Here is a 230,686-nt window from a genome sequence, read left to right as displayed (position 1 = left end):
GAAAATAGCAAAATGCCAAACTCTTGATGAGATAGTAGCTTTTAATGCCAAATACTCCGACAGAATTCAAGATAAAAAATTATATCATCCGCATGATAAGGAAAATTTTAAGGATATTATCTTTGCCCGTCTTAAAGAGGCAAACAATTATCAGGATCTACAAAAATTGTTTCACAGTATTAAAAACAATGAAAAATTCTTAAAATCCGAACGTGGTACCTTTATGAAAATGTTTGGTGAATATGGCGCTACAAAAAATTGGATAGACATCATGCAAAGATTTGAAGAAAAAGTTTTTGAAGTGGCAGCGAAAGAATTAAGCGATAAAATGCCTGAATACAAAGATTTGAGTACGCTTGAGCAACTTTCATTTATAAGAGATCAATTTCGTAGGCGATATCTGCCTTTTTTCTCTGAGCAGACTGGCCGTATTTTTCAAAGTGACATCGTTGAGAAATTTAATCAGATGTTAGAAGATAACTTGAAATTGTCATTTCAGGTTGTCTTTGATGTTTGAATAAAAATCTATAATTAATAGTTGAGGAACTATTTTATAACATGATGAATCATCCTAGTTTACTTCCTGTAACATTGTAGGTCCGAAAGGGGGACTTGCGTTTACAAGAACGCCAACACGTGCTTTTATATTTACTTTAGAAAACGTCATGCCATCTTTTTTGGCTTCTAATACATAATCTCCTGGCGGAATGTTGGGAAACGCGACACCGCCATCGAGTGATGTCGCATCCAACTTTCTAGAAAATGGGTTTGTTTTCTGGGTAATCGGTAAAATGCCAAAATAAAAGGGTTTTGCATTTATAGCCGGAGATAGAGTGACTTTAACACCTTCAATGCCTTGTGGAAGGTCATCTAACGTTTTATTAGGAGGCGTAATAGTTGCGGCAATCTGGCACGCATTTGGATCTTCCTTAATTCCCATGGCTAAAGAAAAAAACTTATAAGCTATATTTGAAGGCACTTGAAATGAAATATTTTTTAAAAAATTAGCATCGTTAATTCCTTCAGGTGGAACAATTAATGTAGCCGTTTGTGTGGTTTTATATCCTGACCAAAAAGTTCCTGGCTTTTCAAAAACTAAAGTAATAGGCTGTCCAGCAGGCCATTCAAATGGTCCAAATAGCCCCTTAGAATTCGTTTTAAATTTTAAAATTTCATTCTCAAGGACCGTAATTGTTGCATCAGAAATTGGTTTTTCTGATAAAAATGAACGTGCAAAGCCAGATATTAAGACTGTAGGCTCTTTTATATCACTTTGCATAAATTAATTCCCTTGGAGATTTTATATACTAAATTAGTGTAGCAAACAAATAAAAAATAAGAGTGATTTTTATTTCTCAGGACCTCTTATTCTTTGAAGACCTCTTTTGAAAATTATGAGCTGATATTCCTGTTCTAATAATATACTGAATTATTAAGTGCCCGAGCGCTCAGTTTTCAAGAAAGATAAAACAACACAACACGTGTTCGAACTTTGTATTCACTAGGTTAGGTTATGAAGTAACTAATTTGTTTTTGAATAGCTACTTTAATAACGTCCAGCTGCTGTTGGGCAAATAATTTTATTAGTGATGGCCTTTCTGGCTGTCAAATCAAGCTGCAATAGCCATCAAGTCGCTGCTCTTTTATACTTTGTTTTGAGTTATTTAAGTCTTCCTGCTGCTTTCTGAGATTTATATATTTATTTGCAAGTAATTTAAATTTATCCATGTCTTGATCACGGATTAAAAAGAAGTTCTCTTTAAAGTATTCAGGATTATTAGTTAGAAAATCAGGGAATTTTTTTAAATGATCTTGTAGGTATGTATAATTATTTAAATAATACCAACCTATCATGGCCTCAAAGTTGTTTGGATTTTTAGGGTGAGTATTAACCATGTTTTCTACAATACTCACAATATGATCGATGCTAGCTCTAATTACCTTCTGTTTTGCCTCAAGATCGTCCGGATGCAGTCTGAAAAAAGACAAATTTTTCATCCAGTTTTCTTTATATGCGGTGTATTCATTTTTAGTATAAGAGGCTATTTCTTCTTTCAACCAAAAATTTCTATTGGTTGGCAAAGCATAGTCTTTTATCTCCAACGGTTCTTTCATCTCATCAGCAATTTGTTTAGCGGCTGCTAAATAGAAACCTAATTTTCCCACGCCGGAAGTGGATTCATTTACTTTATAACTGTACATCTCACCGTTATCAAACATATACAGATTTTCAGGATGAATATTGACACCAATTTGATTACAATAACGGAAAAGCAATATGATTCTGTCGAATTCCTTAAGACCAATGCTTATATTAATTTGTGCATTATCCGTCGTTGAAAAAGATGATTTATAAATTTCTGAGATATGCTCACACTTAGCCTCAATCCCATCCAAGAGATTTAGTCCAAAAACTGCATCCCTTGCTGCCTGTCTCACCGAATCAATAAAACCTATAAAACTTAGGTGGAAAAAACGAGCATCCGCACTATATCCAAAATCTAAATTGTCTATTTTTTTAATCAGCACTGAAAGTTCCGGTAGGTAAGAACATATAAGATAATATAATAATATTAGGTAGCGGAAAATAGTCGTTGTCGCGAACTAGAATTTTATACTCATGATAAGCTTGTTTAGCTGGCTTTTGTGAGGAAACCCCAGATTGTCACTAAGTTTCTAACGCCCCTTTCTGAATAACAAACTCCCCCGGCTTTTTTTATGTAGACACTTATCGCCTTACTATTCCATAAGGTAAAAGGCAGAGCTAATTCATCAGGAGTGTTGCTGGGTAAAACGTCTATTCACGGAAGTCAGGGCTAAATTGAATGATAAGGACGGGAGATGTTCGTCGAGCAGCTTTTCAATGTTAGTCACGCTAGTGGCTCATTTACCCTATGCTGCTCAAAGAGGGTATCCAGAAAGCTCCTGCCGTTGGCCAATCATTGGGTTAAAATTAGGCTAATCAAATCGGATAAGCCTCACGGCTCTAGCTAATTGATTAAAAATGTTCTACGCTTTAATTCGACTATTTAAACAAAACGGGAACAAAAGGGGATGAATAAAAATATTTCAAAGTTCCCGGGATATAAAAGGAATATCACGCGCCTGCGGGACACTTACCGATAATGAATTAGAAGAAATAAAAGGTAACTAAAGAAAACGTCCCTTACGGCAAGTTACCAAAGCCCTGTGGCGTACAAAGGAAGAAAGGAAGAAATCGAAAAAGGAATTCAGATGGGACATGAGAATGAGAAACCCGTTGTCCTGATAACCGGCTCCTCAGGAAATATCGGTACTGCGTTGACAACTGCCTTAAAAAAAGATTATCGCATCGTTGGACTCGATCGCGAAAAAGAGACCGCTGATATTGTTATTGATTTAACATCAGAATCATCTATCAACCAAGCATTTAAAATATTTAAACAACGTTATGGAACAAAAATTGCAGCCGTCATCCATCTCGCGGCCTATTTTGATTTTACTGGTGAAGATTCACCTTTATATGAAGAGGTAAATGTTAAGGGAACGAAAAAATTACTTCAAAAATTACAGGATTTTGAAGTCGAACGCTTTATTTATACTAGCACAATGCTCGTTCATGAACCCTGTAAACCTGGCGAAAAAATCAATGAAGAGACTCCCCTTGGCCCCAAATGGGTCTATCCTGAATCCAAAGTCGAAGCCGAGCAAGTTATTGAAAAGCATCATGGTCATATTCCTTATTTGATTTTAAGGCTCGCAGGATTGTATGATGAAAGTAGTTGTGTGCCAACCCTAGCTCATCAAATCAAACGCGTCTATGAGCGCTCCTTCAAAAGCTATCTATATGCAGGAAATATTGAATCTGGACAAGCTTTCATTCATAAAGAGGATCTGGTACGTTTAGTTAAAAAATCCATCGAGCATCGTCATGATTTGCCTGAAAAAGAGATCATTCTTGCTGGTGAACCCGACGTGGTCAGTTATAAAGAAATGCAACACTACATTACTGATCTGATGCATAATGAAAAAGCAGAATTGATTAATGTACCCAAACCTATTGCTAAAGCTGGAGCTTGGTTAGAAGAAAAATCAGAACCCCTCGTCCCAGATGATTTCGATCAAGGTCAAAAACCCTTCATAAAACCTTTTATGATGGATTTATCTTCCGATCACTATGATTTGGATATCTCCAAAGCCAAGGAAAAACTGGATTGGCAACCAAAACATCAAATTAAAAAAACCTTACCTAAAATTATTCAGGATTTAAAAAACGACCCTGAGAATTGGTACGAAAAGAATAAAATTCCAGTTCCCGACTGGATGGAGGCCATCCAACATCAAAATCCTGAAAAAATACGTAAAGCCTATGAAAAAGAATTTCGTCAAGTCCATCAAAATTTTCTCTGGGCCCATTTCTTAAACATTGCTTTGGGATTTTGGCTCCTCAGCTCCCCAGCAACCCTAGGTTATGAATCTTATCCAATGACGCTCAGCGATTGGATAAGCGGTGGCTTACTCATCTTTTTTGCCTTTTTATGTTTATCCTGGCGATTTGCAGGAGTAAGATGGTTTTGTGCTCTTGTCGGACTGTGGGTTACCTTTTCTCCCTTAGCTTTTTGGGCCCCGACAGCAGCCGCCTATCTGAATGGAACACTTGTGGGATCTCTCATCATTGGCTTTTCCGTTTTAGTACGCCCTGATGTTGGCGTAGCGCCCAACGCCGCTATGGAAGGTTCTCAAATCCCCTACGGTTGGGATTTTTCACCCTCCAGTTGGTCACAACGTATCCTGATTATTATTCTTGCTTTTTTAGGATTGTTTATCTCTCGGTATATGGCAGCCTATCAATTAGGACATATTGATGGCGTTTGGGAGCCTTTTTTCATGGGTTATGCCAATGATCCAAAAAATGGTACAGAAGAAATTATAACTTCCTATGTCTCAGAAGCCTGGCCTGTCCCTGATGCTGGCTTAGGTGCCTTTGTCTATATCCTTGAGATTTTCACAGGAATTATTGGTGGAACGAATCGCTGGCGGACCATGCCTTGGCTAGTCTTACTCTTTGGCATTTTAATTGTTCCCTTAGGCGTGGTATCCATCACTTTTATTATCATTCAGCCCATATTGCTGGGTACATGGTGCACATTGTGTTTAATTGCCGCTAGCTCTATGTTGATACAAGTCCCTTATTCTCTTGATGAATTGGTCGCAACCAGTGTTTTTCTCTGGCGTCGCTGGAAAGCCGGACGACCTATTTTACGCATTTTGTTTGTAGGTGATGTAGATTCTGAAAGTGAAGAACGTCAGGATGAAACTAATTTTGAACGTCCACCCTTAAAAGTTATTAAAGACATAGTAAGTGGAGGAGTTAGTTTCCCTTGGAGTTTACTGCTTTGCCTGCTAGTGGGTTTTTGGCTCATGTTTACACGATTAACGTTAGACTCTACAGGAAGTATGGCAAATGCCGATCATATTATAGGCTCTTTAGTGATCACTGTTAGTGTAATTGCTTTTGCAGAAACCGCGCGCTCCTTACGATGGATTAATCTCCTTTTTGGCCTTTGTTTGTTGTTTACTCCCTTTATATACGAAGCCAATCTTTTGCAAACTCTATCTAGTCTGCTTTGCGGAGGGCTTTTGATTCTTTTAAGCTTCCCTCGAGGAAAAATCTATAACTCCTATGGTGAGTGGGATCGGTTTATCATTTAGGAATACGCTCTAGAACTTTAAAAATATTTTGGCAATTATAAGAAAACATATCGTGCTCCTAGACCTGAACGCTCAAATAGTTGTCGCTTTTAATTGTGCAGATTAACTATTTACCTTATTTAAACTATTTAGCTCTCAGGCAAAGACATCAAACTCGCATTGCCACCAGCAGCAGTTGTATCGACGGTGTAAGTACGCTCATGACACAGGGGTAATAAATAATAAGGACCGCCTGCTTTGGGTCCTGTGCCTGATAATCCTTCGCCACCAAAGGGTTGTAAGCCAACCACCGCACCTATCATATTACGGTTAACATAACAGTTACCGGCACGAACACGGTTGCGAATATATTCAACTTGTTGGTTTATACGACTATGAATTCCTAAAGTTAAACCATAACCTGTACTATTAATATCTTGAATGACTTTATCTAAATCTTTTCGCTTATAACGAACAACATGTAAAATAGGCCCAAATACTTCTTTTTTTAATGCTCTAATTGAATCAATAGCGATAGCAGTTGGCGGCATAAAATAGCCATCAGCGCACTCTTCTGATAGAGGACATTGATAAATAATTTCATACTGTTGCTCCATGCTGTGAACATGCTCTTTTAAAGCTAAAAGTGCTTCTTGATCAATAACAGGCCCAATATCGGTAGCAAGCCATTGTGGATCGCCTATTTTAAGCTCTGCCATTGCTCCTTTTAATAAATTAACTAAACGAGAATAAATTTCATCTTGTACATACAAAACTCGTAAAGCCGAACAACGTTGACCGGCACTGCCAAACGCAGAGTTAATTGTATCAATTACAACTTGTTCTAATAAGGCAGATGAATCAACAATCATGGCATTTTGCCCGCCCGTTTCTGCAATAAACGGAATAATTTCGCCCCCACGAGAAGCTAAAGTTTGATTAATAATATCTGCTGTTTGATTTGAGCCTGTAAACAAAATTGCCTTAATACGTAAATCATTGACTAAAGCAGAACCTATTACATCTCCAGGTCCAGGCAATAGTTGCAAAACATCATTTTGAATACCTGCTTGATACATAAACTTAACGGCTGTAGCAGCAATTAGAGGCGTTTGCTCAGCAGGTTTAGCAATCACAGTATTTCCTGTCACAAGTGCTGCAACAATTTGTCCTGTAAAAATTGCTAATGGAAAATTCCACGGGCTTATACATAAAGCGGTCCCTCGACCGTGCAAAGAAAGCTCATTTAACTCACCTGTATAGCCTGACAGCCGTTTAGGCGTGGCCATTAATTTAATAGCCTCTGCTGCATAATATCTACAAAAATCAATGGCCTCCCGAACCTCAGCTAAACTATCGGGCCAAGTTTTACCTGCCTCTTTACAAAGCATTGCCATGAGTAATGGCTTATTTTCTTCAAATAAATCAGCAATGCGTAACAAAATAGCAGCACGCTCATGAACAGATTTTCTACTCCAATCTATAAACGCTTTTTCTGCACTGCTTAAAGCAGCTTGAACATCTTCTAAGGTCGCTTCTGAAATTCGGCCTATGGGTTTATTTTGATTCTGAGGGGAAGTGACGCTACGTTCAACTTGCCTGTCTATTCTATTAGCTAATAAGGGTCCAGCCTCCCAATGATTAAAATCCATTTGCTCATACAACAACTTTAACTGACCTACAGCTTCCCTATCGCTAAAGTCAAATCCTACTGAATTTTGGCGCTCTGGCATAAATAAATCGATAGGCAGAAGGATATTGGAATTAGGTTTATTAACCAACATGCTGGCTTTCGCGATTGGATCTTCAACTAATGAATCTATGGGTGCTTTTTCATCGACAATTCGATTTACAAAAGAAGAATTGGCGCCATTTTCTAACAGGCGGCGTACAAGGTAAGGCAACAAATCTTCATGGCTTCCTACAGGTGCATAAATACGACACGGTATACCTGCAGGCACAATTTGCTCGTAAAGCTCTCTTCCCATACCATGCAAACACTGAAATTCAAAATCATGATAATCCCCCGCAATACTTAAAATCATTGCCACTGAGTAAGCATTATGCGTTGCAAATTGGGGATAAATAGCATCTGTCATGGTTAAAATCTTTCTAGCACAAGCTTGAAAAGAAACATCGGTAAAAATTTTTCGTGTAAATACCGGATAATCAGTAAGGCCCTGCATTTGAGTTTTTTTAATTTCACTATCCCAATATGCACCTTTCATTAGCCTTACCATTATACGTCGATAATTCTTTCTAGCTAACTCTGCGATCCAATCCAATAAGAAAAAAGCGCGTTTCTGATAGGACTGGACAGCGATACCAAAACCCTGCCAACCATCTAGGCTCGGGTTACTAAATACACTTTCTATGACATCAAGTGATAAATCCAGTCTTTCAGATTCTTCAGCATCAATGGTCAAGGCAATATCATATTTACAAGCAGCCTGAGCCAGCGCTAAAAGCTTAGGTGATAACGCTTCTAATACTCTATCACGTTGTGCTTCATGATAACGCGGATGAAGGGCTGATAATTTAATTGAAATGCCTGGACGCTGATAAATAGTAGTATTTTTATCAACTCGACTACCAATCACCTCAATCGCATGACTGTAAGCGGTAAAGTAGCGCGCTGCGTCAATCTGAGTAAGAGCTGCTTCACCCAACATATCATAAGAATAACGATAGCCTACTGCTTCTCTTTTTTTAGCGCGGGCAAGAGCCTCAGAAATTGTTCTTCCCATAACAAATTGCTTACTCATAATACGCATTGCTTTTTCAACGGCTTTACGTACGACACCTTCACCACTTCGATTAAGCAAGGTCAGCAGTGCTTTACTTAAAAGAGAATCAGCTCGCTCAGGCGTTAATACTTTACCCGTTAGCATCAACGCCCAAGTGGTGGCATTTACGAAAAATGAGTCGCTCTGCCCCCGATGTGATTTCCAATCAGCAGTGGCTAACTTATCTTTAATTAAGCTATCAATAGTTGCATTATCAGGTACACGTAGTAATGCTTCAGCAAGACACATAAGCGCAATACCTTCATCGCTTGACAAAGCATATTCAGTAAGAAAAGAATCAATACCTGTACTTTTTTTCCGTTCAGCTCTAACTTTCTCTACTAAATTTATGGCAGAATTTTGAATTGCTTTTACTGTCTCTGGGGATAAAATTGCTTTATCGATTAGCTCACGAACTAAGGTTTGCTCTCGAGCTCGATAAGCTTTATTAATGCAAGCGCGACTACCTTGAGGAAGATGTCTATTGGACCTTTCCAGCATAGCTTTCTCCAATAAATTGGCCAAAATATAGGGTGGGATGATAATTCAGAAAATATTTAAATGAAATCAGATTTATCAAAAAATACCATAGCTTATTTATAGTTTGGTCTATTTTCTAGATAAAAATGAAAAAATTTAGAACTATTTTCAAGCTAATAGATATAATAAAACACTAATTGTTTAAAAATATTATGCAATTTTTGTTCCAATTTAAATCAATTTGTTATATAATAACTCATGCAAAAAAATCACTGTAAGTTAAGTTTTTGAATTGACTAAAAAATTATATAAATGATTAATCAAATACCTTATCAATTTACATTTGATTCACTTGCCAATATAATCACCACTCCTTGTGGTAACATTTACCACATTTTTTGGTTCTGGTTTTAATTTTTTAACCCTGCAGTTGCAGATGTTTGTCTTTATAAGTTAGCCAAGTTAAAAGTGATTCAATTAACAATGCTAACATGCCTCAATGAGTCATTTTTAACCACAAATAACTAAGGAGCTACATCTCATGATTTTGGGTTTATCAGAAAGAAACGAGGAATTATGAATACGATATTAAGTCTACTGTCTGCCGCTTTTTTCTCTTCAAGCGTTTCAACAGCAAATTTACCCTCTACAACACCTCTAGCTTCAACAACGCCTTCAGAAATAAGCAAGCCAATCGCCAAAACCGCAGTAGTAGTTAAAAAGATTACAGATATTAACCAACAAGTTCAACAACTAAGTCAAAAAGCGCCCGAACTTAACAAAAAAGTCTTAAGATTAGCCCTAGCAGCCTACCAAAAAGCCTCTTTCCGTGCTAATGTTAAAAAACCTGTATTGACAGTGATTGATTATTCCTTACCTTCTTCTAAACAAAGAATGTGGGTTTTTGATTTAAAGCAGGCAAAACTTTTATACAATACTTATGTAGCACATGGTAAAAATTCAGGCTCGACGATTCCCCATCACTTTTCTAATCGGATGTCTAGTAAAGAAACAAGCTTAGGAACCTACGTTACTCGAGATACTTATATAGGTTCTAAAGGTTTATCTTTAAATCTCCAAGGCCTAGAAAAGGGAATTAATGATAATGCCTATAATCGCCGTGTAGTTATTCATGGCGCTTGGTATGTAGAACCAGCATTTATTAAAAAGGCAGGTCAAGCAGGTCGAAGTTGGGGTTGCCCATCAATAGCAAAAACATTAGCAAAACCTGTTATAAACACCATTAAAGATGGTTCTGTTGTTTTTGCTTATTATCCAGATAAATATTATTTATCTCATTCAGGCTTTGTATTAGTTTAAAAAGTAAAGCCAGGGCTTTCCCCTGGCTTTTTCGCAGTCTTCCAACCAGAACATCCTGTTCTGTTCTCTATCCCTGAGTATCATTATCCATATGATTCCAGATCCATCTGTAGGCTTCAATTCCTTATGAAGTCTTGATTTAAACTTAGCAGCTAGATCACTATACAGCAAGCTCAAAATTTTAAACAAATGATGAGTTTAAAAACTATTTTTATAATAAATTTATTATAAATCAGCAAGTTAAAAAAAAATTAAAAATAATCTTAGCCAAATTATATTAACTATCTTACAATCTATTGAGATATTTCTTGGGTCAAATCAAGAGTTTTACTAATTCCATTTACCACAGATCAGATAGAAAAAGGGCTGTTATACCAGCTAATTTTATTTACAGATTAGTCTTTTTAGAAATAATTACAAATTTGCGAAACATTTTAATTATGGTAGTTTATAATTTAACATAAACTTGTATACTGATTAACATTAATTAGCATTACAAATCTGATATTTCTTCTTAAAGCTAATGGCACAATTAACTATTTTTAGAGTAACGTTATGAATCAACATGAAGGCGTAAAAAAAGATAAACAACTGATTATCAACTGGCTTATTGAACATTTTCCAAATGCCTTTTTTAAAAAAGGCCAACAAGTTAAACCGCTACAAATTGGTATTTTTGACGAAATTGTTGAATTTTATGACAGGCTAGACTCACCTCCTTTTAGTAAAAAAGCATTGAGGGAAGCATTAAGTTACTATAGTTCATCACCTGCTTATTTAAGCTGTCAAAAAGCAAACAGCGCCCGAGTTGACTTATATGGTAATGAAGTTGATATAGTAACAAGTGAACAGGCTAAGTATGCTCATCAACGTTATCAACAGCGCTATGCAGAAAAGAATAATGCGCAGGCTAAAGTAAAAGAATAAAATCCTAGGCTTATAAAAAATAGTTGTTCCAATATCGATTAAACTTTTCTGCAATACATTAAATAATTAATACTTACTGACTTTTGTAAGCTTGCCATACGGCTTAGAGGATTATAAGTCATACCTTTTAGAGTTATGACTTCAAATCCTTCGGTTCTAAGCATAGCCGCTAATTCAGCTGGCTTGATGAATTTATCATAGTCATGGGTTTGCTTAGGTAATAAGCCTAAAAGATATTCTGCTGCTATAATTGCTGCAGCATAGGCTTTGAATGTTCGATTAATAGTCGATAGAAATAAAAGTCCACCTGGTTTTAATAAACGGGCACATTGCTTAATGACCCAGTGTGGATCGGAAACGTGTTCAAGCATTTCCATACAAGTAATAATATCAAAAGGCGTTGCTTCATAATCTTCAATAGGCATACACACATAATTAATATTTAAATGATTAAGATTTGCATGCTCTTTCGCAGCTTCAATCGCTTGATGCTCAGCGTCAATGCCAGTAACTAATGCACCTTCTCGCGCCAGTGCCTCACTTAAAATGCCTCCGCCACAACCAAGGTCTAAGATGGTTTGCTCGGCAAGCTTTGTATAGCTTTTAATAAAAGCTAAGCGAGTCGGGTTAATATCATGCAAAGTCTTTAAATCACCCTCTATATCCCACCACTGAGTAGAGAGCTTTGCAAATTTAGCTACTTCGAGTTCATTTATTGAAGACTGATTTTGATTATTCATGGCAACTTAATAAATCTAAAGGTTGAAAAAAATCCAGTACATCAGGATTGGTAATAAAACTTATATTATAGGGATGTTCTGAGGTAAGGCCTTTAAAGAGAGCTGTTTCTGGTACTTGTGCTGCAAAGTAACCAAATAAAATTAATTGGATCGAAGGATTATAAGCAGCTAATTGCTTTAATACACTTGCCATAAAAGGACGCCATTGCTTTGCATGTAGACGAACCGGCTGGCTTAAGACTAAAGTGGCATTTAATAATAAAAAGCCTTTATGGAGCATATTTAGGAATAATTGCTCTGCAGTTTGACAGTAAAGCGATTTATCAAGTTTTGCAATAGCACTTTGTGATAAATCATCCTCTTTTAAGTCGCCGCGAGCAAGAAGTAACATTTTGACAAAGTTACGCAAAGACGTTGCTCGATTAACCTCTCTGCTTAATCCTTTAGCACTCCAAAGCGATTTAACCGCATTATCCCAAAAAGCATACCCATTTGCTGACTGGACACGGGGGTAAGGTGACTCACCTAATAAAATATAACGAACATTAGATAAAGGCCACTTAAATGCAGCAAACAACTTATCTAACCCAGGCAGCCAGTCAGTTTGCTTTTGTATTTGTTCTAAATAATTTTGATCCATACAAGCTAGGGCTTTTTTTAAAATCTTATGCCACTCTGGATGAGTATTTGCAATTAGATGGTCCAAAATAGCTCCTTTTAGTGAGATAATTTAGTAAGTTAACTTTAATTACAATTGTCCTTTACTAGACGAAAATCAAAAAGCCATTTAATCCTCGCCTACGTTAATCCTGCATGTCATTGTTGCGTGGATAAATTTGAGAGTTAATCATAACTAAAATGATCCTATGTCATCCTCAAATCCCATATCATCCCCGCGACATTGTTGCGTGGATAAGTGTGAGAACTAATTATAATCAACATGATCTTATGCCATCCCCACAAATCCTGTCATCCTCGCAAATCCTGTCATCCCCGCGCAGGCGGGGATCCATTCATCAATTAGCACTGAGGTTAATTTTTAGATGGATTCCCGCCTACGCGGGAAAGACATTCATTATCCACAACAATGCCCTCTGTTGAGCTATTTTAACCCCACAGATGAAAATCAAAAGCCATTTAATCTTCGCCTACGTTAATCCTGCATGTCATTATTGCGTGGATAAATTTGAGAATTAATCATAACTAAAATGATCCTATGTCATCCTCAAATCCCATATCATCCCCCGCAAATCCTGTCATCCCCGCGCAGGCGGGGATCCATTCATCAATTAGCACTGAGGTCAATTTTTTAGATGGATTCCCGCCTGCGCGGGAAAGACATTCATTATACACCATTATCCACGCAACAATGCCATCCTGCATTGAGCTATTTTAACCCACAAACGTTAATCTGCACTGAATTAATTTTTAACCCTCACTATGAAAATTGTTAGACCATCAGGCTCTAAAACCAAGCTTTTGTAACTACTGCTGTCGTAATTTGGTTATTTTTATCACGTTGTAATATTGTCCAAGTCAATTTACAGCGTTGTAGATGACCTAAAAGTTCTGTCTGATTATTACAACGGTAGCGTATTGGCATATTATCATAAATCTCTTCCTTCTCTACAGCTTCACACTTTTCACCCGTGTTTAATTCGATTGCCCAAGGATATGCTTTAGAAACATCCAATGTCATATGCTGATTATTATTAACCGCTTCCGGTAAATTAAGTAATACACTTGCTCCATTCCAAGGTGACTTTGGGCAAATGGCTTGTTTATGAGTGCCGAATTGTTTGACAAAGCAAGGATCGTATATCTTATTTTGTACATGACATCGCCAGGCATCTTCACGTTTTATTCGTTGTGATTGCTGCCCGCATTCGCCTGGATAAGTTTCTTTTACGACTAAAGGCTCTTGCGCCGTGACATCTCCAAAAGGCCTATACAATTTTATCTCGGTCTCTGCATAACTTAGAGATATAAAAAATATTACGAAAATCAATGTAACTTGCACTCGCATAGGTTCCCCTCTTGATTTTATTTAGTGTATTATTTCTTCTTCATGACAAAACCACTTTTTTATAGCTTAAAATAACAAGGTAGGTAAAAGTTCTTTGTCGTTGAGAGCCTTTGTGCTGTTTTAAATAAACTCACAGTAATTCTACTATAGCGCCTATCACTTAGCTTTAGACAAAGCGCAAGCGAGGAGAGGCAAGGGAGTGTACAAACAGTACATGACCGAAGACGAACGAGCCTGCAACGCAGTATAAAGCTAAGTGATAGGCGCTATACTCTCTATTTGATTTCGGAGTATATAATGACAGATGTCTATACAGTAAAACAATGTTTGGAAGGTGAAATAAGCATTGATGAAACAGTAACAGTTCAAGGTTGGGTAAAAACAAGACGTGATTCAAAGGCTGGGTTATCTTTTATTAACTTACATGATGGTTCGTGTTTTTCACCCATTCAATTGGTTGTTCCTGCACAGTTATCAAACTATCAAGAAGATGTTTTAAGAATAACGACTGGCTGCTCACTCAAAGCGACTGGAAAACTAGTTGCTTCGCATGGCAAAGTCCAAGCTTTTGAAATTCAAGTAGAGTCACTTGAAGTCATTGGCTGGGTCGATGATCCAGAACGATATCCTATTCAAGCGAAGAGGCATACTCTAGAATTTCTACGAGAAGTAGCCCATTTACGTCCAAGAACGAATACAATTAGTGCTGTAACGCGCATAAGACATACACTTGCGCAAGCCATTCATCGCTTCTTTCATGAGCGAGGGTTTTTTTGGATTCATACGCCCATCATAACAGCAAGCGACTGTGAAGGTGCAGGTGAATTATTTCGTGTCAGTACATTAGACTTAGTTAATCTACCTAAAAAAGAAAATGGTGAAATTGATTTTTCTAAAGATTTTTTTGGTCGTGAAACTTTTTTAACAGTTTCAGGTCAATTAAACGTTGAAGCTTATTGTCTTGCTATGTCTAAAGTGTATACTTTCGGCCCAACTTTTCGTGCTGAAAATTCAAATACAAGTCGTCACCTGGCAGAATTTTGGATGATTGAGCCTGAAGTTGCTTTTGCTGACTTACAAACGATTTGCGCCTTAAGTCAAGATATGCTGCGCTTTTTAAGTAAAACAGTCTTAGAAGAACGTCAGGATGACATGGCTTTTTTCAATCAATTTGTAGCGCCAGGCTGTATTGAACGCTTAGAAAATATTATTGAATCGGAATTTGAAGTAATGACTTACACTGATGCCATTGCCCAATTAGAAAAGGCGAAAAAGCCTTTTGAATACGCTGTACGTTGGGGGCTTGATTTGCAATCAGAGCATGAGCGCTATCTCGCCGAAGACTTATGTAAAAAGCCTGTCATCATTACTGATTATCCTAAAGACATTAAAGGCTTTTATATGCGTCTAAATGATGATGAACGTACCGTGGCCGCTATGGATGTATTAGCTCCAGGTATTGGAGAAATTATAGGTGGCAGTCAACGTGAAGAACGTCTTGCCATATTAGATAAACGTATGGATGAATGTCATTTGGATAAAGATCATTATCAGTGGTATAGAGATTTGCGGCGTTACGGCTCAGTTCCTCATGCAGGTTTTGGTCTAGGTTTTGAGCGCTTAATTACTTACGTAACGGGCATTGCTAATGTTCGTGACGCCATTCCATTTCCGCGAACACCAGGTCATGCCGATTATTAAATCAAATAATGATTCAATTACTATTTAATATCCTCAATAAATGATTTCCCGCGAAATGGGAAATCATTTATTCAACCTTTATACTTTCTTAATATTTCTATAGGAAATGTAATAAGTCAGGGGAGAATGTCACTATCTTGGTGAAAGGCTGGATTTGAGTGCAGGTTGCACGAAGGAAGGGTGAAAAAGCGCAGCATAGCTATCTATGTGAGCATCCCCATCTACATGGGGACAGGCTTTGAACTATTATTTTCGTGCAAGATGCGTCAAATACAGCCCTTCGGTGATAAGGGCTGATAAGTTAGTAGAAAATTAGGTTAAAATACCTTCTTTAATAGTAAGTATCTTATCCATTTTAGAAGCTAATTGTTGATCGTGCGTTACAATGACTAAAGCGGTATTTAAATTTTTATTTAAATTCAACATTAATTCAAATACTTTATGCGCTGTTGTTTGATCTAAATTACCTGTAGGTTCATCGGCAAGCACGCAGAAGGGCTTATGCACCAAAGCACGTGCAATGGCAACACGTTGGCGCTCACCCCCTGATAATTGAGCTGGTTTATGATGAAGGCGGTGGCTAAGTCCTACTTCATTTAGAATTGCAATAGCTTGCTCACGGGCACTAGCAATGGCCGCATTTCCTAAGAGCAATGACATGGCCACATTTTCAACTGCACTAAATTCTGGTAATAAATGATGAAACTGATAAATAAAACCCAGCTGCTTATTACGTAATTTACATCGCTCCTTTTCACTTAAGTTCTGCCAAGCCGAATCCTGAACTAAAACCTCACCACTGGTTGGATTATCAAGCCCGCCAAGCAAATGCAACAGTGTACTTTTTCCTGATCCTGACGGACCGATAATAGCTAATCTATCACCTTGATTAATGGTTAAGTTAACCTCCTTTAAAACTTCAACGGTATTTACACCATCATGATAAGATTTGCTTAGATTAACACAATTTAAAATGGCTTTATTCATAATGTAATGCCTCCGCGATCACTGTTTTTGAGGCGCGCCATGCTGGATAAATAGTGGCAATAAAACTCATTAATAATGCCAATAAACATACTTGAACTAGATCTTTAATCATAATTTTTGATGGTAAATAATCTACAAAATAAATACTTGAAGAGAGGATTTGCATATGGAAAAGTGATTGCAACCCATTGACTATCGCTGTTGCATTACTAGCTATAATTAGCCCCCCTATTAACCCAATTAACGTTCCAACTGCGCCAACAACCATCCCCTGTACAATAAAAATCCAAAGAATAGTGCTAGGGGTGGCGCCGATAGTACGCAAAATCGCAATCTCTGACTGCTTATCGTTAACAACCATCACTAAAGAAGACACGAGATTAAAGGCAGCTACGGCGATGATTAACAGCAAAATAAGAAACATCATTGTTTTTTCCATTTTTACTGCTTCAAAAAAAGCGCCAAACTGATTAGTCCAGTTAGCCACCTGATATTCTTCACCTAATTTATCACTGAGCTGCTTGGTCATTTCAGGTGCATCATAAACATTAGCAATTTTCATTTTTAACCCGGTAACGTCATTTCCCATTTGCATTAATTTTTGGGCATCACCTATATTTACAAATCCGAGAGAGGTATCGAAATTAAAACCACTCCCCGCTGAAAAGACACCTACTACCGTAAAACGCTTAAATCGAGGTATCATTCCTGCTGGTGTCACCGTTGCTTGCGGAATCATGATAGAGACTTTATCGCCTATCATTAAACCTAAATTATCAGCAAGGCCTCGACCAATAATAATCCCAAAGTGCTGTAAATTAGCGAGATCCCCCGCCAATAACTTATCTTTAATATGAGAAACTTGCTGTTCTTTGTCCGGTAACACCCCAGTTAGTACAATTGGAAGAACCTGTCCGTCGTGGGTTACTAAGCCTTGTACACCTATAAAAGGCGCAATTGCTTTCACACGGGGAAAATTAGCTAATTGAGTTTCTAATGCTTGCCAATTACTTATCTTATTATTGGGACTGGTTATAGTAATTTCTGGCGCCATACCAAAAAAACGATTATGGATTTGTTCATCAAAACCATTCATAACCGAAAGTACAGTGATTAAGACCATAACCCCAATACCAATACCAAGCATTGAACTTAAAGAAATAAAGGAAACAAAATGGTTTTTCTTTTTTGCTCGAGTGTAGCGTAAGCCAATGTAAAGGGCTAAAGGTTTAAACATAATTTGCTATTATTTAAAATATAAAATTATATTGTAGTTAAAATTAACTGAACAAGGTACAAAAATTTATTGATTTTCAAACTTCTATAGTCGAACCTTTAATTAAACTTATAAATTATCTAAGCTATTAAGTGTAGTTATATCCTTTATCTATTTAATAATTAGGATAATTATGCTCTCTTCAATGGAATTAATTCTACGTTTACTGTTGGCAGCCTTTTATTAAAAATATTAATATATCTACCACAACTTATGAAAAATAAAAGCTTAACGATTCAGCCAATAATCCCTCTAATTTTTTTACATTTATTTTACTAACAGTTAAATCTCTGACTATATTTAATTTAAGGCTTCATTAAATGAAATGGAGTTCGTAATCCTAAGATTACAATTATTTCTATTATAAAATGGAATTGATGGAGTAATTATGCCTGTACATGAACGTAGACAACACTTTCGTATTGATGATGAAATTTACTTTGAATATAAAATCATTGAGCCAGGGAATTTTAGTTCCGATAAGTCCATTACGGAGGAGTTATTAGGCCAAAGTGGTCAACGCTACTTAGAAACAACCCGCTATTTTCAAAGCCTTGATTATGAATTATCAAAATTAACCCAAACACTCGCTCTCAAGGAACCTGCAATTGCTCACTATTTAAACTTGCTAAATGCTAAAATTGATTATCTAATGAGGCACTTATCCATTGCAGAAAAAACGCAGCAACATAAAGTTAACATTAGTTTAGGAGGCATGGCTTTCTATACGAAAAGTAAAATAAAAGAACAAACACCAATGAAGTTGGTCATTTATACAAAGCCTAAAATGATACCTATTATTGTGAATGCTGTGGTTGTCTATAGCCAATATACAAGCAATAATAGTTATAGAACGGCAGTTCAATTTGAAAGTCTTACAAAAGAGCAAGAACAATTGTTATCTCAACATATTATGCTTGCCCAAGTACAGTGCCGTCTAGATTAGTTAAGTTTTGAACTTATACTATGCCTTTTCGTAACCTTCTCTAGGTTCTCTTAACTTCTGCTAAACAAAAATCTGTCAAAAGCTAAAATAGAATTTATTTTTGCCTCTTTGCCCTTAGCCCGATAAACTACCAGTCTACTCACTTAATAAATAGAGCAGTTATGACTAGACAAATTTTGTGTGCGAAACTAAATGAAGAATTAGAAGGCTTAGATTCTGCTCCTTTCCCAGGCGAGCTTGGCGAGCGCATTTATCAACATGTTTCGAAGCGCGCATGGCAAATGTGGCTTGCCCATCAAACCATGTTAATTAATGAATATCGCTTAAGTTTAATTGATCCTAAAGCACGAGAATTTCTGTTTAAAGAAATGGAAAAATTCTTTTTTGGCGAAGGCTCAGACAAACCGACAGGTTATATTCCACAAGGTTAAAACCCATCCAACTTTAATGATTAAAAAAAAGAAATATGTAAAAAAAATTTAATTTTCCTACTTGACTCAAATTCATTAACAGAGTTTAATAGCAACCCTTGGGGCCAGATAGCTCAGTCGGTAGAGCAAAGGACTGAAAATCCTTGTGTCGGTGGTTCGATTCCACCTCTGGCCACCATTAAAATCAAGCACTTACGTAAACTTCCCGAAATTCAGAATTTTTCATGTAGACGCAATGTAGACAGATAATTGGTCTCCCTCAAGTACGAGAACAAATTAATTAACCATATAAAATTGACTTGTTACAGAGTCAATCAAATCATCATAAGTAAAAATTTCAATATTTTGATAGTCAGCGAGAATCTCTCTCCATTCATCGTTTGAGAAGTTATTTCTCCGCCCAATAATTAGATACTTACGAGGATTTTTTACTTTAAATCCATATTCTTTCTCAAACCATACTCTATTACACTCTTCATTAAAAAAATTAGCATACTCTCTCATTTGTGCTATATACTGATTCAGCTTTGCTGAAAAAGATCTTCTGTTAACCGTTCCGACAATTACTTTGTCAATTTTAGGTAATTTGAAATCGACTATATCTGCATAACCATTAGGATGGATAATAAAAAAGTCCGGCTTTAAGTTTTCTTTTTTACTATTTTGCCAAATACAGAGAGTTTCTGGAGATATTTTTGTTACTCCAAATTTTTTTTTAATAATAAATTGATGTTCGTTTTTTGAAAGAAATTTTGTAATTGTAGTTTCTTTTGTACAGTCATTTCCCCAAAGTTCAATAAATCTGTTAATAATAGGTAATAACTTATACTTATAATCATCAGGAAAATCAAAACAATACGAAGCATCTATCTTATATGCATTTTCCAGGAAAAAAGTATCCCACTCTAAGGTATAGAAATTATCGTTTTCTTTAAAATTAATTGGTAATATTTCTAGCCATTTTACATGCCTCGTCATAAGGCCTTTTGAATTGGCATCAAAAAAATATGAATTTATGATCCGTGTTGGACGCTTTTTATCAATACTTATATTTTGACTAATAATTAATTTCATATTTTGCGCAAAAAAATTCCATTTAAGCTCTACAAGCTTATCTAATCCGTTTAAAGTTGGCACAACTAATTCTTCATTAGTTACAGGCAAAATGAAAGAATCAGAGTCAACTTTTGTATACTTAAACCCAGTAATTCCTTCTAAAACATCACATTCCTTATCCATAAAAACAAAAAAATTGCACTTCATGTTTATGGGACGATTAATATCTAGTATATTGTATGGACCGTCATACTCTATGGCAATATGAGACCTAAATACATAAAATGATATCTCGTCAAAGTTAACAAGCATTCCTGGACAAGTTTTAATTAAATGAGGATTGTTTTTTAGATATTTTATTAGTGGTAAGGTATAGATTTGTACTAGCTTGTCTGGAAACTTAATTATAGTCTCTTTAAACTCGTCCTCCATATTAACTCCATAAATTTGAGCTATAATTTGCCTAAATTTGAGAATTTATTTTAAGTATAGTAAATATTCACTTTTGTATCTTTAAAGCTATTATCTGCGTCACTGCATAAAAAGCGCAGTGACGCAGAAATTCAGAATCAGTACAGCCCAATAAAATCAAGACTCCAACACCTGTCCGTCTTAACGCGCTCCGCAAGAAAAGAAAAAATAATCTCCTAACTAGCTTATCCTAAGATCTTAACTTTTCTAATTTGAAGTAGAAGCATTGATTAACCAGCGAAACGCTTAAGTGTTTAATGCTAAGCTAGTTTGCTCCTTAAACTCTGTGAATGGATGTTCAGTCGGGAACATCTTCGAAGATGTAATTTTTTCATTAGTAAGGCAGCTTCTAAATAAGCATTGTCTTTAAGAGCAAGCTAATTATAAAATAATTGCAAAAGCCCAAAAATCCAACCGGATGTAGCTAATAAAAAAACTATAATTGAGTGATTGTTAAACCAATCTATGAAATATAAGATTCTGTTTCCTTGCAAGCTGCTAAAGTTTAGATTTGTTTTTAATTTTTTATTGTTTATTCTCTCAAGGATATTACAAAATATATCAGTTTTTCTTAAAGTTGACTGATGAAGTTTTAAATAATCCTTCTTCTCAAAAGCATCAGCTTCGTTTTGTCCGCTAAGAAAATTACTTTTAGAAATATTATTTTTATCAATTAATTTTTCTAAACGCGGATGTCCTATATATCCAACTCCATAAATATCAATTAGTAAATTATTCAAATCAATTTTATCTTGATCTGATATAACGATCGGCTCTCCTCCTAAAACTTTGAACCTATGCTCAATTGCTAAAAAACCATAATTTGAATTTTTCATGTTCCAGTGAACCCATTTTTTCATTGAGTTCTTATCAACAAATTTATAAAATTTGGTCAACATTTCTCTTTCAAGAAAATCATAGTTATTATCTATATCATCTAGCTTCCCACGAATTTCAGCTTCCTGATGAATTGAAAATGAATGCGTTTGGCGAGAATAAAGATTTGTAACAGCTATTGAAGTTATTCGAGGAGAACACATTGAGTCTCTATCATAAAAACTTTCGCAGGAGTAATGAATAAAAAGAACATTTTCAGGCTTTTCTATAAGTAGTTTAATTTGCTTTAATGCTATTTTTCTTTTATTAAGATTTATCATTTTATTTATTAATCATTTTAAAATCACTATTCATTAATATTATCTTTTTTTGATCCATCTGGATTATCTCTAACATACTCCTGATCGCCTCTCTGATATATATGATATCCAGGATGTTGACCATTTTTTACTTCCTTTACTACTTGTTTTCTGGGAACATTTTTTCTGCTGCCTACGTCATAAGTTTCATTTCTCCCATTTACGCCGTCATTATTTCCTTTGATTTTTGCCATCTCATATCTCAAGAAGCTTCGATTTAACTATTTATCGACATTGCTAACTCTATCTTTAATTATTCTGCGTCACTGCAAAAATGTGCAGTGACGCAGAAATTTTTCCATTAAATACCCAGTTGCTATCTGCCCTAGAAGGCCCTCTGTCCTGACGCACCAAATAAGATAGGACAAAAAATTCTCATTAAGTCTCTTGTCTCAAGATCAACACTTTGTTAATTTTCTAAATGAAGTATGACTGATGAGCCGGCGGAAATCCGGCGAAACGCTTGAGCGTCTTATACTAAAACCATGCTTTTTCCCTAACCTAATGGTTGGACGTTTAGTCGGGAAATCTTTAAGGAACTCTGTCGTTCGATAGAGGTAAATCATTATTCACTATGAAATGGATGGCGGATAAAGCACTTTTGTTTTATCTAACCTACTCAACTACATTAACAGGAGAAAAACTACCGAAAAAACTTGGTTACGGCCAAATCGTTTGCCTTATAACGATTGCTTTGCCCCCTACTTCGAGCTTTACGGCTTTGCCGAGTTTCACTAGCGAGTGAGCTGCTCGACCAACACTAAACAGCACTCAGGGCAAACACTTATTTAAAATACCTTTGCAGGTGAACTATGCGCACACAATCATTGAGACAATTCGCTAATCAGCAAATAAAATTTGACAGACGAGGTAAATACCTTTATCGCAAGCATCGTGCTTATGTCCTTCATAAAATGATTGATGATTTATTTGCTATTCGGCAAGTACCACCTTCTTGGCAAGCCCTAAACACGCAACATATTACCGAACTGGTTTCTTATTGGAAAAAACGCAAGATTAATCCAGTGACAATCATGCGCTATATGACCATCATTCGTCGTTTCTTGGCCATGTGTGAGTGTTCTGTTGCCAATATTGATAACAAATCGCTTAACTTAATGCGTCCTATTAAACGCAAAAAACGTAAATCAATTGTTAAAGAAGATATTTGGCAATCAATCACCGATCCATATGCTCGCATCATTATGGCGTTGCAAACTGAGTTTGGTTTGACCTTTCGAGAAGCTATCACAATAAAACCGCATATCCAGGTTCAAGATAATCATTTTTGGATTACCAGAGATATTGCGTTTAACTCGAGCGACCGTCATATCCCTTATCGAACGACAACTCAACGCTCACTTGTAGACTTTTTTAATCAGTTAACTGGCAGGCATGATAGCCTCATAAAAATAATACCCTATGAAGAAATCCGCTTAAGATGGCGCAGCGCTTTAGCCAAACATAGACTATCTAGCGCTAAAAGCTGGCGCTATTTGTATGCGCAACAAATGTATGCAAGCTTGCTGGCTGAGCATGGTAACTATAAAACTTGCTTGTTGATACAAGATGAGATGGGAATAAAATCGCGTAACACGTTATGGTTATATCTTAAGGATGTAAAATCGGCTGGGACAACTGGGACACTTGGGACAGCGCATTAGTACTGGGCTCACACTGTCCCAAATTGTCCCATGAGTTAAAATTTATGGGACAATTTCAATGACTAACTTACTCACCGCCCCAAATTTTATCAGTGAATTTATAGACTCTGGGCGTACCTACCCCTCTAATTCTAGGTTTATGAGTAGGTAATCCATCGGTTGATGGTTGTAACCAGCCTTCATTCATCAATACTCGAATGACCATTTTAGGGTCAAAGCCAAGACATAACTCTTTTTTAAAGACTTCCGTTAAAACCATATAAACGCGATAACCTTCATCATCAGTTGAATAAAATCCGGCTCGATTTTGAACGCGTTCATTATTCGGTGTTCTTACATTATCAAAGCGACTGGCGCCATGGGATTCAAAAAAAGCTCGTACTTGCGCGAGTATTGCTCTATCTTCACGATTGCCTTCTCTGCCAAAGGCATCTAACCAAGCTCGAAAGCAGACCTGGGCAGCATAGAACGATTGCCCTTCTTCCCAACCCATTAGTCCATATTGAGTCGCTAATTCGCCGGCAACAGCAACAAGCGCAAAACGCCGAGCCACTCGCATGATTTGGCCAGTTGAACCAGGCATAGCAACACTGCTGGTAAATTCCGCTAATTTATTTGTTATGGTACTTGCAATCGTTTGCCGGTTAGCCACGACTTCTCTTAGCCACTCCATACCAACGGCGCCATAGTACTTGCTAGCATACTCTTTTAAAGACAAAGCCATGGTAACAGGGCTAAGCTGATTATGAATATGCTCAAAAATACCCATATGAAAACCAGCGTCTGCTTCAATATCCGCTAGGCGAATTTCCTGGCCAACATTAGTTCGCTGCCCAATTCTTGCCATTAAAGACATGAGGGATTCTTCGCCGGCAGAAAGAAAAAGCAAAGTCCATTGAGAAACGGGTTTAGCTATGCCCTGACGATTAGCACGTGTTTTTCCCTGACCATTCGCCAGCAAATAAGCGGATTCGCCTGCTTCTTTAGGATCCACTTGACTTAGCTCATCCAGAATTAATAAGCCATCGTTATGAAGGGCTGCTAATCCTTCAAGACCATTTGCGGTACTTCGCCATAAGCGACAATAAGCCTGTGGATTGCCCCAAACGGAAGCAGCTACTTTTAGGGCTGTGCTTTTGCCACAAGAAGAAGCGCCTCTAAAATGAAAACCGCCTGAATCTTCACCAGCAATCGTTGCTAAAGTTGGTGCAAAGGAAGCACTAATAGCAAAAACTAGCCGTGAATTTCTAGCAGCTAACGCACCGATGGAATTTCGCCAATCTTCAACGGTGCCTGACGCCGAGAGGGCCGATTCAATCGCATTATTATTTTGAAAGACAATTTTTTCTGACGAATTGCCTATTGTTTGCGATGCTGTGATAAACGTTTCACCATACCAACCTAGTTTATCGACACAGCGTGCTCTTGCTTCAACAGGACACACTTGTAAATAGATAGCCAGTAAATCTCGGGCAATTTTACTCGGTGAAATAGATAAGCCAAGATTAGCCAACTCTCGTCTCACTTCAGAGGAATCACCTTGCAGTAGCGATATCGGCATGGCCCATTGGTGTATCACACCGTCATCATCCTGCCATTCCAGTAAGCGGCCCCAATCACCACTTTTAGCATCTCGAGTTTTAGCGATGACATAAAGAGGTGAACAAATCCAGCGTGGTGCCATTGAGTTGCCATCTTTATCTTTGCCAAGGAAAGAGATGCCTTTTTTCGTTAACTTGAAACAACCCCCTGCATATTCATAAATGACAGGGAAATTACCCGATTTATTTTTGATATTAATAATTTGATTTTGAGTCATGAAGCTTTCTCCAAACAGCGTTCAGGAAAGGCATAAGTTCTGTAATAGAAATCATCCCTTTCTTGAACAGAAATCTATATTGATGGAATTTATTCGTTAACTAGAGATAAGGCTCGCCCTTCATCACTAGTTGAACAATAGACTCGTTGCTGCTCTAGAAAAGCCAAGACATCATTTTTGCGATATAAAACCTTGCGGCCAATTTTAAGATAAGGAATACCTGTGCCTGCCCAGCGATTGCGCTCTAAAAGTTGAGTAGAACAACTTAAAACAGCTGCTAACGTTTGTTGATTAAATAGAGCAGAACTTGGTGCAGATTCAAATTCATTTAAGCGTTGTAAACGTGATACTTTTTGATTCATAGAAAACCTCAGCAATTGATTATTCATTCAGCTTAATGCCGACGGTTGTGCGTCCTACTTTACGAATATCAGTTGACTGTCCGGCCGGGTTCCCTTGCGGGAAAAAGTCGGTGATAATTCTTTTTCCATTACTTTTATAGAACCGTTAACCTATAAAAGTTTAAAGCTCGAAAAGAGTATTGCGTGAAAATTAAAAGCTCGTCAAGCACTTTCAGGGTAGTGATAACAAATGGACTTGTTTGATACTGTTTGCTACTGAAAAAATTTTTTCATTACTATTTTATTTGCATTAATAAATGTTTTTAAAGAAGAAATTTTTTATCCTACATCTCTAATTGATATGCAACCATCAATTGGACGGCTAGGCAACTATCATTTGGACGGCCATTGAATCATCGATTGGACGGTAGTACAATCATCAATTGGACGGTTACATAACCATCAATTGGACGGCGCTATAATCATCAATTGGCCGAGGGAAATATGTTTAAACGTTATATTAAAACAAATATTTACAATGCACTATCTGATACGACTGTCGTTTATATTATGGGACCTCGGCAATCTGGAAAAACCACTATTGTTAAAGATGTTATTAATGAAACATGGGAATATATAACGTTTGATGATACGACTCAGTTAAATCTTGCAAAATTAGATCCAGTAGGTTTTATTCGCAATATTCCTGCAGATAAATCTATTGTTTTAGATGAAGTTCAACGTTTACCTGAAATCTTTGTCTCTATAAAACAAGCTATTGATGAAAATCGTACTGCTGGGCGTTTTCTTTTAACAGGTTCAGCGAATGCATTATTACTTCCTACTTTATCTGATTCCCTAGCTGGAAGAATGGAAATGATTCCATTAACCACCTTGTCTGAATATGAAATATTAGATAGGAAACCAACCTTCTTATTTAAGCTCATGGAAGGCAAAGCACCCAGCACGAAAGAAATAAGAATTAGGGATTATTTAATTAAAAGAATCGTTACAGGCTGCTTTCCAGAACCCGCGCAAAGGGAAAATGAACCTAGAATTCAGGCATGGTATAACAATTATCTACTGAGTTTGATTCAAAAGGATATACGCGATTTAGGGCATATAGAACACCATAGCGACATGACTAAGCTTTTAAAAGCTTTAACACTTTATTCTGGAAATCTAATTAACTTTACAGAGCTCGGTGGTAAATTAGAGATGCACCGGCAAACCGTAAAAAAATATACTTCTCTGTTAGAACAATTATTTCTAATTGAAAATTTGCCTGCATGGCATACAAATGCCTATAAAAGATTAATTAAAACACCGAAACTGCACATTACAGATACAGGTATTATCTGTGCTGCACGTGGAATAAATTCAGATAAGATTCGTGCCAATCCTGATATTTTTGGCTCTCTGCTAGAAACATTTGTATTTAATGAGTTAAAAAAACAATCTAATTTTATCGATGAAAAATTAAATTTTTATCATTATCGAGATAAGGACAAAGTAGAAGTGGATATTCTTATAGAAAATAGCTTTGATGAGATTATCGGAATTGAAGTTAAGGATACTGCCACCATTAAACAAATTGATCTAACTGGCCTAAGGAAATTAAAAGAAATTGCCGATAAAAAATTTAAAATGGGTGTTTTATTATATGATGGGGATCATACAACATCCTTCGGCGATAACCTTTTTGCTGTACCAGTAGCCTCTTTATGGAGCTAATACTGTAACAACTAAGCTTAAGATTCGGCTAATCTTACTATTATGGAGATAATAATGTTTAAGCTATTAGTAGTCCATCGAAGGTGAAAAAAGTCATGCAAATCGTAACTTGCACTTATATGCGCAAACATTTGAGTGAAATTATGGAAAAAATAGCTAATGGTGAACAAATCTGCTTTACTCGCAAAGGACATAAGCCCTTTATCTTTGGCAAAGTTGGTACACCTACTGATACCCAGCTTGAAGAAGCAAGACAGAAAACACGTGCTCAAAGTATAACTAAATTAAAAAAACGGCATACTGCTACCATTAAGACTTTAGCTGATAAGTAAGGGAAATAATTTTTAACTATAGGACTTGCTTAATAATGAAAGGAAATTTAATTCAAAAACTGATCAAGACTAATTAGGGTAGAATTATTTATCTAATAAAATTCTGTATTGCTAAATTTTTAAATCATTAGAAGCTTACCTAGCATCCACATATTATTTCAATTAAAATGCCTCACTTGAAAGATCTATCAACTAATCGCTTGTTATAGGATTGCAAGTTATGGGAAATGAATTTTGTGCGGAGCACAGTCTATTTAAAATTGGTATTATTGAAGATAGTGAAATACATCGAGAATGGCTTAACACCGAATTACTGGACGATCCTAAGTTTATCGTTGTCAGTACTAATAAGCTTGGCCGTGATGGAATAGAATCAGTTAAAAAATATGAACCTGATTTAGTTATCCTTGATTTTCAATTACAGGATATGACAGGGCTTGAAGTATCGAAGCGAATTAAAAGTTATTATCCTAACATTAAGATTTTTGTATTAACTGCACACAATGAACCCTCAATTATCGAAAGGTTGATTAATAATAAACATATTGATGCTATTGCAATTAAAGGGTCACCTTATTTTGAAATTAATTTTTTAACAGCAGTCATGCATGTTATTGAAGGGGGGACCTATATTGATCCCTCACTCCTAAAGAATTTAAGAGAAACAAAAAATATTAATGGACTAGATAAACTTACAAAAAGAGAATTTGAAGTCTTTGTTCAATCAAATTCAGGTAAATCCGATGATAAGATAGCCTTAGATTTATGTGTAGAGTTATCTCACGTAAGAAACTTGAAGTCACGAATAGCTAAGAAAATAAAAGATGAGAATATTGACAATATAATCTTAAAATTAATTAACAATTCTCATCCCGATTTGTCTCATTCCACTCTGGTATAAATAAGAATAATAGTAGTGAAGAATCAATGACAATTGAACACCAAAAATATTATGATTTAAGTACAACTATTTCGGAAAAATTAGTAACATTCCCCGGAGATCCGTCATATGAGGCTGAAGAGGTATGCTCTTTAGAGAAAAGCGACTCTTTTCGTTTAAGTAAAGTTCATTTGGGAAATCATATAGGTACACACATTGACTTCCCTGCTCATGTCATTAAAGGTGGTAAAACAAGCAATGATTTTCTAATCGAAAATCTAATTGGATATGGTTTAATTATCGAAGTTCCCAATACAGAAGTATCGGTTACCGTAGATTTTGTAAAAAAACAACCCATTTTAAAAAACGATTTTGTTTTTTTTAAAACAGCAAATTCTAAAATTTCAAAAAATTCAGCGTTTACAGATAAATATGTTTATATTGAACTTGAAGCTGCAGAAGAATTATTAAAAAAAGGCGTACGAATCGTAGGTATTGATTATATCAATGTTGATAGACATGATGCCCAAGACTTACCAGTACATAAATTTTTATTATCCAATGATGTGCTTATCGTTGAAGGCTTAGAGCTTAGTCATGTACCTATGGGCAGATGTAAATTTTATATTATGCCTATAAAAATCGATAATATGGATGGCTTACCTGCTCGCGTAATTGCTCAAATATGACCAGCAAAGATAAACTACTATATATTATTGTCCCTATTCTTATAATTTTAACAGCATGGGCTGCATTTCTCTTACTTTATTCTATCCTCAAAAATAATTCAGCGTTAGAACTTTACTCAACCTATTTACCTTTAATAGGAGAAACGGGCTTGGATGCAATAGCAGCTTTATTAGCCTTTAAGCTAAGAAATCAATCTCGAGAAACAATTCATAAGAAATTTTTTCTGATTCTAGCAATATCATTTATTGCTTCTCTTATCGCAGATTTAACTTATAAAATTGCTCTTAATATATTTGAATTTAGATATGAAAAAAAAGCGCTTGTTATACTTTTTAATATGCCTTTTGCTTTATTCTTATTATTACAATTAATAGTAATGGCGCATATCATTTACCTAAATAGTAATTTGAAAGAAAACAAAAGAAAAACACTATATATCTCAAATATAACTTTATCTTTATCCATGTCTCTGATTTTTATATTTGGTATGCCGGAAAAAATCGGTTATTTTTCGACAATTGGGCTATTTCAATTACTAAATATCAGCTTTGCAGCAATTGGCTTTGCGCTAGCCACTATTTGCCTAGCTAGATTTAAAAGTAAGCTAATTTATTTTATAACTACAGGATATTTCATTATTGTGTTGTCAGATTTGATGATTCGATATTTCTCCATATCAGGAACAACTCTTTATTCGAACTTTGAGGCAGCCCGGTTACTCGGACTTATGATAACTTGTGTAGGTTTATATTTAAGTTTAACTGCGACAGAGCAGGAATTGTTAAGACTAATGCCTATAAATAGTCTTCAATCGCAAATTACACTAGGGTCACTTGTATTATGGTTAGGAGCATTGATTTTATTTATAGTTTGGAACTATTTTTTTAACAACCATAACACTCACAGTCAAATTCTTGCTGGCTTTTTTTTTATATTTATTCCCTTCTTAAGTTTAGTAATTATAGGAAGTCATTTTTTAGCAGTTAAAATTTCATCCAGGATAGCTCAATTAGGAAATACTATTAATCAGTTTAATATGGCCAATAGCAGTAGTATTTCTAGCGTAGAAAAGCAGATTGGAAATATTAATAGCAGATATTATTTGGAAAATAGAAGGTATGAAATATACGAAGTTGAGCAATTACACCATTTAATTATGAATACTGTATCTGAATTAGAATTAGTAAATCGAGTTAAAACTGATCTTTTAATGAAAATGTCACATGATTTTAGAACCCATGCGAGTGGAATTTACTCTGTGTCACGCTCAATTTACAAAAGAATTGAGGATCCTAAATTAAAAAATTTACAATTATTAATTATTAAATCGTCTGAGCAACTAATAAATCTCCTAGAAGGATTAGATTAACCAAGATTAGATAATAAGCAACACAACAATCCGAATATTAAAGCTGGAGATATTAAATCGATCAATTAATAAAGCTATCTCACTTGTTTCTGCTAAAGCGAAGAAAAAATTAAGATCAACTATTAACATACTAATTATCAATTATTTTCTGTTTCATTTTAAAGCCTTATCTAAAATTTAAAATTAGAAAAGATGAGTTTTAAACCTAATTTATTGATTTTATTAAAGTTTAATATTCTATTGATGATGAATGACTAACTACAAGCTATATGAAAAAATATGGCCTCTCAAACCAATTAAAGTATAAATATTAAGGCTGGAAATGGAAATCAATCGATCTTATCTAAAACGAAATGCAGATATGAAACTAAGAAATCAAAATTTGCAGCTAAATATAAAGAAAAAAAAGAATCCCACTGAGAATTCTTTACCTAAATTTCTAATCTGGCTCAAAAAACAAATTGAATCAGGTAATAAACGATTTTCGTTGGATGCTCAAGATCTTATACTTTACAAACCTTCACATAGCAAGCAAGAATTAATCTTTATTTTACCAGAGGTACTCAAGCAATATCAGGATGAGACAGGGATTGATTCGAAAACATTACAATTTGAGCTCAAAAATGCTTTAGAAGTCACTTTTGCCTATACCATTTTTAAAGATGAAAAAACTATCGAGATATTTCCTTGTAAAAAATTCTTTTAAAGAGGACGATTTTTTTAAATCCAGATCTTTATAAAATGGCAGAACGTATTTCTTTTCGCATAACAATCTGACCTTATTAGGAAAAAAGATTCTTTTAGTTAGTATAGAAAATAGGTTCTTTTCCTACAACTGCTTTAACCCAAGGTATACTGTTAAATTGAGTAGTTGGATAACCTGTAGCAAGATAAATTTTAGTAAATCCATTTTCGAATAAGTACTTAGCATATATTTCGCCTTTGATATTCTCACCTAACTCTGAGTCAATATAAATAATTGTATCTTTAGAGTAATTGTTTATTTCAAGCATAAAATTATTAAAAGACGAATAGGTTGTAATATCTTCTCCAGCTTCTTCAGCAGCAAGAGCCCAAGCTTCTCTTATAATCTCTTCATCATCAATTAAAACAATTTTATTATCAAAATCATTGTTCAGTACTATAGCAATCTGAATATAAGGGACATATGATTTAGGAATAATTTTAATGCCTAAATTTTCACAGCGATTTCGAATAGAGCTATCCTCAAAACAACTAGTGACTAACAAAGCTCTATCATTTAATTTAAGCTCTTCTATAATATCTAAACCATTTTTACCATCAAGCAATTCGTAGTCAATCAAGTAAAGTGTTGATAAAAATTGATCTGCTTTATATTGAAAAAGCTCTGAGCCATTACAAAAATGCTTTATTTTAATATTAGAAAAACTTACTAATCTTTCATTCCATGCCTCATGGATTGACGGATCATCATCCAATATTACCACTACAGAATCTTGTTTTATATTTAGCACCTCGCAGAACCAGTCAGGACTTTGGGTTCGAATTAAATTAATTATGATTTTTGTACCAATGTTTACTTTGGAACTAATAACCATCCTTCCATTAAGTTTCTCTATATATTGTTTTACATAGAATAATCCTAAACCTGCTCCATTTTCTTTATTGAAACTGAAGCCTTTCTCTGTAATTTTTGGTAATATATCTGCTGAAATTCCACAGCCATTATCTTCAATAATTAATTCAATATCAGTGTCACTGCATGTTAGAGAAATAATAATAGAGCCATTTGATTTAATGGCTTCAATGCTATTATTAATGAGATTAGATAAAATACGCTTAAAAGAATTAAGATCAATATTGGAAAAACAATGATATGAGTCATTTGAGCCGTTTAAGGTAAAACTAATATTGCTTTTATAATACTCATACCGTTTCTCTGCAACAATATTATCTAAAACGACATAGATTAGCTCAGGAGCTAGGTTATGTTTTAAAGTATCCTCATCTATGAAATTATTTTTTGACTGTATTAGTAAATTATTAGCAATATCATTAATTCTCTTAGCAGCATTCCTTATCATAACACGCTTGTTTTCAGGTAATGAAGTTACATTAAATACAGCGGTGTTTATAGCTGCTAACGGTGAGCGAATATCGTGAGCAACTTGCTCTGCAATATTTTTCCGAATCTCATAATAAGCTTTTTCTTTTTGTAATTTGATTATTTCGCTATGTTCCTCAATAAACCTAACAGCTATTTGCCTATATTCCTCAATACCAATTCTTGATAAATCAGGATCATTATCTTTTTTCTGTGAAGAAATAAATTTAAGTAAATACCTTGTATTATTTGCTATAGATTTCCTCATTGATAAGAATAAAAATAGAAAGTTAAATAAAAATATGCCAACAACTATCAATAACATAAATAAGAAACTATACGATACAGGCATTGAGTAAATTGAATTATATAACTTTTTAGCTACAACATATCCAATTATTTTATCATCTATCTTTATAGTTGTTACTCCTGAAAATTGGCCATTATCTCCTCTACAAACGAGTAAGCTACTGCCTTGAATTGACTGACATGTTCCAAGATTTTCTAGCGTTTGTGGAAATGCAATAAATTTTATTGAGTCTAATTTTCGTTCGTTTTCAAGATTGTAGAGAGTCAAATCTAGTGCATCTTTATTGTTTAGAAGTTGATATCTTCCAATTTCCTCCGTTGTAAACGAATCATTTATGATAAGATTCTTATATAGTGTATTGATTTTAATAATCTGAAAATAGTTGTGTATTAATATAAGAAATAATCCAAAAACAAAAAACTGGATTACAGCTGAATATGCCATCTTTTTTATAAAAATTGATCGGATTGATTGGCTTTTATTTTTCATATTTATATCCATTTTTATTAACGGACAAAATAGTAAATTCTGCTGACCTTTGAAATTTACCATCTTTTAAATATGCTCCAGTTATTCCAGAGTAATTAACTTGAAATATGTGATTGGTATCAATGAAGCCAAATTTACTTAAGCAGGCTAAAATAATCTTCATCGCATCGTAAGTGTAGGCAGCTAACACTGTAGGTTTATCACTATATTTTTTGGTATAGATATTTTCAAATTCTGCTAAATTATAATTTGGTTTTATAAAATCTAAATTACGAATAAAATAGGATGTAATTTCTTTATTCTTTAAACGTATATAAAAAGTCTGGCTTACTGAGGAGCCAAAATTTTCTGTGCCAATAAATACGGTATTATGATTATTCATAATATCTGCAATCTTTGCGGATGCTATCGCTCCTGACAATAGGAAAACGAAGTTATATTTCTTATCCTTTAAAAATGTAGTTAGTTTCTCTATTACCCTATTATCATTTTCTAAAAAATCAAAGGTATCATATTTAATAGAATCATTACTTAGAGCCCACGTATAAACTTCTTTATACTTTAGCATCTCATCTCGATTAATCTCAGTAATTAATAACACATTGTCTATTCTACTAAAATGAGCATGTAAGAAGTTCATCATTCTCTTACATTGATAGTCATAACTTGGCATAAATATAAAAACATTCTTAGGTAATTTATCGGCTTGAGTAGTACTAGCATATGAGGTAAATATTGGTATTTTTTCATTTTTCTGAACTTTAATAGCTAATAAAAGATCAGAGAGATATTCAAATCCAATAATTGCCGAGCATCCATCTCGTTTCATTTGTCGGTATATCTTTATCGGCTCTAACGGCTTATTATCATAAAAATAATTTTTAATACGTATATTATTGGAGGAACCACTTTGCTCTAAGGCAAGCGATACTGAATTTTGAAATGACTGGCCATAAGATGTTAAGTTACCAACAACTCTGCCTGTTAAACAAATTTTAACTTCCGAGGCACCAATAGCGGTAGCCCAGTTTAACAGAGAAATAAATAATAAAATTATTTTAGAAAGACTGAACAAATTCATTCAGAATCTCGCTAAAATATTCATTCTCTTCTATATGCGGATAGTGAGCTGACTTGTAAAAAGTGGAGATCTTTACATCTGGCGCCAATGCTGTTTCCTGTCCATTCATAATAAAATCGTGAAACCCATTGATCCACAATTTAGGTATATCTAGCTGGTTAATATCTACAGAAAAATTAGCTTCACTTGAATATAGATCTTTTCTCACCGTAAGGAATGTCTCCATATTAATAGGCAGATTAATTATCTGCTGAACCTCTTGAACCATTTTAAATTTTTCTAAATTAGCCCAGTATAAATACGGTCTGTTCTTATTCTCTTGAAATAGTGGCGTTAATTGTTCTGATATTTCCCATAATTTATTTAGATCAAAGCTATTTATATTAAATATTTTATTGTATTGATGTGGGTTATTTTGTTTTAAATAGGATAAATCGAGCATTAAATTATTTAATCTAGGTATCAATATAGAGCTTGCTGTCGATACAAAAACACCAGGAATAAGTGATAAATAACTCTTATAAAAATCAAAAAGTAATTTTGCGCCATAACTATGTCCAACTAAGGCATTAATATTCAAATCATGAAAAGCTGTTAAATAGGAGATTACCTTTTGCAAATCATCTATATTATCCTGATGTGAAACAACTCCTGCTAATCGCTTTGATTTACCGCAATTTCGTTGATCATACAATATGATATTGTACTCTAACGAAGTAAACAGTTCATTCTTTTCAATAAGATATTCGTTAACGCCACAATTAAAGCCAGGCCCCCCATGAATAAAAAGAATATAAGGACTTTTTTTATTTTTTGTAAACTTAACTATATAAAATTCAGGATGATATAAGATGTCCTTGTTAAAACTACTCATAAAATATAATTTTAAACTCTTATTGTTATTTGGATATTATTGAGCGCACTATAAATGATTTTTTTCTTTATCGATACATTAATTATTACTTAGGTTTTTAGTAATTATTCAATTCATTGTAGTCTATGATAATGCTTCTTATTTGCGGACATAAATTAGCCACCTATTCAATTATGCCCTATGAAAAGGAGCTCGATGATAATTTTTATATTAATTTTATAAAGCCATTAACATAAAATTTTAACCTTACAGTACATTTACTTAAAAGTTCGCCATGTACTTTTGAAATAACGAACCTAAGCAGGCTTCTTTGATATTCTTTAATTGAGAAAGTTTTTTCTCGGAATGAATTGTCCCATTTGTCCCAATAAAAAATAATATTCTGGGACAGCTCTAGCTCAATGTTTATAAGGTTGTCCCAAGTGTCCCAGTTGTCCCACTATTTTTATTTAATGCTTAAATAAAATTTAAAAATTACCTCGAAATAATATGCTTATTAATGTGAAATCTTAATGCAGGGTTGTTATGTCACTTTAATTTTTAAGTTATTGATATTTAAATATAAAAGTCTGGATAATTCGTAATAAGACCCTGGATAATTCGTAATAAGGCGTAATTTCTGCCTACTAATTCGTACAAAGAAAGAAACTTTACATGTTAAAAATTGTACACTAGAAAAAACAAGAGCCTCCGAAGAGGCTCTGCGCCCTAGGAGAGAAGTCCTAGGGGAAGTTTTATTCATTATATTACTAACTCTTTTAAACTATCTAATTGACTTGCCATATTTCTAATCAAATGATCAGTAATTCGCTGCATAGGTTTTCTTAACCGCTCCACATCTCGCATAATGTATCCTGCCGTCACATCATTAGTCATTTTATGATTAAGCAGACGCTTTAAAGCATAAGCTGGCAAATCAAGGCTTTCAGCAATGGTTGCGAAGGTTCGTCTTAAATCATGAATAGTAAATGGAATACCTGATAGCTCAGCGACTTTAAGCATAGCTTTCCTTGGTTCTACAACATGCCCCGTTCTACTAGGTGCTGGGAAAACAAATTCATTCGTTTTAAATTGTTTTCTTCTTAAGAATAAGTCATAAAGAAAATCAGTTAGAGGTAATATATGCGTTTCTCTATTTTTAGTATCCTGCACCGTAAATGTTTTGGCTTTGAAGTCAATGTCCTGCCAGCATAATGACGCTGCCTCCATTCGCCTTAAACCAGTAAAAAGAATAAGTAAGAAATAATCTTTCCACATCATGGCTTGTGGGTAGCTTTCTTGTTCACCAAGTTTGGTTAAGCCTTCATACCAAGCAGCAAGCTCGTGATTTTTAATCATGGTATTTTTACGATCTACTCTATACCAACTTCGAGTGTGCGATAGGTATTCAACGGGATTGATGGCGATAATCGGTTGGCCATTTTCAAGCTGGTATTCGTGCACTGCGAAATTAAAAACAGCGCGTAAAACTCGCATGGCATAATTTGCGCGCGCTTTACTGTTGGTTTGCCCATATTGTGCATGGCGTTTAGCAATCATTTCTCTGGTGATATTAATTAAGGGCTTACCTAACCAATCAGGAATAACTTGTTTTAAAACGCTTTGATAATCTTTAATGGTTAATAACTTTAAATCTTTGCGCGCTCTAAGGTAGTCATTAAATACTTGCTGCAGCGTTAGAGATTTAATTTTGTTTGCTTTCTTTTCAGCAATGGGGTTACCGCCTTTCGCAATTTGGCCTAATACATGTTTTGCTTGCTTTCTTGCCTCTTCAGCAGTTAGCTGACCAAATTTACCTAGCGTGATGCGTTTCACTTTATTAGCAATGCGCGTTTCTACAATAAAGCTTTTTACCCCGCTGCCAGTCACTCGCAATGCAAAGCCTTTTAATTGTTCATCTCGATAAAAAACTTGCTCTTTTCCTTCACTAGGTTTGATTTTATCAATGACCGATTTAGTGAGCTTGATTGCCTTATTATTTTCCATAAAACTTCCTTTAAAAAACCTTTAACTAAAATCTCATGTAGACGCCATGTAGACAGATTATTTAAAATGTATTAAAAGTTAAAAAATTCAAATAATGCATAATGTATTTGATTTTAAAGGAAAAATAAAGGAATTTAAAAGTTCGTGAAAGGTATTAAAAACGGCTAAATTAGGACTGAAAATCCTTGTGTCGGTGGTTCGATTCCATCTCTGGCCACCATTAAATCCGTTTTAAATCAATCAGTTACATTAAACATCTCGAAACCTTAAAAATCTGGAGCCGTTCCCATTTACAAGGGCAGCTTTCATCTCCTTTTCGATCGCTAAATCAAGGGGTTAGTTTATACTAACTTGATTAAAGTGCCCCCCTTAAATGGTGTAGAGCCTAACAATGCCTACCTGTTAATAAAAAACCATTTAACCAGGTTGATAAAATAATTTACATTAATATAATGTAGCCTCTCTTATATAAATTACATGTTTCGTAGAATAACAACAAAAGGCTATCCCATGACTATAGAGCTTCTTTTTGCAGCTGCACGTACTAATAATACCGACCAAATTAAACAGCTTGTTAATAGCGGTGTAAATATTAATCAAATTGGATTAATATCAAATGAAGATAAAGAAAAGTTTAAATTAAATTCATCCATTGTAATTGAAGGTATTACTCATTTAACTACAGTACATATTGCTTGCTTATATGGTCATTTAGAAGCGCTTAAAACCTGTATAGCGTTAGGCGCTAATATTAATATTCACTGCGGTATCTCTGCAACTCATTGTGCTATTATAGGCGGTAATGGTAATAGTGTAAAAATGTTAGACGTTCTTATAGAAAATGGCGCTGATTTGTTTACTACTGTAAATGCCTCTATACGTGGCTTACCTACATTCTTTAATCAAAGCAATCAAAAGCCTACTAAAACTATAAATTATAATAATTTAGATGACTTATTAACGACTATTACTGAAAAAGACTGCGATATTTCAAAATTTATTCAGGCAGGCGCTTTAACTAAAGATGAAAAAGGTTCCTGTCTTTATCAAGCTTTAGCTTTAAGACATTTACAACAGATTAATCAATTACTTGCTGCTCATGTCAATGTAAAAGAAAAACACTATTATGCTGCAGGACTTTCAAGAAAAATTAATAATAACTCAAATGAAATCTATAATTTATTACCACAAAATGCCATAACACCTAATAATTCTGATACACAGGAAAATTCTGCACTTACAGCCTTAATTCAAGTTATAAAAGATAATAAACAAATAAGTATTAAAACTCAGTTAACACCAGAACTTATTCAACAGGATGTGAAAGGTTCTTGCTTATATTTTGCCTTACTAAATAATAATCAGTCTGTAGCTATTGAGCTTCTTAAAGCAGGTGCCTTGGTTAAAAATAAACATTATTATGCTGCAGGTATGGCAAAGAATGGGAAAAAATTATTTGAAATCTTAAAAGATAGCCAAGCTGAGCATGAGCCTAATTTTAAAAGTGAAAAGCCCCATGAAATCTTAGGGGTTAGTCAGTATGCTTCCGAAGAGAAAGTTAAATCTGCCTATAAGAAATTAATAATAAAGTATCATCCCGATAAATTAAAAGAAAGTGAAACTAAGGAAATTAGTACAAAAATAATTAATGCCTATAAAGCCCTTAAAAGTGAAAATAGCTCCTTCGCTACAAATTTTGGATTTTATGCAAGTAATCCTTTTACTTTAAACCAGGGTTCATCAACAGATTATAAAACAACCTATAGCCCTAATTAATTTATTGTTCATAGCTATTAATTACAGTATTTAAAGGAGAAGGAAAAATACTGGAATTAGGTGATAAAACTACTTACGTGAATTTTGCGTATTTCAGCTAGACATCGTCCACCGAAATACGCCATTTATAGTGATTTACCGCAGAGCGGTGTCTAGACAATTTCAAAGCAATTTCTCGGATTGATAGACCCATCTCACGATAAATATAAAATCGACGTCGAGCTCGAACTGATAAATGCATATAATGGCTCATGCGGCAGCCGGCGTAGCCTGGGAGAAGGGCGCAGCCCGTATCCCAGGTTTACCTTTAACACCAATTACTCACCAAACTCTCCTCTCATGGAAGCACCTCCCCAATTCTTATCTAATAACCCAAACTGAACATAACGATGAAAACTGGAATAAAGCCATTCGTTAGCTGTGGCAACATACCCATGCTTTACAGGGTTAAAATGAATATAATCCACATGCGCCTGCAAATCTGATTCATTGCGTATTCGGTGCTCCCAGAACCTTCGCTGCCACAGATGATATTCTCCGCGCTTATCGGGTTTTATAGTAAAGCCCGACTTGATAAGACCTTTTGTAAAATAAGATTTAATCTGATGCCAGCGCAACGAGTAATTAACATCTTCATCAGGCAGACTCCAAACGGCATGCATATGATCTGGCAATACAACTATAGCTTCCACATGGAAAGGGTATTTGCCTTTCACATGCCGAAATGCATCACCCAACAGATTAATATGACAGGTTAATAATTTGGATTTCCGATTTCTCAACGCAATTGTAAAAAAATAAGTCCCACCAGGGGTAGTGTCTCGACGGTAATGAACCATTATAAATGATGAGGTTGGTGTTTCCTGGTAGTATTTTATAGCAAGTCTTGACTTCAAAAAACTCATTGAAAACCCGGGATACGGGCTACGCCCTCCTCCCAGGCTACTTGCTGTTAGGAATAAAAATGAAGAGCAGTTGTTAAGCAGCTTTAATTTTGGTGGACTGTTAGAAAATTTTATTTATATGGAATTGCTTAAACAAAACAGCTGGGCCGAAGAACAAGTCGACCTATTACATTTTCGAGATAAATATCAAAATGAGGTCGATATTGTTTTAGAGCGAGATAATCATCAAATCATTGGAATTGAAATCAAAGCCTCAGCAACTATTAGCACACATGATTTTAAAGGCTTGATAAAACTAGCGGAGTTTAGCCAATCTAAATTTCAATATGGCGTGCTCTTTTATTCTGGGAAAGAAATACTTCCTTTCTCGCATGATGGAATTAAGTTATTTGCTTTACCAATGAGCTTGTTTCTCAAATAATTTTTTTTTTAAGATCAATAAATTTAGATCAACAAAACAATTAACTAAAAAGGAGGATGATCACAATAGTAAGTTAGCTTGTTTTTACCTACCCATTTATAGATTGGAAAAGATGTTAAACTATTATTTACGTAATAGTTTGTATTTTCTACTTTTGTAAATATGACCCCTACAGACGATGCACTAGGCGGTGGATAACTAATAGGCATTGTACTACTAACTTCACTAGAAGAAACGCTACTTTGATCACTATCACTTGAAGAGATCGATTCTTCATCATTTGTATCTGTAGAAATAGTGCCCTCTTTCCCTGTATAAGGGTTAATATTTCCTTTCGTAGACCAATTATCGCTAGTTGTATTATTAGGCGAACTTCTGTAATGCGGCTCAACATAAGTTCCATTACTTTTTTGATAGCCTTTTACATATACATCTCCGAAAATTAAAGAGCAATAAAAAAATACAGATATAAAAAGATATTTTCTCATATTTAGCTCAATCTATATCTTTAATTAAGTATAGTCTGCTAAACACCAGGAGCGTAATAAACCATAGACTAAACAAAGTTAGAATCGTTCATAAGTAGTAACTCTAGGCTTAAATTCGAACGTTAAGTATTTTGTAGCTAACTTGTTATCCTGCCTTAATAAGTACATTTTTCTAGTCCAAAAACTTCTTTCATTGAAAATTAAGCTTTTGATTAATTTTAGAAATTAAAATCATGTTCAAATACTAGACATCTATTTAATCAAATGATCAGTAATTCGCTGCATAGGTTTTCTTAATTGCTCCACATCTCGCCTACTGTCGAAGCTCACTTCAATAATATGAATTAACACAACGATTAAGTGGATTCCATCTATCACATCCTGATTTTATTCCATAACTCTGACTAAAGATCCCTTAAAATAAGCTGACAGTCCATATAATTACCAGATTAAATAAAATTTGTCATGCAAGATCATTTAATATAGAATTCGGCAAAATTGTTCAACAGCAAAGCATATTATCCTAATCTAGGTAGTTATTATCTAGAGGCATATATGTTTTAGTTAAATCGATAGTGAATCTTCATTTAAAAAGAGAGAATACATATGGCTTTAGCATTTTTTATTAGCAGTATTGGTGATAGTGACTTAGCTAAAAAAACGATTGAGCACTTACAAAGTACAGGTTTTAGTGATGATTTGTATGTGATACCGTTAACTTTAGTGGCTAAAGATCGCGTAAAAGATTTAACTTTTAAAGATAAATTACATCTAGCTAGCCTTGATACAATAACTGAAAAGCCCAATATTTACACCTATAATCGCTTAAACCAAGACCAACTTATAAAAGTCAGCGAGTTTGTCGCTGCCCAGAACATCACCAGTTGTTATTTTGGTGTTCCTTCTGCTGTTGATGAAGAAAGTGCTTATCAGCTAGTTGAGGTTATTTCACCCTCTATCCCTTGTACTATCGCTTATGAATATATGTTTAAGCCCAAAAACCATCCATTTTGGGAAAAATATATTAATACTTTGGCAACCCTACCAAATTGTCAGTTCGCAACACCTTTAAAGGCAGCAAGCACTGATATCTTAACTGTGAATGCTGGTGCAAATGTCACTGAAATTGGCCATTTAAGTATTGATCGCGCCTTAACAGCAAGTCCGCCAACTGATAATCAGGCCACAAGAGAAAAGTTACTCTTAAATGAGGCAGATGAACTACTTTTTATTTCCGGTACTTCGCAACCTATTGACGTTGATATGGTATTTGTCGAGGCGCTTTTAAACGAATTACAAAGTGGTAGTGAGCATCCACATATGCAAGTTCGCTTTGGCATTCATCCAGGGCAAAAAGATCTTATAAATTATTGTGAGAAGTTATTCTCTTTATGCGATCAGTTTATCGGAGTAGAGAATCAATTTAAAATCATTCTCCCAGAGGCTATAAAACAGACTTTGCTTAAAGAAAACGAAGAGCAATTTTCTAAATTAATTCAAAGTAAACGCTATATTCTTGAAGCGGAAGTTAAAGGCCCTGATGCTTGTGCGGCTGCTCTTAAAGTTGGCCAAGCTGTTGCAGGCGCATTAATTAATGAGGAGGCCGTAAAAGGGAAAAAGCCCTATTGTCATGATAAAGGTGTAACACCTTATTTATCAGGTCGTTTATTTGCTAATAATATACACTTACTTTTTAGTGAGAAAAATATTCCACCCGTCACGAAGCAAGATTTGGATTTACCGGATGAATCTGCTCCACAATTAATGGCGAAATTGTTACTACGTACCTAAGTTAATGGTATACGTAACTTAATCTATTTAACTAAATTAAATAAGATTTGAAAAAATTGCTGTTAACTTTGCGTCACTGAAGATTTATCTACAGTGGCGCAGAATTTTTTAATTAATTCGCTCCAATCATTATTAGTAATGAAGTATGGCTTCATAGAGTAATGAAAATACTTTTTATAAAAAAAGCGAAAGGTTAAAATGATTTAGAGTTACTAAAGTGAAATATCTTCAAAAATGAATAAAAATTAATCATAAAGAACTAAAAAAACTAAAAAACTCGTATTTCAATTTATGGATTTTCTTAATATTACCTTAATTAACTGCTTGTATACTACCGCCTATTACTTGCTGGGATTAACTGCGTATTAAAGGAAATTAATAACTAAAACAGCATAAACAAGGGAAGTAAGCACGCTAAGCGAAATATTCCAGCTTATTAAACTTAAGTTGGAGCCCAGTATGCTTTCAGAAAAAAATGCAAAAAAATTTATACAATCTACTTATAAAAAATTGTACAGTTTTTTTCATGAAGAATCTAAACAAGTAACGCAGCTTATCGCGCATAGGGAGATTGACGACTCAGACCCAGGTAAATACCTTCCTATTGATAAAGGAAAAGAGTATTTAAGTGCATTAAGAAAGTCACTTTATACTTACCAATTTAGTAGACATCCCTTTTATGATTATATTGAAGTAGGAATTAATCATATTGTTATTTACCCCCATCCAACACAAGCAGGTCGTAAGCTACTTGCCTGTATGGTAGCTACAATGTGGGATACTAGAAATTACCCTTATTTTAACGTTTATAAGGGTTTATTTGAGACAGACACAGAAGGAGGTGTTGAATTTATTCTTGATCATTCAGGAAATAAATATTCAAACCCTGTTTTTAATTCGCCGCTAAACAGTGCTGCAGAACATGCCCACTTTCACCCTATACAATCCGGCGGCTATCATACCCACTATAGTTATGGATGGCATTTTGCAGGTCTTATGGCTGTACATTCTATCTTAGCATTAGGTGAAATCTTTTTAGAGGAAGGAGAATCTAAAGAAGTTCTCAAACAAGAAACTATCAACTTTTTAGATCAATTTAGCCGTTATGTGGCTACCGTTTTGCTAGGCACATTACCCTTTGATAAATTACAAAATGAAAAAGAAATGCAGGATTTACAAGTTGTTTTAAATTCTATCTACAAACATGGAATTTTTAATCTTTATAAGAGCAGCGATTTATTAGAACTGGCTAAAAACATACAAATCTCTAAGCAGACCATCCAGTTAATTAGAAAAAATTACACTGTCGTAAAGCAAGATGATCCGCTTACAATATTAACTACGTTTATTTATGATTTAAATCACTTCGCTAATAATGTTAAACAAATGATTGCAGCTGAATTTAATAGCCCAGTTAAGCTGTATCGATTTGGTGATCAAGAATCAATTGAACAGCTTTTTAAACTTGCTTGCTGTTTACGTCGCCCTGATACTTCAATTGAGTATCTTGATTATCAAGCTTTACAAGTAAGATATGAAATTTTAAAAGAAAAAGCCGAAGCTCAAGGCCCACACATGCTTACTAAATACGAGCAAACTGAGCTGGAATTTATTTCTAAGGAGTTCAATATAAGGCAACTTAGACAGAAAGCTAATTTAGATAAGAAGGAGCAACTCAGACAGCTTCGCACAGAATTTGAACATCTACTTAGTGCCTTTAACAAAGAAAAATCAATTGATTATTCTAAAATTGATGAGGAGCTAGTAGGCTTTCGAGAGCGTGTAGCAGCACGTTTTTGTGCTAAAGGCTTAGCGTTTACTTGCAAAGAAATTAAAGAGGATGAAGAGCAAGTAAAAATAGTTAACCGGCCAAGTACTCATACAGCACTTGCAGAGATCAATAAAGGATTTAAAAGAAGCCCGCGGGATCAAATTGCTGCGCAGATCTTCCTACAAAGCGTATTATATTTTTCTGCCCAAGGTATTAAACAAGACGAGCTATATCCAAGTTTATGGCCAGTTATTTACGAAGTAATCACATACCACGCCTCTTTACTTGGTATTCCTCTACTAACAACCCACACAATCTATGGCGTGTTAGAACCAAAATCTATGATTAGTTTTGCTGACATGTTGCCAACTATTGCAACAGGGCAGACTAATGAAAGTGATATCACTTATATTGAAGATAGCTTAGTACCTGAGGTAAAAATAAATGCGCATTGGTCAAGTGTTACAGAAAAGCAATCAACAAGCGGCGCTAACCATTGTAAATTGGATATCTTTACTATCCTTGATGATATTGAAGTGCTCAATTTTCCCATCGTTAATGCACAGGCCATTAGCAAAGAATTGTTAGCTGCCTATGGCGTATCCTTACATGTTTTATCAGAAAAACTTTATTACCAAGACAACGTTACCTTACATGCAGCTGAATATGAATTTAACGAGAATTATCTGAAAAATTATGTTTTAGAAGAAAAACTAGGTGGCGGCCTACCCATTCATATGCATAAGTTTACCCATTACCTCGTACCTATGGAGCCAAGCTGCCAAGGGGGCCTTATTTTAGGGCGTCAAATTGGTATTGATAAGTGGTCTTTTATTGCAATTAAATTACCTTACGGCTATGTACTGCAAATTGAGCCTAACGTTATTCATAGTGATGCCTTATGTCAAGGTAGATATACCATTGCCTTAACTTCTGTTAAGGAAGTACAAACTGCCTTATTGAGAAAAAAAGATGGCTCTATCCAATTAATTAATCAATACCCGGCAGAAGTTAATCAGAATCCTATTACAAAGTTAATATAATGAGGCTAGGGCAGAAACCCTATTTCCGCCCCACTATTCTCCCATTATAGCTATGAAATTAAGTGGTTATTTACCAATAAACATGAATAAATATAATTTTAATTAAATCTTCAATGAAATAATTGATATTAATTCTTGCAAGAAGAGTAGCCAATATTATTATTGAATTTTAGATGAGTGCAAAATTATTTAGTTAACAGGCTGATAAAATTGCACTAACAAAATTACCATGAAAAGAAGACCTCCTAAAAAATACCTGTATGTTCTAAAATCTCCCTAGATTCATTTTCCTCTGAAAAATTATTAATATTATTGATGTCATTTCTTAATTCTTCTAAAAGAGTTTCAGTAGGATGTTTCTGATTACTTAGTTTAGCGCTCTGATTCCAAAACCATTTAAGTGATGTCGGCTTTTTAGTCGTCTTAACTGTTGGTAATGTAGTAATCAAATCATTAATTTGCTCGATTATCATGTCCTTACGTATACTAATGAAATTAGGAACTGCAGGGAGTCTCTCATCGAGATAGAGTTCTGCATTCTTTTTTGATGTCTTTAGGTTTTCTAAGATAATTTGAATGACAGGTTCATTCTTAGCTTTAACCTCCCATTTTGTTATGATCTCACCTACTTTCGCTATATAATGTTTTACTATTTGATGAGTTTCTGAACTTTCCGGGTTTAAACTACGCCCCTGGACTATATCATCAAGTGTTAGTTCTTGTAACTGCTTAAAAGTTTTCTCTTTGACCATGCATACATTATTATCTTTTAATATCTGAATGCCAGTAAGAAGATATTTATAATTTTGAAAATCACTATAATCAGCTCCTTCAGATGTACCAGATCGGTTAATAATATCGGTAAATCTTGAACTTATAGCAATACTTAGAGTAGCAATCATCTGGTTGGCAACATCCATTACTTTTTTCTCTTCAGGAGGATTATCATAGAATGTACGCCGAAACGTATCTGGTGTTATTTTTAATACTGTTGCAAACGTCTCTAACATAGAATCAGTTAATTGGCCATAATGGGGGTTTCGATCGCCATTATGTAAATATTTTTGACAATCAACAAACTCATGTAATAGTAAGCCAATTTTGTTAAGAGTATATTCAGCAAAGTTCCCTTTTTTAATTTCGTGCAAATACTCTAAGGCAAACTCGTCAATAGATTTAGTATCAAGAGAAGGCAAATTATTTAAAATACGTCCCAGCGGGCCTGTAGTCTTATTATCATAAGCTTTTTGAAGAAAATTTTGAGCGTCAGCATCAGTAAGAATGAATTCTCTTATATAAGTAGGTATGTTATGCCTGCTAGCATCTGTAATAAATTTTCTTTTATGCTCTTCATAAGTATAAATTTCTGCTTTATGTTCCATTTGCTCTCCTAGAACGGTATGTTAGCCAGGACATGACACACGCCTACTATCACAATAAAAATTAAATAAAGTAAAATAATTTTTTAATTTATTTTGGGCCACCTACATCTAAAGTAGATGAACTAACTTGACTTGCATTAATGTCATCTTTTAACTCTTTTAAAAGAGTAATTTTACCTTCTACTGCTGCCATTTTGCTTTTGCCAGAAAATAAACCTCCAGAAAATCTTCTTTTCTCCTCTTCTAAAGGCTTAATTTTTTCATCAATCAGCAAGCTAAATGAATTTTTTCGTTGGCAAAGATAATCAGGTGTGAGCATTTCTCCCATATCGATAATCATTTGTGCATTCTTTACAGATTTTTCTAACATATCTAAAATTTCTTTAACTATCGGATCTTTTTTTTCTCGCCACTTAGCAATAACTAAGTTGAAGTGTTCTAGAGATTTCTGTACTTGCTCATTAAGAGCAAAACTTTTCATGAGGGTATCGAACGTATACTTTTCTAAGCTCTTAAATGTAAACGTATTAACTGCAGAAGCCATCCCTTTTGCATTTAAGCTAAAGCCACTAGCTAGATATCCATATTGGCTAAACTCTTTGCTCCATGGTTCATTAGCGCATAAATCTATAAAGCGAACGCTCATTGCCATGACTAAAGCAGCTAACATTAAATCAGCAGCAGCCTTAACCTTCTTTTCTTCCACGGGACTACTATACAATTTCTCTTTAACTTCTTCTGGTGTTTTATTTAGCATTTTTGCGAAAGTTTGTAATAGAGAGTCATTTAACTGCCCATAATGCGGATTAGGAATACCCTTATCTAGAGTAGGATTACAATCAACTAAACTAGGCAAAACGTCATAGATCTGTCTTAGGGTGAACGCAGCGAAATCGCCACTTTTAATTGCTTGCAAAAGTTCACTTGCAAAAACGTCAATATCCTTGCCATCGAGTGCAGGTAAGTTATCAAACATACGACTTAGTTGACTTGTTTGACCAGATCCATAAACATCTTCAACACAACTTTGCGCTTTAGGATCTTGAGCAATGAACTCACTTAAATAATCACCTTTATTCCACTTTTCTGGTTGGCTAGCAAACTTTTTTTTATGTTCTTCGTAAGTATATTGCTCTATTTTAGTTTCCATGTAACACCTCACTAAGGTTAATTCAAAAGATAAAATTATAAATTAAACAAATCGCATAAGTTTAATTATCTAACTAATTGATACTTATTTAGCCAATAATTTTATCATAAAGAACTTAAGGCAATATTATTACTTTAGAATCTAGATAGGATAATAAGAGAAAAAATATCTGTTAAATTATTTTAATTTTGTTGCATACCAATTTCTTCCTTTCATAAGATTAGCCCACCATTTTTCTGTCTTTTCATAATTCATTAAAGACCACTGGGGTGGGTTAGTTACTAATGCTTCGCCCATCATTTTTGCTTTTGCTGTCTCTTCAGTAGCAATGGTTGCTTGATAATTTTTCCATTCTTCAATTGTAGAACTACCTAGTTTTTTGCTATTACTTTTGTGTAAGAGCTCATAGAGCTTAATAGCGTCGGTTAAGGCTTTAAGCACACCTGAGCCAGTATGAGGTCTTAAAGTTACCGCTGCATCACCTACAAAAATGATTTGATTATCTATATAAGGTGGTAATTGGAAATCAAAAATAGCTTGAATAAATGGCTCGGATGTCTTATCTACTAGTGCTGCAGCGGATATAGGAAGCACTTTCTTTGCCAATTCTTTAATATAATTAATTTGTTTAACAGATAAACTTCCTCTAGGGAGAGATTGTTTATGCTCTTTCCCATTCTTATCAATTAACAAATCACCTAAAGGCTTACCCTGGCAATTCTCATACAGTACCCAATTTAATAAATTATGCCCTACTTCTTTATCAGGAATTTTATAAAATAAACTATGCCCCTCTTTATAAAAGTAGTAAAACATATGTTTTTCATATGAGTTTATATCTGCTACTTCAGCTTCATTTAATAAGCCACGCCATACTATGTAACCCGCATAGTTTGGCAAAGCAGAAGGCAACAATTGAGAGCGCACAAAAGAATTAATTCCATCCGCCCCGATGATAAATTCAGTCTGGTAAGTGTCTTTTGAGGTCTCTATGATAAAGTTGTTGTTTTCTTTAGTGATAGAAAGTGCCTGAGTTTCTAAACAATAATACTTCTTATTAATGCGCTTAGAGAGATTTTCGTAAACATGCACCCAATTGACGGCCTGAACATTAACAGGTTGCGTCCAAAATCTTATAGATTGGCCATTCTCATTTCTTCTCGAAAATGAACGAGCAGTGATTGGTAAACGTGGCATAGTGTCATCTAGCAAGTCAGATTCTATGCACTGCTTAATAAGGCTCTCTGGTAGAGTTAATCCTGCACCTTGATGGTCAAGGCTTGTTGCACGCTCTAAAATAACAAAATCTATATCCAACCTTTGCAACAAAGCGCCGAGTGCACATCCTGCTATAGAACCACCGACAATGACTATATCTTTTTTTAACACAAAATTAACCCCTTTAAGTTCAATTACTTATATTTTAAATATAGACTGTGCCTAAAAATATCATATTTCTAGTTGATTTCATTGACTAATCCTAATAAAGTCACAAAATTAACTATTAAATTAGGAAAAAAAAACAACTATCCGATTAATTTTTATCCTTTTTCGGTAAAATAATCTTTGACTATGAAGCTTTTTATGCAAGATTCTCGAACCTTTATCTTAGTTCATGGTGCCTGGCATGCTGCTTGGTGTTGGGAATATATAGCTAGAGCACTAAATTTAAGAGGGCAGAAAGTTCTCATGCCTAATTTACCTGGACGTCAATTAAGTGCGAATTGTCCTAATACCATAGGCTTGCAAAATTATGTCACATGCCTTATTGACCTTATAAAGGAACAATCAGAGCCAGTGACACTGGTTGGTCATAGTATGGCTGGTTTGGTTATTTCAAAAGTTGCGGAGGCACTACCTGATGCGATACAAGAACTTATTTTTGTGGCAGCCTATATACCTCAAAATGACCAATCTTTATTCGCAATCGCGCAAGCATTAGAGTCAAACAATCTAACTCCTTACCTTATTATTAATGAAGATTATCAGACGATTTCCCTAAAGCGCTCACCAGATTTAGTGGATATTTTTTTTAATCATTGCAACTCAGTTGATGCTAAAAAAGCCTTGTTTAAATTACAACCCGAGCCATTAAAACCCTTAACTGAGCCAGTCAAAGTTGGTAAAAACTTTGCACGCGTTGCTAAGCGATCTCTTGTATGCCGATATGATCAAGCCCTTCTGTTAACTGATCAATTGCGTATGAGTAAAGCTGTGACTAATAATATTGTATACTTAGACGCCGATCATGCTGCTTATTATTCCGGCGCCAATCAAATTATAGATGCATTACTACTGTGAAGAGAATTTACCTATGCTTAAAAAAATTTTAAATGATTACAGTGTTGCTACTACTTCTCTCCTAGCTAACTATTGGAAGAATGAAGCTAAAAGGAAAGAAAATTGGCCAGAACTAACTCAAAAACAAGGTAGGCGGGATAAGGATCTTTTTAAAGATGAAATGATGTCTCAATTTGTAAATGAAGACATTAAAGAAGAGGCTGAACAGCGACTAGATAAAAGAATGTGGCTTCCGCTTGCAACAAGAACGCGCTTTTTTAGGCAAACTATATCTGATGCAGTCAAAAACAAAGACGTAAAACAGATTGTCATTTTAGGCAGTGGCTTTGATACATTAGCGGCCCGAAAAGCCAAATATAGTGAGCACTTTGGAGTGCGGTTCTTCGAAATTGACCAGCCCCAAATTTTAAAGTCAAAAGAAGAAATTTATGCGGAAAAATATATTAATAAAAATGCCACTTATATTGGCCTTGATTATGTTAAGGATAATTTAATTGAAGCATTAAAAAAGAATGAAATTGATTTTAACAAACCAACTCTTATTCTTTGGGAAGGTAATACGTTTTATCTTGAGAAAGAAGAAGTTATCCAAATTCTTAAGAATTTAGCCAGGCAATTTAGTCATTTAATTATTACATTTGATTATATGCACGCATTAATGCAAACTAAAACACAGACACTAGATTCAGCTGCTAATGAAAAATGTCTAGAAAAAACGCTAGATGAATTCGCTAGCAAAAAGTCGCCTTTTAAAACTTTTTTTGAGCCAGAAGAAATTGTCACTATTTGTGAAGAGTTAGGCATCCACTGTGTTAACCATAAAACAGCAGCAACACTCGCTAAAGATTATCAAGTTGATGAAGAACCTTACTATACTGCAGAGACTTATTCTGTGGCGGCTTTTGAACTACCCTAATGGTTTCCTGCTCACTTTCCTTCAAAGAGAAAGGCTACTTTCTTTATGTTAAAACTAGCCTTTCTCTTATGTAAACTACATTATTTTTTTATTGGTATTGCAACGCATCATTTGTAGACTCAACCTTCGTAGGCTCAACTGCTGGGGAAAATATGATTGTATGTTTTGAGTCTACTAAGATATCATTTCCTCCTGTTTGCCCTATCTGAGGAGCTACTGATTGCTTATCATCAAGAAGCCCTAGTGGGCCGCCAGGGCCATAAGAGCCTCCACCAAATCCCTTTTTATTATCCAAGCTTGGCTCTTTGTCTTTTTCATTTCCAGATTCAGATGTACTAGCTGACTTAGAACTCACCTTTTCAATAAGATACCTAACCCCGCTTACACAAAGCTGGCCAAACTTTATAAGTAAAGCAATAGCACCAGGGGCAGCGCCAATAGCAGCACCAATTCCTGCGCCAATTGCAGTACCAAAACCAGGAAAGATAAATGTTCCTATCACAGCACCAAGACCTGCACCAACTAAAGCGCCCGTACCCATAAGCGCAGCACCCGCTTTAGGGTTTCCAGTAAAGGCATGAACAAGGCCACTAAAACCTAAGCTTACCGTAAGCCCTGCGCCTGCGCCAAGCGCCGCTCCAATAGCAGTTCCTATACCTGGAAATATAAATGTTCCTATAGCTGCGCCAATGGCTGCGCCTACTCCCATAGAAGCTAAAACACCTGCCGCGGTCGCTTCCACTTTACGCTTTTTTACTGTCTCATAAATTGACCAGCCAGTTGCACCTAAAGCGCCACCACCGCAGGCACCAATGATACCTAAAGCCATTGTTCCTATAACAGGAAAAATAAATGTACCGATGAGTGCCCCGGCACCACCACCAATTATAGCACCTAAGACTGGCCCTAAAAGAAAATTACGTAAAAATGTAGCAGGCCTTGCTGCTGCTTTTTTGAATTTAGCCCATGTACTTACGGGCTGAGGATGTTTATTCTCCTCTTCAGAAGATATAATCTTGTTTTTCAATGCATTTGAACGTCGTTGAGCCATCTGTCTTAAGCGCTCTACATTATCAAGCATTTCTTTAAGTTGTTTTTTATTTTCAGCATTAGCATAGGGGATTTTATCTTGTTCTTTTTCATTTTTATGATGTACCTCACAGCGTAACCCTATAACTTCATAGTATGTTTTTAATATAAGACTAATAGCGTTTGCATCTTCCTGAGGTAAATCTATTTTGCTTTCATTTATTAATTTTATAGTCCCTGGAACTGTAAGGTGTGAGCCATCGTTACTGTATAAACCAAATTCCTCACGCAAACCCATGAAAATAAAATCGATAGGGCGAATTATATGGGACTTAATGTCAATAGTTTCAGGATTTTCTGCAGGTGCTGGATAATCTTTAATAGCTTTATCATAAAGCGCGTGAGGAGTAAAGTGACGGTTTAACTTAGCACTACCTCTAATTTTATTTTTTAATTGATTCCCAAGTTCATAATTTCCAAATATGGGAAGCGAAGACATAATTGAACGAACGGTTGGTGGAGCATCAACCTCCTCACCTTTCTCTAATAGGTTAAATAGCGTATCAGGTGTGCCAGTAAGAGTGGCTGGATTCATTCCAATAGGATCAGGGTAGCATTGATTCTCAGTAAAAAAAATACGGGTACATAAATTATTTAGTCCCTGAAATACTCTTTTTACATTCTCGATATCCTTTTCATCTTGAAGAAGAACAAAAGCATCTAAATCACTAAATGGCGTGGCTTGAGCTCTAGCAAGCGAGCCGGCAAAATATACTTCCATGCCTTTTGGAACCGTTACTCCGAAAGCCTCGAAAGCCTCATTAATCATTTTCTTATATAAATTACGAAAATGAAGTTGCCACTCTTGCCACGCAAATAATTCCTCTCTCTCTTGTAGCCTTTCCTTAAATTTATTAAAAAGCTTTAACGCGTTAATATAGCTTTCTAATTTTTCAATATCCGCCTTCTCAGTTAACGCAGCTAAATCCCTAATGTCTATATATAGCTCAGGTATTTGGATCTCTTGTTCCTCTTCTTTACCATCAGATACTCTATCTACCTCACGCATTTAACTCTCCAATATGCTTTAAATTAGAACAAGTCTATAAAAGCCTTAAAATATTTAAATATCATTATACTAATTGTATATTAAGCTAACATTAAGGGCTATTATATCATTTTTAGATTATTTTTAGTACAAATTTATAATTTTATTTATAGAAATAAAAAATCATGAAATTTCGAAATTTAAAGTGAGTTACTATTTAACTACTTATATAGTAGATAAATTTATTTTAGTTTGTTACTGCTCTAACTTGCTCAGGCTTAATAAGACTAAGCCTGTACCACAATAATTCAACACTTCTAGCTTTAAAATTTAAAGAATACCTTTAACTTATATTAAACCACCTGCCCTGCTGCCCACCCCGAAGACCATGCCCATTGGAAATTATATCCACCTAACCAACCTGTTACGTCTAACACTTCACCAATAAAAAATAAACCAGGTACTTTTTTTACTTCAAACGTTTGAGAAGAGAGTTCATTGCAGTCTACTCCTCCGAGCGTAACTTCCGCCGTGCGATAGCCTTCCGTAGCATTAGGTTTGATTGACCAGTTTTGTAGGATTTGGGCAATTTCTTGTAGTTGCTTAGTGCTAAACTGCTTAATAGGTTTATCTAAGGGATAATATTTATAAAAGACTTCCACAATACGCTTTGCAGTATAATTGGCTAATATCGTTTTTAAAAAGCTATCGGGTGAGAAAGTTTGAGCTTGGTGTAGTTTATGATATAAATCAAAATCGGGTAAAAATTTAATAAATATGGATTGTCCTGGTAGCCAGTAAGATGAAATCTGCAGTATGGCAGGCCCGCTTAGTCCCCGATGGGTAAAAAGGACCTGCTCTTGAAAAGCCATATCATTACAACTTACTAATCCTTCCATGGCATTTCCTGTTAAGGCTGATAAATATTCCTTATCTTTCTCATGAAGGGTAAAAGGTACAAGTCCTGCTCTCGTCGGATAAACATGTAAGCCAAACTGGGTGGCAAGTTGATAACCAAAAGGGCTTGATCCTAACGTTGGAATAGATAAACCGCCTGTGGCAACCACTAAAGAATCGCAATAATAAGTATCTTGCTGGCACTGCACAACAAATTGCTTCTCTTTTTTATTTATTGATTGGATAAATTGATTTAATTTAATCGTTACTTTACTTCTTTGACATTCTGCTAATAGCATTTCAACAATTTGCTGTGATTTTTCTTCACAAAATAATTGACCTTGAGTCTTTTCATAAAAAGCAATCTTATGGCGTTTGACAAGATCAATAAAATCCCATTGAGTATAGCGACTTAAAGCCGATTTACAAAAGTGTGGGTTATGCGAGATAAACTGGTCTGGACTTGCATATAAATTCGTAAAATTACACCTCCCACCACCTGACATCAAAATCTTTTTACCAGGCTTATTGCTTTTATCAAGAATTAAAACCTGTCGACCGCGTGCACCCCCCTCAATAGCGCACATCATGCCAGCAGCACCCGCGCCCACAATAATAACATCAACTTTAATCATGAACTGCTAATAATAATCACATTGGACATATTGTAACATAAGGCTAGCGAGAGATAGTTATACACGAGGGCCTGTTAACGGTTACTCTACGAACCTTAAGTGGCGTCATTGTTGCATGAATAATTAGAAAACTAATGATGGTCAAATTGGCCTTATGTCATCCTCGCGGAGGCGCAATGCTGTCCGGATAAAGAAAAAAAGAGGTTGCACATCCTTGATAAAGCGCAAAGAATAGCGCCCTAAATCCCCATTTAGGTCAAGGATGTGAGTTGTGAAAGATAGCGTATTTCAACAATTAATGAAACCCTTAAGTAGTCGTTTAATGCAAGCATGTGTTAGCCGTTTTCATTCAGATTATGCCTATGAGAAGTTTAAGACCTATGAACACCTGCAAACGATGCTTTATGTGGACTTAAATCAAATCAGCAGTCTAAGGAGCTTAGAGGTTTCGATTAATAACCACTGTATCGGGTTAACCACAAAAGTTTGTCGTTCGACGTTAAGTGATGCTAACCGTAAACGCCAAGCGGATTGTTTTTTATGGCTCTTAGAGCAGCTATTAGTGTTATTACCTAGGAAGAAAAAAGCTGAATTTGGCAAGGTTGTTCGCTTACTTGATAGTAGTCCTATTCAACTTAAAGGACATGGTTATGAGTGGGCTAAAGCCCATGCCACCCAACGCAGCGAAGGGTTAAAACTTCATGTTGAATACGATTTAGGTTTACAGGCACCGATTCGAGTTCGCTTGAGTTCTCCCAATGTCAATGACTCATCGATGGGCAAAGTATGGCCTATTGAGTCAGGGACCGTCTATGTCTTTGATAAAGGTTATTGTGATTACAATTGGTGGTGGCATATCCAGCAACAAGGGGCTTTTTTTGTCTCAAGATTAAAAACTAATGCCGCCGTTAAAATAGAGCAGGTGTTAGAGACACAACAAGACTCGTCTATCTTGCAAGATACCCTCATCCGATTTACAAATTAAGACCAAGAGGCGGTAAAAAGAATCTCTATCGCGCACCTTTGCGGCGAATCTATGTCAAACGTCAAGGTAAAACACCGCTTGTCATCATCACCAATCTGCTTAATCAACCCGCTGAACAACTCGCTAAACTTTACAAAGCAAGATGGGACATTGAACTTTTTTTTAAATGGATAAAGCAACATCTAAAAATAAAAAAATTCCTTGGAAAATCGCACAATGCTGTCAAAATTCAACTCATTACCGCCATCATCGCTTATCTGCTGGTCTTTCTTTTCAAACACACTAACATTCTCTCTATGCCTCTTTATTTAATGATGGTCTGGATTAAAGTGCAGTTAGAAAAAACAGGGACGCTAAGTAGAAAAACACTCAGCATTAAAGTCGCACCCCTTAAAGTAACCGGAGACTGCTTTTAACCGGACAGCAGTGCGTGCAAGCGGGGATCTATTCATCAATTAGCACTAAGGTTAATTTTTAGATGGATTCCCGCCTGCGCGGGAATGACATTAGTATTTGGAATGATGTTAGTTATTTGAGAGCATTGTTTCGTTATTTGATCAATGCCAGACAAGCCGCAGAACGTAAAAGGTTTAATTATTTTGAAGAAAATGAATTATTATAGACACTAGTGTTGATAAAAAAATATTCACTGATTATGATAAAGGACTTTATTCTCAATTAGGCTATAAAAATGGATTTATCTACTTCTCAAATTGAATTCTTTAATGATAATGGTTATTTAGTTATTAATGACTTCTTCTCGCAATCAATTTGTGAAAAATTAAAAGATCGTATTCATTGGATTTTAGCTAATCAACAACATGCCATTCCTGCTACCATCTTTTCAACTCATACTAACGAACATGCGCGCACTGACTATTTTTTAAACTCTGGTGATAAAATTCATTTCTTTTTTGAGCCTGATTCTTTTGATAATAATGGCCAGTTAAAGCAGCCTTTAGAAAAATCTCTAAATAAAATTGGTCATGCCTTACACGAATTAGATCCAATTTTTAAAGAACATTCTTACGATTTGAGATTAAAAAAGATTTGCCATCAGCTTCATTTTCAAAAACCAAGTTTGCTGCAATCCATGTATATTTTTAAACAACCTAATATTGGCGCAGAGGTTAATTTACATCAAGATAGCACCTACTTACATGCCGAAAATAGTGAGGTTTTAGGTTTTTGGTTTGCCTTAGAAGATGCCACCATACAAAATGGCTGTCTACAAGTTATTCCAAGCCCTACTTCAACTCCACTAAGTAAGCGAATGATTCGTAGAGGCAATGAAATTTATTTTGAGGACTACCATCGGTTAATTTGGCAAGAAGAAAATTGTATTCCTTTAGAGGTCAAACAAGGCAGTGTGATTTTGTTGCATGGCCGCCTCCCTCATAAAAGTAATGCCAATTTATCTCCTAACTCTAGGCATGCCTACACATTACATGTGATTGATGCTGCTTTTCCATATCCTGATTCAAATTGGCTACAAAAGCCTAAAGGATTGGTGGACTGGCATTAGAAATAATTTAAGACCCAAGTTATATTGTCTCGGAATGCAAATTTTTTCTAATCTCAACTAAGCGAATTAGCGCATGTAAGTAAGCGACGAGATTTTCTTCTTCAGTAATAGAAAGAGGCTCTTTAAATTCATTTGATAACACTGCTGATATAGCTTCCTCTAATTGCATTTTCACTTCAATCTCTTCTACAATTATTGAATCTTGATATAACACAGCAACTGTTTGCTCGAGCTGCACTAAATTTATTGAGAGTTTAGCCGCTGTTTGCTCAGCTTGATCTTGGTTAATGGTATTTAGAATATTTTTTAATGACATATTTAATAATACTGAAGCCCTAAAGGTGTTTATATATTCTGTTAGTCTTCTCTGCTTATCAGTATTTAACGTTTCATTAGATAAGGTATCTATCAGGCTACGACATAACCAAAATAGGTTAGTTAGATCATATAAAATACCGCCTTTTCGTAGTGTTAAAACAGTTATGCAATTATGAAATAGATAGCGTTTTAATTTATTAAGCTGCCTTCGTAACATAGCTATTAAATCAGTACGCCAAATCAAATTCCCTACAATAAAACTTGCCATAATCCCCATAATAACACCTGCCAGACGTTCTAATGGTGCTGCTATCTCAACAGGTGGACCGCCAGCTTGAGCTAAGGTTATTAGCATAGCTACATTCGCTTGTAATCCTAAATAAGAATAAGCTGTAGACTTAAAAGAAAGATAGCTAAATCCCCAAGCAGTAAAAAAGATAATAATGATTAGAAGATAAAAATTTAAAGGCAGCCAATACATAATTGAAAGTGGAATGCTACCACCAGTTAAAGCCCCTAGAAAACGCAATATGCTGGTATTTTTCATCTCAAACAAATTCTTTTTAACTGAGATGATAATACTGCTAATAATACCCACAAACCCGCCAGGCCAGTCGCTTATGATCCATAAAGATAATGCGATTAATGCAGTTAATCCAACTTTTATACTATGCATTAATACATCAGGATCATTGCGCAATTGCTGTTCAGTACTGATTACTTTGGTTTTTTGACTTTTCTTGCTTATGCCAGACAATGCTTTTTGTAAATCAAGAAGAGCTGTGTTTGTTTGCCGAAAAAAATGGGTAATGGCTAATTCTTCTTTAGTGGTTAAGGTGCCTAAGTTTTCTAATTCCGCAATTAAGCTAGGCAATTCTAAACGAACTTTTAAATTTCTTTCTATAAAAGCTTGATGTAAATGAGCAAGATCTTGCCTAGCTGTTACAAATAAAGTGTCAGTTAAATTAATTAAGTTAGAACTGATGACTTTTTCACTCGTGACACTTAATGAATGAAAATAATCAATAGCTTGCCTTAAATCGGCAAGAGAAGTGGTAAAAAACCGAAATTGATCAATCATATTTTTATCATTATCAAACTCTCTATGCATAAAACTAATTAATTCCGAAGTCTTACGAATCTTTTTTTTAACCTTTAAATTTTCCTGCCTAAACGCTAGAGAAAGTTGAGTGTCTGAAGCTTTATACAAACTACTAACTTTATTAAGCAGCGAATCAATAGCAGTAAGAAGAACGGTTATTTCTTTAGCAACATCTCTACTTAGGCTATTTGGGAAAATAAACAAGGCAACTATAGCGGAAACAATAACCCCTAAACCCATTTCAACTGGGCGCCAAATGGCGATTTGAAAAGTTGCTTGTGGGTCCATGGCAAGCTGGCCTACAACAAAAAATGCACCAATTCCACCTAATAAGTAAGCATAGGCATAGCGACTAAAATTGTAATAATAAGTTGCAGCGGCAAGAATAAAAAAATTGATCACAACATAGAGTAAGAAACTATTAACGATAAAGTGAGCAAGATAAAATCCTGACCAAACGCCAATAAAAGTTCCTACTAAGCGCATTATTGATTTATCAATAATACTACCTGTATAAATATTGGCTACCATAGCTACTGTTATTCCTGCCCAATAAGGCTTTTCTAGATGTAGCGCATAAGAAATTACAACAGCTATTACGACACCGATAGCTGTGCGTAAAGCAGCTCGATTTTCTAGCGAATGCGGCCAAAACTGTTTTAAAATTGCCACCTTATTCACCGATAAGTTACCGTAGTTGCACTTGCGCCAATCCGGAGTGGATAATCAGGACTAACGTCATCTATATAAATACGCACGGGAAATCGTTGAGCAATGCGAATCCAATCTTCAGTAGGCTCCATATAAACTAAAGAAGATGGCGCAGCGCCCTCGGATTGTACCCGGTTAATACCCCAGCCAATACTTTTAACATGTCCATGAAACGTTTTTCCAGGATACATGTCTAACCAAATTTTTGCCTTATCACCAGGTTTGATTAGCCGTATAGCAGTCTCACGATAACGTGTTTCAACCCACCATTGCTTAGTATCTATAAAAGCAAATAACCATACCCCTGTTCTTACATATTGTCCTACGCGGAGGTTAAAATTTGTTATAAGTCCATCTGTTGGTGCAACAATTGTTGTGTGTTGATATAAATAGAGGGCTCTATCATAAATGGCCTGGGCTGCTTTAACTTCATTATCATCAAAATTTTGCTGAGCGATTTTAAGGTTATGGGCTGCAGCTAGTACCGCTGCCTCTTGTTCTTTTATTCGCGCAACAACATTCACTAACTGAATTTCTGCCAAAGCACCTTGTCGAGTTAGTTTACTAAAACGTTTGTAATAATCTTGACTTAAACTTAAGAAAGCTTGTGCTTGTTTTAATTTTTCTTCAGCGATTTTAATTGCTAACTTTTCATTTTCATAATGAATCTTAGCTAAATTGAGTGATGCTCTTGCTCTATTTAGGGCATAAATATAAGGTCTTGGATCAATCTCAACAAGTTTATCGCCTTTTTTTACAGCTTGATTTTCTTGTACATATAATGCGCTTATTGGTCCTGACACTATAGAAGCCATATTAATTACATTGGCTGATACGTATGAATCGCTTGAACGTGTATCGTAGTAGGCAAAATAACGATAGCCTAAAAAAGCTAAGGCGATAATGATCAACGTGATCAAATGCGGCCAATATGGAAATTCAGCCAATTGTTCACGATTCATAAGTTAATCCCTAGCTAAGTGAGCTTAAGTATCATGAAATCTATTCATGCCAAGAAGCCTATTTTGCCTAAATCTCTTATTAATATTATCTATCTCACCAGATAGTTTTTTGTAGCAATATCTGTACCATTTTAGACTATTTAACATGCAGAAATGACTAGGCTTTCTAGAAAATAACTTCAGGATTTATTAATGATAATTAAATTATCATTTTAAATAACATTTAACTATAGCGAGTTATGTTCTTATTTCACGATTTGTGCTCGTTAAAAAACAACTGTCTTTGAATTTTTATTAATAATTCTTTAATATTTTTGTTTTATAATTATATAAATTGATTAATTTAGGTACACATATGAAATACGATGGCTTCAACGCATGGCTAGATCAGTTAAAAAATGCAAAAATAATAACGAGAATATCCTAGCGTCTATTAATGCCTTAGAGCAAGTACTGACTAAAAAATATAATGGGGATACTGAAAACGGTACAATAGCCCAAATCAGAAAAAAATTATCAAATTTAGACAACCTTAAACCGAATTATGGGGATTATCAGGTTTCAATTCCTCGGATTCTTAGCCTTCTTAATTCTCAAGAGGAGGCCGATGAGTTCATTACAACTTATCCTTCTTATCCTGAAAATGATATCAGAAGAGATAAAGGAAATGCCACCGAAAAAAAACAAACTTCTAGAAACAGTGTTCCTTTACAACAAGCCCTTATGATAGAAGAGTTAAAAAAACGGCAAAAAAGCCAAGGAGCAAATTCAGAGGGGGTAAAAGCAAAATCAGCCTCTAAAAGCAAAGCCCCTTCGTTAGAGACATCTGGCACAACCTCTAAAGCAAAATCTACCGTAAAAAGTCATAATAATCGCTTTCTGGGCAAACCTACTGGAACAAAGGCAGGGGTTAAGGATTCAACTAACAAAAAAGGGGAACCCAAAGATTTGCCTATCGGAAGAAGATTGCTACACTAAGGGGATGAATTAGAGCTATTGTTAATCAATATGGCCAGTACTACATAACTCTTGATGGTTGTTTATATCCGATTTTAAACAATTAATATTCGATAGTGAGCCTATTACTCAGCCTATAATCATTTAAATTTCAGTTCATTTAATTAAAGTCGTAAGATCTAATTTAATCAGTCTAGGGAATGTCCATTTCCCACCTAGATAAGTGACTTCTAATTTATCTTATAACTATTCTATTTATGAGGGACCATAATTGATTTTATATCAATGCCCTTAGATTCTTGTAATAGATTAGGTGATTGATCTAAATAAGCCATTTGAAAATAAGACTTATCGGCCAGAGATATTAAGCTTGGATCTTCTGGATACTCTAGAAGCATTGGAAATAATACAGACTCGCCAATTACTTCACGTCTGTCACCTGAGCGAGGCTTTAATCCCCATAGATTTTGATAAGTCATTGCTATGGATGTTGACGGATTATTAGGATTAGAATACTTACCAACATATAGAATAATATGGCCACCGATATAAATAATCGTCATAAAGGGCTTGCCATGGTCTAATAAAAAGTCAACTCGCTCTTTTGCTGATGCAGCACTCATGTCCACCTGTTTGCCTTCTTCAATTTGTCGAGAGGAATGCCTTGGTAACCAAATGCCAAATGGTGTAAAGAGGCTTTTTAATTCAGCAGAGCAATCATTATAAAAGTAAATACCGCCCCAGCCATAAGGCCGACCAATAAGGTTAGTCATCACTCTAGCAAAATTATGAGGCGTTGCAGCAAGAGGCATCACAACAGCTTGCTTGTTTGTAACAGTGGCTTCGGTAATTAGAGCACGTTGCTTAGTGTCAGCAATAGGTACTAATAAACGCAAAGCGCCATTGTCTTGCCTGGTAGGAAAAACTGCGCCAACATAACTGGTCACTAAGAATTGCCCTTCTGCATTTAAGAGTTGAGTATCTGGGCGAATAATAGCCGCCATTTTAGCCTGTGCTGCTGCTTTCCACTTAGTAACAAAGGCGTCGCTGGTACGAGCAATTCCTTTACTATCAACCCAAGCAATATATTCTGGCGTAAGTACTAACAGCCAGGCATGATCTTTACTTTGGGCTAGAATATATACTGGCGTTCCTGCCCAGAGAGCAGACTGCTGTAAGTTATCAAACGGGTAGCCTTGACCTGGAATTTTATAATGATAAAAGTCAACATCATGAGTTGGTAGTGCACGGGCATCCAGATTGTTAATGGCAATACCTCGATTATTACTTTGATAAGTTAGAGTATCTAATTGCTCTAAATCAATATTTTGCGCAATTTTATTTATCCAATTGCTAGTATACGGCCTAAAATTTTCCCCATAACCAATAGAATTACTTTCTTTACCTTCGTTATTAAATTCATCCAATACGCTTTTTTCAAAGGCTTTCAAATTATAAGGAGCAGATTGTTGTAATAAATAGTTAACAAAATCAGCACTCCAAGGCGATTTCTTACCAAAATAATGCTCAAAAAATTGCGTCATACGCTGCTTCTGAATATCCTGGCTTAACAAGGGTTGATTGTAGTTAGGATCAGTAGGTTTAATCCATGAAGAAACATTCTGGTCGTAATGTTCGATAGGAAATACTGAAATAACGTCTGAATCAGCATTAACTTGTATTATAGAGAAAGAGAAAAGCGCTAAACAAAATAAACATTTCTTTACTAATTTAGTCATAAAAAAATCAGATTAACTAAAAAAACACCATTATACACTAATTAAGTTAGATAGCGCCAGCTTAAAATACCAGGTTTAATGATCACCTGTTGCTTACAATTTTTAAATTTTAAAAAATTTATGTTAGCAAATCGCAATTGTAGAATTGAGGTTTGCGAAGATAATAAAGCGATAGTCAAACGCCATTGATTAGTAGGATAAGTGTCGCTATTGCTTTTAATTCTTATACAATTAAACGGCCCAAGGTATTCAATGACATAATTGTAAGTAAATTTACTGTCGGTTATAAAACACCCGCCCTGCTGCTTTTTTACTAAATTAATCACTTTATTTGGATCAAGCTTATCAATTACACAAGGCAAACTCCCACCTTTATAATTAATTTTATCTACTAATTGGAAAGCTAAATTTTCTAAATGCTGTAACACTTGAGCACGAGTTATAAACTGGTTATGAGCTTTTTGGTGTAAGGTTATTAACTCTATTTGTGCTAACAACAGCAGTATAACTAGACTTAGTACAAGCGCAGTTGTTAATAGAATTATTCCCCTTTGCTGCACGATATCCGTACTCGAGTATGCAAATCGATAGTCTTATCGCCTATGCCTAAAATAACCTCAATAAATCGATAGCCTTCCTTTTTTAACATTTTGGCAGAAAAGCGATTAACCATAGAAGTTAACTGTTCGGCATGTTTTAATTTATAGAATAAATTCCTTACCCCATACTTATCAATTTTGGTAAAAAATTGTTCCTCTAACCAGCTACCTAGATACATAGGTGACAGGTAATGAAAAGAGAGCGGCTTTTTTAAACCAACTAATAAACCTGATGAAGTATACTCAACTGAGCTTAGCTCATGGATTTCGCCATGCACACAGTCAGCAATTAACACAACTTCGCCTTTAGTTAATATTTTATTATCGGTAATTAATAAATGTTGCGAGTCAAACTGGCGCTTCACTGTAAAAAAATCATCGCTCATACGCCTAATAATTAGGCTATTATCTTTAATTTGAATAGATGATAGCTGTAAGTTGCTGCTTTTGCGCCCATCTCGCATTATCAAATAATCGCTATTTAGACAAGGGGTAAATCCTGCACTTCTAATGCTAGCGCGAATTAATTGACTTATTAATTGAATATCAAGCGCATTATCTAATTTTTTCTGAGCTGTTAAATATTGGCGCTTACTATTTAGATAAGTCTGTGTGAGAATCTCTATTAATAAACAAAACAAGAAAACACTTATCATTAGCTCAAGTAAGCTTATACCTCGCTGCTTTATCATTATTTATATTCTGTTTTAGTTAAAAAAACTCAATAGCTAATAAGACAATGAACTCGCTCTATCTTTAGCATAACTTAAGGCGGTGACTGTTCAATTAAGTTGGTTGCATTAACAAACTGAGGCCATTGGCTAATAATTTCATTACTTAATAAAGAATGATGTAATTGTTGATTAAGAAGTGACAAAATAGCTGTGCTTATTATAAATAGCGAAACAAGCACTTCGATTAGTGAAAATCCGCGTTGCATACCGTAATCCATTATTGAGGTTTGAAATTGCGCGCATAGAATAGCCTCTTTCTTAACTTCTAAGCAAGAAATATTTTGTTATATTAAACACATTCCCTTTACAGCATTTCTTAAGTAAGATGAGCAGCATTCCTTAAAGTATTGAGAAAAGGAGAGAGTTTTGTCTTGTGATTATCTACAACTGCCGCATAAAGGTATCAGAAATTTAAACCCTTATGTACCTGGAAAATCTATCGAAGAACTGGCGCAAGAAAAAGGTTTAAGTCAAATCATTAAGCTTGCCAGTAACGAAAATCCTTTAGGCTCTAGTTTAAAAGTTAAAGATGCGATTACTCAACTAACAAGTTTAAAGATGGCTACATACCCGGCAGCTGCTAGCCATCCGCTTCAAAAGAAATTAAGCGAAAAATTAGCTGTCTCTGAAAATCAATTAATTTTAAGTAATGGATCTGATTTATTATTTTCTTTACTACTTACAATTTTTGGGCTGCATCAGAATAAGTCTATGCTTACTCATGAGTATGCGTTTATTACCTACAGCATCCAGGCTCAAACTTTAAACATTCCAGTACAAATAAGTCCTTTATTACCGACCTGGGAAGTTGATATTGAAGCAATGGCAAACATGGCCAGTACCAACACTTCATTAATCTTCTTAGCAAATCCTAATAATCCAACTGGATTACTTATTCCTTTAGAAAAGATTCATTATTTGCTTAAACAGGTTCCTGACTCAACCATAGTAGTCATTGATGAAGCTTATTATGAGTATACTTATAAACCGAGCCAACAGGGAGCTCTTAGTTTATTTAATGAATTTTCCAATTTAGTTATTACAAGAACATTTTCAAAAGCCTATGGGCTTGCTGGCTTAAGACTTGGTTATGCAATAGCGCATCCTGATGTAATTAATTTATTATATCGAGTTCAATTACCTTTTGCTGTTAATCAAGTCGCTTTAGAAGCAGGTGCTGCAGCTTTAGAAGATGAAAACTTTCTTGCCGAAACAGTTACTGTCAATGCCCAGGGATTAGAGCAGATGCGGCGAGGTCTAACGGACCTTAACTTACAATTCTTACCCTCTGTAGGTAATTTTATTACCTTTGATTGCGGTCAAAATAGTTTATCTATTTATCAGCAATTACTTGATGAGGGAATTATAGTCAGACCACTGCATAATTATAATCTCCCTAATCATTTGCGAGTGAGCGTGGGTTTGCCTGAACAAAATACGCGTTTCCTTAAAAATTTAGCAATTATTCTTGGAAAATGAGGAATATTTTATGAATAGCGAATTAAAACAAAAGCACTGTCAATCGTGTGAAGGAATTGGAGAAGCACTTAACAGTCAACAAGTGGGTAATTTAATGCCTCAACTCAACGATAAATGGCAAGTTTCAGCTGATAATAAAAAGATTACCCGTTCGTTTAAATTTCATGATTTTTATGAAACCATGGCGTTTGTTAATGCGCTAGCCTGGATAGCTAATATTGAAAATCACCACCCTGACTTAGAAGTTGGTTATAATTATTGTCATGTTAATTTCATGACCCATGCTTTAAAGGGACTTACAATGAATGATTTTATTTGTGCTGCCAAAGTTGATGCGTTATTAGAAGAATAATAATTAATTAGCACATGTTGACAATTCAAGCCTACCTACGTGCTGCGACTTGTTCGCAGCATCAAGGATAGTTAAATAGATGATATACAGCCTAACGCAAATAGTTAGACTATTTTTTTAATAATAAATTCTAAGATTATCGATCTAAAGAAATTTTTATTCAGCTTATTCTTACAAGCAAATCGAACATTGCTACAAACCTAAGAAAAGCATCCGTTTTGAAACCTAATATTTCTTCAATCTCTTAAATTATTTTATTCAGAATTTAAAAGTGACTTAATATTCATTTGTTCCTTAACTGCCTTTTTTTGCTCGTCTGTCATACCTGACTTAAAAAAACTGAGAGATTGCTGAGTACTTTCACTAGAGGGACTCCTCTGATTATCAGAGTTAGTAGCAGTAGACTTAGATTGATAAGATTTCTCTATTTTTTTTATTAGTTTATATGTACTGCGAGGAATTCCATTAGTCCCTTTAGTCAGTTTACCATCTGAGTCAACTTTCTGTTGTCTATAGTACCTATATCTTGGAACTGCACTAGGATCTTTGCTAGGTTTACCACTATCTTGGTCAACTCGTTGTCGACCATACCAAGTAGAGTGAGGAATTGAGCCGCTTTCAGTGCTTGTTTCACCCCTCTCATTAACTCGTCTATTCTTCTCAGGATCAGAGCTACGCTTAGGCATAAAAATCTCCAAATTGTATATAATTAATACAATTATACTAAATTTATATTAACAATTTATTAAGCCAGATTAAGACAATAGCTGCCTAAATATTGCCTCAAATTATCATTCAGGGAGGTTTAAAACGTCGATACATTATTGTAGAATTTTAAATTACAAAGCTATATAACAGACAGAAGGCGAGCGCTAAAATCTAGATCAAGCTGATATTAGAGAAATTAGGTTAAGCCCAAAAAAGAAAAGCTGTCTTCCTGGATATGAACAAAGCAACCAGCCAGAAAGACTATCTTTCGTAAACTCTCTAAGATAGCCACTGGCCATTCATGTTTATCTTAGGTTTTATCAGTAACTGGCCTTACTATTAAAACATCGCATTCAGCACCATGTAAAATGGCATTGGCTGTTGATCCTAACAGTAATGCAAGCCCATGTTTACCATGACTACCTGTTACGATCAGATCGATATTTTTTTCTTTAGCAACGCGAAGGATTTCATTTTTGGTTGAACCATATTCAATCATACAATGTGCTTCATCAACACCTAGCATTTTAGCTAGTGAAGCGAGTTCTTTTTCAGCTTGTTCACGAATAGAAATTTCCACCTCTGCAAACCCTGCAAAGCCCGGATAGGCATAAGCTGGAATAGGTTCAACCACATGAACTAATAATAATTCAGCGTTATTCTCGTCAGCAATCTTCTTAGCTTTTTGTGCAGCCTTTATACCTACTTCATCAAAATCAGTAGCAAACATTACTCTTTTATACATCCTAATCTCCCTTAGAATTCCTCTAATATAAGCCTACCAGAAAATAATAAAATTTTCATTTAACTATTTGCTTTCACTGCTTAACTTTTGTTACATTTCTGCCTAAGGGGTGCCTATCAATGTATCTACAGCTAATTTAACTATTTATGAGATTTATAAGTAATGTTACTTAATAAAACATATGCTAAGTAGGTACTAATTTGTAGGGCTGAGATTATACCCATTGAACCTGTTCGGGTTATGCCGTCGTAGGGATTTAGTTATGTTTTTAGATATATTTGGTGCAATCACCTCTTTTTTAGCGACATTTTATTTTATTCGCTTAAATAGTTCTGCGTGGCTAATCAGCTTAGCAGCCATAAGCTTAAACAGCTGGCTTTATTGGCAAAAAGGGATTTATGCTGATATGTTTTTAGAATTATTTTATTTTATTACGACTTGTTATGGCTGGTTTAGATGGCATCGGACTAATAAGAATATTTATCAATCTATTCTTATCTTAAACTTAAAGCAGTGGCTTTTAGTTTTAATAGCTATTAGTAGTCTCTTTTTAACTATATATTATGCGCTAACTTACTTTACAAATTCAGATGTGGCAACACTTGATGCTCTTACAACTTCATTAAGTTTAGTAGGCCAATGGCTTATGTGTCATAAATTTATAGCGACCTGGCTAATTTGGTTTATTACCGATGCAATTTATGCTTATTTATATCTGCAAAAGCAAATTCCCTTTCATGTTTCATTAATGATTCTTTATACCATCATGGCTCTCTATGGTTACTATAGTTGGTTTCAAATATTACGAAATAGTAATAATAATCAAAGCGCTTTAAAGCTTATAGAACAGGCAACTAAAACCGCTACATAAAGCGGTGCTATGAGATAGAAGCCTGAGGTAATTTTCTAACCCAAGGTTTAAGTTTTAAGAGTTCAGGATTTAAATGATTTAAGGCCATTTTTGCTTGCTTAGCTTGACTATACTGGCCTAAAGTTACAATAAACCAATCTTTTTCTTTTAGCTTAATATGCCTAATTTGAGCATTCGAAATCATATTCTTCGTTAAAAATCGCTGTAAATTTTCTCGATTAGGCCCTGCCAGTAATTGAATCGTAAAATATGAGTTTTCAGATGTTGAGTTATAAACTAATTTTGTTTCAAAAAACTTATTTATAGGCTGTAAATTAGATTTAGGCAGTGGCAATTCTACTTCTTCTACAAAAATAGTTTCTGCTAGCGTACTGATCTCTTCATTAATAAAATGCAGATGACTTAAATAACCTGATGAAGCTTTTCTACCTGCAAATACTTGCTCTAAAGCACTGTTTATTGATTTTTCAATTGAGGTAGAAACATGATTATTTAGATCTAACGGTTCTTGTATAATACTTTGATTCTGAGCAATTAAAGTAGACTTAAAAGAATTAGAAAACTGCGATACTGAACTTTCAGAGACTTTGAATTTAATTTTCCCCATATAAGCAATGAATAGTATTAATAACAATAGACCACCTATTAAATTTATCGGCTTGAGCAAAGAAACTTGATTTGTTCTATTTAAATTAAAAAAAGCTTCTAAGTGAGTATTTATCTGGGCAATATGACCACTGGTTAAATTATAAAATTCATTTATGCATTTATCAGTTAAACTCTTATTAACTCCTTTAGATAAAGGCAGTTTTTTTAATAAATATTTTCTTGTTTCTTTTTTACTTAATGGCCCTAGCTCAATAGTGTGGATTAAATCTTTAAAGACATCACCATGCAAGGAATTAAGCAGTGGATTTAGGGAAAAATCAGTTGCTAAACAAATATGAAAAAAATTATGCTGATATTTTCTTACCTCTTCTAACAGACTCTTTAAGAAATCTTCCTTGAGGCAGTGGGCATTATCAATAATAATCAGTATATGCTTTTTAATCGCATTAACTTCTTTGACTAACTCACTTAATTGAGGCTTTATGCTTGTAGGTCGCTTACAAAATTCCTCTAACTCAGTTAAGACTTGTGCTTCAGCCAAAGGTGTTTTTGCATCAATAAGATTGACATTTATTTCTAAATCTAAATTTTCTTGTAACAACTGAATAAAGGATGTCTTACCGCCACCTTGTTCAGCCATTACAACAATCATTAAATCATTAAATAAGATAAGATGATTAATGAAATTTATTTTAGCCAGCCAATTATGAGGTTTATATAAATAAGAGGTTGTAGCTTGCAAAGGTATGAGGGCTTCACGAGAATCAGATAACATCGTGTTAATCTCCAACTGCGCTTGCCATAACTTCTTGAATTATTAGTCCGTTAATATCACTTACAAGAGCGCAATTTCCAATTTCTTTAATTACAATAAAGCGCAAGGTGTTATTTTTAATTTTTTTGTCTGTTGCTAACAGCATGTTTAAATGTTCCAGATTAATATCTTTTGGTATCCGCCTAGGTAAGTTTGCTAAATGTAATAGATTATCTATCTGTTTAACAGTCTCCCAGTTTATATTACCAATTTGGTAAGATAATAAAGCTGCACAGTATAAGCCAATTGCTACTGCTTCGCCATGTAACCAACGTTGATAATGGGTATAAGCTTCAAGGGCATGCCCTATGGTGTGCCCTAAGTTCAATAAAGCTCTAAGCCCTGCCTCTCGTTCATCTTGCTCTACATAGCCTGCTTTTATTTGACAGCAATGATAAATAATTTCAGCAAGTAGAGATGAATTAGGACTTAAGCCTTTTTGTAAGGCCTGTTCTACATCAGTAAAAAAGCGACCTCCTTCTAAGATGGCATATTTAATCACTTCAGCAAGACCTGCGCGAAACTCTCTTAAAGGCAGCGTATTTAAAACAGTCAGATCGATAATTACCGCTTGCGGTTGGTAAAAACTACCGATCATATTCTTACCTAAGGGGTGATTAATACCTGTTTTTCCACCTACTGACGCATCTACTTGAGCGAGCAATGTTGTGGGAATTTGTACAAAGTGAACACCTCTTTGATAAGCCGATGCTGCAAACCCCGCAATATCACCAACAACGCCGCCTCCTAAAGCAATAACAGTTGTATCTCTATGATGCTTGTTTTTCATTAATGCATCAAATATTTGGAAAAGACTTTTCTGATTTTTGAATTCTTCACCATCGGCAAGAATAACATTATCAACCTGTCGCTTACCAAGTAATCGCTGCACAGGTTCTAAATATAAAGGGGCTATGGTTTGATTTGTAACAATCATCACCTGATCTGACTTAATACAATCTGACAATAAGTTACACTTACCTGATAAAAGGTGATTGCCTATAAAAATAGAATAATCATGCCCTGGTAAATTGACTCCTAATGTATAAAACAAATCAAAGTTCGCCATAAATATATTTTATAATATTGTTGGCAACGGCTTTAACAGTTAATTTATCTGTCTCAAAACTAATATCTGCTAACTCTTCATAAAAAGGCTCACGTTCATCGCGTAACATCTCCAAACGACTTTCTAAATTGTCTGTTCGCAAGAGTGGCCTTTTTGTATCACGCTTAGTACGTTCGAACTGCTGTTGAAGAGAAGTCTTTAAGTAAATGACCGTACCCCGGCCAGCAAGCGCATTGCGATTTTCTGGCGTCATAACAACCCCCCCACCAGTAGCTAGCACAATATTATTTTTTTGGGTTAACTCATCAATAACCTTTTGTTCACGCTTGCGAAAGCCCTCCTCCCCTTCAATATCAAATATCCAGGAGATATCAGCCCCTGCACGTTCTTCAATTACTTCGTCAGAATCAAAGAACTCTAATTTGAGCTCTTTTGCCAAAGTACGGCCAATAGTGCTTTTTCCCGCTCCCATAGGCCCAATTAAAAAAATATTACGTACTTTAACTATGCTCATTTTTAATCACATACCTCTTTGCTAATAGAGAATTGCACATTAACAATTCTGTTTGATTAACGTAATACCTAAAGCCGATATTAAATCACCTCAATTTTGCTCACGTCCAAAACTTTAGGCTCATTTTTTATTATAAATTATGATTTGTAAATTACTAAATATAAAAAATAGTGGCGCTATGTTGCGACTAAGATTGCAAATTATTAACTTTTTTCTTGTTTATTCAAGCGTTTTATTTATAAACATTAATTGGCTTTCCGAACTTATCTAACTCTATACCTTGACCCTTTACGGCCAAAATAGCCAAATTATCCGTTATTATCCTTGGAGTAATGAAAATGAGCAACTCTTCATTTCTAATTCTAGAATGTTTGTTGCGAAATAAAACACCAAGCCCAGGTAATTCGCCTAAAAAGGGCACTCGGCTTACCGTATTATTTTTATCCTGGCGATAAATGCCCCCTAAAACAACCGTCTGGCCATTATTCACTAATACCATTGTTTGAATCTGCTTAGTTAATATGGCAGGTACGCCGTTAACTAAGCGGCCAGAAGGCGAATCCTGATTAATTTGTATCTCCATAAGGATTCTATTATCAGGCGTAATTTGTGGTGTTACTTTTAAACTTAAAACCGCCTTTTTAAAAGCGACAGCCGTAGCTCCACTTGATGTCGCTTCCTGATAAGGGATTTCTTCGCCTGACTCAATCATTGCTGCTTGCTGATTGGTGGTCATTAAACGGGGGCTTGCAATGATATCTGCTTTATCTTCGCTTTCTAATGCGGAGAGTTCTAAGTCTAGTAAAATATCATCGCCCAATTTAGCTAACGCAATACCAATGGAGGCGGGATTTGCAGTAGGCGCAGCCAAATCAACATTTAACCGATCAGCTAATGGAATTACCTCAGCTGGAGGGACTCCGGCAGCAAGCTGATTAGCCCCTTCTAAGGTTCCACTTAAATGCGGAGGCCGAGAGATACCGAAACGAACGCCTAAATCTTTAATGGCTTCTCGAGTCACATTAACAATACGGGCTTCAATTTGGACTTGCTTAACAGGAATATCAAGCTGTTTAACAAGCTCTCGAATCCGCTCAATTTGCTCGCCTGTATCTTGAATCCAAATAGTATTGGTACGTGCATCAACACTAACCGATCCTCGTTTTGATAATAAAGAGGTATTCTTATCTTTTAAAAGTGTGGCAATGTCGGCAGCTTTGGCAAAATTTAATGGTATTAACTCAGAGCGAAGTGGCGCCAAATTCGTTACCACTTGCTGCGTTTTAAGTTCCGCTTGCTCCCTTTTTAATAAATTCTCCTCTTTTTCAACAAAAATAACATTTCCCGTTTGCCGTTTATCAAGGTTATTTGTTTTAAGAATAATATCTAGCGCTTGATCCCAAGGAACATCATGCAAACGCAGTGTAATTTTGCCTTCTACTGCGTTGCTTACAATAATATTAAACCCACTAAATTCAGCTAATAATTGTAGGACCGCACGAATAGAGATATCTTGAAAATTTAAAGATATAGGTTTACCTGTATAGACTTGTTTTTTTAATTTTGCTTGCTTTACTTCCTCAGCTGTTAAGGGAAAAATATCAACAAAGAATTGTTTATTAACCTGATAAGCAAAATGACCATAATCACCTTTGCTTCTAATAACTAATCGAGTTTTTTTGCCTATTTGACGCAATGTCATGATTTTAGCAGGGCTTTGAAAATCAGCTACATCATAACGCTTCATTAACCGCTCGGGAATGCGCGTGCTTAGAAAATCAACCACAACATCCCTTCCCCTTTGCGTGACTTCAACAGGCACACTACTGCTAGATACATCGATAATTGCGCGGCCCGCTTGTTTTCCTATACCGCGAAAATCAACATTATTGATATGAAAATGGGCTTTAACTGGCCTGCGAGTAATAAAAATTTCTTTACGTTGTTCAAAACCTGGCTTAGGTTTTCCACTTAATGTTAATGTATAGACCTTGCCAGAAATATAACCTGAATAAATAGCTAATGTTGATAGATTAAAAATAGCGCGCACCCGATTATCAACGGCAACAATAACATAATCACTCAATGCACCAAGATTAATTTTTTTTGTAATTAATGTTTGATCGAGCAAGCTTTTAGTATTAGCAAAATCAAGCACCAAGCGTGCTGGTTTTCTAGTAATAAAGCTTGTGGGTAATGTCGTTAATGGTTCATTGAATACAAAATCAATTCTTACTCTTTCACTTGGTAAGGGCGTTACCTTTAAACCCACTAAAGTATTTTCCTTAGCAAACAAAGCACTACAAAAACAGATAAGCAATGCGACTGCCAAAATGAACTTACGCAAAATGCAACTCCTATTTCCCTGCATTTAAATTAAACTTAATTTTCCTTTTCTGCCACTTCCCTGCAACTCTAATCGTTTCTTCTAGGAAAAGTTCCGTATGGGTAATCCGAATTATTTGACCAAAATTTTTCCCCATATAATCGCCAGGCTTGACTCGTACAATCTCGCCATTAGGAAGGCTAATTAAAGCCCATATTGTAGGAGTCTGCTCTAAAGTACCTACAAATTTTAAAGCATCTAGAGGAAACTGCTCTAGACGCTGTTTTGGCCTTCTGGTATCTGGCGCTAATTCATCCGTGACAATAACAACGACTTCTTTTTGTTTAAATGGACTACGTCGATTATCAAGTTCAGGGTAAGCAAATTTTATAGGTGGAACAAACGTAGGTAAAGGCTCAATAGGACGTACCTTACGTGCTTTGACTTCTCTAATATATTGATCTAAGTCATCTTCGCTTGCACTTGAGCAAGCAGATAGCATTAAAATCAATATTAAAATTAACCATCCCTGTATTTTCATTTAGTTTTGTATCTGTAAATTTTTGCTGTTAATTGCATCACAAGTAAATCGCCTATGGGTTTTTTTTGTTTTTCATCCATTTGGGGCTTTATTTCAAGATCATGTAATGTCACAATACGACTCATTTGTATAATACGACTAACAAACACAGCTAACTGATGGTAGTTACCTACCACAGCAATATTAATGGGTAGTTCAATATAAAAATCATGCTTTACCTCTGCTTGAGGCGCGAATCTCTCAAAAGTTAAACCACTTGCTATTCCTGTTTTTGAAATATCCTCTAACAAACCTGGCATTTCATTTTCTGCTGGCAGCTGTCTTAACATGGCGCCAAATCGTTCATTCATTATTTGTAACTGTACTTTATATGCATTTAAATTAGCTGCTAATCGCTGCTTTTGCTCAAACTCAGCACGCAAAGTTTTTTCTTGATTTAAAAGACTTTCATGTGTTTCAAGATTAGGTTTAATCAGAAATAAATAGCCAAAACCAATAATAATAGCTGCTATTAATAGTGCCGCCAAATATTTTATTAATGGTGGCCATTGTCCGACATTCTCTAAAGTTAATTCATTTAAATTTAATTTATTCATCATGAAGGGTTTTTCGATTGAAGAACGAAGCTTAGGGTAAATTCATTATTTACTACTGTGGCTTCTTTGCTCTTTTTAATCTCCGTTAAAATCGGATCTTGAATCCATGGGCTTTGCTCAATATTACGCATTAAAATAGAAACATTTGTATTTGACTCAGCAAATCCTTGCACCGTAATTTTATCACCTACACGTTTTACTTGGGTAAGATGAATTCCATCAGGAACTACTTTAATTAACTCATCAAATAAATGAACTGTCAAAGTACGTTTTGCTTGTAAACCTTGAATTATTCTCATACGTGAAATGACTTCACTTCGGATTTGTTTAAGCTTTTTTATTTCTTTAATTTGTCGATTAAAAGTATTAATCTCATCTTGCAGGCGCTGATTTCGTGATGTTTGGGTGCTAATTAAATCATGAACATAATAATTTATAAGAATTACAATACCTATTCCAATTAAAACAGCACCCAACATTAAAGTCCGAAACTCTCTCTTTTCCTGTTCACGGCGTAATTCCCTCCAGGGTAATAAGTTAATATTTGTCATAGCGCTTTACCAATATTTCGTAAAGCTAATCCGCATGCAATCATTAATAACGAAGCATCATTTGCAACATATTCTGGATTTAATTTTCTACCTAGAGCTAGATAAGAGAAAGGATTAGCTTTTAAGGTTGTTATCTTTATTTCTTCTTCCACTTTTTGCTCAATATGCGGTATCTTAGCTACTCCACCAGTTAATAGAATTTGATCAATATTTGAGTAATTACTTGTTGAATAAAAAAATTGTAGTGCTCTTTTTACGTGAAGTATTAATGTTTCTAAGAAAGGATTAATAATTTCTTTTTGATAGTCTGCTGGCAATTGCGATTGCGTTACTAACTGCAGCGCTTCCTCATGAGAAATATGATAATGTTGCTCAATGGCGCCAATGAGCTGATTACCGCCAAACTCTTCTTCACGGGTAAAAATAATTTCCTTGTTTTTTAAAACGAACAGGTTAGCAAATAAAGCACCAATATCAATAACAGCTGTAATTTTATTGTCAATAGGCGATCCTATATCTATGGCTAAATTACACGCTCTTTCTACTGCAAAAGATTCAACATCCATAATCTTGACTTGCAATCCTGCTTTTGTTGCTGCCTCAACTCGGGTAGCTACATTTTCTGAACGTGATGCAACAACTAGCACATCAAGTAATGCTGTGTTTTTGGCTGAATGGCCTATGATTTCAAAATCGATGTTAACTTCTTCAATGGGAAACGGAATAAATTTATCTGCTTCCATAATTACCAGCTCTTCAATCTCAGAATTATTCAATCCTTCGTTGACTTGAATAACTTTGCTTATGACTGATGAATCAGGTAAAGATAAAATAGCTAGCTTAGCTTTTAAGCGGCTGCGATTGATAACATCTTGTATAGTTCGTCCAACAGCATCAATATCCTTAATGGTATGCCCTTCCATTGTATTAGGCGGTAAGGGCTGATAACCGTAACCTTCAACTATACGATGGCCTTCCTTTCCCGACATTTCAACAATTTTAATAGACGTTGAGCTAATATCTATTCCTAAGATAGGAGGGCATTTAGAACTAAAATTAAACACTGACTCCACCTCCATATGTATATATAGCATGCTAGCTTATGCGGTATAAAAAAGAAATCCTTCTGGAACAATTATTAAATTAATAGGTTTTATTTACAAAGAATTATAAACTTAAAATTTTAAATTAATTTAGTAATTTAATAATCATACTAATCCCTAAATTTTTAAATTGTTCAAGGGTTGCTCTCTTCGTTTGTATTAAATATAGTGTAACAAGAGGAAAATACCCCTGGAATAACGTAAAGGAGTTATTATGTCACGTTTACAAGATTTTATGAGCAAGCTAGGCCATGTGATTATACATTATGCTGAAGCGCAGCCACCAAAAACAAGCTATCCAGCTGAGGAAATTTTAACAAAGCCCCACGAGGAAATGATTAAAGAATTAATAAATATCATTGATACTAAGGTTAAGTATGATACTAGACGGCCTTGCTTAGACTATTTTCTTTATGTCATTAACGAATTAAAAAAAGTATGTGAACAAGATGCTCCTCTTAATGAGCAAGAAATATCATCAATAAAGTTAGTTTTAAATAACTTTCTACTTACCCTTTTTGAGTTATTAGATATTAGTAAAACAAATGAAGTAGAATTAAAATATAATAATATTACAAAAAACGCACCACGGTTTATTAGTAATTGGACATTTAGTAAAACTAGTAAGCTTTCTGGCATGGGCACTATTGTAACAGATTACTTAATAAATAATATCAGCGCTAAAACCAATGATGAAGTTTGTGCTTATGTTGAAAAACTTGTTCGTGAACATCAAAGTATTTTAATGGTACCTGTTTTAATAAAGCAGCAAAAGCAGCTTGAAGAAGAAAAGAATGCCTTAAATACAGCATTAAAAAATGTAGTTGAATCTAATGAAGAGTTAGAACAAGTTTTAAACAAAAAACAGGAAAAAATCGAAGAGCTGCAAAAGAAAATCGATCTTTTAGAAGCAACTCATTTAGCTGAGCAAAAAACCAGCGTTAAACAAGATGAAACAATTTGTTTATTATCTAATCAAGTCAAAACGCTAGAAGACGAACTAGATACTGCTAAACAGCAAATTCATAATTTAGAAGCTAAACAACATGAATCACAAAAGAAGGTTAATAAGCTTGAAGAAGAAAATAAACAATTAAAAGCAAAAAACCTAGGTGAGCTAAAATTTGCCCAACATGAAATTAACACTTTAGATTCTAAGCAACTTGAGGAAGAAAAAATAACTAGCAAATTAGAAGAAACTAAGCATCAGCCTAAAGTACCTATTTTTAATCGTTCAATTAATTATCCTGCGCTAAATTTCTTTCCCACTAGGACATCCAATATCTTTGGACTTAGTTACTTAGGCAATCCTAATACAGATCCTACATTGCCTCGTTCATCAACGTTCTCACCTGGGAGTAGTAATACAGATACGCAATAATAAGCAAAATTTCTCTAACTTAAATTGTAAGCCTCATTATGAGGCTTATATTTTATAAAATTCAGGTATATTTTCCCTATAAATATATAGTATCGTTCGCCAAGTGGTATAAAATAGCGCTATAATCGCAAATTCAACATGATTGTACAAAATTACACTAATTTAATATGAAAAAAGCGATTTACTTCTGGCGTAAAGGTTTATGGACTCTTTTAAGCCTATTTTTTCTACTTATTATTGGAATAAGCTTTCTTTATTTATACCTAGCAAGCCAATTACCTGATGTTGAATCTCTTAATACAGTGCATCTACAAGTGCCGCTCAGAATTTACACGCAAGATGGAAAGTTAATTCAAGAGTATGGCGAGAAAAAGCGTATACCCGTAACTTATGAAGAAATTCCTAAAATGCTTATTTATGCCCTACTTGCTACTGAAGATCAGCGCTTCTTTGAACACTCTGGTGTTGATATTTTTGGCCTAGGGCGTGCTACATTACGAATGATCAAAACAGGCACTAAAGCGGAAGGTGGTAGTACTATCACTATGCAAGTGGCACGAAATTTCTTTTTAAGCCGCAAAAAAACGTTTTTACGTAAATTTAATGAAATTCTGTTAGCAATTAAAATTGATCGAGAATTAAGCAAAGAAAAAATTTTAGAACTTTATCTTAATAAAATTTATTTAGGTAACCGTGCCTATGGTGTAGGCGCTGCTGCAAATGTTTATTATGGTAAGTCATTAAAGGATCTCAATTTAGCAGAATTAGCTATGATTGCAGGTTTACCTCAAGCGCCCTCGACGCAAAATCCTATTGTAAATCCAGCTGCAGCCCGTAAAAGGCGGGATCATGTTTTAGAACGTTTATTTGAAGAAAAATACATTACCGAAGAGCAGTATAAGGAAGCCATTAGCCAACCTATTACAGCTAAATATCATGGCGCTAAAGTCGCAGTACCCGCTCCTTATGTTGCTGAAATGATTCGTCAATCTCTTTATAATCATTTTGGGCCTGCTGCTTATACAAAAGGGTACAATGTTTATACAACAATCAAAGCGCCATTTCAGCTAGCAGCTAATCGAATTGTAGCCGAACATTTACTTAATTATGATCGCCGCCATGGCTATCGTGGCCCTGTTAGTAATATTGATATAAAAGATAAGCCAAAAGAATCATTAAATAAGTACCTTCTAAACTACCCTGCTTTTAATGGTCTAGAGCCAGCAATCATCTTAGATGTTGATAATCAGCAGGCACATGGATTAACTCGTTTTAATGAGGACTTTACTTTAAAATGGTCTGGCATGTCTTGGGCAAGACCTGCACTTAAAAAAGGATGGGTTGGCAAACAACCTACTCATGCTAAACAGATTCTTAAAGAAGGCGATATTGTTTATGTAAGAAAACAACAAGATGAATGGTTTTTAAGTCAAATCCCTGAGGTTGAAGCAGCCTTAATCGCTTTAAATCCCAATGATGGCGCGCTACTAGCCTTAGTTGGCGGTTTTAATTTTGATAAAAGTAAATTTAACCGTGCTACCCAGTCTAATAGACAACCAGGCTCTAGCTTTAAACCATTTATTTACGCCGCTGCCTTAGATAAAGGTTATACATTAGCAACTTTAGTTAACGATGCACCTATTGTTGTTGAAGATCCCAGTCAGCCAGATTTATGGCGGCCACACAATGACAATTTAACTTTTAATGGTCCAACCCGACTTAAGGAAGCACTTGTACGTTCGCGAAATATGGTTTCTATTCGTGTATTAGACGATTTAGGTTTTGATTATACTATTAATTATGTTTCTCGCTTTGGTTTTCATAAAGAAAATCTTCCTAGAGGATTATCTTTAGCACTTGGCAGCTTATCCGTAAGTCCTATGGAGTTAACGACAGCTTATGCTGTCTTTGCTAATGGTGGTTATAAAATTGAGCCTTATTTAATTGATCATATTACAGACAATGAAGGCGAGGTATTACTACAAGCAAGGCCTACTAAAGTTTGCCAACAAGACTGCGAGCAAAACGCTACTTCTGACTCTTCTTCGCAAGCACCCAGAGTAATTCCTGCTGATACCGCATTTCTTATGACTTCGGCCTTAAAAGGCGTCGTTCAGCATGGCACAGCGCATGCTGCAAGCATACTTGACCGTCAAGATCTAGCTGGAAAAACAGGCACGACAAATGAACAAGTTGATGCATGGTTTGCTGGATTTACACCTGATTTAGTTGTGACAACTTGGGTTGGTTATGATAATCCTCAATCGCTGCACGAATATGCAGCTAGTATCGCTTTACCTATGTGGATAGACTTTATGAAAGTCGCCCTACAAGATATACCTGAAAGAGCGCTTCCGCAACCTAAGAATATTGTTGCTGTACGCATTGATCCTCAAACAGGATTAATAGCCCAACAAAATCAAAGCAACAGTATTGTTGAATATTTCCGAGAACAAGATGTCCCTAGTGAAGAAGGCGCAGCAAACACATCAAGTTTTGCTACCTCTCAGGAGGAAAAGGAAGTATTTTAATAACTGTTCGAGGCTAGTTATACTTAAACATTGGAGCGGTTAAAAAAGCATGTATGAACGCTTAAGAAAATAAGTAATAGATTAGGGGGTATGTCAATATCTTAATGAACGGTTGGATTTGAGTGCGGGTTGGGTGAAAATAATGCTGAAAAAGCGCAGCATAGCTGCCTGTGTGAGCATTTTGAAGGATTATTTTCGCGCAAGATGCACCAAATACACCCGTTCGGCGATAGAGGCTGATCTATTACGAAAATACATCAGCCTAGGCCTCTTTTAAACTAGACTATTTCTTAACTATTTAAAGCACTAATAGCGGGAATATATTCAAAACCTAGATCTAACGCAACTGCTTCATAAGTAATCATTCCTTTATGAACATTTAATCCATTTAATAAATGACGATCTTGTAGTAAAGCAGTTTTAATACCTTTAGTTACTAAACTCATAACAAAAGGCAATGTCGCATTATTTAAAGCAAAAGTTGATGTACGCGGTACAGCACCTGGCATATTAGCGACGCAATAATGGACAATGTTATCAACTACATAAGTAGGATTTTGATGAGTAGTTGCGCGGCTTGTCTCAAAACAGCCCCCCTGATCAATGGCCACATCAACAATGACTGAACCCGGACGCATGGTTTTTAGCATAGCTCTCGTGACTAACTTTGGTGCAGCAGCCCCGTGTACAAGCACAGCACCTATTACTAAATCAGCAGTTGTTATATATTGTTCTAATGCGTCAGAGGTAGCATAAATAGTATTTAATTTAGCGCCAAATTGAAAATCTAATTCACGTAAACGAGGTAATGATTTATCTAAGACAATAACCCGTGCTTCCATACCCATAGCCATACGCACAGCATTAGTACCAACAACACCACCGCCAATGACAACGACATTAGCAGCTGCTACGCCAGGCACGCCCCCTAGCAGAACACCACTTCCCCCTTGAGCCATTTCAAGGCAATGCGCGCCAGCTTGAATCGACATACGCCCAGCAACTTGCGACATAGGCGTTAATAAAGGCAGCCCACCATCATCTTGTGTTACAGTTTCATAAGCAATGGCGGTAACGCCTGATTCTTTTAGTAGGCGTGCTTGTTGAGGATCAGGTGCTAGATGCAAATAAGTGAATATTGTTTGACCTTCTTTTAAACGCTTACATTCAATAGGTTGCGGTTCTTTTACTTTGATAATTAATTCTGCTTTAGCAAAAACTTCATCAGCCGTATCAAGAATCTCTGCACCTGCCACTTGATAATCTGCATCACTAATACCAATACCAACACCCGCGCCTTTCTCGACAAAAACCGAACTTCCAGCTCGAACAATTTCCCTAACACTTGCAGGAACTAAACCCACTCTATTTTCTTGTGGTTTAATTTCTTTAGGTACACCGACGATCATAATATCTCCTAATGTTGCTTCAATTGTTCAATTAGTTCTGGAACTAATTCAAATAAATCGCCAACTAGACCATAAGTGGCAATTTGAAAAATAGGAGCATCCGGATCTTTGTTAATGGCAACAATGATTTTTGAATCCTTCATACCGGCTAAATGTTGCACTGCTCCCGAAATTCCTATTGCAATATAGAGTTCCGGCGCAACAATTTTACCTGTCTGCCCAACTTGGCAATCATTAAGAACATATCCTGCATCAACAGCAGCTCTTGATGCACCTACAGCAGCGCCTAAAGCATCTGCTAATTCTTCAATAAGCTTAAATTTCTCAGCGCTTTGTAAACCACGTCCTCCTGAAACAATAATTTTAGCACTTGCTAAATCAGGTCTTACTGAACGATTTAATTCCTGTTTAACAAATGTTGTGTTCGTTGCTGAAACTACATTATCTATTGTTTCAATACAACAAGGTGTTTGGCTTGCTAGCGTGCTTGAAAAGGCAGTTGTACGAATAGTTAATACTTTTTTTGTATCAAGTACTTTGACTGTCTCAATTGCATTACCTGCATAAATAGGATGCTCAAAGGTCTCATGATCAACAATTCGAATGACATCCGAAACCTGAGCTACCCCTAATTGTGCTGCAACACGAGGCATTATATTCTTACCAAAAGTTGTTGAAGGCGCTAAAATAAAGGCATAATCTTTAGCGATTGCTGTAATAAGTTGACTGGTATTTTCTGCTAAATGATGCTGATAAGACTCATTATCTATCAGTAAAACTATGCTTGCGCCAGCTAAGGCTGCAGCTTCTTCTGCCACTTGCCTACACTGATACCCTACTACTAAGAGAGCTGGATGTTCATCTAGATTTAACGCAGCAGAGAAAGTACTCTGCGTGGATGCATGCATTTTTTGATTATCATGTTCAACAATTACTAAAGCGCTCATTATTTCTCCTTATCAAAGCACTTTGGCTTCATTTAATTTTTCAACAAGTGACTTAACTGAATCAAGTATGACACCAGCTGAACGTGCCGAAGGAGGCTTTACTGAAAGCACTTGAACATGATCTTTTAAATCAAGTTGTAAGCTTTCTATTGATAGAATATCAAGCGGTTTACGTTTTGCTTTCATAATATTAGGTAAGCTAGCATAACGCGGTTCATTTAAACGTAAATCCGTACTAACGATAGCAGGTAGTGTTAAAGCGAGTGTTTCTAAACCACCATCTATTTCGCGAGTCACCTGCATGGATGTATTTTCAATTTCTATCTTAGAAGCATAAGTTGCCTGCGGCCAATTAAGAAGCGCTGCCAACATTTGAGGGGTTTGATTATTATCACCATCAATAGTTTGTTTACCCATAAGTACTAAATTTGGTCGTTCTTGCGTTACAATTTTTTGTAAAATCTTTGCAATATTCAAACTGCAGTAATGCTTTTCACTCTTAACTAGAATAGCTCTATCCGCTCCCAAAGCAAGTGCATGCCGCAAGGTCTCTTGCGCCGAATCACCTCCAATAGTAACAGCGACTACCTCGGAAGCAATATTTTTTTCTTTTAAGCGAATTGCCTCTTCAAGTGCGATCTCATCGAAAGGGTTCATGGACATCTTTACATTTTGTGTTTCAACCCCCATTTGATCTGGTGCAATCCTTATCTTGACGTAGGGATCAATAACACGTTTTACTGCAACAAGAATTTTCATACTTCCTCGCTGGAAATCCAAATCAACAAGCATCTTGCCAGAGGTATATATCCAATTCAAGTTTGGAAGCGATATTCATCATTAAATATTATCGAAATAACAATTAAGATTTACTTCTTTGCTTGTAATTTAAATATAGTTTAATTTAAATTAATTGTTTTAAGAAACGAAGCTAATCTATATTTAAAATCAATAATGATATGAACCGTCCCTTTTAATAAACTTTCTCTGCAGCGTGATTTAATAAATTATACAAATATTTTGAGAAATCGATTCCTATCTCAGTATGCCGCAGCCCGAACTCAACAGCCGCTTGTAAATAACCTAATTTTGAACCGCAATCATATCGTTTACCTCGAAAGTGATAAGTCATTACTGTTTCATAATTCAATAAATGTTGAATAGCATCAGTTAATTGTATTTCGCCTCGATGATCAGCTTTAATTCTTTTTAAAGATGAGAAAATACTTGCTGTGAAAATATAACGACCAACAGCCGCAAAGTTTGAAGGCGCTTCTTCAACAGTAGGTTTTTCAATCATAGCGTTTAGCTTAGCATAATCTCTATTGATTGAATCTAATTTAACAACACCATATTGATGTACATTTTCCCAAGGTACTTGTTGAACTGCGAAAATGGAATGCTTATTGTATTTAAAATGCTCTGTCATTGCGGATAAACAAGGTAATTTCGATTCATCAATTAAGTCATCCGCTAAAAGCACAGCAAACGGCTCATTACCAACAACATGCTCAGCACATAAAATAGCATGTCCTAAACCAAGTGGTTGATTCTGTCTAACATAAGTAAATTGGATATGAACAGGTGAAACATTCTTTACCAGTTCAAGCAAAAATTCTTTTCCCTCTTCTTCTAGTCTAGCTTCAAGCTCAAAATGTTTATCAAAATGATCTTCAATAGCACGTTTAGTTGAACTAGTAATAAAAATCATATGTGTAATACCTGCTCTTACAGCTTCCTCAACCGCATATTGAATTAAGGGCTTATCAACTATAGGAAGCATTTCTTTTGGATTTGCTTTGGTTGCAGGTAAAAACCGTGTACCTAGGCCAGCTACTGGAAAAACAGCCTTCTTAATTTGCATAATCGATAAGCTCCATGCTTTCTGTATTAGAAATAATAGGCCGGCCAACTGAGTAATAGTAAGCTATCCCTGCTTTTTGTATAGACTCTAATGAAAAACAATTCCGCCCATCAAAAAGAGGCGCGCCATTTAATTTATTACGCAAGACAGTTAAGGAATAATTTTTAAACTCAGGCCATTCAGTAGCAATAATTAATACGTCAATTTGAGAGTTAAATACATCATTTATATCTTGACACCATACAATATTATCAGATGGTTCGAATAATCGTTGTGCTTTTGCAACTGCAGCTGGATCAAAGGCTATTATATTTGCACCCGCTTTTAAAAAGGCATGAATTGCTACAAGACTACTCGCTTCTCGTAAATCGTCAGTACCTGGCTTAAATGCTAAGCCCCACAAGCCAATTTTTAAGCCCTGCAATTGCTGTTTAAAATGCTTTGCTACTTGATAAAACAACCAATTTTTTTGTAATTCATTAACTTTATCTATGGCCTGTAAAAAAGCAGTATTGATACTTAGTGTTTGTGCAGTCTGAGCAAGCGCTCGAACATCTTTTGGAAAGCAAGAGCCACCATAACCAATTCCTACCTGCAAAAAATAAGGCCCGATACGAGGATCAAGCGCCATCCCATCCCTAATGTCCTCAATATTAGCGCCTACTTTTTCTGCAAGTTGACTAATTTGATTCATAAAACTAATTCGACAGGCTAACATAGCATTAGCAGCGTATTTTGTTAATTCTGCAGAGCTCCTGCTCATCGTTAAAAAAGGAATACCTTTGTCGATTAACGGCTGGTAAAGTTTTTTTAAACTAGAGATTGCATAGGCATTCCCACCAATAATAATACGATCAGCATTTAAAAAATCACTAATTGCACAACCTTCCCGTAAAAATTCAGGATTAGAAGCGACTGTTAGCTTAATATTTTTCTTTGCAGCACTCATTTTGTCATTAACTAAGCCTTCAATAATATCGCCTGTCCCAACAGGTACCGTTGATTTAGTTACTAATATTGCATCCTGTTTAATATGTTCTACAATTAAATTCGTCACTGAAAAAACTTGCGATAAATCAGCGCTACCATCAGGCAAACTAGGCGTACCGGTAGCAATTATAAAAATCTGGCTGGATTGAATAGCATGAACTAAGTCACTGGTGAAAGTTAAATTGCCTAAACTTAATTGCTCCTTAAGTAACTCTTCCAATCCTTGCTCATAGATAGGGCATTGGCCACCTTCTAACATTTCTATTCGTTTAGAATTGATATCTACACAAATTACTTGGTGTCCAAGTTTAGCGAAACAGGCTCCAGATACTAAACCAACATATCCAGCGCCAAAAACTGCAATATTCATTATTCTCTCGCTATATCAACTTAAGGCATTATTATTAATAAAATTTGCGTGAATAACAAATAATCTTACTGAAATAAAGGCAACTGATTTAGCTATAGCGCCGCCCACTAAGCTTTAGACAAGGCGCAAAGATTTCAAGAAGCAGAATTTACAGAGAATAAATAAGCACCGCAATAAAGAAAAAGATGCAGGTTATGCAAGCGCTCTAATGCTAATTTACTTACTAAATAAAGCTATTAAAAGTATTTAAGAGGTGGAAAGGGAGAATAAGTTATCGATAAGTGCACAATCATCTTCTGTAATTATTTGTTCGCTTTTATTTTTCATAAGTGATTGTACAATCATCTTTATAGCTTCTATTGTTTCCTTTGCTCTACTTTTATTCGCCTTAAAATAAGGATGACAGGCTAAATTATTAATAATAGTATTAGCCTCAATTAGCTTTTCACTTACTGAAATAGGCTTAAGATCAATTAACTTAAGTTGCTGAAATACTCTCTCAATTAAACTGCTCTTTTTACAGCCCCTTCGCCATGAAGCAAAATATTGCTGTTTTTGCTGATCTTGATATTGCTCTAGTTTAAGAGTGATTAATTTTAATTCTAAGGTTTCAAAATTGAATTTGCCTGGCAAAAAATGCTGCGGCAATATTAGAGCCTGCGAGTTAACATAAGCACTAGGTATCTGTCTTGTTTCCGAAAGGCCAATTAATTGAAATATTTTTGAACAAGCTTCAAAGCCAATATAATAAGCAGTATTCATGGCAGAGAAATTCATACTAATAAAATAGAGCATGAGTGTTGTAGCTGCATTCGAAATCACACCACTCACTTCACGTGTCATTTCTCCTAAGGCACGCCAACCTCGAATGTCTCCCTTTTGTAACCAGCTTCCTCCTTTAGCAATCAAACATAATATGGCATACAGTAAAGAGAGTTCTTTAAGATATAAACCAATACAAAATCCACTCGTTATATAAGGTAGAGAATCAAGAATTGTTTTAAGCCATCCTGGCTCAAACTGCTCTGTTGTAGATTGAAATCGCTTAATATTTTGCAAAAGGGTAATGGTACTATTTATTAATGCTTGCTGTGTTAAGGTAACTGCCTGTTTCCTTATTTGCTTAAGTTGCCTAATTAATTCATCAATATGCAGAGAGCCTAAATCATCTTCAGAAAAAATAAAATCCTCTTTATTTATTTTGGGTTGCTTTAATTCTTCTGCGCAACTGTCAATTAATTTAAAACATATCCCATTATTAGCTCCGGCACTTAAACTATGTTCTAGCCATTGAATTTCAGGAGCTGCTATAACAAGTTTATCGGGATGAAAAAGTCCACGTAGAATCTTGTGTTGTTTATTAATTTCGTTTTCTTCTACGCCTTCGGTTGTTAAAAATTGGGAAAAAAGTGTAATTAGTTGCACTTCAAGCTTTTGTAATTCGGCTGCAGATAATTGTTTAGAATGATAGGACTTAGTAGATAAATCATATTGAGTATAAGCACTTACAATATCAGTTAGGCTTTGCTTAAGGCTATTCATTATTGTATCCTTACTAGCAATAAAAGATAATTACTCACGTCCTTCATAATATAGATTAAAGTAGTGATTGAAAAAAACAAGCTTTTTATAGCGACATCAATTGAGCTTTTCCAGTATTGCAGGGTTTGCACGACTTAAGTCTTATCTATTTCACCCTGTTCACTTGCGCTTAAACTTAAGATATAACGCTAGTTAAAAATAACGATATTTTAATTAAAATGATAAAATTACCTGAGCATATTAAACATTCTTTATTAAATAATCCTAAACTCTTTTTCTTGCTTTTTTTTCTAATAACACTTTTAGCCCGTCTGTGTCTACGCAGCCCTTTACTAGAATTAGATGAAGCAGAGCAAGTTATTTGGGCTCAACAACTTCTTTCAGGCTATCCAAATCAGCCACCGTTATATTCTTGGCTGCAATATTTTTTATTTCAGCTTCTAGGAACCAATTTAATCAGCCTCTCTCTCTTAAAATATAGTTTACTTTTAGGCTGCTTATACTGTTATCATTTAATTTGTAAATTTTATTGCCCTAATAAATTTCTTGCCTTAAGTGCAACAGCCGCTTGGGCATTAATTAGTTCAATTAGTTTAGATTTACTGAAAGATAATACGCATTCCATTTTAGCTCTTTTAACCGCTTGTCTAACTTGGTACTGGTTTATTACCAATACACAATCGGCTTTAAACTGGTATTTACGCTTAGGTATTATTATTGGTTTAGGGCTTTTATCTAAATTTAATTATCTATTATTTTTAATTACTTTTTTAATGAGTGTAACTTTACAAAAAGAATACCGTTTAAAATTAGCAGATCGACGCATTTTTCTTACTATTTTGTTAATAATCCTAACTGCTTTGCCATATGGACAATGGTTACTACATAATTACCAAGTAGGTTTACATGCTGTTTACAAACTAGCACCAGAGAAAAAAACTCTCTTTGATGGCTTTGTTAATCTCCTAAGCGCTAGTCTTTTTTTTATTGCACCCGTTTTAACAGTGGCCTATTTATTTTTTCCACTACCATTTAATTTTAAAAAAACAGCTGCCAACAATTTATTACTCCACTACCATATTATTTATTTTCCTTTCCTTGTATTAATTGTTTTATTTGCAGGCATTCATAACTTTGAAACACGCTGGCTTATTCCTATTTTATTTCTAAGCCCACTTCTTTTTTTTAGTTATTTAAAACCTACTGGTTCTTTAGCTAGCTACAGTAAGCGCTTTATTCTCTTTTGCCTATTTGTGCAATTTACTTTCCTGATAATCTTAAGTTATAGAAGTTACTATGGACAAAATAAACGGCAATCTATCCCCATTTTTGAAATTGCTAAAATTTATAAAAATAATTCTCAGAAAATTGACTTTCTTATATCTGATTCACATTGGCTACTGGGAAATATGAAATTACAATTTAAAAATGCTCAATCCTATTTAATTAATCAAGAAACCAGTATACCTTCTGGTGCAACCCTCTTATTATGGGAAGGTGAAAATATACCGTATTGGGCTCTGCAATTCATTAAACAATCTAACCCTACTGATATACATTGGATTAAAAACAAGAAAAATGATCGAATTGTGGCAGGTCAGGTCCTTATAAATTACAACACACAAGATAAGCAAATAACTTAAGTAACTTTCTATTTATCCTATACTCACTGGATCCCGCGGACAAGCCGCAAGACGTAGATACGGTGGTAATATGAGGAAGAGAGCCTACCTGTTTTAGCAGTTTTTAAGTTTTATCCTGCACTGAGGTAATTTTAAATAGACACAGTATTTTTATTTAATCTAGATGCACGTTCTCTGGTAATAAGATATAGATTGCGCGAATAAATAAAAACGCCACTAAACTGGCCAATGATAAAAACGGGATCGCGTTTGTAAACTGCATACATAAACAGCGTAATCCCACCTAAAAGACTTAAATACCAAAAAGCAACTGGAATAACACTCCTTTTTTCTCTTTCACTTACTAACCATTGAACAATAAAACGTGCTGAAAAGATGCCTTGGCCAATTAAACCAATTACCAGCCAAATATAATCTTTATTCATTATTAGAAATCTCCGGAGCGCAGGGACGTTTTAATAACCAACGTACACCTATTAAATCATGTATACCTACAAACAATCTATTCATGACGCCATACTTAGATACACCATGCCAACGTGGCCGGTGATTTACCGGAACATTAACTAATGTATAACCTGCTCGTTTAAACAAAGCCGGTAAAAACCGATGTAAATGATTAAAATGAGGTAAATTTAAAAACCCATCACGTGGAAATAGCTTAAGGCTACAGCCTGTGTCAGGGCACTGATCATTTAAAAAGAGTTGACGAACCTTATTACCAATCACCGAAGAAATCTTACGCAGATGATTATCATCGCGTTTTTTTCGGTTTCCTAATACCACGGTTTTATCATCATTTAAGTAATTAAATAACAAAGGAATGTCTTTAGGATCATTTTGGCCATCGCCATCTAAAGTCACTAATATTGGATATTGTGCTGCTTTCGCACCACTAACTAAAGCTGCACTTTGTCCATAATTATGTTTATGACACAAAAGTCGTAAAGAAGCATTTTCTTTTGCTAAAGTTTGTAGGCGCTCTACTGTACCATCAATACTGCCATCATCAACAAAGATAACTTCAAAAACAAATTGCTCTGCAGGTAACGCTTGCACAATTTCCTCATATAAATGCGCTACATTATCGACTTCATTATATACAGGGATAATAACAGATAAATAAGTTAACTTACTCAAAACATCCTTCCTAAGCAAAATAATAACTAGTATAACGTATCTCGCCAAACAGGTTCCAGCCAAGATTTTTTACGTAAAACCCAGAGTATTAGACCTACGGTAAGTAAAGATAAATAGGTGCCAGTTAATATATCACTAAAATAGTGATGAACTAATAAAACGCGTGATATTGCAATTGAGAAGCCAATTAACAGAAAAGCATAAAAATAACGTGGAAAAAGAACACATAAACCGAAAGCAAGAGCCATAATAGTAGTTGTATGTCCTGACGGAAAAGACCAGAAAGGCGCCTTAGTTTTTAACCAGTAAAAACCATAATATTGTCCATCAAACCACATATCAGGACGGGCACGGCTAAATATAACTTTTAAAATACCGCAAAATAGGCCACTTATAGCAACACACAGCCAAAGAAAACACATACGTGCTTCCCAGACACGGTTGATATTAATATACCTAAAGTAAAGCGTACCTAGAAAAAAAGTAATAAGATAAATTAGACCTAAGCCAAGTTTAGTGAAATGGTTAAGAAAGATAAAATTGATACGATAATTTAAAAAAGCTAAGTGCTCAGCTAGCGGTTTATCAATATAAAGAAACAGCAATGTAATAATTAAAATATAGGCCATAATAACCCATGGCCTAGTCATAACTAAAATTAATCGATTAAATGGCGCCATGTAGAGTTTCTCCTGTTTCCTGACCTACAAGAAATAATTTCACCCAGCGTCCCTTACTGTAGTTAAATCCTCTTGCTTGAGCTAAAATTTTTATCTTATTTGAGCGATAAGGCCAAGCCTGTAATGCTCTACTATCAAAGATTGCTAGCTGCTTAGGATTAACAAGCAATTGTGTAATAGCTGTATTTAAGTCAACGAAGCGAACTGATTTAGTATCGAGATTAAATACTAAACTCGGCTCCTCAAAACCAACAACTAATAACGGCAAACCATTGTCAATTCTGTTCTTATCAACGAGTTGCGCCATAGTATGAGTTAGCCATACCGGTTTTAAAGAGGGCAGTAAATTATTAAATATAAGTGGAAAAACAATCATTGCCATAATAAAAATACTTATAATACTGTAATTTAATTTGCCTTGCCGACTAAAATAAATTGCACTATTAGAAAAACTTACAATAGCCACAATTATAATGACGCTACTTAAACTTAATGCATCATTTACCCAATAGGTTATTAAAATTAAAACCAAGCCAAGAATAATGGATAGGATTAGCCAAAGATACTGCAAAAGCCTTAACCACTTACTTGTTAGCGCATAAGTATATTCTTTAATTGCTAGTGCACATAAAATGGCTAATGCTGGAAATAAAGGCATAACATATTGTGGCAATTTCGTTGGCATGCATTCAAAGAAAATCCAAGAAGGCACAAGCCAGGCTAATAAAAATTTTACCTGACTTTTAATACGATTTTTCCAAGCATAAATTCCGCCGAGCCCAAGAAATAAAGAAGCAGGCCAAAATGTTATAGGTAAGATAGCTAAATGAAATAAAGGTGGCTGACCATGAGACTCATGTCCGCCCTTTAATTTGGGTAGCAAATCCTTATTAAACATTTGCAATAAATAATTACTGTGCTCAGCTTTATTAACTAATATTAGCCAGACTGAAGTTAGAATTATTACTAAAAGTAATCCTTGAAAAATCTTTAATTGCCGCAACCAATATACATTTTTGTCGATTAAGCATAATCCTAAAATAGTTAATAATCCTACTAAAGGTGTTACCCCCTTTAAAGCAATTCCAAGGGCCATAGCAAGCCAGAAACACACAGGCCAAAGCCAACCTGCCTTTCTTTGTTCTTTATAAGACTGATAAATGTTCCATAAGGCACCCTGCATCAATATAACAGAAAAAAGCAATGTTGCATCAATAACAGCCATGTGTGCTTCGACTACTAATAAGAGAGTAGAGGCAAGAAGGCCGGCTGCCAATGCAGCAGTTATTGAGCCCACAAATCGGCTTGCAAAAAGATAGGTGAACAAAATTGATAAAAATGCACCTAATAGGGAAGGAATGCGATAAGGCCAGATTTGACTCAGATTATTATTACTAAGCAGCTTAACACTTATTGCTTGTAGCCAATTAATTCCAGGTGGCTTTTGAAATCGCGTTTTATCTTGGAAACGAATCTGAAAATAATTTCCTACTTGCATCATTTGCTTACTTGCCTGAGCAAAATGTGCTTCATCGCGATCGATAACAGGTATCTTAGTTATGCCAAAAGCAAATAATAACAATGAGAAAAGCAATAAAAAGAAGCTTATTTTAATCTTTTCCAAAATCAAATGCCTAATTCTATGAATATGCCCTAATGATGCGTATAATATAAGACCAGTGTTTGAAATACTAGCTATATCTTAAAAGACTAGTTAGAATGTTTGTTTGTTTTATACTGCATTACTCTGATGCCAGAATTAACTATTATACAACAAATTGCAGTTTGGATTATTCCTGTCTTATTTGCTATTACCCTTCATGAAGCAGCTCACGCATGGGTCGCTTATCGGCTTGGTGATACTACAGCTAAAATGTTAGGGCGGGTAAGTTTTAATCCAATACGCCATATTGATCTTATTGGAACAATTATTGTTCCAATTCTGGTTTTAGCTTTAAGTAATTTTACTTTTGTTTTTGGCTGGGCAAAACCGGTACCCATTAATGCAGGACAATTAAAAAATCCCAGACGTGATGTAATTTTAGTTACAGGTGCTGGGCCCTTAAGTAATTTTCTTATGGCAATTTTCTGGGCTGGTCTCTTTAAATTAGGATTATCACTTAACCCGCAGACATCGACCATTGGTTTATTTATGGTTCTTGCTAGCAAAGCTGGCATTATAATTAATTTATTACTCGCTTTTTTAAATTTAATACCAATACCGCCTCTAGATGGTAGCCGTATTGTTGCTAGCTTATTACCTATAAGACAAGCAATCCTATACCAAAAACTCGAACCTTATGGCTTTTTTATTATTTTATTGTTATTGATTACAGGAATTTTAAGTTGGCTCATTACGCCACCAATTAGTTGGTCTTTAGTAGCGCTGAGTGCCCTTTTTAATATATGAATATCTTAGCTGACGCCTCTTTACCCAGTTTAATAACAGCCTTCCCGCCTCCATTTAAAATCACCCTTTATCATCAACAAGATGACATTAAAAGCTTACTAGCAAAGCAAGATATTTTATTGTGTCGCTCCACACTTAAAGTAACAAAAGAATTATTAAGAGATTATTCCTTATCTTATGTTGCTACCGCAAGTAGTGGAACTGATCACATCGATGACGTTTTTCTTAAGCAAAAAAATATAACACTTATTGATGCCAAAGGTAGTAATGCAAGTGCTGTAGCTGATTATGTCCTTGCAACCATTGCTTATTTACAGAAATATACTTCTTTTAGAGGAAAAAAAGCAGGTGTTATTGGCTTAGGTGTTGTAGGGTCTAAAGTTACTAAACGTTTGAGAGCTCTTAATTTTGAGGTTGTTCGTTATGATCCTCCTAAAGCGTTAGTTGATAATAATTTTTATAGTGCCCCACTTAATGAACTCTTACAATGCGATGTAATTTGTATTCACGCTAGTTTACATAACAATTTGCCTTTTCCTAGTAAGAATTTAATCTCTGAACCAATACTTGCTCAATTAAAACCTAATACAGCTATTATTAATGCTTCTCGTGGTGGAATTGTTGATGAAACAGCGCTTTTAAGTAATGATTTAAAAATTATTTACTGTACTGACGTATTCTCTCATGAACCCAATATTAATTCTGACATTGTTAAGCTAGCTTACTTATGTACACCTCATATTGCAGGCCATAGTATAGAAGCTAAAATTAATGCTGTTATTCAAGTAAGTCAAAAACTCCATCAGGCCTTAAATTTACCCCTTCCGGATTATTCTTCTTCTCTACCTTCACAAAAAATTCCTAACTTTAAATCGGTGACAACTTGGCAAGACTATGTGTTGGCACTCTTTAATCCTATCCATGAAACAAGGGCTTTAAAAGAAGCAACCAATAAAAAAGAATGCTTTCTTCACTTGCGCAAGGCACATCAAAAACGACATGATTTCTCCGTTTATCAATCACAATTACCTGAATTTATATGGCCACTTTTAAGCTAGAAATTAGCTTTAATTTTGAAATAGCTTTAGCTCAAAACTTTTTTTCCGGTTGAAAAGAAATTTCATTTTGATCATTATCATTAAGACCACCGTTTGATTTGAAAAAATGATGCTTCATTTGTACTTTTAGTGAAATTCCCGGGTCATAGCTTATTGGCAAAAAACAAATATTTTGTTCGAGAATAATTTGAATTGTTTTTTTAAATAAATGAAAATTATTTCCGATTTTCGCACCAAAATCATGCATCAGCATTACTTCTGATGAAAATTTCGATGCATCAACTTTGGAGCTCAGTAATTTAAAATATGTATCTGGGTTATTTTTTAATTCTTTTTTATAATCTTCTGTATCCAAGGTCCATAAAGCATCAATACATCCATCATTATGCTCATTGCCAAAATTAAGTGGTTTAAAATCATGCTGTCGAAGAAAATTTTGTAAGCTTTCAACCTTCTGTAACTGAGCCTCAGTAATCGCTTTTTTCAAGTAGCCGCCCGCTCCTCGATCGCCAAATGGTAATCGAATAAACTTCCCAGGACGTTGACAACCAGCCTGTAAATAACATTCATCAATTAATTTTTCTGTCGCGAGAATCTCATTATAAAAAACTTCATTTTCAGTTTCAGAAAAATAGGGATGTGAATAAGAATGATTTCCTATCAAAAAACCTAGCTTGATTGCATGAACCACTGCTGTTTGATTTTCAGCTAATAATTCACCTCTACAAAAAAATATGGCAGGAATTTCATGCTCATACAAAAAATTCACTCTTTCTATCATATGTTCAGAGGGAGAATCATCGATTGTTAAATAGATAAATTTCATGATGGAATCTGAAAAAAATAGCAGAACTATACTATAAATGAGATAAAACTTCTATTATTGCTCATTAGAGTGGCTAGCAATATTAGCTAAGAAAAATACATCTAACTTTAAGCTAAGATCTGTAGAAATGTCTCTAATAAGGAAATATTAAAATAACTCATAATAAAAACTTTAAGAATGAATCGCAAGATGCTCGACGTAAAGATGAACACAATAGCGTATAAACAAATAGATTTATTTTTGATTATTTAAACCGCACAGCGAATTAATCATCTGTTTGACAATCAGTTGATCTGAAAATGGGTACTTTATATGGCCAATTTGCTGATAATCTTCATGGCCTTTACCAGCGATTAAAATGATATCTTTCGAACCCGCTAAACTGATTGCTTTACCAATAGCCAATTTTCTATCTGTTATTCGATAAACATCTGCGCCATTAGTTGTAATACCTTGATTAATCTCTGTAATAATCTGCTCTGGGTCTTCTGTACGAGGATTGTCGCTAGTAATAATAGCGATATCTGCATGACGGGTTGCTATAGCGCCCATAATAGGACGTTTTAATTTATCTCTATCGCCACCACAACCAAAAACGACAATTAAACGCCCTTCTTTAAGGTGATTTAATGTCTTTAATACATTTTCTAATGCATCAGGCGTATGCGCATAATCAACAACAATACATGGCTCATGAATAACAACCTCCATCCGACCTGGTGCTGGAGAAAGCTCAGCCATGATAGGAGTAATTTTTTCAATTGGATAACCCCAAGCGAGTAGGCTAGTAAAAACGGCTAATGCATTATAAATATTAAAGTAACCTAACGTGCGAATTTTTAAACGGGCCTGACCCCAAGCAGAATGGATAGTAATTGAAGTCCCTTCCATCGTTACTTGCCAATCTAGCGCTTGTATATCACTGCCCTTATTTAAGCCATAGGTAATACACTTACAAGCAGGATTTAAGTGTGCTTGCATAAATTTAGAATAGTCATCATCGTAATTTAAAATAGCAGTTTTAAGTGATGTATATGAAAATAATCTTGCTTTTGCAGCCGCATAAGCATCCATTGTTTGATGATAGTCAAGATGATCTAACGTTAGATTAGTGAAAATGGCCTGCTCAAAATTAACTTCATCTACTCGTTGCTGTGCTAGGGCATGTGAAGAAACTTCCATGCATACATGTTTTATACCGCTATGCAAGTAAGTAGAAAAAAGGTTTTGTAAGCAAATTCCATCAGGGGTCGTATTATCTAAAGGGATAAGATTCTCTACCCTACCTTGCCCAATCGTTCCAATATAAGCAGCTTGATTACCTAGTAGCTGATGTGCTTGGGCTAATTGATAGGCAATGGTCGTTTTACCATTTGTTCCTGTTACACCTGTAAGATGTAATTTTTTACTAGGTTCTTCATAAAATCGGTTCGCAATTGCAGCTAAATGTTGCGCTAAATTCGGAAAAGGTATCCAAGTTATCGCGGTAACCTTATTAGGAGGCGTATAATCTTTTGGCTCATACAAAATGGCAATAGCACCTGCCTTTATTGCTTGGTCTATATACATTCGTCCGTCTGTAGTAACGCCTGGATAAGCGCAGAATAAAAAACCCTTGCTTATTTTGCGACTATCATTATGTAATCCTAGAATATCTAATTCTGGTAGGGATGTTTTTATCCATGGTGCAAGTAGCGTATTTAATTTCATAAACTCAATTAACCTATTGTTTTATCGGGTGGAATATTTAAAATTCGTAGTGAGCCTGACATGACTTGTGCAAAAAGAGGCGCGGCTACTGCTGCACCGTAGTAACTATTACGAGTCGGCTCATGAATAACAACGACAACAATTAATTTAGGATTAGACACAGGCGCAATACCAACAAAGCTGGCAATATGTTTATTCTCCTGATAACCTTTTTTACCGGCAATACGAGCAGTACCCGTCTTTCCTGCTACTCGATAACCTGGTATACGTGCTAATTTACCTGTCCCTTGATTTCCTAGAACCGCTTCAAGCATTGCCAACACTTGATTGGCTGTTTTTTCATCGATAACTTGCTTCCCAGCTTCAGGAACATCCTTGTGTAGAAGTGTTACAGGTAGCGTCTTACCACCATTAGCAAAAATTAAATAACCTTTAGCTAATTGTAGAGCTGTCACTGATAAACCATAACCAAAACTTAAAGTGGCTAAAACAAACGGGTTAGCATCCTTAATCTTAACAATACTCCCATCACTTTCACCTGGATAACTACTTTCTGTACGTTGACCAAAACCACTGCGTTGCAACAAACCTATATATTGCTCAGGTGGGTTTAAAAGAATCATTTTTGTAACACCTACGTTACTTGAGTGCTGAAGAACACCTGTGACATCTAATACGCCATAATTATGTATATCTCGAATAGTACGCCCATGAACGACCATCCAGCTTGGTCGTGTATCAATAATAGTTTTAGGCTTTACCAAGCCGCTACTTAAGGCACTAGCAATACTAAAGGGCTTAATGACGGAGCCTGGTTCAAAAATATCAGTTAATGCTTTATTACGGTATTTATCACGGGAATAGCGCGCACGTGCATTGGGATTAAAAGAAGGGTAATTAGCAGCAGCTAGAATCTCACCTGTTTGTGTATCTAATACGACAACAGAGCCTGATTTAGCAGAAAATTTTTCTAATGTATTTTGTAACTCATGATAAGCTAGATATTGAATTCTTCTATCAATACTTAATACTAAATCATGTCCTGAACGTGGCTCCTTAATAATTCCTAATTCTTCAATAACTCGACCCATCTTATCTTTAAGCACACGCTTCTTACCCGGTATACCTATTAACCAATCTTGATATGCCAACTCCAATCCTTCTATACCCACATCATCAATATTGGTAAATCCAATTAATTGCGCTGCACTATCTGCTTCAGGATAATAGCGTTTAAATTCCTGCTGAAAATTAACACCAGGAATCTTCAAGAGCTCAATTTTTTTAGCTAATGTAGGTGGCAATTGGCGTTGTAAATAAAGGAATTCTCTTGAATTTGCTTGCTTAACCCGGTCTATTAATATTTGAGCTTTAACACCAATTAGTTTCGCTAATTTACTAAGCTGCTCATTAGTAGGTGAGAATTCTTTAGGATTGACCCAAACAGATTCGACAGGCGTACTTACTGCAAGCGGACTACCTTGTCTATCGGTAATCATCCCACGATAAGCTGGAATATCTTGAATACGTAAACTACGAGCGTCACCTTGGCCTTTTAGAAATTGCCGATGTAACACAGTTAAATCAAGCATTCTCCAAACCAAAATGCCAAAGATCATTATAAAGAAAAGTGATACAGCAATTAACCTTAAACGGTGTCCATTTTTTTTCATTTGGCCTGTAATACAAATGTTTGTTTATCCTCGGGAAGTCGCATCTGCAATTTTTGTTTTGCAAGTACCTCTACACGTGCAGGTGTAGCAAGACTTGCTTGCTCAAGGAGTAGTTGGCCCCATTGTAGTTGTAAGTGATGTGTTTGCTGCTCAAGTTTCTGTAATTCACTAAAGTTAGTACGGTACTCATTAGTTATATAAATAACCGCCAAGGCACTGGATAAAACAAGCAGCATCAGAAATAAAGTGAGCCAGAGCTTTTTAGAAATACGCATGGCAAATAATTGGCCATTAAATAATGTACTTTGATTAATTATTCTTGCTGCAGCGTTCATACAATTTTTTCTCCTATTCTTAGGATGGCACTGCGTGAGCGAATATTTTGTTTAATCTCTTCTTCTTTAGGCTTAATTGCTTTTCCTACCCGTTTAAAACATTTTATTTCCTCTTGTGCGCGTATTGGAATATCAAAAGGTAGTTGCTGACCGATTTCCATATCGCGCATAAATTGCTTAACAATCCTATCTTCTAGCGAGTGAAAGCTGATAACAACTAAACGACCGCCTTTGCCTAAGACTTCAAATGCACTTTTAAGGCCTTTTTTAAGATCATCTAACTCGTCATTGATATGAATGCGAATCGCTTGAAAAACCCGCGTTGCTGGATGTTTATGCTTTTCCCATTTAGGATTAGCTTGTTTAATAATCTCAGCAAGCTCGGTTGTTGAGGTAATGGGTGCCTTTGCTCGCGCGTCAATAATTGCTCTAGCAATACGACGTGCAAAACGCTCCTCACCATATTCCCAAAATATTTTTGCCATATCATCTAGTTGTGCATGATTAATATAAGTAGCAGCATCTAAAGACTGCTGTATATTCATACGCATATCTAAAGGACCTGCTTGCATAAAGCTAAATCCACGATTAGCATCATCTAATTGCGGTGATGACACCCCTAAATCTAGTAAAATACCATCTATTCGCTGATAAACATTTGCTTGTTTGGCAAACTTAGGCAAGTCGGCAAATGAACCTTGAAAAATTTGAAAACGTGGGTCTGTAGTGAAATGACACTTTGCAAATTCTACAGCTTGTGGATCTTTATCAATGGCAATTAGCCGGCCCTGATTAGATAAGTGCGTCAAAATAGCTTGACTATGGCCACCACGGCCGAACGTTCCATCAATATAAACACCATCAGCTTTAATAGCTAAGCTTTCAATTGATTCTTGTAGCAACACGGACTGATGCGACATGATATTTTCCCATTATAAAGAAAAATTTTTCATTTCCTCTGGTAAACTATCTAACTGCAATGCTTTTTCAGCCAACCAATGCTCACGCTTTTGCTGCCACAACATTTCATTCCAAATTTCAAATTTATTACCTTGGCCAATTATGACTATATGTTTGTCTAATTTAGCGTATTCACGTAGAACACTGGGTAATAAAATACGTCCACTATTATCTAGCTCAACATCAGTAGCATGCCCAATAAGTAAGCGTTGAATGCGACGTGCTACGTTATCAAAACTAGGTAAATCTTGTAATTTTTTCTCGATAATTTGCCATTGTGCTAAAGGATAAGCAAGAAGACAGAGCTCTGTATCAATAGTAACGACCAATGAGCTACTTTCCTCAGCACACAATACTTCACGATAGCGGATAGGCACCATAAAGCGCCCCTTTCCATCTAATGTGCTTGTATTGATTCCACGAAACATATTTAAGTAATATGGGTAAACTCGAATTTACCCACAATTCTCCACTTTTTTATATTTTACTCCACTTTTATACACTATAGAAATGTAATTTTCTAGCGTTAGATGGATCAAAATTTCTCTGTTTGATGTAAAAACGAAGAAAAATGATTGGAGTGAATATTAATAAACTACTCTGATCGGTAATAAAACATTATCCTAGAAAAAGCGGTTGAAACCGTAGCGAGCAAGCTAAAGGTACTGAAGATGTTGGACTTTTTTTAATTTTTTCGTGAAAGCAGTAGTCACCACTACGGTGAACGAAAAAATTAAAAAAAGTCCAGCAGATTCCGGGCCTTTGGCTTGCGCAGTAGGTTTTAACTGCTTTTTCTAGGATTATACCTAACGATTTAAAATAGCGGCTTGACGAATACCCTGTAAGACTAGATCAGGAATTAAATGATGGTAAAGTGCTTGCTCCTCAAATAATGATGCAAATCCGCCGGTAGCAAGTATGAGTACCTCTTGCTCTGGAAAAGCTTCTAATTTAATCTTAGAAAGAAGCTCTCGACAAGCCCCTAATGCCCCAAAAAATACACCCGCTTGAATACTTTCGGCTGTAGAACGGCCAAGTGCTTGTTCCATTTTCGTAATCTCTACTGCTGGAAGCCTGGCAGTATTACTAGAGAGCGCATCGACAGATAAGCGCACACCTGGCAAAATAGTACCACCTAAATAAGCCTTTTGAGCGTTAATAGCACAAAAAGTGGTCGCTGTACCAAAATCAATAACAATAATATTTTGCGAAGGATAAGCATTCACTGCAGCAATTGCATTTGCTATTCTATCAGCGCCAACTTCTAACGGATTTCTATACTTAATATTTAGACCAGTCTTTACTCCCGCTTGCAACACAAATGGATCAATAGAAAAATATTTGATACATGCTGCACGTAATGAGTAATCAATTTGCGGTACAACTGAACAAATTGCTATTTCGCTAATTTCATCAGGTTCACATTGATTTTCTCGTAGAACTGTTTTTAAGAAGATACCTAGCTCATCAGATGCACTTATTTTTGAAGTATGTCGGAAACGAAGTTGTAAATTTTCTTCAATAAAAACACCACCATAAATATGAGAATTACCAACATCAATGCATAACATCATAGCGAAAGCTCTCCAGCATTAGAGAGGGTCGATAGTAAGTCTCAGAAAAAATAAAATCAAGCTTTAGCTTAATAAAGAGCTCTTCAATAAGCGCTTCATTACACCAAATAGAGCAATATGATTACGACAGGGGCTATTAATAGAAGGAGAACATTTCAAACCGGAAATATAGTTCCAAGACTTCTTTTTGTTTTTTTTATTTAAAAAAATACTACTCATTTGCAATTGCCGATAAAGAATTGGCGTAAATTAGATAATAAACAAGCTGGTCGATAAGCCGGGTTCTGTCGCGGGCAATCATTTATCTGGGATATATGTCACCATATACCTCAAGCAACCTACCCGAACCCCACACGGGTCATGTGCACTCAAATTAATGAGAATGGGTTCCTATTTGGTCTTGCTCCAAGTGGGGTTTTCCCTGCCACAACTGTTACCAGTTGTGCGGTGCGCTCTTACCGCACCATTTCACCCTTACCTTAAAAAGGCGGTATATTTTCTGTGGCACTTTCCGTAGGCTTACGCCTCCCAGGTATTACCTGGCACTTTACCCTAAGGAGCCCGGACTTTCCTCCCTTTGAAGACAAAGAGCGATTGCCTGACCAGCTTGTTATTATCGTAGCAAATTGAGCTTGAGAATGCCAGAATTAGCCACGCGTACCAATAAATTCGTCATCAAAATAACGTTTTAATTTAGTACGTAAAGTTCCTCGGCTAACGCCTAAAACTCGAGCTGCTTTTGATTGATTATAGCGAGTTAATTCCATAACAGTACGAAATAAAGGTGCTTCAACTTCTTCAACAATAAGTTGATAAAGATTTAAATTTGCATCTTTACTGCCTACTGTATTTAGATATCCCTTCACTGCGCTTATCACTTGCTGAGTTAATGCTTCATTAACTTGCTCAATATCCTGCATTACTGCATTCATTACATCTCTCCATATACTTAAATAGTTAAAATTAAATAAATAAAAACTGTTCCATTTATCATAAACAGAACACCGTGACTTATATACTACCAAATATTACAAACTATGTAAATATTGATTTAATCATATTCATTTATTAAGGGAAGCTTAAGGAAAAACTGAGCATTTATCAAGCTTTTTTTATAGTCGACACGCAAAATGATATGTTCTTAGATTACTCCAGCAAATCATCTATAATCTCAAAATTTAAATTCGAACCTTTATTGTACATTTTTATATTAATTTAATCAAGTTTAATGCGCCTGGCTCTAGTTAGTAAAACTTAAGTCAGATTAGTTAAATTTGAATACAAAGGAGACATAATTATTAACTTTAACAGTTAGAAAACAAAGACAGCATCCCTGCCTAAAACAGCTCGAAACTTTTAGAAATTAGGGCAATTTAGAGAACTATTAAATAAGCTCTACAGTAAAACTTTCGCCACAACCACATTGACCCGTTTGATTAGGATTATCAAAAACAAATTTATAATTTAACCCTTGTTTAACATAGTCAATAATCATGCCTTTTAAAAAAGGGTAACTTCCTTTATCAATCCAAATTTGATAGCGTTCATCTAAGGGTAGCGCGATATCATTTTCTTGGGGGTGAATGACATAATCCACCACATAAGATAGACCGGAACAGCCTGTTTTTTTGACTGAGAAACGAACACCTTGACTATTAGGTTCTTTATCAAGATAAGATATCACATGACGTTTTGCTGCTTCAGTTAGAGTAACGCCTTGATTACGATCGCTTGTATAATTTACAACTCCACTCATTTCTTTTCCTCATTGAGCCTTTTTTTCATAGCCAATATAATATTGTTATAGCCTTTTTCAACTAAGATTGCTATTGGATATAAGTGATTAGGTATTTCTAAATGATTTACTAACACTAAGTAAGTTAGTTCAGGATGTACTTTAATAAAGCTACCTTCTAATTGGCTACAAAGCCATTCAAGGCTCGCAATTAAATAGGGGCTACCACATGCTTTAAAACATGCTTTTATAATTCGTCCTGACTCATCACAAGATAAATATAAATCAAAATAATTACTTTTAGATGCATCACTTATAGAACAATATACAGTCCTAGCTAAAGTACAATCTAAGTTTCCAATATGCTCTGGTTGAAAAAAATAGCGTTTCACAAGATCATTATAACTCATAAAGGTGCCATCTGCTGCAGTCGCAAAATCTGCGTGTTAATAATTTCAATAGCTTGCTTAATATCTTCCTCCGTTGTAAAGCGACCTATAGAAAGTCGGATAGAGCTATAGGCTGCTTCAGCACTTAAACCTAATGCTTTTAAAACATATGACGGTGCAAAACTTGCTGATGCACAAGCAGAGGTGGTAGAAACAGCTAATTGACGCAGAGCAAGTAACAAAGATTCACCATGAATTCCTGAAAAGGTTACATTAAGATTACCTGCAATTCGCTCAGTTGGATGACCATTGAGTTTAATACCGGGAATATTTTCGATGCCCTGCCAGAGTTTTTGCCTTAATTTTAATAATCTGGCTTGTTCATCAATGCGTTTTATTTGGGCTAAATGAAAGGCTTCACCCATTCCGATTATTTGGTGAGTGGCTAATGTTCCTGCTCTTAATCCCCCTTCGTGAGCACCACCAAAAGAACGTGATTCGATACGAATACGCGGTTTATGGCGAATATATAATGCACCTACGCCTTTAGGGCCATAGTTCTTATGAGCAGAAAAAGCCATTAAATCAACTGCTAATTCTTGTAAGTTAATAGGTAATCGACCTGCGCTTTGTGCTGCATCTACATGAAAGATAATACCTCGCTGTTTAAGTAAGTTACCAATGCTTTGAATATCTTGGATAACACCAATTTCATTATTAACATGCATAATTGAAACTAGGATAGTATCAGGCCGCAGGGCTTCTTTTAAATCATCTAAATCTAGTAAACCATTTGATTTAGGATTTAAATAAGTCACTACAAACCCTTCTTTTTCTAGTTGCGCAAAACTATCAAGAACCGCTTTATGCTCAGTTGTCATGGTAATAAGGTGGCGACCTTTACGTTGATAAAAGTGCGCCGCACCAATAATAGCGAGATTATCTGCTTCTGTTGCACCTGAAGTAAAAATAATTTCTCGTGGCGTAGCAGCAATGGAATTAGCAATTTGTAACCTGGCATTCTCAACGGCTAAAGCCGCAAGCCTGCCGTATTCATGAGTTATTGAATTAGGATTACCAAATATCCCTTCAGGACCCAGGTATTGTATCATTTTCTGGGCAACTTGCGGGTCGACTGGCGTAGTAGCCATATAATCAAAATAAATTGGTAACTTTTCAGTATCCACTTGCTTCATTTCTCGCTTTTTTGTAATGCTCTTTGTATATATGTAAGAATGCCACGTAAAATATTAACTTCCATTTGCTCTAGACCTACTCGATTAAATAATCGTCGTAATCGTTCTTGTAATTTGCGCGGATTGTCTTTCTTTAAAAAGTTAATCGTTAACAATACTTCCCTTAAATGACTATAAAATTGTTCTATTTCATTTACAGTTGCTAGTTTATTTTGAGTATGGCTAACTTTTAGCGTTGGCGCTAGCAGAGAAATTCTTAATTCATACACAATAATTTGTACTGCTTGGGCTAAATTTAATGAACTATAAATAGGGTTGCTAGGAATATTGACATGATAATGACACTGCAACAATTCTTCATTCGTTAAACCTGCATGCTCCCTGCCAAACACAATAGCGACTTCAGTACTATCTGGCTGTTTAGAAATGAGCTTTGCACAATCTTTAGGTAATAAACCTGGTAGATCAATTCCCCTAGGTCTCGCACTCGTTCCAATCACTAGTTGACAGTCATGCAAAGCATCCTTTAAAGAATGAACAACCAGGCACTGTTCTAATACATCATCAGCCCCTGCCGCCAACTCAAATGCTTTTTGGTCGGGAAAAGATTTAGGCGCAACTAAATAGAGCCGATTAAAGCCCATTGTTTTCATCGCCCGTGCTGTTGAACCAATATTGCCGGGATGAGAAGTAGCTACTAATACAATACGGATTGAATTAAAATTCATAATAATCTTAGATAATTTATTCTTATAAAAGAAAGTGATTAATTATTAAGTACATAAGTGCGCAATTTTAAGCCATCATAAGTAAGCTTATAAGACAGTCTGACTTGATTAACCAACTTAAGTTTAAATTTTACAATAACTGCCTTAAATAAAAAAACATGCTAGAATACCTGATTTTGTCTTCCAAGAGCAACGCATGCATCCATTATTAAATATAGCTATAAATGCTGCCCGTCAGGCAGGTGAAATTATTTTACGTAATTTAGAGTTAGTTGATAGAATTAAAGTCAGTGCTAAAGGCTCAAATGACTATTTTTGTGAAGTGGATGTAAAGGCTGAGCAAGCTATCATTAAGACAATTCAAAAAGCTTATCCTGAGCATGGTATTTTAGCTGAAGAAAGTGGTGTGTTTAATGATAATGCAGAAACCATTTGGATTATTGACCCCCTGGATGGCACCACAAATTATTTACATGGCTTTCCTTTTGTCTCCGTTTCTATTGCAGTTAAAATAAAAAACCGGATTGAACATGGCGTAGTTTATGATCCTATTCGTCATGAATGTTTCTCAGCAAGTCGTGGCCGGGGAGCACAATTAAATGACAGACGAATACGTGTCTCAAAACAAACGTTACTGAATGCGGCATTACTTGGCACAGGTGTTCCTTTCCGGAATGCTTTGCTAACCCAACGTTACCTACCTACTTTTGAGGCAATGGCTACTAAATGTGCTGGCGTGCGTCGAACAGGCTCAGCAGCACTTGATCTTGCTTATGTAGCCTGTGGCCGTTTAGATGGCTTTTGGGAATTCGGATTGCGCCCATGGGATCTTGCAGCGGCATCCTTACTTGTAAAAGAAGCTGGCGGTTTAGTGAGTGATTTACAGGGCGGGGAAAATTATTTTGATCAAGGCGATGTTATTGCAGGAACACCTAAAGTATTTAAGTCAATATTACAGACATTAGCTCCTATTGTAAGCCGCTAACTTTCTATTAAAGTTTAGGTGAATCAGGCTCAATAGTTAATAATGCCTGGCTTTCTGAAGTTCTATTAAAAAAAGAAAATGCATTATTTGCCGCTGAAGTAGTACTAGCAGAGCAACTATTTTTAATTTCTGCACCTGCTTCCCAAGGCATACTTGGTAGCTTCTGTTTACTTAACAGTGGCGATAAACCTAGTGCTAAAGATAGCAGTTGGGCGACTTTAGAAGGATTTTGCTGATATTGCCCATTAGGAGCAAAATAAGTTTTTAGATAAAATTTTTCAAAAAGCTCAGATTTTCTAATACTAATAAAACACTCAGGAAGTAAACCTGATTCTTGTATTTGCTGCTGCAATTGTAAACTTTCGTCATGTAACGCTGCATTCTTCTCAGAATAGCTTCTGCTTTTAAAATTCCAAAAAATGATCTCCCCTTTTAATAGCAATATCTCTCCACCTAAATCTGGCTCGTCAGGGAATAAAGTAATACCAATAGATTTGTGAAGAGATTCTTCTATTAACCTCTTTCTGAATGCTTTTCGAATTAAATTTATACCGGCATGATTACTTTGATAATCTTTTAAATTACTAATAACTAAAAGTTTTATATCCTTAAAAAGAATATAAGCAAATAAACCACTTAAACTATCGAGCACAACAGGCTCAAACTCTTTATTGACAAAGTTAAGCTGTGAAGACTTTAAATTACAGAAATATAATGAGGTCTGTGACATGGTATTTAAGATGCTTAATATTAAAGTAAGTTATTTTTTTACTTAAGCTTAAGGTCAAGAAAAAAGTTATAGTCCTTTAAACTTATTTAAACAGTTAACTACTTATTTCAGCATAACTCGTTTTTTATAAAATGCAATTTTAATTTAGACAATAAATCTTAAGTTTGATTTTGTTTGAATGTAAAAGTCTAATTTCGGTACATTTTTTGCTTAACTTTATGATAATCCCTATTTTATGAGTCAATATGATTGTAAGGAAAAGCAAACAATATGGCTTTAGTTTGCTTGAGGTCTTAATTAGTGTAATTGTTCTTGCTGTTGGTCTTTTAGGGATAGCAGCATTACAAGCGCGCGCTGTTCATGATAACCATTCCGCACTACTCCGCTCTATAGCAATTAATCAAATTAATAACATGATAGATCGTATGCAATCTAATTACGCAGGCGTTAATGCCGGTGCTTATAATAATGTTTCCGGCACAGGGACTATGCCAACATGCACCACTTGTTCAAGTACCCAAATAGCACAACGAGATATTTATCAATGGAATACGACTAATGCTCAACTTTTGCCATCAGGACAAGGTACTGTAACTCGCAACGGACAACGCTTCACTGTTACTCTATTCTGGGATAACGACCGCACAGGCGCAACCGGAACAACCTGCAGTGGTAATACTAATGTCGATTTAACCTGCCTGCGTGTAGAGGTCGAGTTATGATTAAACCAGCAGGCTTTACTATACTTGAATTTTTAATCGCCACCACGATTGGTACTCTATTGGTCGCGGGCATTGGTGCTGTTTATTTAAGTAATAAGGCTACTTTTTCAGTCCAGTCTGCTTTAGCTCGGTTACAGGAAAATGGCCGCTATGCAAACTATATTCTAGCCCGTGACATTCGCATGGCAGGCTTTCAAGGCTGTACTAACCAACGACAAGTTGCATTGACAAATTTGGTCTCAAATTACTCAACAATGTTAAATTATGACAAACCTTTGCAAGGATTTAGTAGCAGTGGAACTTCCTTTACACCTGATTTACCTACTAATATAAGTTCCAAATCGCCTTTAAGTGGGAGCGATATAATAGAAATCCGTATGGCTTCAAGTAATGGGGTACATTTAAGCGCTGATATGGCTCAGCCTAACAGTGTCATTAATGTTTATTCGGGACTGGGGGCGCAAAGTGGGACCCCATTAATCATTACTAACTGCGTGATTGGTAATATTTTTATGGCAGGTACAGGCACCAGTGATACGGCCATTACTCATCCTACAGGCATTAATACCTCAGATAATTTAAGCATCGCATACTTAACCAATGCCCAAGTTATGCGGCTCATTTACTATGCCTTTTATATCAAAGATACAGGCCGCATGAATAGTCAAAATCAGCCTATCACATCCCTAGTAAGACTAGATGTGAATGGAAATGAAGATGAAATAGCTGAAGGCGTTGAGCAACTTCGCATTGCTTATGGTGTAGACACTGACAGTGATAATACAGTTAATAGCTACCAAACAGCAACCCAAGTAAATAATGGTAATAACTGGAATAATGTTATTAGTGTACAAATTAATTTGTTATTAGCTACTGTTGATAATGTAGCTGATAGACCTAGACCTTATACTTTTAATGGGGTAACAATTACGCCTACTGACAGAAAAATTAGGCGTGAGTGGGTCACTTTTATAACCTTACGTAATCGAGGGTTACCCGTATGAAAAAGCAGCATGGAGCAACGCTTGCTATAGCCCTTATTTTATTATTTGTGATTACAATTCTTGCAGTTGGTTCTGTTCAAGTTGGCCATATGCAAGAACGAATGTCAGTTAATTTACAAGACAAAGAAATCTCGCTTAGAGCTGCTGAATCAGCTTTGAATGCGGGTGAGGATTGGTTAATTACACAAACAAGGCAGCCAGTTATCTATACAAATAATTGCCCAGCTTATCCTTGTGTACGGCAAATGTATGACAGTACTAGTTTATATAGTCAGTCAGCTTCATGGTGGTCTAGTAACTCTGCAGCCTATGTAAGCCAGCTTAGTAATGTCGCAGCAGCACCTCGTTATGTCATTGAATATTTACAATTTGTCCCTGATTCACCTGTGGTAGGCAGTGCTACGTTTGGGACAGGTGTACATTATTATCGAATTACGGCCCGTGGCGTAGGCGCCAATAGCGAATCGGTAACTTATTTACAAACTACTGTAGCGAGGCGATTCTAATGAGACGTTTTTTCTTGCTGCTTTTGACAATAGCTAATTTATTTTATGGTGTAAGCTATGCCGCACCCTTAAATTTAGCGCAATCGCCACTTTTTTTCACTGAATCCGTCGCACCGATGACGATGCTTGTTTTAGGGCGGGATCATAAATTTTATTTTGAAGCGTACGATGATTTCACTGATTTAGATGGTGATGGGACTATCGAATACACTTTTAAACCGTCTTTTGACTATTTCGGTTATTTTGATAGCAACAAATGTTACGCGTATGATACAGGCGGTAATCTTTTCTATCCAATTTCAATTGCATCTAATAGAAAATGTCCAGGAAGTTGGAGTGGTAATTTTTTAAATTATCTAACTACCGCTCGATTTGATGCAGTTCGTAAAGTGCTCTATGGTGGGTTACGTGTTGTTGATACTACCTCGCAAACGGTATTACGGCGTGCTTATGTTCCTTTAGATGGGCACAGTTGGGCAAAAGATTATGAGCTTACAGATGGCTACAATATTAGTGATTATACCCCATTTGCTGCACCAAGCAGCTCATCTTACAGACACATCTTTTTTAGTGGCTCATTGAACAAAAATGGCTTCCCGATGCTCAGAGTTGCTTTAAATCAAACCTATACAACCTGGCAATGGCTAGATCTTGAATTTAAAGGTAGTGCCGACGCTATTCCAGGCGTTAATGACTTTTCTATTCAAGTAAGGGTTTGTGATGCAAACGTAGGGCTTGAACCTAACTGCCGAGTCTATCCTAACGGCAATTATAAACCCATTGGACTCTTACAAGAGTTCGGTGAAAATGATTCCATGCTCTTTGGGCTTATCACAGGCTCTTATGCGAATAATATTAATGGCGGGGTTCTTCGCAAAAATATAGGTAGTATTCGTGATGAGATAAACCTAACAACAGGTCAGTTTACAGCCGTTAACGGTATTATCTCCACTATCAATAAATTAACCTTTACGCACCCTAATACCACTACCTTTGTATGCGCTTATAAAAATTTAACCAGCGGCGCTTGCGAAATGCTTGGTGAACCCATTGCTGAAATGATCTATGAAGCAGTTCGTTATTTTGCAGGTAAAGGAGGCGCAACCCCTGCTTTTGACTACTCCTCTGGAAGAGATACCAGCCTTGATTTACCTAAAGCGAGTTGGCAAAATCCTTATGTAAATTACCCTTTCTGCGCCAAAGCTAATATTCTTTCTATTAGTGATTTTTACCCTACCTACGACAGTGATTACGTGCCAGGTAATGCCTTTAATCCTTTTTCAGGTGATTTACCCTCTCTTAATGCTTCCTCACTTGCCCAAACTATTTTTAATGGTGAAGGCTTTTCAAGTCTTTTTGCCTTTGTTGGTGAGTCAGGCACCAACGCCGATGGAAATCCCACCGCCAAGCTTGTCACAAGCTTTGGCAATATTCGTGGCCTTGCGCCTTATGACACCGCTTATGAAGGTAGTTACTATCCTGCCAGCATAGGCTATTATGCCTGGCTAAATGACTTAAGCAGTGTAACAGGCAAACAAAATGCTAAATTGTTTGCAGTTGTTTTATCACCGCCCAGACCAGAGATTAATTTTAAAGTGGGTGGTAGTAGCGTTAGTATCATTCCTTTTGCTAAATCGGTTTCCGGCTCGCAGATTAATGAAAATGGGGGCAATAACCAGCCTACTAGTGCTGTCGTTGACATTTATGTTGATTACCTTACTGCCAATCAAGGTATATTTACGGTTAACTTTTCTGATTTACAGTCAGGCTCTGGTTTTGGTATCGATACTATTATTCGTTACACAATCAATGTCAATGTAGATAACACGATTACTATTACCACTGAAAGCCTTTTTGCCAACAGTGGTAAAAAACAACATTTAGGTTATGTTATTTCTGGCACAACAAAGGATGGAATCTACTTAGAGGTTAGAGATAAAGATACGGCAACGAACCAAGATGTTGACTATATTTACGATACCCCGCCAGGTAGCTTTCCAGGCGGTACTTGGAGTGATGGTCAACCCCTTCCTTGGGTAACGACTCGCACGTTTACTGCTAGTGGGGTAGGACCCGCTAAAACCTTTAATTCACCCTTATGGTATGCAGCAAAATGGGGCGGCTTTACCGACAGCAATAATAACAATGTGCCTGATATACAAAGCGAATACGATACTTCAGGCAGTGGCAATCCAGATAACTATTTTCTAATTACCAATGCCAGCAATTTAGGGGCACAACTGTTAAAAGCTTTTCAAGCGATTATGGATAGATCGGGCTCCTTTTCATCGGCTACCTTAAGTAGTAGCTCCTTAAGATCAGGTACTTTAATTTATCAAGCTATTTTCCGTACCTTAGACTGGAGCGGTCGACTTCTTGCATTTGCGATTAATCCGGACAATGGCGATATTCTTCATACGGGTTCTTCAACGCAAGGCGCAATATGGGATGCTGCTGAAAAATTAAAGTTACAGAATTTCAGTACAGGTCGCAATATTATTACTTATAAACCATCCACTAAAACAGGAATACCCTTTAGGTGGCCAACTAACCTCTCCTCACCATCTTTAAATGAATTAGATACAGTACAATCGACTGCCTTAAATACTAATCCCTCTACCGCCCTTATAGACAATCTAGGTAGTGAACGGCTTAATTATATTCGTGGCGATCGCAGCAAAGAAAAACAAAATGGTGGCACTTTTCGCAATCGAAGCACACCTTTAGGTGATATTATTAATTCAGGCCCCATACTGGTCGATGTACCGAAACAAAATTACCCTCTCGTTTGGACTGGTAGTGCGCCTGAAAATACATCACCTTATAGTACCTTTAGAGATGCTAATTTAAATCGAAAACCCGTTATTTATGTTGGCGCTAATGATGGTATGTTACATGCTTTCGATGCGGATACAGGTAATGAGTTATTTGCTTATGTACCTGCCAGTGTATTTGCTAACTTAAACCAATTAACTAGCCCAAATTATACCCACCGCTATTATGTAGATGGCTCCCCTAATGCAATTGATGTTTTTATTAATAGTCAATGGCGAACTATATTAGTCGGTTCTCTTAATGCCGGTGGCCAAGGTATTTTTGCATTAGATGTGACTGATCCAGCCAGTTTTTCAGAAGCTAAGGCAAGTGACATTGGTAAGTGGGAATTTACTGACGTAAATGATCCTGATATGGGTTTTTCTTTCGGGCAAGCCTCTATTGTACGTCTTGCTAATGGACAATGGGCAGCTATCTTTGGCAATGGCTACAACAACACTCATAGTGATACAGCTGTTAGTTCAACAGGGCAGGCAGTTATCTATGTCGTTGATATTAATACTGGCAGTCTTATTAGAAAATTCGAAACTAAAGTTGGTATGAGTGCTGATCCGTTAAATCTCGCCAGGCCTAACGGCATGTCAACGCCAACTGTAGTCGATAGAGACGGTAATATGATTGCCGATGTTATTTATGCGGGCGACTTATTTGGTAATTTATGGAAAATAGATATTTCTGCCACTGATCCAAATTTATGGAGCTTTAGAGGCCCATCAAGTACTAGTACGACTCCCACGCCATTCTTTATTGCTAAAGATAGCACGGGTAAGCGCCAACCTATTACCACCCGTCCTGCTGTATCCCGCCTTAATTTCAGTACAGGCGGTTTACAAATTTATATTGGTACGGGTAAGTATATAGAAACGAGTGATAAAACGGATTTAAGTGTCCAGACAATATACGCAATTCAGGATGATGATACTTCTACAAGTATTGACCGCTCACAGCTTCTAGAGCAGACCATTACCGGCGAGCAAGATAATTTGCGTGTCACAAGTAATAATTCGATGACAACTCAACGCGGCTGGTATATGGATTTAATCTATAATGGTCAAGCGCAAGGTGAACGTATTGTATCTGATATGATTTATTTAAATGGCCGTATTATTTTTACCACCGTTATTCCTAATAGTGATCCTTGTGATTATGGCGGTACAAGTTGGCTTATGGAACTAAATGCCAATACTGGCAGCCGCTTAAACTTTAATGTCTTTGATTTAAATCAAGATGGGCAATTTAACTCATTAGATGCAGTGACCATAACAACGCCCGATGGCCAGCAAATGACCTTAACCGCCAGCGGTATTAAATCAGAAGTCGGTCTTACAGCCTCTCCGGCAATCTTAAATGCAGGCACTAAAGAATATAAATATCTTGCAGGCACAAGTGGTAGTATACAGAAAGTTAATGAAAACCCAGGACAACAGCCTACCGGCAGACAATCTTGGCGACAACTCCAATAAAGGTTAATTATGTAGGGGGTAATGAACTTATAGTTTCTTACCCCTAAAATTTAGAATTATTCCCTAATACCAGGCTTAAGGCCTAACGCTTTAGGAAGCTCATCAGCAATGGCAGTACCAACATTACGGCTCACTCTTTCAAAAACACTTTGCTTATAAGTGTAATCAATGACAGTATTTAATTTTAAGACATCACGTACAAGTTGTCCGCTGCTTGCAAAGCCATCAATAAGCCCGCGTGCTTTCGCTTGATTTCCTGTCCAAAATAAACCTGAAAAGGTTTGATTATCAACGTGTAAACGCGAGCCTCGTCCTTCTTTGACGCGATTGATAAATTGCTGATGTACATCATTGAGCATGGTTTGTAGAATTTGTTGCTGCTCAGGTGTAACAGGCGAAAATGGATCTAAAAAGCCCTTATTATTACCTGCTGTTTGCAAACGTCTTGAAATACCTAATTTCTGCATGGCATCAACAAACCCGAAGCCATTATAAAGTACGCCTATGGAGCCTACCATACTTGATTCATTTGCGTAAATTTCGTCGGCTGCGGAAGCAACATAATAAGCCGCTGAAGCACAAACATCAACGCACACGGCATAGGTCTTAACATTAGGATACTGAGCGCGGTAATGCCGTAAAGCGCTATACATATAATCCGCTTGTACAGGGCTTCCACCAGGGCTATTGATACGAATGATTAAGGCTTTGAGAGATTTATTTTTATACGCCTTATCTAAACCTTTAACAAAATTTTCGGCATTGCCTCCACCATCATCAGAAATAGTTCCCTCTAAATCAACTAAACCAGCATGCGCTTTATCAGGCACTTCTTTATCAGTGTCTAATAAAGAATTCACCTTAAAAAAAGCCATAATGATTAATACAACGATAAGAATACGTATTGCCCAACGCCAACGGCGCTTGCGCTTTTGTTCACGCATATATTCAAGAATTATTTGATTTAATAGCGCTTGTGAATCAGACTGTTGGTTAGGAAAATTATTCATAAATAGACCGCTTTACTACTTGTTTTTTGAATTTCAGCCCTTATTTTACGGCAGTAAGACTGTAATTAATACCTTTTAGCCTTGTAATGTAAGAGATAAAGGTCGATATTTAACCAGACTTAACTTATGCAAGCAAGCATAAATAAGTTATGATAGAGAGGTTATACGATGAGAATGGATAAACTTACCTCAAAATTTCAAATGGCTCTTGCAGATGCTCAATCACTTGCATTAGGCCGAGATAACAGTTTTATTGAGCCTGAACATGTCTTAAAAGCGTTGCTTGATCAACAAGGTGGCAGCACGCGGCCTTTATTAACTAAGGCAGGTGCAAATATTGCTCAGCTTCGTACTTCTTTAGATCAAGCATTGGATAGGCTACCTAAGGTAGCAGGTACAGGCGGTGATATTCATATTTCAAATGCTTTAAATCGCTTGCTTAATTTAACAGATAAGTTATCTCAGCAACGCAAAGATGCCTATATTTCAAGTGAGTTATTTTTACTAGCAGCCATTAGTGAAGAAGGAAATTTAGGACGTATACTTAAACAAGCAGGCGCTACTAAAGAATCAATAGAAAAAGCAATAGATGATGTCCGTGGCGGAGACGCTGTCAATGATCCCAATGCAGAAGATCAACGGCAAGCTTTAGAAAAATATACACTTGATTTAACTGAACGCGCAGAACAAGGCAAACTTGATCCAGTGATTGGCCGTGATGATGAAATTCGCCGAACTATTCAAGTGTTACAACGACGTACTAAAAATAATCCTGTTTTAATTGGTGAACCAGGTGTTGGAAAAACCGCAATTGTTGAAGGTTTAGCACAACGTATTGTTAATGGTGAAGTGCCTGAAGGATTAAAAAATAAACGTCTGCTTTCTCTTGATATGGGCGCTCTTATTGCTGGTGCTAAGTTTCGTGGTGAGTTTGAAGAACGCTTGAAAGCAGTATTAAAGGATTTAAGTAAACAAGAAGGTCAAATTATCTTATTTATTGACGAATTACATACCATGGTAGGCGCAGGAAAAGCAGAAGGTGCTATGGATGCTGGTAACATGTTAAAACCAGCTCTAGCCCGTGGTGAACTGCATTGTATTGGCGCAACCACACTCGATGAATACCGTCAATATATTGAAAAAGATGCCGCCCTTGAACGCCGCTTCCAAAAAGTATTAATTGATGAACCTTCAGTAGAAGACACTATTGCTATTTTACGTGGTTTAAAAGAACGTTATGAAGTTCATCATGGGGTTGAAATTACTGACCCTGCCATTATTGCTGCAGCAACGCTTTCACATCGTTATATTAGTGATCGTCAATTGCCTGATAAAGCGATCGACTTGATTGATGAAGCAGCCAGCTTAATTCGCATGGAAATCGATTCCAAGCCAGAAAGCTTAGATAAACTAGAAAGGCGTTTAATTCAATTAAAGATAGAGCGAGAAGCACTAAAAAAAGAAAATGATGAAGCCTCTAAAAAAAGACTCCAAGATTTACAACACAGTATTGATGAGCTAGAAAAAAATTACACTGATTTAGAAGAAGTTTGGAAAGCCGAGAAAGCGACTTTGCAAGGCGCAACCCATATTAAAGAAGCACTTGAACAAGCAAAAGTAGAATTAGATACAGCGCGCAGAGCGGGTGATTTAGCACGTATGTCTGAATTGCAATATGGCCGCATCCCTGAGCTTGAAAAGCAATTGTTACAAGTGAATGAAAAAGAAGACAATACAGAGCATCGTTTAGTTCGTAATAAAGTGACTGAAGAAGAAATTGCTGAAGTTGTTTCTAAATGGACTGGCATTCCTGTGGCTAAAATGCTGGAGGGCGAAAAAGAAAAATTACTTCATATGGAAGAAGCGCTGCATAAACGTTTAATCGGTCAGGATGAAGCAGTAGAAGTAGTTTCTAATGCTATCCGCCGTTCACGGGCAGGACTTTCTGATCCTAATCGACCTATTGGCTCTTTTCTCTTCTTAGGCCCAACAGGTGTGGGTAAAACTGAACTTTGTAAAGCGTTAGCTGCCTTTTTATTTGATACTACTGAGGCCATGGTTAGAATTGATATGTCTGAATTCATGGAAAAACATTCTGTTGCTCGCCTCATAGGTGCACCACCTGGTTATGTTGGTTATGAAGAAGGCGGTTATTTAACGGAAGCTGTAAGACGACGACCCTATTCTGTTATTTTACTTGATGAAATTGAAAAAGCGCATACGGATGTATTTAACATTTTACTTCAGGTTATGGATGATGGCCGTTTAACGGATGGCCAAGGCCGTACTGTCGATTTTCGCAATACAGTGATTGTTATGACTTCTAATTTAGGATCACATTTGATTCAAGATATGGCTGCTAAGGTGAGTTATGATCAATTAAAAGAAGCGGTCATGGGAATTGTGAGCCAGCATTTTCGTCCGGAATTTATCAATCGAATTGATGATACGGTAGTATTTCATCCGCTTAGTCAAGAACAAATTACGACCATTGCTGGTATTCAAATCAGTAATTTACAACAACGTTTACAACAATTAAATATTCGCTTAGATGTTGATCCTAAAGCACTTGCGCATTTAGGAAAAGCAGGATTTGATCCAGTTTACGGTGCAAGACCGCTTAAACGTACTATTCAACAAGAACTGGAAAACCCATTAGCACAAGCCTTACTGACTGGGCAATTTACTTCTGGTGATACAATCCATGTTTCTTGGAAAGATAATAAATTACATTTTACCAGTGCAGAAACGGCAGAAATTCGTCATTAATTAAGCATTATTAAACTAATTAATTGCAGGAGCAAATTACACTAATGAGTAGGGTTCAATTAGGTTATCATATCTCACATGAGCAATTTTCTCCTGCGTGTTTACTTGATTATGTTAGACAAGCCGAACAAGCAGGATTTGATTTTGCCTTTTCTTCTGACCACTTTCATCCCTGGAATAGAAAGCAGGGCCACTCTGCTTTTTCTTGGGCATGGCTTGGCGTTGCCATGAGTCAGACCTCTTTTGAATATGGTTTAATTAATTGTCCAACATTTCGCTATCACCCAGCTATGGTTGCTCAAGCAGCAGCAACAATTGATAGCTTATTTCCAAAGCGATTTTGGTTATGTCTTGGTAGTGGGCAAGCTTTAAATGAGGCAATTACTGGCTTACATTGGCCTGCTAAAGAGGAAAGAAATGCCAGACTTAAAGAAGCAGCCGATATCATTCGTGCCTTATGGCAGGGTAAAACAGTCACACATAAGGGTTTGATAACCATTGAGCAAGCCACACTTTACACACGACCTTGCTCGCCTCTTGCTCTGTTTGGTGCAGCAATTACACCCCAAACAGCTGCTTGGCTTGCCACTTGGGCTGAGGGGCTTGTAACTGTTTCTCAACCTTTAGAACAAGTAAGAGCTGTCGTTAAAGCCTGGCGAGAAAACGGTGGTAGCAACAAACCTATGATTTTAAAGGTACAACTTTCCTATGAGCGCTCTAAAGGGGCTGCTCTAGAAGGTGCTTTTGATCAATGGAAAAGCAATGTTTTTGGCAGCAGTATGTTAGCTGAGTTAAGGACGCCTGAGCAATTTGAACAGGCAGCCGCATTAGTACAGCCTGAGCAGCTTTATGATTATGTTCACATTTCAGAAGATCCTAAACAACATATTCAATGGATAAGCGAGTATATGTCGCTAGGATTTGAGAAAATTGTGTTGCACAATGTTAATAAAAACCAAACTGATTTTATTCATTTTTTTGGTAGCAACGTTTTAAATTGTTTTAAATAAATATTTAGTTAACCAGCTTGCGAAGCAAGTGTCGGAATAAAAGTTAAATGCTCATTGGAGTCCTTTTGTCCTATAGCGTCTTTAACCGCTAATCTAAAGAATTGATAATCATATTTTAGGTTTCGAATTAAACCTTGCTGACTCACAGAATTAAGATAGTTTTGTTTTTCTTTTTGTGATAACAAAATACCATCAACCGTCACGGCATCGGTATTAAATAAGCCGGATTTTTCTTCAAAGTTTAATAAAATACTATTGTGATTAGCTATTTGATCTAAGACTCTTTCTGTTGGTTGACCTATTAAGTAAGGATTAAAATTAAAATCTGCGCAAAAGATTAAACGTTTATCTTCATATTGATCCAAAACATATTGAATAAATTGACAATATATTTGGGTACGTGCTGAAAGTGCAGTTTTTTCTGTTATGTAGACATCGCCTGAAAAAGGAAAATGTGCCAGAGCAACATATTTTGTTATGTCAGCATGTTGTAATTGCCATAGCTGGAATCGATTAACTAAGTTTGGCAGGTGACTTAGGCCATCTAAATTAACTTTAGTGACCTTATAGCGAGTGTCAGCAAGCATTAATAAGCCCCACTCAGGCCCTGCTTCCTGCGGCTTATGGAACCTATTTTCACTTATAAAGCGTTGCATCCAAGGGAATGTTTTTAAACTATCATATAAAATTTTAACAAGTTCTTCTTTAATAGGTCCTTCACAAAGGCAAATAGCTTCAATTGAGGGATCTCGATAAACAGCTTCTGCAATAACATGAGCTACTTTAATCAGCCGTGTTTTATAATTTCCATCATCTTCGACAAGGCCAAATCCATTATTAAATCCATTACCCCTTTTCCTTCCTTGCATCATGACATTCCAAAATAAAATACCATCATGGATAATAGGATAATGATCAGAAACCTGGCTTGTAATGACGTCCTTAGTTTCTAAATAAGCATAAACACTTGGACCCTGGTCCGATACATTATCAATTTCTTCTTCATATTGAATTTTAGATTTCATAGCCTTGAGCCCCACTAACAACTACTTGTACAAGACTATTTTGTACAATGAAATTAAAAAATATAAGGTATTTCCAATATATGAACACCGACTCTACCTATTAAATAGAAAATCTAAAATAAGTCCAGAAGTTTGTAATAATTTTTTATTAATTAGATGAACCGAGCAGAGTTATCATCTCTGCTCAGGATAAATGGATAAGAAAAATAAATTAGTTTTAGTCTAATTGTCTTAGGTGCGGGAATAAAATGACATCACGTATAGAAGGTGAATCGGTAAAGAGCATCACTAGCCTATCAATACCAATACCTTCACCTGCTGTAGGTGGCAAACCATACTCAAGGGCTTCAATATAATCATGGTCAAAATGCATGGCTTCTAAATCTCCTGCATCCTTTTCAGCAACTTGTCTATGAAAACGTTCAGCCTGATCTTCAGCATCATTAAGCTCTGAAAAGCCATTAGCAATTTCTCGGCCAGCGATAAAAAATTCAAAGCGATCCGTGATAGTTGGATCGATATCGTTACGTCTTGCTAGTGGAGATACTTCTGTTGGGTAACCAGTAATGAAAGTTGGCTGAACTAATAAGTGTTCAACTGTTTCTTCAAAAAGAATCATTTGCAATTTACCTAATCCATCCGTGGCTTTATAGGGTAATTGCAAATGGTCTAAAACAGCTTTACATTCTTCTACAGTTTCTAACTGAGTAGGTGTTAAATTAGGGTGGTAATGTAAAATTGCTTCTTTAACACTTAAGCGCGCGAAAGGTTCATTAAAATTAATTTCTTGACCCTGATAATTAATTTTACGGCTACCTAAAACTACATCACATAAATGCTGCATTAAATCTTGGGTACAATCCATTAAATCATGATAATCAGCATAAGCTTGATAGAATTCCACCATCGTGAATTCAGGATTATGGCGTGTTGAAATGCCTTCATTGCGAAAATTACGATTGATTTCATAAACTCGCTCAAACCCGCCAACCACTAAACGCTTAAGATATAATTCAGGTGCAATGCGTAAAAACATATCCATGTTTAAGCTATTGTGATGGGTAACGAAGGGTCTCGCTAAAGCGCCACCAGGAATAGGATGCATCATGGGCGTCTCTACTTCTAAAAAGTGATGGCTATCCATATATTGACGAAACGCTTTAATTAATTGAGAACGAATTAAAAAGGTACGCCGCGAATCTTCATTGGCAATTAAATCAACATAACGCTTGCGATAGCGCATTTCTTGATCAGCTAAACCATGGAATTTATCAGGTAAGGGCCGAAGGGATTTTGTTAGCAAAACGATATTGTCTGCATGAATACTTAATTCACCAGTATTGGTTTTAAATAATTCTCCCGTTACACCCACAATATCGCCTAAATCCCATTCTTTAAATTGCTCATAGATTTCAGGCAAATCATTTTGTCGTACATACACTTGAATACGGCCAGATACATCCTGAATATGGAAAAAACTTGCCTTACCCATAATCCGGCGCAAAACAATACGACCAGCAACAGCGACTTGAATCCTTTCTGCAGCCAACTCTTCTTTTGTACAATCCTTATATTGGCCTACTAAGTTAGCAGCATAATATTTACGACGAAAATCATTAGGAAAATTAAACCCCTGCTTGCGCAAATTAGCTAATTTTTGTTTACGAACTAAATAAACTTCACTCTCATCTACTGTTACTTCTGTCATACTACTGCCCCTATGCCAGCTTTTAAACTGGCTTCTATAAATTTATCCAGATCCCCATCTAATACAGCCTGCGTATTACTCGTTTCAACACCTGTTCTTAAATCTTTAATACGTGATTGATCTAAGACATAAGATCGTATCTGTGATCCCCAACCAATATCTGATTTGGTTGCTTCAAGCGCCTGCTGCTCTGCATTTTTCTTCTGCAGCTCCATTTCATAAAGCTTAGCTCGCAATTGCTTCATAGCGCTGTCTTTATTTTTATGCTGACTTCTATCCGTTTGACATTGAACCACAATACCTGTTGGCATATGGGTTATCCGTACTGCTGAATCAGTACGGTTGACATGCTGTCCGCCGGCGCCTGAAGCACGATACGTATCAATACGCAAGTCAGCGGGATTAATTTCAATATCAATGTCTTCATCGACTTCGGGTGAAACAAATACAGCCGCAAATGAGGTATGGCGTCTGTTACCTGAATCAAAGGGTGATTTGCGAACTAAACGATGTACGCCTGTTTCAGTTCGTAACCAACCATAAGCGTATTCACCCACTACATGGATAGTCGCACTTTTAATCCCTGCTACCTCACCTGGCGAACATTCTATTAATGTCATAGCAAAACCATGATGTTCCCCCCAGCGTAAGTACATACGCAGCAACATTTCGGCCCAATCTTGTGCTTCCGTTCCACCTGAGCCTGCTTGAATATCAAGATAAGCATTTGCATTATCCATTTTACCTGAGAACATCCGGCGAAATTCTAATTTCGCTATTTGCTGTTCTAATGATGCTACTTCTTTAGCAACATCGTTTATTGCTTCTTCATCACTTTCTTCACGTGCTAACTCAAAAAGCTCAGTCAAATCATCAATATTTTTAGTTAAAGACTCTAATTGGTTAACAACTGATTCTAACTGTACACGCTCGCGCCCTAAAGTCTGAGCACGCTCGGGATTATCCCAAATAGCAACAGATTCTAACTCCCGCGTTACTTCTTCTAGACGCTCTTGCAAGCTATCAAAGTCAAAGATACCCCCGAAGTGCTTTTGTGCGCTCACTTAAATCATGTAAAGTTATATTAATTTGATTGACTTCTAACATATTAATTTTAATAATCAATTGATAAAGTGCTTTAGTTTACAGGGAAAGCCTAAAACAGGCTAGAAACAGCGATGATCTTAATGTTAATCTTGTCTTTTAGCTCAAAATAAATTAAAATATTAGATCATAATGATCAATATTAATACAAATTTAGGGCGAGGTTTACTATGCAAATTAAAACAGAAGGTAAAGAAAAGGAGAAAAAGTTAGAAGAAAAGAAAAAGTTAGAAGAAAAGAAAGAAATGGAGATAATCTCGATCCCAATTTCTGACCCTACAGACCCTAAGGAAGAAGATGTAAAAGATGAAGACGAGGAAAAAGAGCTATCAGCCCCTCTTCTTATTAAGACTACGCCTAAGAAGGACTCAGACGATTATAAGGACATTATTGAGTCTTTTAAAAAGAAATTTGGAAAAGATAGGTACAATCCTGAGAATAATTGTATGGCATTTCCTTCTTGGGATAAAGCTCGGCAATTTTTTACAGAACAGGCTAAAAACAATAAGGAATTCTTTGCGCGTGAGGCAACTTCCTCAGACGGCAAATTAAAATCAGGGGGTAATAATTTATTCTCCCTAGGTGATGGCAAAATTTATGAAGGAAGCCTTCAAAAGATAAAAGATGATTTAGAAGCAGCTAGAAAAGAATTAATAAAAGTCAATCCTAATGATCCCAATATAAAAAAATATGACCAAGCAATAGGCACCTTCAACACATTGTTAAGTAAAAAAGAGATGCAAGAAACTAAATCCGTCGCTAAATTATCAGAACCTGAAGTTGAAGCGCAAGAAGTCAATCAAGCACAGATGCGATAATAACTTTATAGCTCTTCATTACTAATAATTATTTTATTACTTAGCTCTAGAAGGAGTTAATGTGACATTCTGGAGAGGTATTTCAATATTTTCTGGACGTTGCCAGAAAAGAAATTTTAATTTTTTTACTAGCAAGTAAGTAGGGGCTGAATTGGTATAACTTACCTCGGGTTGTTCTGCAAACGTCTCTTTTTGCTTATTCCATCTAGCATCTTTTTCTATTTCTAGGCTTAATTCTTTGGTAAAGGGCTTTTTCGTAGTTAATTTTTCTTCTACTTCGTTTACGTGTTGCAATTGTAATTGCAGCCGCTCTCTAATTACTTTCTCACTTCTATCAAGAATTATTTTCTTAACTAAAGCAACAATGCCTATGGCCACAAATGTACCAATAGACAAGATAATACCGCTTGGCAAAAAGGACCAAGCAGCCATAATCCCAACAATTAAAATGGCTGCTACTAAGTTAATAAACGTGCTATTGCGTTGATTAAAATAACTATATTCATTACGAATGTGACTACGGTAAAGATTAAAATCTGTGGTAATAGGTAATGCTTCCCTAGAAATATATTTAAGGGCATAGTGACCTAATGAAATGAGTTCCTTAGCAACATTCAACACAGAAGCTAAAATAAATAAACCGCCAATAAGAGGCGTCATTGGGGAGGCGGCAATAATCCATAAAACATAAGCTATAAAATTAACTGTGAAGCCTGCAAACACAAAGCCATTATCATGCAAGCGTTTGAGAACTGACCTTTTGGTATCAGTATGGTTATTATAAAGATAATAGCCTGTTGAAAAGACATTAGAAATAAGCCCTAAAAGCGGTAGACTAAACGTAGATAAAATAAATGATTGAAGCGCAAGCCTCACTGTTATCAGTTGCGGTATAAAAAGCGAGGAAAGAAAAATCATTAATGCGCCAAATCCAGCTAGTGTAAGTTTTTTCTTACTTATCTGAGTTTTTTCATCAATTAATTGCAAAATATAAGTGATTTGAATAAAATCCTGGCGGTTTAATTTTTCCAAAAATTGATAGAGATTTTTTCTCCTGATATAGCTTAACCATTGAGATTTAGGAATATTTAAATTGGCGAGAATATTTTGAACTTGCTCAACGACCTCCTCGTCATCGGTAATAATCACTTCTCTAAAGTTACTTCTTAATAAATCTAGATTGTACTTATAATAATCTAACTCGTTTTTTACAGCGTCTGCACTTCCTCCCTTAATATAATTATTAAATGCCTTTAAGTTATCTAATACTGATTTCAATGTAATTATTAAGACTTTCTAAAAATTAATAGGTAAGCATATTAAAAAATTCTTATTTTATTTGCAATGACTTAAACTCTATGACTTTATTTTAGGCATTAATAGCAGCGCTAACTAAGGGTCTGTTAATAATTTATCTTTTAAAACTCCTAAAGCCCCTATGTTCTGCGGCTTGTCCGCCGAACCATGATTTTCTGAATGGCGCGGACAAGCCGCGCCACGTAGGACTTACGGAGTAATTGTCAACAGGCTCTAGTCTAGTTAGCGCTTTATTAAGTTATTTAGCCTTATTAAGTAGTGATAACATTTCTGTTTTATTTAAATAGCCAGCAGAAGTCAATTGACTTCGTTCATTACCTAATGTATCAAAGAAAATCATTTCAGGTAAGCCATAAATTGCAAACCTTTTTTTAATCTTACGAGTCTCAGGCGTATTGTCGCTTAAATTTACCTTCAAGCTAACTAACCCATTCATGGCATGAATAATTTCAGACTGATTAAAGACACGCGCTTCCATACCCTGACAGTCACTGCACCAAGTTGCATAAAATTCAAGGAATACTGGCTTATGAGCTTGCTTTGCCTGAATCAAATAGTTATCAATCTCTTGTAACGTAGCCACTTTTATAAATGGGGCCTCTTTAGGGGCTGAGATAGCATCATTTTTAATAATAATTGGGATTGATGAATACAACATTACCCCACTTATCATTAAAGCAATACTACCAAAGACTTGCATGACTCGCTGTCCATTTGACGTTTTGTTTTGAAAAAGGCCTAAATAAAAACTTAAGATAATGAGTAAAATAGCCCATAAAACATTGACAATGGCATGAGGAAGAATTCTAGATAACATCCAAATAGCCATACCTAGCATTAAAAGTCCAAAAAACTGTTTAACTTTAATCATCCAAAGCCCTGTTTTAGGCAGTAAAGAACCATACCCTGCACCGACTAAAAGTAGAGGAGTTCCCATACCAAGGGCCATCACAAATAAAATTAAGCCACCCTTAAGTACTTGGCCATCTTGCCCAATATACGTTAATACCCCAATTAAAGGTGCAGTTACGCAGGGTGAAACAACTAACGTTGAAATCACACCCATCAAAGCGACAGAAATAAAGCTTTTACTGTTGCTTTTTTGGCTTAACTGGCTTAAGCGCGTATTAAGAGAATTAGGAAGACTTAGATGGAAAATATCTAACATGGATAAAGCCATGAGTATAAATAAACCACTAAATACACCAATAATCCACGGCTGTTGCATAAGTGTTTGCACCGTACTACCTAAATAAGCAGCTAACATTCCTGCTAGTGCATAAGTCACTGCCATACCTATGACATAGGCTGCAGACAGCTGAAAAGCCTTAGCAAATGACAAGGAGCGCTGACCAACAATGATGCCTGATAAAATAGGCACCATAGGTAATACGCAAGGTGTAAAAGCCAATAAAACGCCAAGTCCAAAAAAGACAGTTAAATAAACCCACGGGCTATTATCTTGAATAAGATGCGCTAAGGTTAAAGGATTTGAGCTATCAAAACCTACAGGTAGTGCCCAAGTAGACCCAACAATACCTATAAGTCCAATTAAGGTTAATAAATAAATATTCTTTTTCATATAGTCCTCATAATCTATGAGTAGCTACATCTCGTTAGCTACTTACGAGTTCATTTGACCGAACATACATGATTAAAGCTACTAATAAACATTAGCGCTCTAACCTAAGTTCAGTATTTAAAGTTATTTGCTGTAATTTTTAAAACTAGACTACATAAATTAAATAGGCGGCTTAAAAGGCAACTCATGTGGTGGGGTAGACATTAAATTAGGTAGGAAAAAAAATAATAAGCCAATAGCGACAAATAAATAGGGTAAACAACTTAACTGTTGCTCTTCGGCAGTATAGTAGGCTGAAGATTGACATAAAGCGTTTATTGCGGCTCTAGTTGGACATTCTGTAGTTTGGGTATATTGAATAGCTGATAAAGGCTGATTATTCAAAAAAAAAGAAGCAGGCTTAACAAAAATAAAGATTAAGCTCAGAATAAAGAAACACTTAACTAAGTGGCTAGATGTTTTCATAAAAAAATATTACCACAAGAAGTGTATTCTAACAAATAGAAATGAGGAGTAGTTAATTTTAAGCTTTCGTTAAAAACATTATCTTCGAGATCTAAATCCACAAGTTAAAAAAAATCTGTGAACTTAAAAACGTTAAACACCTTTAAAGGTTAAATTTTGCATCTAATAAAGGGCAGGATTCTCAATTAATCAACTCAAAGCAGCTTTCTTGCGAGCTCAGTTAGTAATTAAAATATGATCCTTATTTTTGAGTCAAACAGAACTCTAACTTAGCTTGCAGGTGTAAAAAGCACTATCTTTACATTAACTCTTTAGAACGACAATTCACTAAAAGTACAAAATATTAGCTATATTTATAATTAGTACTACTATGCAGATGGAACTTTAGGCTCATTTGTAAATACAGCTGTGATGGCACTTGCGTACTTTAATTAATTACCTAAGAAGAAATTAAGAGACGCTTCTGGAGATTGATTATGTATTATCGGTTAGAATTAGATGAGAACGATAATGATATTACCTTAACAAATAAAGTTACCGGAATCCCGCAGGAAGTTACTACACTTGACTTACAGCAAAATCTTTTGGGAACTTTGTTTGAGGGAAATCAATTAATTGATCTATTTACTCAATTAAATGGTTTAAGTAAAATTAGAGAGCTCGATTTAAGCATAAATTTTCTATTCCGATTAAAAGAAGAAACTAAGGCTTTAGCAACCCTATTTGCCTTACTAAGCCGTAAGCTTATTGTGCTTGATATAAGTGGAAATTTTCTATCACAATTAGGTGATGTTGAAGTAGAAACTGCATTTGCTGAGCTTCCTCGCTCTATCAAGGCACTTAATTTAGCTTTTAATTCACTAAACGAATTGAAAGCAGAGACGTTAGAAAAGATATTTAATAACCTTCCAACCTCACTTATTAATTTAGATTTAAACAGTAATCAATTAGGCAATAAGACAGCAGATGAGTTAGCGAAAATACTCGCTAACCTTCCATCTACCTTACGCTACCTCGATATATCCTCTAATCAATTAGGCAGTAAGACAGCAGATGAGTTAGCGAAAGTACTCGCCAGCCTTCCATCTACCCTACGCTACCTCGATATATCCTCTAATCAACTAAGCAACAAGACGGCAGGTGAGTTAGCGAAAATACTGGCTAGTATTCCACCAACAACCGTTAATCTTGGTAGTGATTTAAAAGTTATTCTGCAAAAACTAAATAATGATAAACAATGCGTCGAATCCGTAACATTCCTTGCTATAGAGGATGAAGATGAAGAAACGTTAGGATTGCTAAAGACAGTTTTCCCAAACCTTAAAGAGCTCCGCCTTATAGACGAATCTGGTAATATTTTAGTAGAGAGCCCTGTCAAATCATCAAATAGATTAAGAACTTACGGCTCTAACCCAGAGGTGCCCTCTTTGGTTACTCAGACATTCTTTTTTATTGCACAAAATAAGGAAAGTCCTAAGCTTAAGGATTATAAAACGATTCTCCCAGAAACGCTTAGTGAGCATATAGGCCAGGAGATAAATGATAATCTGAGAGATAGTAATAGTAATGAGCAAAATGATTTAGATGAGCCAGATGATTTAGATGAATCAGATGATTCATCTATAAAAAACAACAATGCTCCTCGTAATTCTAATAGATAAAGCCAATGAGTTAAAATGCTAATTCAGCTCTAATTACAGTGAATTTTTCTTTATTTATTCTACCTTCTTTCTATTTTTGTTTTTCCATTCTGTATCAATCGTTCCCTTCGCTAAGCTTTTCAAGTTATGGTCAAGAGCAACTCTGTCATCAAATACAAAACAGTGCCCTTCCCACATAGACTTTTCAACAGGAATGGTAGCAAGGTAATTTAAAATACCGCCATTAAGCTGATAAACTTGCTTAAAACCTAGTTTCTTTAAGTAAGAAGTGGATTTCTCACAACGGATACCACCTGTACAATACATGGCAACTTTTTTGTCTTTTTTATCGATTAAATGCTTTTCTACATACTCAGGAAAATCCCTAAAGTTTTCTGTCTCTGGGTTAACAGCGCCTTTAAATGAGCCTAGCTTTACTTCATAATCGTTTCGAGTATCAATTACAACGACATTAGGATCAGCAAGTAACTCATTCCATTGTTCAGGCGTTAAATGGATACCTGTAGATTCTTTGGGATTTATTTCAGGCGCACCTAAGGTTACGATTTCCGGGCGTAATTTTACTTTTGCTTTATCAAAAGGATTAAAATCATCGTAGGTTTTACGGAAAGATAAATCACTTAATTCAGCAAAGCTTCTTAAATAATTTTCTAAATAAGAGACCGAATCCTCTGTCCCACAAAAGGTACCGTTTACGCCTTCTGCAGCTAAAATAATGGTGCCACGGATATTCTTTTCTTTCATTACCATCAATAATGGCTCTTTCATTGCTTCATAATTTGCAAGAGGCGTAAATCGATAAAAGGTTGCAATTGTATATAAACTCATTTTTGACCTAACTAAACTTCTTTCTAATCAACTATATTATATCTAATTATTTCTAATTAGACGGTTTACTAAAATAAAGTTGCTGATAAAAAAAACATATTTTATCTTAAAATTTAGTTAGTGAGTACTAAAAACCCCTTTTATTTAGATTTAAGCGCTTTAGCATTTACCTATTCATTCTTCCTGCTTAGTTACCAGATAATGCAGCGATTAGGATTTATCATAGGACTAGGGCTAGCTATATTAAATGCTGTTGCAAACTGAGGAATATTCGCTAAGGGGCCATTTACCCGATAAACTGCTGGTGGATGAGGATCCGTTGTTACTAAATTGCGTAATTGTTCTGGGCGTATATTACTAGCCCAAACATGGGCGGCACCTAAAAAGAATTGTTGATCTGGCGTAAAGCCTGCAACTGTTTTAGCCTGTTTATAAGCTCCTGACATATGAAAAGCTAGATAGGCCAACAAAACACCACCTAAATCTGCTGTAGCTTCACCTACTACAAGCTCGCCCTGAATGGCTAGGCCATCTACTTTATAACCTCCATACTGCTTAACAATACATTGGGTAGCTTGATGAAAACGTTCCCAATCTTTAGGCGACCACCAATTTTTTAAGTTGCCATGACCATCAAATTGCGCGCCTTGATCATCAAAACCGTGGGTAATCTCATGACCAATAACAAATCCAATAGACCCATAATTTACAGCAGCAGGCGCATTAGGATCAAAGAACGGCGGCTGTAAAATGCCAGCAGGAATATTAATGTTATTCATTGAAGGATCATAGTAAGCATTAATCGTTTGCGGCGTCATATCCCATTCTTCTCTATCTACTGGTTTATCAATTTTATTTAAATCTCTTTTAATTAAAAATTGATTAGCGCGAATTACATTCAAAACATAAGGCCCCCGATTAATTTTTAATCGAGAATAATCACGCCATTTGTTAGGATACCCTACTCGATCCTCCATTAAAGCCAGCTTTTCTAAGGCTGCTTTTCGTGTACTTGGTGTCATCCAGCTTAATGTTTGTAAATCAGTTTCTAGTGCTTGTCGAATATTACGTAAAATTGCTAACACATCTGTTTTCGATTTTTCAGAAAAATATTTTTCTACATACAATTTACCTATTGCAAATCCTAATAGGTTATTTTCTGTACTTACAACTCGCTTCCAGCGAGGTAACAATTCTTGCGCACCTGTTAAAACAGTTATCATACTAAAGTCTTCGTCTACAAATGGCTTAGATAAATAGGAGGCAAATTCATCTAAAAGATGCCATTGCAAATATATTTTCCAGTCTTCTATGCGAATACTAGTTAATAGTTTACTGACTCCAATGAAAAAATCAGGCATAGCGACATTAATTGTTTTAATATTTGGCAAGTCTAAAGCTTGAAAATAGGTTGACCAAGAAAAATTAGGGATAAGTTCTTCTAACTCTTTACGTGTCTTAATATTAAAGGTTGCTTTTATATCCCGTTGTTTAACTTGCGGCATAGATATCTTAGCTAGAGCAGTTTCTATGTCCATCACAATAGTTGCTTTCTGTTTAGCTGCAAATTGATTATCGCCTATCAGCCCAAACAGACGAGAGATGTGGCTAAGATAAGCTTCTCTTATTGCTTTAAATTTAGGATCCTCTCTCAGATAATAATCTCGATCAGGTAAACCTAATCCTCCTTGCAGCGCCACACCAATCATTTGTTGACTATTTTTATAATCTGTCATGCTGCTGAAATTAAATAATACATCGACTCCCATTAATTGCAGTCGAGTAATAACAGCTTGCAAATCAGCATAGGTTTTAATGTTATTAATTTGATTGATAAAGGGTTGTAGTGGTGTAAATCCTAATTTATTAATTGTTACTATATCCATACCACTATAATAAAAATTCCCTATTTTCTGTTCAATACTTCCAGAAACAGCTGGCTTATTAGTGACATTGATTAATAGTTGATGAAGCTTTTTTTGTATATCTTGCTGTAGGATATTAAATGTACTCCAACTAGCATACTGTGGTGGAATAGGATTTTTTTTCTGCCATGTGCCATTAGCATATTTATAAAAATTTTCCCCGGGTAAAACACTGTTGTCGAGCCAATCTAAATGGAGTGCTTGTGCTAGAAAACTATCATGCACTGGACTAGTATATGAATGAGTAGAAATTAGAAAGAATAATATATAAACGAGAAATCTACTTGAAATCATACTAGCCCTTATTAAAAGACTTAAAATTATTTTATTTACATTAGCCTCAGATTAAGTCTGATTTAGAAAGTTAATTTATAAATAATTATTTTAAATAGCCATTTAGGCTCTGCCTAAATTAATAATTTCAAATTACCATAATCCTATAGAAAAACAAATTGCTATACTTGGAATAAGAAATGTTAGGAAAGAGATATGCAAATAATAAATCGTTTAATATTTTCCTTGTTAACATTAGTAAAATTAGTTATCTGGGTTTTTATCTTTATTACTTTATTTGGCATCATTAAGCCTTATCTTACTAATGTAAACAAATATACTTATTTAACACCGATAATCAATACTGAAAGAACTGTAAACAATAATGTTAAAGAATACATTCCTACCACAATAGCTAGATATGATATGTCTAGGCCAATTACAATTATTTTTCTTATTATCTTATCTGTTCTTACAACTCAAGCAAAACTCGCTTTAAAGGAACAAGCAAGAAAGTCAAGGATGAAGAAAGAGCTGGGGTTGCTAAAGCATAAAGCAGCTACTGAAAAACAACGTCAATCTATAGACAAGTTAGAAGAACAACTTGATAACAATCCTACGAGCAAAAATAGACAACAATTATTAAAAGAATTTGTTCTTTTAAAAAAGGAACTAGAAAAGACGGGTAGGAATCTCTCCTTTTTATCTGTCGATGTCGTGGATTCTACAGGGATGAAACAAGGTGAAGATCCGGTTATTGTAGAAAGTGATTTCAATGAATATCGAAATTTTGTTTGTAATAAATTTAAGGAAGCTGGCTATATAAAAGCCGTCTGGACACCTGATGGGGTAATGGCCTGTTTTAATACGACTGAACAAGCCATTAACGCAGCCCGTTCAATAATTTCTGGTTTAGATGATTTTAATAAAAATACGAAAATGATAAAAAGGGATTTTAGCGTGCGTTGCGGTATAAATACTGGATTTGTATATTATGATCTATCAACGCCACTTGAAGAATTTAGTGATAGAGTTATTGATATTGCCGGACATATGCAAAAACATGCCAAGCCTAATACTATCTATGTAGCACAAGAGATTATTAAGCCGATTAAAACCTATGAAGATTTTGAGTCAAGCAAGGTCATAGTAGATGGTTTTGAAGTATGTGAATGGAATCCCAAAATAACAACTAATCCAAATAATAGTAATCAGTTATTGTCTTAATACACGATTAATATATTGCAGCTAAATTATATTAATAATGCCTAAAAATTCGCACTTTTAATAACTATAAAATTATTTAAAAAATAAGAAATAACTATTTAATGAGCTACCTGTTTAACTGCCTATAAATTAATTTTTATTTAATTAACGCAAATGTTTGAAATGTTCAGAATTTAATTTAATCTAATAAGGCAAACTCAGCTAATTATGCTATATTAATTTTGATTTTAACTAACTTAAAAAGGAATTTAATTATGAAGCTTAAAATAATTACACTTGGTTTACTTTCCACTTTTACTATGCCTCTCGTGTTTGCAGCGGATGCTACAACTACTCAAACTACAGGTACCCAGTATAATGCAGGCAATGTCAACCAAACTAACACAACTTCAAATCAACAAGCTAGTGATCAAAAAAATCAAAAAGATAGTGAGATATTAGGGATTTTGGTGGTATTAAATCAAAATGAAATTTCAGCCGCTGATCTTGTTTCTAAAAAGAAAGATGTTAATGCTTCAGTAAAAAAATATGCAAAAATGCTAGCTAAAGAACATGCTAAGAACTTAAGAGAAACAATGAAGCTTAGCCGTAGTATTGGCTCGCCTGTACAAAATGATACAGCTAATAACTTAAAGCAAAAAGGAGAAACCGAATTAAACACCTTAAATTCCTTAACAGGTGCTGCCTTAGATAAAGCTTATATTGATTCTATGGTAGCTGATCATCAGCAGGCTATACAGTTATTTGATAATGATTTAATACCGAACGTAAGTAATCGAAAACTAAAAGATCATTTAACTCAAACACGCAAACATTTAGTTAAACATTTAAAAGAAGCACAGCAGATTCAAAAGAAGCTAAATCAAATGGACAATTCTTCAAATACTTCTAATCAATCCAATACTACAAATACGCCAAATACAGCCCAATAATAAACTGTTTAAAATTACTTAAACCACAACTGCAATAAGAAGAACTTAAGTTCTTCTTATTGCTTAATTGAGTTGCACTGTTATGGATTACCACCAGTACCAGTAGTACCTGTAGTTCCAGTACCAGTTGTTCCGGTAGTGCCCGTTGTTCCGGTAGTGCCAGTTGTTCCGGTAGTGCCAGTTGTTCCAGTAGTACCCGTTGTTCCGGTAGTACCAGTAGTTGCGGGCACGTCTGTTGTTGTCGTTGTAGTACTGTCTATTGAAGTATTAGATGCAGGAACAGTAGCACTAGGTGTTTCTACATTAATTGTGCTATTTCCTGGTGCAGGTGTAGTCATTGTATTCACTGTATCATGATCTCCTAAAACATAGTAAAGAATCACACCAATGATTACTACAATGACAACTATCGCAACGATAGCAACGTTATTACTAGAATTATGATCTGCCATTACAATCTCCTTTTGTTTATGCTTATTCCCTACCTATACTAGTATAGGACTTTTAACAAACTATGCCACCTAACTCCTCTAGGCACAATTAGTAATTAAAAATCAACGGCATGACTATTGCAAGAAATTACGAAAAGATAGAGATAAAATTTTAAATATAATACATTTTCTTAATAAGTGTCTTCATTAGACCTCTTTCCAAACCGTCAGTGGCATTTTTGGAAAGAAAGAGGTCTATTTTAAAGGATAAACGAAACTGGAGGTATATACCGTGCAAGCAAGTCAAGCGATTTATGAAAATGAAAAAATTTTTAAAAAAGAGCTAATGACTTCCTTTCAATCTGTTCGTGAAAAAACTGAAAAAATATGTAGAGCATTAATTACAGAGGATTATATCATTCAAGGCATGCCAGATGTTAGCCCTCCTAAGTGGCATCTAGCACATACTACCTGGTTTTTTGAAACATTCATTTTACGAGAATCAACAAATTATCGACCTTTTAATCTTTCTTACGATTATTTATTTAATTCTTATTACCTAAACGTTAATCCACCTTTTCCTCGTCCAAAACGAGGATTATTATCTAGACCATCAGTAGCTGACATCTATAATTATCGAGAATATATTGATAATCAAATTTTAGAGCTCATTGATAAAGCGTCCTCTAATAGTTTAAATAAACTATATCCTTTAATTCGTTTAGGGATAGAACATGAGCAGCAGCATCAGGAATTATTACTTATGGATATTAAGTATAATTTTTCTCTCAATCCTGATTTACCAGCTTATTTTACATTAGAAACATTGTCTAAATTAGCTACTGTTCAAACACCTCTAGAATTTATCAATGTAAAAGGTGGAAGTTTTATAATGGGTTATCAAGGTATAAGCTTCTGCTTTGATAATGAACTTCCCAAACATCAAAATTTTATAGCAGATTTTTCCATTGCTAACAGACTGATTACTAATGAAGAATACTTGGAATTTATTTTAGCAGGTGGATATGATGACCCTAATTTATGGCTGTCAGATGGCTGGGATTGGATAAAAAATAATGCAATTTCCAGTCCTTTATATTGGTTTTATAGAGATAATTGTTGGTATGAATTTACGCTAAGCGGGGTAAAACGTATAAATTATTGTGAGCCAGTTTCTCACATAAGTTATTTTGAAGCGGATGCTTATGCTAGATGGCGCTCTTGTCGTCTACCCACTGAAGCAGAGTGGGAATATTTTGTGAATCAAAATCAAATACCCTTGAATGGTAATTTTCTAGAGCAAGGCTTTTATCATCCAAAGCCCTCATGTCAACAATCCAGAAACTTGACTGCAAAACAGTTTTTTGGTGATCTCTGGGAGTGGACAGCCAGTCCCTATACAGCCTATCCTCGATATAAACCTTTTTCTGGCTCTGTTGGCGAATATAATGGTAAATTCATGAATAACCAGTATGTTCTTCGTGGCGGCTGCTGTGTTTCGCCGCAAGAACATATTCGAGTAACCTATCGTAATTTTTATCAGCCAGAAAAAAGATGGGTATTTAGTGGTATTCGATTAGCAAAAGATAATTAGAAAAGGAATTTTAATGACTGGAGATTTAAATATAACCACCCTGGAACAGCCTGATTTAATTGAAAGGGATAAAGTAATTTTAACCGACATATTAAATGGTTTAGCAAGTAAAAAAAAATTTATTTCCTCAAAATATTTTTATGATGAAAAAGGAAGTGAGTTATTTAATAAAATAACTCGTCATCCAGATTATTACTTAACTAATTGCGAATTAGAGATTCTACAAAATCACAAAGCTGACATAGCAGGTTTGCTCAACCAACAAAGTTTTAATCTTATAGAACTTGGTCCTGGGGAAGGAATTAAAAGCCGTATACTTATTGAGCAATTCCTACAAGATTCTTTAGATTTTACTTATTATACAATTGATATTTCCAATAAGTATCTTAATCAAATTATTAATCAGTATAATCAAGAGCTTCCTGACGTAAAATTAGTTGCTTTAAATTCTGATTATCTTAAAGGGCTACAGTGGATAAAAACCCAGTCTAAGCGCAAGAATTTATTATTATTTTTAGGTTCAAGTATTGGTAATTTTAATTATGAACATACGCAAACTTTTCTGAATGAAATTTGGACTTATTTACAAGATGAAGATTATCTTTTAATTGGGTTTGACTTGCGAAAAGATATTGATGTTTTATTACGTGCCTATAATGATAGTGATGGAATTACACGCGCATTCAATTTTAATTTGTTACACCGTTTAAATCAGGAGCTAGGTGCTAATTTTGATCCTGCGCTGTTTTATCACTATGCTCCCTATAATGTATACTCAGGGGCGATGGAAAGCTATCTTATTAGCTCCCAAGATCAAACCGTTTTTATTAAAGCACTTGATAAATCATTTCACTTTTCTGAATTTGAGCCGATTCATTTAGAATTTTCTTATAAATATTTATTATCACAAATTAATAACTTTGCTAGCAAGAGTGGCTTTTCAATCGTCAAGAACTTTTTTGATTCTAAAAATTATTTTGTTGATTCACTTTGGCAAGTTCATAAGTGAAATTTATTAATTTTAAAATTCATGCTTAGTATACTAAATTACCAACTTAATATACTAAGCTAACGGGTTTAAAGCCCTGTTCACTTGTAATGAAGAATTTACTATTAATTGACTAAAATGATAAATTTATTACATTCTGCTATTATTTTTGTTTGATTCAATAAATTAACTCACTTAATATACCTTTATTTTCTGCAAAGGTTTAATTTTTAATGAATGCTATAAAAAATATTTTTAGCCATACTATTTTCCTAAGTCGTTGGTTACAAGCTCCCTTATATTTTGGCCTTATTTTAATTTTAGGTGCTTATGCTTATCGCTTTATCGTTGAGTTATTTCATTTACTTATTCATATTCAATCTTTTGATGATACACATATTATGCTTGGCGTATTAGACTTAATTGATGTTGTGATGATAGCCAATTTATTAATTATGGTTATTATGGGTGGGTATAATACATTTATTTCAGAGCTTAACTTACAAACACATCCTGACCAACCTGATTGGCTCGATCACTTAGACGCAGGCTCTATGAAAGTTAAGCTTGCTGTCGCCTTAATTGGTATTTCCTCAATCCATTTGTTGAGAACCTTTATTGATCCCTCCAAGCAAAGTAATTATGCTGTTATGTGGCAAATTGTTATTCATTTAACCTTAGTTATTTCAGCTCTAGCAATTACCTATACTAACCGTTTATTAGGTGATAAAGCACACTAATTGATTTTTTTTAAAGGTAATTCTCTTATTGATTATTATTTAAAATTTATTTCTTAATATAATCTTACATTTGACAGGCCTTATATGTAGGCTTAACATAAACTGATGAAATCATATTTTAATTTCTAAATCTTAGTCTAGAATAATAAAAAAGCCGGCGAAACATTGGTTGTATAAAGACTTTTGCTAAGGAGAATATATGCCAGGACTATCTGCAGGCAGGAAAATATCAAAAAACTTCACTAAATATAGTTAACTCTCCGATTAGGCTAAAGAAAAATGGAGCTAGGCCGAAAATAAGGTCACTCATTTAGTAATAAAAGCTTAATTAATTAGCTAATCTAAAATTTATTTTCAGTTAAACTGGAGCTATCATGGATAATAAAAGCAAACACCAACAAGACAAACGTAAACAGGATCAACAAGATAAGAATACGCGCGGTCAACAGCATGGCCAAAATCAAAAAGGGCAATTTCAGCATGGAGAAAGCCAACAAGGTATAAATGGGCATAAATCAAAGTAACATCAATAGACTTTCTTTGGAAACGCTAGTGCAACAGCCAAGTTGCAGTGCTCGAATCCTCATGTACTCTATGTACACTCCGGTTCTGTGCGCTGGCGCAACTTGAATTTGACTTCTTGCTGCGAGTTTCGAAATAAGTCTAATAAAATTTTACTCCTAGAATGAATGGAAGCTTATTAACTAGAGAAAAAAATGCATACCCCAAAATATACTTACCCAGGTAACCTTTCCACCAGTGAAAAGCTATTTAAAAGTTTCTGTGACAGTTACAAACATCGTGATTTACATCATATACTGAGTCTATTTACTAAAGATGCCACCTTATGGGGCACAGGTATTGATGAATACCGCTATGGCTTGAAAGAAATTGAAGAACAATTAGTACGGGCTTGGAGTCAATCTGAAGATAGTGAAATTACGATTATTAATTTTAATCCAGCGCCTGCTCATTCTTTCTGGGCTAGTGCTAACTGTAGCGCTAAATTATGGATTGATGGGCAAAGTTATATCTTGGAACATTTAAGAATAACAATTTGCATTGATGAAGAAGACCAAGCTTGGAAAATTGCGCACCTCCATGCTTCTTTTCCTGATTTTAGAAATCCACGCGATAGTGCATTCCCTATTACAGGAAGCTAGTAAGTATAGTCAAGATTGCCTATCTCTTAATTCACATTTTATAAAAATACTAAGAAAATTTGTTTAAATCTTTGCTATTATTTAACCTATCTGGTCTTTTAATACTTATTTTTCTTATGACTCAATACTTACAAATCACCAATAAAGTAAAGGCCTGGACAAAACATGTTATTTTTGATGAAAATGCTAAGGAGCAAATTATAAATCTAGCTTCTTTACCCATTATCTATAGACATGTTGCTATAATGCCAGATGTACATTTAGGAATTGGGGCTACGGTAGGCTCAGTTATACCTACAAAGAAAGCGGTAATCCCTGCTGCTGTAGGTGTAGATATTGGCTGCGGTATGATAGCTATGCGAACCAATTTATTTGCTAAAGATTTACCTGATGATTTATATAAACTTCGTTTAGCAATTGAAAAAGCAATTCCAGTTGGTTTTGATAAATGGACAGAACAAACGATACCGCAACTTGCTATTAAGATATGGAAAAACAAACTTAATATAGATTATCTCTCTTTAAGAGAGAAGCATCCCTTAATAGGCGGGGCTAAACAGTCAAAGAATCGTTCTAACCCAGTTAGTCAACTTGGTACGTTAGGTGGTGGCAATCATTTCATAGAATTGTGTTTAGATGAAAAACAACAACTTTGGCTTATGTTACATAGTGGCTCCAGAGGAATAGGCAATATAATTGGAACGTACTTTATTGAGCTAGCTAAACAGGATATGCAGGCTCAGTTAGGCCAATTACCAGATAGAAATTTAGCTTATTTTATTAAAGGTACGAAGCATTTTGCTGATTACTTTCATGCTGTAAACTGGGCACAGAATTATGCTAGATGCAACAGAGATATTATGTTACAAATCCTTGTTCAAACAGTAGCTAATTTTTTAGGTGTATCCATTAATACTGATTTGTATGTAGTCAATTGTCATCATAATTATGTTGCAGAAGAAAACCATTTTGGCCAACGTGTTTACATTACTCGAAAAGGCGCAGTATCTGCTAAAAAAGATGAATTAGGTATTATTCCTGGTAGCATGGGCGCTAAGTCTTTTATTGTCAGAGGCTTAGGCAATTCTGATAGTTTTAATAGTTGTAGCCATGGTGCTGGGCGCGTCATGTCACGCCATCAAGCAAGAAAATTGATTAGTTTAGATGAACATAAGGTAGCTACAAAAGCTGTTGAGTGCCGTAAAGATAAAAATATACTAGATGAAAGCCCTGCTGCCTATAAAAATATTGATGCTGTAATGAAATCACAAGAAGATTTAGTAGAAATATTATTTACTTTAAAACAAATTTTATGCGTAAAAGGTTAAAAGTAATTAACCTCGTTATTAACCTCTGTTATTCTCTTATTGATAAAACTTATTTAATAAATATTGTACAAGGATAGTAAATGACTTTTTTCTACGCGATAGGAAGGAATACCAGTCGAGTCTTTCGCTCCTTTACTCTTTTTTTCGCGTTTATAGGTCATGTAGGTCATAGCGCTATCAAAGCAACTTTTGGCTCTTCACATATCGTATGGCTTAATGTATTAAAGATTCTTTATAATTCTGGAACAGCAATTGTTGTTCCACTTATACTTATTAGCTTTTTATCAGCTAGTACATTATGCCTTAATCTCTATTTCATTTTACAAAATTTTAATCTGCATGAGAAAGCTCTCCCACTTGCCCAAACCACGTTAACTAGAGATCTACTGCCACTTTTAATAGGATTAGTCTTGTGCATTCAAGCCTCACTTAATTTGATTATCAATCGAGTTAAAATTACAAAGCTACGCCATACACAGCATGAAGTTATTCTTACCTATATATTACCTATATTTGTAGGCACAAATATGTGTGCTGTACTTTTATATGCTTACACACTTACTGCTTCTTTAATTGGACTGTCTTATGTATTTAATTATTACTTCAATATGACGTTATATGAGTATATGCTTCATATTAGTCACGCAGTAAAAATTACCAGTTTAATGATTGGAACAATTAAGACACTTCTATTTGCTACAATTGTCAGTTTAACAGCTGGTTATTATTATTATTTAGCTGCGGTTATACACATCCCTCTGCGCACTGCTGTATCTCGTATTTTAACGCGTGGTGCTCTGTGGATTGTTGTAGTAGGCACCTTATTAAAAATTCTACGGATTTAAATGATCGCTCAAATAAGTTTAAGGATAAATTAATGCGTCATGAACCTTTTTATACTTTAATCGGTATATTTGTAGTCGGTGGCCTTGCCCTGATGTTTCTTGGAGGTTTATTTTTTTATCAGCAACATACGCAGGCAAAAGAGCAAACGTTTGTTATGTTTTTTAAAGGGTCATTGAGAGGATTAAGCGCGACGGCCCCCGTAACCTATCGAGGTGTAAAAATTGGTGAAGTTTCGCTTATTGAAATTACAGAAAATAAAGTTAAAAATAAAGTCGAAATACCTGTTTATGTCGAGTTCTTTGTAGAGAAAAATCTTGATTTTGCTCAGAATCCAGTTGAATTATTAATTAGAAATGGCTTTGTTGCTAACATTTCCAACCCTAATTTTTTAACGGGTGTTGCAGAGATTGAACTTATCAAAAGCGAGGTTAAACTTACGAAGTATCAGCCTAGCTATTTCCGTGGTTATCCTATTTTTCCAACAATAAATACTAAGGAGAAACCAACTACAATTAACGACACCTTAAAATCAGCTCAAATAATGATTGAAGAAATTACGAAGTTTGTCCGCTCCCCCGCCTTCCGAGAAACTGTAAATTCTACTCGTCGAATGGCTAATAGCTTTAATCAATTATCGCGTAATCTTGATAATCGATTACCCTCTGCTATAAATAACTTTAATCAATTAACGCGTAATCTTGATAATCGGTTACCCTCTGCCATAAATAACTTTAATCGCTTAGCGCTCAATCTTGATGATTATTTACCACCAGCCGTTAATTATTTTAATCGGTCTATAAGAGAAGTAGCAGAGGCTGCCAATTCCTTTCAAAACTTGAGCGATTATCTAGCACGCCATCCTGAATCACTCCTACGAGGTAAATCGTGATCTATAGGACAATTAGCCTTATTCTACTAGTGCTAACATTGTTTTCTTGTGGCCGGTCAAAAGAAGCAGAATTTTATTTGTTGAATCCGATTCCGCCCCAGAAAGATAAGGCATTATATCATGGCATGCAAATTGGTATAAATGAGATTCAAGTGCCCGAATACGCTGAAAAGCCACAATTAATGATTAACTACACCCCTTATAAGGTTCAATTAGAAGAATATCATCGCTGGGCTGAATCCTTAGATAAAAATATAGAACGAGTTATTGAAGCTAATCTAACTACCTTATTGCCAGGTGCTGTTATTGAGCGATATCCATGGGACACTCAATTTAAACCTAACTACCATATCCAAATTGATATCTTCCAATTTGAAATTGATTATAGCGGCGATAGTATTTTACGAGCAGATTATTTAATCTTTTCGAATGAATTGTTAATTAAAAAATATAACGTTTTTTATCGGCTCAAATTAATTAATGAACCTGTAACCATAGAAGCCTTGGTTAAAAGTATGAATACTAATTTAAATCACTTAACAACAGATATTGCGAACTCATTTAAAACAGTAAGTAAGTGAATTAACAGCACAAACGAGGCTTTATTCTTATAGATTTTAAAACTGTTATAAGCAATACTTACTGCCAATTGTTAGTATAAGCCATTTATAAATGGCTTATACTAATAAGGTTTTTTATTAATCTAAAAGATTCCAAGCTTGCGTCCAGGCTAAACCAACACCAGGCTCATAATAAGCAGGTGACTGTGAACACCATCCAGAGTATGGCCAAGGTTTACACTGATATCTCTTATGATCGTTACGGCCCATCACTATTGTGCCCGCCTTATAATTTGCTATACCATCAGGGTAAATATAGTCTACTACTTCGCCAGGATTCTTTAGATCAACTGCAACGCGATAGTTACTTACATTGTTATCCTTAATATAGATCTTATAAGCACTACCAGGCGTTAAAACAATATTACCTGAAGCCGGATCTAGGTGCCCAATTTGTAAGAGACTTGATTGGCTATTAACCTTCTCGGCAAGAGCGTAAGGCCATTGCGTTGCACTAGAATTACTTTGATCTGTAACAATATTATGGCTTTCTACCTCTGATCCTTTCCTAAACAATCTTAAATGAGCTATTGTACCAGGTACGACATCGGCAGTATTGTATAAGGTATCTAATTCCTGCCAGTTTACATTGGATGTCCCTTGCTTAATAAAAATGTCACTACAGGAATAAAATGCTTCTGGGCTGTCTGCACGCTGCCATATTACATACAAAATATGCTTACCCGTTTTATTAGCCGGTATTGGACAGTTCATTTTATAACGTCCATTTTCTAAAGTAACACTGGTAATTGTACAAAAAGCCTCATCTAAATCGCCCCATCTTAAAGGCTGCGAAGGCGTATAATTATCCTTAGTTAAATAAAATTTAAAATATTTAGTGCTGTGGGGCGCAGTCGCATTATAAATAAACTGGACTGGCCTATTGGGTTCAACACTAATTAAAGTTGTTGGCCAATCTTCTCTAGCTAAGTTTAACCCTTGAAATAAATCTCGGCCTCCAGCACACAGGGTGCCATCAGGTATAATGGCTTGGTGTCTATCGTTAGCTGCCCCCTGGTTGACCTCATTCCAATTATAGATAGCTTGTTTTCCCCCAACCGCAATGGCTGCCTTACAGGCTTCTGACTTGGGATTTTCCGGGCCTTCTTTATAACATTGATAAGATCGAGAAATGGGAAATTCCATGGAGCCATGCGCTTGCACTATGGCAGATGTTCCTATTAACAATAGACTAGATGGTATGAGTAGCTTTTTCATTGTTTTTTCCTTCTGTTTTTTATGAAGAGTCCCTATTTACCTTTAAAAATAACTTAAAAATTCTACTTTTAAATTTTAGAATATAAAAAAAATCCAGCACAAATCTACTAATTACGTTCTAAGACAATTAATTCTAGTCAACATTTATAATTTTGCGAGAATGGTGATTAATTACCCCTTACCTATAAAACTTTAAAAGTAAGATTAATTAAAGGCTTAAGCTATTTATTTTGGCTAATTTATTTAATAAAGTCTTTCCTTAAATCTCATGGAAATTTAATTAGCTAATACTAAATTATCAAGCCTGTGGTGCAGAAAGATCCGGTATATTTTTATTACTACTATGAGCGTCTACGACTTCTTGAGGCGCATTATCTGTGAATGAGCCTTCCTTATCCATCCATTTTAAATGAACAAATACGTCTCTAAAAGTGCCCTCTTTACTCTTAGCTTCCTTAACTATATCATTTAATTCTAAATCATCTATAGATAAATTTTGACCAAAAAAGCACGTACTTGGGTGGTAAAGGCAGTTATATGCTCTCGCAAACTGCTCTTTAGCATTTAAGCCCTTAAAATCTACAATAGATACATCAATTAAGTTATTAAATTGCTCTTTAGTAAATCTATTCGAAAGCGATAAGTTTTTAATAATAGAATAGACCCGTTCTGCTTGTTTTCTAGATGAAATGGCAAAATATGAGCCATCTGGATTTTGAGTAACCAAGTTTGTAGAAATCTGAGTCTTGTGCTCTGGGTTAATTAGATTTTCTAAAAAATCTTTAATTAGTTCTCCTTGTACAAGGACATTTCCCTGCATTTGATTAAATACAGCACTGTCTCCACGTATAATAATGCGGCCTTGAGCTTGGTTAAACAGCGCTCCCCCCTCATACATAGACCTCATATGCTCATCTACCCAACTTACTACCCATGTAGGGTTAGATTGATTAGAATCAGATTCTATAGATAATTCTAATTTTTCTTCTTTAGTACAGCTTAAAGTAATATGCATAAGGATAATTTAGTGAGTAGTCTAATTTTAGTTTAAGTAAATGTACACAAAATATCAACTTTGTACATAAATTAATTTAATTGTTTATTTATCATTAATGTTGATTTATAATGAAACAACCAGAAAAAAGGATGCTATCTATAAATAATAGGTGATTTTAGGTTAAACAGAAGCAAATATTACTTAAAATAACTTGTTTAGCTTCTGTTTAGCTAAAGATTAAATTTATAATCAAATAGAACTGTTAACTATTAATTTATTGCTGGAGTAAGCGACTGATTAATTTCATTATTTTTCCTATCAGATGGTACATAAGACCTACCTAAAATAGAACAAAGCGCTTTTTGATCCTCTAAGCTTAAATAAGCTGCTACGGCTTCAAGAGGATTAACATAATCAGTATCAGCTATCTCTTCCTTACTTAATGACTTACGAGTTACAGCTTCATAGTGCTCATAAGAATAGTTAGGATCAATTTGCCACTGATCAACCACTGCCATATAGATAGAATTAAAAAGCATTTTTGCTTTATGAACCTGTTTTAAAAGCTCTCGCTCTCCTGTATTTCTTGGCACTGAGCCTAAATAAGAGAAATAGTTCAACCAACTATTTTTTTTTATAGGTGGCGATTGAATAGTATTTATCCGAGCAAAAGCCTCATAATAATCACATATTTGCTCAATTAAATGATCGCGATAAGATTGGTATGGGCGGGGTAAAATAGCATTTCTAAATAACCATTCTAGCCGCTGCAACCGTCGGATAACTATTTTAGCTTCATCCGAGTAATCCTTAGAAACCTGTAACGGTAGATTTGTTTCTTTAGAAAGAGCCTCCATTTCTTGTGGAGGTAGAGTCCAATAGAGTTTAACATTAGCGTCTTCTAAAGCACGATAATATACTTTTTTTCCAGACCTCTTAGTATGCTGCCTTAGAGGGCCTGTACTGTGTAAAAATATCCTTTCTAAAGGGCCACTAAACCGAGGAATAGTTGGATGTTTATCATTTTCTGTTAATCGACTAAGTTGCTGATCTGTTAGGATGCCTTTTAACAGTGACAAAGCTTGCGTTTTACAAGTATAAGAGCCCTTTAAGCTAGGCCCCCAAAAAGTTAAAGATAAATTTAATTCAAAAGGTTTAAGTCTTGATTCGCGTTGCTGCTCTTGTGCTTTGGCTTGTTCAAATTGATATATTTGCGTAGACCAATTTTCATAAGGATAAATTCTTGTGTCTTTTTTTGCCTTTGTAGCTAGCCCTTGTTGACTCATCACTTCACTAATTGCTTGTTCTTGATCATCAACCATTGTCTTACAACGCTGCTGCAATAGCCTAAATTTTTCTTCTGTTAACTCAAATGTAGCCCCATGTAAGCCACATCCTAAGTCTAAAGTACGCAATTCTTCAGGGCGTAACATGCCGTGATTACCATTTAAATCAACATCCAAACCTAAACTTATTTTTACCTTCTTTAGTAATGAATTAGGCATAGTCGTAGGTAGGCCATAAAATCCCCACTGCTCAACCACTTCTATTTTGCCTTTGTCCTCCTCCCATTGCGATAGTAAAAGGCAACTATGCCAGAAAGGATTACTACCAGTTTCTCGATCGAGTACACAAAAGGTCACTGCATATTTCATTATCATTTCCTTGTTGGAAGTTGTATTAATTAAAGAGTTGGGAATTTTATAACTTTTATTGTTCCCTGATAAGAAATGCAACAACACTAAAAATAACTTTTGCTTTTAATCCTCCTTTATATTTATTAAATAGGCCTATTCAGTGCATAGGGTTAAATCCTCTATAATTGACTTGGTATTATAGATACTATTTTCTATCTGTTTTCCTTGTCAAATTTATTGAACCAATTTACTATTACAGATTAATGCAACCTTAACTACTAATACCATTATAAAGTACAAATTTTGTTAAATAATTAAGTCAGTCATTAAGTATTCTAAAAAAATGCCTTGCCTCTTTTATGTCGAAGCTTTATTAAATAATCTATACTCTAAAATGCGCCTAGCAATGTTACTCTATACTTTAGACAATAATATAAAAAATAAGCGAGACTACTTATGCAGGATTCGCTTTTCTTTCGTTTGGGAAAATTAATTTATAAACTTAGAATACATATTGTATGGCTATGGATAATTTCAATTATCCTTTGCCTACCTTACTTGCCAAATATTATGAAACCTTTTAAATCAACAGGTTTCATCGATGCCACATCGAGTAGTGCTAAAGCAGAAAATTATTTAAATAATAAACTTGGTTTAAGCTCTAACCAGATATTAGTCCTTTATACAAGTGAAAAATGGATAGCTTCGGACAGCCGTTTTAAAAAGGCCATAAAGAAATCTTTATCGGGCTTAAAAGACTTACCTATTAACTATGAAATTATTCTTCCTGAGGCTAATAAAAAACAAATTTCTAAGGATAAACACACCGCCTATGCAGTTATCTTTTTTGATAATAATCAAATTATAGATAAAAAATTAATTAAAGATCTAGAAAACACTATAAAAACGCCACCCAATATGACCATGCAGCTTGGCGGTGAAGCAATTTTTGAGGAAGTCATACACAAACAAACTCAAAAAGATCTCTATAAAGCAGATTTGGTTGCCGCACCTATTTCAATAATAACTCTCATTTTAGTTTTCGGCACTTTAATAGCAGCCTTTATTCCAATTGTGCTGGGTGGGGGTTGCGCTCTTATTATTCTCTCTTTATTGTATTTTATTGGCCAAACTTACAATCTATCCATATTTACTATTAATATTGCTCTCTTATTGGGTTTATGTTTATGTCTTGATTACTGTCTTTTTATAATTAGTCGCTTTCGCGATGAATTAAGGAAAAATAAAGCCATAAGGCATGTTATTGCTACCACCATTGCTACTGCTGGTAAAGCTGTTTTTTTTAGTGGCTTAGCTGTCTTTATTAGTCTTAGCGCGTTACTTTTTTTTCCTATAAATATCTTAGTCTCAGTTGGCGTAGGCGGCCTTACAGCTGTATTTATTGCTGTGTGTATAGCAGTTATCCTTCTACCAGCCATTCTTGCCATACTACGAAATGGAATAAACTATTTATCTGTACGCATTACACAAAGAGAAAAAGCCTCTCTCGCTTGGCGATGGCTAGCTAAAAAGGTCGTTAAAAGACCTTTAATATTTTTTTTACTGATCTTAAGTTTTTTACTGCTCTTAGGCTATCCTTTTTTAAGCGCTAAATTTGGAATTTCTAATTTTCGTATTTTGCCTAAACACTCACAAGGCCGAGAGTTTTTTAATGCCTACATTGATAAGTTTAATGAACAGGATTTAACACCTATTTTATTAATTGTCACCAGTCGAAAGGACCCTATTCTCTCTAAAGCTAATATTGGTAAATTATATGATTTGGTCGCAACACTTAAAAAAAATCCATTAATTGATCATATTAATAGTATTGTAAGCACCCGTGACAGTTTAAAAAAATCGCAGTATCAGACTTTATATAATACAAAAAGTGCCTTAGATACAGAATCGATTAAAAGCTTATTGGCAACAACGACAACGAAGTATGCTACAGTTATCAATATCATCAGTAAATATGATGCAAATTCAAAGGAAACTAAAACACTAATTTCACAATTACGGGCACTTAAGCCTCCGGCTGGGTTGGATTTCCAGCTAACAGGAGGACCGGTTAAAAATGAAGATGTTTTAAATAAAATATATAGTCTTTTTCCATATGCCGTTTTATGGATTATAGCTTTAACCTATCTAGTTCTACTTATCCTATTACGTTCCCTATTTCTGCCCTTTAAAGCTATTTTAATGAACATTGTCAGTCTATGTGCCAGCTACGGTGTATTAGTTTTCATTTTTCAGGAAGGACACTTGCAACAATGGCTTAACTTTGATCCACAAGGTAGTTTAGATATTAGTTTATTGGTTATTATTTTCTGTGCTCTCTTCGGCTTCTCCATGGATTATGAAGTCTTTTTGCTCACTCGAATTAAAGAATATTATGAACAAACCAAAGATAATGAAAATAGCATTATTTTTGGTATAGAAAAGAGCAGTAAGATTATAACAAGTGCAGCACTGATCGTAATTTTTCTTTGTGGCTCGTTTATGGTAGCTGATGTGTTAATGGTTAAGCAATTTGGGCTAGGAATTGCTGCAGCTATTTTTGTTGATGCTTTCTTAATTCGTACTCTCCTAGTGCCAGCAACGATGGCTCTAGTTAAACCTTTAAATTGGTATTTACCTCAATGGCTAGAAAAAATTCTTCCAAGATGGTAGCCATATAAAACCAATTAAACTTGCATCAATTTTTACCTGTTCATTCCCGCCTAGGTTAGAATGAACAGTGCAGGTAAAAATTTTTCTCTAAGACGAATACCATCTAATTTTTAAATTTAACGCGAGCTGAATCGAGCATAGTGTGAACCTCATCAGCTATCAATCGATGCGCTAAGGCTGTTGGGTGAACCGGGTCAAAAAATAGATAACCTTCGCAAGTTTCATCGACTGTTGCCGATTTAGCAGCCATCAATAAGGTAGAATTTTTTGATACCTCATCAATTAATACGTCATAGCAGGTGTCAACCGTATTAGTAAAACCATATTCTTCGGGAGACTCTAGCAGTTTATTAACCATTCTATCGGTATCAAAATACAAAAATTGGACAGTAGGATATTTTACTTTAAGCTCACGTAAAGAAGCCCCTAATAGCTCATTGTGATGATTTGATAACCTGGTTAACTTTTCCTCAGCTTTTAACTGCCTTGCTGCAGGACCTTTTCCCAAATCAGGTAAATTTAAAAGTAATATATGTTGTGCTCCAGCTTTAACTAGTTGTTCAACACCTGAGGTAATACCATTAACAACTATCGTATTAGCTTCCTCTTCATTCTCAGGTAAAGCTAGGTAATTATTACCTCCAATCCATATAACAAATAAGCTTTGCCCGCTTGCTTTATTATTATGACTTAATAAATAAGTATTAATTTCACGGTTTAATGTAAAGAGTATGTCATCATCAGCGGCATTATCAGAGATTGCTGCACCACCAAAGGCATAATCAAGTAGATGCAAGTTAACTTGGTTAGGAAAATAGGAGTTTGTAAGCTGTTCAATCCAAACCGGACCATTTGTAAAACGTCCCTTATAATAGGGCGGTGATTGGGGGATACGATGACGCATATATTCGTACAAATTTCCGTTATCTGATAAGCTATCTCCAAAAACGACCACATTATTCAACCCACTAGCGTTTACCAATGTCGAGAAAAGCAGGACAAACATAGCCAAAAACACTTTCATTAGTAAGCCCTTAATAATTAAATTAATAATGAGGCCTGATTATAGTATGAAAGATCTTGGTGAATCAATTTATAGCTTTCCTACTTTAAAAGGACTTAATTAGATTTAACTCCATAAAGTTAAATAGTTACGGTCATGTGAATTAAAAAGGATAAGTAAACTTTATTTATCAGTACTTAAATTAATTCTAAAAAAAGTATTTTTCAGGCGTAAAATTAAAGCTTAATAGGGTCCTATTAAGCTTTAACTAAATTAATATAACGTCTAGAAACCAGCGCTAAACGTCGTATAACTGGAAGAAGGAGCAGGTGTCGTCATAAACTGTTGTCTAACCACTTCCGCTAACAATGCCTGCATAATAAATTGACTAATAATTGCTTGCATCACTGGAGCATAATTAGACTTAGTAGTATGAGAGGTATATGACTGTTGATCATCCCCTCGATAACTAGCGCTTTGTGGTCTAGGTGTAGGTCTAGGTCTAGGCTGTAGCGCGGCATTTATAACAGAAATGAAAATTAATACATTTAATGCTTCCTCAGATAATGCTTCTTCAGAAATTGGTGCAGACTGCTTAGAAGAAGGCCCTTGAGAAGGTTCTGGAGATGTGTTAAAAAATGTAGGCTGTTGTTGCTGTTGTCGGCGTGTATACCATGCACGAGGGATATCTTCTTCTTTAGCAGGTGCTGGATGTGGCTGTGACTGCTGCCTACTAAAAGAACTCGCATTATCTGCTCTACCTCTTGCCTCAGCAGCGGCCCTTGCCGCAGCGGCGGCCTCAGCCCTTTCCCTTGCTAACTGCCCATCATACGTTGCACGTAACTTTGCATCACTTAAGATACCATAAGCTTCACCAACTTCTACAAATTTTTCCGCGGCATTTTTATCTCCATGATTCTTATCAGGATGATACTTTAATGCTAATTTTTTATAAGCTTTTTTAATGTCCTCGAGTGGTGCTTTTTTATCCACTCCTAGAATTTTGTAATAATCTTTAGGCATATTAAGTTTCCACAATTAACTGTTCTATTATTTTATCAAGCCAAGATTAAGGAAAGATTAAAAGTTAATTAATTATTCATTTTTTAGATAAGAAAAATTCTCAGGTGACTTGCCAAGATGATATTTCCTTTATCTCTATGTAATAAGTAATTAATTTTAATGACTTATTTTTGCCATGAATTCCTTTAAATAAAATAATCTTATGTTAGGAGTTTAAATAAAGGCTAATGCTATATATTGATAGTAAGCTCTATTAATAAGAAAAATTGTGGCTACTTAGCTTTAATTTACATTTTATTACAGGCTAATCAAACTAACTTTTATTAATTCTACCTATTTTCAAAATCAAATAACTTATGTTCTAAGTATCCAGAATTGTACAAACTTCTCCCGGTAAAATTAGATAAACATACGGATCAAATTTTATCGTGAGATTTTAGTATGTATTCTATCCCTTGCCTTAATATTTTTATCTTCAGCCTCAACAGCCTTAGTAAAACTTTCAGGAAGATACGCTTTATTATTTTCAATGATTTTCCCTAATTTACCATCTCTTAATGCATCTAGCATTTTAGATGAAAAATCTACTGGAGAGCTGTTTTTTGGATCTAGTGCCTTAAGCATCATATTTACAGCATTTATTTTAGTCTCGGCATCCATCCCGGTAAACCGTCCCCAAAAAGTTCTATAATGATTCTTATTATAAACGCCCCCTTTTGTTGCTTCATCTTCACGTTCTCTCTTATATTTCTCTAACGCTTCCTAAACTCCTGTCTTGCAGGCTCATGGTGTATAACTTTAGCACCCTCAGCTTCATTTAATAGGTCTGACGATTTTAATGGTTCTTTTGAAGGAAAGGTGGCGGGATAGCTATTTTTAAATACATCTTTAGATCTCTCTAATTCTATAAAAACTTGCATTGTATTGAGGGCCCCGTGCGGATAACTAATACCCTGCTGCAAGTATAAGGAGCTTAAATATTTCTGGATCTTAAATAATGTACCCGTTTCTGCATCATCATATGGCTCTGTTAACACCTTTTTTAAATCATCAATAATTTTTATGACATGTCTGTGATTGGGATTCGCTGATTCTAAAGCGTCTAGCCAATTTTTAAATTGATTGTAGTTCATAATTTATCCTAATATCTATTATTACTACAATTATAAAACATTAGTATTAAAATTTTATTAAGTAAGTATGATAATACTATCGCTTTTTCTCCTATTAGGAAGAAAAAGGATAAGTTTTAACTGATTAGTTAGAAAATTAGTTTTTTGCCATAGGTTAGGAATAAATAATACCTTAAGGACTCGCTAAAACATTAAATTATTTATATTATAACCACTTGATTTTATAAGACTACTCGATGAGCCCTGATGTTAAATTTCGAAACAAAATTTTTAATTACCTTTTATGAGTCATTTATTAACGTTCTTAATCCTTTAGAGTTAGAAAAAGCATTAAAAAATTTCCAGGCAACAACAGTTGAACTAAATCATCAGCGCTATAGTGGTATACAAACTTTTAATTTAATAGGCTGGAAATTACACGATGCCGAAAAATTTACAGCTGCAGTTGTTGAATCCTTAGCAAGAACTACCGAGAAATTTATAGATACTGAAGATGTAGAAACTATTTATAATATAACGGAGAAAATACGGGTTGAGTATATTCCTAAACTTGTTAAAAGATTAAACTCAGAAAACCCTTTTTTAGAGTTGCCGAAACAATTAAATCTTAACTTAGAAAAACTACCTAAAAAAGAGAATACTTCGATTTTTAATGAGTACACTTTTTTTGGAGGAGCGGCAGTAGCGATACTAGGTGCTGCTGTTATCTATAATTACAGCCCTCGGCATTAAAACGAAGCTAGTCTTACTGATTTAACATGGATCCCATACAAATGCTGCGCATTTTATGGGATAACATTTGTTTTACTCATGTTAAGAATTAATGACACTTAGCTTTAACTGTCTTCCGCAAACCCATGCCTTATTTAAATCTTGAAAAACTTCTTTAGGCATTCCTTTAGGTAATCTTACTGTCGAATGGTCATCATGGATTTTAAGTCCAGTAATAAAACGGCTTTGTAACCCTGCTTCATTAGCAATAGCACCTACAATATTTCCTGGTTTAACACCATGAACTCGCCCTACTTCTAGGCGAAATAATTCTTGAGGCATATCTTCAAAGTGTTTTGAAGAAGCTTCACGCGGACTGCGTCGATTCTTCTTAGCTGAACGTTCGTTAAAATCTTTGGACTCTTTAGAGTTTACACGCTCTCTAGCACGTTTGTCTTTACCTACACTAACTGACTTAGGTAACTCAAACTGCCAAGGTTTATCTTTATTAATTAATAATGCTAGGGCAGCAGCCACGTCAGCAGCTGCAACGCTTGGGTTTTGCTCTAAGAAAGTATCAATGATTTTACGATATTGAACTACATTCTTATGCTCAAGCCTATTACTAATACTGGCTAGGAAGCGCTGCTGTTTTGCCTGTTGAATCATCTGATCATTAGGAACTGTTATTTTTTCTATACGTTGGCGAGTATGGCGCTCAATATTATTTAAAATTCTCGTCTCACGCGGGCTCACAAACAAAATAGTCACGCCACTTCGTCCTGCTCGACCTGTACGGCCAATACGATGAACATACGTTTCACAATCATGTGGTACATCATAATTAATGACATGCGTAACTCGTTCAACATCTAAACCGCGTGCAGCAACATCTGTAGCAACTAGTACATCAATCGCGCCTTGCCTAAATTGAGCAACAATTTTTTCTCGTAGAGCTTGCGTAATATCACCATGAATAGCCATGGCTCGATGCCCCTGTTTTTGCAGACTATCCGCAACGTCCTCAGTAGCACTTTTAGTACGCACAAAAACGATGACACCTTGATAATCCTCTACTGCTAAGATACGCAATAAAGCGTCAGGCTTTTGGGCGGGAGAGGCAAATAGGAAGCGTTGCTCTGTACTTTTTACTGTTGCCGTTTCAGAACGAATTTCGATAGAAATTGGATCAACTAAATAATTATTAGCAATTTGGCGAATACGATGAGGCATTGTTGCCGAAAATAATGCAATTTGCTTTTGTTCGGGTAGTTTGGAGAAAATTAGCTCAATATCCTCAATAAAACCCATTTGTAACATTTCATCGGCTTCATCAAGTACAAAAGTTGATAAATGGTGAAATTTTAAGGTGCCGCGATCAATATGGTCTAAAATTCTGCCGGGTGTACCTACTACAATTTGGGCCCCTTCCCTTAATTGTTTTAATTGTCGTGAATAATCTTGTCCACCACATAAGACAGAGACGGTAACTCGTTGATATTTACCTAATGTTTTAAATTGTTCAGCAACCTGAATGGCTAACTCGCGCGTAGGCGCTAAGATTAGCGCTTGAGTAACTGCTAAGCTAGCATTTAAGCGCTCTAAAATAGGTAAAGCAAACGCTGCTGTTTTGCCTGTGCCTGTTTGGGCTTGGGCAATAATGTCACGGCCCTCTAACATCCGTGGGATAGTTTGAGCTTGTACTGGTGAAGGGGTTTGAAATTTCATATCCTCTAATGCGTTCAATAAAGGAGCTGATAAGTTCAGCGCTGCGAAATTTACTAAATTGTCTGTCATAAATCTTCCAAATGATGTAGCAATAGCTTAAGTAATGTAAAAATTGCTCAGTATAATAACAAAATAAACAAGGGCTTGCACGGATTTTCAATAATAGATGATGGTATAGCGGCTCTGCGGTTTATTTTATTGCGAATTGTTAATTATTATATCACAGATCTCCATATATTTAAATTTGTCTTCAAATATACTTTTATCAATCAACACAAATTGACGTAACTAAAATGAAAACTAATCTATTAACGATAGTCTCGCCCACTAAGCTTTAGACAAGGCGTAAGTGATTGAGGCGAAAGAGTGTATATTAAAATACATGACTTAAAGCCGAGTGAACTTGCAACGTTGTATAAAGCTTAGTAGGCGAGGCTATATAATAAACTGCTCCAACTTCAATTGAAGTTGGATTCCTACAAAGTCTAAATATTTTCTATTTATGTATAAACTTAAAGCAACGCCGCTAATCGACATGCTTGATCTATAGCATGACGGGCATCAAGTTCTAGCGCCTTAAAAGCACCGCCGATTAAGTGAACGTTGCAGCCTTCTTCACGTAAAGGCTCAAATAATTCGCGTAATTCTTCTTGGCCAGCGCAAATAATGACTGAATCAACTGCTAAGAGCTTAGGCTCATCATTTATGCGAATATGTAAGCCTTCATCATCAATACGAACATATTCAACGCCAGAGAGCATTTGTACACTTTTATGCTTAAGACTTAATCGATGTATCCAGCCCGTTGTCTTCCCTAAGCGTTTTCCTAGTTTTTCTTTTTTGCGTTGTAGCAAAAAAACCTCGCGTGGAGATTTCTCAATGATAGGCGGTTTTATTCCTCCTCGATGAGTGACATTAATATCAATTCCCCATTCATTATAAAATTGTTCTAAAGGTGATGCCTGTGATTCATGCGTTAACCACTCAGCTACATCAAAACCAATACCGCCTGCACCAATGATGGCAACTCGTTGTCCAGGAATTTTGCGTCCTTCAATAACATCGACATAGCTCATGACTTTAGCATGATCAATTCCAGGAATACTTGGCGTGCGTGGCTTAATGCCTGTAGCAAGTACAATTTCATCGTATTCTTTTAATAACTCAACCTTAGCTGCTGTATTTAGATGAATATCTACACCAAATTTTTCTAATTGATGAGTATAATAATTAATAGTATGTTGAAAGTCTTCCTTGCCTGGAATAAATTTAGCTAGATTAAATTGTCCACCTAGTATATCTTTCTTTTCAAATAGAGTCACTTCATGACCTCTTTCAGCAGCGACAGCTGTAAAAGCAAGACCGGCAGGACCTGCGCCAACTACAGCAATTTTTTTAGGATGATGAGCTGTTTGATAAATTAATTCTGTCTCATTACAAGCCTGAGGATTAACTAAACAAGAAGCCGTTTTGTTAACAAAAACCCGATCAAGACAGGCTTGATTACAAGCAATACAAACATTAATCGCCCTACTATCACCGAGTCTTGCCTTTTCTGCAAAACGAGGATCAGCTAGAAAAGGTCGTGCCATTGAAACCATATCAGCTACCCCCTCTTCTATTAACTTATTGGCTATTTCGGGGGTATTTATTCGGTTTGAGGTCACAACAGGAACTGTGACTTCAGGCTTAAGACGTTTAGTGATTGCGGTAAATGCTGCTGGAGGAACCATTGTAGCGATGGTAGGAATACGAGCTTCGTGCCAGCCAATGCCGGTATTAATAATTGTTGCGCCTGCTTGTTCAATGGCTTTTGCTAAAAGAATAACTTCTTCCCAGCTACTGCCATCGGCAATTAAATCTAACATTGAAAGACGATAAATAATAATAAATTGCTCACCGACTACCTCCCGAATATGTTTGACCACTTCGATAGGGAACTTAATGCGATTTGCGAAACTACCGCCCCATTCATCAGTACGGTGGTTAGTATGCGTTACAGTAAATTGATTAATTAAATAACCTTCACTCCCCATAACTTCTACGCCATCATAACCAGCAGATTGTGCTAATTTAGCACACCTTCCAAAATGTTCTATGGTTTTTCTAATCCGCCGCTTACTCATTTTCCAAGGTGCAAAAGGACTAATTGGCGATTTGATTGGGCTTGGGGCGACAATAAACGGATGATAGCCATAACGACCTGAATGCAAAATTTGCAAAGCAATTTTTCCACCTGCCTCATGCACTGTTTGGGTTACCAATTCATGTCGCTGCTGTTCTTTTCGTTTAGTAAGCTTTGCTGCAAAAGGCGCAAGCCGACCTGAACGATTAGGTGCAATGCCACCTGTAACAATTAATCCCGCTCCCCCTAATGCGCGCTCTCTATAAAAAGCAGCTAAGCGTTGTAACCCTTCTTTATCTTCTTCCAAACCTGTATGCATCGATCCCATTAATAGCCTATTTTTTAATTGAGTAAACCCTAAATCTAAGGGCTGAAATAAGGCTTTAAATGGCGTATTATCAATTTTCAATTCCATGTAGTCATCACCTAAAACTTAATCGTTTGATTAAAATCCTATTTTTAAACACAATAGATTTCTTGCAAAACTTAATCATCAATACTTCAAAAAAACTCTAGTATAAAGCACTCTATAAAAGTTACTTAACGCTTTTTAATGTTTTTATGAGACTTCTTTCAAAACTCGCTGCAAGGAGCCAAGTTGTAGGTTGCGCCAGCGCACAGAAGTGAAATGTACGTACATGAGGATTCAAACACTGCCGCGGCTTGCAACTTGACCGTTACAGTAGCGCTTCCAAAAAAGTCTAGTAATTTCAATCTCATTTACTTATCTTAGCGCTGCTGATATAGCGAGAGACGGACGTGGTTGTCTAGCAATAAACGCGCCGGCTAGGGCAATAACGCCACCCACAAAGGACATAGCAGATGGTTTCTCACCTAAGAGCAAAAAACCTAATGCCGTTGAGCACAATGGTAAAGCATAAGTGTAGATAGATGCTTTAGAAACTGGCACATTTGCAAGGACATAACCCCAACATAAATAAGCAAGTGCTGCGGAAAAAATACCCATGTAGACGACTACGAGAGTTGCCTCAAAACTAGCTTTAAAAAACTCCTGTCTTAAATCAGAAAGAAAATATAATAAAAATAATGTCCCCCCCCAAATTACCCAAGACGTAACAACAATTGGATGATATGTTTTTAAATAGTAGCCTTGAGTAATGTTATAGATTGCGCTCATTATTGTTGAAACAAAGACAATTAAGACACCTTCTATATGTATAGCAGTATTTCTACCACTTAGTGCTATTAATAACAAACCAAACATACTAATACCCACGCCCACCCAAATTCCAAAGTGAGTATGTTCCTTAAAGAGGATAATAGATAGAAGAATTGTTAACACCGGATTAATACCAATTATAAAACTAGCAATACCTGCTGAAATGGTCAACTCACCTATATTTAAGCAAATATTATAAATACCAATTGCACCTACGCCAATTAGTAATAGCTGTAGTCGAATTAACCAAGGAATTTTATTTTTATTTGGTAATCTTAAATAAATAATTCCCATACAAACAGAGGCAACAATAAAACGCAGTAATGCTAAAGGCCCTGGTGTATAACTTTCTAAGCTAAAACGAATTCCAACAAATGCTGATGACCAAAGTAATAGAGCACATACTATAGCACAATTAACTTTCTTCACATTCCACCATCAGCCTCAATTTAATCGTTGTTAATTTTAACTTAAAGCTAGCTATAGTACCTTACTTTTTTTTATAAAAAGATCCCAGTCAGTAATCTATTTTGTCTATGAAAAATAACATTATAGGTTACATTAAGACTTATAAAGTAAATAGCTGAATTTTATAAAGTTAAGTCCATAGTTACGAAGTAATGTTCGTCGTCTTAAGTTTTTGTTTCCATCTAATATAAAGATTATCTTGAAATACTATAATATCCTTTTAAAATAAAGTAATTCAGTAAAATTTTTAAATTGTATAATTTAAGATATAAGTTAAACACTGATAAGCTATTCTAAATCTATTAGTATAAGGAAATTATGAAAAGATTAACCAGCCTCTTTCTAACTTCACTGTTCTATACAACTGTTCATGCCGGTGAGCTAAGTACAACAATCTATGCAACTAATAATCCCAAAACATCACTTGGTAAAATAACCTTCACTGATACTCAGTATGGTTTATTAATCAAGCCGGACTTAACGGGCTTGCCTACAGGCGCTCATGGTTTTCATCTTCATCAACATGCTAACTGTGGGGATGCTGGAATGGATGCAGGCGGACACTTTGATCCCAAAAATACCAAAAAACATCTGGGCCCCTATGGCGACGGTCACTTAGGTGATTTACCCGTTTTATTTATTATGGAAGATGGGAAAGCAAATACGCCTTTGCTTGCTCCGCGTTTAAAAACCAGCGACCTCTCAGGCTTAGCAGTCATGATCCATGCCGGCGGTGATAATTATTCTGATAATCCACCTTTAGGTGGCGGAGGCGCTCGCATAGGATGCGGCGTTACTAATACATCTGGTGAGAAAACTACATCAGCAGAGTAACTTTTTCCTATTAATGATCCCGTACTAGAGTAAATCTACATACGGGATACTTTCTTATTATAAATTAAGGCCTATATGCGTGCTGTGTATAACAGCAGCAATCCGCCCTACACGGGCTAAAGCTTGTGCTGAAAGACCATGCTCTTTTAAATTGCGGCAATGCGAACTGATACATGCACTGCAGCCATTTAATATTGATACAGCTAATGACATGACTTCAAACGTTATTTTATCGATACCCGGATTCATCATTCCTTGCATACGTAATCCGGCCGGGATGTGATTTAACTCTGGCTGCTCGCTCAAATGGATAAAGCGATAATAGATATTAGTCATAGCCATCAAGCTTGCAGCCAATTTTGCCACATCTCGTAAGGATTGTTCGGTTTCAAACTCAGCTTCTAGAGATTGAGTTAATACTTTATTACCTATGTGATAAGCAACGGCTAAAGCACTTCCTACAATTTGCTGAGCTGTAAGGCCATCCGTTTGATTTAGATCCATTACCTTACTTAGATTTATACGAGTATCTTTAGCGAACTCAGGTAACTTTTCTTTAATTTGCTCTAACATAAATCAAATTCCTTAAATCAAACATGGATAGTTTCTTCACCTTTTTTCCAATTACAAGGACATAATTCATCGGTTTGCAACGCATCAAGTACACGCAATACCTCTTCTGGATTACGACCAACATTTAAGTCAGTAACCATAACGAAACGAGTTATTCCATCTGGGTCCACGATGAAGGTAGCACGTTGTGCAACACCTTCGTTAACATCTAGGATACCTAAGCTCTGTGATAATTCTCTTTTAACATCAGCAAGCATAGGAAACGGTAAATTATTTAACTCAGAATGTTGATTGCGCCAAGCTAAATGCACGAACTCACTATCAGTGCTAACCCCTAATACTTGAGCATCGCGATCAGCAAACTCTGAATTTAATTTACCAAATCCAGCTATTTCAGTAGGACAAACGAAAGTAAAATCTTTTGGCCAGAAAAATACAACAAGCCATTTACCTTTATAAGTCTCATTCGAAATACTAGTAAAAGCACTATTCATATCATTGCTAACAGTAGCCTTTAGATTAAATTGCGGAAAGGGTTGACCTACAGTAATCATTTGATTCTCCTTTTATTAATGAATTAATTTATTTATTAAACTGTAGTGAATCTTTTTAAATAAGTAAAATCGATTATAATTATCAAAACGATTACTTTTAACTATTATAATTTATTACTAACCTTGCTACTGGTTTTCTCACAATAAACGATAGAGAAATTAAACCTATAAGACTAAAAACAATAGCAGGAATAGCCAAGGGTAAGGTAGAGCTTACCGTTTTATTTATTAAAAAGTAACCCGCCACGCCTGCAAATAAAAATCGGGAGGATCCTATGGCCGCTGCAGCTGTCCCTTTTGCTTTATCAAAGGGATTCATAGCCCCGCCTGCGCCAGCACCCATGCAAAAGGTGCCGCCTGTACCTATAAATAGCATAGGATAAATAAAATTATAGACACTTAATCCATAAAATAAATACCATATTGCCATCCAAGTACCGCCTATTAAAGTAATTAAATACCCTAACAAACATGTTCTAATTATTCCTAATCGCTCAACGATTATACCGCTTAGAAAACTTCCTAATAACAAAGAAATCCCCATGAAACAAAAATAAAAGCCATATTGAGTCTGGGGAATCCCTAAACAGCGAATGATTAAATAAGGGGAAAGAGCGCAAAATAAATATAAATAAGAATGACCAATGGAAGAGGCCATATTAAAGATAGTAAAATCACGATTATGCAAAACAAACCAATACTGACTAACAAGATTTTTTGATAAAGATACGCGCCTAGAGGAAGGTAGCGTTTCTTCAAGCCATAAGCCCAGAGTAAAAAAGGCACTAAGTGCAACAAGTAGTAGACTCCAAAAAGTTGACTGCCAACCTAAATAATAATCCAAATAACTACCAATAAAAGTCGCAAATATAGGCGAAAAAGAAATCATGCCATTTAAAAAGCCGTATGCTCTTGCACTCTTTTCATCCGCATAAAGGTCTCTTACGATGGCAAAGCTAATTACCATCATGCCACAAGAACCTAGTGCCTGAATAATTCGATAGAAGAATAGTTCTTTAACATTGACAGCGAAACCGCAGCAAAGCGATCCAATAGCAAAAAAAGCAATAGTCCATAAGGCTATTGTGCGGCGACCAAACTGATCAGAAATAGGTCCTATAATTAATTGCATTAACCCTGCACTTAACATAAACCAGTTTAATGTCTGTAACATTTTAGTGTCTGTGGTATGAAATACCTCAGTAATATGCGGTATTGCAGGTACGTAAACATCCATCGCAAGTGGTAAAGCCAGTACCATAGGAGTAAGGGCAAGGATTAATTTTATAAACATGGCATCCTCAAAAAAATAATCTTATATCTTTTACTAGCCAATTTGTAGTTTTTTTATAAAAATGTTATTAAACTAATAGAGATTGCATTATAACGTATTTATTGCTGAAATAAGTGGTTAAAATTAAATCTAATAGCTCAGGAGACTAGTCATGTCTAAACAAGAAAAAATTTGTCGAATTGTTCGTTATGTAACAAAGAATGCTACCTGGCGAAAAACTTGCTGCCATTTTCAATGAAAAAAACAACCTTAGATGAATTACTTCAGTATGAAAATCAGCAAGTAATTCATTATTTTTGTCATCATAATCCTAGCCTTTCATTTGAGCAAGCTCATGAATTGTTTAAAGATCTTCTTGCATGGATGTGGCTTACTATGCTGCGAAAATCATCAAAACGTCATACTTATCTCTTTGGACCTTTGTTGACTTTAGATGAATTATGGCATGCATTTATTTTACATACTCGCGACTATACAAATTTTTGTGAGAATTACTTTGGTCAGTATTTTCACCATGATATTGAGCCAATTAATCAGGAGTATGAGTTAAACCCTGATGAATTGGCTGATTTTATTGAAGATTGCTTCACCTATCTAGGCGAAGCGTGGGTCGAGCGATATTTTTCTGATGCTTTTGCTTAAATCAAACTAAAACAGCTTTTAGATATAAAACCCTATTAAGAGCTTATACTTGACTATTTAATACACAAAGTTCTTCTTCTAATAAGTCATCTTCATGAATACTAATCCCAACAATAGAAAGCTGTTTTTGTGACTTCCTAAAGAAAGAGGGATCCACTCTTTTTTCACTTTCTACAGTTCTTTGCGCTTTTACCTTACTTAATGATTGCTCTATACATTCTTGCCACCGGCCTGGTGTTCTTATTGTCTCAACTAGCTTGTCATCAAATATACCGTTACTTCCCGGCGGCTTTTCTACCGTAAATACCATACATGGCCCTGGAATAAAAGAATTCAGTGTCTCTTCAGATTCTATTTGACTGCGCTCTATCGCTTTAAAATTTGCTGTAGCAGTACCTTTTGTATTAAAATTTATTCCTTCCAAAGTATGGCCTAACATTCTTTTCACAGCATCGACTGTTAAGGAAAGAGATTCACACTCTCCACAAAAGTAATGAATACCCTTATTACTATATAAAGTAATTCTATTACTACCAAACAAACATGTTTCTGGCGTTACAGTCCAAGAAGTTGTTGACTGTTTGCCATCAACATTTGTATATGTGTTTTGATAAACTTGACTTTCTTTCTGAGGATCGAGTGCAACCTGGTTTCTCTTTATTATAGATTGTACACTACTATTCATTTTACCATGATCACCATTGGCAACCCGGGTTCCTGAAGGTTGACCGAAAAAGAATACCTGAATTTTTTTTTGTGCCCCATTTTCTTCAAGCACACCATTGTAGCCTACATAAGCATGCGTCATAGATTCTGGTTTAGAATTTTCTGCAGATACACTCCCACCTTGATCAGTCGATGTAGTCGTTGTCTGGCTAGAAGAGGATGAGCCTAAAGATTGCGTATGAGTTTTTATTTCTTGTAAGAAAAGAGGGTTGCTTTTATCATTTTTAACCTGGCCAGCCATAAGAAGGGTGCCATTTTCATCTAGCATAATATAGCTAAGACAACAGCTAAATCCCCTTATATCCTTAGGTTGATAAAACTGGCCTTCTACCCCCTTTGTTGGCCACCTAACAGGGCTCGTGGCCGAAGGAACAGTATTCTTCTTCTTTTCTGCGCCTGGTAGATTTTGATTTAAAGAAGAATTAATTTTATTACGTTTCATGATAATTAGATAATGTTTGATATTGATTAAATTCTACCTCTTTAGTATTAAGAAAATATTAACTGGTAGATTTTATAGCAAATACTTTATTTTAAGGGAAACGATAGATGTCATAGCAATTATTAACCTTTACGAAGATCTCACAAAATGAGCTGACAACGCTAAAGTAGATTAAATATATTACTATATCGACAAGATCTTATATATAACGTATTATCTTTAAATCTTAAATAAAGATAGAACGTCTTAAAACCGACTTATTTCATTTTAACAAACGCAGTAGGCCTATTACCTATAGGTAAACTTAACTTTAATATAGTTGAATGCACGTGCAACTTATTAAAGTGAGAAGAGTTTTACAGAAAGCTTAGAGTATTAACTTAGTATAGGTGTCTCTTTTTGAGAAGCGAGTTTTAATTCTTTGGAGTAAAGCGATGACAGCTGGGCATATGTCGGCCTCCTTTGCCAGACGATTGCCATTAGTATTAGGCAATCAACAGATACCAAAAGTCTATTATCGTTCTAAATTATTTATTGTTTCATTCACCGCTAACCCTTTAGTAGCAGCAGCAGGACCCTTACTTTCTCTTTTAGAGCGGCTGTGCATTAGTCCTTCAATGCCACCTGTTCAAAATATTAGAGAAAACATAGAGCATGAACTACGAGCTTTTCATAGCCGTCTAGATGGAAAAGCTTACACAGAAGAATTTGATGCACTAGCTCACTATCTTTTATGCGCTACTATCGATGAACTTTTAGGTAAAAGCTACCTCCGTTTATATGGGCGACCTGCGGAATTTCAAGCATTTACACCTTCATCCTATGACAACGTAGGTCCAGAAGAACGCTTTTTCGATATCGTTAATTATATTAAGGAAAGCCCTAATCAATACTTAGACTTAATTGAACTTGCTTATTATTGCCTTATTGCTGGATTTGAAGGGAAACAACATCAAAAAGCAGATGGACGATTAATATTAGATAATATGATTGAAGAATTATTTCAGCTCATTCAGAAATATCGGGTTAATAAGCCATGCCATCTCTTTAAAGATGCAAAAAAAGTATCAATCCCTAAACAAAATTATAAATCCATTTTAATAATAAGCTTAGGTTTATTAAGCATTCTAATAACAAGCTATGTAACTAGCTATTTTATATTAGATAGTAAAGCCAAAGCAGTCCAATTTGGGCATGCTGTAATAGCAGAACTGGGTAATTAATGGATAAGTCATTAGAAGCTTTATGTGAGGCTTTAAAACGAATTGGCTCACAGTTAAAACCTCAAAATAAACCTATTTCGTTTATTCTTGTAACAGGAAAAAGGAATCAAGGAAAAAGTGCTTTTTTAAAACAGAGCTCCCTTAAGCAATATACCGTAGACCCAGAAAATAACGCTCAATTTTTTTACAACGATCTAGGTATTATCTTGGAACTTGGTGAAGCATGGCTTAATCAAAGTGAAAATTTATTAACTTTTAGTTTAAAAAAATTAAATCGCTGTCTTAAAGGCATTAAAATAAGTGGCATTATCTTATGCATTGATAGTAGCGAGCTTTTCTTAGCTGAACCTTTAACTCTTCAAGAACAATGCAAAAGGCATTCCTTATTGCTTGAAAATTTTGCTAATGCGCTTGACTATCCTATTGATGCTGCCTTGATGCTCACAAAATTAGATACTCTAGCTGGTTTTGCTGAATTCTTTCAATCTGAACATGAAATTGATTTAAAAAAACCTTTAGGCTTTTCGCTTGATGTAAGAAAAGAGCGTACTAAATTACTTTCTCAATACAATCATCGGTTTGATCAGATGATAGAGGCGCTTGGACAGCAACTTATTAATAAGTTACATCCTGCCCGCTCAAGTTTAAAACGTACTTTAATTCGTGAATTTCCGCTACAGTTAGCAGGTTTACGTGCCCCTATTCAAACAGTACTACAAAATATCAACCATAATCTAATAAGCCTACAAGCTATTTATTTTAGTAGTGCTGAGCAAGGTGGTGTAAGCGTTGACAGACTTAACAAAAAAATTCAACATGAATATGCTCTTACTGTACAAGATAAATTTCCTCAATCGACTAATTATCGCGCTTACTTTATTGAGGGAGCTATTCATTCATTTCAAATACAAACACAATATCATTTGCCTCAACTAAGTAGAAAGCAGCACATCACTATTGCTGCAACTGCAGCTGTAGCTAGCTTACTTTTGGTGGGTTTAGGCTATCAATATTTTAAAACCTATAGATTATTAGATGAGGCAAGCAAAGAACTCATTGCTTATGAAACCCTAACAGGCCAAGCTAATAAAACATCCGCTCTTTATCATTTATCCTTAGCAGAAAATAAATTAGATTTAATTCCTAAAGGTATATTGCAGGTCTCTGTCATTAATCAGCTTAAAACAAAACTACATAAAAACACTAGGATTAAATTACGTTATAACTTTTTAGCTGATTTAATCACAAGCCTTGAAGAAACCTTAACTAATCCATCTCAGACACAATCTGCACGCTATCAAGCATTAAAAATTTACCTTATGCTTGGCGAGGCTAAGCATTTTTCAGAGGCAGAGATACATCAATGGTTTAATCAATATTGGCAAAGTACTCACTCAACGCAGCTTGATGATACACAAGAGATATTATTGAAAAAAGCTCTGAAACAACCTTTTCAGGCACTTCCTATTAATCTGCAATTAGTTACCGATGCAAGAAATTATTTAAATGCTTTACCGGTAACTTATTTATATTATTCTCTAGCTAAAAGTTATTTTCCCAAACAAACTTTATCTATTAATTTAAAAGGTTTTAATTTATCTAGTAAAGAAATTCCCATTTACTTTACTAAAGAAGGATTTAAAAAAATTACCGCTTCTTTGCCCAATATTGCCCAAAAATTACAACAGGAAAATTGGGTCTTAGCTCGGCAAGATTTAAGTACATTATCTACTCAATTAGAACAAGCCTATCATTTTGATTATGTTACCTGGTGGCAAAATTTTATTAAGCGAACTCAACTTGAACACTATCAAAATTATGAACAAGCGCGTCAACTTATACAAATTTTGCAGCAGACAAATGCAATCACCCACCTACTGACATTCATACAACAGGAAACCAGCCCTGAATCAGATCAGCAATTTGCACTTTTTAATCAAAAAATTGCCAGCCAGTTTACACCTTTGAACTTAATCTCTGCGTCTGCAACGCAAGAATTTACCCAAAATATTGGCGAACTTGAAAAATTATTAACCACACTGTCACTTATTAAAGACAATGGCCAAACTGTTTTTAACCTTACTCGTTCTCGATTTTTAGGTGAGAGTATAGCAGATCCCTTAAGTATGCTTTATAGCAGAGCTAGACAGCTACCTGAACCTGTAGCTAGTTGGGCAAAACAGCTAGCTGATGATGTGTGGTTTATTTTTATAAATGATAGTAAACAATATTTAAATAAAAAGTGGCAAGATAATGTATTTAATCCTTATCAACAAACGATTGCCCATCGATACCCACTAGATTCAATACAAGGGGAAGAAATTTCACTTGCTGATTTTAATAATTTTTTTGCTCCACAAGGGATTTTGAATACTTTCGTAAACAATTATTTAAAAGCTTTTTTAGATACCTCACATGCTGAATGGCGGCCTAAAGAGCTTAATGGTTTTGTTTTACCTATTTCGACAGATTTAATGAACGAACTTATGCGGGCAAATGTCATTAGTAATATGTTTTTTCCAGACAATAATGCAACAAGTAAAATTGAATTTAGTTTACAAAAAATTAATTTAGATCCTGTGGTAGCAAACTTAGAACTCAGTATTGGCCAAACCACTCTTAAAGATACACAAACCAGTGAATCTTATACAAACTTTAATTGGCCTCAAGTCGATGCGAAACTCATTTTAAGCGCTATTGACGGTAACCATTTTGAGCTTGAGGAAAAAGGTGTTTGGGCTTTCTTTAAAATGCTACAAAAAGTCAATGTCCTAGTTGATAGTGCTGATAGTGCCAGCTTACAAATCTTATTTGAAGTTAATGGTAATTCTGGCCGTTATTTACTAAAAACACAAAATCAGATTAATCCTTTTAGCCCAGGAATTTTAGCTGGGTTTAATCTAAAAGAAGAAGTTGCTTAAGTTATTGATAGTTTTTTGCAAAATGCTGTATCTCCTATTCTTTATTAAAACAGAGTATCTTACAAAAAACAAGAAAGTAAACTCTAATTCTCAACCTACTTCAACTATATATCCTGAATAGTATTTAAAAAATGATAATTTATATTAATTACCAACTCCCAACTAATTTCAAACTCTTATCATAGACTGATTAAGACCTATTTATTTAATGACCTAGAAGCCTTGCCCCTTAGACTATAATTAAATTAATTAAGTCCTATTAGGAGGTACTGTTATGCCTAATTTTCAAGTAGCGCACATACAGGGATTTACTCAGGTTGAGGATAATATTGAAGCTATCAAGAAACAAGTTTCTTTACTTAGTTATGGCGGTGGAGACATCCTTTTTAGAGGTATACAGCCAGATGATTTGGAAAAAGGAATGGCAATGATCAATGTTTGGGCTCAGTCGCGTAATCAGTTAATCTGTATTTTTGAATTTAGTGACGATTTCTCTAAACTTAATGCAATATACCCTCAGTATTCTTCTAATAATCGCATCAACTTAGATCCGCCGGTGAAAATTCCAGAGGACATCAGGCAGCGCCTTCAAAAGTGTGAAAGCTTTTTTAGTAGAATTTCTGGAGAAGAGCTAAAGAATAAAAAAAATAAAGAAGAAGAAAGCTTAAGATTACAAAAATGTGCAGAGATAATTACAAAAGTGAGAGAAATTACAGCACATGGTGGTTTTTGGAAGAATGAAAAATCAACAGGATATGTTGAATTTAATAAAATCGTTAATCAAAGAAAATCGCCTGAAACTATTCTAAGCGAGTTAAAAAAGGAAGCCGAAGCAAGAGAAAAAATGCTAGGACCTAAACTTTTTACCCATCGTAGTCCCCATTCAGCAACTTTAATTGACGCTATCCTTAAGGAAAACGTAGAGGCTTTAGACAAGCTTCAAAAATTAGCTTCTTCTTATATCTCAGAGATTCCTGAAGATAAAACTCCTAGGCCAGGCTTGCTCGGGGTAAATGAAGATGACCGTCTCTAACTATAATAGCTTAGGCAGGTGATCCAGCGGTTATCTGCCTATATAGGTTTAACTTAAGTTGAGTTCAGTAAAGTCTTTATAATGTGAAGTTTAAGATTAATTATCCTGTATCTAGATCTTAACTGCCCTTAGCCTTTATAACTTTTTATCTCTCTTTTTACTATTAGCTTATATACTAAATGAGTTGTCTAAAATTAACTTATTTAACTAATTATTACTATTTTATCACTACAGAATGTGCTTTATAATTGACTAATTGTTTAACCTGAGATTTTATGTTAGCTGAGCTTATTCTTAATAAAGATGATGAGTATTTTTTAGCAATTGCTAAACAAGGATATCATAGCTTCTTAATGTTAGGTGTTATACAAAATAACGTGCCTAAGTTGTTAGCTAGAGTGGGCAAGACAAATGATATTGATCCAGATATAAAACATCACTTTAAATTTCTATCTAAAAACTTAACTTCAGGCACCCTAGCAAGACTTGCTGATGAAGGAATTACACGCAGAGGTTACAAAAAAGATTCTATTGCTTATCAAGCTTATTCAATTGATTTTGAACAAATGAAAGAATTTTTAGCACTGATTGCTTATATTGAAGAAAGACAATTAGCTAATGAAGAGATTAAAACAGCTTTAAAGAAAACTTACAAAACAGCGTTGAAAGTAGATAGAGAAGTCATTCAAGCCTATGTTCCTATCAAAGAAAATGTCTCAGGTACGCTTAATGCAACGCCTAATCAGATTGTTTTTGAATTAAAAAAATTAAGGGAATATGATAGTCCCACAGCAGGCTATCTTCAAGATTTAAAGCAAACTAATAGAATTGTACAGGAAATGAAACAAATTAATGTTAGCCATACTTGCCGACATAGCGCTGTAGATATTCTGGAAGCTATACTCCATTATAAAACAGACACATCTAAACAATTTTTTATTCCCCTTTCTTATCGCACACGATTAAAAGGTGGTGTTCCAGATAAAGAGTCTTTTTATATTCTTCCCCCTCCGCCTGCAATTTATAAAAATTTAACTAACTATCAAATTAAAGCTCTTAATAAATTATATGAACGATTAAAAAAAATACCTAAATTACATAGTAGTGATCCTAGAACAAGGATGAAATTTGATGAATTAAAGACGCTCTACAAAACAATCGCAGGCACATCTAGAATAAGTGCGCCTGGTTTGCTTTTAGAAATAGTAAAATTTGAAAATAACAAGAAAGATATTTTATTTAAGCAGCGCTCAAATCATTTTATTAGTTTTTTTACACCTCATTCAGCAACGGAAAAGGCTTTGCAAAAAATAAAAGTTAATTTGGCAAAAGAGGACAATAGCTATTCTACCGAAAGTAACTTAAACCCTATGCAGCACTTAAGCTTTAACTAATGCAGGAAAACCAAATTTAAGCGGTAAGTAGAGAAAAGATTCAATAGGCAAAGCACTCTAAGCTGTGCAGCCTTCAATTAATATATTAGTTTAAAACTTAACTATTTTATAACCTATTATAACTGTACCTAAACTGTTTTTACTGGTAGTACTTTTATGTCTGGATCTTTTGAATAAGCTTCTAAAATGTCATGAATCAACTGTTCAATGACACTATCCATCGCATCCTCTGCAATTAAACCTTCCTGCGCTTTAACAGCAGCTAGACGATCCTCAACTTCTTTTGCAATTGAACCATTAGGAAATAAATTAGCGAGTACTCGTCTTGCTTCAGCAGGTCCTAAGTGCCTATACAATCGATTACGGACTGCAGCATCCTCTGCGGTAGTACTGAAAGCCCATAATTCAATAGGACCTAATGTAAGTGTTAATAATTGTACGTTAACGCCTGTTTTAGTAGAGTATTGAGCTAAAAATGTAGCTCCACCTGCTCGCGGCCCGTGAACACGAGTACGTAATGCAATTTTGGCGGTATCAGATAAACCAAAAATTTGTGTAGTCTTTTCTACCGCTTGAGAAGGTCCTGCATCCATAATATAAATAGAAGTAGCAAAATCAATCATGACAGAATCAAAGTCTTCTACTGATTGAGAAAGTAAAGCAATCTGGACTTTCCACTTTCTTCCTTCACGCATATCAATCAGTACTTGATCACGCACTGCTAATGACTTAGCTGTACGATGGAATTCATCGTACACGATACGTTTAGGATCTTCGCGAATTTCTAGTATACGATTTTTATGATAGTCTTTATATTGATCCGGTATACTACTTAAACTTTCTTCGGTTAAATAATAGTGGCGAGCTAAGACATAACGTGCAAGCATATACATAACTGAAGTCTGCCTATCTGCAGCATCCCCTCCACTCTTTGCTACTTCATCTAAGTCTAACGATACAACCCGAGCGTCACCTATATCAAAACTTGTTACCCTTGATAAAATAGGATATTCACGTACAGCACCAGAAATCATGCGAGAGAAAGCATTGATTAGTGATTCACCAGTAGGCGTGGTTACTTTTTCATATAAATCTTCAATAGAAGCTGTACGACAAATTGATGCAGCATCGGCAATCAGTGGCATCGCATATCGTTGTGCAAGCATGGCTTCATGGATAAAACCTGCCGAAAATAATGAATCAGTTACTTCCCACCAGGTGGATTTTGAATCTCTAATAAATCCTATCTCTTCTAAAATACTGTCAATAAATTCCTCTACGCCCGATGAATAGGGAGTTGGATTAAATTCATCAGCCATACTTTTATATAATTCATCAACTACCATACCCGCTAAATCAGCCATACCATCATAAGGTTTAGGAGAGCCTAACGGTGTTGTAAGTAAAGTTAAAAAATTAACTAAAAAAGAGCGCTCAGAGGCTGTAGGATAACGGCAGCCTAACTGAGTATCAAAAGGGTTAATAGAATACTCTGGTGTCATACGCAATCGATAATAAGCTGCTAGATGGCGTTTAGACGCAGGCAGTGCCTCCTTTAATAAAGAAATTAAACCACTGCTTGAGGGACCAATATCAATAATGGCAATCCGTGGTAATCTATTGATACCTGCTGAAAGACATAAAGCTAAGTTTAAAGCATTAGATAATACTGACTTACCCGAGCCAGGACGAGCATAAATTAAGTCAATCCAGGTTGTTTGTTGGGTTGAGCCAGGCTGGTATGGCCATGGTTTACCATCAGGCGATCGAAATAAAATTGCACCAGTACGCCATGGAGAAGCAGGCCGAGTAATCGGCAGCATGGTAATTACGTCAGATAAAGGTGCTACAGAAGGTACGGCCGCGCTATTGGTAGTGGTCGCTAACATACTAGAAACAAAGCCCGCAAAGGGATCACCACAAATTTCTGATATATCCGTAGATCCCCAGCCTTGAATTGCTTTCACTAACTCAGAACTACGACGGCGTAGTAAAGGGATTTCGCCTTCTCTGGCCCAAGTCGTTGCTACAACACGCAACTTCACAATTGCATCATCCGTATTGAGCTTTAGATATTTTAAGAGATTTACAGAGTCACTAATTAATCTATTTTGGGCGGAAGAAAAGCTTAAGATTGCTGCTAATAAACCCTTAAATTTAATGGTATCTAGCCCCTCACTTTCAATTAAAAATGAAATTCGCCATGGGATATGTGATGGTAAAATTCGTGAAAAAAGACTAATAAAAGGCCTAACTTCTTTAGGAAAAAGGTCAATGAATACAGAAGAATATATTTTATTACCTACTTGCACTGTTCTTAAGTCGAGGGTAAATGCATCGCGAGGAATAATCTGTTTTGCTAATGAAGGCCATAATAGGTCAGAAGCATCTCCTTCAAAATCATTGATTTCACGTGGAAAAATTTTATCTCCTGGTAAAGTAGCTCGCCAATCCTCAGCTGTAAAATCAGGATCTGCTGTCATACGGATAGCATGTATTGCCTCATGAACTTCAAGTAAAGTAGCAAAAATATTGAGCGTTGCTAGGTCATTCAATATGGCACGTACATAAGCCTCATGAGTATCACGTAACTCAGGAATAGCCGCATAAACAGTTTGAGTATTTTTAAAAGGAGGCGCTTTAGTATCTCGGATCATTTTAATTTTGGCTTTATTGGCAGTTTTTAACTGCTCTTGTGCAAGGTTAAAAGGTCTTGTAAATAAGACAAAATAAACCTTTTCATCAGCACAATATTGCGCCAAATAATCAACTCTCTCTTTAAACAAATCAGACAAATTTAGCTCAAGCCGTTCAGCCGTACTATGTGCCGGGGCATAAATATTTTCAATAACTTTTTTGATATTTTGTTTATCATGGCTAAAAAAGACCTGCAATGCATGACCCGGTCTACCCATAGCAGCTTGGAATGAATTAGTTAGTCCTTCAACTAATATCTGAAATTCATCTGCTCCAGATAATGCGGTAATTCCTTCTATTTTTATAATAGAAAGCAAAGAACCATCATGATTTACTAAAACCGTAGGGCTATCGGCAGTTTCTAATTCACAATAAGATTCTGTAGTTTGCTTTAAGGAAGTACTAAGCCAGGCGAAAAAAGTATCAACCCCTTCAAAAAAAGACTCTGCCCACTTACCCATACCCTTTCCTATTTTAGCTTTCAGTGCACCTATTGCAGCTAAATTAATAATTAATAAAGTCAGCTTACTTAAACTATTATTCTTATTTTAGAGTAGCCCTTTAAAGATAGCTTGTATACTTAACTATCTCTATTATATATAGAACATATTCTTTAGTAATTCTTTAAATGAGATTTTATTTTATGAAAATTAGATAGCTAACTAGCTTCAGTCATTTCTTCCAACGCACTTGCAGCCCACTGCTCAATTTGCTTACGGAATTTAGCCCGTGATGGCAAAAGACGAATATTATGAAAAAGCTGATCCGCAGTTTCGGCGGAAGCGCCAGAATCAATAATTAATTGGCCAAAAATAGCTGGATCACTTGTTCCCTCGCCAAATTTCTCTTCTACAGCTTGAGAACGAAATTTAAAACTCCGATATATATTTTGTGCACTAGTTTTATAACCTGTATCATTTGTAATAGCACAAAATAAGACATGACACAGGCTATTTAATTCTGCTTGAGTAAGTTCGGGCAAGTAGATTAAGGTACCTCCCCCATAACCACCAACACCCACAGATTCTATAAAAAAACATTGAGCACAAAAGCAACATGCAGTTGCCATATTATTTAAGCGATTATTAGTATAATTACCATCAAGGTTTACTACTTCTTGAAATAGCTTCGCTTGAAAACCACAAAATTGACAAGTATAGCGATCGCGCTGAAATACTTTTAATTCAAACGCCTTAAATCGCTCGTCTGCTTTTCTGGCTGAATATAGGCGCCAAGAACCAGGACTAGCTACAAGTTTTAACTTATCCTCCTGATTTAAAGCCATATCAACACCTGCATACGTCATTCTCAAACAAAATATAAAAGTCAGAAACCCTTAGGCTTCTGACTAATGATAATATTAACCACCAGAAGGTGAGGTAATAATTGATCCACTAGGACCAGCCACTTTACCACCTGTACTTCCAAACATTGTGTAACCGGCAACGTCTAAAATAGTAGGTAAGAACAGTAATGCTGCTGCAATAAGTACTAGCGCTATTGGCGTACCAATAGGTATTTGCGTAGGGTTATCTTTATGCTGTTTAAATTTCATAATAGCACCAATAGAAAAACCTATACCTGCTATATATGAACCTGCAGTAATCAATCGAGTTAAACTAGCAAAAGATTTAACAATATTAGATGCCATTGTACCGATAGTTTGGTTACTGGCAGCAAAAGCAGACTCTGCAACTATTATTAACCCAATACAAGCTACCCAAGCCAATAGCCTTTTAAAATTTATCTTCTCAAAAAAAGCCGAGCTTTCCACTTTTATTCTCCTATAAATTAACTTGTACCATATAAAGTATTATTAATTATTTCTAAAGTAAGAACAATGTTCATTGCAACAATACCGCCAAAAACATGAACCATTCCTTTGCCCAAGCCTCCTGGAGGCTGACCCTGCGAAGATGAGCGTGCAATTAATACCCATCCTCTTACAAATGCAATTAAGCCGATAACTTGAATAATAATTGTTAAAGACTGTCCAACTGCACTATCACTGCCAAATAACGCACTTAAAGTTGGATTTTGACTATCAACAGGCACATATCCAAGAATGTTAGGTGAACCAAATGTTGTGTTAAGTAGAATACCTAACCCGGTAGGAAAATAAATAAACATTCCCGCTACAAAAAGATAGACTAAAGGCTCTTTCATACTAGCATGACTAGACATCATAGTGCGGGATTCTCCATAACTTTTTAAAGAATAAATTGCTTTAAAAGCAAAGAAAACACCTATAACATATGCAGCCCCAGTAATAAGCCTTTCTACAGGAATTAAATTTTTAGCAATATTAATAATTATATCTGCATTAGAGGTTATCCAATTTGTAATTGAACCGCCACCTGTTGCCATAACTTCCTCAACTATCTTGTTGACTAAACCTAATTATTCGACCTGAACTAGTCAGGACACGTCCTTGATTAGGATCAATCAATTTAACCACGCCATATCCTGGAATATTCGTCCCCTCCCTTACCGTAAGTGTAGACCCATTTGATGCAATTAACCACGCCCTACCGGGAATAACAGCTTGAATATAATACATTCTACGTGGAACAATAACCCGACGTACAACTTTTTTCACTCTCGGCGCTTTTTTTACTGCAGTTAATGCCGCAATTTGATTAATCTGCTTCTCTATTGTAGCAGAAAGTGTATTAATTATCTGGGTTAAATTTTCAATCTTTACATTTAAATTACTTATATTTGAATTAATCCCGCTAAGCTGATTATTTAGAGTATTGATATCAGCTCGCATTCCTTGTTGATTAATATCTATTGCCGATATCTTTTGGTCAAGTTGACTTACATCAGGCGAAGGTGTACTTACAGTAACTGTGGTTGGGGCTGTTGTTGTAGACGATGTTGTTGTCTGAACTGGTGCTATTTCTGCTGATTGAGGCTGCTGTGTCTGTATACTACTTGTAGGCATAGCTCCAACTGGAGTAGAAGTATTGTTACTAGCTATACCACCATTAGTAGTTGTTATATTGGTTGTAGCAGTTGACGGTTGGTCGGCAGGTGTTGTTATAGTAGGGATACTGGCATCGGTAGGTGTTGTTTTTTTAGTAAAAGAACTTATAAACCTATAAACTACTAAAGCTACTAAAATTAATATCACTGCGATAATTGCATTTCTAATAACATGACTTCCGCCATCAGCAGAGCGTACACGAGTTGTACGTTCGACAACTTCGTCATCCTGGCCCATGGGATCAGTACTAATAGTATCGTAATCAACAAATTCATATTCATCATTATCTTGAATTTTATCTACCATGTCTTACCCACTTTTTAGCTTAAAGAGTCATTAAATCCTGAGTAAATAATACACCTATCCCAGTCCCCGCATAGACATATACTGTCGTTGGAGTAGAAAATTGTTGTTGTGCGAATTGACCCCAATTTCTACCTACTGTTGCTAACCCAATAACTGCATTTTCTAAGACAGAACGTCCGATACCATTTTGAATAGTAATATTATCCCCACCACCTGTTCCACCAATGGTTACTTGCGTATCAGCAGATTGAAATGCATTACCTAGTCCTTCGATAAACGAAGAGGCAAATAAAGAGCCATAACGGAGCAAGTAGTGATGATCCGTACGACTGGAAAGTGCCGTTCTAGCTGTATTTATATCAATAGCGTAAGCACTAATTGGCGTACTTTTACTTGCTCCCGGAACTGACATAGTATTAAAGCTGATAACCATCTTATCGGCATTAGATGGCAGATTAAAGCTACCAATTAATTTTGCACCTTTAAACCGCCCAGAAACAACCGTTGCTAAGATTGGCCCTGGCTCATCACTATTAACAGAAGTATCTAGGACAGCAAAAAGAATATCCCCAGTTTTAATTAAGGCCTTCTGTTGAGGGGCATTACTATTAGAATTAATTACTGTTGTTGCATTGCTGACTACAGCTCTATTTGTTGTATTCGTCTTTGTGGTAGTCGTTGTTGTTTTTACTACAGGATTACCAGCCGTATAAACTTGTAGAGCAACTCTACTCCAATTCTGTAAATATTGATTTGCTGCACTAAGCATTTGACTTTGTCGATTTTGTAAGTGCTGCTGATATCTTTGATCAGCCATCTGTTGATTTTGGCGATTAATAACAGCCTGTAGTTGAGCATCCCTATCCCTAGCAAGATTTGCCGATGGAATATTACTAGCTGCAATACCTTGTCTAGCTGCTGCAGCACCTGCAATAGTAGGAATATTTGAATCAACGGGTAATCCGCTGGGTAAAGTACTAAGGCCTGGAATTTGAGAGCCTATAGCAGTTTCACTTGTACCAAATCCAGCAGCCTTTAAATCTGCATCACTATAACCTGCACCTTTTAATTCCTGTGCAGTAAATCCAGCTTGTTTTAAATCTTCGGCACTAAAACCAGCCGCTCTCAACTGACTAGCATTCAATCCTAACGCTTTTAGTTGAGCAGCAGTAAAACCTGCTTCCCTTAACTGAGTAGGTGTAAAGCCAAGATTTCTTAGGTCTTGTGCTGAGAAACCTGCATCACGTAATTCGCGTGGCCCATAGCCTGCTGCCCGCAATTGATCGGCCGTAAAGCCTGCATTTTTTAATTCAGCTGCAGTAAAACCTGCATCTCTTAAATCTTGCGCTGAAAAACCTGCCGCTTTTAAAGCAGCAGCATTACAACCTAACGTTTCTCTAATAGTTGCTGCAGAAACACCTGCTGCCCGAGCAGCACTTAAGGCTGCAACACTGCAATCAGCTGTTCGCCCCGCAGCAATAAGAGCAGCCGGGGTTGAACCTAATTGACTTAGCTGTCCTGGTGCAAATCCTGCTGCAGTTAATTCAGCAGGACTAAAACCGGCATTTTCTAATGCTCTTGCACTATAACCAGCTGCCCTTAATACAGAAGCGCTACATCCATTTAATTCGCGAATTTGCTGTGCTGTAACGCCTTTACTAAGTAGAGCTCTTAATTTAGTTGGATCACAATCTGCTGCACGAATAGCTGCATTTCTAGCTGCTAATGCGGAACGTATTTGATCAGGTGAAAATCCAGCTGCAGCCAGCTCCTCTGGAGTAAAACCAGCAGCTAAAAGATCACGAGCGCTGTAACCTGCTGCCTTTAAAGCCTGCGCACTACAGCCATTTAGCTGCTTAATTCGACTTGCTGAAACACCTTGCCTAAGCAAAGCATTTAACTTAGTGGGATCGCATCCTGCTGCTTTAATAGCAGCATCAGAAGCTGTCATGGCTGCTCTTATTTGTTCTGGAGTAAACCCAGCCGCTGCTAGTTCCTGAGGCGTAAAGCCTGCGTCTGCTAATGCTCTAGCACTATAGCCAGCTGCTCGCAATGCTTGCGCGCTACAGCCATTTATCTCACGTATCTGAGTTGCCGAAACACCCTGCTTTAGAAGGGTATTTAATTTAGTAGGATCACAATCTGCAGCGCGAATAGCTACATTGGGATCTGCTAAAGCTGTTCTAATTTGTTCAGGAGTAAACCCAGCTGCAGCTAAATCTTGGGGTGTAAATCCTGCATCTAATAAATCAGCGGCACTAAAACCTGCTGCCTTTAGAGCTTGTGCGCTACAACCATTGAGCTCACGTATTTCTCTTGCTGACACACCTTGAGCAAACAAAGTTCTTAACTTTGCCGGATCACAATCAGCAGCTCTAATGGTATTATTATTTATAGGCACTATGCCTGCACCACTTATTTCTGCTGGTGTGAAGCCCGCATCCTCTAAATCATCACCCGTAAAACCCGCAGCCCTTAAAGTTTGTGGATTACAACCTGCGTATTGGCGAATAAGTCTGGCACTTACCCCAGCCAATCTTTCATTGCGTAATGCAGCTACATTACAATCAGCTTGCCTAATCTCATTAGGTGTAATGCCTGGCGGTAATTCAGATTGAGCAGCAGAAATAGCAGCTGGCGGAAAGCCTGCCTGAGCTAAGTCTTGCGGTGTAAATCCTGCATTTAATAAATCACGAGCACTGTAACCAGCCTGCCGGAGTTGAACAGGTGTAAAACCTGCCCCTCTCAAATCAGCTGCTGTAAAGCCTGCTTCTCTTAATTGCTGAGGCGTATAATTTGCTGCTTTTAATTGGGCTACACTACAGCCATTAATTCGCCTAATGGCGCCTGCACTAACGCCAGCAGCTCGCAGACGAGCCAATGCTTCAGGTTGGCAATCTACCCTTTGAACATCACCAATAGAAATATTATGAGGCAGCCCACTTGCACGTGCTATTTCTTGATCTGAATAACCTGCTCCTTTTAATTCTCCATCGCTAAAGCCAGCATCTTTCAATGCTTGAGCGCTAAACCCTGCATCGCGAAGCTCACACGCATTAAACTGGCAAGTACGTAGACGTTCGGCTGTATACCCTATACTTTTAAATTGGTTAGCATTAAAGCCTGCTGCTTTTAGCTCTTGGCAGGAACATACTTGCTGTAGGGCATTTATCTGATAGCCAACATCTTTAAGCTGGATACAGCTACAGGCATTTCTAAGCACAATTAGATTTGCACCTTGTGCAACCACTTTATTTACCGTTGCCTTACTGCAATTATTGTTTTGCAAATCTTGCAGCCACAAGCTACGTTGAGTACCAGCTTGCTCCGCAACATTTAAACCTGTAAAACTTAAACCACCTTCTCCTCCCTGCGAACCTATAGTTTGCACGCCAGAACCAAGTGCTTGAGAACGCACTATTGTAGGAATAGCACTACTACCTGTCTTAAGTGCAGTTTGAGCTTGACTAACATTTTGAGCTTCCTGTAACTTCGCATATTGGATAGTTGGGTCAAGAGCGCCAGGAATAGATTGGATATTCGGCGCGCTACTTACAGCAGAAGGACTTACCGATGCCTCATCACTGGCGCGCATAAAACGTAATAAGCCATATAAGACCGCTATGATTAATAGTATGGCTGTAAAAACAATAATAACGCGTGAACGGGTATTGGTGAATAACGCCTGTAAATTTTCTTTTCTACCTGCCATTTGATTATAACCCTTCTACCTTAAGCTGCATGACTTTTCCATGCCAAGATACAAGCAAAACAGGAGACTTTTGCATTTCATAAGCATGCATACCATCTGCGCTCGTCATCTTGCTAATCCATCCCGGCGATAAAATTGTGAGGTTAGTCCTAACATACATTCTATTATTAAATAGCCATGCTCTAGCATCACCCCCACTAACAGTTAATCGCTGACTTCCGCCTGGTGGTACACCATCTAAAACATGTAACAAAAGATCATTTGCACTGGGGGGTAAGCCTATTTCAGCTACAGGCGTAACGGCATGAGGGCCATAACCTTGAATACGTAAATCAACTCGATAATCAACTGCTTTTTGGCCAGGTATAAGGGTTAACATCACCGGTGTATTTAATCCTCTTAACCTCACAGCCAAATTTCCATAAGTATATAGCTTAGTTGCTTGAATCATTAGAGTATTACTAGTCCTATCCCATTGGATATTAAATGAGGAAGGATCACCAAGATCATAAGCACTAATAGGCCATGGCGCACCTGTGGAGTCTAAAAATACTAACGAAGAAACAAAACCCTGTGCTAAACGGATAACAGGTGGCGTGGAACCCGGAGATAAATTAACAAATTGTGACGTCGCCGTTGGTTTTGGTGGGATTCCTGCTGGAGATGCTTGAGCATACTCTGCTGTTTGAAACATCTGCTTTAAACGGATAGTTTGCTCCGGTGTTAAAGGGAATAATTGTTGTGCTATACCTTCAAAAGCAATGGCATCTAGAGATTCCTTATCGATGACTGGCGCAGGACTTTCAGAAGAGGAAGTCGTCGTAACAGTAGTTGATGTTCTAGGCGTTGGGTTAACGGCTGCTGTTGTTGTATTAGTAGTCCTTGTAACAGCCGTAGCCGGAGCAATATTGGGTATTACACTTGGAGCTTGCACTCTATTAGTTCCAGTTGCTGTAGTAGTATTTCCAGCTTGAGCTGTGTTGGCATTGCCCGCTTGATTTTGCTGAGTTAACCGCTGTTGTAGTAATCTTAACTGCTGTAGAGCCTGTTGTGCGGAATCCGATTGCTCAGCGGCATAGAGTACTGGACTTACTATACTTATAGCACTAGCAAATATTAAACTAGCTTTCGCAGTAATACTTTTTTTTCGCTTAAACATAATTAGGTTACTCCGCCACTCGCTGGACCAACTACGAATTGTGCAATTCCTATACCGCGAGGTGAATTAAGTGTTGAGACTCGCGTTACTAGCATAGTAACCACATTATTTTGTTGAGAAAATTCGCTCGCACTTTGATAAGTTACCAATAAAGGCATTTGAACTCGCCATGAATAACGACCATTTAATAGGCCTTTTTGTAAAATAATAGGCGCTCTGGTTGCAACCGCTGACACAATGAGCTTTTTAGCCTTAACGGCATCGAGATTATTGGATTGTTGTAATGCATCTAAAAATTGTTGCCAACCTTCTGCCGTAAAAAACCCTGAAGCTGCTTGCAATTCATCACGATAATTAACAAAGTTATAAGTAAATGCTGCAATAGCAGCCTGATTAGCCCATTGTAGAACAGCTGAATCAGATTGATTAGGTTCATCTAGAGGAAAAAGAGGAGTAATTCGCCCATTAATACTTGTAGCAAAATACTTTGGCGCTGGGGGATGTGTGAGTAAATAAGCTAACATACTTCCTAAAATAAAATTAGTCAGCAATGAAATAAGTAAACCTAAGACCATTTTCCTTTGACCATCACGGTAAAACTCATTACGCAAAGTTACTGCTGTTAGTGAATCTTTAACCATTTCTTCCTCTTTTATTGTGGTATGGCTTTTTCTTCATTATCATCAACTGGATCTGGTGGCAGCAAAGGTTGTGATGAATAATTTGGTGTAGCTAATGGGGTAAGCTCAATAGGAGGCGTAATTCCGCTTGTTGCATAAAATGTCCGCTCAGGCCTATTTAAATACACATAGCTAATAGCAACACAAAAAAATACGCTTAATGCCATAGACAGTAATAAAAACTTTAATGCTCGCCTATATGTCATTACATAAAATGATTTAGACTGCTTTATTCTATTCCAAGACTGACGACTCATTTAAACCTCATTTAAGGCATTAAGCAATAAGCTTTTAAATTTCTTAACAATTATTATTCGCTATAGCAAGTAATCAATTACTTCTATGCCTCCAAACACTACCTTTATTATTCAGGGGCACATTTAAGCCCACTACAAACGTTAAAAAATATTTCTACCACAGTATATTTATAATTAAGCTACAACGTCTCGAAAAGTAATTTCTATTCTGGAATTTAAAGACCGATCTCCTCCTTGCATAAACGCTGAAATAGGTTTTTCACTTCCTGCACCTTCTGCAAAAATAAAACGACTATCTATGCCTTGTGACCATAAATAATCAGCAACTGCTCTTGCACGCGCTAAAGTTAATGATTGTTCTCTTTTGGAAGAAATATATGGACTACCATAACTTGTTACATTAACGCCTACTTTTCTAAATTGTTGCATAAATTTAACAACTTTATTTAAAATTGAATATGATCCCCACTTTATTCTTGGTGATTGATCAGCAAATAAAACAACTGAAGGAATACTGATTAGATAATCAGAGCCAATAGTAATAACTTGAACGCCACATTTGGCAAATCCTGCTTGTTGGGCAATAACATAGGCATCAGAGGAACCCTTAACTCGAGTAGGTAATTTAAAACCCTGTTGGGTAAGGAGTAACATTTTTCCATTACCACAGCAGCAACCTGTCAAGACTAAGGATGCTAATACGATAAAATATCGGATCAAAAAGGTTAAATAACCAACACTTACTCGTTTCACTTAAAAATCCTGCTGCCAATATTGCTGATTCATTTTAGTAAAATCAAAACATACAAATCTTCAGGTTACAAGGGATTCATAAAAAATTCATAGAGCATTCAAAAAAATGACCATTAACAGAGCAATAAATGTTTTTATTTCAAAAACTTACATACCCTAAGTCAGTATAACTGTCAAGAGTTGATTAAATAAGTGATTGCTTACTTATGATAAAAATAAAAAATAATTTTATTTTGAATTTAAAAGCTAGTCGTGTGAATTCGCCATAAGAGGCAAAGACTCTCTTTTAGAGCGCTACATTCATGGAATGAAATTCAAATCAGAAATAAGCTAAGTTGAGGTATTAATCATTTTTATCTTCTAAACTAGCTTTCTCACGCTCATTAGCAATTTTATTTGAAAGCTCATTAGCAAGTTCAGCTAATTCTTCGCCACTAATATAATCTCTTTCTTGTGGTGGATAACTGGTAGCTGTTTTGAAATCTTTAATCAGTTCATTTGAAATAGAGCCTGCGTATTTATCTTTGGCACCACTTAAGCGCTCAATGGTGGATAGATAATTACGGGTATTATTAATATCTAGCAGAGGCTGAGAAAACTGCTCAACATCTTTAACTAAAACAGGTAATGAACCTGGTTGCTGGCGTAATTGATTAAAGATAGTCAATACACCTTCTTCTTCTTCCTCCACAATATCCTCAAGTGGAGGTAATTCATTTTGTCCGTGATAAGCCAGCAAAGCAGCTACACCACGTTCTATTGGCTCTGAAATGGTAGATTCACGTAACGCTTGTGTTATAAGAGTAATTTCCTCATTTTCCATCTCTTTGTTAATACTTAAATCGCCACTGTCTAATATCCGTTGAAATCCTGAGAGTTGCTTTTGTAATTTTGCTAAATAGTCATCAGCTGGTGGTTCAACCTTTAGAAATTGATTTAATTTTAATTGCTTAACGGGTTTAGGATTGGCATAAAACATACGTGCACGCACAATTTTTGATTTAAAGAAGATATGTGCTTCACCTTCAGTTTGTTCTTTTAAGTCTAATAAATCGATACGAGCACGTTTTTCAAATGAAGAACTCTTTGTATCCATATAAGTATTGGCAATACTACTATCTTTGGTTTGAAAAGAGTCTACCTTAGTGACATACGCTTCACCCGCCGTTTTAGTAAAGAAATCCCAAGTCTCAGTGGGATCTTCAAGTTTCATACAAATTTTAATATTGGTATTAGCACCAATTGAGGCTGCTTCCTCTTTAGAAGCCTTCTGGAAGGCAGGTAAATCTTGCCCGGCAAAAATAGCGGAGAAACCTAATGAACGAGCTTGTGCTGGCACAACAGCGAAACCTTGTACTGCATAATAACCATACTCGTCCAAGATACACATATAAGGTGTAGGCGCATTCGTTGCTTTGCGCTCAATAACGTCACGATAGTCCCCTTCTACTTCTTCTCCTAAGCCTGCAGCCATCATTGCTTTTAAAGAAGATACGATAACTTTTCCTAAGTTTGCTAATTCATCAGGGGATTTTTCTAAAGCAGGCAATAACACAACTAAAATTCGGCGATTTAAAACGACATCTTTAAAATCTACTTCAGCTAGATTTGTCCTAATAATATGACCATAGGTATCTGCTAGAGATGAAAATGTTCGCGTTAACTGCATGGTAATAAAACCATGCTGTTCTAGTACTTGCGATACTTGCTTACCTTTCTTTTCTTTATTATAACCAGGCAAGTTAAAGACATAGTTTCGCAGAGGATCAGTTACAAGTTTTGGAATAGATTCAATATTAATACTTTCTTGTTCATCACGAGGAAATACTTTATCAATTACAATAGCTTCTAGCCGGTTTAAATCAAAATAATTTCGAATCGTATTAGCATCAAGTAAAATTGCGCCTTCATCACGCATATAAACTAATAGCTTCATTAAGGCCTCGACGAAGCTGATAGCTCGCCCTTTCCACATATCGCCATCAGATGATTGATTAGATGAGCCCATTAAGCTTACAACTAGCTGCGTTAACATACTAGATGAACCTTGGCAGAATGGATTAAGTGTATTAGAAAGACGTTTTTCTTGCGGCCCAATGATATCTCTAGCGCCGGTCATAAAGTTAATTAGCAGCAGGTCATCTTCACGCCCCATGCTACGTACCATAGAAAAAACTTTTGCATACAAAGAGTTATCACCCTTCCCATCAACGTAAATAAATCCACTTGCTTGTACTAAAGCATTAAAAGCCAGTGAAACTAATGCTTCTGTTTTACCACTACCAGTTGAGCCAAAAATTAAAGCGTGGGTTCGCATATCTTCATTAGCGAACCATAACTCTTCATTTGTTTTTCTATCATTCCCAAAATAGGTAATTCCTCGCGCAATATTAGGTGTCTTAATACCTGGCTTTAAATCATTATAATCTTTTACTTGCGCGATTTTAGGTAATCTAAAAGGAAGCATTTGTTTTCGGGTATAGCTATAAAGAAAACAAAGAAAACCCAGCACTAATACTACAGTAGCAAGTGCAGTCATATAATAAGCTACACCTGCCATTGTCACTAATACAATCGAGGCATTAGTGGGATCTGAAAAAAAATCAGCAACGCGTTGCCCTATTGTACGCGTGTCTCTTAAGAGCAGCGTTGGGTCAATTTCATGTCTCGAATCAATACCACGCATCATGGCTTTAACTCCTGCAACTCACGAGGAGATAGCTTCACTTCTTTTACCGCTATCTCTAAGGCTTTAATAGCTTCATCAATCATAGGAACCAACGAACGCCTACCTAATGCTTTCTCAGCTACCCAGTGAGCAAAAGGCCCTGCTACTTCAGCAAATGGCGTTTGTCTACCAACACTATTAAGCATATACCATAATCGCCGATCTAGGGGCTTTAACCATAAAAATTCTGCACTAGGCACAACACCATCCTTACGAGCATTCTCTAATAAAGATGCCATAACAGTCAGCATATAAGCGTGCTTACTTACTATCTCTTGAACAATTTCTGTATTTTCGTATTTTTTTAAAATGGGTCGTGCGACAGCAAAGTCAGGCTTACCTTGAGCAAATGTTTTATCTATACGCTCTAAAATCATATTTGCAGCGCCGCGATCGCGATTAATGCGAGCCATAAACACAGCTGCTAAGGTATAAGCTTGGGGTGAACAACGCTCAAAACTTTCCCAATAAGGGCCAAGCTGTAAAGTAAAAACACGCTTAGCATCGCCGCGGCGAATACCTGCTGTAAACTCCATACCTGGAACAGGGTTATCTAACAAAGCATCGTCTTTTCTTAACAAATTGTACTTACGCGCAAACTCCATGGGTGTTAAAGCCATCGCCCAACGACCTTTATTAACATCCTCACTAACAATATCTTCTTTAACAATAGGCATAATGGCCGGCCAATTAAATTGCTCTTGTGCCCGCAGCGTTTTCATATCGTGTGCTTTACGAAATTTTAAAGTCACATTTGATTTATAAAGATAAATTGCCAATCCCGCTAAGATAGCAACAACAGGATAACGAATATAATCCCCAACACTTGCAGTTAAATCAGAGAACTGCTCCCAATTAACCGACGCGGGATTAAGGGTTTGCATTAAATAAACATCGTTAGCAAGCTTAGGGTTATCGATAAATAAATTAACAAACTTAGCTTCTAACAAATTAATATGAAAGAAAAATGCTACTATATATTGATGAGCGGCGTACCAAATAGCATATAAAACCACAAAGACCAGTATTGTTATCCATACTGGCGCCATGGAATTATCGCCTCCGCCACCACCAGCTTGCTGTGGTTGTTGTGCCATCGGCTATTTAAATCCAGTTATTTTATTCAAGTATATACCTTTCATTATAACTTTATTAGCTAAAATTGGGGAAATTTTTCCCATTTTTAACTATAAATTATCTTTTAATTAGGCGATTAGGCGAGAAATAACTTTTACAGCTTTAAATGCCATAACTTTTTAATTAGGTAACTGAACCATTTCTCAGTCATTTAAGCAAATAACTTTAGATTAACAGCTTACTACTAGTTAATACCAAAGGCTTAGCGTTCTAAGTTAGCCATAATGAGGCGCCCTCTTTGATAACGATATGTACCAGAAAGGTGAACAAAATAATCGATATTGTTAAGGTCTAAAGAGCGATCTCTTAAAGTCAATAGCTGTTTACCAAATCGGTCTCGAGGCATTTTATCTGGCGGTAAATTTAATATGCTGTTTTTATCCACAAAAATAGCAATATATCCCTCATTTAATTTATTTTCTTTTGATTTAATTAAATTCTTAACATCTTCTTCATTGGCATAAATAGGCCGAGAAATCATCTGTCTTGGAAGGTTAAGTATGATACGCTCCCAAGCTTGTATATTGCTACCATCAGTGGTGTATAAGGAGATAAAAACTTCTTGCTGGTTAGGACTAGGTGCTCTGCCAAGTATATTCTGTTTTTTCGTTTCCTCAATTCTACTTACTTCTTCTAATAGTTCGCTACGAAAGTTTTCTAATGTTTTTCCAATAACTTTTAAAAGATTAGTAGCTTCCCATGGACCTTGGCTAATGGCGTCATCTAAAATCTTTAGAATTGCTTTTACTTGATCATCAGTTAAATGATTTTTACTCATAGCCAAGAATTCTTAAATAGTTTAGGGTAAAAGATCTTAAAATAGCATAACAGTATTCAACAAAGAAGGTTGAATACTGAAATAGGTTCATATCAGCGTGAGTATGAGGGACCTGAATGCTCAACTTCTTGTTTTTGATCAGTTTGTTGAACTGCATCCACAACTTTATGTTGAGCTTCCTTAACTGTAGGATTAAGACCAGCAATAACCTGATGCAGAAATTGATAACCCAGCTCATTATTTGGAGTATTCTGATCCGGCCGCGATTTAACCTTTTCTAAAGCAGATACTTGCGACGTTAATACTGGTGAATATTTTTCTATAATTTGCCCCACCCTATGGTTACCAATACTCACACTAGAGCTTCTATTTCCAGTAGATGGTTCAGCTTGTTTAAAAAATTCAAATCTACTCTTAGTCATTGTTCTTCCAAATCATTTGTTACTAACACTAGCTTACCAGAATTTTCATTAAGAGAAACTTAAAAAACTAAAAATTTCACTTTTTTTACAATTAACTTTTAAATCTATCTCTAAGTTAAAATTTCCTGCAAATCATAGCGTTTAATGTTAACTAATTGTACATTATATTTAATGTATGGTCAATAATTAATCATACATTAGTTCATCTAAAGGTGTATAATCTCGACTAGGCCCGCCTTGAATTAATTCATTTAGCACATCTGTCATACATAAAAGACGTAATGAATTTGGGGTAACCTCATCAAAGACCACCCGCGTACCCAATAAGGCGTTTTCTGCTTCATCAAAAGTAGCGCCCAAACCATAACCGAGACAAAGAGAGCATAACTGATCAGCACGACGAGCAATAGCAGGCAGTAAGCCTGTGTCTGAAAACACCTCATCAAAACTCATAAATCTGTCATTTAAATAAAATTTAGCATTCATTGAGGCTGCAATGAGTGCCAGACTTTTCTTAATATCTATATCATTACTCATAGTTATCGCCACCAGGGTTGAGATGATTTAACTCGCCCAGCAAGAAAGCTTCTTAACCATCTTAGAAAAACAGGTACAGTAAAGCCATAGTGCTCAATAACACCGAAAAAAATTGCAGATATAATAACTAAGAAACCTGTCCAAAATCGGATATGCATTAAAAATAAAAAGATAGGAAATGCTGCTCGTGCGTCTACAATAAAAAAACGAGCACTTCTTGCCGAGTCACGCCAATGGGTTGTCTCAGAAAAACCAGCCATATATGCTCCGTCTAACGACCTACTTCAGACTTAAATAAAATAACAAATGTTATTTTATATGTCGAATACTTGTTAGAATTAAGTATATAAAATTTTATGAGATTTATCTAAGAAAGAATTTAATTAAGCTTGAGTTAAATGATTAACTAAATGGAGTAAGATTAGGGTCGCCTTTACGTGGGTCAAAAGACCGTCCAATACCTTCAACAATCTTAGCCATGTCTTGAGAAGATGAAACATGAGGCGTGCTTTGTTTAATGTTATTTCCAGCTAAAGGTTGTTGATTAACATCAACCTCAGCAATAACATTATCTTTATTTAAAGCTGCTAATATTTTAGCTGTGTTAGCCATAAAGCACCTCTCATTAAGTCTTAAAGGTATATTAACAAATCTAGATTAAGGTTTTATTAACTACATTTAAGCTATAGCATTTTTTTTTACATTTTACAAAACTATTTTTTTTTACAAATTAGAAAAATAATTTCCAACTAACTTTATCATTTTTTTAGCAGTACTCTAAGTCATTATTATTATGAAAATTTATCTAAAATTAGAGGGCCAAACGATAGCCTTTAAATTAAAAATAAATCCTAACAATTTGCATCAGTCTAACTTACTTTATCAGTTCAGCTAATTCCTCTAATAAAGGATGTTTTTCAGGATAATTAAACTCATCTAGCGCTTTCACGGGCCGAATGGTATGTAATGTATTACAAATAAATACAGCCTCAGCCTGCGCTAGCATAGACATGCTAACGCTAGTCTCAACATAAGGTTTATTTAATTTCTGACACATTGCTAAAATACGGCTGCGAGTAATACCAGGCAAGATATTATAAGACAGTGATGGCGTAATTAATTGATTATTAATAATTAAGAATAAGTTAGCAATTGTTGTTTCAAGAGCAAATTGGTCTAAATTAAAGAACAAGGCATCATCTGCTCCTTTCTCTTTGGCATACCGATAAGCCATAATCGCTTCAAGGTAATTAATTGACTTAATTTTATAAATAGGATTATTACTATCGCGCAGCCATGGTGCTTTGGTAAGAATTGCAGGAGAATGATTTTGTTGATACTTAAAAGCCTCTAAAAATAGATAAGGTGTTTTACCTTTAGCATTTAATCCTCTTTCGGCACTACCCCCACTTAAAATAACTTTAATTCCACCATTATTAAGCTCAATAGATTTAATATACAACGAAAGCTTATCGAGCCACTCTGCCAAAGAAAGATTAAATGGTATCTCTAAAAAATTGGCAGATTGACTGAGCCTTTGCCAATGAAGATCAGCATAACAAGGCTCTCCGCCTACAACTTTTATTGTTTCAAAAAGCCCTTCGCCTAATAAAAGACGATCGTGACTTACAAAATTTATATGATTACTTTGCCTACTAAAGACAACCTGTAAAGACATTATTAATAATCTACAAAATCATTTAGCTCATCACGAAGGCGCTTTTCCTCTAAAGCCTGTTCAAGCCGACGACGCGCATCTAAAACAGTACTTTCAGATAGTTCAGCAGAATCAACAGGCACTGCATCATCTGGACTAAATACGTCTTCTAGTAAATCCTCATCGTCATCAAATAAATCACTCATTGCTATCTCTCATCAGTTAATTTAATAACTTTAAAGTTAAACCAATATTGGCCAGGCACGTCTTTGAGTATTTATCTTGCTTAAAAAATAAGCTAGCTTAATAATTTAAATATTAAAACATACCTGCACAATAAAATTGCCATGTAAGCTTAATTTTCTAGCATTTTTAGTAGTTAATTTATTAGATTACTAAATATTTTGCTAGAACGGCTATATACAATATTTTTCTTAGTCTGACTAGATAGTTAAATAAAAAAAAGTAATCACAAGTCCCTTGAATAAACTAATCTACCCAAGTCATAATTAACAATATAAGTTATTATCTTTAAATTTATGACTGATCGCTTTAAAAAAATTTTACGTAATACTAATCGAGATATCAGAGAAAATTTGCCGCTCTCTTATCAAAAAGAAGCTTCTGCAAAAGTATGTGCACGTATTCGCCAGCTTAAGAAGTATCGCTATGCAAAGCATCTTGCTCTTTATAATGCTTCTAATGGTGAAATAAGCCTTAAAGAAATATGGCAATCAGCCTCTATGCAAGGTAAATTTTGTTACTTTCCTGCTATCACCCAAGAAAAAACACTTTTATTCTTACACACAACTCCAGCTACACCTTTTAAAGAAAATCGATTTGGGATTCTTGAACCGGATATCGAATCTTCTCGAGCAATTACACCTAAGGAATTAAATTTAATTTTTCTTCCTTTAGTCGCTTTTGATGAGTATGGCACGCGTTTAGGTAGAGGTGCAGGTTATTACGATCGTACCCTTGCTAAAGAGAATCATCCTTTACTTATTGGTATTGCTTATGATTTTCAATATCAGCCTTTTATTACTTCTCAAGAGTGGGATATCCCTTTAACCGCAGTGATTACACCAAATAATGTGTACTGGTGGGGTGAGCAATGACTAATTATTGGCTAATGAAGTCTGAACCTAATTGTTTTAGTATTGATAATCTTTATAACGCACCTAATAAAACAGCCCATTGGGATGGCGTGCGCAATTATCAAGCGCGTAATTTCATGCGAGATCAAATGTCTATTGGTGATTTAGTATTTTTTTACCACTCTAACTGTGACACACCTGGCATCGTTGGTATTGCAGAAATTAATAGTCAAGCCTATCCTGATCACACTGCTTTTGATCCCTTAAGTGAGCACTTTGATTCTAAAAGTAGTCTAGAAAATCCGCGTTGGTTTATGGTAGATGTAACATTTAAAGAAAAATTTAAAGAAATGATTGAATTAAAACAATTAAAACAACATCCTGAACTTAAGGATATGCTATTACTACGTAAAGGTAATCGTTTATCAATTATGCCTGTTAGCAAGACAGAATGGTTTTTTATTAATTCGCGGTTACGTTAGCTTAACTATGACTAACCTAAAGCATCTTCTCCTACTTCACCTGTACGTACACGTACAACTTGTAGCAAGTCGTATACAAAAATCTTACCGTCACCTATTTTGCCTGTATAAGCTGCTTTACAAATAGCATCAATAGCAGGTTCAACCATATTGTCAGGTAAAGCAAGTTCAATTTTTATTTTAGGTAGAAAATCGACAACATACTCAGCGCCCCGATAAAGCTCGGTATGCCCTCGCTGACGTCCAAAACCTCGTGTTTCAGAAATAGTAATCCCTGGTATACCTATCTCCATTAATGCTTCATGAACGTCATCAAGCTTAAAAGGTTTAATAATTGCAGTAAGCATTTTCATATAATTTTCCTAATCCAATTAATTGGCAATGCATTTAGACTGGTATTTAACCACAATTTTTGGATTATAGAAAAATTAAGAGAAAGACAACAGACTTCTAAAAAACTACACTAAAGCGCTTGCCTAACTTGTAGATTTTACTTTAGTGCAAAGGAAGGGCAGCGTTCACAGAGAGTAGGAGCACCGCAGAAACGTTTGCAACGCAGCAATAAAGGAAAAGATGCAGATTATGCAAGAGTTCTACTATCTTTATCATTAATTAATGAAGTAGAATTGCCACTAGTGAGTGCTTAGTATATTTTGTAAAATTAATATAAATTGCCTAACCTTAAGGATTTTCATGCTGGATTCTAAATTGTTTGACGACTTAACCAGAAAACTTTTTGCTACCTTACCTGTAAGTTTGCAAAATTTAGAAAAAGAAACACGGCAAAAGTTTAAAGAAGTTTTACAATCAACATTCTCTCGTTTGGACTTAGTAACACGGGAAGAATTTGACATTCAACTTAAAGTACTAGCAAGAACTCGCGAAAAGCTTGAAAACCTACAAACTCAAGTTAATGAATTAATAGAGAAAAAAAATAATGATGTAACCAATAAAACTGATTAAAAAATAATCGTCCGTCCAACTTCATTTAAGGAAATTAATGAATCTTGCATTTAGCAAAACGCGCAGTGCGTTAGGCATAGACGCGCGCTCAGTGTCTGTAGAAGTTCACTTATCTAATGGCTTACCCAATTTTACTATCGTTGGTCTTGCTCAAACTGCTGTTAAGGAAAGTAAAGACAGGGTACGTAGTGCAATTATTAATAGTAACTTTGAATTTCCCTGTCGTAAAATTACCGTTAATTTAGCGCCAGCTGATTTACCGAAAGCAGGAAGTGGCTTTGACTTACCTATCGCTATAGGTATTCTTGCTGCATCTAAACAAATCTCTAATAATAAATTAATTAATTATGAATTTATTGGTGAATTAGCATTAAGCGGTGAAATAAAGGCTGTGCATAGTATTATTCCAATCGCTCTTGCCGCTATGCGCGAGGAAAAAACGCTCATTATTCCTGAAGCAAATGCTAAAGAAGCTGCTATTACAGGTTATCCTAATGTTTATACAGCAACTAGTCTACATGAGGTTTGTAGCCATTTATGTCAAGATACTGCTTTAAAAGCCTTACCCGAACGTTTAACAAACTTTTACAATGAAGCAATTGATTGGTCAGATGTAAAAGGTCAGCAACATGCTAAAAAAGCAATGATTATAGCAGCCGCAGGCGGCCATAGTATTTTGTTAAGCGGCCCTCCCGGAAGCGGTAAGACTATGCTTGCCAAACGTTTTAAAACACTTCTACCATTGCTATCTGAATTACAAGCCTTAGAGTGTGCTGCTATCTACTCAATTCAGGGCCGATCAATTAATCCTCAAACATGGTGCATACCTCCTTTTCGTGCACCGCATCATACAGCCTCAGCAGTATCGCTAGTAGGTGGTGGCAACCCACCTAAGCCCGGTGAAATTTCTTTAGCTCATCACGGTGTTTTATTTCTTGATGAATTACCAGAATTTAGCAAGCATGTATTAGAGACTTTACGTGAACCTTTGGAGTCTGGGAATATTTGTATCTCCCGAGCAGCCATTCAAACTGAGTTTCCAGCGCAATTTCAGCTTATAGCGGCAATGAATCCTTGTCCATGTGGTCACTGGGGTAATCCTCAAGCAAGTTGTCGTTGCACACCTGATCGGATCAGCCGTTATTTATCAAAATTATCAGGCCCTCTACTTGATAGAATTGATATGCATATTCAAGTACAAGCGCTACGCCCAGAAGAACTGATTAAGGAACATACAGATGAACAAAATAAAAGTTATAAAGTAAGAGAGATTATAGAAAGTACACGTAGTTTGCAGATAAAGCGTCAAGGTGTAATTAACAGTAATTTGAATGTTCAAGATTGTGAACGCCTATGCAATCTGACTATAGAAAAAAAAGAATTTTTACAACAAGCTCTTTTAAAATTAAAATTATCGGGTCGCGCTTATCATCGCTTACTAAAAGTAGCCAGGACAGTCGCTGATTTAGAAGAGCAAGAGGATGTAAGTTTAAATGCTTTAAAGCAGGCTTTATCTTTTAGACACTTACTGCAAGCACCTTCTATTTAATAATATTTGTTGTTGGGCCGAGTGGTCCAACCTACAACATACAATTAGATATCGTCTAGAGAAGCATGATAGGAATTAATGTGGGTTGGGTCTTGGTCCAACAATAGATAATACAACTAGACATTAGATGCCCGCCTACGCAGATAGAATGATCAACATATCTTAAACTTACTACTCATACTGAGCTAATAAGCTCTCAATAATAGCCATACGCATAAAGACGCCATTTGTAACTTGTTGCAAAATAAATGACTGTGGGCCATCAGCTACATCGCTATCAATTTCAACACCGCGATTAAGTGGGCCTGGATGCATAATCATTACATCTCTTTTGGCATGCTGTAACGCATCAGAGGTTATAGCGTAATTAGCTCGATAGGCATCTAAATTGATAACTTCGCTAGCTGATAAGCGCTCATTTTGAATGCGCAAGCAGATAATCACATCTGCGTCTTTAATACCTTCTTTTAACGAATCAGTAACCTGGCCATAATAAACCTGTTGTGGTTGCCAAATAGGAGGTGCGACTAACATTAATTCTTTAATATTTATAAGAGAAAATAAGCACTGCAGTGAATTTGCTACCCGCGAATGACGTAAATCCCCAACAACTGTGATTTTAAGCTGTTGTAAGTTTGGCTTATTTTCTCTAATTGTCATTAAATCTAACATAGCTTGACTAGGGTGGGCATGCTTACCGTCACCAGCATTGATGATATGAATACCTGACCCGACCTCTGCAGCTAACTGTTGCTGTAAGCCTTCTTGCTGATGACGAATTACAAATAGTTTAATGCCCATGGCCGCTAAGGTTTGAATAGTATCTGCAATAATCTCTCCTTTGCCTTCTGAAGAAGCGGCCAATGTGAGATTAATTGGGTAGATCGACAAATGATTAGCTGCCAATTCAAAGCTTATTCGCGTACGTGTACTATTTTCATAAAATAAGTTTGCAAGCTTATGTTTAGAAAAATTAGGATAATTACCAAGCTGTTTAAAAAATAAGGCGCGCTGTAATAAATTTTCAATTTCACTAACTGTTAATTGGCTAATTTCTAGAAAATGGTTCATGATTCACTTTCAAACTGCTGCGAATGCAACCACTGCTGGAGAATGATACAAGCAGCTATACTATCAATTTGAGAAGATTGGATCTTACGATATCCGCCTTCTTCAAACAAGTAAGCACGCGCTTCTTTTGTCGATAATCGTTCATCTACTAGATGAACAGGTATATTAAATTGCTTTTGTAACTGCTTAGCGAATCTTTTTGCTGCCGCAGTTGTATAAAGTTCAGTACTATCAATACAAGTTGGAAGTCCCACCACAAACGCCTCAGGTTGCCACTCTTTAATTAATTTTCTTAATAGGTCCCAGTTTGGCATACCCTGTTTAGCCTGAATTATTGTCAATGGCCTAGCCGTTGCTGTTACCTTTTGCCCAACTGCCACGCCAATACGCTTAAAACCAAAGTCAAAACCAAAATAAATGCCTGCTGGCATATTAACTCCAAATACTACTAGACTTCTTAAGATTTTAATATAAAGACAAACACAAAGCGCTTTTCAATAAAATTTTATTAAGCATGGCCAATTGATGAACTAAGTTGAGACATTTTTATACCAAGCAGCGAGCCTGCATACTCCCAGCGCTGTCTATAAGGAACATCATATAAAATCTCATGTTTGTAAGGGCATACAAGCCATACGTTGTCTTGAACTTCTTGCTGTAATTGATCATCAACCCAGCCCACATAGCCTAAAGTAACAAGCGCATCTTGTGGACCTTTTCCTGCTGCGATAGCCCTAATAATATCATTTGAAGTCGTTATTGTAACATCATCTTGTAAAGATAAACTTGAGCGCCACTCTCCACTCGGTCGATGAATTACAAAGCCTCTCTCAGGTTGAATAGGTCCACCAAATAACAAAGGACGTAAACTTATTTCATTGTGTAGAGGCAAAATATTTAACTGTTCGAAAACCATACTCAGTTGATATTCCGTAGGGCGATTAATGATTAAGCCAACAGTACCCTGCGGATGATGTTCACAGATATAAATAACTGTTCTCTCGAAATTGGGATCAGTTAAAGAAGGCATAGCGATTAACAAATGGTTAGCCAATGAGGTCTCAATTGTCATAATGCGCTTCTCCGAAACCGAAGGGTTTGATTTAATTATATACTAATATAATTATAATTAATCATTTTGATTTTTTTATAAATGATAAGATAATGATTAAACTAGGTATTATGACTAAGATTTTTATTGTAACGGAAACCTTAAATAAGTTATTTATTCTTTTTAACCTACAAAAATTTATTTTGCCTTACATACAAGATAAATAATATTTTTTTACCTAAAGACTATACTTGTGTTTAAAAGATAATTATTTCATTTACAGTAAATTTTATCTATTAGGTTAAGTTAATCATTTTATTAAAGGGCTAGTTTGTGGAAACAATTGATTTAAGTAAAAGAGATATTTTTATTTTGCGAACACTCGAATATTATGAAATAGTCATCTTAGCAGTTATTCTAGGGATATTAGCTTTATTATTTATTACCTATATTTATGATCGGCTTCAAAAACCTCATACTATCTTACGCAATTTTCCTATTTTAGGTCACTTCCGTTATATCTTAGAATACTTTGGTGGTTTTTTCCGCCAATATTTCTTTGCCAGTGATCGAGAAGAGTTACCTTTTAACCGAGCTGAACGCTCTTGGGTTTATCGTGCTGCTAAAAATATTGATACCACAATCGGCTTTGGCTCTACTCGACCACTACATATACCAGGAACAGTTTATTTCGTCAGTGCCCCCTTTCCGCCGCTAGCAACCGAAGCAGCTATTAAGCCTTTAACTATAGGTCCTTATTGTAAGCATCCATATACTAGTAATCATATATTTAATATTTCTGCCATGAGTTACGGTTCTATTTCGAAGCCTGCCATCGAAGCTTTATCAAGAGGCGCTAAAAAGGCTGGCTGCTGGCTTAACACTGGTGAGGGGGGCATTTCTCCATATCACTTGGAAGGAGGATGTGATTTAGTTGTCCAGATTGGTACAGCTAAGTATGGTGTACGCGATGAAAACGGTAATTTATCAGACAGCCGATTACATGAGTTAGCATTGCATCCCAACGTTAAGATGTTTGAGGTAAAGTTAAGCCAAGGCGCAAAACCTGGTAAAGGGGGTATTTTACCAGCAGTTAAAGTGACGCCCGAAGTAGCTCATATTCGGGGTATTCCTCCCTATCAGGATTCAATTAGCCCTAATCGTCATACTGATATCGCCAACGTTGAAGAACTTTTAGATGTAATAAATCATATCCGAGAAATTACAGGTAAACCTGTAGGGTGTAAATTTGTTTTAGGTAGTTATGAATGGCTGCATGATTTGTGCTTAGCTATTCATAAACGAGGTACACAATATGCACCTGATTTCATTACGCTTGACAGCGCTGATGGCGGAACAGGTGCTTCACCACAGGGATTAATGGATTATATGGGTATTCCTATTCAGGAATCTTTACCCAAATTGGTTGATATTCTTATTTTATATAATTTACGTAAACGTATTGTCGTTATTGCAAGTGGAAAAATGATTACTCCGGCAACAGTAGCGTGGGCATTATGTGCTGGCGCAGATTTCGTTAATTCTGCTCGGGGGTTTATGTTTGCACTAGGTTGTATACAAGCAATGAAATGTCATAACAATACTTGTCCTACAGGTATTGCAACGCACAATCCTACCCTACAACGCGGAATCGTTATTAAAGATAAAGTGGAGCGCGTATTTCATTACGCGAATAATATGGCTCATGAGGTAGCTATTATTTGCCACTCCTGCGGTGTGGATGAACCAAGACAACTACAACGCCGCCATGCGCGAATTGTTCGGGAAGATGGGTTTTCAATTTCATTATCAGAAATGTTTCCTGATCAGCAGCCACTTGATCAGTATTTATAAATAGTTAATCTTTAGAAATTAATTGCAATGCTTATTTTTTTAGGTGTCCGTATAATTTTTTTATCCTTTAATTAAAAAAAAACTTTTATTTTTGAATAAATTAGAAAAATAGTATAAAAACTATTGTGAGTTACACCCTTTTTGCGTTATGTTGAATAAGCCCATATTTATGGGTATACCAATTGTCATTTAAGGACGAATGCAATTGCCAGCTGATCACTTCAGCCGACGATTGATACGCTTTAGCATAAGGAGGATTCATGGCTACGGGCGAAGTCAAGTGGTTTAACAATGCCAAAGGTTGGGGTTTCATTATACCTGAAGGCGGCGGTGAAGATATTTTCGTTCATTTTTCGGCTATACATGGCACTGGCTATAAAACATTAAATCCAGGTCAAATTGTTAGTTATGATTTAATAAAAGGTGAACGGGGTTTACATGCTGCAAATGTTGTAGTTACAGCCGAAGAAAGAGAGCAAGAGCCTGTGTAAGGCTCGGCTGTCTTTTAATCATGTAAATGCGTCAGATCTTCATCGAAGAGCTAACAAATTTAATTTATTAAATTTCTATAAAAATAATTTTGATGTATTATTTCAGCATTTTGTTTCTTAAATTATTTAGATGAAAAATGGCTTGTTGTTAATTAACTTAGGTACGCCTAAATCCCCTACTACTACTGATGTCCGTCGCTATTTAAAAGAATTTCTTGCTGACAAACGAGTAATTAAACTTAGTGCCCCTATAAGATATTTTCTCCTTTATGCTTTTATTCTCCCATTTAGACCCAAGCAATCTGCTCATGCTTATAAAGCCATTTGGACAGAAGAAGGCTCGCCTTTATTAATTAATCACCAACGTCTAGTCAATAAATTGCAAAGTAAATTAAGCAATACTCAAGTAGCATTGGCTATGCAGTATGGAGAACCATCAATAATTGCAGCACTCAAACAATTAGAAGATTGCGCTCATATTACAATATTGCCTTTATATCCTCAGTATTCTTCTGCTGCAACTGGCGCTGCTTTAGAAAAAGTCCTTACGCTTTTAGCAAAAAAACCTACGCATCCTTCTTTACAGGTAATTAGAGATTTCTATAATCATCCAAGCTTCCTGCTAGCTCAAGCTGCGCTTATTAAGCCTTATATAGAAAAATATGATCACATCTTATTTAGCTATCATGGCATCCCTGAAAGTCACTTAAAAGAATCGGGTTGCCATGCTATTTGCCAGGTATGTCCACCAATTCAGCATGCCAATCCTATCTGTTATAAAGCGCAATGTCACCAGACAACACATCAGTTAGCAAAAATACTTTCGCTACCAACCGATAAATTTAGTCTAGCATTTCAGTCTCGCTTGGGTAGAACACCTTGGATTAAACCTTATACGGACTTAGTTTTACCTAAGCTTGCTAAACAAGGAATAAAAAGGTTAGCAATTTCCTGCCCCTCATTTGTTGCAGATTGTTTAGAGACACTTGAGGAAATAGGTATTCGTGCACGGCAACAGTGGTTAGATCTTGGTGGAGAGGAACTTACATTAATTCCTTGCCTTAACGATTCTGAAGATTGGACTCAAGCAATTATTGATATTTGCCACTTGCAATAAGCGGCTCAACGACCATACTTGTCCCTTCAATTGCCACAATTTTAACTTTCGTTCCAGCGGGCAAATCTGGGCCCTTGACAAACCAGGTTGCGTCATTAATTCGTATTAAACCTCGGCCATCTTTAATAGGCTCAACTAAGGTAACTGTTTGATCTAACATGGTATGAAAAGGTTTGTTAATTAAGGAGGGTTCTTTAGCATTTCTTTTCTTAATAAAAAACCACCAAGCTATCGCAAATAAAATACACAGAATTGAAAAATAAATCAGTTGCCACTGCCAAGTTATCGCAAATAACCAGGTAAGTATACCTGTAGTTGCCGCAGCCATTCCTAAAGCAATTAGAAGGCCAGCAGCACCTAATGTCTCAGCAATGATTAAAACAAGTGCTAGAGCTAGCCAATGCCAATAAGATTGATACATAACTTATCCTTTGGGGGAATTTACCTTATTAAAAAGCTCTGTCATTCCTGCTAATGAACCAATAATAGCTGTGGCTTCAATTGGCATTAATATCATTTTACTATTCTCAGATGTGCCAATCATTTTCAAAGCTTCTACATATTTTTCCGCAATAAAATAATTAATAGCGTTCATATTGCCCGTAGCAATCGCTTCAGAAACCATACGCGTTGCAGTCGCGTCAGCCTGTGCTGTGCGCTCACGTGCTTCAGCTTCTAGATATGCCTCCTGCTTAGCTGCTTCTGCCCTTAAAATCTGGGCTTGTTTATCACCTTCAGCCCTTAAAATTTCTGCTTGACGATGACCTTCCGCAGCTAAAATTGCGGCTCTTTTATCTCGCTCTGCCTTCATTTGATTAGCCATAGCATCGACTAAATCTTGGGGCGGCCTTATGTCGCGAATTTCGATGCGAGTGACTTTTACACCCCAAGGATTTGTTGCTAAATCAACGACATGCATCAAACGGCTATTAATTTCATCTCGCTGACTTAACATAGAATCTAATTCCAAGGAACCTAAAACAGTTCTAATATTAGTCATCGTTAAATTACGAATAGCGTGCTCTAGATCATCAACTTGATAAGCAGCCTTTGCGGTATCAATAACTTGAAAAAAACAGACAGCGTCAATGGTAACCATAGCATTATCAGCGGAAATCACTTCTTGTGGAGGGATATCTAAAACTCGTTCACGCATATTAATTTTATAAGTAACCCTATCAATAAAAGGAATGATTAATCCTAGACCTGGATGTAGGGTATGGGTATAGCGCCCAAATCGCTCAACAGTCCATTCTTCAGATTGAGGAACAACTTTCACACCAGCTAATACAAAGGCAACTGCAAATATTGCTAATAAAACCAGGGTAATTAATGATTCCACTTTTTGCTCCATTAAGAAATAAATTAGGCCTAAATTCTACCTCATTTATTCTATGCCATTATTATAAGCTTATAGTCGAGTCTTAAAATTATTGCAAAACCCTTTTTTTATGCTATAGAAATTAATAATTAAAAATATTTGGAGCAAGCATGTCCAACAAACGCTTCGCCGATAGGCTAAATAGAGAATTAGATAGCATAGGCGTTCCCCTCTTAGCAAATGAACGTGTTGAGGTATTTTCTAAATTGTTAAAAGTACCCCGATTCAAAGCTGAAGCATTTTTAAATGGCGCTGCCATTCCTGACCCTAACCTATTGAATATTTTAGCTGACGAGCTAGAAGTCAATGCAGAATGGTTATTAGGAAAAAGTGATCTAAAAAAGAGGAAGGACTCTTAATTTCTTTAGATTTTTCTTATCCTTGGAATCTCTGCTTGGATGTTTTAGGTTTAGCATGCTTCTCAATATATTGAATGATTTTACCAGCAATATTAATGTTAGTCGCTTTCTCTATTCCTTCCAGACCAGGAGAAGAGTTAATTTCTAAAATTAAAGGCCCATGGTTTGAACGGATTAAATCGACGCCAGCTACCTTTAAACCCATCGTTTTTGCAGCCCCTATTGCGATAGAGCGTTCCTGCGGTGTCAGTGTTATCCTAACCGCCTTTCCCCCTTGATGTACATTTGCTCGAAAATCACCTTCCTTTGCTTGGCGTTTGACTGCGGCTACAATCTTATCACCTATAACAAAGCAACGTATATCAGTACCTCTTGATTCTTCAATAAATTCTTGTACTAGAATGTTAGCAGACATCTCTTTAAACGCATTGATTATACTTACTGCCGATTGGTGACTATCTGCTAAAATTACACCTTTTCCCTGTGTTCCTTCAAGTAATTTAATGACTAAGGGAGCGCCGCCTACCATGCGAATTAAATCCTCTGTATCATCTGGTGATTGAGCAAAGCTTGTAAGCGGTAGAGGAAGACCCTTTCTTGCCAGTAATTGTAGTGCGCGAAATTTATCCCTTGAACGAGAAATGGCAATCGATTCGTTTAAAGTATACATACCCATGGTCTCCATATGTCTCAATACAGCTGTTCCATAATACGTAATAGAAGAGCCAATTCGGGGAATAACAGCATCGTATTGGGGTAATGGCTCACCACCTCGGTAATGAACTTTAGGGCAGGAGGTCGCAACATTCATATAACAATAAAGGGGATTAATAATGTGGACTTTATGTCCTGCTTCTTCTCCAGCTTGTTTTAAGCGCTGATGAGAATATAAATGAGGGTTAGTGGCTAAAATCGCAATTTGCATAAAAGTCATTCCTAAATAATTTTATTGCGGCTACTACCACAAAACCAATTCTAATATTACGTCTTCTTAGTTTTTATAAAATAATTAGTTAGGCATAGAACAACTAAATCTATTAAACATCACTTTAATTTAAGTATAGCCTGACATAATATCCACCAAGAGGATATTAATAAAGTTATAGCAGGGAATACAATTAATTGAGCAATAAAGACAAATTATATCCTTTATTGCTCAAAAGAAAATACATTTATAATTAGATTTTACTATTTAAGCCAGTTAACTTACTAACAGCTGATAATCCTTAGCAAGTAAGGCGGCCTGATGAGGAGTAGTGAAAAATGCGCTTAACTCGCCTTTTGGATTAAATAACATAACAGCGCCACTATGCTGCATATCATAGTTTTCTGGCTCTTTTGCATTAGGCAAACTAACCTTACTGTAAGCTACGCCCATTTCATGAGTCATTCTCTTAACTATTGATTCCTCACCACGAGCACCATAGAAATGGGAATCAAAGCTAGTAACGTAACTTCTTAATTTATCTAACGTGTCTCGATTAGGGTCAATTGAAATCATAACGACTTGTGGCAGAGGTTTAATGTGTTCTTGTTCAAGAATACGATACATTTTAGCCAGCTCACTCATAGTCGTTGGACATAAATACCCACAACTGGTAAACCCAAAGAATACCATTGTCCATTTACCATGTAGACTTTTATTATTAAACGACTGATTATCTACGCCAGTGAGACTAAACTGCTGAATTTCTCTAGGTTTTTGTAACAGCGTGCCATGGAATTGTTCTGGGTCTATTTTTTTCTCTTTATAAAGTGAGTTTGACAATGTTATTCCCATTGTTAACGCTATAAAAGCAAATACGCTACCTAATACTACTCTTTTGTTCATTGGCATTTTACTCCTCTAAGCTTTACATCCATTTTTCTTAATTTAAAGTTGATATAAATTTAAATTACCTATCATTTTATTTTCTATTCAACGCTAAACTGTATAGTGATCAAGTAATAAAAAAATAAATAACATCATTAGATAGATAATAGAAAAGCGAAAGGTACGCATGGCAATAATAGGCTCCTCTTTTAAATAAAGAAAAATTGCCCAATATAGAAAACGTCCCCCTAATAAAAGTGCACCAATTAAATATAAACCGCCACTCATACCTACTATAAATGGCAACACGCTTACTGTTAGAAGTAAGATAGTGTATAACAAGATATTTAATTTGGTAAACGCTACGCCATGAGTTACTGGCAACATAGGAATAGCTGCATGTTTATACTCTTTAAGACGATAGATTGCTAGTGCCCAAAAATGAGGCGGAGTCCAGGTAAAAATAATTAACACAAGTAAGAGAGCTTGTGGATCAAGTTGATTGGTTATTGCTGTCCAGCCAAGTAAAGGAGGAGCCGCACCTGCTAATCCACCAATAACAATGTTTTGTGGCGTTGCTCGTTTAAGATACCCTGTGTAAATTCCAGCATAACCTATTAAAGTAATAAAAGTCATGACTGCGGTTAGTAAGTTAACAAAAGCAACTAGAATAAAGAGTCCGGCCGCACCTAATGCTAAAGCAAAATAACATGCTTGTTTAACGGATACTCTCCCTTGTGCAACCGGCCTTTTGCTGGTACGTTGCATTAGCGCATCAATACGTTTATCTACTAAATGATTAATAGCAGCAGCACTACCAGCACAACAGCCTACACCTAATAAAGTAGCAAACAATGTTGCTAAGGGTACCCAGCCAGGTACAGCAAGGAACATCCCTACTACTACAGTTAAGAGCATTAAAGCAACCACGCGTGGTTTGCATAATTCTAGATAATCACGCCATACAATAGGTGATAAAGTTGACTCACTAGAAGGCATTACTTAATCCTCCTTTGAGTAAAGTAGAACATAGATAATGAGGTCGCTAATAATAATGCAGCAATGCCATTATGCGCAACAGCAATACTTAAGGGCAATAAGTAAATCACATTTAAGGCGCCTAAAGTAATTTGTATAAAGATTAATAAAATAATTAGGGCTGCAAGCGCTCGCATCGCTTTATCTTTTACCTGCCATAAGATTAAAGCAGCTAAAGATATCATATAGATTGCAACGATAAGTGCGCCTAGCCTATGAATAAATTGAATTGTAATTCTTACTTCATTTTCTAATAAACCACCTTGATAATTAGCGCCGACTGGTGAAAATAAATAAAAACCTTCAGCCAAATGCAGTGGCGGCAACCACTGGCCATTACATTGTGGAAAACCTATACAGGCAATACCTGCATAATTTGCGCTTACCCAACCACCTAAAGCGATTTGGCAGAAAATTAATCCAACGCCTAAACTAATCCAAAAGTGCCATAACAGTAATTGTTGAGAAGAAGTAGGAGGATGACTTAATTGTATTCTTAAACGTAAAAGTAAAGAAAAAATTAATATCCCGCCTAACAAGTGAGCCATTACAACAATAGGTAATAACTTTAACGTAACAGTCCACATACCTAAAGCTGCTTGAAATAAAACAAGTAGCATAAGAATGATAGGTAAGAGCTTTGCTTGCGCTCTATCTTTGTATAATAATCGCAAATTATAAAATCCAATGGTAAAAATAAATAGAGCTAACAAACCTGCAGCATAGCGATGCACCATTTCTGTCCAAGCTTTATTAGATTCAATAGGCATCTCTGGATATTGTAATTGAGCTTTAGTTAATTCCTGCTTAGCACTTGGTAACACTAAATGACCATAGCAACCTGGCCAATCTGGACAGCCAAGACCTGCATTTGTTAAACGTGTATAAGCGCCTAACATAACAACCATTAATGCAAGCACTACCGCTATGGTTACAATATAGAGCTCTAATTTAGAATTATTTTTAAACATTAATTACCTTTTTCATTTGCATGCAACAACTTTTGAATATCATGAAAGATATCTTCAGGTTTTGTGGTTGGTTTATAAACTAAAACCAAGTAATTATTTGGATTAGCGATAAAGATACGCATGTGCTTATCCAGTATTTTCTGCTTATCTTGTTGCGCCTGCGAAATTAACAATAAATGAATATCTTGCTCACGTAGACGATCATTAAGCGAACTTGGAAATCGATTTTGATTATTCATCATAATTAATTCATCTACATTTAAGAGACGTCTACCTAAAGCCAAGCGAACGCGAGCTAATTTATCAATCTGAATCAAGCATTTTTTCTTACAGTCATGGGGCACCCATAAAATTAAACGCCACTTGGGTTGTTCATGAATATCCTCTAAAAGCTCAGGTGGATTTAACAATTCTCCTTTATTAATAGGTTGCCCCTGTAACCACTGTGGGTGAGTATAAAATAAATAAGCTGCGGCTCCTGGAAAAATAAAAATTAATGCAAGAATTAGCAAGGTAATATAATTATTCTTTCGTATTTTACTCATTAGTCTTCTTTAAATTTAACCCAATAAAAATCAACCAAATAACCAATGCCATAGCAAACCACTGTAACGCATAAGCTTTATGCCGTGTAGGAGGCATAGAAATAATTGCCCAATCACGGATATAGCCATCCTCTGCCAATTTATTTAGACGAATGATAAATGGATAAACAGATTTATGCAAAAGTTGGCTAATTGCTGCAGGATCTATTTGCTCTATAACAGCTAAATTAGGTCTCTTTTCTTCTAAAGTCTGGCCTAGAACCCAATTTTTGGGAGAAGGATAATAAACTTGACCTAGTAATTGCAATGACTTATGTGGAAAAGTAATTGTTGGAAGCTTGTGTCTGTCTAAATCACCTTTAATCCAGCCTCGATCAATTAAAACAATTTTACCATCAGAAAGTAGCAGTGGTGTCAGTACATCGTAGCCAAATTGATGCTGATGATGCTGATTATCTAATAACAAAGTTTGATCAAGATATTGACCTTGGACAATAATTTGTTGGTATTGCTTAGGTTTAATATTAGTTTGCCATCGAATAGGCGCTTCTGCTGATAAATGCTTCTCCGCCATTAGCATTGTCTTTTTCTCTTCAGCACGTTTTAACTGCCATAACCCTAAATAAATAAAAAATGAACTTAAGAGAACAACACCTAAAGTCATTAGCCAATTAAAGGTGAAACGACGATGAAAACAAGTTAAACTGGCCATTCTTTTTCCTAAGCGAATAAATAGACTTCTTTCGAAACTCGCTGCAAGGAGTCAAGTTGCAGGTTGCGCCAGCGCGCAGAACCGCAGTGTACATCGAGTACATGAGGATTCGAGCACTGCCGCGGCCGGCAAATTGGCCCTTGCAGTAGAGTTTCCAAAGAAATCTAATGTTAAAACCATCTAAATAAGTAATTCTCGACATCTTATTAGATAATTAACAAATAAAGCGTTGTAATAAATCGGGGAGTATAACAAATGTTCACCAAAATTTTTATTATTAGTATCATGTTTATCATTTTAGCTGCATTAGGTAGCAGTTTGATTTTCTTAGTACGCGATGAAGGAAAAACAAAGCGAACTGTTAAAGCTTTAACGTGGCGTATTGGCTTATCTCTTGCTTTATTTATTTTTCTATTTTTAGCATTCAGTTTTGGTTGGATACAACCTCACACGATCTAATTTTACTGAAATTAATCAAAACTTGATCTAAATTGTTGAAGATTAACTATGATTAAAGAAATATAATAATTTAATTTTGTCTTAAATCTTCAACATCTATGTTTACAGGAGGCCATTTTATTAAATTTAAGCAAGATGAATTTTTCCTTGCACTCTATTCAATTTTATGCTTATAAATAAGTTTCAAAGGAAAAAAATACAACAAGGAGTTGTCATGGGAACTAAAGAAGAAGATCTTGTTGGTGGAACAGAGCTCTCTGAAAGACCACTGTCTGAGGTAGTTATCCGTGAATCGTATATAAATGAGCAAGATAATCTGCAAAAAATAGCTTTAACACAAGAACATCTTGCGCAAATAAAAAAGAACCTTTCTGAAATTATTGACATTCTGTCAAGAAATAAAAGCTTAGTTACTAAGGCAGCAGACTACTGGGGAGGATTATCACTCTGGCAAAAATTAGTTGGCGGAGCAGTATTAACTGTACCTACCCTTGCTGCAGGTATTGCAGCTCAATTAGGGGCATTATTGGCCTTAAGTGGTGCAACAGTAGCTGTTTATACAACTGGAAGTATTATTCTTGATGATCACCACAGTTACAATAAAAATATAACTGAGGAATTAAAAAAAGGAATTTTTAGTTTAGCTGACATATTAGCCATCACTATTTCAGCATTAGATAAAATTCGCTTAGAACTTTCCCAAGAACTTAAAAAATTTAAAGAGCAAAATGAGAAACTAGCTGATAATGTTGCTCTACTTAATGACAGATTAGAAACCTTAAGTAATCAAGTAGAGGTTTTTGTCGCCACTGAAAAATTATTACGCGAAACCCAAGAAAAATTAGAGCAAGAAGCAGAGCGACTTAGACAAACAGCCTTAGAAAGTAAAGAGTTGCTAAAGAAAAATGAGATTGAATTATTACAAGTTAGGAAAGATTACGAGAAAAGTCGAGAGCAGCTTAATGAAAAAGTAGCCGAACTTGCTTACGTTAGAATGTCTATGGAATCAGAAGTGAAAAAAGCTAAAGATGTAGCTATAACTCTACAAAGTACCGTTAAAACTCTATCAGGCGCAGTAATTGAAGATAATAATCAACGCGAAGTTTTTCAAAAGAAAATTGCAACCATAATCGACAATAGCGAGCAAAATGCTCTTCTTATTAATAATAAAGTACAAGAACTAGAAAAAGAATTGCGTGAAGTAAAAGAGCAGTTGGAACAGAGTAATAATCGCTATCGCGAGTTGTTAGATAGACAAGAAAGTCAAGTGGAACGCTTAGAAAGAATGGGCGTTACAGAGTATAAGCTTAAACAAGTCCAAGAAGAGCTCGATAAACTTAATGAAAAACGTGCCTCATATAACGAAACAGAGCCTTTACCTCTAATTCCTGGCCCTTCAGTTAAAATCGATGATACCTTCACTGAAAAAGGAGAAACAGGCATTCTTAAACACGGTATTTATGCCAAGCCAACAAAAATTAAATTGACTACCTCAGAGATAAACCCTGAGAGCCCTTATGTGCCGTAATATAGCCGCTATAACGCGGCTATTTCATTAAATTTAAGGCGTAGCCACCGTTGGCGTACCCCCACCTAATAATCCCATAACTAAGAAAATTAGGAATATAACGATAAATATAAAGAAGAGTATCTTAGCGATACCTGACGCTGCTGAGGCAGCTCCTCTAAAGCCAAAAGCGCCTGCAATAATGGCAATTATTAAAAATAGTAGTGCCCATCCTAGTAAAGACATATGTAACTCCTTGTGTTAAAGGAAAAGTTATACGAATCCTCCGTACATCTTGTGTGATTCATTTTTTATATTAGCTGTGTTATCCCCTATTTGTAAAATATAAATTACGATAATTTTTCTACTTGCTAGTTAAAGGAAGTTATGGTTAGAGTGGGTCTAATAAATTGTCTTTAAAAGAGATTAAAGAAATATAATTCTTGTAAACTTGTTGCAAGCTAAGTATTAAGCTATAAGCGCAAATCTTTAAGTGATAATAAAGTAAATGACAATTTAGTATCACCTTGCTAAGGTAGTGTTGCTGGAGAACTTTGTAAAAAGTCTAATAACTTTGGAGTTAGTTATGCTTATTTTTTTAAAGCGTTTTATTGGGCTACTATTTATTTTTACTACCCTTTCAGTATCTGCTGCCGAAAAATGGATTCTTGATAATCAACATACGTATGTTCAATGGTCTATTAAACATTTAGGATTTTCTTATCAAACAGGTAAATGGTTTGCTAATGGTGAAATTATGCTCGATCCTAAAAATCCACAAAATAGTAAAGTGACTGCTAGTATTCATCTTGATAATGTTATTACAGGTATTCCTGAGCTTGATAAGCACTTACGGGAAAAACTGTTCTTTGACACAGCACGATATCCGGTAGCTACCTTTTCAAGTAAGCAAATTGATATTATTGGTAAAAATATAGCTAAAGTACATGGCATATTAACACTACATGGCATCACTAAACCAGTTACATTAGAGGTTGTTTTAAATAAAATTGGTAAACATCCCATGAAAGAAAGAATGACTGCAGGATTTTCAGCCACAACGACAATTAAACGCTCTGATTTTGGTATGACTAATTTACAAGATGCCCTAGGAGATGACGTAAAGATAGAAATTGGCGCTGAAGCATATCAAGATAATCAAGCTAATTATAAGGGATAATCATGCATATAAAAAATACTAGTTCTCGTTATGGCCTAATTGCTGTTATCTTGCATTGGCTTTTAGCTATTATTGTTATTACTATGCTTTGTGTCGGATTATACATGACTTCCTTAAACACAAGCCCTGAAAAATTAAGATTATATGGTCTACATAAGACATTTGGTATCGTCGTTTTAACGTTAGTTACCCTTAGAGTTCTATGGCGATTTGTAAACATCACGCCACAATTAACAATACCCCGCTGGGAGAGGAACGCTGCTTTAACTGTACATTGGCTACTTTATATTCTGATGTTCGCAATGCCTCTTACGGGTTGGCTTATGTCATCTGCAGCAGGCTTTCCTGTTTCCTTTTTTGGTTTATTTACGCTTCCAAACTTAATTGCACCTAATGATTACTGGCGTGACTTTTTTGCCGAAACCCATGAAATTCTATCTAACATTTTAATTGCACTTATTGTTTTGCATTTGTTTGCTGCTCTAAAACATCATTTTTATGATAAAGATGATACAATACGGAGAATGCTGCCATGAATTGGCTATTAAAATTGTTAAGAAGTATTAGCTTAATTAGCTTAGCTTTTTTCTCTCTCCTGCTTTTTGCTGATGATTTACCTAAATGGGAAATTTTGCCTGATCAAAGCAGCATAACTTTTACCGCGATTCAAAATAATGCGCCTGTATCTGGCCAATTTAAGCGATTTGATGGTGAGATAATAGCTGATGCTGAACAATATGCATCTAGTCGAATTAATATAAATATCGATATAGCTTCCTTAAGTGCTTCTTATCGCGACTTAATTACAATGCTGCTATCAGCTGATTGGCTTGATGTTAAAAAATTTCCTATAGCAAATTTTAAAGCGACTCATTTTAATAAAATTAATAAAAATACTTATACAGCAGATGGATTACTAACTATTCGGAATAGAACGCTACCTACAACTCTAACCTTTACAGCAGATAAAAATAATAGGGATTACACTGTTGTTGAAGGAAATACCACTATTAAGCGAACTCTATTTGGAATCGGACAAGGTGATTGGTCTGATGTAAGCACTGTTAAGGATGAAGTTCAGATAAATTTTAGGGTAGTTGCTCAAAAAACAACATAATGTAGTTTAATTTACTAATATGGTGTCCCCATAAATGCAGAAACCACCCTTAAGGTGGTCTCTTTAAGATCAAATCAAAGACATAAAAGCCTTTAACTGATCTACACTTTAATTATAGTAAAGCACGTGATTTTGTCAAATTTTTGTACTATAAATTCTATTATATTTCTTTAAATGTTCTAGAAATAGCCAGGAGGCTGTAATGAAGCATAAAGTACATAAAAAAAATGTAGAGGAAATCAGCGTTACAGACTTTAATCTCATTTTAAATCCTCTTCTAAATAAAGGCTCTGCGTTTACTAATGAAGAACGTGAAGAATTTAACTTATTTGGTTTACTTCCTCCTGAGGTAAGTACTATCGAACAGCAACGGGCACGTTCTTATGAAGCTTTTCGTAATAGAAAAACAGAACTTGAAAAATATATCTATTTACGCGATTTACAAGATTCCAATGAAAACCTTTATTACAGTTTACTTATTGAACATATTACAGAAATTATGCCTATCGTTTATACGCCAGTTGTAGGCGAAGCCTGTCAATCTTTTAGTCATATTTATCGTCGCCCCCGAGGAATTTTCATTGCGTACCCCTATAAGGAACGTATTGATCAGATTTTAGCAAATCCTCGTTTTGATTGTGTTAAAGCTATTGTTGTTTCAGATGGCGAACGTATCTTAGGATTGGGAGATCAGGGTGCAGGTGGAATGGGCATTCCCATTGGTAAGCTTGCTCTCTACTGCGCTTGCTCTGGGATTCACCCAAGAGCAACTTTACCTGTGTTACTTGATACTGGTACAAACAACCCCGAGCTCATTAATGATCCCTTATATATTGGTTGGCGACATGAGCGCATCCGCGGTCAAGAATATGATGATTTTATTGATGCATTTATCCGCGCTATAAAAAAGCGCTTTCCGCATATCTTATTGCAGTGGGAAGATTTTGCACTCCAAAACGCTACTCGTTTGTTAGACAAGTATCGAAATAAACTTTGTACCTTCAACGATGATGTACAAGGAACTGCTGCTATTGCAACAGGAACCCTTTTATCTGCTGTACAAGTTACTCGCATTCCATTGCGTGAACAGCGCATAGCTATTTTAGGAGCAGGCACTGCAGGTTGTGGCATAGCAGAATTGATTATCCATGCTATGATCGAAGACGGCTTATCTGAAAAAGAAGCGCGTAAGCGTATTTTTATGGTTGATAGAAATGGCTTATTATTAGATGAAATGAAGGATTTATTACCTTTTCAGCGAAAGCTAACACAAACAAAGGCAATGATCGCTAACTGGAAACTGGAAAATAAAAATGCTATTAGCCTTTTAGATGTTATTAAAAATTTACATCCGCATGCCTTAGTTGGTGTATCAGGTCAGCCAGGATTATTTACAGAAGAGATCGTTAAAGAAATGGCATCTCATGTTAAGCAACCTATTATTCTCCCTCTCTCTAACCCTGTTACCCATAGTGAAGCGACCCCCTCTGATGTAATGCTTTGGACGGAGAGCCGAGCAGTCATCGGAACAGGTAGTCCCTTTGGTAATATTGTTAAAAATGGCAAATTATTTCGAGTCGATCAGACTAACAATGTTTATATTTTTCCAGGCATGGGTTTAGGCTTAATATCTGTGCAAGCACACTATGTAACAGATAAAATGTTTATGGTAGCAGCAAAAGCACTTGCCAATTGTTCGCCAGCTCAAAAAGATCCTGAAGCAAATTTATTACCTCCCTTAACCCAAGTTAGAGAAGTTTCTTATCAAGTAGCTTTAGCAGTAGCTAAAGAAGCTGTAAGAGATAATTTAGCAAAACCCATGAGTGATGATGAGATTGAGGCACGCATAAAGAGTCATATCTGGGAACCAGTATACGTACCTTATAAAAGAAAAAATAGCTAATCTGCTTTTAGGCAACCTTTTTTAAGTAGTCAGCAAGTTCATGTTCAGGCAAATTCATTATATTTTTTTGAATAACTTGTTTAACTTTATTTTGAATTTTATTCGATAAATATTGATGAACGAGCCCATATAATTGTGCTGGCATAACCAGCTTCACTGCTTCATACTGATTATGATTATCAGCCTGTTCTAATTCTTGAGCGATTTCATGGGCAAAGCGGTCGATATTATATTCAATACTACTATTTTTTTCTTCAAAAGCGCCTCGACCTGAGCCGCCATCAATAAAGTAGCGCCCGGGTTTGTCAGCATCTAGATCCTGGTTTTTTAATTTATTTTCAGGATGGCTAATTTCTTTATAAAGACGAATATCGCTTTTTTTATCATAATAATAGATACGACATTGGTTTGTATTGGCAAGAATAATCCATTTCATAGTAAATTCCTCTTTATTAAGTTTGAAGAATACTTTTATATTAAACTTTTTAGATTACTTATATAATAGCTTATCATTGCCGGGATGACTTAAACCTTTAGTGGCGATATGTATAAGCTTCACCCCAGTTTTTTACGGATACTTCGCTAACCAATAACATGGTCATTTCTTCAGGCGGTAACGCTTTTGAAAAATGAAAGCCTTGTATTTGATCACAACCACCCTGACGCAAAACCATAAGCTGCTCAAACGTTTCTACACCTTCTGCAATGACAGTTAGATTTAAACGATGTGCCATGATAATAATGGCCTCAGCAATAGCTACACTATTTTTATCAAAGGTAATTTCATTAACAAAAGAACGATCAATTTTTAAAGTATCAATAGGAAAGTAACGCAAATAACTTAGGCTTGAATAACCTGTTCCAAAGTCATCTAGCGCAATATGAACCCCAAGTTGTTTGAATTCATTCATAATTTGAATTGCTTGCGCCACATCTTGCATAATTAAACTTTCAGTTAATTCTAACTCTATAAGATCTGGATTAAGTTTGATTTCTTCAAAAATAGCTTGTATCTTTTGAGCTAAATTTCTTTGCCGAAATTGGCGAGCTGAAAGGTTAATACCCAATCTTGCTAAAGAAATACCTTGTTCAGCCCAAATTTTACGCTGTTTAATAGCATTCCGTAATACCCAATCTCCAATTGGCAATATTAAACCTGTTTCCTCTGCAATATGGATAAATTGATCCGGTAAAATTAAGCCCTTAGAAGGATGGCGCCACCTTAATAATGCCTCAGCGCCAAATATTCGACCGGTATTAGAATCAACTCGAGGTTGATAATAAATCTCAAACTGGTTGTTTTTTAAAGCGTTCCTTAAATCGGCCTCCCAATACCAGCGAGCCGGATCTCGATTACAAGAGTTTGATGTATAAACACAATAGTTATTGCCACCTTGTTTTTTTGCGTGTTGTAGCGCTGCACTTGCATTCTTTAAAATTTCATCAGCATCTCTACCCCCTTTAGGATAAGTTGCAATGCCAATACTACACATAATATAAATTTCTTGCCTATTAATTAAATAGGGCTGGTTAAAAACGTCTAAAATACGCTGAGCAGTGCGTATAATATCTTCATTACCTTGTGGACTTTTTTTTAAAAGAATAGCAAATTCATCGCCTCCAATACGGGCAACTGTATCCATATCACGTACGACTGAAATTAAACGATTAGCTGTGATTTGCAAGACTTCATCACCACTGGAATTACCTAACGTATCATTAACTAATTTAAATCTATCAAGCCCTAGACAAAATATGACTATTTTAGTCTTATTCTTTGCAGCAATATTAATTGCTTCATTTAGACGCTCAGTAAATAACAGACGATTAGGTAAACGTGTCATATGATCATAGTGCGTTAAATACTCAATTCGTTTAGCATCTGCCTTTTGTTCGCTAATATCTTTTATATAGAGAAAACAGTAACCTTCACCATGATATTCAAAATAAGTTGCAGAAATTTCGACAGGTATTTTTCGCCCGTCTGAATGACAATGTACAGATTCACTACGCTTAGAACCTTGGGCCTTTAAATTATTCCATTGCAATACCCAATCAATTTCTCTACTATTAACATCAAACTCTCCAATCGACATGCCAATTAACTGCTCATGTGAATATCCTAAATGTCGGCAAGCAGATTTATTAGCATACTTAACTTTACCATCAGCACCAATTTGTATTATAGCGTCATCAGCATGATCAACCGCAAATTGCGTTAATTGTAAATTTGACTCTAGATGATGTCGGGCAGTAATATCTTCAATAGCAGGAATTAAATAGCTTACCTCCCCTGCGGAATTAAATAGAGGATGTAAGAAAAAATCGGTAATACGCATCTCGCCATCTTTATCTCGAATATAAATTTCAAAATGGATTGAGTCTCCCTTTGCAGCTAATTTAATAGCTTTATGCAGAAGCTTACGAGTAACAATAGAAGATGACCAGCAAGGGATATTAGGTAAAGGCTTATCTAACACTTCTTCGGCTTTCATACCAATTAAATTGAAAGCAAGCTTATTGACATAAGTAAAAATACCGTCTTTAGTTAATAAACCAATAAAGACAGTGTGGCTGCAATTATTAAGGACCTGTTTTGCCTGAAATTTTGTCTTACTATTTTTAAGCTTAAATTCATCAACACTTAATAAATCAATATATTTATTTTCTGTAGAAGTTACGGAGCTTGGTTTACTTACATTTTTCATAGTTTATACCTTAGATTAATTAAACTATGCATGGCCATTGTAAAATTATTTAAATATAAAATTTGCCTTAAAATAGTCTGTATTAACTTAAATTTAGTTCTGTGGATAAACGATAATTAAAGATAATTTATATAATTGAATAGCGTAAATTTTACACTTATTATTAATTCTAGCTTAATTTAACCTAAGTTCGCCGTAAAAGAAAAAATATATTCTAACGTCTATTCGCTATTTGGAAGCTAAAGACGTTGAACCTTTTATATAAATAGTGTTTGTTTAAGTTTTTGAATTTAAGAAAATTTGTTAGCCTTAATTACTATCAGGACTTACGAAAGCCTAAGGTCGAGGCAGAAAATGTTTGAATGAAGAAGTTTAGATAAACTAAATAAATAACCAAGTTAAAAATATTTTTTAACAAAGATTAGTTTTTCGTAAGTCCTAATTATTTTTTATTTTGGGCAACTAGGAATGTGACCACGGGCGGCAAACACGAAAGAATAATTATGCCATAAATAACAATCGGAAAATTTTCTTTGATAATTGGAATACTGCCAAAAAAATAGCCAAAAAATAATAAGCTTCCCACCCAAACTACTGCACTTAAGATATTATAATAAGAAAATTGTACTGAGCGCATATAACTTACGCCGGCAATAAAAGGAACAAAAGTGCGAACAATAGGTAAAAAACGAGCCAGAAAAATCGTTTTTCCACCATTTCGCTCATAGAATTGATGCGCCCGCTCAAGATGCTTTTTATTAAAAAGCCAAGAATCTTTTGTAGTAAAGACACGTGGCCCAATGAACCTTCCCGCTAAATAATTAACTTGGTTTCCTAAAATAGAAGCACTACTTAATAATAAGAAGAGAAAAAGTATATTAAGTGGACTAGCTGGATAAGCTGCAAAACTTCCCACGACAAATAGTAAAGAATCACCTGGCAAAAACGGAGTAATAATTAACCCCGTTTCACAAAAAATAACCACAAACAAAGCTAAATAAGTCCAAGCGCCATAGGCAGAAGTAAAATTTATTAAATACGTATCTATATGAAGAATAAAATCAATAAAACTCAGCATGTTATGGCTTTCCGTAGTTAACTATCAATAAATTTATAGCTGTATTAATATCGGTAATGGTCTGGCTTATAAGGCCCTCTAACATTTACACCAATATAGTCGGCTTGCTGCTGAGTTAATTGGGTTAACTTAACACCAATTCGTTTTAAATGTAAGTGAGCTACTTTCTCATCTAAATGCTTTGGCAAAGTATAGACTTCATGCGCATAATCATGCCCATTTTTATACAATTCAATTTGTGCTAAAACTTGATTGGTAAATGAAGTAGACATTACAAAACTTGGATGACCCGTTGCGCAACCTAAATTCACTAAGCGCCCTTCAGCAAGTATAATGATACGCTTACCATCGGGAAAAATAACATGATCGACCTGAGGTTTAATATTTTCCCAATGGTATTGCCGCAAACTTTGAATATCAATTTCAGAATCAAAATGGCCAATATTACATACTATCGCTTGATTACGCATCCGTAGCATGTGCTCATGGGTTACAACATGATAGTTCCCCGTAGCGGTAACAACAATGTCTACCTGCTCTGCAACATCATCTAAAGTCACAACCCGATAGCCTTCCATAGCTGCCTGTAGAGCACAGATAGGATCTATCTCGGCAATTAAAACTGTCGCGCCTTGGCCACGTAGTGCTTGCGCACAGCCTTTGCCAACATCGCCATAACCTAAAACAAGGGCTACTTTTCCAGCAACCATAACATCAGTAGCACGCTTTAAACCATCTAGCAGTGATTCCCTACAACCATAAAGATTATCAAACTTTGATTTGGTTACTGAATTATTTACATTAATAGCTGGGGTTTTTAATAAACCCTTTCTAGCCATATCATATAGTCTAGCGACACCTGTGGTTGTTTCTTCTGAAATACCGCGAATATTATCCAGTAATTCAGGATACTTATCATGAATTACAAAGGTTAGATCGCCCCCATCGTCCAATATCATATTGGGCTGCCAACCATTTTTAGCTAAGATTGTCTGCTCAATACACCACCAATATTCCCCTTCAGTTTCTCCTTTCCAGGCAAAAACAGGAATACCTGCTGCAGCAATGGCCGCAGCGGCATGATCTTGAGTAGAAAAAATATTACAAGAAGACCAACGTACCTCAGCACCTAAAGCAACTAATGTTTCGATTAACACTGCTGTTTGAATAGTCATATGTAAACAGCCCGCAATACGTGCACCTTTTAAGGGTTGCTCTGCTGCAAATTCTTCTCGTAATGCCATTAGCCCTGGCATTTCTGTTTCAGCAATCGCAATTTCTTTACGGCCCCATTCAGCGAGAGAAATATCTGCCACCTTAAAGTCATTAAAGGTTTTACTAGCAGCAACAGTGGTTGTATTCATAAATTATCCTTTATTAGATGCAGTATATAAACGTAATTAATTTTTAGGTTACTTCTAATTTAGCAGATAGTCTAAAATGGCGTTTCTATAAATTAATATATACCTTTACTAAATATTTATATTTTTATCCAAAATTATCTATTTAACTTAAAGTGACGGCTATAAAGCTTGTTTGAGTACATCTACTTTATCTAATCGCTCCCAAGGAAAATTAGCACGACCATAGTGGCCATAAGTTGCAGTTTGTCGATAAATAGGACGCAATAAATCATGTTCGTCAATGATACCTTGTGGCGTTAAGTCAAAGTGCTTATTAATTAGGTTAATAATATCTTGATTAGGTAATTTACCTGTTCCAAAGGTATTAATACTGATTGAAGTGGGTTCAGCCACGCCAATTGCATAGGATACTTGAATTTCACATTTTTCTGCAATCTCAGCTGCAACAATATTTTTTGCAACATGTCTTGCAGCATAAGCGGCAGAGCGATCTACCTTAGAGGGATCTTTACCTGAAAAGCAACCGCCCCCATGTCTGGCCATACCACCATAAGTATCTACGATAATTTTTCTACCGGTTAAACCACAATCACCTAAAGGCCCACCAATAACAAAACGGCCAGTTGGGTTAATAAAATAGCGTGTATTGTTTGTTAACCAATGACTTGGCAGCACGGTTTTAATAATTTCTTCATGAACCGCTTCTACTAAATCAGCATACTGAATATCAGGATCATGCTGAGTTGAGAAAACAATTGTATCTATTGCTACAGGTTTTCCCCCTTCATAATGTAATGTTAATTGGCATTTAGCATCAGGCCTAAGCCAAGGTAATTTTTGCGATTTTCGAAGATAGGCTTGCCTTTCCATTAAACGATGAGCATAAGCAATAGGCGCAGGCATGAATACATCAGTTTCTCGACTCGCATATCCAAACATTAAACCTTGATCACCTGCACCTAAAATTTTAGTCTCGGGATTATCTACTCCTTGTGAAATATCAGGCGATTGTTTGCCAATTGCTGATAAAACAGCACAAGAAGCCCAATCGAAACCCATTTCTGAGCTATTGTAGCCAATATCTTTTACTACGCTACGCGTAATTTCTTCAACATCAACCCAAGCAGAGGTGGTAATCTCCCCGCCTATCATAACCATGCCAGTTTTTACTAGAGTTTCACAAGCAACCCGAGCTCTAGGATCTTCTTTAAGAATAGAGTCTAAAATAGCATCAGAAATTTGATCAGCAATTTTATCAGGGTGACCTTCAGAAACAGATTCTGAAGTAAAGACATGAAATTCGTTCACTTTATTCCTCTTGACTTATTAGCATTGTGCATCATCGTTATAAATTGATCAAAAATAACTTCTATTTCATGTGGGCCTGGACTCGCTTCAGGATGGCCTTGAAATCCCAGAACAGGTTTCAATTTATGTTTAATACCTTGTAAAGTTTGATCAAATAAAGAACGGTGAGTGACTTCCCAGTTATTAGATAAGGTGGTTTCATCAATCGTAAAACTATGATTTTGACTGGTAATAAATACTCGTTTAGGTTCGCATGTTTCTACAACAGGATGATTAGCGCCATGATGCCCAAACTTCATCTTGACCGACTTTGCGTCACTTGCTAACGCTAAAATTTGAAACCCTAAACAAATACCAAAAATTGGAATTTCGGTTTGTAAAAATTTTTTAGTTGCTTCAATAGCATAGGTACAAGCCTCAGGATCGCCTGGGCCATTAGATAAAAAAATCCCGTCTGGATTTAGAGCTAAAACTTCTTCAGCACTTGTTTGAGCTGGTATAAGCGTGACATAACAGCCCTTATCATAAAGAATTCGTAGTATATTGTGTTTTACACCAAAATCATAAGCAACCACGTGATATTTTAATGGTTTTGAAGCCTCGCCCCACTCACTGCGGCCCTGATCCCAACGCTCAATTGTCTGCCGTGAAACTTCAGAAGCTAAATCTATACCATTTAATCCAGCAAACGACTCCGCTTTAGCTAAAGCTAATTCTGGTTTATCCACCTTTGTACTAATACAACAACCAAGTGCCCCCTTTTCACGAATAATCGTTGTTAATTGCCGCGTATCTACCCCCGAGATAGCAACAATATTATTTTTTTTAAGCCAGTCAGACAATGTTTGATTAGAGCGATAATTACTTGCCAAAGGTGAATAATTACGCATTACAAGTCCAGCTGCCCATATTCTTGATGCTTCCATATCCTCATCATTACACCCTGTATTACCAATATGTGCAGTTGTTAACATAACAATTTGTTTAGCATAGGAGGGATCGGTGAGCATTTCTTGATATCCTGTCATGGCGGTATTAAATACCAGCTCACCCACACAATCACCATTGGCACCAACTGAAATACCTTCTACTACCGTACCATCAGCAAGCGCTAAAATTGCGGGTTTATAAACCATGAGAAAAAACCTTATATCGAGACAATCAAAATTTAAATCACTAAGGATTGCATATTATACCGAATGATAGGTTATTAAGTATATACCTCTTACCTTTGAAGAGACTGGTTTTTTTACAACTTAATTTTTGTTTCTAGGCGGTTTTAAAAAACGCGCAATAGTGATTCTATTGCAAGTTTTTTAAAATCGGCTAGAGGCAGAAAGAAAAAGTAAAATCCAGTACCTTCAACGGTGAGAGGTATAATATTATAAACCTCTCCCTTTAAAGAGTAAAAGTTTATAATTTTAATGAATTTAAATTAGCAGAATTAATTATCTTTAAAGACTTAAAATTTCATATCCTCAAAAAATTTTTTTACACCGTCAAACCACGTACTTGACTTTGGTGAGTGAGTTTTCTTACTACTCTCTAAAGATTCCTGTAATTTAGCTAGTAATTCTTTTTGCTCTCGAGATAAATTGACAGGTGTTTCTACGGCAACTCTACACAATAAATCACCTGGTGCATGTCCCCTAACTGATTTCATACCCTTTCCACGCAGGCGAAATACCTTACCGGTTTGTGTTTCTGCAGGAATTTTTAAAGTTACACGACCTTCTAAAGTAGGCACTTCAATAGTACCGCCTAAGGCTGCTGTAGCAAAACTAATTGGAACCTCACAATGAAGATCATTTTCATGACGCTCAAAGATCCTATGGGGTTTAATATTTATTTGTACATATAAATCGCCCGGAGAACCGCCATGAATACCTGCCTCTCCTTCACCACTTAAGCGGACTCGATCGCCATTATCAACACCGGCAGGGATCTTTACTGTAAGTTTTTTGCTTTCCCGTACACGCCCTTGACCATGGCAATTAGTGCATGGTTCAGTAATTACCCTACCTTCACCATGACAACTTGGACATGTTTGTTGAATTGAGAAAAACCCTTGTTGAATACGTACTTGCCCTATACCATTACAGGTTTCACAATTTTTAGGAGAAGAGCCAGGCTTAGCGCCTGAGCCACTACAGGTTTGACAGGTTTTATGCCGCGGAACTGTAATTTCTATTTGTTTACCTACAGCTGCTTCTTCTAAAGTTAATTGCACATTAAATTGTAAATCAGCACCTCGATGAGCCCTGGATTGTCGAGAACGGCCGCCGGAGAAAATGTTTTCAAAAATATCCTCAAATACATCACCAAATCCACCAAAGCCAAAACCACCGGCACCTGCGCCTGAATTTACTCCAGCATGACCGTATTGATCATACATAGCCCTTTTTTGTGGGTCAGATAAAATAGCATAGGCATTTTGAATTTCTTTGAATTTCTCTTCAGCGTCTTGATTAGTGGGATTACGATCAGGATGAAACTTCATCGCTAATTTGCGATAGGCTTTTTTTATTTCATTATCATCAGCGTTCCGATTAACGCCAAGTACTTCATAATAATCCCGCTGGTCCATATTTTACACCAATTTAATGACTGCATTTATTTAAACAGTAAAAATACAAAGGAGTGTTGCACACTCCTCACCGATATTAATTTATTAAATCAAGCACTTTAAGCTTAAACCTAGATAAAAATGATCCCTTAGATGGAATTAATATCTTATTATCTTCTCCTACTAAAGGCCCATTTCATCTTTAAGCTAGCCACTTGTTAAGTAATTTTTACGCAACTAAATTATTTCTTATCATCCTGGACTTCTTCAAACTCAGCATCAACAACACCACTGTCATCTTTAGATGCTTGTTCAGTGTGTGCTGTTTGATCAGGTTGAGGCTCACTAGCTCCACCAGCTTGCCCTTCAGCTGATTTCTTAGCATAGATACGTTCAGCCATTTTTCCAGAGGCATCAGTTAAGACTTTCATCTTATCTTCTATTTTAGCTTTATCATCACCTTTAACGGCTTCTTTAAGTTCAGCAATGGCTGTTTCAATGCCTCGTTTCTCATCTTCAGATAATTCATTTGCTAAATCACCCAGTGATTTTTCACTGCTATGAATTAAGCTGTCAGCTTGGTTACGTAAGGCAGCTATTTCCTTAAATTTCTTATCTTCTTCAGCATGAGCTTGCGCATCTTTAACCATAGTATTAATTTCTTCTTCACTTAAGCCACTTGATGCTTTAATAACAATTGATTGCGCTTTACCAGTCGCTTTATCTTTAGCTGATACATTAAGAATACCGTTAGCGTCAATATCAAAAGTCACCTCAATTTGCGGAACACCACGTGGTGCTGGCGGAATATCAGTTAAATCAAAGCGGCCTAATGATTTATTAGCTGATGCTTGATCGCGCTCACCTTGTAACACATGAACAGTCACAGCTGTCTGACGATCCTCAGCGGTAGAGAATACTTGAGTTGCCTTAGTAGGAATAGTAGTATTTTTCTCAATAAGTTTAGTCATTACCCCACCAAGTGTCTCAATACCTAATGATAATGGCGTCACGTCTAATAAGAGAATATCTTTTACATCACCAGACAATACTGCCGCTTGAATAGCCGCGCCGACTGCTACAGCTTCATCAGGATTCACATCTTTACGTGGCTCTTTACCAAAGATTTCTTGTACTGTTTTTTGTACTAAAGGCATCCTTGTTTGACCACCTACTAAGATAACTTCATTAATTTGAGAAACATTAAGTCCTGCATCTTTTAATGCAGTTCTGCAAGGCTCAATAGTACGCTCTACTAATTTCTCTACTAAGGATTCAAGCTTAGCTCGAGTTAGCTTGATGTTCATGTGTTTTGGACCTGAAGCATCTGCTGTAATATAGGGTAAATTGACATCAGTTTGTTGTGATGATGATAATTCAATTTTAGCCTTTTCAGCTGCCTCTTTAAGGCGTTGTAGAGCAAGCGGATCAGTATGTAAATCAATACCTGTATCTTTTTTAAATTCAGCAGCTAGGTATTCAATTAGCGCTAAGTCAAAGTCTTCTCCACCTAAGAAAGTATCACCATTAGTAGCTAATACTTCGAATTGGTGTTCGCCATCTACTTCAGCAATTTCAATAATTGAAATATCAAATGTTCCACCACCTAAATCATAAACAGCAATTGTTGCATCGCCTCGTTTTTTATCCATTCCATAAGCAAGTGCTGCTGCCGTAGGCTCATTAATAATACGTTTAACTTCAAGACCAGCAATACGTCCAGCATCCTTCGTAGCTTGTCTTTGTGAATCATTAAAGTAAGCAGGTACCGTAATGACAGCTTCTTTAACCTCTTCGCCGAGGTAATCTTCTGCTGTTTTTTTCATCTTACGCAATACTTCAGCAGAAATTTGTGGAGGTGCTTTGTCTTGGCCTTTTACTCTAATCCAAGCATCGCCATTATCTGCCCTAATAATCTTGTAAGGTACCATCTTAATATCTTTTTGTACGATAGGATCGTCAAAACGCCGGCCAATTAGACGCTTAGCTGCAAAAATAGTGTTTTCAGGATTAGTTACGGCTTGGCGCTTCGCTGATTGTCCTACTAAAATCTCATCATTATCTGTAAAGGCAACAATAGAAGGTGTGGTGCGCAAACCTTCTGCATTCTCTATGACGCGCGGCTTATCCCCCTCCATTATTGCTACGCAAGAGTTGGTTGTTCCTAGGTCAATTCCAATAATTTTTGCCATATTTATTCTGCTCCAAGTAAGAAGTTTAAACTGCAATGATCCACATATGGGGTAAAATTTAACAATTTCAAGTCATCATTAATCTTTTCATTACGATTTATTTTTTGCCACAATAACGCGCGCTGGTCGAATTACTCTATCGCTTAATTTATAACCTTTTTGAAACACCGTTAATACACTATTCGGCGCTGCGTCAGGCGCTTCTTGAATAGACATCGCTTCATGTTCTTGTGGGTTAAACACTTCCCCAAGGGGATCAATTGGTGTTACTTCATATTTATTCAATACGTCTAAGAAAAGCTTTAGAGTAAGCTGTAAGCCTTCCAGCATGCCCTTCTGCTTTTCTTTTTCAGCTACTTGCAATGCTTGTTCAAGGCTATCTAATACAGGAAGTAGCGATGTAATAAATTTTTCTAATCCATAACGATGTGCATTAGCAACATCTCGCTCAGCTCGCCGCCTGTAATTCTCAAGCTCGGCCACAGCTCGAACGGCTTTTTCCCAGTTTTCATGTGCTTTCTGCTCTGCCAACGTCAGCTGCTCTTCTAAAGCAGTATAACTAGGATGGCCTAATGCACTATCCGCTTGAACTTCCTCTTTCTCTTCAGTGTCCTCCTCAGTTGACTCCTCATTCTCTAGCTCTTCATCTAGACGTTCATTATTTTCTTTAAATTTTTTCCAATCTTTCGTGGTATTGTCATTCATTAAAAACCTCCCCAATTACTTGACAGCTAAATTGGGGTAAGTGTAAAAAATTCAAGTCTTTAATAAAAGTTTTTTATATTAATTAGTGTATTTAGCACAAAATTATTAGATTCAAACATCTTTATAAAAAGTTATAACGCTCAAAATTAGCTTAAGGTTACTTTTTCTGCCCTTACTTGCAGCATATAATCATTTATCGCATACTTAGCCATCAGACTAGGCAAAAAGGTTTTTCTATGAGTGCATGGTCGCCAATTTCGTGGCAAAAATTTTCGTATAATCAGGCAGCTACTTATCCTGATCCAGCGCAAGTTGCACGTGTTGTTGAGCAGTTATCTGTCTTACCTCCCCTTGTAACAGGCGGTGAGATTAGAAATTTAAAAAAAGCACTTGCTTTGGCAGGTCGTGGTGAAGCTTTTATTTTACAGGGCGGCGACTGCGCTGAGTCATTTAATGATTGTCGTGCTGAAATTATTAGCAATAAATTAAAAATTATGCTACAGATGAGCCTAATTTTACTCTACGGTATGCGTAAGCCTATTATCCGAGTTGGCCGTATTGCAGGACAATATGCCAAGCCTCGATCTTCTGATTTTGAAACAATAAATGGCATTACATTACCAAGCTATCGTGGCGATCTGGTTAATTCTCAGCAATTTGATGCGCAATCTCGTATTCCCAACCCCAAGCTTATGTTACAAGGCTATAGTTGTGCTGCGATGACACTTAATTTCATTCGGGCACTAGTCAGTGGTGGGTTTGCTGACTTAAATCATCCACAACAATGGGATTTAAGTTTTGTAGAGCATTCACCTCAAGCCAATGAATACCATGAGATTGTAAAATCGATTGCTGACTCTTTAGAATTTTTAGAAGCAATTGATGGTATTCGTAGTAGCAGTATTAATAAAGTAGATTTTTATACTTCTCATGAAGCCTTACATTTGCATTATGAGCAAGCCTTAACAAGACGACTTGAAGATGGCTGGTATAATTTATCTACTCATTTTCCTTGGATAGGCATGCGCACGGCACAACTAGATAGTGCCCATCTTGAATTTTTACGAGGTGTGGAAAATCCCATTGGAATTAAAGTAGGTCCTGCTGCTACAGGCGATTGGCTTAACGAAGTTTTAAAAATTGTAAATCCAAAACACGAAGAAGGACGGGTTGTTCTTATTACTCGTCTAGGTGCCAAAGACATTAATAGACTCTTGCCACCACTTATTGAAGAAGTGAAAAGCACAAAAATTCCAGTAACTTGGTCTTGTGATCCTATGCATGGAAATACAGAAACAACGCCTGAGGGCATTAAGACCCGTCATTTTGATAAAATACTGTTTGAGCTACAGCAAGCATTAAATATTCATCATGAAATGTCGAGCTATTTAGGCGGCGTACATTTTGAACTTACAGGTGAGAATGTTACTGAATGTATAGGCGGTGCACGAGGTTTAAATAAGGATGATCTAAAACAAGCTTATCATAGCTTAGTTGATCCTAGACTCAATTATGAACAATCTTTAGAAATGGCTATCCAACTTAGCCGAGAATTTAAACAGTAATATTAAGTTCAACCTAAAAGAATAAAACCTCTTTTAGGTTGTTAAACATACGTGCTCCTAAAATGCTTAAGCATTTTACGTACCTCAGATTAAAATAGCTTAGGTTGCCAAAAATAAATCCCTTCTTAATGTTAAACTTGACTTAATTAGTTATTCCAATTTACTGTGATAAACGTTTAGGTTTGAAAAACATCAAACTAAATCATTACCATATCCTTAAATTAACCAATACTCTTTTTAAATTAAAACAAAGAAACAGTTAACTAAAAAGTTAGCACATTGATAAAAAAATTATTTTAAGCTAGATTACCAATCCTATTTAAAACTAATAAAGCTAGGTAAATCTTAATCAATTATAACCTCACCTAAAATTACTACAACTTCATTAAAAAGCGCTGGGTAAAGCATATGCTTATGCTTGGTTTAGCTCTAACGTAGTCAATTTGGAGAGTAGAATTTTAATACTGTTATATTAAGGACTTTTATTTAAGTTTTATAAAAAATGCTTGCAATAAGCTATATACTTATGGAGATATGTCATGCCTACGAATGCCCGTTATTTTCCTAATTTACCGCCTAACCAACCTAATGATACCTCGCTAACACTTATATTTGATTATCTAGGTAATATTAGTTTTCAATCTCTACATCTGCCGCCGAAGATCAACTATCCAGTTGCCCATAATAGAAACCAACTTATACCTCTTACCGACGTTACCAACGCATGTATTTTTTATAAAATAGCAAAAGACTTAGAAAATAAAGTTGATAAAGCCAACTTTACGCTGGATACGATTGAAAAGGCTTTAATAGCAAATATGAATCCTGCCATCGTTAATCAAGAAGAAGTCGCCTTAGAAATTTGGACAAGCTGGCAGAAATTTTTTAAACTTACAGAAGGCAGAAACCACCCTGAGCCTAATAAATCGCCTTTAATTACCAATTTTCCTGAAAAAATAAATCGTATCGTTTCCACATTATTAGCTGAACAACTTAAAAAATTTAACTTAGAGAAAGCCTCTAAAGCGAATAGTAAGCAATTAAGGGATTCAAAAGATTTAGTACAATTGAGCCTAACCCTAGAGTGTATAACTCGTAACATGGTTGGTATGCCATTTTATCTTAAATTAGATAAGAAAAATTTATTATTTAGATTGGCAAGGCAGCTTGATGGCTTCTTATTTGATGCAGATGATAAGTTGAAAAATTATTTTCTGCCTCTACAGGAAACTATTCAGAGAGAAATTATTAACCAAAATGGCCTTTGGATTAAATCATTAATTGACTTTTTTGCATATGAATTACGTTATGAAGATTCTGAAATTGAGACTAACTTTCCTGAATTTAAATTACCTGATAAGGAGGAACCTGAGTTTGACTCTCAACTCCTAAAAACGCCAATTGATTTTCGAACAGAATTATCTAAGGCCACCATTAGTTTATTAGAGGATGAATTTAGTCCGCTAAATGGCGGGGCAGTTGCTGAAATATTCGGTTATATAAAACCGACTATGCAGCTAGAGAAAGATCTTATAGATAGCTTCTTGAAGCGAGAAAATAAAGAAAGCTCCCAGCTGATGTCAGAAAATACATTACAAGAGGCCACTCATTTTGCTTTGCGAAAAGCTGCTTTAAACAATAACATCCAACTTGAGGCTTCTGTAATATTTAAATTTAAACCTACTTATGATTTTAACTATTTTAACTTAGTCCTTAACCACTTAACTGGCTCAATAGGGATCAAAAAAAATCAGATAGATATTTTTGGTTATATCTTAGCTCAGATGGCTCAAATCACCCAATTTCCCGCCAGTTGTAAAATTTATGAGGAAAAATTAGTTTTTTCTAAAAACTTAATCCCGCCCTCTAAAAAAATATTAATTGAACTAGATTTATCATTAGAAAATATTAATACCCTGGTAACCTATTTAAATACTACTTATGGCGCCGAAACAGCTTCCCTAGTAGAAGAATTTCATCCTCAAATTAGCCTTAATTTATCAACGCTGATAGAAAAAATACTACCTAATTGGTATCGAAATCTGGTAACGACATTACTCATTAAAGATAGAATCAAAGAAATCTATCCAGCGTCACACGTTCATCTATATACGCCTGCAGAACAACTCTTTAGGACTTTTCAAGAACAATGCGTTCTTTTAAAGAGAAAACCCTTTAATGCCTTCATGTTTGCGGAGATTTTGCTTAAAACTTTCCATATTAATGGAGAGTTAACGAATGCTGAGATTTTTCAAGATGAAAATCGTATAGATGCTATATTCGATGTTGATCTCTACTTAGAGGGCATATCTTTATCTGCAGCAACTAAGCTGGCAAGCCAAATTAATGCGATTTTTCCAAAGGCCTACACAACGATCCATCATGAGAAGTCTGATAACTTAAAGCAATATATTAGTTTCGATAAAAAATTATTTTTAGATCAGAAATTTAAAGCTTTTATGAACGGTAAAATAAAGCAATTTATTTTAGATGTTCCATATTTACCTGGTTCATCCGCAAGTACTTTATTTAATTCTTCACCTTTACAGAGGCAGGAAGAAATTTTCATTGATCCTAATAGTGTAAGTTGCTGTACTCTTATTTAATAATTAAAAACATAAACTATTTTTAGATAGATTTAATAAAGGAACACAAGAGGATAACTCTTGTGTCCTTTTAGACCTTATAAACAATGTTGATTTGGGTTTGTTGTACAGTCATTAGAGTAATAATACTTTAAATTTGATACGAATAAAGTAGGCTCATCATCCATTAAGAAAATGGTTTCCGGCTGAACCTCCATATAATTAGCATCGATTAAAATACGGTGGTAAAATTTACCAGCATGAGGGAATAGCCAATTATCAAAAAAAGGAAGTAACTGCTCTGGATCATTGGAATAGAAACGTGCCTGAATATCACTTATAAGCTCACGGCGCATTTCATAATTACTGTTGAAGTAAAAGCTACTATGATCTTGCCTAGATAAAATTAATGGACCCTTGGGGTATTTTTTCGTTCCAACATTAATTGTTAAGGCAGCAACGACGCCCCTTGCATTTTCAACATAGAACTTTGTACCTAGTAAATCATGGCCGTTAAATTGATTTAAATATTTTTGTAGATAATCAATTGCTTCATTACTTAAGGGATCAAAGTAGCTGTGAATAGAAAAATTCATTGCATAATGATTTTCAGGATTGAAACCACAAAAGATATAAGTATTGTAATAAAATTTATCAGGATTAATTTTTTGAATAAAAATTTTATCAATCTCTTTGTTTACTTCCTCACATGTTATTTTAAATTCTTCTACTTTACCCCCAACACGTACAATCTGAGTGGGGTAATCTTTCCTGGCTAAAAGTAAATTTGGCAGCCTTGTGTTTGACTCACTTGAATAATGATTAATGATGGTATTTTTTGGCACTAAAGGCGTTGAAGATATTACATTTTCAGGGTTACCTTTAGTGTTGGCGAAAGCTAAGATTGGACTTAAAATAAATGGCGCAATATAATTGTTGACTCGCATAATAAACTCCTGTTTATTTTAAAGTTAACATCCTTGCAATTATTACTGTGCCACTGTAAAAAAAAATAATCAATTAGGTTAGTATAAATTTAATTACCTTAACTACTTTTTAACCTTCGTTAGGCTGCCGTATAAAGTTACTTTCTGCAAAATTTATAAGGCGCATGATCTAGAATTTAAGTATTAAAAATACTATCACTTACCTATAAATTGTTAGATAATTCAAATCTATCAAATTCTGATCTTTCTAGATTAACGCCGGGTTTTTTATAATTAAAAAATCGGGTTTCATCCCTCAATCTATTATTCATTTTTGACACTAAAATTTCTCTATTAAATAAACTATCTAACATCTGCAAAACTTCGTTCCAAAAAAATAAATTAGTATCCTTTAAATATAAAAATTTATAAGCTAAATCTAATAAATTCCTTGCTTGAGTTAAATGATCCTGTTCTGACAAACGGACTAACAGCGATTCTTTATAAAATATATTTAGAAAATTAGAATAAATTTGGCTATCATCTTTACCCTTATTTAATTCCAAATGTTCAGTATAAAATTTTTTTAAAATTAATAAATCTTTTATAACTTCTGGCATAAAATTTACCATTTTACCTTTGGATAAAATAGCCATAAAAACAGGGTCTGTTAGCAATTCATCAGAAAATATTTTAAGTAGCTTTTCAATATATTTTTCATTTGTTATTTCTTGATTATTTAATTCGGTCCTTCCGACAAATAAATCTATTGTATCTTGGTTTCCAAAGGTAAAATTATCTTCAGTATTAGCTAAATTATTAAAGCTTATACTCCGATATAAGAAAGAGCTTTCTTCAATTAAGTTTTTCAACACACATAAGTTATTTAAACGCTTAAATAAAACTTCTGAAAAATCCTTTGCAAAAGGCTGATACGTTTTGCTTTCATTAAAAATAACTGCTGT

At 35.6% G+C, this 230,686-nt stretch carries 207 protein-coding genes, 1 tRNA gene, 1 other RNA gene and 1 pseudogene (2 of these 210 running past the window's edge); 78 read left to right on the top strand and 132 right to left on the bottom strand.

The window, feature by feature from the left end; translation table 11 throughout:
• Nucleotides 1-517 carry the 3' portion of a protein kinase domain-containing protein gene (locus ACQUW5_RS04450; protein WP_444990003.1) on the top strand. It extends 1,400 nt beyond the left edge of the window, so 517 of the gene's 1,917 nt are visible here — the last part of the coding sequence; its start codon lies beyond the left edge, outside the window; its stop codon occupies nt 515-517.
• Between the two features lie 54 nt (nt 518-571).
• Here the strand turns inward: ACQUW5_RS04450 and ACQUW5_RS04445 are convergent, their stop codons facing one another.
• Both ACQUW5_RS04445 and ACQUW5_RS04440 read right to left on the bottom strand, forming a co-directional pair.
• Nucleotides 572-1,279 carry a carboxypeptidase regulatory-like domain-containing protein gene (locus ACQUW5_RS04445; protein ID WP_444990002.1) on the bottom strand — a complete coding sequence of 236 codons (708 nt, stop codon included), beginning with the start codon at nt 1,277-1,279 and terminating at the stop codon, nt 572-574.
• 326 nt (nt 1,280-1,605) lie between these two features.
• Complete coding sequence (locus ACQUW5_RS04440; protein WP_444990001.1) at nt 1,606-2,529, bottom strand: hypothetical protein; 924 nt, start codon at nt 2,527-2,529, stop codon at nt 1,606-1,608.
• A gap of 705 nt (nt 2,530-3,234) precedes the next feature.
• On the opposite strand from ACQUW5_RS04440, the gene ACQUW5_RS04435 reads away from it, so the two are divergent.
• Complete coding sequence (locus tag ACQUW5_RS04435) at nt 3,235-5,691, top strand: NAD-dependent epimerase/dehydratase family protein (RefSeq protein WP_444990000.1); 2,457 nt, start codon at nt 3,235-3,237, stop codon at nt 5,689-5,691.
• Between the two features lie 128 nt (nt 5,692-5,819).
• Here ACQUW5_RS04435 and putA read toward each other — a convergent pair whose 3' ends face one another.
• Nucleotides 5,820-8,957, bottom strand: coding sequence for a bifunctional proline dehydrogenase/L-glutamate gamma-semialdehyde dehydrogenase PutA (gene putA / locus ACQUW5_RS04430; RefSeq protein ID WP_444989999.1), 3,138 nt, complete (start codon nt 8,955-8,957; stop codon nt 5,820-5,822).
• 555 nt (nt 8,958-9,512) lie between these two features.
• On the opposite strand from putA, the gene ACQUW5_RS04425 reads away from it, so the two are divergent.
• Both ACQUW5_RS04425 and ACQUW5_RS04420 read left to right on the top strand, forming a co-directional pair.
• Nucleotides 9,513-10,256 (top strand): murein L,D-transpeptidase catalytic domain family protein, encoded by a 744-nt coding sequence (locus tag ACQUW5_RS04425; protein ID WP_444989998.1) that lies wholly within the window; start codon nt 9,513-9,515, stop codon nt 10,254-10,256.
• A gap of 555 nt (nt 10,257-10,811) precedes the next feature.
• Nucleotides 10,812-11,183, top strand: coding sequence for a ProQ/FinO family protein (locus ACQUW5_RS04420; RefSeq protein ID WP_444989997.1), 372 nt, complete (start codon nt 10,812-10,814; stop codon nt 11,181-11,183).
• 38 nt (nt 11,184-11,221) lie between these two features.
• Here ACQUW5_RS04420 and ubiG read toward each other — a convergent pair whose 3' ends face one another.
• The 3 genes from ubiG to ACQUW5_RS04405 all read right to left on the bottom strand — a co-directional run bounded on the left by ubiG (nt 11,222) and on the right by ACQUW5_RS04405 (nt 13,949).
• Nucleotides 11,222-11,923, bottom strand: coding sequence for a bifunctional 2-polyprenyl-6-hydroxyphenol methylase/3-demethylubiquinol 3-O-methyltransferase UbiG (gene ubiG, locus ACQUW5_RS04415; RefSeq protein ID WP_444989996.1), 702 nt, complete (start codon nt 11,921-11,923; stop codon nt 11,222-11,224).
• Entirely contained in the window at nt 11,916-12,632 is a 717-nt protein-coding gene (locus ACQUW5_RS04410) for a uracil-DNA glycosylase family protein (protein WP_444990029.1), read from the bottom strand. The genes ubiG and ACQUW5_RS04410 overlap by 8 nt, the downstream gene beginning before the upstream one ends.
• A 756-nt stretch (nt 12,633-13,388) precedes the next feature.
• Nucleotides 13,389-13,949: a hypothetical protein gene (locus ACQUW5_RS04405; protein WP_444989995.1), complete on the bottom strand. Its 561-nt coding sequence runs from the start codon at nt 13,947-13,949 to the stop codon at nt 13,389-13,391.
• 297 nt (nt 13,950-14,246) lie between these two features.
• Between ACQUW5_RS04405 and asnS the strand changes: the two genes are divergently transcribed.
• On the top strand, nt 14,247-15,650 hold the full coding sequence (asnS, locus tag ACQUW5_RS04400) for an asparagine--tRNA ligase (RefSeq protein WP_444989994.1): 1,404 nt from the start codon (nt 14,247-14,249) through the stop codon (nt 15,648-15,650).
• A gap of 312 nt (nt 15,651-15,962) precedes the next feature.
• Here the strand turns inward: asnS and lolD are convergent, their stop codons facing one another.
• A complete protein-coding gene (gene lolD / locus ACQUW5_RS04395) occupies nt 15,963-16,637 on the bottom strand; it encodes a lipoprotein-releasing ABC transporter ATP-binding protein LolD (RefSeq protein ID WP_444989993.1) in 675 nt (224 codons plus the stop codon).
• Nucleotides 16,630-17,874, bottom strand: coding sequence for a lipoprotein-releasing ABC transporter permease subunit (locus ACQUW5_RS04390; protein WP_444989992.1), 1,245 nt, complete (start codon nt 17,872-17,874; stop codon nt 16,630-16,632). Before ACQUW5_RS04390 ends, lolD begins: the two co-directional genes overlap by 8 nt.
• 427 nt (nt 17,875-18,301) lie before the next feature.
• Between ACQUW5_RS04390 and ACQUW5_RS04385 the strand changes: the two genes are divergently transcribed.
• The 3 genes from ACQUW5_RS04385 (at nt 18,302) to ACQUW5_RS04375 (ending at nt 19,468) form a co-directional block, all read left to right on the top strand.
• Complete coding sequence (locus tag ACQUW5_RS04385; RefSeq protein WP_444989991.1) at nt 18,302-18,859, top strand: PilZ domain-containing protein; 558 nt, start codon at nt 18,302-18,304, stop codon at nt 18,857-18,859.
• Nucleotides 18,860-19,020: 161 nt separating this feature from the next.
• Nucleotides 19,021-19,290 carry an oxidative damage protection protein gene (locus ACQUW5_RS04380; RefSeq protein ID WP_444989990.1) on the top strand — a complete coding sequence of 90 codons (270 nt, stop codon included), beginning with the start codon at nt 19,021-19,023 and terminating at the stop codon, nt 19,288-19,290.
• Between the two features lie 102 nt (nt 19,291-19,392).
• Nucleotides 19,393-19,468 (top strand) — tRNA-Phe (locus tag ACQUW5_RS04375).
• Nucleotides 19,469-19,566: 98 nt separating this feature from the next.
• On the opposite strand, the gene ACQUW5_RS04370 is transcribed toward ACQUW5_RS04375, so the two are convergent.
• The 3 genes from ACQUW5_RS04370 to ACQUW5_RS04360 all read right to left on the bottom strand — a co-directional run bounded on the left by ACQUW5_RS04370 (nt 19,567) and on the right by ACQUW5_RS04360 (nt 22,207).
• The gene (locus ACQUW5_RS04370) at nt 19,567-20,778 is read right to left on the bottom strand and encodes a Shedu anti-phage system protein SduA domain-containing protein (protein ID WP_444989989.1); all 1,212 of its coding nucleotides are present in this window, start codon (nt 20,776-20,778) and stop codon (nt 19,567-19,569) included.
• A gap of 416 nt (nt 20,779-21,194) precedes the next feature.
• The gene (locus ACQUW5_RS04365; RefSeq protein ID WP_444989988.1) at nt 21,195-21,974 is read right to left on the bottom strand and encodes a hypothetical protein; all 780 of its coding nucleotides are present in this window, start codon (nt 21,972-21,974) and stop codon (nt 21,195-21,197) included.
• A gap of 26 nt (nt 21,975-22,000) precedes the next feature.
• Entirely contained in the window at nt 22,001-22,207 is a 207-nt protein-coding gene (locus tag ACQUW5_RS04360) for a DUF3892 domain-containing protein (RefSeq protein ID WP_444989987.1), read from the bottom strand.
• Nucleotides 22,208-22,825: 618 nt separating this feature from the next.
• Here ACQUW5_RS04360 and ACQUW5_RS04355 point away from each other — a divergent pair.
• The gene (locus ACQUW5_RS04355) at nt 22,826-23,677 is read left to right on the top strand and encodes a site-specific integrase (RefSeq protein ID WP_444989986.1); all 852 of its coding nucleotides are present in this window, start codon (nt 22,826-22,828) and stop codon (nt 23,675-23,677) included.
• A 67-nt stretch (nt 23,678-23,744) separates the two neighbouring features.
• On the opposite strand, the gene ACQUW5_RS04350 is transcribed toward ACQUW5_RS04355, so the two are convergent.
• Together ACQUW5_RS04350 and ACQUW5_RS04345 are read right to left on the bottom strand one after the other, a co-directional pair.
• Entirely contained in the window at nt 23,745-25,496 is a 1,752-nt protein-coding gene (locus ACQUW5_RS04350; RefSeq protein WP_444989985.1) for a DUF927 domain-containing protein, read from the bottom strand.
• Between the two features lie 89 nt (nt 25,497-25,585).
• The gene (locus tag ACQUW5_RS04345; RefSeq protein ID WP_444989984.1) at nt 25,586-25,858 is read right to left on the bottom strand and encodes a helix-turn-helix domain-containing protein; all 273 of its coding nucleotides are present in this window, start codon (nt 25,856-25,858) and stop codon (nt 25,586-25,588) included.
• 483 nt (nt 25,859-26,341) lie between these two features.
• Between ACQUW5_RS04345 and ACQUW5_RS04340 the strand changes: the two genes are divergently transcribed.
• From ACQUW5_RS04340 to ACQUW5_RS04315, 6 genes are all read left to right on the top strand, one after another.
• Entirely contained in the window at nt 26,342-27,571 is a 1,230-nt protein-coding gene (locus ACQUW5_RS04340) for an ATP-binding protein (RefSeq protein ID WP_444989983.1), read from the top strand.
• Between the two features lie 95 nt (nt 27,572-27,666).
• On the top strand, nt 27,667-27,903 hold the full coding sequence (locus ACQUW5_RS04335) for a type II toxin-antitoxin system Phd/YefM family antitoxin (protein WP_444989982.1): 237 nt from the start codon (nt 27,667-27,669) through the stop codon (nt 27,901-27,903).
• A gap of 220 nt (nt 27,904-28,123) precedes the next feature.
• On the top strand, nt 28,124-28,804 hold the full coding sequence (locus ACQUW5_RS04330; protein WP_444989981.1) for a response regulator: 681 nt from the start codon (nt 28,124-28,126) through the stop codon (nt 28,802-28,804).
• 26 nt (nt 28,805-28,830) lie between these two features.
• A complete protein-coding gene (locus ACQUW5_RS04325) occupies nt 28,831-29,472 on the top strand; it encodes a cyclase family protein (protein ID WP_444989980.1) in 642 nt (213 codons plus the stop codon).
• Nucleotides 29,469-30,842, top strand: a complete 1,374-nt coding sequence (locus ACQUW5_RS04320; RefSeq protein WP_444989979.1) for a histidine kinase — start codon at nt 29,469-29,471, stop codon at nt 30,840-30,842. The genes ACQUW5_RS04325 and ACQUW5_RS04320 overlap by 4 nt, the downstream gene beginning before the upstream one ends.
• 322 nt (nt 30,843-31,164) lie before the next feature.
• On the top strand, nt 31,165-31,548 hold the full coding sequence (locus ACQUW5_RS04315) for a hypothetical protein (RefSeq protein WP_444989978.1): 384 nt from the start codon (nt 31,165-31,167) through the stop codon (nt 31,546-31,548).
• Nucleotides 31,549-31,642: 94 nt separating this feature from the next.
• Here the strand turns inward: ACQUW5_RS04315 and ACQUW5_RS04310 are convergent, their stop codons facing one another.
• The 4 genes from ACQUW5_RS04310 to ACQUW5_RS04295 all read right to left on the bottom strand — a co-directional run bounded on the left by ACQUW5_RS04310 (nt 31,643) and on the right by ACQUW5_RS04295 (nt 37,668).
• Nucleotides 31,643-33,727 (bottom strand): sensor histidine kinase, encoded by a 2,085-nt coding sequence (locus tag ACQUW5_RS04310; RefSeq protein WP_444989977.1) that lies wholly within the window; start codon nt 33,725-33,727, stop codon nt 31,643-31,645.
• Nucleotides 33,717-34,808: an ABC transporter substrate-binding protein gene (locus ACQUW5_RS04305; RefSeq protein WP_444989976.1), complete on the bottom strand. Its 1,092-nt coding sequence runs from the start codon at nt 34,806-34,808 to the stop codon at nt 33,717-33,719. The genes ACQUW5_RS04310 and ACQUW5_RS04305 overlap by 11 nt, the downstream gene beginning before the upstream one ends.
• Nucleotides 34,786-35,682, bottom strand: coding sequence for an alpha/beta fold hydrolase (locus tag ACQUW5_RS04300; protein ID WP_444989975.1), 897 nt, complete (start codon nt 35,680-35,682; stop codon nt 34,786-34,788). The genes ACQUW5_RS04305 and ACQUW5_RS04300 overlap by 23 nt, the downstream gene beginning before the upstream one ends.
• 741 nt (nt 35,683-36,423) lie before the next feature.
• On the bottom strand, nt 36,424-37,668 hold the full coding sequence (locus ACQUW5_RS04295) for a tyrosine-type recombinase/integrase (protein WP_444989974.1): 1,245 nt from the start codon (nt 37,666-37,668) through the stop codon (nt 36,424-36,426).
• A 510-nt stretch (nt 37,669-38,178) separates the two neighbouring features.
• On the opposite strand from ACQUW5_RS04295, the gene ACQUW5_RS04290 reads away from it, so the two are divergent.
• On the top strand, nt 38,179-39,444 hold the full coding sequence (locus ACQUW5_RS04290) for a J domain-containing protein (protein ID WP_444989973.1): 1,266 nt from the start codon (nt 38,179-38,181) through the stop codon (nt 39,442-39,444).
• A gap of 97 nt (nt 39,445-39,541) precedes the next feature.
• Here ACQUW5_RS04290 and ACQUW5_RS04285 read toward each other — a convergent pair whose 3' ends face one another.
• Nucleotides 39,542-39,685: a hypothetical protein gene (locus ACQUW5_RS04285; RefSeq protein ID WP_444989972.1), complete on the bottom strand. Its 144-nt coding sequence runs from the start codon at nt 39,683-39,685 to the stop codon at nt 39,542-39,544.
• A 76-nt stretch (nt 39,686-39,761) separates the two neighbouring features.
• Entirely contained in the window at nt 39,762-40,283 is a 522-nt protein-coding gene (locus ACQUW5_RS04280) for an REP-associated tyrosine transposase (RefSeq protein WP_444990028.1), read from the bottom strand.
• Nucleotides 40,284-40,419: 136 nt separating this feature from the next.
• Between ACQUW5_RS04280 and ACQUW5_RS04275 the strand changes: the two genes are divergently transcribed.
• Nucleotides 40,420-40,770, top strand: a complete 351-nt coding sequence (locus ACQUW5_RS04275) for a DUF4143 domain-containing protein (RefSeq protein WP_510175238.1) — start codon at nt 40,420-40,422, stop codon at nt 40,768-40,770.
• Between the two features lie 44 nt (nt 40,771-40,814).
• On the opposite strand, the gene ACQUW5_RS04270 is transcribed toward ACQUW5_RS04275, so the two are convergent.
• A complete protein-coding gene (locus ACQUW5_RS04270) occupies nt 40,815-41,258 on the bottom strand; it encodes a hypothetical protein (protein ID WP_444989971.1) in 444 nt (147 codons plus the stop codon).
• Nucleotides 41,259-41,864: 606 nt separating this feature from the next.
• Here ACQUW5_RS04270 and ACQUW5_RS04265 point away from each other — a divergent pair.
• Together ACQUW5_RS04265 and ACQUW5_RS04260 are read left to right on the top strand one after the other, a co-directional pair.
• On the top strand, nt 41,865-43,049 hold the full coding sequence (locus tag ACQUW5_RS04265) for a hypothetical protein (protein WP_444989970.1): 1,185 nt from the start codon (nt 41,865-41,867) through the stop codon (nt 43,047-43,049).
• A 459-nt stretch (nt 43,050-43,508) separates the two neighbouring features.
• Nucleotides 43,509-45,863, top strand: a complete 2,355-nt coding sequence (locus ACQUW5_RS04260; protein ID WP_444989969.1) for a hypothetical protein — start codon at nt 43,509-43,511, stop codon at nt 45,861-45,863.
• A gap of 245 nt (nt 45,864-46,108) precedes the next feature.
• Here the strand turns inward: ACQUW5_RS04260 and ACQUW5_RS04255 are convergent, their stop codons facing one another.
• From ACQUW5_RS04255 to ACQUW5_RS04245, 3 genes are all read right to left on the bottom strand, one after another.
• Nucleotides 46,109-47,245 (bottom strand): hypothetical protein, encoded by a 1,137-nt coding sequence (locus ACQUW5_RS04255; protein ID WP_444989968.1) that lies wholly within the window; start codon nt 47,243-47,245, stop codon nt 46,109-46,111.
• Nucleotides 47,246-47,333: 88 nt separating this feature from the next.
• Nucleotides 47,334-48,395, bottom strand: coding sequence for a hypothetical protein (locus tag ACQUW5_RS04250; protein ID WP_444989967.1), 1,062 nt, complete (start codon nt 48,393-48,395; stop codon nt 47,334-47,336).
• 177 nt (nt 48,396-48,572) lie between these two features.
• Nucleotides 48,573-49,784 (bottom strand): FAD binding domain-containing protein, encoded by a 1,212-nt coding sequence (locus tag ACQUW5_RS04245; protein WP_444989966.1) that lies wholly within the window; start codon nt 49,782-49,784, stop codon nt 48,573-48,575.
• Nucleotides 49,785-49,979: 195 nt separating this feature from the next.
• Here ACQUW5_RS04245 and ACQUW5_RS04240 point away from each other — a divergent pair, with 195 nt between their 5' ends.
• Complete coding sequence (locus ACQUW5_RS04240; protein WP_444989965.1) at nt 49,980-50,696, top strand: alpha/beta fold hydrolase; 717 nt, start codon at nt 49,980-49,982, stop codon at nt 50,694-50,696.
• Nucleotides 50,697-50,709: 13 nt separating this feature from the next.
• A complete protein-coding gene (locus ACQUW5_RS04235; RefSeq protein ID WP_444989964.1) occupies nt 50,710-51,612 on the top strand; it encodes a class I SAM-dependent methyltransferase in 903 nt (300 codons plus the stop codon).
• 88 nt (nt 51,613-51,700) lie between these two features.
• On the opposite strand, the gene ACQUW5_RS04230 is transcribed toward ACQUW5_RS04235, so the two are convergent.
• Complete coding sequence (locus ACQUW5_RS04230; RefSeq protein ID WP_444989963.1) at nt 51,701-53,710, bottom strand: hypothetical protein; 2,010 nt, start codon at nt 53,708-53,710, stop codon at nt 51,701-51,703.
• Nucleotides 53,711-54,042: 332 nt separating this feature from the next.
• Nucleotides 54,043-55,221, bottom strand: a complete 1,179-nt coding sequence (locus tag ACQUW5_RS04225) for a BaiN/RdsA family NAD(P)/FAD-dependent oxidoreductase (protein WP_444989962.1) — start codon at nt 55,219-55,221, stop codon at nt 54,043-54,045.
• Nucleotides 55,222-55,492: 271 nt separating this feature from the next.
• On the opposite strand from ACQUW5_RS04225, the gene ACQUW5_RS04220 reads away from it, so the two are divergent.
• From ACQUW5_RS04220 to ACQUW5_RS04205, 4 genes are all read left to right on the top strand, one after another.
• Complete coding sequence (locus ACQUW5_RS04220; protein WP_444989961.1) at nt 55,493-56,206, top strand: IS4 family transposase; 714 nt, start codon at nt 55,493-55,495, stop codon at nt 56,204-56,206.
• Between the two features lie 38 nt (nt 56,207-56,244).
• Entirely contained in the window at nt 56,245-56,622 is a 378-nt protein-coding gene (locus tag ACQUW5_RS04215; protein ID WP_444989960.1) for a transposase, read from the top strand.
• Between the two features lie 62 nt (nt 56,623-56,684).
• Nucleotides 56,685-56,828, top strand: a complete 144-nt coding sequence (locus ACQUW5_RS04210; RefSeq protein ID WP_444989959.1) for a hypothetical protein — start codon at nt 56,685-56,687, stop codon at nt 56,826-56,828.
• Nucleotides 56,829-56,897: 69 nt separating this feature from the next.
• On the top strand, nt 56,898-57,731 hold the full coding sequence (locus ACQUW5_RS04205; RefSeq protein ID WP_444989958.1) for a phytanoyl-CoA dioxygenase family protein: 834 nt from the start codon (nt 56,898-56,900) through the stop codon (nt 57,729-57,731).
• A gap of 19 nt (nt 57,732-57,750) precedes the next feature.
• Here the strand turns inward: ACQUW5_RS04205 and ACQUW5_RS04200 are convergent, their stop codons facing one another.
• Both ACQUW5_RS04200 and ACQUW5_RS04195 read right to left on the bottom strand, forming a co-directional pair.
• Nucleotides 57,751-59,823, bottom strand: coding sequence for an FUSC family protein (locus tag ACQUW5_RS04200; protein ID WP_444989957.1), 2,073 nt, complete (start codon nt 59,821-59,823; stop codon nt 57,751-57,753).
• 5 nt (nt 59,824-59,828) lie between these two features.
• Nucleotides 59,829-60,824: an HlyD family secretion protein gene (locus ACQUW5_RS04195; protein ID WP_444989956.1), complete on the bottom strand. Its 996-nt coding sequence runs from the start codon at nt 60,822-60,824 to the stop codon at nt 59,829-59,831.
• A 378-nt stretch (nt 60,825-61,202) separates the two neighbouring features.
• On the opposite strand from ACQUW5_RS04195, the gene ACQUW5_RS04190 reads away from it, so the two are divergent.
• Entirely contained in the window at nt 61,203-61,802 is a 600-nt protein-coding gene (locus ACQUW5_RS04190) for a hypothetical protein (protein ID WP_444989955.1), read from the top strand.
• A 230-nt stretch (nt 61,803-62,032) separates the two neighbouring features.
• On the opposite strand, the gene ACQUW5_RS04185 is transcribed toward ACQUW5_RS04190, so the two are convergent.
• From ACQUW5_RS04185 to ACQUW5_RS04170, 4 genes are all read right to left on the bottom strand, one after another.
• On the bottom strand, nt 62,033-63,520 hold the full coding sequence (locus ACQUW5_RS04185; protein ID WP_444989954.1) for an SH3 domain-containing protein: 1,488 nt from the start codon (nt 63,518-63,520) through the stop codon (nt 62,033-62,035).
• 41 nt (nt 63,521-63,561) lie between these two features.
• Nucleotides 63,562-64,080 carry a hypothetical protein gene (locus ACQUW5_RS04180; RefSeq protein ID WP_444989953.1) on the bottom strand — a complete coding sequence of 173 codons (519 nt, stop codon included), beginning with the start codon at nt 64,078-64,080 and terminating at the stop codon, nt 63,562-63,564.
• The gene (locus tag ACQUW5_RS04175; protein WP_444989952.1) at nt 64,062-64,811 is read right to left on the bottom strand and encodes a PilW family protein; all 750 of its coding nucleotides are present in this window, start codon (nt 64,809-64,811) and stop codon (nt 64,062-64,064) included. The genes ACQUW5_RS04180 and ACQUW5_RS04175 overlap by 19 nt, the downstream gene beginning before the upstream one ends.
• 74 nt (nt 64,812-64,885) lie before the next feature.
• On the bottom strand, nt 64,886-65,059 hold the full coding sequence (locus ACQUW5_RS04170) for a type IV pilus modification PilV family protein (protein WP_444989951.1): 174 nt from the start codon (nt 65,057-65,059) through the stop codon (nt 64,886-64,888).
• Between the two features lie 160 nt (nt 65,060-65,219).
• Between ACQUW5_RS04170 and hisC the strand changes: the two genes are divergently transcribed.
• Together hisC and ACQUW5_RS04160 are read left to right on the top strand one after the other, a co-directional pair.
• Nucleotides 65,220-66,332 (top strand): histidinol-phosphate transaminase, encoded by a 1,113-nt coding sequence (gene hisC / locus ACQUW5_RS04165; protein ID WP_444989950.1) that lies wholly within the window; start codon nt 65,220-65,222, stop codon nt 66,330-66,332.
• Between the two features lie 10 nt (nt 66,333-66,342).
• Complete coding sequence (locus ACQUW5_RS04160) at nt 66,343-66,684, top strand: 4a-hydroxytetrahydrobiopterin dehydratase (protein ID WP_444989949.1); 342 nt, start codon at nt 66,343-66,345, stop codon at nt 66,682-66,684.
• A 254-nt stretch (nt 66,685-66,938) separates the two neighbouring features.
• Here ACQUW5_RS04160 and ACQUW5_RS04155 read toward each other — a convergent pair whose 3' ends face one another.
• Together ACQUW5_RS04155 and ACQUW5_RS04150 are read right to left on the bottom strand one after the other, a co-directional pair.
• Nucleotides 66,939-67,370 (bottom strand): hypothetical protein, encoded by a 432-nt coding sequence (locus ACQUW5_RS04155; protein WP_444989948.1) that lies wholly within the window; start codon nt 67,368-67,370, stop codon nt 66,939-66,941.
• 332 nt (nt 67,371-67,702) lie between these two features.
• The gene (locus ACQUW5_RS04150) at nt 67,703-68,137 is read right to left on the bottom strand and encodes a universal stress protein (protein WP_444989947.1); all 435 of its coding nucleotides are present in this window, start codon (nt 68,135-68,137) and stop codon (nt 67,703-67,705) included.
• Nucleotides 68,138-68,399: 262 nt separating this feature from the next.
• Here ACQUW5_RS04150 and pnuC point away from each other — a divergent pair, with 262 nt between their 5' ends.
• Nucleotides 68,400-69,008, top strand: coding sequence for a nicotinamide riboside transporter PnuC (gene pnuC / locus ACQUW5_RS04145; RefSeq protein ID WP_444989946.1), 609 nt, complete (start codon nt 68,400-68,402; stop codon nt 69,006-69,008).
• Between the two features lie 7 nt (nt 69,009-69,015).
• Here pnuC and ACQUW5_RS04140 read toward each other — a convergent pair whose 3' ends face one another.
• The 8 genes from ACQUW5_RS04140 to pilM form a co-directional block, all read right to left on the bottom strand.
• The gene (locus tag ACQUW5_RS04140; protein ID WP_444989945.1) at nt 69,016-70,392 is read right to left on the bottom strand and encodes an AAA family ATPase; all 1,377 of its coding nucleotides are present in this window, start codon (nt 70,390-70,392) and stop codon (nt 69,016-69,018) included.
• A gap of 4 nt (nt 70,393-70,396) precedes the next feature.
• Complete coding sequence (gene aroB, locus ACQUW5_RS04135; protein WP_444989944.1) at nt 70,397-71,500, bottom strand: 3-dehydroquinate synthase; 1,104 nt, start codon at nt 71,498-71,500, stop codon at nt 70,397-70,399.
• Nucleotides 71,487-72,014, bottom strand: coding sequence for a shikimate kinase AroK (gene aroK, locus ACQUW5_RS04130; RefSeq protein ID WP_444989943.1), 528 nt, complete (start codon nt 72,012-72,014; stop codon nt 71,487-71,489). Before aroK ends, aroB begins: the two co-directional genes overlap by 14 nt.
• A 232-nt stretch (nt 72,015-72,246) precedes the next feature.
• Nucleotides 72,247-74,361, bottom strand: a complete 2,115-nt coding sequence (locus ACQUW5_RS04125) for a type IV pilus secretin PilQ (protein ID WP_444989942.1) — start codon at nt 74,359-74,361, stop codon at nt 72,247-72,249.
• 10 nt (nt 74,362-74,371) lie between these two features.
• Nucleotides 74,372-74,881, bottom strand: a complete 510-nt coding sequence (locus tag ACQUW5_RS04120) for a pilus assembly protein PilP (RefSeq protein WP_444989941.1) — start codon at nt 74,879-74,881, stop codon at nt 74,372-74,374.
• Nucleotides 74,878-75,477 (bottom strand): type IV pilus inner membrane component PilO, encoded by a 600-nt coding sequence (locus ACQUW5_RS04115; protein ID WP_444990026.1) that lies wholly within the window; start codon nt 75,475-75,477, stop codon nt 74,878-74,880. Before ACQUW5_RS04115 ends, ACQUW5_RS04120 begins: the two co-directional genes overlap by 4 nt.
• Entirely contained in the window at nt 75,477-76,028 is a 552-nt protein-coding gene (locus ACQUW5_RS04110; protein ID WP_444989940.1) for a PilN domain-containing protein, read from the bottom strand. Before ACQUW5_RS04110 ends, ACQUW5_RS04115 begins: the two co-directional genes overlap by 1 nt.
• A complete protein-coding gene (gene pilM, locus ACQUW5_RS04105) occupies nt 76,025-77,092 on the bottom strand; it encodes a type IV pilus assembly protein PilM (RefSeq protein ID WP_444989939.1) in 1,068 nt (355 codons plus the stop codon). The genes ACQUW5_RS04110 and pilM overlap by 4 nt, the downstream gene beginning before the upstream one ends.
• A gap of 253 nt (nt 77,093-77,345) precedes the next feature.
• Here pilM and ACQUW5_RS04100 point away from each other — a divergent pair, with 253 nt between their 5' ends.
• The gene (locus tag ACQUW5_RS04100; RefSeq protein WP_444989938.1) at nt 77,346-78,512 is read left to right on the top strand and encodes a hypothetical protein; all 1,167 of its coding nucleotides are present in this window, start codon (nt 77,346-77,348) and stop codon (nt 78,510-78,512) included.
• 167 nt (nt 78,513-78,679) lie between these two features.
• Nucleotides 78,680-81,043 carry a penicillin-binding protein 1A gene (locus ACQUW5_RS04095; RefSeq protein ID WP_444989937.1) on the top strand — a complete coding sequence of 788 codons (2,364 nt, stop codon included), beginning with the start codon at nt 78,680-78,682 and terminating at the stop codon, nt 81,041-81,043.
• A 290-nt stretch (nt 81,044-81,333) separates the two neighbouring features.
• On the opposite strand, the gene ald is transcribed toward ACQUW5_RS04095, so the two are convergent.
• The 6 genes from ald to ACQUW5_RS04065 form a co-directional block, all read right to left on the bottom strand.
• Nucleotides 81,334-82,452: an alanine dehydrogenase gene (gene ald, locus ACQUW5_RS04090; protein WP_444989936.1), complete on the bottom strand. Its 1,119-nt coding sequence runs from the start codon at nt 82,450-82,452 to the stop codon at nt 81,334-81,336.
• Nucleotides 82,453-82,460: 8 nt separating this feature from the next.
• A complete protein-coding gene (locus tag ACQUW5_RS04085; RefSeq protein WP_444989935.1) occupies nt 82,461-83,399 on the bottom strand; it encodes an electron transfer flavoprotein subunit alpha/FixB family protein in 939 nt (312 codons plus the stop codon).
• A gap of 12 nt (nt 83,400-83,411) precedes the next feature.
• Nucleotides 83,412-84,158 (bottom strand): electron transfer flavoprotein subunit beta/FixA family protein, encoded by a 747-nt coding sequence (locus ACQUW5_RS04080; RefSeq protein ID WP_444989934.1) that lies wholly within the window; start codon nt 84,156-84,158, stop codon nt 83,412-83,414.
• A gap of 214 nt (nt 84,159-84,372) precedes the next feature.
• On the bottom strand, nt 84,373-85,266 hold the full coding sequence (galU, locus tag ACQUW5_RS04075) for a UTP--glucose-1-phosphate uridylyltransferase GalU (protein WP_444990025.1): 894 nt from the start codon (nt 85,264-85,266) through the stop codon (nt 84,373-84,375).
• On the bottom strand, nt 85,253-86,623 hold the full coding sequence (locus tag ACQUW5_RS04070; RefSeq protein WP_444989933.1) for a UDP-glucose dehydrogenase family protein: 1,371 nt from the start codon (nt 86,621-86,623) through the stop codon (nt 85,253-85,255). Before ACQUW5_RS04070 ends, galU begins: the two co-directional genes overlap by 14 nt.
• Nucleotides 86,624-86,869: 246 nt before the next feature.
• Nucleotides 86,870-88,165: a hypothetical protein gene (locus ACQUW5_RS04065; protein ID WP_444989932.1), complete on the bottom strand. Its 1,296-nt coding sequence runs from the start codon at nt 88,163-88,165 to the stop codon at nt 86,870-86,872.
• Between the two features lie 218 nt (nt 88,166-88,383).
• On the opposite strand from ACQUW5_RS04065, the gene ACQUW5_RS04060 reads away from it, so the two are divergent.
• Nucleotides 88,384-89,808 carry a glycosyltransferase family 39 protein gene (locus tag ACQUW5_RS04060; RefSeq protein WP_444989931.1) on the top strand — a complete coding sequence of 475 codons (1,425 nt, stop codon included), beginning with the start codon at nt 88,384-88,386 and terminating at the stop codon, nt 89,806-89,808.
• A 131-nt stretch (nt 89,809-89,939) separates the two neighbouring features.
• Here ACQUW5_RS04060 and ACQUW5_RS04055 read toward each other — a convergent pair whose 3' ends face one another.
• Genes ACQUW5_RS04055 through ACQUW5_RS04040 form a run of 4 tightly spaced genes read right to left on the bottom strand, consistent with a single transcriptional unit; the run spans nt 89,940 to nt 93,252 of the window.
• Nucleotides 89,940-90,233, bottom strand: coding sequence for a lipid-A-disaccharide synthase N-terminal domain-containing protein (locus ACQUW5_RS04055; protein WP_444989930.1), 294 nt, complete (start codon nt 90,231-90,233; stop codon nt 89,940-89,942).
• Nucleotides 90,226-90,948 carry a glycosyltransferase family 2 protein gene (locus ACQUW5_RS04050; protein WP_444989929.1) on the bottom strand — a complete coding sequence of 241 codons (723 nt, stop codon included), beginning with the start codon at nt 90,946-90,948 and terminating at the stop codon, nt 90,226-90,228. The genes ACQUW5_RS04055 and ACQUW5_RS04050 overlap by 8 nt, the downstream gene beginning before the upstream one ends.
• Before the next feature lie 26 nt (nt 90,949-90,974).
• Complete coding sequence (locus ACQUW5_RS04045; RefSeq protein WP_444989928.1) at nt 90,975-91,628, bottom strand: phosphatase PAP2 family protein; 654 nt, start codon at nt 91,626-91,628, stop codon at nt 90,975-90,977.
• Nucleotides 91,615-93,252, bottom strand: a complete 1,638-nt coding sequence (locus tag ACQUW5_RS04040; protein WP_444989927.1) for an ArnT family glycosyltransferase — start codon at nt 93,250-93,252, stop codon at nt 91,615-91,617. The genes ACQUW5_RS04045 and ACQUW5_RS04040 overlap by 14 nt, the downstream gene beginning before the upstream one ends.
• A 126-nt stretch (nt 93,253-93,378) precedes the next feature.
• Here ACQUW5_RS04040 and ACQUW5_RS04035 point away from each other — a divergent pair, with 126 nt between their 5' ends.
• Nucleotides 93,379-94,038: a site-2 protease family protein gene (locus tag ACQUW5_RS04035; protein ID WP_444989926.1), complete on the top strand. Its 660-nt coding sequence runs from the start codon at nt 93,379-93,381 to the stop codon at nt 94,036-94,038.
• Entirely contained in the window at nt 94,035-95,096 is a 1,062-nt protein-coding gene (locus tag ACQUW5_RS04030) for a 4-phosphoerythronate dehydrogenase (RefSeq protein ID WP_444989925.1), read from the top strand. Before ACQUW5_RS04035 ends, ACQUW5_RS04030 begins: the two co-directional genes overlap by 4 nt.
• Nucleotides 95,097-95,127: 31 nt before the next feature.
• Here ACQUW5_RS04030 and ACQUW5_RS04025 read toward each other — a convergent pair whose 3' ends face one another.
• The 13 genes from ACQUW5_RS04025 to ACQUW5_RS03965 form a co-directional block, all read right to left on the bottom strand.
• Nucleotides 95,128-95,922, bottom strand: coding sequence for a polysaccharide deacetylase family protein (locus ACQUW5_RS04025; protein ID WP_444989924.1), 795 nt, complete (start codon nt 95,920-95,922; stop codon nt 95,128-95,130).
• Nucleotides 95,923-96,156: 234 nt separating this feature from the next.
• Nucleotides 96,157-97,632, bottom strand: coding sequence for a UDP-N-acetylmuramoyl-L-alanyl-D-glutamate--2,6-diaminopimelate ligase (locus ACQUW5_RS04020; protein WP_444989923.1), 1,476 nt, complete (start codon nt 97,630-97,632; stop codon nt 96,157-96,159).
• Nucleotides 97,633-97,640: 8 nt separating this feature from the next.
• Nucleotides 97,641-99,305 carry a peptidoglycan D,D-transpeptidase FtsI family protein gene (locus ACQUW5_RS04015; protein WP_444989922.1) on the bottom strand — a complete coding sequence of 555 codons (1,665 nt, stop codon included), beginning with the start codon at nt 99,303-99,305 and terminating at the stop codon, nt 97,641-97,643.
• A complete protein-coding gene (gene ftsL, locus ACQUW5_RS04010) occupies nt 99,302-99,640 on the bottom strand; it encodes a cell division protein FtsL (protein WP_444989921.1) in 339 nt (112 codons plus the stop codon). Before ftsL ends, ACQUW5_RS04015 begins: the two co-directional genes overlap by 4 nt.
• The gene (gene rsmH / locus ACQUW5_RS04005; protein ID WP_444990024.1) at nt 99,637-100,563 is read right to left on the bottom strand and encodes a 16S rRNA (cytosine(1402)-N(4))-methyltransferase RsmH; all 927 of its coding nucleotides are present in this window, start codon (nt 100,561-100,563) and stop codon (nt 99,637-99,639) included. The genes ftsL and rsmH overlap by 4 nt, the downstream gene beginning before the upstream one ends.
• A gap of 9 nt (nt 100,564-100,572) precedes the next feature.
• Nucleotides 100,573-101,028 carry a division/cell wall cluster transcriptional repressor MraZ gene (mraZ, locus tag ACQUW5_RS04000; protein WP_444989920.1) on the bottom strand — a complete coding sequence of 152 codons (456 nt, stop codon included), beginning with the start codon at nt 101,026-101,028 and terminating at the stop codon, nt 100,573-100,575.
• Nucleotides 101,029-101,406: 378 nt separating this feature from the next.
• Nucleotides 101,407-102,174 (bottom strand): type III pantothenate kinase, encoded by a 768-nt coding sequence (locus tag ACQUW5_RS03995; RefSeq protein WP_444989919.1) that lies wholly within the window; start codon nt 102,172-102,174, stop codon nt 101,407-101,409.
• 257 nt (nt 102,175-102,431) lie between these two features.
• An RNA gene (gene rnpB, locus ACQUW5_RS03990) (RNase P RNA component class A) lies at nt 102,432-102,784 on the bottom strand.
• 37 nt (nt 102,785-102,821) lie between these two features.
• A complete protein-coding gene (locus tag ACQUW5_RS03985) occupies nt 102,822-103,106 on the bottom strand; it encodes a helix-turn-helix domain-containing protein (protein WP_115330395.1) in 285 nt (94 codons plus the stop codon).
• Between the two features lie 452 nt (nt 103,107-103,558).
• Nucleotides 103,559-103,930 carry a HesB/IscA family protein gene (locus ACQUW5_RS03980; protein WP_444989918.1) on the bottom strand — a complete coding sequence of 124 codons (372 nt, stop codon included), beginning with the start codon at nt 103,928-103,930 and terminating at the stop codon, nt 103,559-103,561.
• A complete protein-coding gene (locus tag ACQUW5_RS03975) occupies nt 103,927-104,319 on the bottom strand; it encodes an iron-sulfur cluster assembly scaffold protein (RefSeq protein ID WP_444989917.1) in 393 nt (130 codons plus the stop codon). Before ACQUW5_RS03975 ends, ACQUW5_RS03980 begins: the two co-directional genes overlap by 4 nt.
• On the bottom strand, nt 104,316-105,494 hold the full coding sequence (locus tag ACQUW5_RS03970; protein ID WP_444989916.1) for an IscS subfamily cysteine desulfurase: 1,179 nt from the start codon (nt 105,492-105,494) through the stop codon (nt 104,316-104,318). The genes ACQUW5_RS03975 and ACQUW5_RS03970 overlap by 4 nt, the downstream gene beginning before the upstream one ends.
• On the bottom strand, nt 105,491-106,222 hold the full coding sequence (locus ACQUW5_RS03965; RefSeq protein WP_444989915.1) for an RNA methyltransferase: 732 nt from the start codon (nt 106,220-106,222) through the stop codon (nt 105,491-105,493). Before ACQUW5_RS03965 ends, ACQUW5_RS03970 begins: the two co-directional genes overlap by 4 nt.
• 196 nt (nt 106,223-106,418) lie before the next feature.
• Here ACQUW5_RS03965 and ACQUW5_RS03960 point away from each other — a divergent pair, with 196 nt between their 5' ends.
• Nucleotides 106,419-107,207 (top strand): inositol monophosphatase family protein, encoded by a 789-nt coding sequence (locus ACQUW5_RS03960; protein ID WP_444989914.1) that lies wholly within the window; start codon nt 106,419-106,421, stop codon nt 107,205-107,207.
• Nucleotides 107,208-107,214: 7 nt separating this feature from the next.
• Here ACQUW5_RS03960 and ACQUW5_RS03955 read toward each other — a convergent pair whose 3' ends face one another.
• Nucleotides 107,215-107,937, bottom strand: coding sequence for a hypothetical protein (locus ACQUW5_RS03955; protein WP_444989913.1), 723 nt, complete (start codon nt 107,935-107,937; stop codon nt 107,215-107,217).
• A gap of 245 nt (nt 107,938-108,182) precedes the next feature.
• Between ACQUW5_RS03955 and pilV the strand changes: the two genes are divergently transcribed.
• From pilV to ACQUW5_RS03935, 4 genes are read left to right on the top strand one after another with little or no spacing between them, the layout of a single operon-like run.
• Nucleotides 108,183-108,659, top strand: coding sequence for a type IV pilus modification protein PilV (pilV, locus tag ACQUW5_RS03950; RefSeq protein WP_444989912.1), 477 nt, complete (start codon nt 108,183-108,185; stop codon nt 108,657-108,659).
• Entirely contained in the window at nt 108,656-109,663 is a 1,008-nt protein-coding gene (locus tag ACQUW5_RS03945; RefSeq protein ID WP_444989911.1) for a PilW family protein, read from the top strand. The genes pilV and ACQUW5_RS03945 overlap by 4 nt, the downstream gene beginning before the upstream one ends.
• Complete coding sequence (locus tag ACQUW5_RS03940) at nt 109,660-110,169, top strand: pilus assembly PilX family protein (protein ID WP_444989910.1); 510 nt, start codon at nt 109,660-109,662, stop codon at nt 110,167-110,169. Before ACQUW5_RS03945 ends, ACQUW5_RS03940 begins: the two co-directional genes overlap by 4 nt.
• On the top strand, nt 110,169-114,467 hold the full coding sequence (locus ACQUW5_RS03935) for a pilus assembly protein (RefSeq protein WP_444989909.1): 4,299 nt from the start codon (nt 110,169-110,171) through the stop codon (nt 114,465-114,467). The genes ACQUW5_RS03940 and ACQUW5_RS03935 overlap by 1 nt, the downstream gene beginning before the upstream one ends.
• Before the next feature lie 56 nt (nt 114,468-114,523).
• Here ACQUW5_RS03935 and ACQUW5_RS03930 read toward each other — a convergent pair whose 3' ends face one another.
• Nucleotides 114,524-115,477: a S49 family peptidase gene (locus ACQUW5_RS03930; protein ID WP_444989907.1), complete on the bottom strand. Its 954-nt coding sequence runs from the start codon at nt 115,475-115,477 to the stop codon at nt 114,524-114,526.
• A 168-nt stretch (nt 115,478-115,645) separates the two neighbouring features.
• Here ACQUW5_RS03930 and clpB point away from each other — a divergent pair, with 168 nt between their 5' ends.
• Nucleotides 115,646-118,246 carry an ATP-dependent chaperone ClpB gene (gene clpB, locus ACQUW5_RS03925; protein ID WP_444989906.1) on the top strand — a complete coding sequence of 867 codons (2,601 nt, stop codon included), beginning with the start codon at nt 115,646-115,648 and terminating at the stop codon, nt 118,244-118,246.
• A gap of 44 nt (nt 118,247-118,290) precedes the next feature.
• Complete coding sequence (locus ACQUW5_RS03920) at nt 118,291-119,256, top strand: TIGR03885 family FMN-dependent LLM class oxidoreductase (RefSeq protein ID WP_444989905.1); 966 nt, start codon at nt 118,291-118,293, stop codon at nt 119,254-119,256.
• An 8-nt stretch (nt 119,257-119,264) separates the two neighbouring features.
• On the opposite strand, the gene ACQUW5_RS03915 is transcribed toward ACQUW5_RS03920, so the two are convergent.
• The 3 genes from ACQUW5_RS03915 to prfB form a co-directional block, all read right to left on the bottom strand.
• The gene (locus ACQUW5_RS03915; RefSeq protein ID WP_444989904.1) at nt 119,265-120,281 is read right to left on the bottom strand and encodes a hypothetical protein; all 1,017 of its coding nucleotides are present in this window, start codon (nt 120,279-120,281) and stop codon (nt 119,265-119,267) included.
• A 217-nt stretch (nt 120,282-120,498) separates the two neighbouring features.
• On the bottom strand, nt 120,499-121,989 hold the full coding sequence (gene lysS / locus ACQUW5_RS03910) for a lysine--tRNA ligase (RefSeq protein WP_444989903.1): 1,491 nt from the start codon (nt 121,987-121,989) through the stop codon (nt 120,499-120,501).
• Nucleotides 121,986-123,096, bottom strand: a protein-coding gene (gene prfB, locus ACQUW5_RS03905; RefSeq protein ID WP_444990023.1) for a peptide chain release factor 2 whose coding sequence is annotated in 2 segments (ribosomal slippage) — nt 121,986-123,020 and nt 123,022-123,096 — 1,110 coding nt in all. Because the reading frame shifts where the segments join, the coding sequence is not laid out codon by codon here. The genes lysS and prfB overlap by 4 nt, the downstream gene beginning before the upstream one ends.
• Before the next feature lie 167 nt (nt 123,097-123,263).
• Here prfB and ACQUW5_RS03900 point away from each other — a divergent pair.
• A complete protein-coding gene (locus ACQUW5_RS03900) occupies nt 123,264-123,911 on the top strand; it encodes a hypothetical protein (protein ID WP_444989902.1) in 648 nt (215 codons plus the stop codon).
• Between the two features lie 36 nt (nt 123,912-123,947).
• Here ACQUW5_RS03900 and ACQUW5_RS03895 read toward each other — a convergent pair whose 3' ends face one another.
• The 3 genes from ACQUW5_RS03895 to ACQUW5_RS03885 form a co-directional block, all read right to left on the bottom strand.
• Nucleotides 123,948-125,189, bottom strand: coding sequence for a hypothetical protein (locus ACQUW5_RS03895; RefSeq protein ID WP_444989901.1), 1,242 nt, complete (start codon nt 125,187-125,189; stop codon nt 123,948-123,950).
• Nucleotides 125,190-125,466: 277 nt separating this feature from the next.
• Nucleotides 125,467-126,810 (bottom strand): protein-disulfide reductase DsbD, encoded by a 1,344-nt coding sequence (gene dsbD, locus ACQUW5_RS03890; RefSeq protein WP_444989900.1) that lies wholly within the window; start codon nt 126,808-126,810, stop codon nt 125,467-125,469.
• Nucleotides 126,811-126,969: 159 nt separating this feature from the next.
• Nucleotides 126,970-127,275 carry a lpg1681 family protein gene (locus ACQUW5_RS03885; protein ID WP_444989899.1) on the bottom strand — a complete coding sequence of 102 codons (306 nt, stop codon included), beginning with the start codon at nt 127,273-127,275 and terminating at the stop codon, nt 126,970-126,972.
• Between the two features lie 476 nt (nt 127,276-127,751).
• Between ACQUW5_RS03885 and ACQUW5_RS03880 the strand changes: the two genes are divergently transcribed.
• Nucleotides 127,752-128,936, top strand: a complete 1,185-nt coding sequence (locus tag ACQUW5_RS03880) for a leucine-rich repeat domain-containing protein (protein WP_444989898.1) — start codon at nt 127,752-127,754, stop codon at nt 128,934-128,936.
• Nucleotides 128,937-128,990: 54 nt separating this feature from the next.
• Here ACQUW5_RS03880 and trhO read toward each other — a convergent pair whose 3' ends face one another.
• Together trhO and ACQUW5_RS03870 are read right to left on the bottom strand one after the other, a co-directional pair.
• Complete coding sequence (trhO, locus tag ACQUW5_RS03875) at nt 128,991-129,764, bottom strand: oxygen-dependent tRNA uridine(34) hydroxylase TrhO (RefSeq protein WP_444989897.1); 774 nt, start codon at nt 129,762-129,764, stop codon at nt 128,991-128,993.
• A gap of 191 nt (nt 129,765-129,955) precedes the next feature.
• Complete coding sequence (locus tag ACQUW5_RS03870; protein ID WP_444989896.1) at nt 129,956-131,983, bottom strand: M13 family metallopeptidase; 2,028 nt, start codon at nt 131,981-131,983, stop codon at nt 129,956-129,958.
• A gap of 195 nt (nt 131,984-132,178) precedes the next feature.
• Here ACQUW5_RS03870 and ACQUW5_RS03865 point away from each other — a divergent pair, with 195 nt between their 5' ends.
• The gene (locus ACQUW5_RS03865; RefSeq protein WP_444989895.1) at nt 132,179-133,189 is read left to right on the top strand and encodes a hypothetical protein; all 1,011 of its coding nucleotides are present in this window, start codon (nt 132,179-132,181) and stop codon (nt 133,187-133,189) included.
• A gap of 254 nt (nt 133,190-133,443) precedes the next feature.
• Nucleotides 133,444-134,121 carry a DUF4142 domain-containing protein gene (locus tag ACQUW5_RS03860; RefSeq protein ID WP_444989894.1) on the top strand — a complete coding sequence of 226 codons (678 nt, stop codon included), beginning with the start codon at nt 133,444-133,446 and terminating at the stop codon, nt 134,119-134,121.
• Between the two features lie 80 nt (nt 134,122-134,201).
• Here ACQUW5_RS03860 and ACQUW5_RS03855 read toward each other — a convergent pair whose 3' ends face one another.
• Complete coding sequence (locus tag ACQUW5_RS03855; RefSeq protein WP_444989893.1) at nt 134,202-134,573, bottom strand: hypothetical protein; 372 nt, start codon at nt 134,571-134,573, stop codon at nt 134,202-134,204.
• Between the two features lie 271 nt (nt 134,574-134,844).
• On the opposite strand from ACQUW5_RS03855, the gene egtB reads away from it, so the two are divergent.
• From egtB to ACQUW5_RS03810, 9 genes are all read left to right on the top strand, one after another.
• Complete coding sequence (gene egtB / locus ACQUW5_RS03850) at nt 134,845-136,146, top strand: ergothioneine biosynthesis protein EgtB (RefSeq protein ID WP_444989892.1); 1,302 nt, start codon at nt 134,845-134,847, stop codon at nt 136,144-136,146.
• A gap of 13 nt (nt 136,147-136,159) precedes the next feature.
• On the top strand, nt 136,160-137,155 hold the full coding sequence (egtD, locus tag ACQUW5_RS03845; protein WP_444989891.1) for an L-histidine N(alpha)-methyltransferase: 996 nt from the start codon (nt 136,160-136,162) through the stop codon (nt 137,153-137,155).
• A gap of 212 nt (nt 137,156-137,367) precedes the next feature.
• Complete coding sequence (locus ACQUW5_RS03840; protein ID WP_444989890.1) at nt 137,368-137,874, top strand: TIGR00645 family protein; 507 nt, start codon at nt 137,368-137,370, stop codon at nt 137,872-137,874.
• 374 nt (nt 137,875-138,248) lie between these two features.
• On the top strand, nt 138,249-138,398 hold the full coding sequence (locus tag ACQUW5_RS03835; protein ID WP_444989889.1) for a hypothetical protein: 150 nt from the start codon (nt 138,249-138,251) through the stop codon (nt 138,396-138,398).
• 192 nt (nt 138,399-138,590) lie between these two features.
• Nucleotides 138,591-139,037 (top strand): nuclear transport factor 2 family protein, encoded by a 447-nt coding sequence (locus ACQUW5_RS03830; RefSeq protein WP_444989888.1) that lies wholly within the window; start codon nt 138,591-138,593, stop codon nt 139,035-139,037.
• A gap of 116 nt (nt 139,038-139,153) precedes the next feature.
• On the top strand, nt 139,154-140,365 hold the full coding sequence (locus ACQUW5_RS03825) for an RtcB family protein (RefSeq protein ID WP_444989887.1): 1,212 nt from the start codon (nt 139,154-139,156) through the stop codon (nt 140,363-140,365).
• A gap of 80 nt (nt 140,366-140,445) precedes the next feature.
• Nucleotides 140,446-141,210 (top strand): ABC transporter permease, encoded by a 765-nt coding sequence (locus ACQUW5_RS03820; protein WP_444989886.1) that lies wholly within the window; start codon nt 140,446-140,448, stop codon nt 141,208-141,210.
• A 32-nt stretch (nt 141,211-141,242) separates the two neighbouring features.
• Complete coding sequence (locus ACQUW5_RS03815) at nt 141,243-142,100, top strand: MlaD family protein (RefSeq protein ID WP_444989885.1); 858 nt, start codon at nt 141,243-141,245, stop codon at nt 142,098-142,100.
• 77 nt (nt 142,101-142,177) lie between these two features.
• Nucleotides 142,178-142,681 (top strand): PqiC family protein, encoded by a 504-nt coding sequence (locus ACQUW5_RS03810; protein WP_444989884.1) that lies wholly within the window; start codon nt 142,178-142,180, stop codon nt 142,679-142,681.
• Between the two features lie 117 nt (nt 142,682-142,798).
• Here the strand turns inward: ACQUW5_RS03810 and ACQUW5_RS03805 are convergent, their stop codons facing one another.
• The 3 genes from ACQUW5_RS03805 to ACQUW5_RS03795 all read right to left on the bottom strand — a co-directional run bounded on the left by ACQUW5_RS03805 (nt 142,799) and on the right by ACQUW5_RS03795 (nt 146,590).
• Entirely contained in the window at nt 142,799-143,938 is a 1,140-nt protein-coding gene (locus ACQUW5_RS03805) for a lytic polysaccharide monooxygenase (protein ID WP_444989883.1), read from the bottom strand.
• Nucleotides 143,939-144,236: 298 nt separating this feature from the next.
• Entirely contained in the window at nt 144,237-144,953 is a 717-nt protein-coding gene (locus ACQUW5_RS03800; protein ID WP_444989882.1) for a hypothetical protein, read from the bottom strand.
• 251 nt (nt 144,954-145,204) lie between these two features.
• On the bottom strand, nt 145,205-146,590 hold the full coding sequence (locus ACQUW5_RS03795; RefSeq protein WP_444989881.1) for a hypothetical protein: 1,386 nt from the start codon (nt 146,588-146,590) through the stop codon (nt 145,205-145,207).
• A gap of 552 nt (nt 146,591-147,142) precedes the next feature.
• On the opposite strand from ACQUW5_RS03795, the gene ACQUW5_RS03790 reads away from it, so the two are divergent.
• The gene (locus ACQUW5_RS03790; protein WP_444989880.1) at nt 147,143-149,245 is read left to right on the top strand and encodes an MMPL family transporter; all 2,103 of its coding nucleotides are present in this window, start codon (nt 147,143-147,145) and stop codon (nt 149,243-149,245) included.
• Between the two features lie 103 nt (nt 149,246-149,348).
• Here the strand turns inward: ACQUW5_RS03790 and plaA are convergent, their stop codons facing one another.
• The 4 genes from plaA to ACQUW5_RS03770 form a co-directional block, all read right to left on the bottom strand.
• Nucleotides 149,349-150,269, bottom strand: a complete 921-nt coding sequence (plaA, locus tag ACQUW5_RS03785) for a GDSL family lysophospholipase PlaA (protein WP_444989879.1) — start codon at nt 150,267-150,269, stop codon at nt 149,349-149,351.
• A gap of 264 nt (nt 150,270-150,533) precedes the next feature.
• Complete coding sequence (locus ACQUW5_RS03780) at nt 150,534-151,271, bottom strand: J domain-containing protein (protein WP_444989878.1); 738 nt, start codon at nt 151,269-151,271, stop codon at nt 150,534-150,536.
• A gap of 423 nt (nt 151,272-151,694) precedes the next feature.
• A complete protein-coding gene (locus ACQUW5_RS03775; RefSeq protein ID WP_444989877.1) occupies nt 151,695-151,931 on the bottom strand; it encodes a hypothetical protein in 237 nt (78 codons plus the stop codon).
• A 92-nt stretch (nt 151,932-152,023) separates the two neighbouring features.
• Nucleotides 152,024-152,404, bottom strand: a complete 381-nt coding sequence (locus ACQUW5_RS03770; protein WP_444989876.1) for a hypothetical protein — start codon at nt 152,402-152,404, stop codon at nt 152,024-152,026.
• 246 nt (nt 152,405-152,650) lie between these two features.
• Between ACQUW5_RS03770 and ACQUW5_RS03765 the strand changes: the two genes are divergently transcribed.
• Complete coding sequence (locus tag ACQUW5_RS03765; protein WP_444989875.1) at nt 152,651-153,136, top strand: hypothetical protein; 486 nt, start codon at nt 152,651-152,653, stop codon at nt 153,134-153,136.
• Nucleotides 153,137-153,217: 81 nt separating this feature from the next.
• On the opposite strand, the gene ACQUW5_RS03760 is transcribed toward ACQUW5_RS03765, so the two are convergent.
• The 3 genes from ACQUW5_RS03760 to ACQUW5_RS03750 form a co-directional block, all read right to left on the bottom strand.
• Complete coding sequence (locus ACQUW5_RS03760) at nt 153,218-154,912, bottom strand: DEAD/DEAH box helicase (RefSeq protein WP_444989874.1); 1,695 nt, start codon at nt 154,910-154,912, stop codon at nt 153,218-153,220.
• Between the two features lie 443 nt (nt 154,913-155,355).
• Nucleotides 155,356-157,383 carry an NADPH-dependent 2,4-dienoyl-CoA reductase gene (locus tag ACQUW5_RS03755; RefSeq protein ID WP_444989873.1) on the bottom strand — a complete coding sequence of 676 codons (2,028 nt, stop codon included), beginning with the start codon at nt 157,381-157,383 and terminating at the stop codon, nt 155,356-155,358.
• 309 nt (nt 157,384-157,692) lie between these two features.
• Nucleotides 157,693-158,577, bottom strand: a complete 885-nt coding sequence (locus ACQUW5_RS03750; protein ID WP_444989872.1) for a DMT family transporter — start codon at nt 158,575-158,577, stop codon at nt 157,693-157,695.
• A gap of 357 nt (nt 158,578-158,934) precedes the next feature.
• Between ACQUW5_RS03750 and ACQUW5_RS03745 the strand changes: the two genes are divergently transcribed.
• Entirely contained in the window at nt 158,935-159,450 is a 516-nt protein-coding gene (locus ACQUW5_RS03745; protein ID WP_444989871.1) for a superoxide dismutase family protein, read from the top strand.
• Between the two features lie 57 nt (nt 159,451-159,507).
• On the opposite strand, the gene ACQUW5_RS03740 is transcribed toward ACQUW5_RS03745, so the two are convergent.
• The 3 genes from ACQUW5_RS03740 to ACQUW5_RS03730 form a co-directional block, all read right to left on the bottom strand.
• Entirely contained in the window at nt 159,508-160,023 is a 516-nt protein-coding gene (locus ACQUW5_RS03740; RefSeq protein WP_444989870.1) for a carboxymuconolactone decarboxylase family protein, read from the bottom strand.
• Between the two features lie 17 nt (nt 160,024-160,040).
• Nucleotides 160,041-160,577 carry a peroxiredoxin gene (locus ACQUW5_RS03735; protein WP_444989869.1) on the bottom strand — a complete coding sequence of 179 codons (537 nt, stop codon included), beginning with the start codon at nt 160,575-160,577 and terminating at the stop codon, nt 160,041-160,043.
• Nucleotides 160,578-160,674: 97 nt separating this feature from the next.
• A complete protein-coding gene (locus ACQUW5_RS03730) occupies nt 160,675-161,871 on the bottom strand; it encodes a multidrug effflux MFS transporter (RefSeq protein WP_444989868.1) in 1,197 nt (398 codons plus the stop codon).
• A 234-nt stretch (nt 161,872-162,105) separates the two neighbouring features.
• On the opposite strand from ACQUW5_RS03730, the gene ACQUW5_RS03725 reads away from it, so the two are divergent.
• Nucleotides 162,106-162,513: a UCP032817 domain-containing protein gene (locus tag ACQUW5_RS03725; RefSeq protein WP_444989867.1), complete on the top strand. Its 408-nt coding sequence runs from the start codon at nt 162,106-162,108 to the stop codon at nt 162,511-162,513.
• 43 nt (nt 162,514-162,556) lie between these two features.
• On the opposite strand, the gene ACQUW5_RS03720 is transcribed toward ACQUW5_RS03725, so the two are convergent.
• Nucleotides 162,557-163,681 carry a hypothetical protein gene (locus tag ACQUW5_RS03720; RefSeq protein WP_444989866.1) on the bottom strand — a complete coding sequence of 375 codons (1,125 nt, stop codon included), beginning with the start codon at nt 163,679-163,681 and terminating at the stop codon, nt 162,557-162,559.
• A gap of 434 nt (nt 163,682-164,115) precedes the next feature.
• Between ACQUW5_RS03720 and icmH the strand changes: the two genes are divergently transcribed.
• The 4 genes from icmH to ACQUW5_RS03700 all read left to right on the top strand — a co-directional run bounded on the left by icmH (nt 164,116) and on the right by ACQUW5_RS03700 (nt 170,252).
• Nucleotides 164,116-164,904: a type IVB secretion system protein IcmH/DotU gene (gene icmH, locus ACQUW5_RS03715; protein WP_444989865.1), complete on the top strand. Its 789-nt coding sequence runs from the start codon at nt 164,116-164,118 to the stop codon at nt 164,902-164,904.
• The gene (gene icmF / locus ACQUW5_RS03710; protein WP_444989864.1) at nt 164,904-167,825 is read left to right on the top strand and encodes a type IVB secretion system protein IcmF; all 2,922 of its coding nucleotides are present in this window, start codon (nt 164,904-164,906) and stop codon (nt 167,823-167,825) included. The genes icmH and icmF overlap by 1 nt, the downstream gene beginning before the upstream one ends.
• A 274-nt stretch (nt 167,826-168,099) precedes the next feature.
• On the top strand, nt 168,100-168,858 hold the full coding sequence (locus ACQUW5_RS03705) for a hypothetical protein (protein ID WP_444989863.1): 759 nt from the start codon (nt 168,100-168,102) through the stop codon (nt 168,856-168,858).
• 275 nt (nt 168,859-169,133) lie between these two features.
• A complete protein-coding gene (locus tag ACQUW5_RS03700; RefSeq protein ID WP_444989862.1) occupies nt 169,134-170,252 on the top strand; it encodes a hypothetical protein in 1,119 nt (372 codons plus the stop codon).
• Nucleotides 170,253-170,380: 128 nt separating this feature from the next.
• Here the strand turns inward: ACQUW5_RS03700 and ACQUW5_RS03695 are convergent, their stop codons facing one another.
• The 19 genes and pseudogenes from ACQUW5_RS03695 to ACQUW5_RS03605 form a co-directional block, all read right to left on the bottom strand.
• Nucleotides 170,381-173,410: a putative type IV secretion/conjugal transfer ATPase gene (locus tag ACQUW5_RS03695; RefSeq protein ID WP_444989861.1), complete on the bottom strand. Its 3,030-nt coding sequence runs from the start codon at nt 173,408-173,410 to the stop codon at nt 170,381-170,383.
• A 197-nt stretch (nt 173,411-173,607) separates the two neighbouring features.
• A complete protein-coding gene (gene icmJ, locus ACQUW5_RS03690; RefSeq protein WP_444989860.1) occupies nt 173,608-174,234 on the bottom strand; it encodes a type IVB secretion system protein IcmJDotN in 627 nt (208 codons plus the stop codon).
• A 75-nt stretch (nt 174,235-174,309) separates the two neighbouring features.
• The gene (locus ACQUW5_RS03685; RefSeq protein ID WP_444990022.1) at nt 174,310-174,660 is read right to left on the bottom strand and encodes a type IV secretion protein IcmD; all 351 of its coding nucleotides are present in this window, start codon (nt 174,658-174,660) and stop codon (nt 174,310-174,312) included.
• An 80-nt stretch (nt 174,661-174,740) separates the two neighbouring features.
• Entirely contained in the window at nt 174,741-175,316 is a 576-nt protein-coding gene (locus ACQUW5_RS03680) for a type IV secretion protein IcmC (RefSeq protein ID WP_444989859.1), read from the bottom strand.
• 7 nt (nt 175,317-175,323) lie between these two features.
• Nucleotides 175,324-176,244, bottom strand: a complete 921-nt coding sequence (gene icmG / locus ACQUW5_RS03675; protein ID WP_444989858.1) for a type IVB secretion system protein IcmG/DotF — start codon at nt 176,242-176,244, stop codon at nt 175,324-175,326.
• A gap of 19 nt (nt 176,245-176,263) precedes the next feature.
• Nucleotides 176,264-179,956, bottom strand: a complete 3,693-nt coding sequence (dotG, locus tag ACQUW5_RS03670; RefSeq protein ID WP_444989857.1) for a type IVB secretion system protein DotG/IcmE — start codon at nt 179,954-179,956, stop codon at nt 176,264-176,266.
• 4 nt (nt 179,957-179,960) lie between these two features.
• Nucleotides 179,961-180,755: pseudogene (locus ACQUW5_RS03665) on the bottom strand (DotH/IcmK family type IV secretion protein); the annotation flags it as partial.
• A gap of 362 nt (nt 180,756-181,117) precedes the next feature.
• Nucleotides 181,118-181,756, bottom strand: coding sequence for a type IVB secretion system apparatus protein IcmL/DotI (locus tag ACQUW5_RS03660; protein ID WP_444989856.1), 639 nt, complete (start codon nt 181,754-181,756; stop codon nt 181,118-181,120).
• Between the two features lie 11 nt (nt 181,757-181,767).
• Nucleotides 181,768-182,052 carry a type IVB secretion system protein IcmM/DotJ gene (gene icmM, locus ACQUW5_RS03655; protein WP_444989855.1) on the bottom strand — a complete coding sequence of 95 codons (285 nt, stop codon included), beginning with the start codon at nt 182,050-182,052 and terminating at the stop codon, nt 181,768-181,770.
• Nucleotides 182,053-182,226: 174 nt separating this feature from the next.
• A complete protein-coding gene (icmN, locus tag ACQUW5_RS03650; RefSeq protein WP_444989854.1) occupies nt 182,227-182,805 on the bottom strand; it encodes a type IVB secretion system protein IcmN/DotK in 579 nt (192 codons plus the stop codon).
• Between the two features lie 343 nt (nt 182,806-183,148).
• Nucleotides 183,149-185,494 (bottom strand): TraM recognition domain-containing protein, encoded by a 2,346-nt coding sequence (locus tag ACQUW5_RS03645; RefSeq protein ID WP_444989853.1) that lies wholly within the window; start codon nt 185,492-185,494, stop codon nt 183,149-183,151.
• Complete coding sequence (gene icmP / locus ACQUW5_RS03640; RefSeq protein ID WP_444989852.1) at nt 185,491-186,630, bottom strand: type IVB secretion system coupling complex protein DotM/IcmP; 1,140 nt, start codon at nt 186,628-186,630, stop codon at nt 185,491-185,493. Before icmP ends, ACQUW5_RS03645 begins: the two co-directional genes overlap by 4 nt.
• 242 nt (nt 186,631-186,872) lie before the next feature.
• Nucleotides 186,873-187,448 carry a Dot/Icm secretion system protein IcmQ gene (gene icmQ / locus ACQUW5_RS03635; RefSeq protein ID WP_444989851.1) on the bottom strand — a complete coding sequence of 192 codons (576 nt, stop codon included), beginning with the start codon at nt 187,446-187,448 and terminating at the stop codon, nt 186,873-186,875.
• A gap of 92 nt (nt 187,449-187,540) precedes the next feature.
• Complete coding sequence (locus ACQUW5_RS03630; protein ID WP_444989850.1) at nt 187,541-187,870, bottom strand: hypothetical protein; 330 nt, start codon at nt 187,868-187,870, stop codon at nt 187,541-187,543.
• 186 nt (nt 187,871-188,056) lie between these two features.
• Nucleotides 188,057-188,407 carry a type IV secretion IcmS family protein gene (locus ACQUW5_RS03625; protein ID WP_444989849.1) on the bottom strand — a complete coding sequence of 117 codons (351 nt, stop codon included), beginning with the start codon at nt 188,405-188,407 and terminating at the stop codon, nt 188,057-188,059.
• Between the two features lie 2 nt (nt 188,408-188,409).
• Entirely contained in the window at nt 188,410-188,667 is a 258-nt protein-coding gene (icmT, locus tag ACQUW5_RS03620; RefSeq protein ID WP_444989848.1) for an IcmT/TraK family protein, read from the bottom strand.
• A gap of 142 nt (nt 188,668-188,809) precedes the next feature.
• Nucleotides 188,810-189,019, bottom strand: a complete 210-nt coding sequence (locus tag ACQUW5_RS03615) for a hypothetical protein (protein WP_444989847.1) — start codon at nt 189,017-189,019, stop codon at nt 188,810-188,812.
• 262 nt (nt 189,020-189,281) lie between these two features.
• Nucleotides 189,282-190,085 carry an aminotransferase class IV gene (locus ACQUW5_RS03610; protein ID WP_444989846.1) on the bottom strand — a complete coding sequence of 268 codons (804 nt, stop codon included), beginning with the start codon at nt 190,083-190,085 and terminating at the stop codon, nt 189,282-189,284.
• Nucleotides 190,086-190,087: 2 nt separating this feature from the next.
• Nucleotides 190,088-190,270: a PA3496 family putative envelope integrity protein gene (locus ACQUW5_RS03605; protein WP_444989845.1), complete on the bottom strand. Its 183-nt coding sequence runs from the start codon at nt 190,268-190,270 to the stop codon at nt 190,088-190,090.
• 333 nt (nt 190,271-190,603) lie between these two features.
• Here ACQUW5_RS03605 and ACQUW5_RS03600 point away from each other — a divergent pair, with 333 nt between their 5' ends.
• Nucleotides 190,604-191,182 (top strand): 5-formyltetrahydrofolate cyclo-ligase, encoded by a 579-nt coding sequence (locus ACQUW5_RS03600; protein WP_444989844.1) that lies wholly within the window; start codon nt 190,604-190,606, stop codon nt 191,180-191,182.
• Nucleotides 191,179-191,643, top strand: coding sequence for an EVE domain-containing protein (locus tag ACQUW5_RS03595; RefSeq protein ID WP_444989843.1), 465 nt, complete (start codon nt 191,179-191,181; stop codon nt 191,641-191,643). Before ACQUW5_RS03600 ends, ACQUW5_RS03595 begins: the two co-directional genes overlap by 4 nt.
• Before the next feature lie 11 nt (nt 191,644-191,654).
• On the opposite strand, the gene ACQUW5_RS03590 is transcribed toward ACQUW5_RS03595, so the two are convergent.
• Nucleotides 191,655-191,996 (bottom strand): P-II family nitrogen regulator, encoded by a 342-nt coding sequence (locus ACQUW5_RS03590; protein WP_444989842.1) that lies wholly within the window; start codon nt 191,994-191,996, stop codon nt 191,655-191,657.
• A gap of 340 nt (nt 191,997-192,336) precedes the next feature.
• Between ACQUW5_RS03590 and ACQUW5_RS03585 the strand changes: the two genes are divergently transcribed.
• Together ACQUW5_RS03585 and ACQUW5_RS03580 are read left to right on the top strand one after the other, a co-directional pair.
• On the top strand, nt 192,337-192,606 hold the full coding sequence (locus ACQUW5_RS03585; protein ID WP_444989841.1) for an accessory factor UbiK family protein: 270 nt from the start codon (nt 192,337-192,339) through the stop codon (nt 192,604-192,606).
• A gap of 37 nt (nt 192,607-192,643) precedes the next feature.
• Nucleotides 192,644-194,155 (top strand): YifB family Mg chelatase-like AAA ATPase, encoded by a 1,512-nt coding sequence (locus ACQUW5_RS03580; RefSeq protein WP_444989840.1) that lies wholly within the window; start codon nt 192,644-192,646, stop codon nt 194,153-194,155.
• Between the two features lie 171 nt (nt 194,156-194,326).
• Here the strand turns inward: ACQUW5_RS03580 and ACQUW5_RS03575 are convergent, their stop codons facing one another.
• The 3 genes from ACQUW5_RS03575 to ACQUW5_RS03565 form a co-directional block, all read right to left on the bottom strand.
• Nucleotides 194,327-195,226 (bottom strand): aspartate carbamoyltransferase catalytic subunit, encoded by a 900-nt coding sequence (locus ACQUW5_RS03575; protein WP_444989839.1) that lies wholly within the window; start codon nt 195,224-195,226, stop codon nt 194,327-194,329.
• Entirely contained in the window at nt 195,223-195,657 is a 435-nt protein-coding gene (ruvX, locus tag ACQUW5_RS03570) for a Holliday junction resolvase RuvX (RefSeq protein WP_444989838.1), read from the bottom strand. The genes ACQUW5_RS03575 and ruvX overlap by 4 nt, the downstream gene beginning before the upstream one ends.
• Nucleotides 195,658-195,734: 77 nt before the next feature.
• Nucleotides 195,735-196,298, bottom strand: coding sequence for a YqgE/AlgH family protein (locus ACQUW5_RS03565; RefSeq protein ID WP_444989837.1), 564 nt, complete (start codon nt 196,296-196,298; stop codon nt 195,735-195,737).
• A 312-nt stretch (nt 196,299-196,610) separates the two neighbouring features.
• Between ACQUW5_RS03565 and ACQUW5_RS03560 the strand changes: the two genes are divergently transcribed.
• The 3 genes from ACQUW5_RS03560 to hemH all read left to right on the top strand — a co-directional run bounded on the left by ACQUW5_RS03560 (nt 196,611) and on the right by hemH (nt 199,739).
• Nucleotides 196,611-198,131: an FMN-binding glutamate synthase family protein gene (locus ACQUW5_RS03560; RefSeq protein ID WP_444989836.1), complete on the top strand. Its 1,521-nt coding sequence runs from the start codon at nt 196,611-196,613 to the stop codon at nt 198,129-198,131.
• A 260-nt stretch (nt 198,132-198,391) separates the two neighbouring features.
• Complete coding sequence (locus tag ACQUW5_RS03555; protein WP_115330318.1) at nt 198,392-198,622, top strand: cold-shock protein; 231 nt, start codon at nt 198,392-198,394, stop codon at nt 198,620-198,622.
• A gap of 130 nt (nt 198,623-198,752) precedes the next feature.
• Nucleotides 198,753-199,739 (top strand): ferrochelatase, encoded by a 987-nt coding sequence (gene hemH / locus ACQUW5_RS03550; RefSeq protein WP_444989835.1) that lies wholly within the window; start codon nt 198,753-198,755, stop codon nt 199,737-199,739.
• On the opposite strand, the gene ACQUW5_RS03545 is transcribed toward hemH, so the two are convergent.
• A complete protein-coding gene (locus ACQUW5_RS03545) occupies nt 199,714-200,160 on the bottom strand; it encodes an NfeD family protein (RefSeq protein ID WP_444989834.1) in 447 nt (148 codons plus the stop codon). The genes hemH and ACQUW5_RS03545 overlap by 26 nt on opposite strands.
• A 3-nt stretch (nt 200,161-200,163) precedes the next feature.
• Nucleotides 200,164-201,081, bottom strand: a complete 918-nt coding sequence (locus ACQUW5_RS03540; protein WP_444989833.1) for an SPFH domain-containing protein — start codon at nt 201,079-201,081, stop codon at nt 200,164-200,166.
• A gap of 149 nt (nt 201,082-201,230) precedes the next feature.
• On the opposite strand from ACQUW5_RS03540, the gene ACQUW5_RS03535 reads away from it, so the two are divergent.
• Nucleotides 201,231-201,479 carry a hypothetical protein gene (locus ACQUW5_RS03535; RefSeq protein ID WP_115330314.1) on the top strand — a complete coding sequence of 83 codons (249 nt, stop codon included), beginning with the start codon at nt 201,231-201,233 and terminating at the stop codon, nt 201,477-201,479.
• A 16-nt stretch (nt 201,480-201,495) separates the two neighbouring features.
• On the opposite strand, the gene rimK is transcribed toward ACQUW5_RS03535, so the two are convergent.
• The 6 genes from rimK to ACQUW5_RS03505 all read right to left on the bottom strand — a co-directional run bounded on the left by rimK (nt 201,496) and on the right by ACQUW5_RS03505 (nt 206,558).
• Nucleotides 201,496-202,404 (bottom strand): 30S ribosomal protein S6--L-glutamate ligase, encoded by a 909-nt coding sequence (gene rimK, locus ACQUW5_RS03530; RefSeq protein WP_444989832.1) that lies wholly within the window; start codon nt 202,402-202,404, stop codon nt 201,496-201,498.
• A 276-nt stretch (nt 202,405-202,680) separates the two neighbouring features.
• Nucleotides 202,681-203,310, bottom strand: coding sequence for an SCO family protein (locus tag ACQUW5_RS03525; protein WP_444989831.1), 630 nt, complete (start codon nt 203,308-203,310; stop codon nt 202,681-202,683).
• Nucleotides 203,311-203,403: 93 nt separating this feature from the next.
• Nucleotides 203,404-204,291, bottom strand: a complete 888-nt coding sequence (gene cyoE, locus ACQUW5_RS03520; protein ID WP_444989830.1) for a heme o synthase — start codon at nt 204,289-204,291, stop codon at nt 203,404-203,406.
• A complete protein-coding gene (locus ACQUW5_RS03515; RefSeq protein ID WP_444989829.1) occupies nt 204,291-205,301 on the bottom strand; it encodes a COX15/CtaA family protein in 1,011 nt (336 codons plus the stop codon). The genes cyoE and ACQUW5_RS03515 overlap by 1 nt, the downstream gene beginning before the upstream one ends.
• Nucleotides 205,301-205,846 (bottom strand): redox-active disulfide-containing membrane protein, encoded by a 546-nt coding sequence (locus ACQUW5_RS03510; protein WP_444989828.1) that lies wholly within the window; start codon nt 205,844-205,846, stop codon nt 205,301-205,303. The genes ACQUW5_RS03515 and ACQUW5_RS03510 overlap by 1 nt, the downstream gene beginning before the upstream one ends.
• Nucleotides 205,839-206,558, bottom strand: a complete 720-nt coding sequence (locus tag ACQUW5_RS03505; RefSeq protein ID WP_444989827.1) for an SURF1 family protein — start codon at nt 206,556-206,558, stop codon at nt 205,839-205,841. The genes ACQUW5_RS03510 and ACQUW5_RS03505 overlap by 8 nt, the downstream gene beginning before the upstream one ends.
• Nucleotides 206,559-206,813: 255 nt before the next feature.
• Between ACQUW5_RS03505 and ACQUW5_RS03500 the strand changes: the two genes are divergently transcribed.
• Together ACQUW5_RS03500 and ACQUW5_RS03495 are read left to right on the top strand one after the other, a co-directional pair.
• Complete coding sequence (locus ACQUW5_RS03500) at nt 206,814-207,017, top strand: twin transmembrane helix small protein (protein WP_444989826.1); 204 nt, start codon at nt 206,814-206,816, stop codon at nt 207,015-207,017.
• A 214-nt stretch (nt 207,018-207,231) separates the two neighbouring features.
• Nucleotides 207,232-208,545: a LegC2/C7 family Dot/Icm T4SS effector gene (locus tag ACQUW5_RS03495; protein WP_444989825.1), complete on the top strand. Its 1,314-nt coding sequence runs from the start codon at nt 207,232-207,234 to the stop codon at nt 208,543-208,545.
• A 33-nt stretch (nt 208,546-208,578) separates the two neighbouring features.
• Here the strand turns inward: ACQUW5_RS03495 and ACQUW5_RS03490 are convergent, their stop codons facing one another.
• Nucleotides 208,579-208,770: a DUF1328 family protein gene (locus ACQUW5_RS03490; protein ID WP_444989824.1), complete on the bottom strand. Its 192-nt coding sequence runs from the start codon at nt 208,768-208,770 to the stop codon at nt 208,579-208,581.
• Between the two features lie 340 nt (nt 208,771-209,110).
• Between ACQUW5_RS03490 and ACQUW5_RS03485 the strand changes: the two genes are divergently transcribed.
• The 4 genes from ACQUW5_RS03485 (at nt 209,111) to ACQUW5_RS03470 (ending at nt 212,724) form a co-directional block, all read left to right on the top strand.
• A complete protein-coding gene (locus ACQUW5_RS03485; protein ID WP_444989823.1) occupies nt 209,111-209,704 on the top strand; it encodes a YceI family protein in 594 nt (197 codons plus the stop codon).
• Nucleotides 209,705-209,706: 2 nt separating this feature from the next.
• Nucleotides 209,707-210,240, top strand: coding sequence for a cytochrome b (locus ACQUW5_RS03480; RefSeq protein WP_444989822.1), 534 nt, complete (start codon nt 209,707-209,709; stop codon nt 210,238-210,240).
• Nucleotides 210,237-210,821: a YceI family protein gene (locus tag ACQUW5_RS03475; RefSeq protein WP_444989821.1), complete on the top strand. Its 585-nt coding sequence runs from the start codon at nt 210,237-210,239 to the stop codon at nt 210,819-210,821. Before ACQUW5_RS03480 ends, ACQUW5_RS03475 begins: the two co-directional genes overlap by 4 nt.
• A gap of 202 nt (nt 210,822-211,023) precedes the next feature.
• Complete coding sequence (locus ACQUW5_RS03470; protein ID WP_444989820.1) at nt 211,024-212,724, top strand: NAD-dependent malic enzyme; 1,701 nt, start codon at nt 211,024-211,026, stop codon at nt 212,722-212,724.
• Nucleotides 212,725-212,731: 7 nt separating this feature from the next.
• On the opposite strand, the gene ACQUW5_RS03465 is transcribed toward ACQUW5_RS03470, so the two are convergent.
• The 9 genes from ACQUW5_RS03465 to grpE form a co-directional block, all read right to left on the bottom strand.
• Nucleotides 212,732-213,160 carry a host attachment protein gene (locus tag ACQUW5_RS03465; RefSeq protein ID WP_444989819.1) on the bottom strand — a complete coding sequence of 143 codons (429 nt, stop codon included), beginning with the start codon at nt 213,158-213,160 and terminating at the stop codon, nt 212,732-212,734.
• Nucleotides 213,161-213,257: 97 nt separating this feature from the next.
• Nucleotides 213,258-215,432, bottom strand: coding sequence for a sensor domain-containing protein (locus ACQUW5_RS03460; protein WP_444989818.1), 2,175 nt, complete (start codon nt 215,430-215,432; stop codon nt 213,258-213,260).
• A 442-nt stretch (nt 215,433-215,874) separates the two neighbouring features.
• The gene (locus ACQUW5_RS03455; RefSeq protein WP_444989817.1) at nt 215,875-216,510 is read right to left on the bottom strand and encodes a DedA family protein; all 636 of its coding nucleotides are present in this window, start codon (nt 216,508-216,510) and stop codon (nt 215,875-215,877) included.
• A 44-nt stretch (nt 216,511-216,554) separates the two neighbouring features.
• Nucleotides 216,555-217,874 (bottom strand): adenosylhomocysteinase, encoded by a 1,320-nt coding sequence (gene ahcY / locus ACQUW5_RS03450; protein WP_444989816.1) that lies wholly within the window; start codon nt 217,872-217,874, stop codon nt 216,555-216,557.
• A 159-nt stretch (nt 217,875-218,033) separates the two neighbouring features.
• A complete protein-coding gene (gene metK, locus ACQUW5_RS03445; RefSeq protein WP_444989815.1) occupies nt 218,034-219,182 on the bottom strand; it encodes a methionine adenosyltransferase in 1,149 nt (382 codons plus the stop codon).
• Complete coding sequence (carA, locus tag ACQUW5_RS03440) at nt 219,179-220,318, bottom strand: glutamine-hydrolyzing carbamoyl-phosphate synthase small subunit (protein ID WP_444989814.1); 1,140 nt, start codon at nt 220,316-220,318, stop codon at nt 219,179-219,181. Before carA ends, metK begins: the two co-directional genes overlap by 4 nt.
• Before the next feature lie 326 nt (nt 220,319-220,644).
• A complete protein-coding gene (gene dnaJ / locus ACQUW5_RS03435) occupies nt 220,645-221,769 on the bottom strand; it encodes a molecular chaperone DnaJ (RefSeq protein ID WP_444989813.1) in 1,125 nt (374 codons plus the stop codon).
• A gap of 221 nt (nt 221,770-221,990) precedes the next feature.
• Nucleotides 221,991-223,940: a molecular chaperone DnaK gene (gene dnaK, locus ACQUW5_RS03430; RefSeq protein ID WP_444989812.1), complete on the bottom strand. Its 1,950-nt coding sequence runs from the start codon at nt 223,938-223,940 to the stop codon at nt 221,991-221,993.
• 90 nt (nt 223,941-224,030) lie between these two features.
• Nucleotides 224,031-224,645 (bottom strand): nucleotide exchange factor GrpE, encoded by a 615-nt coding sequence (grpE, locus tag ACQUW5_RS03425; RefSeq protein ID WP_444989811.1) that lies wholly within the window; start codon nt 224,643-224,645, stop codon nt 224,031-224,033.
• Nucleotides 224,646-224,881: 236 nt separating this feature from the next.
• Here grpE and ACQUW5_RS03420 point away from each other — a divergent pair, with 236 nt between their 5' ends.
• Nucleotides 224,882-226,210 (top strand): 3-deoxy-7-phosphoheptulonate synthase class II, encoded by a 1,329-nt coding sequence (locus ACQUW5_RS03420; protein WP_444989810.1) that lies wholly within the window; start codon nt 224,882-224,884, stop codon nt 226,208-226,210.
• A 539-nt stretch (nt 226,211-226,749) separates the two neighbouring features.
• On the top strand, nt 226,750-228,816 hold the full coding sequence (locus ACQUW5_RS03415) for a hypothetical protein (protein ID WP_444989809.1): 2,067 nt from the start codon (nt 226,750-226,752) through the stop codon (nt 228,814-228,816).
• A gap of 77 nt (nt 228,817-228,893) precedes the next feature.
• On the opposite strand, the gene ACQUW5_RS03410 is transcribed toward ACQUW5_RS03415, so the two are convergent.
• Nucleotides 228,894-229,742: an Lpg0189 family type II secretion system effector gene (locus ACQUW5_RS03410; protein ID WP_444989808.1), complete on the bottom strand. Its 849-nt coding sequence runs from the start codon at nt 229,740-229,742 to the stop codon at nt 228,894-228,896.
• Between the two features lie 203 nt (nt 229,743-229,945).
• On the bottom strand, nt 229,946-230,686 hold the 3' end of the coding sequence (locus tag ACQUW5_RS03405) for a hypothetical protein (protein ID WP_444989807.1). Its footprint extends 822 nt past the window's final position; only the last 741 of its 1,563 coding nucleotides appear in the window; the start codon falls outside the window, past its right edge; it ends in the stop codon at nt 229,946-229,948.

It is taken from the genome of Legionella pelazae (assembly GCF_052527395.1).
This window is presented reverse-complemented; position numbering and strand designations above follow the sequence as displayed.

Coding starts and splice junctions, on each gene's coding strand:
- ACQUW5_RS04445 (WP_444990002.1), bottom strand. CDS start 1,279: ATGCAAAGTGATATAAAAGAGCCTACAGTCTTAATATCTGGCTTTGCA.
- ACQUW5_RS04435 (WP_444990000.1), top strand. CDS start 3,235: ATGGGACATGAGAATGAGAAACCCGTTGTCCTGATAACCGGCTCCTCA.
- putA (WP_444989999.1), bottom strand. CDS start 8,957: ATGCTGGAAAGGTCCAATAGACATCTTCCTCAAGGTAGTCGCGCTTGC.
- ACQUW5_RS04425 (WP_444989998.1), top strand. CDS start 9,513: ATGAATACGATATTAAGTCTACTGTCTGCCGCTTTTTTCTCTTCAAGC.
- ACQUW5_RS04420 (WP_444989997.1), top strand. CDS start 10,812: ATGAATCAACATGAAGGCGTAAAAAAAGATAAACAACTGATTATCAAC.
- ubiG (WP_444989996.1), bottom strand. CDS start 11,923: ATGAATAATCAAAATCAGTCTTCAATAAATGAACTCGAAGTAGCTAAA.
- ACQUW5_RS04405 (WP_444989995.1), bottom strand. CDS start 13,949: ATGCGAGTGCAAGTTACATTGATTTTCGTAATATTTTTTATATCTCTA.
- asnS (WP_444989994.1), top strand. CDS start 14,247: ATGACAGATGTCTATACAGTAAAACAATGTTTGGAAGGTGAAATAAGC.
- lolD (WP_444989993.1), bottom strand. CDS start 16,637: ATGAATAAAGCCATTTTAAATTGTGTTAATCTAAGCAAATCTTATCAT.
- ACQUW5_RS04390 (WP_444989992.1), bottom strand. CDS start 17,874: ATGTTTAAACCTTTAGCCCTTTACATTGGCTTACGCTACACTCGAGCA.
- ACQUW5_RS04385 (WP_444989991.1), top strand. CDS start 18,302: ATGCCTGTACATGAACGTAGACAACACTTTCGTATTGATGATGAAATT.
- ACQUW5_RS04380 (WP_444989990.1), top strand. CDS start 19,021: ATGACTAGACAAATTTTGTGTGCGAAACTAAATGAAGAATTAGAAGGC.
- ACQUW5_RS04370 (WP_444989989.1), bottom strand. CDS start 20,778: ATGGAGGACGAGTTTAAAGAGACTATAATTAAGTTTCCAGACAAGCTA.
- ACQUW5_RS04365 (WP_444989988.1), bottom strand. CDS start 21,974: ATGATAAATCTTAATAAAAGAAAAATAGCATTAAAGCAAATTAAACTA.
- ACQUW5_RS04360 (WP_444989987.1), bottom strand. CDS start 22,207: ATGGCAAAAATCAAAGGAAATAATGACGGCGTAAATGGGAGAAATGAA.
- ACQUW5_RS04355 (WP_444989986.1), top strand. CDS start 22,826: ATGCGCACACAATCATTGAGACAATTCGCTAATCAGCAAATAAAATTT.
- ACQUW5_RS04350 (WP_444989985.1), bottom strand. CDS start 25,496: ATGACTCAAAATCAAATTATTAATATCAAAAATAAATCGGGTAATTTC.
- ACQUW5_RS04345 (WP_444989984.1), bottom strand. CDS start 25,858: ATGAATCAAAAAGTATCACGTTTACAACGCTTAAATGAATTTGAATCT.
- ACQUW5_RS04340 (WP_444989983.1), top strand. CDS start 26,342: ATGTTTAAACGTTATATTAAAACAAATATTTACAATGCACTATCTGAT.
- ACQUW5_RS04335 (WP_444989982.1), top strand. CDS start 27,667: ATGCAAATCGTAACTTGCACTTATATGCGCAAACATTTGAGTGAAATT.
- ACQUW5_RS04330 (WP_444989981.1), top strand. CDS start 28,124: ATGGGAAATGAATTTTGTGCGGAGCACAGTCTATTTAAAATTGGTATT.
- ACQUW5_RS04325 (WP_444989980.1), top strand. CDS start 28,831: ATGACAATTGAACACCAAAAATATTATGATTTAAGTACAACTATTTCG.
- ACQUW5_RS04320 (WP_444989979.1), top strand. CDS start 29,469: ATGACCAGCAAAGATAAACTACTATATATTATTGTCCCTATTCTTATA.
- ACQUW5_RS04315 (WP_444989978.1), top strand. CDS start 31,165: ATGGAAATCAATCGATCTTATCTAAAACGAAATGCAGATATGAAACTA.
- ACQUW5_RS04310 (WP_444989977.1), bottom strand. CDS start 33,727: ATGAAAAATAAAAGCCAATCAATCCGATCAATTTTTATAAAAAAGATG.
- ACQUW5_RS04305 (WP_444989976.1), bottom strand. CDS start 34,808: ATGAATTTGTTCAGTCTTTCTAAAATAATTTTATTATTTATTTCTCTG.
- ACQUW5_RS04300 (WP_444989975.1), bottom strand. CDS start 35,682: ATGAGTAGTTTTAACAAGGACATCTTATATCATCCTGAATTTTATATA.
- ACQUW5_RS04295 (WP_444989974.1), bottom strand. CDS start 37,668: ATGGAAAATAATAAGGCAATCAAGCTCACTAAATCGGTCATTGATAAA.
- ACQUW5_RS04290 (WP_444989973.1), top strand. CDS start 38,179: ATGACTATAGAGCTTCTTTTTGCAGCTGCACGTACTAATAATACCGAC.
- ACQUW5_RS04285 (WP_444989972.1), bottom strand. CDS start 39,685: ATGCATTTATCAGTTCGAGCTCGACGTCGATTTTATATTTATCGTGAG.
- ACQUW5_RS04280 (WP_444990028.1), bottom strand. CDS start 40,283: ATGGTTCATTACCGTCGAGACACTACCCCTGGTGGGACTTATTTTTTT.
- ACQUW5_RS04270 (WP_444989971.1), bottom strand. CDS start 41,258: ATGAGAAAATATCTTTTTATATCTGTATTTTTTTATTGCTCTTTAATT.
- ACQUW5_RS04265 (WP_444989970.1), top strand. CDS start 41,865: ATGGCTTTAGCATTTTTTATTAGCAGTATTGGTGATAGTGACTTAGCT.
- ACQUW5_RS04260 (WP_444989969.1), top strand. CDS start 43,509: ATGCTTTCAGAAAAAAATGCAAAAAAATTTATACAATCTACTTATAAA.
- ACQUW5_RS04255 (WP_444989968.1), bottom strand. CDS start 47,245: ATGGAACATAAAGCAGAAATTTATACTTATGAAGAGCATAAAAGAAAA.
- ACQUW5_RS04250 (WP_444989967.1), bottom strand. CDS start 48,395: ATGGAAACTAAAATAGAGCAATATACTTACGAAGAACATAAAAAAAAG.
- ACQUW5_RS04240 (WP_444989965.1), top strand. CDS start 49,980: ATGCAAGATTCTCGAACCTTTATCTTAGTTCATGGTGCCTGGCATGCT.
- ACQUW5_RS04235 (WP_444989964.1), top strand. CDS start 50,710: ATGCTTAAAAAAATTTTAAATGATTACAGTGTTGCTACTACTTCTCTC.
- ACQUW5_RS04230 (WP_444989963.1), bottom strand. CDS start 53,710: ATGCGTGAGGTAGATAGAGTATCTGATGGTAAAGAAGAGGAACAAGAG.
- ACQUW5_RS04225 (WP_444989962.1), bottom strand. CDS start 55,221: ATGATTAAAGTTGATGTTATTATTGTGGGCGCGGGTGCTGCTGGCATG.
- ACQUW5_RS04210 (WP_444989959.1), top strand. CDS start 56,685: ATGGATTCCCGCCTGCGCGGGAATGACATTAGTATTTGGAATGATGTT.
- ACQUW5_RS04205 (WP_444989958.1), top strand. CDS start 56,898: ATGGATTTATCTACTTCTCAAATTGAATTCTTTAATGATAATGGTTAT.
- ACQUW5_RS04195 (WP_444989956.1), bottom strand. CDS start 60,824: ATGAATCGTGAACAATTGGCTGAATTTCCATATTGGCCGCATTTGATC.
- ACQUW5_RS04190 (WP_444989955.1), top strand. CDS start 61,203: ATGGCTAGATCAGTTAAAAAATGCAAAAATAATAACGAGAATATCCTA.
- ACQUW5_RS04185 (WP_444989954.1), bottom strand. CDS start 63,520: ATGACTAAATTAGTAAAGAAATGTTTATTTTGTTTAGCGCTTTTCTCT.
- ACQUW5_RS04175 (WP_444989952.1), bottom strand. CDS start 64,811: ATGATAAAGCAGCGAGGTATAAGCTTACTTGAGCTAATGATAAGTGTT.
- ACQUW5_RS04170 (WP_444989951.1), bottom strand. CDS start 65,059: ATGCAACGCGGATTTTCACTAATCGAAGTGCTTGTTTCGCTATTTATA.
- ACQUW5_RS04160 (WP_444989949.1), top strand. CDS start 66,343: ATGAATAGCGAATTAAAACAAAAGCACTGTCAATCGTGTGAAGGAATT.
- ACQUW5_RS04155 (WP_444989948.1), bottom strand. CDS start 67,370: ATGCCTAAGCGTAGCTCTGATCCTGAGAAGAATAGACGAGTTAATGAG.
- ACQUW5_RS04150 (WP_444989947.1), bottom strand. CDS start 68,137: ATGTATAAAAGAGTAATGTTTGCTACTGATTTTGATGAAGTAGGTATA.
- pnuC (WP_444989946.1), top strand. CDS start 68,400: ATGTTTTTAGATATATTTGGTGCAATCACCTCTTTTTTAGCGACATTT.
- ACQUW5_RS04140 (WP_444989945.1), bottom strand. CDS start 70,392: ATGTTATCTGATTCTCGTGAAGCCCTCATACCTTTGCAAGCTACAACC.
- aroB (WP_444989944.1), bottom strand. CDS start 71,500: ATGGCGAACTTTGATTTGTTTTATACATTAGGAGTCAATTTACCAGGG.
- aroK (WP_444989943.1), bottom strand. CDS start 72,014: ATGAGCATAGTTAAAGTACGTAATATTTTTTTAATTGGGCCTATGGGA.
- ACQUW5_RS04120 (WP_444989941.1), bottom strand. CDS start 74,881: ATGAAAATACAGGGATGGTTAATTTTAATATTGATTTTAATGCTATCT.
- ACQUW5_RS04115 (WP_444990026.1), bottom strand. CDS start 75,477: ATGAATAAATTAAATTTAAATGAATTAACTTTAGAGAATGTCGGACAA.
- ACQUW5_RS04110 (WP_444989940.1), bottom strand. CDS start 76,028: ATGACAAATATTAACTTATTACCCTGGAGGGAATTACGCCGTGAACAG.
- ACQUW5_RS04100 (WP_444989938.1), top strand. CDS start 77,346: ATGTCACGTTTACAAGATTTTATGAGCAAGCTAGGCCATGTGATTATA.
- ACQUW5_RS04095 (WP_444989937.1), top strand. CDS start 78,680: ATGAAAAAAGCGATTTACTTCTGGCGTAAAGGTTTATGGACTCTTTTA.
- ald (WP_444989936.1), bottom strand. CDS start 82,452: ATGATCGTCGGTGTACCTAAAGAAATTAAACCACAAGAAAATAGAGTG.
- ACQUW5_RS04085 (WP_444989935.1), bottom strand. CDS start 83,399: ATGAGCGCTTTAGTAATTGTTGAACATGATAATCAAAAAATGCATGCA.
- ACQUW5_RS04080 (WP_444989934.1), bottom strand. CDS start 84,158: ATGAAAATTCTTGTTGCAGTAAAACGTGTTATTGATCCCTACGTCAAG.
- ACQUW5_RS04070 (WP_444989933.1), bottom strand. CDS start 86,623: ATGAATATTGCAGTTTTTGGCGCTGGATATGTTGGTTTAGTATCTGGA.
- ACQUW5_RS04065 (WP_444989932.1), bottom strand. CDS start 88,165: ATGAATAGCCTTAAGCAAAGCCTAACTGATATTGTAAGTGCTTATACT.
- ACQUW5_RS04060 (WP_444989931.1), top strand. CDS start 88,384: ATGATAAAATTACCTGAGCATATTAAACATTCTTTATTAAATAATCCT.
- ACQUW5_RS04055 (WP_444989930.1), bottom strand. CDS start 90,233: ATGAATAAAGATTATATTTGGCTGGTAATTGGTTTAATTGGCCAAGGC.
- ACQUW5_RS04045 (WP_444989928.1), bottom strand. CDS start 91,628: ATGGCGCCATTTAATCGATTAATTTTAGTTATGACTAGGCCATGGGTT.
- ACQUW5_RS04035 (WP_444989926.1), top strand. CDS start 93,379: ATGCCAGAATTAACTATTATACAACAAATTGCAGTTTGGATTATTCCT.
- ACQUW5_RS04030 (WP_444989925.1), top strand. CDS start 94,035: ATGAATATCTTAGCTGACGCCTCTTTACCCAGTTTAATAACAGCCTTC.
- ACQUW5_RS04025 (WP_444989924.1), bottom strand. CDS start 95,922: ATGAAATTTATCTATTTAACAATCGATGATTCTCCCTCTGAACATATG.
- ACQUW5_RS04020 (WP_444989923.1), bottom strand. CDS start 97,632: ATGAAATTAAATACGCTACTTGCACCATGGATAAAAACATCCCTACCA.
- ACQUW5_RS04015 (WP_444989922.1), bottom strand. CDS start 99,305: ATGAAAAAAAATGGACACCGTTTAAGGTTAATTGCTGTATCACTTTTC.
- ftsL (WP_444989921.1), bottom strand. CDS start 99,640: ATGAACGCTGCAGCAAGAATAATTAATCAAAGTACATTATTTAATGGC.
- mraZ (WP_444989920.1), bottom strand. CDS start 101,028: ATGTTTCGTGGAATCAATACAAGCACATTAGATGGAAAGGGGCGCTTT.
- ACQUW5_RS03995 (WP_444989919.1), bottom strand. CDS start 102,174: ATGATGTTATGCATTGATGTTGGTAATTCTCATATTTATGGTGGTGTT.
- ACQUW5_RS03985 (WP_115330395.1), bottom strand. CDS start 103,106: ATGAATGCAGTAATGCAGGATATTGAGCAAGTTAATGAAGCATTAACT.
- ACQUW5_RS03980 (WP_444989918.1), bottom strand. CDS start 103,930: ATGAGTGGAGTTGTAAATTATACAAGCGATCGTAATCAAGGCGTTACT.
- ACQUW5_RS03975 (WP_444989917.1), bottom strand. CDS start 104,319: ATGAGTTATAATGATCTTGTGAAACGCTATTTTTTTCAACCAGAGCAT.
- ACQUW5_RS03970 (WP_444989916.1), bottom strand. CDS start 105,494: ATGAAGCAAGTGGATACTGAAAAGTTACCAATTTATTTTGATTATATG.
- ACQUW5_RS03965 (WP_444989915.1), bottom strand. CDS start 106,222: ATGAATTTTAATTCAATCCGTATTGTATTAGTAGCTACTTCTCATCCC.
- ACQUW5_RS03960 (WP_444989914.1), top strand. CDS start 106,419: ATGCATCCATTATTAAATATAGCTATAAATGCTGCCCGTCAGGCAGGT.
- ACQUW5_RS03955 (WP_444989913.1), bottom strand. CDS start 107,937: ATGTCACAGACCTCATTATATTTCTGTAATTTAAAGTCTTCACAGCTT.
- pilV (WP_444989912.1), top strand. CDS start 108,183: ATGATTGTAAGGAAAAGCAAACAATATGGCTTTAGTTTGCTTGAGGTC.
- ACQUW5_RS03945 (WP_444989911.1), top strand. CDS start 108,656: ATGATTAAACCAGCAGGCTTTACTATACTTGAATTTTTAATCGCCACC.
- ACQUW5_RS03940 (WP_444989910.1), top strand. CDS start 109,660: ATGAAAAAGCAGCATGGAGCAACGCTTGCTATAGCCCTTATTTTATTA.
- ACQUW5_RS03935 (WP_444989909.1), top strand. CDS start 110,169: ATGAGACGTTTTTTCTTGCTGCTTTTGACAATAGCTAATTTATTTTAT.
- ACQUW5_RS03930 (WP_444989907.1), bottom strand. CDS start 115,477: ATGAATAATTTTCCTAACCAACAGTCTGATTCACAAGCGCTATTAAAT.
- clpB (WP_444989906.1), top strand. CDS start 115,646: ATGAGAATGGATAAACTTACCTCAAAATTTCAAATGGCTCTTGCAGAT.
- ACQUW5_RS03920 (WP_444989905.1), top strand. CDS start 118,291: ATGAGTAGGGTTCAATTAGGTTATCATATCTCACATGAGCAATTTTCT.
- ACQUW5_RS03915 (WP_444989904.1), bottom strand. CDS start 120,281: ATGAAATCTAAAATTCAATATGAAGAAGAAATTGATAATGTATCGGAC.
- lysS (WP_444989903.1), bottom strand. CDS start 121,989: ATGACAGAAGTAACAGTAGATGAGAGTGAAGTTTATTTAGTTCGTAAA.
- ACQUW5_RS03900 (WP_444989902.1), top strand. CDS start 123,264: ATGCAAATTAAAACAGAAGGTAAAGAAAAGGAGAAAAAGTTAGAAGAA.
- dsbD (WP_444989900.1), bottom strand. CDS start 126,810: ATGAAAAAGAATATTTATTTATTAACCTTAATTGGACTTATAGGTATT.
- ACQUW5_RS03885 (WP_444989899.1), bottom strand. CDS start 127,275: ATGAAAACATCTAGCCACTTAGTTAAGTGTTTCTTTATTCTGAGCTTA.
- ACQUW5_RS03880 (WP_444989898.1), top strand. CDS start 127,752: ATGTATTATCGGTTAGAATTAGATGAGAACGATAATGATATTACCTTA.
- trhO (WP_444989897.1), bottom strand. CDS start 129,764: ATGAGTTTATATACAATTGCAACCTTTTATCGATTTACGCCTCTTGCA.
- ACQUW5_RS03870 (WP_444989896.1), bottom strand. CDS start 131,983: ATGATTTCAAGTAGATTTCTCGTTTATATATTATTCTTTCTAATTTCT.
- ACQUW5_RS03865 (WP_444989895.1), top strand. CDS start 132,179: ATGCAAATAATAAATCGTTTAATATTTTCCTTGTTAACATTAGTAAAA.
- ACQUW5_RS03860 (WP_444989894.1), top strand. CDS start 133,444: ATGAAGCTTAAAATAATTACACTTGGTTTACTTTCCACTTTTACTATG.
- ACQUW5_RS03855 (WP_444989893.1), bottom strand. CDS start 134,573: ATGGCAGATCATAATTCTAGTAATAACGTTGCTATCGTTGCGATAGTT.
- egtD (WP_444989891.1), top strand. CDS start 136,160: ATGACTGGAGATTTAAATATAACCACCCTGGAACAGCCTGATTTAATT.
- ACQUW5_RS03840 (WP_444989890.1), top strand. CDS start 137,368: ATGAATGCTATAAAAAATATTTTTAGCCATACTATTTTCCTAAGTCGT.
- ACQUW5_RS03835 (WP_444989889.1), top strand. CDS start 138,249: ATGGATAATAAAAGCAAACACCAACAAGACAAACGTAAACAGGATCAA.
- ACQUW5_RS03830 (WP_444989888.1), top strand. CDS start 138,591: ATGCATACCCCAAAATATACTTACCCAGGTAACCTTTCCACCAGTGAA.
- ACQUW5_RS03825 (WP_444989887.1), top strand. CDS start 139,154: ATGACTCAATACTTACAAATCACCAATAAAGTAAAGGCCTGGACAAAA.
- ACQUW5_RS03820 (WP_444989886.1), top strand. CDS start 140,446: ATGACTTTTTTCTACGCGATAGGAAGGAATACCAGTCGAGTCTTTCGC.
- ACQUW5_RS03815 (WP_444989885.1), top strand. CDS start 141,243: ATGCGTCATGAACCTTTTTATACTTTAATCGGTATATTTGTAGTCGGT.
- ACQUW5_RS03805 (WP_444989883.1), bottom strand. CDS start 143,938: ATGAAAAAGCTACTCATACCATCTAGTCTATTGTTAATAGGAACATCT.
- ACQUW5_RS03800 (WP_444989882.1), bottom strand. CDS start 144,953: ATGCATATTACTTTAAGCTGTACTAAAGAAGAAAAATTAGAATTATCT.
- ACQUW5_RS03795 (WP_444989881.1), bottom strand. CDS start 146,590: ATGAAATATGCAGTGACCTTTTGTGTACTCGATCGAGAAACTGGTAGT.
- ACQUW5_RS03790 (WP_444989880.1), top strand. CDS start 147,143: ATGAAACCTTTTAAATCAACAGGTTTCATCGATGCCACATCGAGTAGT.
- plaA (WP_444989879.1), bottom strand. CDS start 150,269: ATGAAAGTGTTTTTGGCTATGTTTGTCCTGCTTTTCTCGACATTGGTA.
- ACQUW5_RS03780 (WP_444989878.1), bottom strand. CDS start 151,271: ATGCCTAAAGATTATTACAAAATTCTAGGAGTGGATAAAAAAGCACCA.
- ACQUW5_RS03775 (WP_444989877.1), bottom strand. CDS start 151,931: ATGGATGCCGAGACTAAAATAAATGCTGTAAATATGATGCTTAAGGCA.
- ACQUW5_RS03770 (WP_444989876.1), bottom strand. CDS start 152,404: ATGAACTACAATCAATTTAAAAATTGGCTAGACGCTTTAGAATCAGCG.
- ACQUW5_RS03765 (WP_444989875.1), top strand. CDS start 152,651: ATGTTAAATTTCGAAACAAAATTTTTAATTACCTTTTATGAGTCATTT.
- ACQUW5_RS03760 (WP_444989874.1), bottom strand. CDS start 154,912: ATGACAGACAATTTAGTAAATTTCGCAGCGCTGAACTTATCAGCTCCT.
- ACQUW5_RS03755 (WP_444989873.1), bottom strand. CDS start 157,383: ATGGAATTGAAAATTGATAATACGCCATTTAAAGCCTTATTTCAGCCC.
- ACQUW5_RS03745 (WP_444989871.1), top strand. CDS start 158,935: ATGAAAAGATTAACCAGCCTCTTTCTAACTTCACTGTTCTATACAACT.
- ACQUW5_RS03740 (WP_444989870.1), bottom strand. CDS start 160,023: ATGTTAGAGCAAATTAAAGAAAAGTTACCTGAGTTCGCTAAAGATACT.
- ACQUW5_RS03735 (WP_444989869.1), bottom strand. CDS start 160,577: ATGATTACTGTAGGTCAACCCTTTCCGCAATTTAATCTAAAGGCTACT.
- ACQUW5_RS03730 (WP_444989868.1), bottom strand. CDS start 161,871: ATGTTTATAAAATTAATCCTTGCCCTTACTCCTATGGTACTGGCTTTA.
- ACQUW5_RS03725 (WP_444989867.1), top strand. CDS start 162,106: ATGAAAAAAACAACCTTAGATGAATTACTTCAGTATGAAAATCAGCAA.
- ACQUW5_RS03720 (WP_444989866.1), bottom strand. CDS start 163,681: ATGAAACGTAATAAAATTAATTCTTCTTTAAATCAAAATCTACCAGGC.
- icmH (WP_444989865.1), top strand. CDS start 164,116: ATGACAGCTGGGCATATGTCGGCCTCCTTTGCCAGACGATTGCCATTA.
- icmF (WP_444989864.1), top strand. CDS start 164,904: ATGGATAAGTCATTAGAAGCTTTATGTGAGGCTTTAAAACGAATTGGC.
- ACQUW5_RS03705 (WP_444989863.1), top strand. CDS start 168,100: ATGCCTAATTTTCAAGTAGCGCACATACAGGGATTTACTCAGGTTGAG.
- ACQUW5_RS03700 (WP_444989862.1), top strand. CDS start 169,134: ATGTTAGCTGAGCTTATTCTTAATAAAGATGATGAGTATTTTTTAGCA.
- ACQUW5_RS03695 (WP_444989861.1), bottom strand. CDS start 173,410: ATGGGTAAGTGGGCAGAGTCTTTTTTTGAAGGGGTTGATACTTTTTTC.
- icmJ (WP_444989860.1), bottom strand. CDS start 174,234: ATGGCTTTAAATCAGGAGGATAAGTTAAAACTTGTAGCTAGTCCTGGT.
- ACQUW5_RS03680 (WP_444989859.1), bottom strand. CDS start 175,316: ATGGCAACAGGTGGCGGTTCAATTACAAATTGGATAACCTCTAATGCA.
- icmG (WP_444989858.1), bottom strand. CDS start 176,244: ATGGTAGATAAAATTCAAGATAATGATGAATATGAATTTGTTGATTAC.
- dotG (WP_444989857.1), bottom strand. CDS start 179,956: ATGGCAGGTAGAAAAGAAAATTTACAGGCGTTATTCACCAATACCCGT.
- ACQUW5_RS03660 (WP_444989856.1), bottom strand. CDS start 181,756: ATGGTTAAAGATTCACTAACAGCAGTAACTTTGCGTAATGAGTTTTAC.
- icmM (WP_444989855.1), bottom strand. CDS start 182,052: ATGAGTCGTCAGTCTTGGAATAGAATAAAGCAGTCTAAATCATTTTAT.
- ACQUW5_RS03645 (WP_444989853.1), bottom strand. CDS start 185,494: ATGATGCGTGGTATTGATTCGAGACATGAAATTGACCCAACGCTGCTC.
- icmP (WP_444989852.1), bottom strand. CDS start 186,630: ATGGCACAACAACCACAGCAAGCTGGTGGTGGCGGAGGCGATAATTCC.
- icmQ (WP_444989851.1), bottom strand. CDS start 187,448: ATGAGTAAAAATCATTTAACTGATGATCAAGTAAAAGCAATTCTAAAG.
- ACQUW5_RS03630 (WP_444989850.1), bottom strand. CDS start 187,870: ATGACTAAGAGTAGATTTGAATTTTTTAAACAAGCTGAACCATCTACT.
- ACQUW5_RS03625 (WP_444989849.1), bottom strand. CDS start 188,407: ATGAGTAATGATATAGATATTAAGAAAAGTCTGGCACTCATTGCAGCC.
- icmT (WP_444989848.1), bottom strand. CDS start 188,667: ATGGCTGGTTTTTCTGAGACAACCCATTGGCGTGACTCGGCAAGAAGT.
- ACQUW5_RS03615 (WP_444989847.1), bottom strand. CDS start 189,019: ATGGCTAACACAGCTAAAATATTAGCAGCTTTAAATAAAGATAATGTT.
- ACQUW5_RS03610 (WP_444989846.1), bottom strand. CDS start 190,085: ATGTCTTTACAGGTTGTCTTTAGTAGGCAAAGTAATCATATAAATTTT.
- ACQUW5_RS03605 (WP_444989845.1), bottom strand. CDS start 190,270: ATGAGTGATTTATTTGATGACGATGAGGATTTACTAGAAGACGTATTT.
- ACQUW5_RS03600 (WP_444989844.1), top strand. CDS start 190,604: ATGACTGATCGCTTTAAAAAAATTTTACGTAATACTAATCGAGATATC.
- ACQUW5_RS03595 (WP_444989843.1), top strand. CDS start 191,179: ATGACTAATTATTGGCTAATGAAGTCTGAACCTAATTGTTTTAGTATT.
- ACQUW5_RS03590 (WP_444989842.1), bottom strand. CDS start 191,996: ATGAAAATGCTTACTGCAATTATTAAACCTTTTAAGCTTGATGACGTT.
- ACQUW5_RS03585 (WP_444989841.1), top strand. CDS start 192,337: ATGCTGGATTCTAAATTGTTTGACGACTTAACCAGAAAACTTTTTGCT.
- ACQUW5_RS03580 (WP_444989840.1), top strand. CDS start 192,644: ATGAATCTTGCATTTAGCAAAACGCGCAGTGCGTTAGGCATAGACGCG.
- ACQUW5_RS03575 (WP_444989839.1), bottom strand. CDS start 195,226: ATGAACCATTTTCTAGAAATTAGCCAATTAACAGTTAGTGAAATTGAA.
- ruvX (WP_444989838.1), bottom strand. CDS start 195,657: ATGCCAGCAGGCATTTATTTTGGTTTTGACTTTGGTTTTAAGCGTATT.
- ACQUW5_RS03565 (WP_444989837.1), bottom strand. CDS start 196,298: ATGACAATTGAGACCTCATTGGCTAACCATTTGTTAATCGCTATGCCT.
- ACQUW5_RS03555 (WP_115330318.1), top strand. CDS start 198,392: ATGGCTACGGGCGAAGTCAAGTGGTTTAACAATGCCAAAGGTTGGGGT.
- hemH (WP_444989835.1), top strand. CDS start 198,753: ATGAAAAATGGCTTGTTGTTAATTAACTTAGGTACGCCTAAATCCCCT.
- ACQUW5_RS03545 (WP_444989834.1), bottom strand. CDS start 200,160: ATGTATCAATCTTATTGGCATTGGCTAGCTCTAGCACTTGTTTTAATC.
- ACQUW5_RS03535 (WP_115330314.1), top strand. CDS start 201,231: ATGTCCAACAAACGCTTCGCCGATAGGCTAAATAGAGAATTAGATAGC.
- rimK (WP_444989832.1), bottom strand. CDS start 202,404: ATGCAAATTGCGATTTTAGCCACTAACCCTCATTTATATTCTCATCAG.
- ACQUW5_RS03525 (WP_444989831.1), bottom strand. CDS start 203,310: ATGAACAAAAGAGTAGTATTAGGTAGCGTATTTGCTTTTATAGCGTTA.
- cyoE (WP_444989830.1), bottom strand. CDS start 204,291: ATGCCTTCTAGTGAGTCAACTTTATCACCTATTGTATGGCGTGATTAT.
- ACQUW5_RS03515 (WP_444989829.1), bottom strand. CDS start 205,301: ATGTTTAAAAATAATTCTAAATTAGAGCTCTATATTGTAACCATAGCG.
- ACQUW5_RS03510 (WP_444989828.1), bottom strand. CDS start 205,846: ATGAGTAAAATACGAAAGAATAATTATATTACCTTGCTAATTCTTGCA.
- ACQUW5_RS03505 (WP_444989827.1), bottom strand. CDS start 206,558: ATGGCCAGTTTAACTTGTTTTCATCGTCGTTTCACCTTTAATTGGCTA.
- ACQUW5_RS03500 (WP_444989826.1), top strand. CDS start 206,814: ATGTTCACCAAAATTTTTATTATTAGTATCATGTTTATCATTTTAGCT.
- ACQUW5_RS03495 (WP_444989825.1), top strand. CDS start 207,232: ATGGGAACTAAAGAAGAAGATCTTGTTGGTGGAACAGAGCTCTCTGAA.
- ACQUW5_RS03490 (WP_444989824.1), bottom strand. CDS start 208,770: ATGTCTTTACTAGGATGGGCACTACTATTTTTAATAATTGCCATTATT.
- ACQUW5_RS03485 (WP_444989823.1), top strand. CDS start 209,111: ATGCTTATTTTTTTAAAGCGTTTTATTGGGCTACTATTTATTTTTACT.
- ACQUW5_RS03480 (WP_444989822.1), top strand. CDS start 209,707: ATGCATATAAAAAATACTAGTTCTCGTTATGGCCTAATTGCTGTTATC.
- ACQUW5_RS03475 (WP_444989821.1), top strand. CDS start 210,237: ATGAATTGGCTATTAAAATTGTTAAGAAGTATTAGCTTAATTAGCTTA.
- ACQUW5_RS03470 (WP_444989820.1), top strand. CDS start 211,024: ATGAAGCATAAAGTACATAAAAAAAATGTAGAGGAAATCAGCGTTACA.
- ACQUW5_RS03465 (WP_444989819.1), bottom strand. CDS start 213,160: ATGAAATGGATTATTCTTGCCAATACAAACCAATGTCGTATCTATTAT.
- ACQUW5_RS03460 (WP_444989818.1), bottom strand. CDS start 215,432: ATGAAAAATGTAAGTAAACCAAGCTCCGTAACTTCTACAGAAAATAAA.
- ACQUW5_RS03455 (WP_444989817.1), bottom strand. CDS start 216,510: ATGCTGAGTTTTATTGATTTTATTCTTCATATAGATACGTATTTAATA.
- ahcY (WP_444989816.1), bottom strand. CDS start 217,874: ATGAATACAACCACTGTTGCTGCTAGTAAAACCTTTAATGACTTTAAG.
- carA (WP_444989814.1), bottom strand. CDS start 220,318: ATGGTTTATAAACCCGCAATTTTAGCGCTTGCTGATGGTACGGTAGTA.
- dnaJ (WP_444989813.1), bottom strand. CDS start 221,769: ATGGACCAGCGGGATTATTATGAAGTACTTGGCGTTAATCGGAACGCT.
- dnaK (WP_444989812.1), bottom strand. CDS start 223,940: ATGGCAAAAATTATTGGAATTGACCTAGGAACAACCAACTCTTGCGTA.
- grpE (WP_444989811.1), bottom strand. CDS start 224,645: ATGAATGACAATACCACGAAAGATTGGAAAAAATTTAAAGAAAATAAT.
- ACQUW5_RS03420 (WP_444989810.1), top strand. CDS start 224,882: ATGAGTGCATGGTCGCCAATTTCGTGGCAAAAATTTTCGTATAATCAG.
- ACQUW5_RS03415 (WP_444989809.1), top strand. CDS start 226,750: ATGCCTACGAATGCCCGTTATTTTCCTAATTTACCGCCTAACCAACCT.
- ACQUW5_RS03410 (WP_444989808.1), bottom strand. CDS start 229,742: ATGCGAGTCAACAATTATATTGCGCCATTTATTTTAAGTCCAATCTTA.